Below are 212,365 nucleotides of genomic sequence, written 5' to 3'. Positions count from 1 at the left end.
CTGGGACCTCCGCCTCCGGCGTTGTCGTCAGTCGCGATGGCTCCGCCATCACTCCCTCCTCCGCCTTGGATTCGAAGGCCCCAGACGTCGCTCCTTCTCCCACTGTCAATCGCGGGTGAGGTCGTTAGCTCCTGCCCTCGCGTCGAAGCTGCGCGGAAAGGTGGTGTTGCAGTGGCTGACCGACCGCCGCGAGGTCGTGCACGAAGTTGATCGTGTCCTCATCCGTCAGGGTGTAGCGGCGTCGGGTGGCGTTGACCTCCTTCGCGGTGGGAGTGAGAGCGACCTGACGGGTGGTGAGGTCGACCTCACCGTCGCCCGCCCGGCCGATGGAGATCTCCGCGATACCGGTGGGCTGGGTGATCAGTGCCTCCACATGCCCATCGGGCTGCACCCGCCACCAGCCGCTCTCCCGGGCCGACGGCCGCAGCGGGGAGCCGTCGGCGTCGAGCAGCCAGGCGCGCGCCTCGTAGTGGAGGAAGGGCCGCCCGTCGTGGCTGAAGGTGACCTCCTGCGCATACGTGAATTCCTCGGTCAGCGTCGGGTACTTGCCGCGTCCCCGGCCGACCCAGGTGCCCAGGAATCCGGTCACCGGTGCGAGCAGTGCGTGCGGCACAGGCGCTTCGTCCGCTCGAAGAGCGTCGGGATACGGGTGCTTCTGGACGGGGTCGAACATGATGCGCGCTCCTGGATCGAGGCTGTCGGTGCTGGGGGCAGCCTAGGGGGTCGATCCGCCGACGCCGGGCGGCGCACGATGCGCCGGCGGGTGACTGCGGAGACCACACCCCACAGGCTGCCGTCACCCAAACCACCGAGACAGCGACCGTCATTGAGCCGGGTCCGGGCGCGGACCGGTTCCACGCTCGCACCCCCGCAGATCGCCGGCAGCGCGTACCGAGCGGGTGCCCCGGGCGGGGAACATCCGGAGGCTCAAGTAAGGTAACCCTTACAATACCTGGTCAGCGTCTCACTGCGGGGTCCTCAACCTAACGACCTCGGGGGTAATAGAGCGTGGATCAGCGAGTGGCGTCATGCGGCTTCGCGTCCAAGGCGGAGGAGGGAGGCGACGCGGAGCGTCGTCGACCGACGACAACGCCGGAGGCGGAGTCGCATGACGCCGGGAGCCCGCGCGCCATTGCCCCCGAGGTCGTAAGTAATAGGCGAAAACCGGCCCCACCCAAGCCCCCATGACCGGAAACCAACCACCTGAGCGAACAGCGCTGCGAGACTGTGCCCGCGTGGAGACGAGAGGCCCGAGCGCAGCACGCCGTCACGATCGTGGACCACCGGTTCAACAGGACGGACGCCGGCTGATCCAGTTGGGCAACGGCATGGAGCGCCGAGCGGCGCCGCTCGAGAGTGCGACTCGCGGAACGGCGGACAACTCCTGCCCGTGGCGGGAGTCTTGAGGTCCGGCTTCGGCTCGAACCTCTCACTGTCGGTCACTGCTGCCGGTACGGGCCGACTCATCCCATTGCCCTGATGCGCTCCCGTCGCTGGAGAACCGGTGGCACCGGGGCGTACGACCGCGAGGAACGGCTCGCCCGGCCACCCGGCCGGTACCCGCCGAGGGAGCCTCGCGCGCCCATCGCCACCGGCCCCTGCTTGCTACTCGCTCCCCGTCCCACACGGCCGTTGCCGGCCCTTGAGCCACCTCAGCTCGGCCGCCCTGATCACTTAGACTCGGCGAATGGCGAAGTATTTCGACGTGCACCCCGAAAATCCCCAGCGACGCACGATCAGCAGTGTGGCCGACAGCATCCGGTCGGGCGCGCTCGTCGCGTACCCGACGGACTCCTGTTACGCACTCGGATGCCAGCTGGGCAGCCGTGACGGCATCAGCCGGATCCGGTCCATCCGGAACCTCGACGACCGTCACCACTTCACCCTCGTGTGCCAGAATTTCGCGCAGCTGGGTCAGTTCGTGCACATCGACAACGATGTGTTCCGCGCGATCAAGGCAGCGACGCCCGGCAGCTACACCTTCATCCTCCCCGCGACGAAGGAGGTGCCTCGCCAGCTGCTGCACCCGAAGAAGAAGACGGTCGGCGTCCGGATTCCCGATCATGTCGTCGCTCAGGCCCTGCTCGCCGAACTCGGTGAGCCGCTGCTCTCCAGCACGCTGCTCCTGCCCGGCGAGGAAGAGCCCATGACCCAGGGCTGGGAGATCAAGGAGCGGCTCGACCACGTGGTGGACGTCGTGGTCGACTCGGGCGACTGCGGCACCGAGCCGACCACGGTCATCGACTTCTCCGACGGCGAGCTCCAGATCGTACGCCGAGGAGCGGGCGACATCACGCGGTTCGAGTAGGCGCGCCAGGAGCGGCAGCCACTGCCGCCGCTCCGCACACCGCACCCCATCCGCAGACCCTGCCGGCGGGGATCCTCGTCGCGACGCACCCTACGCATGACATGCACCCGACATATAGTCACCGAGGGCCCACTCCCGACACGCAGACCCATCGCCCCCATGTTGCTATGTGGCAACAGTTGCTACTCTGCATATGTACCTGCAGATCCTGAGGGGTGTCGCGAGCGACTCGCACCGGTGGTCGTCTCCGCAGCCCGTTCGACGCCCGCTGGGAGATTGCCTCCTTCGCGTGCCCCATCAGGGCGGCTCGGACTCGGCGGGGCCCTGGTGCCGGAACGGCTCACCGCCTTCCGGGACGGGGCCGCATTCCGCATACTGGAGAGAAGGCAACGACATGACGGCGATATCCGCAGGAGGCGACGTGCCCCACACGAAGGCCCCCGCAACACCCATGGACACTCCGGGCCGTGTTGGTGATTTGCCGTGGATCGAGGACGCGGGAAGGGTCGCCCCGAGAGACGCGCGGGACATGTCGAAGTTGTTTTTCGCCCGGCTGCGGATTCTCGAAGAGGGAACGCCCGAGTTTCAGTACGTGCGGAACACCCTCATCGAAATGAACCTCTCGCTGGTCCAGTTCGCCGCGCGCCGGTTCCGAAACTGGAGCCACGGCGAGATGGACGATGTCCTCCAGGTCGGCACCATCGGTCTCATCAAGGCCATCGACCGCTTCGATCTCTCTCGCGAGGTCGAGTTCGCCACCTTCGCCATTCCCTATGTCGTCGGCGAGATCAAGCGGTTCTTCCGTGACACCAGCTGGGCCGTTCACGTGCCGCGGCGACTTCAGGAACTGCGGACCACGCTCACCCGGGCCAGGGAGGAGCTCGCCGTTCGCCTGGAAAGAGAGCCCACGATCCAGGAGCTCGCCGGGTATCTTGAGCTGAGCGAGGAAGAAATCATCGAGGGCCTGGTCGCCTCCAACGGGTATGTCGCCGGCTCCTTGGACATGCCCAACGACGGTGGCGAGGATGGCCAGTCGCGCCACATCCGCGCTCTGGTGGATGTCCTCGGCGAACCCGACGCCGCGATGGAATTCGCAGAAGATCTGCACACCCTGGCACCACTGCTCGACCGCCTCGACGACCGGGAACGAAAGATCGTCGAGATGCGCTTCGGCAGCGAGATGACTCAGGTACAGATCGGCGACGCACTCGGCATTTCCCAAATGCAGGTGTCCCGACTACTCAAGCGGGTCCTGGCCAAACTCCGTACCGGCATGCTCACCGATGCCTGAATCGGCCGCACCCCACGGCGATTCGCTCGCGACCTCAGCCATTGACAACCCTTGGCAGCGATAGTCCCGAGAGGGCGAGAGTGCCGGGCCCTTCGAGGGGGCCTCCTGCCCGGGGTGCAAGAGTTCATGGGAGTGACGGCCGTATGGACCGCGAGGGACCAACAGACCACCCCCTGACCGATTTCGCCGTCCCAGTGGCCGAAGCTGCTGAAGCCGTGGCGGCCGCCTGGACGCACTCCTCGCGCGTCTCGTCCCCACGTCTGCCGGCGCTCCAGCTGGAGGCGCTGCTGATCGCTCGCCGGAACCCGGGCATCAACCTCACCGGGCTGGCCGAGCAAGTCGGTACGGCCCCGCCCGCTGTCAGCAGGCTCTGTGACCGGCTGGAGGCGGCCGGTCTGTTGCGCCGGCAACCGGCCCGCACCAGTCGGCGGGAGATCGGGCTGGTCCTTACCCCCGCGGGCCACGACTTGATCGACGCGGTGTTCGCACGCCGCTACGCGGCCTTCGGCGACGTTCTCCAGCATATGGCGCCGACTGAACGCGCTGATCTTCTGGCAGGATTGCTCGCCTTCTCGAGGGCCGCTCACGCCGCCGCACCGCCCGGCAACGAGCGTGGCTAAGGGCTGTCCCGTAATCCCTGGTGGATCAGCGCACGGCGTCAGATGCGGTGCATCGCAAGGCGGAGGGACGTTCGCATACTGGACGTATTCGGGCGTTCCGACAACGCGGCGAGGTGCCGTAGCTGTCGTCGTGCGCCTGCCAGGGATTGCGGGACAGCCCTTAGGTGGGTTGCCTGGAAGTGCCGCTCGTGGCAGCGGCGCTGACCGACGGCCCTTCGAAGGTACGAGTAGGTATGTCAGGCGATGTCTGCGGAGCGCAAGCCGTCCGCCGCCTCGACAGGAAGCTCAGCAGGAAGGCCGATACGGGCGGAGGCAGCGGCCTGGAAGGCTTCGAGGCCCTCGGCGAGTGCGGCCAGTTTCGCCGGGGTCATCTCCTGCAGCACCGCTTCGACCTCGCGCACCCGGAACGTACGGAATTCGTCGAGGAGAGCGCGTCCGCGTCGGCTCAGCCGTACCTCGACCTCACGGCGGCTCGTCGAGCTGGGATACCGCTCCAAGAGGCCCGCCGCCTCCAGCCGGTCGCACAGGCGGCTCACGGATGACGGCCGCGATCCGAGCGCGTCGCCCAGGGCGCGGAGGTTGACCCCCTCCTGCCCTTCGAGCATCGTCAGCGCACGCATCTGCGAAGGCGACACGGGCCCAGAAGGTGCGGCCTCCTGGCCACGGCTCCACAGCAACTGCAGGAGTTCCGACACCGCGAATGTGGCGTGAGCCAGCTGTTCATGGTTGGCGGGGTGCAGAGTGCGGGGCATTGGTCCACTCTCTCACCCGGGCGAGTGGTTTGTCAGCCGCCGGCTGCCGTCCTGCCGCTGCGCCCGGGGCGGCGGCTCTCCCCGTGCTTGGATCCGCGGCGGAGCCACGTTGAGCAGCCTCTCGGACCGGGGTTCAGCTCGGGTCTGCCGTGGTGCGCCCCGACCAGTCCAGGCACACGACCAGCGCGTCGTCGTCGGCTTCCGCGTCGCGGTACGAGGCCAGCTCCTGGAGGAGGGCGCGCGGCACCGCGGCGGCCGGCAGGAGGCTGACTGCCTGGATGGCGCGAGCCAGCGCCTTCTCGCCGTAGGTCTCTCCGGCGCGGGACACCGCCGCGTAAACACCGTCACTGACGAAGATCAGCCGGTCGCCGGGCAGCGCCTGGAATTCCTGGGCGTCATAGGTGGACTCCTCGAACATGCCCAGCGGAAGCTGCGCCTCGAAGCCGACGTGCCCCACGGACTTGTCCCGCTGGAGCCACAGCTGTGGCGACCCCGCGTCGACGACCTGCACGCGTCCGGTGGCCAGCTCGAAGGACAACAGCAGGGTCGAGACGTACTCCTCCCCGTGGTACTGCCCATAGATCGCCTGGTCGGCCAGCGCCGCCTGGTCGACGATGCCGATGTTGGCCCTGCGGGCGTTGCGCAGGGCGTTGACGGCCAGGTTGGTGAGGAGCGACGCCTGGATCCCCTCGCCCATTCCGTTGGTGATGCTGAGCACGAGGGTCTCGCCATTGGTGGACCAGTCGAAGTTGTCACCGTGAATGTCGTACGCGGGCTCCAGCTGGGCCCCGATGGCGTACTCCGGGCGCGTGCAGGCTCGGGCGGGCAGCAGCTGCCACTGCATCTCCGCCGCCAGGGTGAGCCGGCTGGCACGCCTGGCCTGCAGATACAGGTCGGTGTCCCGCTCTGCGACGACGATTTCATGCCCGAGCAGCTCGGCGAGCTCGGTCAGCTCCTCAAGCGTCTCGGGAGTGCATCTCTGTTTGGGCAGGCGCACCGTCAGGATCCCGAGTCTGTCTCCGCGGACGGTCACGGGCAGATGCAGATCAACCGCGCCGTCATCGACCGCGTACTGCCCGAACGGCTCCTGGCTGCCGAAGGCGCGCCCCTCCGGACTGGCCTGCATGGACAGGGGCTGCGCGGTGGGCGGCAGGGCGGTCACCGGCTGCAGGACGGTGAGGCTGTAGTCGGCCAGCAGGAGGCTGACCTCGACGGCTTCGTAGTTCTCGATCAGTGCGGCTCGCACCGTGTCGAGGAGCGCATGGGGTGCGGCAGTGCGCACAGCACGCTCCACGGCCAGGAAGTCAGTCATGGTGAGGGCCATTTCGTCGAGAAGGCGGTCGGGGGAAGGGGAATAGGGCAGCACGGCGATGCGTACGACCGAAGCGTGTGAGGCGGAAGCGTGTGAGGTGATCGCTCGCTGGGCGCAGCCGAACGCGTCCTCCAGGGCGGCAGATGCCGCGCAAACCATTGCGGCACGGCAAATATCTACTCTATCCCGACACCGCCCCTGCGCGGGCAGCCTTAGGACCTCGGGGGCAATAGTGCGCGGGCTCCCGAGGTCGTTAGTCGCCCGGCGATCGGCCCCCAAGTACCCGCATTCCGGACTTCGACGCCCGCATTCGTTCCTGGTCCAGGTGCGGTACCGGCAGTGAACAGGGCCACAGGGCTGCACGTATGGATGGAGGGCATCGCGTTCCGTGGGCCCCGCGCGCCACCGGCGCCGTGTCGGATCGACTTTGAGGGTGACGGATGAGGCACGCACGACGCAGCCTCCAGAGGATCGCGCGGCTGGCAGCTGTCGGCGGACTCCTCTGTGGCGGGCTGATGACGACGACCGCCATGGCCGGCGGTCCGAGCGGCGAGCCGACCGCCCGGGGAGACGCCGGAGCCGCCCACCGGCCCGCCGACCTGGGCGCGAGTCTCGTCTCACAGCTCGGCGCGTCCAGGACCGCGGGCAGTTGGATCGGCACCGACGGGCGCCCGGTCGTCGCGGTGACCGACGCGGACGCCGCAGCCGAGGTCGACCGGGCCGGCGCCCGCGCCAAGGTCGTCCGCCACAGCATGGACCGGCTCCGTTCGGCCACCGACGCGCTTCGGGCCGCGCCCCGAGTGCCCGGCACCGCGTGGGCGATGGACTACGCGTCCAACGAGATCGCGGTACGCGCCGACACCACTGTGTCCGCCGGGGACTGGTCACGCATGTCCCGCCTTGCCGAGGGGATCGGCGGATTCGTGGACATGCAGCGGACAGCTGAGCCGTTCGCCACCCGGCTCAGCGGCGGCGACGCGGTCTTCGCCCGCAGCGGGCGCTGCTCCGCCGGATTCAACGTCACCGACGGCCGACGCAACTTCATCCTCACGGCCGGGCATTGCGGCTCGCTCGGCACCACCTGGTTCCGGGACACGCAGGGCACCGACCGTGTCGGCACCACCACCGCGGGTGAGTTCCCCGGCAGCGACTTCTCCCTCGTCGAGTACGAGAACGGCGACGCCTCCGAAGCACGGGGCGTGGTGGACATCGGTGACGGCCGGGCGGTAAGGATCACGGCGGCCGCCGATCCTGTCGTCGGCCAGCAGGTCTTCCGCAGCGGCAGCACCACAGGGGTGCGCTCGGGCCGGGTGACCGCGCTCAACGCGACGGTGAACTACCCCGAGGGCACGGTGACCGGGCTGATCGAGACGACGGTCTGCGCCGAGCAGGGGGACAGCGGCGGCCCGCTGTTCTCACAGGGGCTCGCACTCGGCGTGACCTCGGGCGGCAACGGCGACTGCGACACCGGTGGTCTCACCTACTTCCAGCCGGCGACCACGGCCATCGCGGCCCTCGGGGTGCGGGTGACCGGCGCCGCCACCGCCGCCGAGGTCGACCGCAGCGCGCCACCGGCCGCCGGCGGAGCCTCCGTACCGGGTGCCTCGGAAGGGCCGACCCTGACTGCCGGCATCCTCAGCAGCCGGACCCTCGCGCCGGGGCTGCTGGTCATCGCCGCGAGTCTCCTCGTACTGATGGCCGCCCACTGGATCCGGTCGGCACACGACCGCAGGAGCTACCGCAGGCACTACTCCCGGAACTGGAGCTGAGCTCCACCGCCGGGAACAGGTGCGCGGGGCCCTCCGAGGAGGGCCCCGCGTCTGTTTCAGCCCAGCGTTGCCGCCGCCCCCTTGAGTAGCAATCCGCATCCCAGCACGAAGACCACGGCGGCCGTGCCGAACGGAGTCAACCGGTGTGCCAGCGTGAAGAGTCGGCGCCCCGGACGCCGCGCCAGCCTGCGTGTGGTGCTCTCCCGCAGGCGCACCGCGGCGAACCCGGCTCCCGTGAGCGTGAGGGCCAGCCCGGCGCCGTACGCCAGAACCAGCAGGAATCCGAACCATGCCTGCCCGAGCGCAGCGGCGCCGACCAGGACCACGACGGCGGACGGGCTCGGGACCAGCCCGCCCGCGAAGCCGAGGAGGACGACTCCGCGCAGACCGGGGGCGGGCGGAACGTGGCTGTGGTGATGGGGCTCGGGCCGCGTTCGGGCCGCCGGTCGCTCCGGGAGGAGATCACCTGCGTGGACGAGGGTGAGCGCGGGCGCGTGGCCCTCGGTGCGGTGCTCGCCCAAGTGCGCGGCCACGAGAACGGGCAGCAGGTCGGGCCAGCTCCTGGAGGCCTTCGGCCTCTCCGAGGGCGCCCGCTCCTCGCTGTACGTGGCTCCGGCTTCCTCGGCGTGCCCGGACGCGTGCGGGTGGTTGTGACTGTGTACGTGACCCTGCCCGTGGCCGTGCGTGTGGCCCGGCCCGTGGCCGTGGACCTGCTCGTGGCCGTGCCGGTGCCCATGCCCATGCCCAGCGTCGCGACTGTGACTGTGACTGTGACCGTGGCTGTGGCCATGCGCGTCATGGCGCCGCCGCCACGCCCCGCGCAGCAGCATCGCCCCCGCGCCCGCCACCAAGGTGCCGCTCGCGATGCCCAGCCACGACACCACGGTGGGCGCCGCCGCCGAGCCCGCGGTGATCAGGGCGCCGAGGACGAAGACGCCCAGCGTATGGGTGAGCGTCACCGAGGCGCCCAAGGTCAGTACGTCGCGCAGCGAGCTGCGGCCGCCCGCCGTGGCGGCTGCCGCCATCATGGTCTTGCCGTGTCCGGGGGCCAGGGCGTGCATGGCACCCAGTACCAGGGAGGCTCCGAGGGCGAGTGCCGCGAAGCCCACGGTCAGTTCGTGCCGGGCGACCAGCGCGGTCAGGGCCTGCGCCCAGCGGTCCGCGCCGCGCGGCAGCACACCCGCCGTAGGTGAGCCGTTTTTCTCGTCCTCGCCCCCGGCGAGCGCCGGGCCGCCGCCCCGGGCCGTGAACCCCGCCGAGCGAAGCTCGGGCGGCGAGGAGAGCAGATCGCCGGGGTACGCCGTCAGCCGCCGGGAGACCGACTTCCCGGGTACGTCCGACGCCAAGAGTGTCATCCGGTCGCCGCGCGCGGTGATCTCCCGCCACCCCGGTCCGGTCGCGGCGTCCGCCGGGCGGTAGGAGAGCCGTGTCTCCTCGTCACGCGGGAGCGGCGCCGTCAGCTCGCAGGTGACACGCAGTGTCTGCAACCCGGCCTGCCCGGGAAATGCCTGCGCTCTCGACTCCCCCACCGACAGGGGTACCGCCCTTCCGCCCCCGGCCTCGACCCGGGCGTCCCGAGCCGCCCCGTCGCACCGGGTCCGGGCCCATGCCGACAGCTCGGCCGGTGCCAGCCGGTCGTTCCCGTCCGCGTCGATGCGCTTCCTTTGCTGCGCGGCCGGAATCTCCGCCAGATCTTCCACATGGTCCACGTCCAGCCTCCCCGGAGCGACGACCAGGCCGTCGTACTGGTTGACGGTGAAGTTGCCCAGGGGGTGCGCCTGCGCGGCCTGGGCGGGGAGCAACGCGAGGGCAGCTCCGGCGGCGAGCGTCGCGACGGCCGAAGCGGCGGTACGGCGATTCATGAGGTCCTCCGGATCCCGGACAGCGCGGCCTTGGCTTCGCGGGCCCCGGTGGGTGAGAAACCCGGGTTCAGCGCGAGTGCGGCGCCCAGGTCACGGCGCGCGGCCTTGTCGTCGTCGAGAGCGCGCTCGATCATGCCCCGGTGGAAAAGGAAGGACGCGCTGCGAAAACCGGGCTTCGGCGCCGTCGCCTTCTTCGCATACGTGAGTGCCTCGCGGTGCTTGCCGTTCGCGTGGAGCGCCCAGGCGAGCGCGTCCGCGGTGTGGACGCTCCTGCGCCGGGACCATTCGGAGCGTGCCGACTTCAATGCCTGGGCGGCGTCGCCGTGGTCGGCCTCGACGAGAGCCGACTCCAGGTCGGTCGCGACGCCGTTGGCGCGGGCCAACCGGGTCCAGGCGCCGATGAGTTCGTACTGTTCCGCAGCCTTCTCACGCTGCCCGCCGGCCTCGTGCAGTTCACCTAGGGCGGCGAGCTGGCCCGGCAGCGGGTAGCGCCGTACGACCTCTTCGAGATCACTCAGCGCACGTTTCGTCTCACCTTGTGCGGCGTACGTGCGCCCGCGCCCCTCCAGCGCCGGCACGTGACTCGGATCGGCGCGCAGGGCTTTCACGAAGTGCTCCAGCGCCCGCCCGTACTGGCCCTGATTCCATGCCAGTTGACCGAGCGAGGTGGCGACGTAGGCGACATCGGCGGGGCTGAACGCGGAGTCCAGCGCACGCAGCAGCACCCGACGGGCCCCCTTCGCGTCGCCGCGCAGCTCCAGCACGTACGCGTACCGTGTGGAGACCGGGATGCCGGGGCGCCGCCGGTCGGCGAGCCGTACCGCGCGCAACGCCTCTTCGTAGCGGCCGAGTTCGACGAGGGCGTCGACGCGGCTGGACAGCGCCCGCTCGCTGTACGGGTTCACCCGCAGCGCCCGGTCGGCATGGCCGAGCGCCGCCTTGAAGTCGTGCCGGGCGGCGGTCAGTGCCGCGCGCCCGGCGAGCGCGGCGTCGTTCTCGTCGACGGGGCGCAGCTTCAGCGAGTGTCCGAACGCCTTCTCCGCCTGCGGGTACCGCGTCGGGTCTCCGCTGGTCCGCGCCTGCTCGACGTACGCCGCACCCAGCATCGCCCACCCCGTGGCGTCCTTGGGCTGTGCCTTGAGGTGCTTCTGCAGGGTCGTGATGCCGTGCGCGAGATCCCCCGAGGCCAGCTGCCCGCCGGCCACGTCCACCGCGACGACGGGTGCGGCCGAGCCGGAGCGGTCCGGCTCGCGGTCCGCCCCGATGGCCACGGATGTCGCGGTGAGCGCCGCAGCCACCGCCACGACCGCCACGGTCCGCCACTGCCCCGGCCCGTCACCTCCTCCACGCCGTCGCACGATCTGCGGCTTCCGTACGAGCATCGACTCTCGCCTTCCTCGGGGATCGTGCCGGTGGCCTGCCCGGCAGGGGTTCGGGGCTCGCAGGGCCGGCCGTCGGCAGGGATCCGACGGCCGGCGGTCAGTGGTCAGTGGTCAGCCGAGCCAGGACTCGCGGGCCGGGTGGCGGCGGGAGCGCAGCCAGGTCACGCCGAGGACGACCAGCAGCACACCGGTGGCGCCGGAGGCCGCCGACACGAGCATCACCGTGTTGTCGTCCCACGAGGCGGTGATCGATGACATGCCGCCGGTCAGGCCCGTGGCGTCGGACTTGGTGGCCTTGCCGTCCGCCTTGGTGTCGGAGCCCGCGGTGGGCAGGGCAACGTACGGGAAGGCCGCGCCGAACTCCTTGTCGTTGGCGTCGACCGCGTCACCGAGGTCGTTCTTCGAGCCGACGAGTTCGCCCTCGACGACCTGCAGTGCGATGTCCAGCACGTCGTCCGTCAGCCGGCGGCCGTTCGGGAAGCCCGCGGTGTCGCCGTCCAGTACACCAAGACGCTTCGGCTCGGCGACGGGCTTGACCGCGGTGTTGAGGCGCAACATCTCCGATGCCTTGACGTTTGGCGGCTGGTTGAGGTCCTTGACGCCCGTCAGGAACACCCCGACGAGGTCGTCGCGCGGCTCCGCGGGGGCCTTGATCTTGTAGATGCCCTCGATGAGCTTGGGCAGCTCGGGTTCGGTGACGTTCTTCAGGAAGTCCCCGTCGCCCTCGGGCGAGGACGCGTTGAACTTGTCCTTGTCCTTGACCGGGTTGACGACCTCGTTGACCAGCGGCATGCCGAGCCGCGACACGCGCGTCCAGTCGCCCTCGGCGTTCTCGCGCTCCGTCGTCGAGTAGATCCCGACGACCGGCTGCTCCTTCGACTCCTGGATGTAGGTGTTCGGCACCTGAAGGGCGATGGTGTTGACGTTGTAGCCCCTGATCGTGTCGTTGCCGACCTCAGAGAGGTCACCGCCGTACAGCAGGTCGAAGACGCGCAGGTCGAGGAAGAACGGGTCGTCGGCCTGGCCGGCGAAGGACTTCAGCCCGCCGGGGACCTTCTGTACGGCCTGGTCGCGCAGCGCCTGATAGTCGGGCATGGACGCCTTGCCCACGTTCGACGGGGCGACCGGCAGGCTCTCCGCGACCTTGTGTGTCGACACGACCTTGTTGTGTTCGAGCCGCAGCAGCTCGATGTCGTAGGTCTGGGTGAAGTTGAGGTCCGGGTCGTCGAGGCTCTCCACCGCGCCTGTGTTGTAGAGGAAGGTGTTCTCGTTCTTGCGGTGGTCCTTGAACGTGAACCGGTACAACAGGTCGTCCTGCGCGTCGCCGTCGCTGTCGATGTGTATGTCGTAGCGCGCGTCGGTGGCGAATGTGTAGAAGTTCGGGCCACCCGCCGGTTCCTGGAACGGCAGCCAGTTCGCCACCACCGTCGTCGTGTCGGGGTGGTCGGGGCTGACGAACGCGTAGACGTCCGTGTTGTCGAACTGGGGCTGCCCCGAGATCAGTGGTGCCTCCCGGTGGCTGGAGGCAGTGGCACTCTGCGGCTCCAGCACGGCCACACCGGCGGCTGCGAGCCCGGCAGCGGCCAGCGCGCCGCAGGCGAGCAACGCGACGCTCCCGCGCCCTCGCCCGGTCCGCCCAGTTCTGGTGATTGCGGTCATCTCGTCCGTCCTTGGTCCGTGGTGCCATTGGTTCCGGCTTGCTTGTACGTCAAGTACGTGCGCCGCAGCCGTCTTGTTCGGTCTTTCGGGAGTCGGTCGCGCAGGTGCTGCGCGGGGTGTGTCAGACGCGGGCGACCAGGCGATCGACCGCCGCGGTTCCCGAGGTGTAGCCGAGCCCGATCGCCCCGGGCAGCGCGGCGCTCGGGGGCTGCCCCTGCGGGCGCACCGGTGCGAGGCCACCGGCGGATGCCGTCTGCTGCCAGTCGGGAGTGGGGGTCACTGTCGGCGCGTACGCCTGCGCGGGCTGCCCATGCAGCACCTGTTCCAGTGCTGACTGCAGCCGGTCCACGTCCTGTTGGGGTCGCACCACGAGCCGCAGAAAACGGCTGGAGCTGCCGACCTTGTTGGCGCAGTCGCGCACCAGCACCCTGTGCTCGGTGAGCAGCCGGTCGCGCAGGACGGCGCCGTCGGTTCCCTCCGGCAGCCGTACGTACACGAAGTTGCCCTGCGAGGGGTAGACGGTCAGGCCCGGCAGGGTGGAGAGGCGCCAGGTCATCGCCGCCCGGTCGCGGCGCGAGCACAGCAGGCTGTCGGTGTACTCCTGGCGGTGTTCCTTGAGCATGAACACCACTGTTTCCGCGAAGGAGTTGAGATTCCATTTGGGTAGTGCGGCGCGTACTCTCCCGGCGAGCCCCGGATTCGACACCAGGTAGCCGAATCGCACGCCGTGCAGTCCGAAGTTCTTGCCCAGACTGCGCAGCACGATCACGTTCGTGCGCAGTACGGCTTCGGCGGCGACGCTCGGTGCGGGTTCGGCGTCCGCGAATTCCAGGAAGGACTCGTCGACGATCACCAGATCGAGGTCCTGGAGCGCGTCGAGCAGCGCGATGACCTGTTGTTTCGGCAGGTACCCGCCGTCGGGGTTGTTGGGGTTGCAGATGACCGCCACGCGGGAGCCGCGGGTCCGGACGAACCGCACGAACGAGTCCGGATCGAGGCCGAAGCCGTGGTCCTCTCTCAGCAGGAACATGTCGACGCGTTTGCCGGTCTCCATGGGCTGGTCGGTCCACCGGCCGAAGGTGGGTACGGGCACGGCCAGTGACTCGTGGACCAGCAAATGGTCGATCCACGTGATGAGTTCCGTGGAGCCGTTCCCCATGGCGACGGTCTGCGGGTTGAGACCGAGCACCTGGCACAGCTCGGCCGTGATGGTGTCCGCGCCGCTCGGGTAGTACGTCAGTATTTCGCGTATGCGGCTGCCGAGTTCCGCGAACATCGCGGGGGTGGGGAAGTACGGGTTGCAGGGTATGCAGAAGTCGGTGATTTCGCCGGTCCCACCCGCCCCTGCCCGGTTCAAGGTGAAGTACGAAGGGCTGTGCGCGGTGGACGCGCGGAAGAGTGCGGTGACATTGCTGCCGGCCATGAACATGCCTCCCCTGCCTGCGAGGCCCGTACATGTCCGCAGGGGCCGCCCAGATATACGGGGGGCAATGGGGCGGTGTTCATCGCTCGGGGCGTGTGGGGCGGCAGTCGTGCGCGCGATGCCTTGACAACCCTATTGTCTGGACCATCTTGGGCGCACCGTTCCCGCATGCCCCGGAGGCAGTTGTGGACCGCACCAGACTTATGGCCGCCCTGTCGGCGGCCTGCCTCGCACTGGGTGGACTTGTCGCCACCGCTTCTCCCGCGGGAGCGGCCGACACCGAACTCGCCCGCAACGGCGGTTTTGAGGCGGGCCTCCACGCCTGGAGCTGTACGGGAGGCAGCGGAGCCACCGTCGGCTCCCCCGCCCACGGTCATACGTCCGCCCTCAAGGCCACCCCGGCAGGCAGCGACAACGCCAAGTGCTCCCAGACGATCACCGTCAAGCCGAACTCCGCCTACACTCTGAATGGTTGGGTGCAGGGGAGTTACGTCTACCTCGGCGCATCCAACACCGGTACCACCGATGTCTCCACAAGGCGTGCGCCCCGAGGAACTCTCGGGCTTGGGCTACACGTACCGGCACAACTGGGGCCTGTGGAACGGGTTCGTACGGTTCGACCTCACCTCCTCCACGTACACCGCGAACACCCGCGCCTTCGTGCCGGTCAGCGAGGGCCCGACCGCGAGCGGCGGCAAGTTCGTCGGCAACGCGCGCTACCTCGTCTACAACGTCGCCCCCGAGAACGGGTGATCTCGGTACGTGCGCACATCGACTGGAACAGTCCCATCGGTGTGGTCATCGACTACTTCATCGCCCGGCCGTAGGCCCTACGATCCGCGGCCCCGGCCCTTGAGCAGGGGCTTCGTGCGCCCCGCTGCCCTGGAGACGTTCCAGGTCGGCGGGGCGCACCTGGATGACCAGCAGGGCGACCAGCGCGGCGACGACGGCGAAAATGGCCGCGACCACGAACGCGCTCGACACACCCGACGCCAGTACCTGGTCGCCCCAGTGCGCCGGGAGCTGCCCGGTCCTGCGGAACTCCAGCAGCTGGGCCGGGGTCGCGTCCGCCATGAACCGGGGGACCTGATCGGTCGCCTCGTTGCGGCTGGCCGTGCCGAAGACCGTGACCAGAATGGACAGGCCGAGCGAACCGCCCACCTGCTGGGTGGCGTTGAGGATCCCGGAGGCCGCCCCCGAGTCGCTCGACGAGACACCCGACACGGCCATCAGCGTCAGGGAGACGAACTGCATACCCATGCCGAAGCCGAAGACCAGTATCGGTCCGAGGATGCTGCCCAGGTACGAGCTGTCGACATCGGTAAGCGTCAACCAGCCGAGTCCCACGGCTGCCAGGACCGCGCCCACCACCATGAAGGGCTTGGGGCCCCACTTGGGCAGCAATTGCGAGGCGAGTCCCGCACCGGCGGCGATGATCACGCTCACCGGCAGGAAGGCGAGGCCGGCCCGCAGCGGACTGAAGTCCAGGATGTTCTGGACGAAGAGCGTCAGGAAGAAGAACATCCCGAACATCGCCGCGGCCAGACTCAGCATCATCGCGTAGACACCGGCGCGGTTGCGGTCGCGGAACATCCACAGCGGGGTGATGGGCTGCTTCGACCGGCTCTCGACCGCGATGAACGCGCCGAGAAGCACCACGGCCGCCACGAATGCCGCGACCGTCACGCTGTCGCTCCAGCCGTCCTCCGAGGCGCGGATGAAGCCGTACACGAGCAACACCATGCCCAGGGTGGAAGTGAGCGCGCCAGCGATGTCGAAATGCCCCGAGCGGCGTTCCGACTCCCGGATGTACCGGGGTGTCACCACCGCGATCAGCAGGCCGATGGGCACATTGACGAAGAGGATCCAGCGCCAGTCGAGCCATTCCACGAGCAGCCCGCCCGCTAGCAGACCGATCGCGCTGCCGCCGGCCGAGACGGCGGCGAACACACCGAACGCCCTGTTGCGCTCGGGTCCTTCGCGGAAGGTCGTGGTGATCAGCGCGAGGGCGGTGGGCGAGGCGATGGCGCCACCGACGCCCTGCAAGGAGCGCGCCGCGAGCAACTGCCACGATTCCTGCGAGAGACCGCCGAGCAGGGAGGCGAAGACGAAGAGCAGGACACCGAAGATGAAGACCCGGCGCCGGCCGAGGATGTCGCCCAGTCGCCCGCCGAGCAGCAGCAGACCACCGAAGGTCAGCGTGTAGGCGTTGATCACCCAGGACAGGTTCTCGGTGGAGAAGCCCAGCGAGGTCTGGATGTGTGGGAGGGCGATGTTCACGATGGTGATGTCGAGGACCACCATCAGCTGGCACGAAGCGATGACGAGGAGTGCGATACCGCTGCCCCGCCCAGGTGTGTCGGCGGTCTTCACAGGGGTCGGATGAGATCCCGTCATGGGGTGCTCGTCTCCAGTCGGCAGTGAACGTGATCGTTCACTCCATCGACGCTAAGCCCGGCCGTCCGGCCCCGCCAATCGATCAACGAGGGCGGGCGCGGCTCCACGACGCCGGGGGAAGCCCGTCCGTCCAGCGGGCGGCGAGCAGGAGGGCGATGTCGTCGGGGCGGTCGGCCGCCCGCTTCGCCTCCCCGATCACCCGGTCCGCGATGTCGGCGAGCGGCGCCGGGCCCACGCACGCGATCGTGCTGCGCAGCCACTCGATGCCCAGATCGATGTCGACTCCCGCCTGCTCGATCAGGCCGTCGGTGAACAGGGCCAGTATCGCCCCGGGGCCGAGACGCAGTTCGGTGACCGGGTAGGTCGCCGTGGCGTCCACCCCCAGCACAATGCCGCCGGGCAGATCGAGTACCTCGACCGTGCCGTCGGGGTGGCGCAGCACGGGCTGCGGATGCCCGGCCCGGACGGCTTGCGTGATGCCCGTGGCGGGGTCGAGGACGATGTAGCAGCAGCTGGCGAACTGGCCGGGGTCAAGGTCGATGAGCAGCCGGTTGGTGCCGCTCATCACCTCTTGCGGATCGTGCCCACTCAGGGCGAAGGCCCTTACCGCGCTGCGCAGTTGGCCCATGGTCGCGGCTGCCGGGATGCCGTGCCCCTGGACGTCCCCGATGACCAGGGCCAGTCCCCGGCCGGTTTCGACGACGTCGTACCAGTCGCCGCCGACATCCATGCCCTGGGTGCCTGAGAGGTAGCGTCCGACGGTGTCGACGCCCTCGACCACGGGCAGCCGGTGCGGCAGCAGGGCATCCTGCAGGCCACGGGCCAGCGCGGCCTCGGTGTCGTAGCGCTGGGCCCGCTGGAGGGCCTGCGCGATGAGCCCCGCGAGGGCGGTGAGGACCGTGCGCTCCTCGGGGCTGAAGCCCCGCGGCTGGTCGAAGCCGAGGATGCACGTGCCGACGGGCCGTCCGGAGGCGATCAGCGGGAGGAAGGCCCGGGCGCCGACATCGGCGTCGATGGGGATGCCGGGGTAGGCGGCGGCCAGGCGCTCCATGGACTCGAAGAAGATGGGGCGGCCCGAGGTCAGTGTCTCCACCCCGGGGATGTGGGCGTCGAGGCCGACCCCGTCGAAGCGGTCCAGGAAGCCCTGTGGAAAACCGGTCTCCCACGCCAGGTAGAGATGTCGCTCGCTCATCAGGTAGATCGCCAGCTGCCGGCCACCGAAGGCAGGCAGCAGTTCCTCGGTGACCACGGCGGACACCTGGCGGGCGGTGACGGCCTCCGTCAGTGCGATGGCCAGGGCGACCGGCCGGTACAGCGCGGCGGAGCGGTCGGCCGGGGAACCCAGTCCCACGCCCGGCGTGACGACCGACCCCGGCGCGTAGGCGGGGCGGTCGGTGGCGGCAAGGGTGATCGTCACTCCGTCGTGGCCCGGGTACATGGACACCGACAGCCACTCCTTGGGGGTGCGGCGGGCGAGGAAGTGCACGGGCGCGTCGGAGAGCAGCGCCGCGCGGTGGTGGTCCTCGTGGGCGGGGTGCCCGAACCACGGCAGGACCTCCCACAGGATGCGGCCGACGAGCTGCTCGCGGGCGCGTCCGAGGAGTTGCTCAGCCAGGTGGTTGACGTAGGTGATCCGGCCGAGCCGGTCCAGGGAGAAAATGCCGCGCGGGAGCCGGTCGGCGGCCTCCGCGACGATCGGCCCTGCGCCGAGGTCCACCAGGAATCCGGTGAGGTGACTCGCCGCGCCGCCGTCGGGGCCGCCGCCGGGCGAGTGGGCCCAGCGGCCCGTGAGCTCAAGCAGATGCGACCGGCCGTCGGGCCCGCGCAGCCGCATCCTGCGCATGACCAGCGCCTGCGAACCGACCGCCTGCCTGGCCAGGGCCCACAGTCCGTACACGTCCTCCGGTGCCAGCCGCGCCGCCAGGGCGTCGATGGTGCCCGGGAAATCCGCGGGCCCGCTGTCGAGGATCGCGTGCAGTTCTTCGTCCGCGGTCACTGCGCCGCTGTCGAGGTCCCAGTCGAAGTGGCCGATCCGTACGGGCATGGCGGTGACGGCCGGCAGTTGCACGGGCAGCGGGTCACCGTCCCACTCGGCCGCCGTACCGTCGGAACCCAGCTCCGCGAGGGCGGTGCCGAGCCGCTGGGCGACGTGCTGGAGCCGGTGGCGGTCGGGCGGGGCGACCGGCTCCCCGGGAGTGGCCGGGCGCAGCACGACCAGGACCCCCACCCGGGTGTGGCCGCTGACGATCGGCACGTACATCGACCCGAAGGGGAACGGCAGGCCGGCCATCAGCTGCGGGAAGCGCCGCATGGCCTCCTCGGCGTCGGCGAGGTACACCGGGCGGCCCGAGCGATAGGCCTCGGCCACCGGGAACGGCCGGTTCACATGCATGCGCCACCAGGGGCGGAACAGCCGGCCCGGCAGCCCTGCGAGCACCGCCAGCCGCAGCAGGCCCGGTGTCGGGGAGCGCAGATAGACGCCGCCTGCGTACCCTCCGGCGGACTCGGTCGCGCTCACCACGGCCTGCGCGAGCACCAGGGACAGCTCGTCCGGCACCCGTCCGCCGTCCGCCTTGCCTTCCGCGCCCCCGGGCTCGCCGAGGGGGGTGGGCCGGGTCGCGCCGTGCCAGGTCACACCCTCAGGATGCGCACGGGTGGCGCGGCGCGCGACTCAGCGGCGCCGTGTCGGGGTCACCCACCGGGCGGCTGTCGGGCTGCGGGACGGCCGGCAGGGTCTGTTCCGTCCAGATGACCTTGCCGTCGTCGGTATAGCGGGTACCCCACCGGGCGGCGAACTGGGCGACGAGGAACAGCCCGCGGCCCCCCTCGTCCATGGTGGCCGCCTGGCGCAGATGCGGCGATGTGCTGCTGTGGTCGGAGACCTCGCAGGTCAGCGAGCGGTCATGGATCAGTCGTACGCGGATGGGGCCTGTGGCGTAGCGGATGGCGTTGGTGACGAGCTCACTGAGGATCAGCTCGGTGGTGAACGCCTCTTCCGACAGGCCCCAATCGGCCAGTGTGCGGGACACGTCTGCCCGGACCTTGGACACCGCCGCGGGGTCGGAGGGCACGTCCCAGTCGGCCACGTTCGCGGCGTCCAGCCTGCGGGTGCGGCCGACGAGCAGCGCGATGTCGTCACGGGCGCGCTCGGGCACGAGCGCACTCAGGACCGCCTCGCAGGTCTCCTCGGGGTCCCGCTCGGCGTGGTCGGCGAGGGTGCGGCGGAGCAGGGTCAGCCCCTCCTCGATGTCGCGGTGCTGGCCCTCGACGAGCCCGTCCGTGTAGAGCACCAGTCGGCTGCCCTCGGGCAGCTGCACCTGCAGGGTCTCGAAGGGCAGGCCGCCGAGCCCCAGCGGTGGGCCGCCGGGCACATCGGCGAATATCACGGTGCCGTCCGGGTGGACGATCACCGGCTGGGGGTGGCCGGCCCGCGCCATGGTGCAGCGTCCGGACGCCGGATCGTAGATCGCGTAGAGGCAGGTGGCGCCGGTGACTCCCGCTCCGGCGCTGTCGACCGCCTCGTCCTGGTCGATCCGGGCGACCAGTTCGTCGAGGTGCCACAGGAGCTCGTCGGGCGGCAGGTCCAGGGTGGAGAAGTTGTGGACCGCCGTGCGCAGCCGCCCCATGGTGGCGGCGGCGTGCAATCCGTGCCCCACGACGTCGCCGACCACGAGCGCGACGCGGGCACCGGGCAGCGGGATGATGTCGAACCAGTCCCCACCGACTCCGCCGAGCCCGCCGCGCCCGGCGTGCGCGGGCAGGTAGCGGTAGGCGACGTCGATGGCGTTCTGCTCGGGCAGGACGCGTGGCAGCAGGCTGCGCTGGAGCGTCACCGCCATGGTGTGTTCCCGGGTGTAGCGGCGGGCGTTGTCGATGCTGACCGCGGCTCGGGAGACCATTTCCTCGGCGAGCGACAGGTCCTCTTCCTCGAACGGCTCGGGCTTCGCCGAGCGCCAGAGCATCGCCACGCCCAGGATCACCCCGCGGGCGCGCAGCGGAACCGCGATCATCGAGTGGATTCCGTACTCGACGAGCTGCCGGGCCCGTTCGGGGTGCTGCTGCTGCCAGCCGGAGAAGGTCAGCAGATCCGCTTCGAGTACCGCCTCGCCGCTGAGCAGGCCGGACCCCATGGGGGTGGTCGACACGAAGCGGATCACCGAATCGAGCGGGTAGAGCCCGGTGTCCCCGGGGGCGCCGCTGAAGGCCGTACGGCGCATCTCGACGCCCGCGCTCATGACCGTCGGCTCCTCGCCGCGCAGCACGGTCTCCACGACATCGACGGTGGCGAAGTCGGCGAAGCGGGCCGCGGCGAATTCGGCCAGTTCCTCGCAGGTGCGCACGACGTCGAGGGTGGTGCCGATCTCGGTCCCTGCGTCGTACAGCAGCCTCAGGCGCCCCCTGGTCAGGCCGACGGTGCCGGTGAGCGCCTGGAGCTCGGTGGTGTCGCGCAGGGTCGTGACGCTGCCGGCCGGTCCGCCGCCCTGGTCCGTCGAGCGCTGGTTGAGGGCGAGCAGGCGGTCGCCGACGGGGTGTACTTCGTCGGTCGCGATCCTCCCCGAGACCAGCAGCGCGGTGATGATCGGATCGAGCCCCAGCTCGGTGACCGCCCGCCCTTCGATGTCGGCCGGCAGGCCGAGCAGTCGGCGCGCCTCGTCGTTGGCGAGCAGCAGTCGGGCGTCGCCGCCGACAATGAGCACCCCTTCCCGCACGGCATGCAGGACGGCGTCGTGGTGCTCGTACATCCGGGTCATCTCGGTGGGGCCGAGGCCGTGGGTCTGGCGGCGCAGTCGCCTGCTCACCAGCGCCGTCCCGCCCATGGTGAGGAGCAGGATCGCCCCGGCGGAGCCGAACAGCAGCGGGAACTGGTCCTCGACCACGCCGCTCACGCGCTCGATGGTGATCCCGGCGGACACCAGGCCCACGACGGTGCCGTCACGGCCGACGACCGGCACCACGGCCTGCACGAGGGGGCCGATGGTCCCGGTGATCTTCTCGGTGACGACGCCGCCGGCCAGCGCGGGCTTCACATCGCCGACGAACTTCTTGCCGATCCGGTCCGTCAGCGGGTGGGTGTAGCGGATTCCGTCCGGGTTCAGTACGACGATGAAGTCGACCTTGGAGCGTTTACGGGCCTCTTCGGCCCGGGGCTGGAGCACCTTGGTCGGGTCGGTGCTCTCCAGAGCTTCCTCGATGCCGGGCGCGTTCGCGAAGGTCTCGGCCACGGCGACCGACCGGTTGCGGGCCTCTCTCTCACTGTCGGCCCGCGACTGCAGCACGAGCGCGGCCATGGCGGCGGCGACGAGCAGCACCACGATCGCCAACTGGAGGAGGAAGACCTGGCCCGCGAGGGTTCTCATCCTCAGAACCGAGCGCGGGCGGCCGTTGCGTGCGGCCATGCCCTCTTCTTACACCCTTCGCAGACGCCGGGCGAACCGTGTGGCAGGCGTTGCGTTGGCCGATGGGAGGGACAGGGAGGGTTTGTCCCGATGGGAGCCGCAGCGCATGCAACCGCATCGCAACCTTGCGGGGAGTCAGCTGGGTCACCCCGTCCTTTGTGGCCGGCCGAGAGAGGGACAAGACGTGTACCGACCTGAGAGCGGGCCGACGACCGGCTCACCGTGCGTGGAGTTCACCGACGCGGCGGCCGATCTGGTGCGCAGGCTGCGAGCGGCCCACGGCCCTTTGATGTTCCACCAGTCGGGCGGCTGCTGCGACGGCAGCGCGCCCATGTGCTACCCGGACGGCGAGTTCCGTACGGGCGGCTCCGACGTTCTGCTGGAGTCGATCGTCTTCGACGGTGTCGACGAGGCCGTCCCGTTCTGGATGTCGGTCCCCCAGTACGAGGCATGGCGGCACACCCGGCTGATCGTCGATGTCGTCGAGGGGCGCGGCAGCGGCTTCTCGCTGGAGGCCCCGGAGGGGGTGCGGTTCCTGATCAGGTCCCGGCTGATCTGACGCACCCCCGCGGCCGGTCCCTTTTGTGGCCGCGCCCCCGACCGTCAGTCCCGGTCGCGCACGGCCACGATGCCGTTGAAGACACCGGCGTAGGCGGTGCCGTCGGGGCCGATAGTGATGGGTGCCCAGTTGTTGTCGTACGCCGGTCCGGTGCCGGTGAGCTGCTTCCAACGGGTCTGCCCGGTAAGGAAGTCGACGGCCGTCAGGTACCAGGCGTCGATGCCGAGCCGGTTCGGTTCCTTCGCGTAGAAGTAGAGCAGTCCGTTGGCGGTGGACAGCTTGGGGACGGTGGACGGGGAGCGTACGTCGCTCTCCCACACGGTGTCGCAGCCGCTGCCGTCCGCGCGTACGTCGATGCGGGTCGCGCCGCCGGTCACGCTGCGGCCGAGCAGCAGTGACGTGGGGTTCTCGTAGCCGTAGTTGTTCTCCACGACGAGGCTGTTGCCCCAGCTGATCAGGGAGTTGTCGGTGGTGGACCGGCCGGACGCGAAGACCGGCACCTTGCAGACGAGCCGCTCGTCGGCCGGTACGTCCGCTCCGCGCCGGTAGACCAGGACGTTCATCCGGTCGTCGGCGTTGTCGGTGATGGCCACATAGTCGTCGCCGAACAGGTCGGGGGTGGTGCCCGAACCCTGGTTCACGGAGCCGGGCTTGGTTCCCGTGCCACGGTCGTACGTCTGGCGCCACTGCGCGCGTGGGGTCCCGTCGGGGTCCGCGCGGAAGCTGTAGAGGGCGCGGTCGGAGACGATCGAGACGCCGTCGTCCGCGACCGAGAAGGAGTTCTGGATCTCCTCTCCTTCGAGGCGTACCGCCCGGATCGCGCCGGTGTCCACATCGACGGTGCCGACCCGGCCGAGCCGGGTCACCCACCAGATTCGCCCCTGCCAGTCGGGCATCACGGAGGTCACGGGGTCGCAGGTACCGCTGGGGAAGAGGTTCGTCCAGGAGACGCAGTCGTGCGGGACGTGTGCCGTGAGGTCCCAGTCGTCCTCGATGACGAAGCGCCAGGTTCCGTCCGCCGCCCGCTCGTGCGCGATCCGCAGGATGTGCTGGCGCGAGTCGGCGAGCACGACGCGGTCCTGGTCGTCGAGGTAGAAGTAGGCGCCGCCGGAGGTGTCCTTGAAGATCTTCGCGAAGTCGAGCCGGGTGATGGCCTCGACGGTCGAGGAGCGCTGCGGGAGCTTGTACTCGGCCAGGGTGGCGAGCGTGCGGGGGTCGAGCAGCTTGAGCAGGAAGCCCTGGAAGGTGCCGCAGACGGTGATCAGCCGGCCCGCCGCATCGAATGTCGCGGTCGCGCACTCGCCGCCGAGCGGGGCGATCTTCTCGCTGGTGACCTGCGGGTCACGGCCCAGTGGGCCCGCGTAGGGATGGGTGCCGCTGCCCGCCGCGTCCGCGTGCATGCCGCTGCGGCCGTTGGGGGCGAGGAAGGGGTGCTGCGGTGGCGCCTGGCCGGGGACCGGCTGCGCGGTGGCGGGCGCGCCCTCGTAGGCGCTGACGAGCCGGTGCCCCGGCGCCCTGGGGATCTCCTCGGCCTGCGCGGCGCCCATCGGCAGGAGGGCCGGGAGGGCTAGGGCGAGGGCCAGGGCGCGGATGAGCACTCTGTTGGGCATCGGGCTCCTTGGGAGGACGGAGGGCGGGTACGGAGGGCGGCCGCCCGACGCTAGGGCCGGTCCGTGGAAGTGTCCATGGAAATGCGGGGTGTTTCACGAGCGCTTCATGGTCGCGCAACACGGCTGATGCGCAACTGCCCTGATGGCCCGTCAGGCCAGTGAAGCCACGCCAAGGAGCCATGCGAACCAGACCAGCGCGGTCACCCGGTTCGGAAATACGCCCAGGACCGCCAGGCCGGGCAGAGCCGATCCAGACGAAGTCCATGACGAGGTACAGCAGGAACTTCTGGCCGCCGGGCACCTGCTGTTCGCCGAGGTCGTGCACGGCCACCAGATGGGGGTGGTCGAGCCCGGCGGCGAGCCTGGCCCCGCGGTGGAACCGCTGCCGGAACGTCGGGTCCCGGGCCAGTCCGGGGTGCACCACCTTGACCGCGACCGTGCGGTCGAGGGCCTCGCCGTACGCCCGGTGGACCCTGGCCGTACCACCGGCGCCCGGCTCTGGGTGCCCCCCGGGGTCAGAACTTGATGCCCGCCACCATGTCGGTGGTGGCGGCGATCCCGTTCTGGATGGTCGGCGCCATGGTGGTGCCGGCGAGGAAGAAGCCCAGCAGTACGCAGACCAGGGCATGCGAGAGCTTCAGCCCCCCGCCCCGCAGAAAGACAACCGCCAGGATCAGCAGGAGCAGTAGCAGTGAGATCGAAATGGCCATGGCCAACCTCCTCCGCCGCGCGCACGATGCGGCATTCGGCCGCCAGTGTGGCGCAGCGGAGGGGCCGTTCGGGCCGAAGACGTGTCCGCCGTACGGGTGTTGACTGGCTGTGACGACCGGACACCACGCTCAGGCGCGGTGCGTGCGCAGAAAGCGCTCCAGGCCGGCCAGGTCGTCGGTGTTGATGTGGTCCACGGCGGCTGCGAGGAGTTCGGTCCATACGGCCTCGCGGGCCGACCCCGGCAGGTCCGGCGTCGCCCAGAAGCGGACGCGCTGCCTTCGTGCGTGGGCGGCGGAGACGACGGCGTGCAGCCGGGTGCGCTCGGCCACGGGGAACGCGCCCACGCCCAGCCAGCTGAAACTCTGCGTCCAGTTACTGCTGATCAACGGGATGAAGGAGGCCGGGGCGTCCGTGCCGAGATCCTCCAGGCGCCCGTCGTAGGAGGCGTACCGGACGCGCTGCGCCTCCATCGGGACGCGGGCGGCGCGGTCCCCGGAGACGACCGCGGTAACCGCGCCCAGCCGGACGCGGCCCTGTGCGCAGGTACTCAGCATCCACTGGTAGCGGCGCAGGTGGCGGTGGAGTTCGAGGTAGGTGGCGGCGCCCTCGGTCTTGATGTCGACGAGCAGCTGCACGGGCCTGCGGTAACCGGGGTGGACGGTGCCGTGATTGGCCCTGACTCTGGCCATCAGGGGGGCCAGGTAGAGCGATTCGAGAGTCCGGGTGGGATCGAGGTCGACGGGGTCGTGGGCGACCAGCAGCTGTCCGTCGACGAGGTAGATATCGGCTTCCACACTGGTGAAGCCGTGGGAGAGCGCGTCCAGGAGCGGGCGCCGGTGCTCGTAGTCGTTGTGCGCGTGGGCGTGGCTCAGCGGCCTCGGGTGCCTGGGCCGCTTCGGCGGGTGCTTCCCGGCGGTCGGGGCGCGCTCGGCGGCCTGGGCGTACATGGGCACGGCCGCAACTCCCGCCAGGGCGGCGGCCAGGGTGGTGACGGCTCTGCGGCGAGTGGGCGCGGGGTCGGCCATGGGTGCCTCCGGAGGTGTACGGGGCGTGTCGGACTCCGGGTGAGTATCCGCCCCACAGGCCCGCGATGGGCAGGCCCCCGACAAGAGTTCGGCCAACCGCCGCTCCCGGTTCAGCCCGAGGCGACGTCCTCCCAGCGGACCGTGCGGTCGCACCAGCGCTCAAGGAGGATCCGGTCGTGGCCGACAGCCAGCAGACCGGCACCACGCTCGCGCCGGTACGCCTCGACCACTGCGACCAGGGCGGCCGTCGTCGAGGCGTCCAGCATCGCGGTCATCTCGTCGCAGACCAGCCAGCGCGGGCGCAACACCAGCGCGCGCGCCAGGCAGGCGCGTTGCAACTGGCCGTCGCTCACCTCGTGGGGTCGGCGGCCGAGCAGTTCATCGCCGAGGCCCACGGTCGCCGCCAGCTCCCGTGCGGCGGTGTCCGCTCCGGTACGTTGTCCTGTCGCCCGCAGTGGCTCCGCGATCAGGTCGCGCAGCCGCAGCCGGGGGTCGGCGGACAGCCGTGGCTGCTGGAAGACGACGCCGACGGAGGTGCGCTGCTCGCGCGGGGCCCGGTGGCGCCAGCCGTCGACGACGCGGCCGTCGAGGGTGACGGTCCCGGCGTCCGGGCGGTGCAGCAGGGCGGCGACCTTGGCGAGCGTGGACTTGCCGCAGCCGCTGGGGCCGAGCAGTCCGACGGACTCGCCGGGCTCGACAGTCAGGCGTGCGTCCCGGACGACCGGCGCACCGCGCTCGTATCCGGCGGTGATCGCGTCAAGCTCAAGCACGGGCGCTCTCCTCGTCCGGCACGGACACGGCTGCGGGTACGGTCGCGGACACGGTCGCGGACAGTGGCGTCGGCGGGTGGTGGCAGGCGACACCCCGGACCAGTTCGGGCTGTTCGGCGCAGGCCTCGGTGGCGTGCGTGCACCGGGCCGCGAAGGCGCATCCGGTGGGCAGGTCACCGAGCTCGGGCGGCATGCCGGGGATCGGGGTGAACTCCCGCTCCGGCAGGGCGTTCAGCAGGCCGCGGGCATAGGGGTGAGAAGGGCCCGGCTCGCCGAAGAAGCTCGCGGCGTCGGTGAGTTCGACGATGCGTCCCGCGTACATCACGGCGACGCGGTCGGCGATGCGCTCGGCCGCCGCGAGGTCATGGGTGATCAGCAGGAGCGCGTGGCCGGCGTCGACGTGGCGGCGCAGTTCGTCGACGGTGCGGTCGACGAGGTCACGGTCGAGCCCGGTGGTCGGCTCGTCGGCCAGGAGCAGGGGCGCGTCGCCGACCAGCGCCAGAGCGGTCGCGGCGCGCTGCGCCAGCCCGCCGGAGAGCTCGTGCGGGTAGCGGTCGAGGTGGTCCACGGGGAACGCGGCGCGCTCGGCCGCCGCGTGGGCCGCCTTGCGCACGTCCTGCTTGCGCGTCCCGGTCAGTTCACGCAGCGTCTCCTCCAGTTGCGCCCCCACCGTCCGGACGGGCGTGAGATGCGCGGCCGGGCTCTGCGGTACGAGTCCGACGCGGCGGCCCCGCACCGTACGGGCGAGCGTGCGCTCGTCGGCGGTGAGCAGGTCGATGTCGCCGAGCCGCGCGGAGCCCGCCGTCTGCGCGTTGCCGGGGAGCAGTCCGAGGAGCGCGGAGGCGAGCACGGACTTGCCGCAGCCGCTCTCGCCGACGAGGGCCAGGCACTCCCCCGCAGGGAGGTCGAAGTGCGCGTCGGCGACGGCGGTGATGTACCGGTCGCCGCGCATCCGGAAGCGGACACTGAGGGCGCGCACGGACAGGACGGGCGCCGTGTCCGGTGCGGTCGGCGCGGAAGCCGCAGCGTTCTCGGCGGTGGCGTCGGCAGGGCCCGTGACCTGGGCGGCCGTGTTCCGGGGCGTGGTCACAGCATCAGCTCCGATCGGCGGCGGGGGTTGATCCGCTCCCGCCAGGCGCCGGCGAGGCCCGCGATGGCGAGGGTGGGGATGATCAGCAGGAGGCCGGGGAAGAGGGTGGGCCACCAGTCGCCGGCGAGGAGCGAACCGCGCGCCGACTGGACCAGGTTGCCGAGGCTCGCCTGATGGGTCGGCAGGCCGAGGCCCAGGAAGGACAGGGCCGACTCGTGCCACATGGCGTGCGGCACCATCAGCACCGCCGCGAGTCCCGCCTGGGGCAGTACGCCGGGCAGCAGGTGCCGTACGGCGACCCGCCATCGCGAGGCGCCGCCGGAGACGGCCGCGTCGATGTAGGGGCGCGAGCGCAGCGAGAGGACTTCGGAGCGGACGATCCGGGCCGTGGAGAGCCAGTGCGTGAGCGCCACCGACACGATGACGGGCCACACACCCGGCCGGAACATCGCCACGAAGAAGATGCCGAGCAGCAGGTGCGGAACCGAGGAGAACGTGTCGACCAGCCGCATCACCACCCGGTCGGCCCAGCCACCGAACGCAGCGGCGGCAGCGCCCACCGCCGTACCGATCACGGTGGCGACGACCGCGGCGACCAGGCCGACGAGCAGCGAGACGCGCAGCCCGTAGACGCAGCGCAGCAGCAGATCGCGGCCGACGTCGTCGGTGCCGAAGGGATGCGCGAGGGACGGCGGCCGGAGCTTCATCGACAAATCGACGGCCTGCTGGTCGAGATTGGCCAGCGGCGGCACGACGAGGACGGCCAGCGCGACCACCACCACGATCGCCGCGGAGGTACGCACCCGGACCGTGCGGGTGGAGCGGCGGGTGCGCCCGTGGGAGCGCCACGCCCGGGTCTCCACGTGCTCGGGGCCTTCGGTGCTCGCGGTGCGTTCTGCCAGGTCAGCCATCGAAGCCCACCCTCGGGTCGGCGAGTCCGTACAGGAGGTCGGAGAGCAGGTTGCCGACGAGCACCGCCGCCGTGGCGAGGACGGTCAGCGCGGCCAGCAGCGGGAAGTCCACGGCGGTCGCGGCCTGCACGGTGGCTGCGGCGATGCCCGGCCAGCTGAAGACCGTCTCGACGAGCAGCGCGCCGGTGATCAGTTCGGGTACCCGCGAGCCGACGAGGGTGAGCGTAGGCAGCATCCCGGAACGCAGGGCATGGCCGAGCAGCACCGTGCGTTCGTTCAGCCCACGCGCGCGTGCGCCGCGCACGGGGTCCTCCTCCAGCGCGTCGGCGACGCCCTGGCGTACGTACAGGAAGAACCACGGCAGCTGCGAGATGCCGAGGACGGCCGCGGGCAACACCAGGTGAGAGGCGACCTGGCCGAAGGTGATCACGTCGCTCCCGGTGTCGGTGAGTCCGCCGGCCGGCAGCACGCCCAGCTTGAGCGCGAACAGCCACATGGCGAGCAGCCCCAGCCAGAAGGCGGGCGCCGCTTCCAGGGTGTACGCCGCGGAGCTGGCGGCCCGGTCCAGCCAGCCGCCCCGCCTGCGCGCCGCCAGCACGCCCAGCGCCGTGCCGAGCAGGATCGCGACGAGGAACGCGGTGACGGCCAGCAGCACCGACCAGCCGAGGCGTTCACCGATGACGTCGGTGACGGGCTGGCGCATCACGCCGGAGTCGCCGAGGTCACCGCCGAGCGCCGAGGTCAGCCAGTTCCACCAGCGCGCGACGAGCGGCTGGTCGACGCCGAGGTTGGCGCGGAGCTGATCGAGGTTCTCCTGCGAGGCGGTGAGTCCCGCGGTTCCCGCGTACGCCTTGACGGGGTCGAAGGGCGAGGCTGCGGCGACGGCGAACACGCCGAAGGTCACCACCAGCAGGACGGGGGCGGCGAACAGGATCCGCCGCCCCGCCATCCTCACCATCGGCCCCCAGGGGAGCTTCCGGTTCGGGAGTATCACTTCTTCGGAGTCCAGTCCTCGACGTTCCACCAGGGGCCCGAGGCCAGACCGTGGTCGTGCGGCTCGATCTGCGTCGAGAGCCCGGTCCACTTGTCGTCCACGACGTACAGGTGGTCGATGTGGGTGAGGAAGGTGTAGCCGGGGTTCTTCACGAGTTCACGCTGGACGGTGTCGTACGCCGCCTTGCGCTCGGCCGGCTCGCCGCTCCGGCGGCCTTCCTTGAGCGCCTTGTCGACAGCGGGGTTGTCGTAGCGCGCCATGTTGTTGAAGCCGTCACCGGCGAGCGCCGACTGCAACAGGCTGTACTGGTCGAAGTCCGGGTCGCCGGGGGCGCCGCCGCCCGCGAGCACCGCGTCCTGCTTCATGCGCGGCATGATGACCTCCCAGGTGCCGGCCTGGGTCCCGATGTCGACGCCGGCCTTCTTGGCGTCGGACGCGTAGGCGAGGGCGTGGTCCTGGCGAAGCTTGTCGCCGGAGAGGTACCAGAGCGGGAAGGCGGCCCTGACTCCGCCCTTGACCCGGATACCGTCCTTGCCGGGCTTCCAGCCCGCCTCGTCGAGGATCTTCTTCGCCGCGTTGAGGTCGTGCTTGCGCTCGGTGCCCTTGGCGAACCACGGGCTGTCGGTCGGGACCGGCCCGTAGGCCGGCTTGCCCGCGCCTTCCAGGATCTGGTCGACCATGGCCTGGCGGTCGACGGCGACGTCGAGGGCGCGGCGCACGGCGGTGTCGCCCGCGACCTTGTTGTCCGTCGGCAGGGTCACCGTGCGGTAGTCGAAGGACTTGGCGGCGTACGCCTTGCGGCCGGCCTCGTCCTTGAAGGTCTTCGCCAGGTTCGGCGGCAGGATGGCGCCGTCGAGGTCGCCGGTGCGCAGCCGGGTCGCGCGCACGTCGTCGTCCTTGATGATCGCCATGGTGAACTTCTTCACCTTCGGCTCGCCGCCCCAGTAGCCGGGGTTCGACTTGAAGCTGAGCTTCTCGCCCTTGGACCAGTTGCTCAGGACGTACGGTCCGGTGCCGACGGGCTTGGTGGTGAAGGCGCCGGTGTTGACGTCCTGCTTGCCCGCGACGTGCTCGGGGGCGATCGGAAGCACGGTGCGCTCGGCGAACGGCGCGTACGGGTACTTGAGCGTGAAGACGACGGTGTTGTCACCGGCGGCCTTGACGTCCTTGATCGCGTCGAGCTCGGTCTTGGCGGCGTTGTTGGTCTTCTTGTCGAGGATGGTCATGTAGGTGAAGACCACGTCCTTCGACGTGAAGGGCTTGCCGTCGCTGAACTTCACGCCCTGGCGCAGGGTGTAGGTGTACGTCCGGCCGTCCTTGCCGACCTTCGGCAGCTCGGCGGCGAGCGCGGGCTTGAGCCGCATCTCGTCGTCGAAGGTGAGCAGCCCGTCGAATATCTTGGAGTTGCCGTCCTTGCCGTAGCCGAGGAGCGGGCTCAGGCTGTCCGGCTCGTAGGCGATGCCGACGACCGCGGAGTCCTTCGTGCCGTTGCCTGCCGCGCCGCTGCCCGGGTTCGAGCAGGCAGCCGCGCCGATGCTCAGCGCGGCGGCGAGGGCCGCGGCGGCGGGCACCCGTATCGATCGGGCCGTCATCCTCTGCACATCCCTTATTGAAGATCCACTGTTATTGCGATGTATGCGCAATTAAACAGCATGTAAGGGTGCAGTGGGTCTGAGGGCAGTACCCGGGCGGAGGGTGCGGCGGGCGCGGCAGCACCCCACGAGCCCGTGCCGCGCCCCCGTTCCCGAACTCCCCTACGGTGCGCGCAGATCCATCAGCTCCGCCAGGGTTTCCTTGTGCCGGCCCGGTGCGCCCAGCGCGATCGAGTCGGACTTGGCGCGCTTGAGGTACAGGTGCGCGGGGTGCTCCCAGGTCATCCCGATACCGCCGTGCAGCTGTACGCACTCCTCGGCCGCGTGCACCGCGACCCGGGAGCAGTACACCTGCGCGACGGCCACCGCGACCTGCACGTCCGCGCTGCCGGTGGCCAGGGCGTCGGCCGCGTTGCGGGCGGCCGCCCGCGCCGAGACGACCTCCAGCCACAGCTGCGCCATGCGGTGCTTGAGCGCCTGGAACGAACCGACGGGCCGGTTGAACTGCTTGCGGTCGCGGGTGTAGCGCACGACCTCCTCCAGGCACCATTCGGCGAGGCCCAGCTGCTCGGAGGCGAGCAGTCCAGCCCCGGCGAGCAGGCCGCGCCGCACCGGCTCCGCGGCCGAGTCCGCGAGCCGCTTACCGGCTGCCCCGTCGAAGGTGACGATGGCGAGCGGGCGGGTCAGGTCGAGTGGCGTCAGGGACTCGACGGTCACGCCGGCCGCCCCGGCCGCCACCGCGTACAGCCCGTCCTGGGCCGGCACGAGCAGCACGGTGGCGGCGGCCGCGTCAGCTACGCCGGTGACGCGCCCGCTCAGCGCCCCGTCGGCGTCGGCCCGCACCGCACCGGACAGCGCGGTGTCCGCCGAGGCGGCCAGCGGGGCGGCGAGCACGACGACGGCCCGGCCGTTGGCGAGCGGAACGAGCAGCTCGGCCACCGCGCCGTCCTGCGTGTCACAGGCCAGCAGCGTCTCTGCGGCGACGACGCCGCTGGTGAGGTAAGGGGCCGGGGCGACGCTGCGCCCCAGCTCCTCCAGCACCACCGCGGCCTCGCGGTGCGTGGCGCCCTGGCCGCCCAGCTTCTCGGGCACGAGCAGCCCGGCCAGGCCCATATCCGTGGTGAGCGAGGCCCACAGCTGCGGGTCGTACGGGGTGTCCGACTCGGCGCGGGTCAGCACGGTCGGGGCGTCGCAGCGGTCGGCGAGCAGGGACCGTACGGCCGCCCGCAGGTCGTCCTCCGCCTCGGAGTACAGCAGGTCGGCCGGGGCCGCCGCGTCCGTGGTCTGTGTCGTCGGCTCCGTCATCGGGCGAGATCCTTCCAGGCGATGTCCTTGTCGCTGCGCGGCTCGGAGGGCAGACCGAGAACGCGCTCCGCGACGATGTTGAGGAGCACCTCGCTCGTACCGCCCTCGATGCTGTTGCCCTTGGACCGCAGATAGCGGTATCCGGCGTCGCGCCCGGTGAAGTCGACAAGCTCGGGTCGGCGCATCGTCCAGTCGTCGTACAACAGGCCTTCCTCGCCGCGCAGTTCGACCTCCAGGCCACTGATCTCCTGGTTGAGCCGGGCGAAGGCGAGCTTCATGCCGGAGCCCTCGGGGCCCGGCTGTCCCGCCACCAGCTGCTGACGCAGGCGCTCGCCCGCGAGGCGGGCGACCTCGGCGTCGATCCACAGGTCGAGCAGCCGCTGGTGCAGGTCGTGGGTGCGCAGTTCGGGCCGCTCGCGCCAGGTCCGCGCGATGGGGCCGATCATGCCGCCCTCGCGCGGGGTGCGGGAGCCGCCGATCGAGACGCGCTCGTTCATGAGGGTGGTCTGCGCGACCTTCCAGCCCTCGCCGACCGCGCCGAGCCTTCGGCTGTCGGGGATGCGCACATCGGTGAGGAAGACCTCGTTGAACTCGGCCTCGCCGGTGATCTGGCGCAGCGGTCGCACCTCGACGCCCGGATCGGTCATGTCGCAGACGAAGTACGTGATGCCCTGGTGCTTGGGCAGGTCCGGGTCGGTGCGGGCGATGAGGATCGCCCAGCGGGCCACATGAGCGCTGGATGTCCAGACCTTCTGCCCGTTCACCACCCAGGAGTCGCCGTCGCGCACCGCGCGGGTGCCGAGCGCGGCCAGGTCGGATCCGGCGCCCGGTTCGCTGAACAGCTGGCACCAGACCTCTTCGCCGACCCACAGCGGCCGCAGCAGGCTCCGCTTCTGTTCGTCGGTGCCGAAGCGCAGGATGGTCGGCGCGGCCATGCCGAGACCGATACCGATGCGCCTCGGGTCGTTGTCGGGCGCGTCGGCGGCAGTCAGTTCCTCGTCGACGACGGCCTGCAGGGAGCGCGGCGCGTCGAGCCCGCCGAGGCCGACGGGGTAGTGCACCCAGGCCAGCCCGGCGTCGAAGCGGGCCTTGAGGAAGTCCGTGGGCGCTGTGGTCGCGGGCGGATTGGCCGCCAGCAACTCCCTGGTGAGGACGCGCACTTCAGCGACGTCGGTCATCGGCTCTCTCCGTCGGGTACGGCGGTGGGTGCGGCGTCGGGTACGACGACCACGCGTCCGGTGGTCATGCCGTCCGCGACGCGCTGCACGGCGTCCGCGGCGTGCTTCATCGCGACGCGCTCGCTGACGAGCGGCTTGATCGCGCCCTCGGCGGCCAGCCTCGTCAGCTCTTGGTGGCAGGCGGGGATCGCGGCCGGGCCCTTGGTGTTGTACAGGCCCCAGTGCAGGCCGACGATCGAGTAGTTCTTGACGAGAGCGTGGTTGAGGCCGGGCGAGGGGATTTCCCCGCTCGCGAATCCGACGATCACGATGCGGCCCTCGAAGGCGACGCACTTGACGGACTTGGCGTAGGCGTCGCCGCCGACCGGGTCGTAGACGATGTCCGCGCCACGGCCGCCGGTGGCCTCCTTGACCTTGGCGACGATGTCCTCGCTCCGCCGGTCGATGACGAGGTCGCAGCCAAGGTCGCGGGCGGTGCGGGCCTTGTCCGGGCCGCCGACGACACCGATGACGGTGGCGCCCGCCGCCTTGCCGAGCTGTACGGCGGCGCTGCCGACGCCGCCCGCCGCCGCGTGCACCAACAGGGTTTCCCCCGCCTGGATGTGCGCCCTGCGGTGCAGGCCGAACCAGCCGGTCTGGTAGCCGATGTGCAGGGCCGCGGCCTCGGCGTCGTCCAGCGAATCGGGCGCGGGCAGCACGGTGGCCGCGTCCGCGGTGACGTACTCGGCGAATCCGCCGTGCGGCAGCGCCGGGGTCGCGATGAGACGGCGACCGTCCTCGGTCTCGCCGCAGACCTCGACGCCCGGAGTGAAGGGCAGCGGCGGACGCACCTGGTACTGGCCCCGGCAGAGCAGGGCGTCGGGGAAGTTGATGTTCGCGGCAAGGACCCTGAGCAGGAGCTGCCCCTCGCCCGGCACCGGCTTCGCGACCTCTTCGAGCCTCATCACCTTGCCCGGCTCACCGTTCTCGTGCACTCGCCATGCCCGCATCCGAGATCCTCCACAACACCGTAGGCAGTACCGCGCTCGGAGCATACTAAGCGGTCGCTTGCCCCAAGGGAACAGTTTCGCCCCCATCGGCCCGACTCCGGCCCCTCCGCGCCCCCGCCGGCCTGCTCAGTCCTTCTTCGGCTTGGCCCGTACGTGCATGCGCTCCCCCTGCGGCCCGAAGAGGCTCAGGAATTCAACGGGCGCCTTGGTCGCGGGCCCGAACCAGTGCGGGACCCGGGTGTCGAACTCCGCCGCCTCGCCGGGCCCGATCTCCAGATCGTGCGGCCCGAGCACCAGACGCAGCCTGCCCGACAGGACGTACAGCCACTCGTAGCCCTCGTGTGTACGGGGCTCCGGGGCGTAGTCCATCTGCCTGGCGATCACCTTGAAGGCCTGCAGGCCGCCGGGCTGCTGGGTGAGCGGGAAAAAAGTCTGCCCGTACCGCTCGATGGGCTTCTTCTCCCGCACCCGCGGGTCCCCCACCGGGGGCGCGCCCACCAGTTCGTCCAGCGGCACCTGGTGCGCGCGGGCAATGGGCAGCAGCAGCTCAAGGCTCGGCCGCCGCCCGCCCGATTCCAGCCGGGACAGAGTGCTCACGGAGATCCCGGTCGCCTCGGCGAGCGCGGCCAGCGTGGATCCGCGGCCCTTGCGCAATGTGCGGAGCCGGGGGCCCACCCCGTTCAGTACGTCGTCCAGCTCGCTCCCGCTCTCATCGCCCGTGCCATTGCCCATGCTCGTCACCATGCCGACATTGCAGGATCGGCAAGGCGATTTGTCAATCCGGGAGAGCGGGAACGCCCGCGCGGGAGGTGCGGACGCGGTGCGGCCACCGGGCGGTTCGCCCGGTGGCCGCACACGGACACTTCCCGGCTAGCGGACGACCACCTCGGCGATCCGAGGGGCGCCCGTACCGGCACGCCAGAGCAGGCGCACCGCCGAGAAGGCGGCGGTGCCGATCCGGAACTCCTGGTACCCACGCGCCAGCTGTCCCACCGTGCGCCAGCTGCCGTCCGCGGCCCGCACCTGGACGGCGGCCCGTACGACGGCGCCCTCGGGCTGGAGCACGACGACGGACTTCGCCGTCCGCGCGCCGCCCAGGTCGACCTGGAGCGCCTCGCCCGACTGCGGGGTGCGCTCAGCCCGGTAGACGCTCTCGACGTCGCCGTCGGCCGCGGCGCGCAGGCTGCTGGCGGTGGCGGCGGGCGGGCCGCCGCTCACGGCCGAGTCCCGGGTCTGGACGCTGAACTCGCGCACGACCAGCCAGTTGGTCTGGCGCGCGGTGGCCCGCGCCCGCACATAGCGGGCCATGGTACCCGCCGGGGCTGTCACGGTGACGTCCGGCGTGGCCGAGACAGCCGTCAGCTGCCGCCAGTCGGTACCGTCGGACGAGTACTCAAGGACTCCCTGGCGCAGATAGTCGTTGACGTTGCCCGGCTTGGCCATCGCGAGCCGGATGTCGCCGATCTCGCGCTCCTTGCGCAGGTCGACCGTGACGTGGTCGCCGACGGCCACGGCGCGGCTGCTCCAGAAGAACGTCGCGTCGCTGCCGTCGAGCATCCGGTCGATGCCGTTGCCCTGGTAGGCGGGCAGGTTGGTGAGGCCCTTGATCCGGCCGGTCACCCCGAGCAGCCGGTCGTGCTCGGCCGCCGCGTCCTCGACGAACTTGTCGAGCACGCCTTCGCCGACCGTCACCGGGATCCTGTCCCCTTCGAGGTCGACGTAGACGAAGGACTTCGCCTTCGCGACGAGGGAGGGCAGCCGCTGCCGCAGCTTCCACGCCGCCTCGCCCTCACCGTCGCGGGCCGTCTCGACCAGTTTCAGCGCGGAGCGCGTGGCGACGCCCCAGGCCTCGGCCGAGTCGAGCCACGGGTCGCTGTCGTTGATGAACTCCTGCTCGGGGAGGCGCTCACGCAGTACGTCCGGAGACCGCTGGAGGTCGGCCAGGGCGCCGTCGAGCCGGCCCTCGTTCCCCGACTGCCAGAACCGCGCGATCTCGGCGGTCAGCGCGGGTGCCTGCCGGGACTGGATCCGTGAGCTGTAGTTGACGTCGGAGAAGATCCGCAGCGCCTTCCCGGTCCGCGCGTCGCCGCCCGCGTACTCGTCGATCGCCGTCAGCCAGGACCGGCGCGGGTCGTACGCCGCGTCGTTCCAGCTGTAGTCGGCGACGGTGATCAGCGGGATCTTGGAGGCGTACGCCTGGTTCATCGGGTTGGCGGTGATGCCGGAGCCCAGCTCCGCGGGCATCCCCTTCTCGCGGCCGTTGTACGGGCCGAGGAGCAGCCGGTTGGTGACGTAGTCGTTCACCGGGTAGTTGTCCCAGAGCAGGATCGGGTGCGCGAAGACCTGCCGGGCGGTCCTGGCCTGCGCCACGGTGATCACCGGCGCGATGACGCCGACGCCGGTCCACTCGACGACGATGTCCGGGTCGAGCTGTGCGGCGATCGCCTTCTTGTAGGGCGAGGCGTTGATGCTGGCGTACTCCGTCGGCACCATCTGGAGCGGCTCGGCGCCCGGGTGGGTGGCGATGAAGCCCCGGTTCACCCGGTTCAGGAAGTACGACTGGGCGGCGCCGGCCGCGGCGGCTCCGGTCCCCCACTTGTCCCGGTCCGCCTGGCAGTTCCACGCGGTGTGGTTGATGTCGTCCAGCGGCACGGCGAAGGTCCGCGCGCCGAGGTCCCAGACCGTCTGGAATTTGTCGGTGAGCGCCTTGATGTCGGCCTCGGAGCTGTAGCAGGCCGAGAGTCCCGGCGAGAGCGCGTAGGTGAACTCCACGTGGCGGGCGCGGGAGCGGCCGACGAGCTCGCGGATCTTCGCGAGCTGCGCGGCGGGGTATGGCTCGCGCCACTGTTCACGCAGATACGGGTCGTCCTTGGGCGAGTACACGAAGATGTTCATCTTGTGCTCGCCGTAGAAGTCGAGCTGGTCGAGACGGGCCGCGTGGGTCCACGGGATGCCGTAGAACCCCTCGATGACGCCGCGGATCGGGGTGGTCGGCCAGTCGCGGACCTCGATGCCGTCGACCCTGGAGCCCGACCGGCGGCTCTCGGGCAGTACCTGACGCAGCGACTGGGCCGCGTAGTAGGTGCCGGTGGCGTTCTTGCCCGCGAGGACCATCGCGCGGTCGCCGATGCCCAGGACATAGCCCTCGGCGGGCAGCGCGGTGGGCCCTGCGATGCCGAGGCCGGTCAGCGCCGTCGCGCTCTGCGGGGTCTCGGCGGGGCCGCCCACGTAGACGGTGAGCCTGCCCTGGACGGGGCGATCGCCGCGCACGACCTTGGTGGCGCCCGCGTCGCGCAGCGCCTGCTGGGTCACGGCCAGCGCGGCGGCGTCCGCCTGCGCGCCCGCCACGAGGGTCACCGTGGCGGTGACCGTGGCCCGGTCATTACGTTCCTCGCGGTCCTGCGGGGTCGGGGTGATGACAGAGGTGGATCTTCGGTCGTTGTCGTCCGGTGGGTCGGCGACCGCCGAGACCGTCGGAACACCGAGTACGAGGGAAAGAGCGGTGGCGAGCGTGGCGAGTCGGCGCCGGCGGAGCATCACACGTCCTCCAGGGATCCCATTGAGCACCGTGGTCATTCGCGCATCACAACGTCACAGAATCCATCAGGCCCCTGACAGACTGTCAATGGCGCGCGCGGCGATTGCGGACGATTCGGCAGGAGCATTCAACATTCGGCCGGATAGCGGTATCGATACGGCCATGACAGAGCCAGAGAAGACGCACGCGCGGCCCGCCGGGCTGCCGGGTCCTCCACCGGCCGGTGCGAGCGCGCTGCCGCCCGGTACGTACGACGGCAGCACGGTCCTGGTCACGGGCGGTGGGACCGGCCTGGGCAAGGCCATCGCGGCGGAGTTCGCGCAGCTGGGGGCCGGTCTGGTGATCGCGAGCCGCAAGGCCGAGCACCTGAAGGCCGCTCAGGACGATCTGGCGGCGATCGGCGGCGGCCGGGTGGTGACCGCGGAGTGCGACATCCGGGACTCTGAGCGGATCGCCGAGGTCTTCGACGCGGCCACGGCCGCGTCGGGGCTGCCGGACGTCCTCGTCAACAACGCGGCGGCCAACTTCCCGGTACCGGCGGAGGACATGTCGCCCAACGCGTGGCGTGCGGTCGTGGACATCACCCTCACGGGCACCTGGTTCATGACCCGCGAGTTCGCCCGCCGCCACCTGGCGGCCGGGACGCCCGGCTCAATCGTCAACATCGGCGCGTCGTACGCCTGGACGGGCGGCCCCGGCTTCGCGCACAGCGCCGCCGCCAAGGCCGGCGTGAAGAGCCTCGTCGAGACGCTGGCCGTGGAGTGGGGCCCGTACGGCATCCAGATCAACGGGCTGGTGCCGGGGCTCGTCCCGCACGAGGACATGACCGAGGACATCCGTGACCACCTCGACCGACAGCGGGAGAAGGCCGGCAGGCAGCCCGCGCTCAGAGTGGGCCTGCCCCGCGAGGTGGGCTGGGCCGCGACCTTCCTCGCCTCCCCGTACGCGAGGTTCATCACGGGCCACACGCTGGTCGTCGACGGCGCGAACTGGCAACGCCGCACGCTGGTGAGCCCACCGGTGTCGACCGTGCGCGAGCAGCTGGGACGCGGGGCGTTCGGGGACGGGGCGGGGTAGGGGGCGGGGTAGGGCGGTGCTCCGGCCGCCTCCTACTTGCCCTCGAAGACCGGCTTCCGGCGGGCCGCCTTCGCCGCGTAGCCCTCGCGCGCGTCATCGGAGGCGAGGGTGAGGGCCGCCGTCATCGCCCCGCGCTCCAGCGCGCCCGCCATCGCCGCGTCGGCGTACGCGTCGATGGAGCGCTTGATGCCCTGGACGGCGAGCGGCGCGTTCGCCGCGATCTCCGCGGCCACCCCGCGCGCGGCCTTCTCCAGCTCGCCCACGGGGACGACGGACTGGAGGAGCCCCAGGCGTTCGGCCGTCGCCGCGTCGATGCGGCGCCCGGTCAGCGCCAGGAACTTGGCCCAGCCGGCGCCCGCGTCACGCGCGATCCGCAGGTCGCCCCCCGCGTCGACGGCGACCCCGAGCCGCGCCTCGGGCAGCGCGCAGACGGCGTCGTCCGCGGCGATGCGCAGATCGGCCATCAGCGCCAGCTCGAAACCGAAGCCCAGGCAGTAGCCCTGCACGGCGGCGACGACGGGCTGTGGGAGCCGGGCGAAGGCGGCGAATATCTCGTGGGCCCACCGCAGGCCCTCGTGATAGTTGCGGGTCCGCTCGGCCGTCGAGCGGCCGGTGATCGCACCGCCGGGCGCGGTGAAGTCGATGCCCGCGCAGAAGGCCCGCCCCTCAGCCCTCAGGAGCACCACCCGCACCGCGGGGTCGAAGCGGATCCGGTCCGCCATCAGCCCGAGCTGGCGGGTGGACTCCCAGCTCCAGGCGTTGAGTTTCTCCGGGCGGCTGAGGGTGAGGGTGCCGATGCCGTCCTCGATGTCGAGGCGCATCCGCTCCTCACCCTCGGCGACCTCCGTGCCGATCGTGTCGATCATCGTCCCCGTACTCCTCTCCGAGATCTGACGTCACGTCAGAGTATGGGGCGGGGCTTACGACCTCACCCGCGATTGGCAGCGGCGTCGCGGCGCCTGGGACTCCGCCTCCGGCGTTGTCGTCAGTTGCGATGGCTCCGCCATCACTCCCTCCTCCGCCTTGGATTCGAAGGCCCCAGACGTCGCTCCTTCTCCCACTGTCAATCGCGGGTGAGGTCGTTAGCGGTTGAAGAGCTCGAAGGCGACGGCGGGCTTCCCGCCAAAGCGCTCGGCCGCCTGCTGCGCGTTCCCGGTGAGGAAGGTCCGGCAGTACGCCTCGGGGTCCTCGTCCGTCAACGCCTCGATGTATGTGCGGTGTTCGAGCAAGGACCGCACCGAGCGTTCGAGTCCGGCGGTCGCGTCCACGGCGTGCGTGGGTGTGGCCGTGCCCGCGACGGCGACCCAGCGCACGCCGTCCCAGGGGGCGAGGCCCTGTGCCGTCAGCTCAGGGAAGATCCAGCGGTTGCCCGCGTCTCCCGCGGCATCGAGGGCCGCCCGGCCCACGGCCTGATGGTCCGGCGTGTTCCAGGCGCCACCGAGGCCGCCCCAGGTGTCGCGGTGGTTGAGCGTGATGACGAGTTCGGGGCGGTGCTTGCGGATGGCCGCGGCGATGTCGCGGCGCAAGGCGGTCCCGTACTCGATCACACCATCCTTGTGGTCGAGGAATTCGACCGCGCTGACCCCGACGACCGCCGCGCTCGCCCGCTGTTCCTGCTCGCGCAGCGGTCCGCTCTTGTCGGGTTCCAGGCTGTCGATCCCGGCCTCGCCGCGGGTGGCCAGGAGGTACGTCACCTCGCGGCCCGCGTCGGTCCATCCCGCGACGGCCCCGGCGCACCCGTACTCCAGGTCGTCCGGGTGGGCGACAACGGCCAGGGCGCGCTGCCAGTCGGAGGGCATCGGCTGAAGCTGTTCGGTCGTCATGCGCGCAGAATAGGCGACGCAGCCCCATTCCGGCCGTCCCCCTCATCCGCCATCCGTCACCCGCCGCCCGTCACCTGTCATCGCGGGCGAGAGCCAGCAGCCGGTCGAGGACCCTCGGCCCGCTCGCGCGCAGCCCGTCGTGTTCGTACTCGTCGGTGACCCAGGTGCGCAGCCCTTTGATGCTCCGGGCCGTGGCCAGCGCGTGCTCGGTGTCGACGTACATGTCGTCGTGGTAGATCGCGGCGGCCACCGGCACCTCGTTGGCGGCGAGGCGGTCCGTGTCGTACAGGGCGGGCCAGTCGGTGCGATCGGCGAGCAGCCCGGCGGTCTCGCGCAGCGGGCGCAGCGCCGGGTCGCAGTCGAAGTGCCAGGGGTGGATGCTCTCCCCGCTGAAGAGCACGGGCCCGTTCCCTGCGAGCGACGCGGTGGCGTCGAACCGCGGGAACTCCGCGCGGACCCGCTCGGCGCCCCAGGCGGTGGGGTGCACGCCCTGGGCGTAGATCGCCTCGTGCAGGACGGCGTACAGCGGGTGGCCCGCGTAGGACAGCTCGGCATGCACCGCTTCCAGGAAGGCGTCACTGAGTGCGGGTCCCTGCGGGGTGCGCAGAAAGGCGTTCTCCAGGAGGTAGTGCAGGCGGTGGCTGCCGTCGCCGGAGCCAAGCACGATGCCGAGCGACTGGAATGCCTCCGGGGTCAGCCTGTAGCCACTGGGCAGCACCGTCTCGTGCTCGGCCAGGTGGGCTGCGATCCGGGCGGCCCGCTCGATGTCCTGGGGGTAGCGCGCGTAGTGGGCCGCGTTCTTGCGCTCGATACGGACGAACGCGGCGCGGTAGACGTCCTCCACGCGCGCGTGGAGCGAGGGCAGTCCGCCGGTGATGAGGACCGTGCGCAGCCCTTCGGGGGCGGCGCTGAGGTAGTGGACGGCGCAGAAGCCGCCGAAGCTCTGGCCAAGTACGGTCCAGGGCGCACCGCCGGTCAGTCGCGGGCGGATGGTCTCGCAGTCCCGGACGATCGCGTCGGCGCGGAAGTGCGCGAGATAGGCGGCCTGTTCACGCGGTCCGCCGCGCAGTGGCAGCATCTGCCGGTTGGCGGGGGTGGAGCGCCCGGTGCCGCGCTGGTCGACGAGCAGGACCCGGAACTCCTGGAGGGCGCGTCCCAGCCAGGCCTGCTGCCCGACGAAGCGCCGGGCGCCGAAGCCGGGGCCGCCCTCCAGGTAGACCAGCCACGGCAGATCCGCGTCGGCCTGAGAACTCGCCACGACCTCACGCGCGAAGAGCTCGATGCGCTCCCCGGAGGGGTCCGCGTGATCGAGCGGCACGGAGAAGCTGTGGTCGGTGAGGACGGTCCCGGGCTGGCGATAACTAATCAACTCTGCTCCCTTTTTGATCACTCCTGAACAGTTCAGCACACTCGTACAGTCGCGGCCCGTGTGCGAGAAGGTCCCGGCGCTTCTAGCGTGGCGTACATGATCCGGTTCGAGCAGGTCAGCAAGGTCTATCCGGACGGCACCGCCGCCGTGCACGACCTGTCCTTCGAGGTGGCGGAGGGCGAACTGGTCACCCTCGTCGGCCCCTCGGGCTGCGGCAAGACGACCACCATGATGATGGTGAACCGGCTGATCGAGCCGACCTCCGGCCGGATCCTCATGGACGGCGAGGACATCGCGGGCGTGGACCCCGTGAAACTGCGCCGCCGCATCGGTTACGTCATCCAGCAAGTGGGCCTCTTCCCGCACCGCACCATCCTCGACAACACCGCCACCGTCCCCTTTCTGACCGGCTGGAAGAAGGCGAAGGCCAGGGCGCGCGCGGCCGAGCTGCTCGATCTGGTCGGGCTCGACCCGTCGCTCTACGGCTCGCGCTATCCGGACCAGCTGTCCGGCGGGCAGCGCCAACGCGTCGGTGTCGCCCGTGCGCTGGCGGCCGACCCGCCCGTACTCCTGATGGACGAACCGTTCGGAGCGGTCGACCCGGTGGTCCGCGAACGCCTCCAGGACGAGTTCCTCAACCTCCAGGCGACGGTCCGCAAGACCGTCCTGCTGGTCACCCACGACATCGAGGAGGCGGTGCGGATGGGCGACCGCATCGCTGTGTACGGCGAAGGGCGCATCGAGCAGTTCGACACCCCGGCGACGGTCCTCGGCACCCCGGCCACGCCCTATGTGGCGCAGTTCGTGGGCGCCGACCGGGGGCTGAAACGCCTCTCCGTCACCCGGGTCGAGCCCGACGACCTGGAACAGCCGCCGGTGGCCCGGCTGGAGGAGCCGGCCGGGGTCGCGGCGGCGCGGCTGCGCGCCGATGACGCCCGGTGGGCCGTGGTCCTCACCCTCGGCGGCGATCTGCACGGCTGGGTGTCCACGGAGGAACTCACCCTCGCCGGGCAGGAGGGCACGGTGGGCGACCTGGCCCGCCGGATGGACGCCTGGGTCCCCGTCGGAGCGCCCCTCAAGCACGCCTTCAGCGAAATGCTGCAGTACGACGCGGGCTGGGTCGCGGTGCTGGACGGGGCGCGGTTCGTCGGCGTACTGACCCCGGCGAAGCTGCACGAGGCGCTGCGCCGGTCGGTCGACGCGGACGCGCAGGGCGTGCCGCGCGACCAGGTGGAGTTCGACTCGGTGGCGGACGCGTAGAGCCCGTACCGGCGAGCGAGCCGCTCCCCCGCACCCCCCGGGACCGGCTCGCCTCAGTCCGCCGGGATCAGCCTCTTCGACTCCAGATACTCCCTGGCGACGTCCTCGGGGAGCCTGCGCCAGCTGTCCACCTGTTCGTTGAGTGACGCCAGATCCGCCGTCGTCAGTACGGTGTTGAGCTTGTCCAACGCACCGGTGACCCCGGTGGATCCGGCGCGCGAGCGGTTGACGACCGGCACGATGTAGTCGGCGTTCTGCAGTGACTTGTCGTCCTTGAGCAGGACCAGACCGAAGTCGTCGAGTGTCGCGTCGGTCGTTGTGGTGAGGACCATCTGGTCCTGGCCGCTCTGGACGGCCTGCTTGGCGGGGGTGGTGCCGACGCCCTTGGGATCGACGGCGGTGATGTCGATGCCGTACGTCTTCTTCAGGCCCGGCTCGCAGTAGGGGCGCTGTACGCACTCGTCGCCCGCGGCCAACCGCACCGGCAGCTTGGACTTACCAAGGTCCGTGAGGGTCTTCAGATGGTGCTCGGCGGCGTACGCCGCCGTGACGGCGAAGGCGTTCTGGTCGACGGCGCGGCCCGGGTCGAGGACGGTGAGGCCGCGCGGAGCGGCCAGTTTCCGCAGCGCGGTCATGGTGGCGCCGAGGTCGGGCGAGCCGACCGGCTTCGCGTCGGCCCCGTTTGCCTTGGCGTTCAACCAGTCCGCGAAGGTGGCGGCGTATTCGGGGACGACATCGATCTGGCCGTTCTCCAGGGCGGGTTCGTACAGTTCGCGGTTGGTGACGGACAGGATCGTCGTCCGGTAGCCGGCCCGGTCGAGGAGCAGCGCGTACATCTGCGCCAGCAGGTCGCTCTCGGTGAAGCCCGCGGAGCCGATGGTCAACTGTCGGCTGTCGCCGGGCGGCGCGGTCACCTCTCCCTGGTTCTCCAGGGCGGGACCGGTCGAACAGGCGGTGGCGGCAGCGGCGAGCAGCAGCGCCGCGGCGGTGTGAAGGGGCCTTCTCATTGCGCCCTGCCTCTCGCCCACCGCGGTGACAGTCGCTCCGCGATCTCGAACAGTCCCTCCACGAGCAGGGCGAAGACCGCCACCAGCACGGCGCCCGCCACCACCTGCGGGGTGCTCGCCAGGTTGAAGCCCGCGGTGATGATCCGGCCCAGGCCGCCGCCGCCGGCAAGCGCCGCGACGGTCGCGGTGGCGACCAGCTGCACGGCGGCGATGCGCACTCCGGTGAGGATCAGCGGGAGGGCGAGGGGCAGTTCCACCCGCCACAGCAACTGACCGCCGGTCATGCCCATGCCGCGCGCCGCCCGGACGATGTCCCGGTCGACGCCGCGCATGCCGACGTAGGTGTTGGTGAGCAGTGGCGGCACGGCGAAGAGCACCAGCGCGATGATCGTCGGCCAGTCGCCGTGCGTGCCGATCGGGGTGAGGAGCAGCAGCACGAGGACGGCGAAGGTGGGCACGGCCCGCCCGACGTTGGAGATGTTGACGGCGAGCGCGCCGCCCTTGCCGAGGTGGCCCAGCACGAGGGCGACGGGCAGCGCGATCAGGCAGCTGATCAGCAGGCACACCACGGTGAGGAAGAGGTGTTCGCCGAGCCGGTGCCAGACGCCGCCCTCGCCCGCCCAGTTGGCGGAACTGGTGATCCAGTCCCGGGCGGCGGAGAGCGTGTTCATGCGCGGGCCTCCCTCAGCCAGGGCGTGAGCAGCCGCTGTACGCCGAGAAGCAGCAGGTCGGCTGCGACGGCGATGACGACGCACATGACGGACGCGGTGAGGACCTGTGCCTTGAAGTACGTGTTCATGCCCGCGTAGATGAGATTACCGAGGCCGCCGTACCCGACAATCGCGCCGATGGTGACGAGGGACACGGCGGAGACGGTGGCGATGCGCAGGCCCGCCATGGCGGCGGGCAGCGCGAGCGGGAGTTCGACGGCGAGCAGCAGCCGCACCGGCCCGTAGCCCATGCCGCGGGCCGCCTGGCGAGTGTCCTCGGGGACCGCGCGCAGCCCGGCGAGGATGTTGCGTACGAGCAGGGTGAGCGAGTAGAGGACGAGCCCGGCGACGACGAGGGAGGCGGAGAGCCCGTACACCGGCAGCAGCAGCGAGAACATCGCGAGCGAGGGAATCGTGTAGAGGACGGTCGTCAGGCTGAGTACGGGACCCGACGCCCAGCGCCAGCGGCGCGCCGCGACGGCGAGCGGTACGGCGAGGACCAGGCCCAGGAGTACGGAGACGACGGTCAGCTGGAGGTGCTGGATCACGGCGTCCAGCAGGATTTCGCCGCGTGAGGAGATGTACTCACCGCAGATCCACTCATTGCGCGCGAGGCAGTCGTCCGGGGGCCCGGTCACCCGTCCATTGCAGCCCGCACCGGGGGCGTAGCGCGCGTATTGGTGGACTGTTCGGGGGGACGCGGTGCGAGGGACGGCGGGGCCGGTCACAAATCGGGGCGTGGCCGCCGCGCCCGCCCGGCCACGGCATCGCGCGTCGCGTCCGGCCATGCGGCGACCTGCCACGGGAGGTCTCGCGGCCCGGCGGAGAGTCGGTGCGGCAAGCCCCTCGACTGGACGAATCGGCTCCCGCCCGTTTGAACGTCGCCGTGAGTGGTCACCCGCCGGGGACACCACATCAACGAAAGCCGACCGACGGGAGTGGCCATGATGGAGTCGTGGATCGAGCGTGCGGCGTGCACCGACGAGGATCCGGAGTTGTTCTTTCCGGTCAGCGCCGAGGGCCCCGGAGCCGAGCAGCGGCAGCAGGCCAAGACGGTGTGCGCGGGATGTCCGGTGCAGAAGGAATGCCTGCACTGGGCCCTCACCACCGGGCAGACGTCCGGCATCTGGGGCGGCACCTGCGAACGCGAGCGGGCCGCCATCCGCCACCGCGAGGGCACCGGCGGCCGGGGCCGGCGGGTCACCGCCCGGGAGACACGGGCCCCCAACCATTGAGTGCGGCCGGCCGCTACGACCGGTCGCGACAACCAGTGAGGACAGCCATGAGTGACAGCAACGACGAGGAACGGCGTGACGGCGCCCACCGGGCGCAGAAGCAGGGCCGGGAGCAGGGCCAGAAACAGGAGACCGAGGTGACCGGACAGCGGGAGCCCCAGGACGGCCAAGGTCCCCCCGGGGAGTTCGAGACCCCGGTCGGCCCCGGCACCGGCACCGGCGCCGCCGAGGAGCCGGTCGGGCGCGACCTCCCGGACGCCGGGACGAACGCCCCGTCCTTCCCGGTCGTGAGGAACGGCGGCGCGAAGGCCCCCGCCGAGGAGGAGAGCAAAGACAGCACGACGCAGGTCGCGGATCCGGCCGAGGAGGAGACACCCGACTGACGGTGGGATCACGCCAACCGCCCCCTGGGCGTCCGTCGTGAGAGCGTCGGAAGGTGAGAGCGTCGGGACACGACACAGGGCTACGCGAGGAGAGACCGTGACCGAGGACCGGCTGGCCGAGCTCGACGCGCACTGGCGTGCCGCGAACTATCTGGCCGTCGGCCAGATCTACCTGCTGACCAATCCCCTGCTGGCGGAGCCGCTGCGGCCTGAGCACATCAAGGAGCGGCTGCTGGGCCACTGGGGCACCTCACCCGGCCTCAACCTGGTGCACACCCACCTCAACCGCATCGTGCGCGAACGCGACCAGGAAACCCTGTGCGTCTGGGGTCCCGGGCACGGTGGCCCCGCGGTGCTGGCCAACTCCTGGCTGGAGGGCTCGTACTCCGAGACGTACCCCGACGTGAGCCGGGACCGGGCAGGCATGGAGCGGCTGTTCCGGCAGTTCTCGTTCCCCGGCGGGGTGCCCAGCCATGTCGCGCCGGAGACGCCCGGCTCGATCCACGAGGGCGGTGAGCTCGGTTACTCGCTCTCGCACGCCTACGGCGCCGCCTTCGACAACCCGAAGCTCCTTGTCGCGTGTGTGATCGGTGACGGGGAGGCCGAGACCGGCCCGCTCGCCGCGTCCTGGCATTCCAACAAGTTCCTCGACCCGGTGCACGACGGCGCCGTACTGCCGATCCTGCACCTCAACGGCTACAAGATCGCCAACCCGACGGTGCTGGCGCGCCTGTCCCCCGGCGAGCTCGACGCGTTGCTGCGCGGCTACGGTCACGAGCCGATCCATGTCGACGGCGACGAGCCGTTCGCCGTGCACCGCGCCATGGCCGATGCGATGGACACCGCCCTGGACAGCATCGCGCGCATCCAGCGGGCCGCACGGGACGAGGGCGTCACCGAGCGGCAGCGCTGGCCCATGATCGTGCTGCGCACCCCGAAGGGCTGGACCGGACCGGCCGAAGTCGACGGTCTGCCCGTGGAGGGCACCTGGCGCGCGCACCAGGTGCCGCTCTCGGGCGTACGGGACAACCCCGAGCATCTCGCGCAGCTGGAGGCCTGGCTTCGTTCGTACCGCCCCGATGAGCTCTTCGACGCCGACGGACGACCCACCGCGCAGGTACTCGCCGGTGTCCCGGAGGGTGCCCGCAGGCTCGGTGCCACCCCGCACGCCAACGGCGGAACCCTCGTGCGCGACCTTCCCGTTCCGCCCCTGGAGCACTTCGCCGTCCCTGTCGGCAAGCCCGGCACAGTCCTCCACGAACCGACCCGGGTGCTCGGCGGCATGCTCGCGAAAATCATGACCGACACGTCGGAGCGCCGGAACTTCCGGGTCGTGGGTCCCGACGAGACCGAGTCCAACCGCCTCGGTGCGCTGTACGAGACCACCGGCAAGGCCTGGCAGGCGCGGACCCTGCCCACCGACGAACACCTCGCCCACGACGGCCGGGTGATGGAGATCCTCTCCGAACACACCTGCCAGGGCTGGCTGGAGGGCTACAACCTCACCGGGCGGCACGGACTGTTCTCCTGCTACGAGGCATTCGTCCATATCGTCGACTCCATGGTCAACCAGCACATCAAGTGGCTGAAGACCTCGCGCGAACTGACCTGGCGCCGCCCGGTCCCGTCCCTCAACTACCTGCTCACCAGCCATGTCTGGCGCCAGGACCACAACGGCTTCTCCCACCAGGACCCCGGTTTCGTCGACCACGTACTCAACAAGAGCCCCGACGTCGTACGCGTGTATCTGCCGCCGGACACCAACACCCTGCTCGCCGTCGCCGACCATGTCCTGCGCTCCCGCGACTACGTCAACGTGATCGTCGCGGGCAAGCAGCCCTGCTTCGACTGGCTCACCCTGGACGAGGCCCGCGCCCACTGCGCGCGCGGCGCCGGCATCTGGCCCTGGGCGGGCACGGAGAGCACGGAGCGCGCGCCGGACGTCGTGCTGGCCTGCGCGGGCGACGTACCCACCCAGGAGACTCTCGCCGCGGCACAACTGCTCCGCGAGCATCTGCCGCACCTGAGTGTCCGGGTCGTCAACGTCGTCGACATGACCCGCCTGATGCCGCAGGGCGAGCACCCGCACGGCATGCCCGACTCGGAGTACGACGCCCTGTTCACCCCCGACAAACCGGTCGTCTTCGCCTACCACGGCTACCCCTGGCTGGTGCACCGTCTGGCCTACCGGCGTACCGGGCACGACAGCCTCCATGTGCGCGGCTACAAGGAGTCGGGCAGCACGACCACGCCGTTCGACATGGTCGTACGCAACGATCTGGACCGGTACCGGCTGGTCATGGACGTCATCGACCGCGTCCCCGGCCTCGCCGTCCGCGCCGCGCCCGTGCGCCAGACGATGGCCGACGCCCGCACCCGGCATCACGCGTGGATCCGCGAGCACGGCACGGACCTGCCCGAGGTCACGGACTGGACCTGGAGCGGCTGACGCGGGCGCGGGCGGCACCCGGACACCAACGGTATGGGGCGGCGGGTGCTCAGCCGACCGGGTGCCCCGGCTCGATGTCGATGGCATCCCTCAGCATCAGCAGGGCGCCCTCGCGCTCCCCCGGCTCTCCGTGCGAGACGGGACTGAGGAGAAAACCGACGTGGTCTCCGCCGTCGATGAGCGTCTCGATCCGGCCGACGAACCAGGCCGGGGCATCAGTCAGTACTGGGACGTCACCGCTCCCGGAGGTCCACGGCACGCGGGCGAACTTGTCGATACGCTCGCCGCTCTCGCCGCCGAACAGCTCGGCCAGCGCGCGCTGTTCACGTCCCAGGAGGTGAACCGCCAGGTGTGTGGCGGCCCGTGCCACCCGAAGAGTCCGGTTGGCCTTGGACAGCCAGACCATGAACCGGACGGGTTCGATCGAGCACTGGGAGGCGAACCCCACCAGGCACCCCGCCTGTTCCCCGGCAGCCGCGGTGGTCACCACATGGACCGGGTAGTCCAACCGATCGATGAACCCTTCCAGGTCCGCCACTGCATGTGCTCCTCACTGCGCCGGAATACGTCGGCACGGCTTACCGGTCGGCAAGGGCCCCGATCGGATCCGGATCCGAGGCCGCGGACCAGTCCGCCGGTTCGGTCCCGGCGGTCTGCCCCTGCGGCTGCGGCTGAACCGCGACCGCGTCGGTCGGCGGGACGATGAAGTCGGCCAGCGGCAGACCGACGGCGACCTCGGTCCGGAGCGTGAACCAGACGACCTTGCCCTCAGGGGTCCGGTGGGTGCCCCAACTGTCGCTGAGACTGGCCACCATCGCCAGACCCCGCCCGCGGGCCGCCTCCGGCGGCGAGCTGTGCACCTGCGGCAGCCGCCGGTCGTGGTCCGTGACGGCGGCGGTCAGGCTCCGGCCGGTCCAGCGCAGTTCGAGCGTGCACCGCTTGTCGCCGTCCACGTGCCGCTGGACGTTGGTGAGCAGCTCGCACACGCCGAGGCTGACGGGCTGAATGAGGGATTCGAGCCCCCAGTGGCGCAGGTGCGCGGCGACGATCCGGCGGGCCTGGGGGACTCGGGCCGGCTCGGCCTCCATGTCCAGCGTGTACTCACGATCGGCTTGGGTGGTCACGACGAAGGCTCCCGGTGTGTGCGGTGACCTCGGACCGGCTTCCGACGCCCGCCCCACCCCGGCGGAACAGAAAGTAGCCAAAAGGTCACATATGGACACCCTCAGGCTCACCCCGAATGGCGCAACCCGCAACACAGGGCCGCTGCGGCACGCCGATCGACTCGGGACCTTGGTCCCGGCACCTGGGGCTTTTGGCCTCCGAGAGGGCCCGAAGCCGCTGCTAGCGTTGGGGCGTCGCGCAGTCCGGATCCCCGGCGCAGCCGCCGTTCCGTTTTCAACGATCACGCGACCCGCAGATACGCCGCACGCCCTGGCCTAGAGGAGGCGATGCCTCATGGATCACAGTCCGAGTCGGACGAACACCGCGCACCGCATCGTCTCGACTCCCGCACCCTGAGCCGTAGCCGCACCTACCCCTGCGTCTCCCCCGGTGAGCCCCGGTGAGTTGAGCACATTTCAACGCCCCCCTTTTTTTGCGCATTCGCGCTCCGCCACAGCCGCGCACACACGCCGCGCCGCCCTGCGCCCACAGGAAGAAGAACGCGCGGTCCAGTGAGGCCCGGGCCGCCTGCCGCAACTGTCCGACCGTCAGGCCTTGGTCGGTGACGGCCCGCCGGAACACGGCGGTCAGGTCGCTGCGGCTGACGCCGGGGTCGTCGGTGGCCAGGGCCACCGGTACGCCTGCGGCCAGATAGGTGCGCAGCGGGTGCCGGTCGCCGCGGACCCGCAGGATCTGGGCGTGGCTGATCAACGGGGTCTCGACGAGGACGTGTTGGCGGCGCATTCGGGCGAGGAGCGGCCCGGGCCGCCGCCCGTGGGCGAGGTCCACGGCGTGGCCGACCCGGTCGGTGCCCGCCAGGCCGACGGGCATATTTCCGCTTCCCCGCGGGAGCGGCCCGTCCACGTTCCGCGCCCTTGGCCACAGGCGCCGGCACGGCCACGCCCGCAGCGATCAAGGGAATGTTTATCTTTCAACCTCTGTTGTGGGGGTGAACAGTAACCCGGACCGGAGGAGCGAGCGACCGTGAACCTGAACGACGCCTACTACACCCACGGCCCGGCCGCCGACCGCTGGGCGCGGGCGCACCTCTTCTTCGACGCCAAGGAGTACGAGAAGGCCGCGCGCGTCCTCACCTCCCTGGTGGACGAGGTGCCCGAGCAGGTCGCCCCGCGCCTGATGCTGGCCCGCTCCTACTACCACTCCGCACAGCTGGGCAAGGCGGAGACGCAGCTGCGTGCCGTGCTGGAGCGCAGCCCCGTGGAGCACTACGCGCGCCTGATGCTGGGCCGCTGCCTGGAGCGGCAGGGTCGCGCCGACGAGGCCGCGCCCCAACTGCGTCTGGCGGCGGCGCTCTCGGGCGACTTCACCGACGCCTGAGCGGTCCCGGGCCTCGTCCTTCGCGGCGGCTCCCGCGGCGACTGCGATGGTCGCCGCGGCTCGGGGCTGCCCGACCCGGCAACTTCAGGTTGGCCCAACTTTCGTTTTGTTGAAGGTTGTTCCAGGCTGCCGGTCGGCCGCCACCACGGACTCGCAAGTCGTCCGTGAACACATCCGCCACCGGATACCGGACAAACACCACCGCATAAGCTGCCCTTTGGGAATCACCTAGCTCCAACATAGGAGCACATCACGTCAAATGCCGGGCAGTTGCTCCCTGCGTATGCCCGACGTTCCCAAGGCCACGAAGGTGCGCATCCTCGCGTACAGCACTTTTCCGGCCCATCACCAATATCGGCACCTTGTGGTGACCGGACACCGAGAAGACGATCGCCTCGTTCCGGTGTGCCACCCGGCGAACTTCCCGGGTCACGCCCGTCTTCGAGGAGGCCCCTGTGAACGATCGACTCGCTCTCAGTCCGGATGCGGCACGGCAACTCGCCAGCGCCACCAAGACCACCCCGCAGACGCGCGGCATCACCCCGCGCCATCTGCTGCGCACCCTGCCCTGGGTGGACGTGGAATCGGGTGTCTTCCGGGTCAACCGGCGCCGTGAGGAATTCGGCGCGTATCCGGTCGGCCACCTCGCTGACCTCTTCGGAGCCGTCGTTCGCCGGGTCGATGTGGACGCGGAACGGGCGGCTCCCGTCCGTGCTCCGCACTCGGCGCCACAGCCCGCGCCGGACGCGTCACCGGCAGGGTGCCCGCGTCGTGCACGGCGATGGTCAGCTAGGCGTCGCCCTCACGCCCCAGGCACAGGAGGATCGGCGCGGCGCCGTGCTGGACAGCGTTGGCCACGAGTTCGCTGACCAGCAGCGCGACGGTGTCCACGGCCTCGGACGCGCACTGCCAGCGGCTCAGGCAGGGGAGAACGAGGCGCCGCGCGAGGGCGGCGGCCTTCAGCGAGGCAGGCAGATGCCACACGGCGTGGTCGGCGTACCCGACCCGGTCGACGCCCGCCAGATCGGGTGCCTCGGCAGGCAGGGGCGGGACGGGGCGGCGAGAAGCAGGTGCGGGCTGGAGGTGCATGTGACTCTCTTCCCGATCGAGGAGAGACCCGGGGCGAGGCGATGCCCTTCGCGCACACCCCCGCCTCTGCGGTGACGGGACCGCCCGAAAGAAATGTCCCGTACTGCCCCTGGAGGAGTCCGCGCGGGTTTCCCTCACGAAGCACTGCGGCGCCGGGCCGTCCCAATCCGTACTCACTACGGAACACGCACATGGTGCGGCACATACTCATACGGCACCGCCCGGCGTCGCGGGGGTTACCGTCGGCCCGGGTGAGGACCGGCCGGGATCGGCACGGCACGCGGCGGGAATCGTCACCGTCCACAGCGCGACGCGCGACGCACGGCGCGGGCACCGTGCGTCACGTCGACTGCCGCTACTTCTTCGCGGCCTCGGCCCGGTACGTCTCCAGCAGCCGCAGCCACACCTCACTGATCGTCGGATAGGCCGGTACCGCGTGCCACAGACGGGCGAGCGACACCTCACCGGCGACCGCCACCGTGGCGGAGTGCAGCAGTTCACCGACCGCCGGTCCCACGAACGTGGCGCCGATGACGATCTCGCGGTCCAGGTCGACAACCATGCGGGCCCGGCCCCGGTACCCGTCGGCGTACAGCCCCGAGCCCGCCACCGATGCCAGGTCGTAGTCGACCGCGCGCACCCGGCGCCCCGCCGCCTCGGCCTCCGCGAGGCTGAGGCCGACGGCTGCCGCCTCCGGGTCGGTGAAGACCACCTGGGGGACGGCCTCGTGGTCGGCGGTCGCCGCGTGCTCGCCCCACGGACCGGTCGCCAGGGGCTCGCCCTGCGCCCTGGCCGCGATGGCGGCGCCCGCGATACGGGCCTGGTACTTGCCCTGGTGGGTCATCAGCGCCCGGTGGTTGACATCGCCCACGCCGTACAGCCAGTCGCTGCCCCGGACCAGACAGCTGTCGTCAACGTCCAGCCAGCCACCGGCCGTCAGACCGACCGTCTCCAGGCCGATGTCGTCGGTGCGCGGGGCGCGGCCGGTGGCGAAGAGGATCTCGTCCGCCTCGATCCGCTCGCCGCCCTTGAGCACCACCGTGACCGGTCCGGTCCCGCCGTCGCGTTCGACAGAGGCGACCGAGACGCCGGTACGCACCGTCGCGCCGGCCCCGGTGAGCCCCTCGGCCACCAGTTCGCCCGCGAAGGGCTCCATCTTGGTCAGCAGGCCCTCTCCCCGTACGAGCACGGTCACCTGCGAGCCGAGCGCCTGCCAGGCCGTCGCCATCTCCACGCCGACCACTCCCCCGCCGACGACCACGAGGCGCCCGGGTGCCTGCTGGGCGCTGGTCGCCTCGCGGCTCGTCCAGGGCTTCGCGTCCGCGGCTCCGGGCAGGCCGGGTACGACGGCCCGGGTGCCGGTGCACACCGCGACCGCGTGCCTGGCAGTGAGCGTGTGCCGTTCGCCGCCGGGGCCCTCGACCGTGACCTGCTTGGGTCCGGCGAGCCGGCCCCGGCCCCGGTAGATGTGCGCGCCGACCGACTCCAGCCAGTCCACCTGGCCGTCGTCCTTCCAGTGCGACGCGTAGGAATCGCGGTGGGCGAGCACCGCCTGCACATCGAGGGGGCCCTGCACGGACTGCCGCAGCCCCGGGACGCGGCGCGCGTCGGCGCGCGCGGTCACCGGGCGCAGCAGCGCCTTGCTGGGCATGCACGCCCAGTACGAGCACTCGCCGCCGATCAGTTCACTTTCCACGACCGCGACGCTCAGCCCGGCCGTCCTGGCGCCGTCCGCCACGTTCTCGCCCACCGGCCCGGCGCCGACCACCACCACGTCGTACTCAACGGCGTCCCCAGTACCCGTCGCATCCACAGAATCCACACGTCCAGTCATAGGGTGCAGTCTGGTCGGGGGTGTGCGCCGTGGCCACCCGGGCAGGCGGAATACGTCGGCCCCGCATGTCGTTGTGCGGGACGGCTACGCCCGTTGTGCCAGGAAGAGGAGCGCCGCATGTCCACCGTTGAGCTCACCAAAGAAAACTTCGATCAGGTCGTGTCGGAGAACGAATTCATCCTGATCGATTTTTGGGCCTCCTGGTGCGGTCCGTGCCGCCAGTTCGCACCGGTCTACGAGAGCGCCTCCGAGCGCCACCAGGATCTGGTCTTCGCGAAGGTCGACACGGAGGCCCAGCAGGAGCTGGCCGCGGCCTTCGAAATCCGCTCGATTCCGACGCTGATGATCGTGCGCGAGAACGTCGCGGTGTTCGCCCAGCCCGGCGCTCTGCCTGAGGCCGCCCTGGAGGACGTCATCGGGCAGGCCCGCGAGCTCGACATGGACGAGGTCCGCAAGTCCGTCGACGACGCGAAGGAAGCCGGCGAGGCGGGCGGGGCGAACGAGACGAGCGGGGCGGCGAACGAGACCAAGGACGCGGGCTGACATCACAGTGCGCGTGCGGGGCCCGGCCGGGAAACGGCCGGGCCCGCCGTCGTTGGGGCGTCCGGGGCTCGCGCCACGAAAGCCCCTCGGACGCGCTACCGGGTGACGGGAAGCAGCAGAGCCGCCGAAGCCGCGGCGAGGAATCCCAGCGCCACCGCATTCAGGACCTTGTCGAGGGCGTTGCACATGTCGAGATGCCGCATGTGGTAAATGCTGAGCCCGAACCCGGGAAAGTGGCTGAACCAGTGGCTGGGTGCGAAATGGGCCCAGATTCCTGTGCACGCACCCGGCCGGGGCCAGGGTCGCCGGGATGAACCGGCGAAGATTGACGCTGTTGTCAGCTCGGCCCTGATCCCCGGCGTCCCGGTCGATTCGGTCAATTCGCCGGTTCAGTCGATACCTTCCAGAGGCAGCCCGGTGTAGTTCTCGGCGAGTTCGGCTGCGGCGGGCCCGGAGGCCGCGAGGTGGTGCAGCCGCGCCAGATGCACGCGTTCGTCGAAGGCGTCGTCGTCGGGCCGGCTGTGCAGCATCGTCGTCATGTCGTACGAGAACCGGGTGGCCTGCCACACCCGCCGCAGGCACAGGTCGGAGTAGCCGTCGAGGAGTTCGGCCGATCCGGTGCGCCGGTGGTGCTCGAAGGCGTGGGCCAGGACGCGCACGTCGGACACGGCCAGATTCAGTCCCTTGGCCCCGGTGGGCGGCACGATGTGCGCCGCGTCGCCCGCCAGGAAGAGCCGCCCGTACCGCATCGGCTCGGTCACATGACTGCGCATCGGCGTCACCGACTTGGCGGTGAGGGGGCCGCGCGCCAGACTCCAGTCACCGTCGACGGCGAAACGCCGGTCCAGCTCGTCCCAGATCCGCTCGTCGGGCCAGTCGGCCGGGTCGGATCCGTTCCGGACCTGGAGGTAGAACCGGGACACGGTGGGTGAGCGCATGCTGTGCAGGGCGAAGCCGCCCTCACCCCGCGCGTAGATCAACTCGTCGCAGGAGGGCGGGACATCAGCCAGGATGCCGAGCCAGGAGTAGGGGTAGGAGCGCTCGTACGTACGGCGGACGGCGGCCGGAATCGCGGCGCGGGCGATGCCGTGGAAGCCGTCGCAGCCGATGACGTAGTCGCACTCCAGGAACTGCTCGCGACCACCGTGGGAGAACCGGACCATGGGGTGATCGGACTCCGGCTTCTCGACGGCCAGGGCTTCCGCCTCGAAGAACAGCGGCGGTCCTTCGGCCAGTTGGAGCGCGACGAGGTCCTTGACGACCTCCGTCTGCGCGTAGACCATCACGGACCGCCCACCGGGCGACGCCGAGAAGTCGATGCGGTGGCTCCACCGGTCGAAGCGCAGCTCGATGCCGTGATGCACCAGCCCTTCGGCGTCCATGCGGGCGCCCGCGCCGCAGGCGCGCAGCGCGTCCACGGTGCCCCGTTCGAGAATCCCGGCGCGCTGGCGCTGTTCGACGTAGTCGCGCGTCCGGTTCTCCAGGACGACGCAGTCGATTCCGGCGGTGTGCAGCAGCCGGGCGAGCAGCAGTCCGGCCGGGCCGCCGCCGATGATCCCCACGCTGGTCCGCACGCGGTCAGCGCTCCAGTACGAGGGCGAGGCCCTGGCCGACTCCGATGCACAGTGCGGCGAGGCCCGTGCCGGAGCCTGCGGCGGCCAGCTGATGGGCGACGGACCCGGCGAGCCTGGCTCCGGACGCGCCGAGCGGATGGCCGATCGCGATGGCCCCGCCGCGCGGATTGACGACGGCGGGGTCGAGGTCCGGCCATGCGGCGAGGCAGCCGAGCGACTGGGCGGCGAACGCCTCGTTGAGCTCGAAGGTGGTGAGGTCGGCGAAGGACCTGCCCGCCTTGGCCAGTGCCCGCCGGACCGCCTCGACCGGGCCGAGGCCGAAGAGCTGCGGCTCGATGCCGGTGACGGCGGAGGCGCGGATCCGGGCCAGCGGCTCACGGCCGGTGGCCCGGAGCCCCTCGCCGTCGACGAGCAGCAGCGCGGCGGCGCCGTCGTTGAGCGGTGAGGCATTGCCCGCCGTGACGCTGCCGTCCTTGCGGAAGGCGGGCTTCAGCCTGGCGAGGGCCTCCATGGTCGAGCCCTCCCGGATGCACTCGTCCCGCAGGAGATCCGCTCCCTCGTACGGGACGACCTCGCCGTCGTAGAGTCCGGCGGCCCAGGCCTCGGCCGCCTTGCGGTGGCTGGCGAGCGCGAACGCGTCCTGCTGTTCGCGGGTGATGGCGTGCTTGTCGGCGATCAGCTCGGCACCCTCGCCGAGCGGCACCGTCCACTCGTCGGGCAGCCGCGGGTTGGTCATGCGCCAGCCCAGGGTCGTCGAGTGGAGCTGCTGGTGCCCGGCGGGAAAAGCCCGCTCGGGCTTCTGGAGCACCCAGGGCGCGCGGGACATCGACTCGACGCCGCCCGCGACGGCCACCGAGGCATCACCGAGCGCGACGGCGCGCGCCGCCTGGATGACGGCTTCCAGGCCCGAGCCGCAGAGCCGGTTGACGGTGACTCCCGGGACGCTCGTGGGGAGCCCGGCGAGCAGTACGGCCATCCGCGCCACGTCGCGGTTGTCCTCGCCCGCGCCGTTGGCGTCGCCGAAGTAGACGTCGTCGATGCGGGAGGGGTCGAGGCCGGGGGTGCGGTCGACGAGCGACTTGACGACGTGCGCGGCGAGGTCGTCGGGGCGTACACCGCAGAGCGCACCGCCGAACTTGCCGATCGGGGTGCGGACGGCGTCGACGATGTAGACGTCCCGGATGCTCATCGGATTCTCTCCCGCGGTGGTGATGTGTTCGCCCAGTGAACTATTGTTCATCTTCGACCTCGCCCGAGTCTCTGCCGGGCGCCGTCCGCTGTCAACGGGTCGGCGGCCTGCCAGGAGGAAGCCCATGAGGCCCGCACCGAACAGCGCACTGAGCACCACACCGGACACCGCGCCCCACACCCCGCCGCCCGCCGAGTCCGTGGGCCCGCTGGAGCGCGGGCTCACCGTGCTGCGCGCGCTGGCCGCGCCCGGCGCCGACGACCGGACGCGACACAGCGACCTCGTACGGTCGACGGGCCTCGCGCGTTCCACCGTCGACCGGGTGGTGTCCACCCTGGACCGGCTCGGCCTGGTGCGCGGCGACGGGCGCGAAGTGGCCCTGACCCCGCGGGCGCTGGAGCTGTCCGGTGCCTATCTGACGGCATGTGGGATTCCGGCGGCGCTCGGGCCGGAAGCGGAGCGGCTCGCGGATGAGTTCGACGAGTCGGTGTCGGTGGCGGTCCCGGACGCCGGAGGCGCGGGGGCGCGGTTCGTGCTCCAGACCACACGGCGGCGCACCATGTCGCTCGCCCTGCGGATCGGCGACCTGCTACCCGCCGAACGGTGCGCCCCCGGCGCGTTGTTCGCTGCGCGGTGGGACGCGGCCGAGTGGGACGCCTGGCGGGCCCGACGGGACCCGGACCCGCCTGCCGCCGACTTCACCGCCCTGCCGCCACCCGCCCGGCCGCAGGCCCCTGCCGCCTTCGAGGAGCGGGCCGCGCGGGCGGCGAGTGACGGCTGGGCGGGCGACGACCAGCTGGTCGAGCCCGGGCTGGTCGCGGTCGCGGTTCCGGTGCGCGACGCGGCGGGCAGGACGGTGTGCGCGGTGAGCGTCGCGAGCCACACCAGCAGGCACACCCTGGACTCGCTGCGGGACGCCGTACTGCCCCGACTGCGGGCGGTGCGAGCTGAGTTGGAGGCGGCGCTGGCGGCGCCCCGCAGCACGCCGGGAGTCACGGCCGGGGCGGCGGGCGCTTCGCCGGTCACGGCGCCGGACACCGCGGCGGAGACCTCGTCGGCGGCCAAGCGCGAGCTCGGGCCCGGTTTCCTCCAGTCGCTGGCGCGCGGCCTGGCCGTACTGGCCGCGCTCGGTGCGGACCGGGGCGAAGGGATGACGCTGACGGAGGTCGCCGGGGCTACCGGGCTGGCCAGGGCGACCGCCCGGCGCTCCCTGCTCACCCTGGAGCACCTGGGGTACGTGGCAGCGAACAGGCGGCGGTTCCGGCTGCTGCCGCGGGTGCTGGAACTGGGCTGTGCCCGCCTCTCGGGCCTGGGTCTCGCCGAGATCGCACAGCCCCATCTGGCCGCGCTGGCAGGGCGGGTGCACGAGTCCGCGTCGCTCGCGGTGCTCGACGGATCCGACATCCACTATGTGGCGCGCGTCCCGACGGTACGCATCATGAGCGTCAACATCACAGTGGGGACGCGCTTTCCGGCGTACGCCACGTCCATGGGCCGGGTGCTGCTGGCCGGGCTCGCCCCCGAGACCCGTCCCGTTCTGGCGGACGCGCTGCCCGCGCTGACCCGGCACACCGTGACGTCGCGCGCCGCACTCGACGCGGTCATCGAGCGGGCTGCCGCCGATGAACACGCGCTGGTGGAGCAAGAGTTGGAGGAGGGGCTGCGTTCACTCGCGGTGCCGGTGCGGGACGGGAGCGGGCGGGTGGTGGCCGCCGTCAACGTGGCGCGGCATGCGGGGCACGGCACCCCGGAGGAAATGCGCGCGGCGCTGCTGCCCACGCTCCACGAGACGGCGAAGCTCATCGAGGCGGACCTGCGCGCGGCATCCTCGATCACCGGACGGACATGACCACAGGGCCGCCCCTTCGGCCCACGCCCCTGCCCGGCCCATGCGCCGCGGCCCGCCCACGCGACGCGTCCGGCCCGAGCCCCCTCCAGGCCCGCGGGCCCCTCCCACCGACCGACTCTCCGGCCCCCGCGCCCCATCCCGCCACAGGTCCCGCCCGAGCACTCTCCGGACCGCACCGTCCGGCCCCCTCCAGGCCTGCGGGCCCTTCCCACCGACCGCCCGCTCCGGCCCGCGCACCCACTCCGACCCCGTGCCCTCCCCGGCCGGACCCGCCCCGGCCCGCCGGCCGGATTCGCGGCGTCGCTTCAGCTGGACTCGCGAGGAACGGCCGTCGCGCCCATCAGGTCGTGCCGCTCCGGCTCCCCGCCCGGCTCCCTTACCACCCGGTCCAGGAAGTCCGCCAGGTATTGCCCGGTCGTCATCTCCACGTGCACAGTGCTCAGTCGGGGCCGCAGCAATTTGCCGAGCAGCAGATCGTCCGCGCCCATCACCGCCGCCTCCCCCGGTACGTCGACGCCCTCGTCCTGCAGGGCCCGCATCAGGAGTTGGGCGTACTCGTCGTTGTACGCGAAGACCGCGTCGAGACCGAGCGTGCGCCAGCGTCCGGCGAGCTCCGCCGCCGACTCCTCGTCGTACCCCATCTCCAGTTGCTCCACGTGCATTCCGCTGTCCGCCACGGCTCTCCGGATGCCCGCGAGGCGCGGCTTCGAGAACAGTTCGAGGCCGGGCTCCCTGGGCATCACGACGCCGATCCGCCGGTATCCGCGTTCCAACAGATGGGTTCCGGCGACCCTGCCCACCTCCCGCTGGTCCATGACCAGCGCGTGCGCACCCTCCACCCGCTGGGGGCCGAGCGTTATCACGGCCTGGGCGCCCGAGCGTTTGAGCACCTGGACGCCCTGGGCCGTGAGGGCGATCTCGCCGAGCGAGAGGACCGCGATCGGGCGCAACTCGGCCCAGGCGCGGGCCGCTTCGTCGCCGCCGAGGCCGAGGCTGGCGTACTGAACGACGGTGTAGCCGAGCCGGCGCAGCGCCCACTGGAGCTCGTTGAAGAAGCGGCTGTAGAGCGGGCCGACCGGGACGTGCGCCGTGGGCAGGAGCACGATCCGGGTGTGCCCGGCGCGCAGGCTCCGGGCGGCCGCGTGCGGCACGTAACCCAGTTCCTCGGCGGCCTCCCGGACGCGGCGGCGGGTGGGCTCGCTGATCCGCACGGCCGAGGTGTTGTTCAGTACGTACGAAACCGTCGCGCGCGAGACGCCGGCCAGGCGCGCGACATCGGTGCTGGTCGGGACAGGTTGTTCGGCGGTCTTCCTCGGTGTCTGACTCATCGCGTTCGGCATCTTTCCAGACCGGTGCGCGTCAAGGTCTGGCGGATGGCCTGAATCGAGTGCTACACAGTGCCTACACGCGTCACTGACACGTGTAACCACTTTTGACTCACTCCATCCGCTCGTCTCCGTGACAGTCCCCCGGAGACACTCCCCTGGAGGGCAATGTGGCCCTTTCCTCTCCCGGCGCCGGCACCACCGACGCCGGCTCCCCCGTGTCCCCCCGGCCCGGCCGCGGGCTGCTGCCGCTGCTCCTGGTCGGCAACACCGCCATGTACGCCCTGTACATCGGGGTCGGCGGCGTACTGCTCGCTCTTCAGGTCGAGGCGGTCGACCCGGCCGACAAGGTGACCAACCTCGGTCTCGTCGCCGGTGTCTCGGCGATCTTCGCGACGGTCTTCAACCCGGTGGCGGGTGCGCTCTCCGACCGCTCGGGGCGGCGCAACCCATGGATTCTCGGCGGCGGCCTGCTCGCCGTCCCGGCGATGTTCCTGCTGGGCAGCGTGCACACGATTCTGCTGATCACCATCGCCTGGTGTGTGGGCCAGGCCGTGATGAACGTCTATCAGGCCGCGATCACCTCGGTCGTCCCCGACCGCGTCCCGATGACCGCGCGCGGCAAAGCCTCGGCCGCCGTCGGCCTGGGGCTGCCCTTCGGCAGCACCCTCGGCGCACTCATCGGCGCGGCCTTCTCCGACGACTACCGCACCGGCTACCTCATCTTCGGCGCACTCGTCGCCGCCGCGGCCGTCCTGTTCACCACCTGCACCCGTGAGCAGCGCATACCGGCCCGGGAATCCCTGCCGATACGGACACAACTGGCCGCGTTCGCCGGTGCGTTGAAGTCCCACGACTTCCGCTGGGCCTTCATCGGCCGCGCCCTGCTGGTCCTCGGCTACTTCGCGGTGAACGGCTTCCTGCTGTACATCATCAAGGACCACACCGTGCTGCCCGCCGGGCTGCGGGCCGAGGAGGCCGTGGCGATCCTGATGCCGGTCAGCAGCGTGGCCATGGTCGTCTCGACCGTCCTCGGCGGCTACCTCTCGGACCGGTTCGACCGGCGCAAGCTGTTCGTGGGCGCCTCGGCCGCACTGTCGGCCGCCGCCCTGGTCATCCCGGCGGTGTCGACGAGCTGGACCGCGATGCTCGCTTTCGCCACCGTCAACGGCCTGGCCTTCGGCTGCTACATGGCCGTGGACACGGCACTGGTGACGATGGTGCTGCCCAAGGCGGAGAACGCCGCACGTGACATGGGCGTACTCAACATCGCCAACGCGGGGCCGCAGATCGTCGCCCCGTTCATCGCCTCGGTGGTCGTGAGCGTCGGCGGCTACACCAGTCTCTTCCTGGTCGCGGCGGCGCTGGCGGTGCTGGGCGCACTGGCCGTGCGCCCGATCCGCACCGTCCGCTGACCCCGGCGGCGACCCCGTTTCCCGAACCGCGTCAACAGACCCAACAGGAAAGGCACTCACCGTGCAGCTCCACACCTACACCTGGGGCGAGGGCGACCGCCTCGCGCTCCTGATCCACGGCATGATGGCCGACCACCGCACCTGGCGACGGGTCGGCCCGGCTCTCGCCGAGAAAGGCTACCGGGTCCTCGCCGTCGACCTGCGCGGCCACGGCGCCAGCGAACGGGGCACGTACAGCCCCGAGACCTTCGCCAACGACGTCGTCGAGTCCCTGCCGACCGGCGCCGAACTGGCCATCGGTCACTCCCTGGGCGGCCTCACCCTGTCGCTCGCCGTGGACCGGCTGCGCCCCGAGCGGGCCGTCTACTCCGACCCCGCGTGGCATCTCGCCGCGCCGGGCGAGGGGTTCGGCCCCGATGTCTTCGCGCAGTTCAAGGCGGCTCCCCGGGAGCGAATCGCGGCGATGAACCCGCGCTGGGACGAGGAGGACATCGACATCGAGCTGGAGACGGTGCGGGTGTGGGACGAGGCCTCGGCGCTGCCTCTCACGACGCTGTCGGGCGTCGATCTGCTGCCCGCGAAACCCGTGGTGCCCTCGCTGGTGCAGCTCGCCGACCCGAGCTTCCTGATCGACGCGGCAAGGGCCTCGCTGCTCAGGGAGCGAGGCTTTGAGGTCTGTACGGTCCGGGGGGCGGGTCACACGATCCACCGTGACGATTTCGACGCGTACATGGCTTCGCTCGACGGCTGGGTCTGACCCAACAGGGTCCGACCGGGCAGATCCGGCCCAGCCGGATCCCACCGAAGCAGGCGGGCGGGCCGGGCCCCGGGGGGAGCGCGGCCCGCCCGCCGTCCGGCCGCTCAGTCCTTGAGCTGCGCCAGGACCTTCCACGGCCCCGGATCCTCGAAGTTCAGCGCCCAGAGCCCGGTGTTCTTGATCCCGTACCGCTTCAGCAGCGGCAGATGGGCCGCCCCGCGTGCGTCCTGGTACCGGACCGAGCGCTGCTGTGTGCCGTCCCCGGTAGGCGAAGTACGGGGTTTTGGACACCGAGAGGTCGCGGCCGTCGTAGTCGCGGCTCTTCGCGAGGGTCAGGAGCGCGCGGATGTGGGCGGCGGGGTACTTGGGGGTGGTAACGATCGTCGCGAGGGCGCCGGGATTCATCGTCTCCATCACGGTCGGCACGACGGCGATGCCGGCCCGGTGCATCCCGTCGATGACGCGCTTGCCCCCGCGCACTATTGCCCCCGAGGTCGTAAGCACCCTCCTGGTCCCAGTGGGGGAGCCAGGCGGAGACGTTACGAGGGACGGGGAGCGGGTTGCTCTCGCGGGGCCGCTCGGGGAGCGGCGCCGGAGGCGTGCGGAGACGCCACCGCCGTGCCCATCAGCGCGGCCGCGACAAGAACACCCAGAAGTCGTAGTGCCATGGGCCGATCCTGGCGTCGACCGGCCTGGGCGCCCCGCGGACTGGGCCGTACACCCCCTACCCTCGTCCGGATGACGACACTTCACGAGCCGGCCGACGCCTCCGCCGATCTGCCCGGTCGCGGCGGTCCCACCGCGACGACCGAGGCCGCACCCCGCGGCATCGGCCCCGTCCGCACCTCCTACGCACCGGACCGCGACGGGGATCCCGATCCGGGCGAGATCGTCTGGACCTGGGTGCCCTACGAGGAGAACGACGGGCGGGGCAAGGACCGGCCGGTCCTGGTGGTCGCCCGGGAGGTCGCCGGCACGCTGCTCGCCGTGCAGCTCTCCAGCAAGCGGCACGACCAGGACCACGAATGGGTGGCGATCGGGGTCGGGCCGTGGGACGCGGCGGGCCGCGAGTCGTGGGTCGCGGTGGACCGGGTGCTGCGGGTGCACGAGGACGGCATGCGGCGCGAGGCGTGCGCCCTGGACCGGCCGCGCTTCGACCGGGTCGTCCAGCGGCTCAGAGAGCGCCACGGCTGGAGCTGAGCGGCCGGGGTGTGCGGTGGCCGTCCGTGGGCACATGTGCGCGCGGGACCCGCGAGGCCACGGAGAGCCCCCGGGCACCCCCTTGCAGTGGCTGCTTCTCCGCCGGAGGGGCACTCTTGTGCGAGGCGATCGCAGTGGCTTAGGTGGTGTGCAATGCCCGTCCCGGATCCGGGACGGGGTCAGGCACGCTCTCCTACAAGGAGGAAAAAACCATGCCCACAGGGCCCACAGGGGATTTCATCGAGGGCGACCCGCCCGTCACGGAGACAGAGGCCGAGGCGTTCCTTCGCGGCATCTGTTTCAAGACGGGACCGCCCCGCGCCGTCGGCGTCGAACTCGAATGGCTCGTTCACGAGCTGCACATCCCCCAGCTCCCCGTAGAGCCCGCCCGCATCGTAGCGGCCCACACCGCGCTACGCGCGCTGCCGCTGGATTCGGCCCTCACCTTCGAGCCAGGCGGCCAGGTCGAGCTCAGCTCGCTCCCTGCCCCGTCCCTGATGGCGTGCATCGACTCCGTCGGCGCCGACCTGGACGCCGTACGCGGCGAGCTGCGGGCCCGCGATCTCACCCTCAGCGGCATCGGCACCGACCCCTGGCACCCGGCGCAGCGGCTGCTGCACGAGCCCCGCTACGACGCGATGGAGTCGTATCTCGACCGGGCCGGGCCCGAGGGGCGCGCCATGATGTGTTCGTCCGCCTCCGTACAGGTCTGCCTGGACGCGGGCCAGGAGGAGCCGGGTCCGCTCGGGTACGGGCGGCGCTGGCTGCTCGCGCATCTGCTGGGCGCGGTGCTGATGGCGGCCTTCGCGAATTCCCCGTTCCACCACGGGCGGCGCACAGGCTGGCGCTCCACGCGCCAGGCCCTGTGGACGGAGATCGAGCCGGGCCGCTCGCTGGCGCCGCCGCAGGATCTGGAGCCGCGCGGCGCGTGGACCCGGCGTGCGCTGGACGCTCCGGTGATGTGCGTGCGGAGCGAGAACGGCAAGCCGTGGGCCGTACCCGAGGCGCTGTCGTTCCGTTCCTGGATACGCTCCGGCGCGCCGAGGCCGCCGACCCGCCAGGACCTTGAGTACCACCTGACCACTCTCTTTCCGCCGGTACGGCCGCACGGCCACATTGAGCTGCGCATGATCGACGCACAGCCGGGCGAGAGTGGCTGGATCATTCCGCTCGCGGTGACCACCGCGCTCTTCGACGACCCGCAGGCGTCGGAGATCGCGTACCGGACGGTGAAGCCACTGCGGGAGACGGCCGGGTCGACACCCGCGCCGCGAAATCCGCTGTGGCTCAACGCCGCCAGGTACGGGCTGGCCGACGCCGAACTGCGCGCCGCCGCCGAGATCTGCTTCGAAGCCGCTCTCGACGCGCTCCCGCGGCTCGGTGCGTCCACTGCCGTGCAGTGCGCCGTCGCCGAGTTCACCGAGCGCTATGTCGTCCGCGGTCGATGTCCCGCCGACGATCTGCTCGACTCCGCTCCCGGGAAGGACATCCGCACATGAGCGACCTCACCGGCCCCACGGAATCCGACGGCCAGGGCGGCCCGGACGCCCTTCGGGCCCGCGCCGTCGAGGCGCTGCTCGCGGCCCGCGAGCGTACCGCCGTCCTCACCTCGTGCGTCGACGACGGCGAACTGGCCGCCCAGCACTCGCCGTTGATGTCGCCGCTGGTCTGGGACCTGGCGCACATCGGCAACCAGGAAGAGCTTTGGCTGCTGCGGAACGTGGCGGGGCGCGAGCCGATGCACCCCGAGATCGACTCCGTGTATGACGCCTTCGAGCACCCTCGGGCGGCCCGTCCCTCCCTGCCTCTACTGGCCCCCTCCGACGCCCGGCGGTACGCCTCGGACGTACGCGGGCGGGTGCTCGACGTCCTGGAGCGCACCCCGCTGGAGGGCAGTCCGCTCCTTGACGCCGGTTTCGCGTTCGGGATGGTCGCGCAGCACGAGCAGCAACACGACGAAACCATGCTGATCACCCACCAGCTGCGGCGCGGGCCCGTCGCCCTCACCGCTCCCCCGCCGCCGGGCCCGGCGGACGGCACGACGGCGGGCAAGCCGACCGAAGTGCTGATCCCCGGCGGCCCGTTCACGATGGGCACCTCCACCGAACCATGGGCGCTCGACAACGAGCGGCCCGCGCACCACCGCTTCGTCCCGGCGTTCCTCATGGACACCACGCCGGTGAGCAACGGGGCCTATCTGCACTTCATCGAGGACGGCGGGTACACCGACGGGCGGTGGTGGACCGACGAGGGCTGGGCCCAGGTCCGGACGAACAGGCTCGCGGCGCCGCTGTTCTGGCACCGTGAGGGCAGGCAGTGGCTGCGGCGGCGCTTCGGCGTCGTGGAGCCGGTGCCGGAGGACGAGCCGGTCATGCATGTGAGCTGGTACGAGGCCGACGCGTACGCCAAGTGGGCCGGCCGGCGGCTTCCTTCGGAGGACGAGTGGGAGAAGGCGGCTCGCTACGACCCGGTGTCGGGGCGCTCCCTGCGCTATCCGTGGGGCGACGCGGACCCCACCCCGAGGCGGGCGAACCTCGGCCAGCACCACCTCCAGCCCGCCCCGGTGGGGGCCTACGCCGACGGCGAATCACCCCTTGGTGTAAGGCAGTTGATGGGTGACGTCTGGGAGTGGACGTCCAGCGACTTCCTGCCTTACCCCGGCTTTACGGCCTTCCCGTACCCCGAGTACTCCGAGGTCTTCTTCGGCAGCGCGCACAAAGTACTGCGCGGCGGTTCCTTCGCCGTCGACACGGTTGCCTGCCGCGGCACCTTCCGCAACTGGGACCTGCCCATGCGGCGCCAGATCTTCTCCGGGTTCCGCACGGCGCGCGACACGGAGGACGCCTGATGTGCCGGCATTTCGCGTGTCTGGGGCCGGCTGTGCCGCTGGGCGACCTTCTGATCAAGCCCGCGCACGGTCTGTACCGCCAGGCGTGGGCGCCGCGCCTACAGCGGTACGGGACGGTCAACGCGGACGGCTTCGGCGTGGGCTGGTACGCCGATGGCGATCCGGTGCCGGCCCGCTACCGGCGCCCGGGGCCCATGTGGGCCGACGCGTCCTTCGCCGACCTGGCCCGGGTCGTACGCTCCGGGGCGCTGCTCGCCGCTGTGCGCGACGCCACCGATGCGGGTTCGGACGGGGAGGCCGCGGCGGCGCCGTTCGCCGCGGGACCCTGGCTGTTCAGCCACAACGGGGCGCTCAAGGGCTGGCCCCGGTCCGCGGCCGCGCTCGCCTCGGCGCTGCCCGCGGCCGAGTTGCTGGCCCTGGAGGCGCGCTGCGACTCGGCGCTCGTCTGGGCCCTCGTACTGCACCGGCTGCGCGACGGTGACGAGTTGGGGCAGGCCCTGGCCGACACCGTCGTCGAGCTGGCCGCCGCGGCCCCGGGGTCGCGGCTGAACCTGCTGCTCACGGACGGCGAGACGGTCGCGGCGACCACCTGGGGCGACACCTTGTGGTACTTCGCCGAGCCCGGTCGCCGCACCATCGTGGCCTCCGAACCGTACGACGACGACCCGCACTGGGTGGAGGTACCCGACCACACGCTCCTCTGCGCCACCCGCACCGATGTCCTGCTGACCCCGCTCAAGGAGCCCACTGCGTGAGCCCGTTCCTGCTGACCCGCACCCTGCCCGAGGACGCTACGGACGCCGCTCTGCGCGCCGACGTGCTGCACGGACTGACCCGTATGCCCAAGGAGTTGCAGCCGAAGTGGTTCTACGACGCGCGCGGCAGTGAGCTGTTCGAGGAGATCACCCGGCTTCCCGAGTACTACCCGACGCGCGCGGAGCGGGAGATCCTGATCGCCCGCGCGCCCGAGATCGCGGCGGCCACGCGCGCGTCCACCCTGATCGAGCTCGGCTCGGGGTCCTCCGAGAAGACCCGGCACCTGCTGGACGCGCTGCCCGCGCTGCACAGCTATGTGCCGGTGGATGTGAGCGAGAGCGCTCTGACCCTGGCCGCGGAGTCGTTGCTCGCCGAGCGGCCCGGCCTGTCCGTGCACGCGCTGATCGCGGACTTCACCCGCGGCCTGGCCCTGCCCGGGACTCCGGGGCCGCGTCTGGTGGTCTTCCTCGGCGGCACGATCGGCAATCTGCTGCCCGGCGAACGCACGGCGTTCCTGACGTCCGTACACTCGCTCCTCTCCCCCGGTGACGCGCTGCTGATGGGCACGGACCTGGTGAAGGACGAGGCAACACTCGTCGCCGCGTACGACGACGAGCAGGGCGTCACAGCGGCCTTCAACAAGAACGTCCTTTCCGTCATCGACCGTGAGCTCGGTGCGGACTTCGACCCGGCCGACTTCGACCATGTCGCGGTGTGGGACAGCGAGAACGAGTGGGTCGAGATGCGGCTGCGGGCCCGCAGGGCGCTCACCGCGAAGATCCCGGAGCTGGACATCGCGGTGTCCTTCGAGGCCGGCGAGGAGATCCGCACGGAGATCTCGGCGAAGTTCCGCCGCGAGGGGGTGCGCGGCGAACTCGCTGCGGCCGGAATGGAGTTGCGGCACTGGTGGACCGACGAGGCGGAGCGTTTCGCGCTGTCACTCGCGGTGGCTTCCTGAGTTCGGGGTCAGCGGGCGGCCAGCATCCGGGTGATCTCCCCGGATGCGGCCCTCGCGGCCCTCGCCGGGTCGTCTCCAGTCAGCGCCTGCGCCATGTAGGTCTTGATGGGGTTGTCCGCCTCGACGGCGGCCCACTGCGGCGAGTTGGGGGGTGTACGTCCCTGTGCGGCCCCCGCCGCCATCGCCGCGGTGCCCTCCTGGCCCTCGATGACGTTCGCGAGGCTGGTCTTGTTGGGCACGTAGCTCATGGCCCGGGACAGCTCGGTCTGCCACTTCTCGCCCGCCAGCGCCTTGACGACCTCGATGGCGGCGTCCTGGGCGTCGGACTTCTCCGGGACGATCAGGTCGGAGCCGCCGGCCAGGACGGCGCCGGGCCGGGCCTCACTCTTGCCGGGGATGGGGAAGTAGCCCAGCTTGCCCTTGAGTTCGGGGCTGCGCTGCTCGATGAGCTTCGCGGCGCCCGGTATGGAGACGATCTGGGCGACGTCGCCCTCGGCGAAGACGTCGGCCTGCGGCGGCGTGGCCTCGTCCGCGTTCTTGGGGCCGGAGCCCAGGGCCTGCAGCCGCTGATAGAAGTCCATCCCCTTGAGGGCGGCCGGGGTGTGCAGGGCCCCCTGCCAGTCGCCGCCGGTCTCCTCGGCCAGCTCGCCGCCCTCGTCCCAGACGAAGCCGGCGAGGGTGTACCAGTCCTGACCGGCCAGATAAATGCCCTGTGTGTCAGTGGAGTTGAGCGCCGCGGTGTCGGTCAGCCATTGGTCGCGGGTCGCGGGCGGCTGGGTGATCCCCGCTTCCTTGAAGAGGTCCTTGTTGTAGATGACGACACGGTTGGCGGCGTACCAGGGGATGCCGAACTGACGGCCGTTGATGCTGCCGGGGTCGGCGAGACCCGGCAGCCAGTCCTTGCTGCCCAGGTCGCCCACCGATTCCGCGCTCAGATCACGCAGCCCGTCGCCTTCGGCGTACTGGGCGACCTGGGTGTTGCCAACCTCGATCAGATCAGGGGCTTCGTCGCTCCGCAGCGCCGCGGTGACCTTGTCGCCGATGCCGGTCCACTCCTGGATCTCGATGTCCAGCTCGATGGAGTCGTGATCCTTCTTGAACTCTTCGGTGAAGCGGGCGAGGAAGCCGTCGGAGACGCTGTCCTTCATGAGCCAGACGGTGACCGTCCGGGTCTCCGCGTCGGCGCCCGGCAGTAGGCCGCACCCGGTGAGGGCCGTGGCAACAGCGGCGAAGGCGGTGGATCCGGCCAGAAGTCTTGTTCTCGCATAGGTCACGCTGCCCAGAATTGGCCTGGACCAATGGTGAGGTCAAGAGTGGGGAACCATATTTTCTTCACTGGTTCCCCATCTCGCGCACCGGCGGCGGGTGGGGCACGGTGGGTACGAGCATCGACGGAAGGGCCCCCCGGGGCAGGAGCAGCAGAAGCAGAGGGAGAGCCGCATGACCGACCACACCTACCGGGTCACGGAGATCGTCGGCACCTCGCACGAGGGCGTCGACCAGGCCATTCGCAACGGCATCGGCCGGGCGTCGCAGACCGTGCGCAATCTTGACTGGTTCGAAGTGACCCAGGTCCGCGGTCACATCGTGGACGGCGAGATCGAGCACTACCAGGTGGGGCTGAAGGTCGGCTTCCGCCTGGAGGCGGGCGACGACGCGGGCGAGGGCACGGACGCCTGATCAGGACGCCCGGCTCATCAGGTGTGCCCTCGGATCGGGGACGCACTCCGATCAGGCGCGTCCTCAGGTCGGGAACACTTCGATCAGGCGCCCTCGGATTCGGACAGGGGCCGCACTCCGATCAGGTACGCCCTTCACGCTCCTGCGCGTCCTTGAGGGTCGCCGACGCGGCTGCCCACTGGGCGCGCACGACCGTGAAGCCCGCCTGTCGCGCGGCGTCGCAGACCAGCTCGTCGTCGTCGACGAGCACCCGGATCTCCCGGTCGCGGGCCAGCCGCTTGAGGACGTCCAGCTTGGTGTGGCGGGCGGGCCGCCGGTCGTTGTCGCGGCGCATCCAAATCCGCCCCTCGGGCAGTCCCTGCTCGCCGAGCCAGGCGAGGGTGTCGCGGCGGCACCGCTCGGGGCGGCCCGTGAGGTAGACGACCTCGCACTCCTCGGCGCTGTCCAGGGCCATCCGCACCCCCTCAGGCAGCGGCGGGTCGTCGGGGGCGGCGCCGAAGAAGCCGTCCCAGTCGCGCGGCTTACCGTCCAGGAAGCGCTGGCGGTGCGCCGTGTCCGCGAGTGTTCCGTCCAGGTCGAATACGGCCAGGGGCCTGCTCCTCGGCTTCACCCGGCCACCCTAATCCGCGCACCGGGCAGTCTCGGCCCCGTACCGGGCTCCGGCTCCGGCTCCGGCTCCGGCTCCGGCTCCGGCTCCGGCTCCGGCTCCGGGAATCCTGCGGCGTCGGATGTGTTGAACCGGGTGTGAGCTCAGTGATCGCGCAGACCCGGTTTTCCGTACTCGACCGTTCCCGTACCCGCGAGGGGCACGACGGACCGCAGGCTCTGCGGGACACCGTGGAGCTCGCGCGGCGGATCGAGGGTCTGGGCTATCACCGCTTCTGGGTGTCGGAGCACCACAGCGTGCCGGGCGTGGCGGGCTCCGCGCCCACCGTGCTCGCCGCCGCCGTCGCCGCGGCGACGTCCACGATCCGGGTCGGCACCGGCGGTGTGATGCTCCCCAACCACCAGCCGCTGGTCGTGGCCGAGCAGTTCGGGGTGCTTGAGTCGCTCTTCCCCGGCCGGATCGACATGGGCCTGGGCCGCTCGGTGGGGTTCACCGACGGGATACGCAGGGCGCTGGGCCACGACAAGGAGGCCGTCGGCGACTTCGCCTCGCAGCTCACCGAACTGCTCGGCTATTTCACCGGCGACCAGCGCGCGCACCCGCAGGTGCACGCCCATCCCGCCGAGGGCCTGCTGCCGCCCGCCTTCGTGCTGGCCACCGGCGCCGGGGCCCAGGTCGCCGCTGAGGCCGGGCTGCCCCTGGTGATCACCGCGGCGCGCGGCGAGGAGGAGATGCTGCGGGCTATCGACGGCTACCGGGACGCGTTCCGGCCGTCCGCCTGGGGTGAGCGGCCGTACGTCGTGATCTCGGGCTCCGTCACCGTCGCGGACACCACCGAGGAGGCCGAGCGGCTGCTGGTGCCCGAGGCGTGGGCGTCGGCGTACTCCCGCACCCGCGGCGCGTTCCCGCCGCTCGCGCCCGTCGACGAGATCCTCGCCCTGCCGATGAACGACCGCGAGTGGGAACTCTTCGAGGAGGCCGGGCGCGGCCACCTCCACGGCACCGGGGACAAGGTCACGGACAGCCTGGAGAAGCTGCTCGGCCGCAGCGGCGCCGACGAATACCTCGTCGCGAACAGCACCTACGAGCGCGACGCCCTGCTGGACTCCTACCGGCGCCTTGCCGCCCTGGTGGGGCTCCCGCGCACGGGTACCTAGTAGGAGCCGCCGAAAGAGCGGGCGTGGCCGGGCCGGGTCAGGCCATCTGACGCCGCACCAGCTGGTGGAGGTGTCCGTCGGTGGCGAGCAGCTCGCCCGGCGGGCCCTGTTCGACGATCCGGCCGTCCGCCATGACGACCACCCGGTCGGCGTCCATGACGGTGGACAGCCGGTGGGCGATCACCAGGCGGCTGGCGCTCAGCCGGCGGGTGCTCTCGGTCACGACCCGCTGAGTCTCGTTGTCCAGTGCGCTGGTCGCCTCGTCGAAGAACAGGATGCGGGGGCGGCGGACGAGCGCCTGGGCGATCATCAGACGCTGCCGCTGCCCACCGGAGACGGCGCCACCGTCGGAGATCATGGTGTGCATCCCCATCGGCATGCCCCTGATGTCCTCGGCCAGCCCTGCCATTTCGGCGGCCTCCCAGGCCTCTTCCAGGGTGAAGGCCTCTGTGCCGCAGATGCAGTCCAGGATGGAACCGCTGAGCGGCTGAGCGTTCTGCAGGACGACCCCGCACTGACGGCGTACGGCCGCCCGGTCCAGGGCCGCCAGGTCCTGGCCGTCGTACAGCACACTGCCCGAGGCCGGTCGGTCGAACCCGATCAGCAGCCGCAGCAGCGTCGACTTGCCGCACCCGCTGGGGCCGACGACCGCCACGAACTCGCCAGGCCGCACCTCCAGGGACACACCGTCGAGGACCAGCGGGCCCTCCTCGGTGTAGCGGAAGGAGAGATCCCTGGCTTCGATCCCGCCGGACAGCTCACCGGGTTGCGCGCCGGCGCCACCGGACTCGGGGGCCTCGTCCAGGACCGGCTTGAGCTGCTCGAACATGGGCTGCACCGCGGCGGCCGACACCAGCGCTCCGGTGAGCTGGGTGACCGAGGTCAGCAGCATCGTCACGGACGTGTTGAAGGTCAGGAACTCCCCCGCCGACATGCTGCCGCGGGCCGGACCCGCCAGCAGGACGAACATGGTGAGCGAGCACAGCGGCAGATAGACGGCGTCGAGGACCGTGGTGAGGTTCTTGACCCGCCCCGCCCGCTGTTGCAGTTCGCGGGAGCGGGCGAACTCACGGGCCCAGGCGGCGTACGCGAAACTCTCCGCAGCGGCGACCCGCAGCTTCGGCAGACCGCGCAGGGTCTGGAACGCCTGGTTGTTGAGTTTGTTGCCCAGCTCGACCAGCTGACGCTGCCACCGCAGCTGCCACAGCCCCATCCCGAGGAACACCGCTCCGATGGCGAGCAGCATGGCGATGGCCGCCAGCGCGAGCGGCACGCTGTACCAGAGCAGCAGGGCGATGTTCATCGCGCCGACCGTGCTCGACTGCACGACGACCGGTCCAATGCCGGACGCCAACCGGCGGATGGAGCTGACTCCCATCGCCGCACTCGCGAGTTCTCCGGTGGAGCGCTCGGTGAAGAATCGGGCCGGCAACCGCAACAGCCGGTCCCACACGGCCGGTTGCAGGGCGCTTTCGATGCGCCCCTCGATCCGCAGGACGGTGAGGTTCTGCAGCAGCATGAACGCGGCGGACACGATGGCCGCGATCATGACGGCGAGTGAGACCTGGACGATGAGGCCGGTGCGGGCCGTGGGCACGTAGACACCGAGTACCTGTCCGGTCGCGATCGGCACGAGCGCGCCGAGGCCGACCGTCACCAGCACACCGAGAAGCAGCGTGCGCAGATCGATGCCCGCGCCGCGCAGGCCGAAGCGCAGCAGCCGCCAGGTGGTCATGGGGTGCTCGGGCAGCGGGCGGTAGAACATCACGGCGCGCGCCTCGAGTTCCGGTGCGCTGTCCGCGCCGATTCGCCTGCGCAGTCCCGATGCCGGGTTCACCGCCTCGTACCGGCCACGGCGCCACAGCAGGGCGACCGGAGCTCCGGACTTGGCCCAATGGCCGACCAGCGGGCCGGAGTTCGTACGCCACCAGCGTCCGTCGAGCCTGACCGGGCGGGTGCGGATGTGTGAGCCGACCGCGATGCGCTCGACCGGGGTAACGCGGTCACCGTCGCTCGCCAAGCCTGCCTTGGACGGCTCGGTGAGCGTGATCCCCGCCGCCTCCGCGACCCGGCGGCAGACGGCGAACGTGGCGTCGTCGCCCGCCCGGTCGGCCGTGCCCGCTGCCCGTCCGGTCCGCTCCGGACGTCCCATGGAGGCCAGCAGCGCCTGGTTGGCGCGGGCGCGGACGGTCTCGCCCGCCTTGATACCGGCGGCCGTCCGGTCCTCGTGGGCGCGCTCCAGCCGTTCGATCCAGCGGTCCACCGCGGACAGCAGTCGGTACTGCTGGTTGATCATCTGCTGCCACATCGCGCCTTCGACCAGCAGTGCGTCGGCCGCTTCGGCGCTGTACGCGGCGCCGTACTGCACGCTGCCGGGGGCGACCGGCATCCACAGGATGTCGTCGTCGGCCACGGCCTCCTCGTTGGAGGGGCGGCCGTCCAGCGGGGCCTCGAACAGGACGCCCAGGCTGCGGCCGACTCCGAGTGCGAAGGCGTGCTCCAGCGGTGTCGGGGCGGGGCCGCCGGCTTCGTAGGGCGGGGGCGCGTTGTGGGGATGCGGAGTATTGGGGTGCGGGTCGTTGGAATACGGGTCGTACGTCCCGTGCTCGCCGTACTCCGGGCGGTAGAGCTCCCGCAGCGGTATCCGGCGCAGCAGACAGCCCTGGGACGGTCTGCCGAGCAAGGTGTGGAGCGGGCCCTCGACGGGTCCCAGGAGCAGCGTTCCCTTCTCGATGCGGCCAAGGAAGTGCCAGTGGCCCTGCTGGGCGGTGTCGACCGCGAACAGGTCCAGGGCGCCGCCCACGACGAGCCACAGCACGTGCGGCCCCTCCAGCGGCAGGCTGCGCAGGCCGGTGCAGTCGACGGGCACGCCCAGGCCGCCGAGCGCGTGCGTCACCGCGTCGTGGTGGCCGGCGGTGGTCGGGGCCGTGGTCATGTCAGTGCCCCTTGACCAGCTCGGCGTACGGTCCCCCGGCGGCGACGAGGTCCTCGTGCCGACCGCGTTCGACGACCGTGCCGTGGTCGAGGACCACGATCTCGTCGCTGTCGCGCACGGTGCTCAGCCGGTGGGCGATTACGACGCACGCACAGCCGCGCCGCCGCAGATTGTCGATGATGAGCTGCTCGGTCCGGGCGTCCAGTGCGCTCGTCACCTCGTCGAGGACCAGCACGCTCGGCCGTCGGACCAGCGCACGGGCGATCTCCAGACGCTGCCGCTGCCCGCCGGAGAAATTGCGGCCGTCCTGCTCGACCCGGCCGTGGATCCCGCCGGGTCGCCCAACGATCACATCGTCGTGGATGGCGGCGTCCCGCAGGGCGGCGACGACCGCCTCGTCCGTGATGGACGGGTCCCACAGCGCCACGTTGTCCCGGACCGTGCCCTCGAAGAGGAAGACGTCCTGGTCCACGAAGGACACCGAGGCGGCCAGTGCGCTGCGCGAGATGTCCTCCAGACGCTGTCCGTCGATCCGGATCGTCCCCTCCCAGGGGCTGTAGAGGCCGGAGATGAGCCGGGAGACCGTGGACTTGCCACTGCCGGAGCCCCCGACAAGCGCGACCTGCCGGCCGGGGCCGACCTCCAGTGAGAAGCCGGAGAGCAGGGGCTTGTCGAGCGGGCTGTAGCCGAACGTCACGTTCTCCAGCGTCACATGGCCCTTGAGCCTGCGGGTGCTCGCGGCCGGCTCCCGGCGCGAGTACAGCGGGTCGACCGGGAAGCTCTCCACATCCTTCAGCCGGGCCATGTCGGCGGCGAAGTCCTGGATCCGGCCCGCGACCCCGTTGAGCCGGGTGATGGGCGCGGTGAAGCGCACCACCAGAGCCTGGAAGGCGACGAGCAGACCGATCGAGATGGCGCCCTCCACCGCGCGCAGGCCGCCGATCCACAGGATCAGCGCACTGTTGAGCGTCGCGAGGGTGGGGGCGACGACGGCCAGCGCGGCGCTCGGCACCCCGAGCCGCTGCTGGTCCTCCAGGGTGGTCGCGTGCTGGCCGGCCCAGCGGCGGAAGTACCCGTTCTCCCCGCCGGTGGCCTTCACCGTCTCGATCAGCTGGAGACCGGTGTACGAGGTGTTGGTCAGCCGGGCGCTGTCCGCGCGCAGCTTCTGGGTGTGGGTGGCGCGCAGCCGGATCACGATGCGCATGGCGACGACGTTGAGCAAGGCGATCAGCACCCCGATGACGGTGAGTTGAGGGTCGTACGTCCACAGCAGGAGGGCGTAGAGGATCACCACGATTCCGTCGACGCCCGCGGCGGCGAGGTCTCGCGCCAGGGTTTCGGCCACCGCGTCGTTGGACTGCAGGCGCTGCACCAGGTCGGCCGGGCTGCGCTGGGCGTAGAAGGTGACCGGCAGCCGCAGCAGGTGCCGCAGGAAGCGGGCGCTGCTGAGGGTGGAGGAGATGATGCGCCCGCGGAGCAGGTTCGCCTGTTGCAGTGCGGTCAGTGCGGCGGTGAGCACCACCATCACGGCCATCGAAGCGAAGAGGGGCCTGAGCAGTGAGGTCTGATTGCCCATCAGGAACATGTCGATGTACGTGCGGCTGAGCGCGGGCCCGGTCGCGCCGACCACGACCAGCAGGAGGCTGGCGAGCAGGGCCGCAAGCAGGGTGCCCGTCGTACCGCGCAGCCGGGCGGGCACGGCGCCCATGATGCCCGGTTTGCGGCCGCCCAGGCGAAAGGACGCGGTGGGCTCGAAGACAAGGACGACGCCGGTGAAGCTGGTGTCGAAGTCCTCGGCCGTGACGAAGCGGCGGCCCTTGTCGGGGTCGTTGATGTGCACGCCGCGGCGGCCGAGCCGGCGTCCGGCGCCGTCGTAGACGACGTAGTGGTTGAACTCCCAGAACAGGATGGCCGGCGCCTGGACCTCGGCGAGTGCCACCGCCTCCATCTGCATGCCCTTGGCCTGCAGGCCGTAACTCCGGGCGGCCTTCAGCAGGTTGCTGGCCCGCGAGCCGTCGCGGGACACGCCGCAGGCGATGCGCAGCTCCTCCAGCGGCACATGGCGCCCGTAGTGCGCGAGCACCATGGCAAGCGAGGCGGCGCCGCACTCCAGTGCCTCCATCTGGAGGACGGTCGGGGTGCGGACGGGCCGGCGCTTCTTGACCCCGGGCGTCTTGCCCGACGGGGCACGGCGCGTGCCGCGGCGCGGGGCCGGGGCGGGCGCGTTGCCGGGGCGGTGGCGGCCGCGGCCCGCCACCGGCAGTTGCTGCTGTGCGGTCATGGAAGCAGCCAATCGATCGGATGCTGCTCGGCAAGGTGGATGGAGCCCTCGGCCAGGGTCAGGGAGTCGACCGCGAACGGTGGTCCGTCGGAGGAGGACCAGGCGTAGCCGGAGAGGGTACGCGGCGACCGGTCAAGTCGCACCAGGACCGACACGGGCTGCCCCTGCTGGGAGAAGTGTTCGCCGAGCTGACTGCTGCCGAGGAACGCGGTGATCCGCTGCCGGGTCTGCGCAGTCCGGCCGACCGCCTTCACACGGCCGCGCAGGACGCCGTACTGCTGGGTGGGCACGGACTGGACGGTGAGGTCCACGGGCGCGCCCACGGGCACCGTCGCTCCCTCGGCCGCGGGGACGTACACCATGGCCATCAGCGGGTCGTCGGCGCTCTTGGCCTGCTCGACGGCCGCCACATTCGCTCCGGTGGTGAGCACGGAACCGATCGTGGCGACCAGGGTGGTCAGCCTGCCCGCGGCGATCGTGCGGACGAGGGTGCTGCCCTGTGCGGTACGGACCTTCACCAGGGGCGTGTTCGCGGAGACCCGGTCGCCTTCCTTGGCGAGTACGCCGGTGACCTGTCCCGCGACGGGGCTCTGCAGGACATAACTGCCCTGGGCATGGGTGAGAATTCCCGGTGCGGCGAGTGTGGAGGACACCACACCGGTCACCGCCCACACTGCGGCGCCCATCATGACAAAGACGGTGACCGTCAGGACAAAAAGGCCTTGGGGCCGGGCGAAACGCACCGGCAGATCGATTTCTTCGGGTGATTGCAGCTTGGAAAGGGCCTGTTGACGGAATTGCACGGCATTCTTCCCTCAACCGCAATGGTCTGACGGGGGTGAAAAAGTCAGGGGAATGGGACGGCCGTGTGCCCCGGAACCGGGGGGAGGATCCGGGGCACACGCGGCCGGTCGGCAAAGAGGGGGGGGCGCCGACCGGCCGGTTGTCGCCGTCGTTCATGTGCCGCTCAGCGGCACACAATCGGCTCAGATACCGGCGACCAGGCCCGTGGCCAGGCCCGTGACACCAGTGGTGTTGAGGCCGGTGGCCGAGTCGGCGAGGCCGGTGACCGTGCCGACGGTGGTGTCGACGGTGTTGGTGGCCGTGCCGACCACAGCGCCGAGCAGGCCGCCGGACACGTTGTCCAGGTCGGCGTCGGAGATTTCCTGGGTCGCAACCTGGGGGGTGGAGTTCATGATGGGCTTCCCTTCACACATGGATATCTCGAAATCACCGCAACCGGCCCCGTCAAGAAGCCCGGCCGCGATGTGAACGATCAAAGCACGTGGGCGTGTTGCGCGGCCAATCGGACAACTGCCCGGACCCTTCGAATGCCTTCGTCGAATTACCTGACGCGCACATGCGTCCATGAATTGGTGCCAGCTCCTTCACATAACCGGAGGTACAGCTTCCGCGCGTCCGGCGCGTTGTCGACGGCGAACTGGACATTCCCGCACCAATGATCTTCGGCGGCGGCCGGGGCGAGGAGCATGCACGCCAGGTCCGTACCAGGGAGTGCGCTGCCTGCGTATTCAATGTGCAGATTCACTGGAGACAGCCGTTCACAGCAGGCGGTCGTTCACAGAAGCGCCCGCTCGGGTGCCTGCTCAACGCAGGACCGAACGGGCGCCAAAGAGTGGAACTTCAGGTCGCGGACCTCAGACCTTCCACCAGGTCAGGAATCCGCTCCACCACTTGCCCCGCTGCGGAGCGCTCTGGGTGGCCTGCGCCTGGTTGTTTCCGGGCCCCGGGACGCCGACCCCGTGAGGTGCGGGCGCCCTTCGCTCCTTGCGCTCCGGGGTAAAACGGGCGGGAAGAGACTTCAGGGCACGGTGGAAGGGCCCCGGCCGCCACGCGAGCATGTCCACGGGGACGGCCAGATCGATGTCCGGCAGGCTGTTCAGCAGCTTCTCGATCGCCAGTACGGCGATGAGCAGCGCGGGGTCCTTCGCCGGGCACGCGTGCGTTCCCGCGCCCCAGGCGAGGTGGGCCCGCTTGCTGAGCATCTGGCCGCTCGCGGAGTTCGAGGACAGGGCGGGGTCCGAGTTGGCCGCGGCGAAGCTGATGACCACGGGGGTGCCCGCGGCCACCCCGACTCCGCCGAGGTCGACGTCGTACACCGGGTAGTGCGCGGCGTAGTTGGCGATCGGCGGGCTGTTCCACAGCACGTCGTTGATCGCGTCCTCGACCAGCAGGCCGGCCGTGTGCCGGCCACCGGAGTACTTCTCGTCGGAGAGCAGCAGCCGCAGCGCGTTGGCGATGAGGTTCTGGGTGGGCTCGGTGCCCGCCCCGATGAGCATCACGAGCTGATGGATCATCTCCTCGTCGGTGAGCCCCGCCTCGTGCTGCATCAGCCACGAGGTGATGTCCTCGCCGGGCTGTGCGCGCTTGAGCGTCACCAGCTCGAAGAGGGACTGGGTGAGGATCTCGTTGGCCCGTTCCACGTCCACACCGTCGAAGATGCCGGAGAAGCCGTGGAGCAGCCGGTCGCCGATCTCGGCGGGACACCCGAAGAGATCGTTGAAGACCAGCAGAGGAAGCAGCTGCGCGTACTCGGCGATCAGGTCGGCCTCGCCGTGGCCGTTGAACTGGTCGATGAGGTAGGCGGCGACGCGGTCCACGTGCCGGCTCATCCGGTGTGTGTCGATCCGGGCCAGCGACTCCGTTACGGCCTGACGGAGCCTCAAGTGCTGGGCGCCGTCGGTGAACAGGCAGTTCGGGCGGTACGCCATCATGGGGAGAACGGGGCTGTCCAGCTGCACCCGCCCCTCGCTCAGGGCGCGCCAATGGCGCGAGTGCCGGGCGAAGACGTCGGGGTTCTGCAGCACATGCAACGCCGCCGTGTAGTCGGTGACCAGCATGGCCTCCACTCCGGGGGCGAGCTCGACGGGGCCGGCCGGTCCGTAACCGCGCAGGTGCTCGTAGAAGCCCTGCGGGTCGGCGGCGAACTCGGGTCCGTGCAGGGGGACACTCGCACCACTGTTGTGGGCCGGGCAGCCGGGCGGCGGTGCCGGGGCTTCCGGGGGGTATTGCATGCCGAACTCCTAGGGAAGGCGCGACTGGAGGTAACGGACGAGCGCGATGAGGGCGTTCGCCGATGAACGTTCGTCGCGCGCGTCGCAATTGACGAGGGGCGTCTCGGGCAGGAGGTCGAGGGCCTCCCGTATCTCGTCGTCCACGTGGGTCGGGGTGTCGTCGAACCGGTTGACGGCGATGGTGTACGGAATCCCGTACTGCTCGACCAGATCCATGACCGGAAAGGACTCTTCGAGCCGCTCGGGGTCGACGAGTACCAGGGCCCCGAGGGCGCCCCGGGACATGTCCTCCCAGACCTGAACGAAGCGCTGCTGTCCCGGCGTCCCGAAGAGATAGAGGACCAGGCTCTCACTGAGCGTCAGCCGGCCGAAGTCCATGGCCACCGTGGTGGTCGTCTTGCCGGGGGCGCCCTTGAGATCGTCGATCTTCTCGCCGGCCCGCGTCATGACTTCTTCGGTACGCAGCGGCGGAATCTCGGAGAGCGTCCCGATGAGCGTGGTCTTGCCGACCGCGAAGTGCCCGACCACAAGGATCTTCGCCGCGGTCTGTACCGAATCGCTCAAGTAAGTGCGGTCATCCAAAGCGAGCTTGGAGGCCATTGAGCACCTCCTCGAGTATCCGCCGCTCAACGGGCTCGGCGCGTGGGATGGGGGTGCGCGTGAACAGATATCCCGCGGCCTTGAGGTCGGACAGCAACAGCCTGACGATGCCGACGGGCAGCTGCGTATGTCCGGCGATTTCCGCGACCGCGAGATACCCACCGGAACAGAGCTCGACGAGACGGCGCTTCTCCGGATCGAGAAGATCCGGCCTCGGGGCCTCGTCGGCCACGGTGATCAGAGTGATCAGCGACAGTTCGTCGTGGTCGAGGAGACTGCGGCCGTTGGTGATCACATACGGCCGCACTAATGGAGGTGCTTCAAGTCCCTGCTCGGGATCGTCCGGTGTCGTCATGCCTTGGTATCAGCAATCTCGCGAGGGGGGCTGGTCAGGGCCTTGCCGAGTTGACCGACGAGCTGCTGCATACGGAAGGTGATCTCGGCCATGTCGACCTCGGGGGAGGCCGATACGGCGAGGTAGGCACCTTCGCCCGCAGATATGAGAAAGACCCAGCCGTGCTCGAATTCGACGAGGGTCTGGCGCCAGGTCGGGCGGTCGCTCGGTGGTCTGCCGCAGAAGTCGGCCACCGTTCGGGAGAGTGACTGCATCCCGCTCATCGCCGCGGCGACTGTGTCGGCGTGGTCCTTGCCGACCTCCTTCGAGCGGGCCATGAGCAGGCCGTCCGCGGAGACGAGAATCGCGTGGCGCGCCTCGGGCACTTCCAGAGCACTGTCAAGCATCCACGACAGGTCGTAATTCACTGAGCCTCATGCCCTTCGCTACTTGCGCTGGTTGAACGTCGTCCTGAGTGCGTCCCCCGTTGAAATGCCCCCATGACAGAGGCGATCTGTTCGGTCGATCGTGCCGGAGCGGCATCCGTGTCGGCTGCGGGCACGATCGAAATCGCGCCCCTGCGCCGACGTTTCGGCAGGCCACCGAATGTGGTCGAAGGAGCCACCGGAATCTCTTCGGATTCGAGCGGCGCAGAGGGAAATTTACCCACGGGGGGATCCTCCGTCACCTCGCGCCTGCGTACGGGCGTCTCGGGCCTGCGGTCGGATTCCGGCATGGCGGTGAGGAGTTCGTCGGGCAGAAGCACCACGGCGCGCACTCCTCCATAGGGCGAGGTGGAGTCGACGGAGACACTGAATCCGTACCGTGCGGCCAGTACACCGATCACGGTGAATCCGAACTGCGGCGGATTCCCGAGCCCCGAGACTCCGGGCGAGCGCTCGCTCGAAAGGAGCTTCGCCGCCCGGCTCTTCTCCTCCTCGTTCATCCCCACACCGGCGTCGTCGACGATGATGCAGACGCCCTTGGGGACCGGCCGGATATTGATCTCGATCATCGTTTCGGGCGCCGAGTAGCTCGTGGCGTTGTCAAGCAGTTCCGCGAGGGTGAGCGCGACCGGTTCCACGGCCTTGCTGACGATGGCGAAATTGCTCTGCGTGCGGATCTCGACCCGGGCGAAGTGGCGGATCCGGCCCTTTGCGCTGCGTACCACGTCGTACAGCGACGCGGCCGACCGCTGACGGCCGAGCCAGCCGTCGCACAGCACGGCGATGGACTGGGCGCGCCGCGCGAACTGCGAGTTCATGTGGTCGATGTCCAGCAGATCCTGCAGAATCTGCTGATCGCCGTACTTGCCCTGCAACTTGCCGATGGCGAGCTGCTGTTCGCTGGCGAGACCCTGAAGCGTACGCATCGCCGACTTCAGCGCGGTCTTCGTGTCGTCCTCGGCGCGCTCCTTCGCCTCTTGCACCGACTCCGCGTAATGCTCTTCGAGAGTGGCGTAGTGCGAGGCGAGTTCCAGCTTTTCCTTGCGCAGTCCGCTGATGGTTTTCCTGCCGCGGACCACCGCGGTCGCGGCGACAGGAGTTCCAGCAATCAATGCCCACAGCGCTGGGTCCTGGAAGTATTGATTCATAAGGCTCTCTTTGAGTGGCTGGGCCGCCGTCCGCAGAATGTCCGGGGAATGCGTCCGGGTGCGCTCACGCTCTCGGGGCTCCAGGATCGGCCGCCGCGCGTCCTCTCCTGCCCGACTGCCTCAAAAGGCCCGGCTGATGGCATAGCTCTCCCGGGGTGGCATAATCCTGGGCCGACGCGGTACGTTTTCGCGCCATAGCGGCTCCCCCGCCGCCTGGCAAGCGTTGATGACCTTACCATCACTCGATGGGGTGGTGATCAAGCAGATTTCTCTCTCTTTTGGGTATCTGACGGATATTCAGCAGAGGTTGCTGTATGGGGACTTGACGGCATTTGATGCCATGTCAGTAATGTGGCCACCACTCGTGGCAGCCGGTCCGGCTCAGAGGCGTACGACGGCGCGCAGGGTGCGGCGGTGTCCGGTGGGCACAGTTACGCGCGACGGCACCTGCCCCTACACTGACTCCCCCGAGATGCCCATTGACCTGGCAGAACGAGGAGCAGCCCGATGTTCTACCACCTGCTCAAGTACGTGCTTCTCGGCCCGTTGCTGAGGCTGCTCTTCCGGCCCAGCATCGAAGGACTCGATCACATCCCCGAGGACGGCGCCGCGATCGTCGCCGGCAACCACCTCTCGTTCTCGGACCACTTCCTCATGCCCGCGATCATCAAGCGGCGCATCACCTTCCTCGCCAAGGCCGAGTACTTCACCGGCCCCGGCCTCAAAGGCCGCCTCACCGCCGCGTTCTTCCGCAGCGCCGGGCAGATCCCGGTCGACAGATCGGGCAAGGAGGCGGGGAAGAACGCCATTCGTGAGGGGCTCGGTGTCCTGCGCAAGGGCGAGCTGCTGGGCATCTATCCGGAGGGCACGCGCTCGCACGACGGCCGCCTCTACAAGGGCAAGGTCGGAGTGGCCGCCATGGCGATCAAGGGGCAGGTGCCGGTGGTGCCGTGCGCGATGGTCGGCACGTTCGAGATCCAGCCGCCCGGCCAGAAGGTGCCCCGCGTCAAGCGCGTCACCGTCCGCTTCGGCGAGCCGATGGACTTCTCGCGCTACGCGGGCATGGAGAACGAGAAGGCGGCGCTGCGTGCGGTCACCGACGAGATCATGTACGCGATCCTCGGCCTGTCCGGGCAGGAGTACGTGGACCGGTACGCGGCCGAGGTGAAGGCCGAGCAGGCGAAGAAGTTCCCCCGGCTGCTTCGCTGAGCGCGAATCGGCGGACGGCGAACGGGCCTGCCCCGGCGGCGATGTCCCTCGTAGCGTTCCGGACATGAGCAGAGGAACCGCGTTTGTACTCGGAGCGACAGGACAGATGGGGCGGCCCGCCGTGCGGGCTCTCGCCTTGGACGGCTGGGACGTGCGGGCCGCCTCACGCGGCGGCGGCCGGGACGACTCCTGGCCGGAGGATGTGAGGGCGGTCCGGGTCGACCGGGACGAGGAGGGGGCGCTGTCCGCCGCGCTCGGCGACGGCTGCGACATGCTGGTCGACATGGTCGCCTTTGGCCGTGACCACGCCCGGCAGCTGATCACGCTCGCGGACCGGATCGGATCCGCGGTGGTCATCTCCAGCGGAGCGGTCTACGCGGACGACCGGGGCCGCGGCTTCGACACCCAGGATGTGCCGGACGGCTTCCCCCGCTACCCGGTGCCGATCCTGGAGAGCCAGCCGACGGTGGCGCCGGAAGACACGACGTACAGCACCCGCAAGGCCGCCCTGGAACAGGAGTTGCTGGCGAGCAGGCTGCCGACGACGCTGCTGCGGGCGGGCGCCGTGCACGGGCCGCACTGCCGGACTCCGCGCGAGCTGTTCTTCGTGAAGCGCGCGCTGGACGGTCGCAAGGTACGGGTGCTGGCGTTCGGCGGGAAGAGCCGGTTCCACCCGGTGCATGTCTCCAACGTCGCGGAGATGATCCGGCTGGCCGCGCTGAGGCCGGGCTCGCGGGTGCTCAACTCGGGGGACCCGACGGCCCCGTCCGTCGCCGGGATCGCTGCGGCGATCGACCGGATCATGGGCCTGGAGACCGAGACCGTCCTGGTGGACGGCCCGGCGCCGGTCGGGGATGTCGGGATGAGCCCCTGGGCGATCGAGCATCCCATGGTGTTCGACATGAGCGCCGCCGAGCGCGAGTTGGGCTACCGGGCCGTCACCGGGTACGAGGAGTCGCTGCCGGCGACGGTCGATTGGCTGGTCGAGGAACTGCGCGGCAGGGAGTGGACGGACGCATTCGCCAAGATGGCGCAGCGCGACGGTGATCTCTTCAAGTACGCCGAAGAGGACGCCTGGCTGGCCCAGCGAAAGTAGCGGGACGGCAGAACAGAGAAGGATGGGCATGGGGAAGGGGCGGCCGGAAGTCCGGCCGCCCCTTCTTGCCTGCTTACGACCTCACCCGCGATTGGCAGCGGCGTCGCGGCGCCTGGGACCTCCGCCTCCGGCGTCGCTCCTTCTCCCACTGTCAATCGCGGGTGAGGTCGTTACTTACTTGCCCGCTTGCCTGCCGTGAGCCGTTACGGCTTCGGCGTGGCGTGCGGCGCGCACGTCACGTCGCGGCGGTCGGTCTTCCCGGTGAGCAGGTAGGTGTCGACCCGGTCGTTGACGCACGGGTTGGCGATCCCGGTGACGCCGTGCGAGCCGGCGCCCTTCTCGGTGATCAGGCGCGAGCCCTTGAACCGCTTGTGCAGCTCGACGGCGCCCTCGTACGGGGTGGCGGCGTCACGCTCGGCCTGGACGATCAGCACCGGCGGCAGTCCCTTGCCTGACTTCACGTTCAGCGGGGTCTGCTGCTTGCTGGACCAGGTGGCGCAGGGCAGGTTCATCCAGGCGTTGGCCCACGTCAGGAACGGGTGGGTCTCGTGCAGCCTGGTGTTGTCCCGGTCCCATTTCTTCCAGCTGGTCGGCCACTTGGCGTCCGAGCACTCGACGGCCGTGTAGACGGCGTTGCCGTTCTCCGAGGCCGCGTTGCCCTTGGTGTCCGACATGTCGGGGGCGATGGCGTCGACGAGCGCCTGGGTGTCGCCCGCGACGTACTTGCTCCAGGTCTGGGCGGTGGGCACCCAGGCGGAGTCGTAGTACGGCGCGCTCTGGAAGAACCCGGTCAATTCGGCCGGGCCGACGATGCCGCCGAGCGGCGCCTTCTTGGCCTGGGCGCGCAGCTTGACCCACTGCTGCTCGACCTTCTCGGGGGTGTTGCCGATGTGGAAGGTGGCGTCGTTGGCCGCGACCCACTTCTTCCAGTCGTTCCAGCGCATCTGGAAGGCGACGTCCTGGTCCAGGTTGGCCTGGTACCAGATCTTCTCCTTCGACGGGTTGACGACGCTGTCGACGACCATGCGACGGACGTGGGTCGGGAACAGCGTCCCGTAGACCGCGCCGAGGTAGGTGCCGTAGGAGACGCCGAGGAAGTTCAGCTTCTTCTCACCGAGCGCGGAGCGGACCACGTCCAGGTCGCGTGCGGTGTTCGGCGTGGTCATGTGCGGCAGCAGCCAGCCACTGCGCTCCTGGCAGCCGTCCGCGTACTCGGCGGCGAGCTTGCGCTGGGCGCGCTTGTCGGCCTCGCTGTCGGGCACCGGGTCGAGCTTCGGCGCCTTGACGAATTCCTGCGGGTCGATGCAGGAGATCGGCGAGGAGTGGCCGACGCCGCGCGGGTCGAAGCCCACGAAGTCGTACGCCTTGGCGGCCTTCGCGTAGATCGGGTTCTTGGTGGTGACCCGGGTCGGGAACCGCAGGCCCGACCCGCCGGGGCCGCCGGGGTTGTAAAGCAGGGCGCCCTGGCGGTCCTTCTTGGAGCCGGTGTTGCCGATGCGGTCGACCGCGATCTTGATCTTGCGGCCGTTCGGCTTCGCGTAGTCGACCGGGACGCTGACGAAGCCGCACTGGATGGGCTTCGCGAACCCCCAGTCGGCCGGACAGTCGGTCCAGTCGATGCCCGCCTTCGCCGCGCGGTCCGCGGCGATCTGCGTCCCCCGCGCCTCCGAGGTGCTGTGACGCTTGCCGTCGGCGCTGGCCGACGGCGCGATTATCGCGCCGGCCAGCAGCGTTCCCGCAATCAGAGTGCCGGCCGAGCCGAGCACTGCCGTACGCCTCAAGTGGTGCCTCCCCCTGTTTCAGTTGTGTCACGTGTGACGCAAGTGGTCAGTCAGTCGGTGTACGGCTGAATCCTGTCGTCTCAAGTGCCCCGGGCAACAGGCCGGACCGGCATTTCTTTACCAATCCCATAACCGGTGAGCCGTGTCCCGGTGAGCGGTGCAGGCAGAAGCTACCGGGGAACGACCATTTGGGCCGCTTCGTCCAGGACGCGCCGCAGCAGGAGCGCGTCGGCCGCCACCGCCGTGACCAGCACCGCGGGTCCCGCGAGCGGAGTGAGCGCCGCGCCGTCCCCCAACAGCCGCGCTTCGGGAGGCTCGGAGGCGAACCTCGGGTCCACCACGAGCAGCTGGCCGGTCGCCCGCGCGCCGCCGAGCACCGCTCCCCCGTCCCAGCCGCCGGGGGCCCCAGGCCCGTAGGAAAGCTCCTGGTCCAGGAGCGGTCGGCCCGCCCGGCGCACGGTCAGCCGGGTGGTGAGCGTACCGGGGACCTCGCCGTGGCGGCCGAGGATCTGCTCCTCGCGCAGCACCAGTCGGGCGGATGCGGCGAGTTCGACCCGGGTGGTCATCCGCAGATCGCTGCCGTACGCCGAGATGAGTTGTTCCGGCAGCCAGTCGAGCCGGGCGTCCTCCCCCACCGTCAGCCGTACGTCGTAACAGGCGTGGGCCCCGGTCCGCCCGGGAAGGGCGACCGTCGCAGCCGCGGAGTCCACGCGCAGCATCGCGCCGGCCCGCACGTCCGCGTCGACCGCCAGCCGGTCGCCGCCCAGCGGCGCGCTCATCGCACCGACGACGGTGACCCGGGCGTACGGTCCGCCTGCGCGGGTGCGGCGCAGCGCGAGCGGCCCGTCGCTCTCCAGCACCGGCAGGCTCGTACCGCCCCGGCCGTCGGGGGCGGCGGTGATGCGGGCCGTCGCGGCGATGCCCGTCGACTCGACGCGTGGTGCGGCGAAGCCCGCCGCACCGATGCGGGTTGACGCGACGGCGGGCGTCGCCTCGGCCCCCGTGGCCGTGACCGTGGGCGCGGGGCTCACCGGCGTCACGCGGACCAGGCCCCGAGCTGCTCGCGGACCCAGTCGGTGATCGGTCGCACCCCTTCGACCGAGGCCAGCGAGGTGAAGACGACGGGGAGTTCGCCGCGCTGCTCCTTGGCGTCGCGGGCCATCCGGCCGAGGTCGGAGCCGACGTAGGGCGCGAGGTCGGTCTTGTTGACGACCAGCAGGTCCGCGGAGGTGACGCCGGGCCCGCCCTTGCGCGGGATGTCGTCGCCGCCCGCCACATCGATGACGAAGACCTGCGCGTCGACCAGCCCCTTGGAGAAGGTCGCGGTGAGGTTGTCGCCGCCGGACTCGACCAGGATCAGGTCGAGCGGCCCCACCGAGTCCTCCAGGTCCTCGACCGCTTCGAGGTTGGCGGAGATGTCGTCCCGGATGGCAGTGTGCGGACAGGCCCCCGTCTCGACGGCCTGGATGCGCTCGGGCGGCAGCACGGCGTTGCGCAGCAGGAATTCGGCGTCCTCGCGCGTGTAGATGTCATTGGTGACGACGGCGATGGACAGTTCCGTGCGCAGGGCCCGGCAGAGGGCGGCGACGGTCGCGGTCTTGCCGGAGCCGACCGGGCCGCCGAGTCCGATGCGCAGCGCGCGCCTGCGGCCGTCGGGGCGTACGGCGTCGGCGCTGACGGCGGCGGGGCCGGAGTGCGAGTGGTCGAGGTGCATGGTGCGGCTCTCCTAAAAGTGTTACGAGGCGAAGAGGCGTACGGGCCAGGCCGCGTGCGCCTGGGCCGTGATGTCGAGCAGCGGCGCGGAGGCGGCGGGCAGTGCGCCGGCGCCTTCGTCGAGTGCGCGCCGAGCTGCCTCGGCGGCCCGGCGCGCGACCTGGTCGAGTTCGGGTGCGAGGCGGGCGAGGACGGCGGTGGCCTCGAAGGGGTCCAGGCCGAGCAGGCGGACGGTCGCGGTCGTGGGGCCGCTGACGCTTTCGTACGCGGCGCAGTGTGCGGCGTCCTCGGGGCCGAGCCCCGCCGCACGGGCGGTCAGGCCGAGCACCACGGGCTGGTGGGCGCCGCGCGGGCGCGCGGCGGCGAGCGCGTCGAGCTCCGCGCACGGCCAGGTGGCGCGGGCGGCGCGCATCAGCTGCCGGCCGAGCTTGCGTGCCGTGGCCCGCAGGGCGGGTGCGGGCGTACGGGCGTCGGCGGCCTCGTCGAGGTCGAGCGGGTCGATTCCGGCGGCAGCGGCGGCGGCGAGCGCCGCCGCGGTGAGTCCGGTGGTGTGCAGTCGCCCCCGGCAGAACGCCGCGAGGTCGGGGGCGCTGCGGACGCGGCCCGCCTTGACAGCCGCTTCCGCCCCGCCCGAGTGGGCGTGGCCGCCGGCGGGGAAGCGGCCGTCGGCGAGTACGAGCAGGGCGGCGCGGCTCATCGGAGGCTCATCAGAACAGGAAGTAACGCTGGGCGAGCGGGAGTTCGGCGGCGGGCGCGGGGTCGACCGGATCGCCGTCGATGGTCACGGTGAAGGTGTCGGGGTCGACCTCGACACGCGGGAGCGCGTCGTTCTCCCGCATGTCGGCCTTGGTGAGCCCGCGGGTGCTGCTGATCGGCACGGACTGCTTGCCGAGGCCGAGCCGCTCCCCCAGCCCGTCCTCGATCGCCGCACCGGTCACGAAGTTGACGGAGTTGCCCGCCGGGGCCCTGCCGAGCGCACCGAACATCGGCCGGGGCAGCACCGGCTGCGGGGTCGGGATGGAGGCGTTGGCGTCGCCCATCTGCGCGTACGCGATCTGTCCGCCCTTGATGACCAGCTGCGGCTTCACACCGAAGAAAACCGGGTCCCACAGCACCAGGTCGGCGAGCTTGCCGCTCTCGACGGAGCCGATCTCGCGGTCCAGGCCCTGGGCGACCGCCGGGTTGATGGTGTATTTGGCGACATAGCGACGGGCGCGGCGGTTGTCGGCCAGACCGTCTCCGGGCAGCGGGCCGCGGCGCTTCTTCATCACGTGCGCGGTCTGCCAGGTGCGCATCGCGACCTCCCCGATGCGGCCCATCGCCTGGGAGTCGGAGGAGATGATCGAGATGGCGCCGATGTCGTGCAGGATGTCCTCGGCTGCGATGGTGCTCGGCCTGATCCGGGACTCGGCGAAGGCCAGGTCCTCCGGCACGGCCGGGTTGAGGTGGTGGCAGACCATCAGCATGTCGAGGTGTTCCTCGATGGTGTTGACGGTGTGCGGCCGGGTCGGATTGGTCGAGCTGGGCAGCACATATGGCTCGGAGACGACCGTGATGATGTCGGGTGCGTGCCCACCGCCCGCGCCCTCGGTGTGGTAGGCGTGGATGGAGCGCCCGGCGATGGCGGCGAGGGTGTCGCCGACGAACCCGGCCTCGTTCAGGGTGTCGGTGTGGATGGCGAGCTGCGCGCCGGTCTCGTCGCAGACGCTCAGACAGGCGTCGATCACGGCGGGGGTGGCCCCCCAGTCCTCATGGATCTTGAACCCGACGGCGCCGCCCCGCAGTTGGGAGTGCATCGCCTCGCGGGACATCGTGTTGCCCTTGCCGAGGAGTCCGATGTTGACCGGGTAGTGCTCCAGCGCCTCGAACATCCGGGCCAGGTGCCAAGGCCCCGGCGTGACGGTGGTGGCCTTGGTGCCCTCGGCGGGTCCGGTGCCGCCGCCGACGAGGGTGGTGGTGCCCGAGGACAGTGCCTGGTCGACCACGGTCGGCGAGATGAAGTGGACATGGGCGTCGACGGTCCCGGCGGTGAGGATCTTGCCGTTGCCCGCGATGATCTCGGTTTCGGGCCCGATGACCAGGTCGGGGTGTACGCCGTCCATGGTGTCGGGGTTGCCGGCCTTGCCGATGCCGGTGATCCGGCCGTCCCTGATGCCGACGTCGGCCTTGACGATGCCCCAGTGGTCGAGGACGACGACGCCGGTGATGACGGTGTCGGGGGCGCCTTCGGCGCGGGTGGTCCTGGCTTGGCCCATCGACTCGCGGATCACTTTGCCGCCGCCGAAGACCGCCTCGTCGCCCGCGCGCCCGGGGCCGCCGGAGCGGTCCTCCTCGATCTCGATCAGCAGGTCGGTGTCGGCGAGCCGGATACGGTCGCCGGCGGTGGGGCCGAACAGGTCGGCGTACACCGCGCGATGGAGCTCAGGCATCGAGGGACCCTCCGGTCTCCCCGCGCAGGCCCGCGACGATGCGCAGGCCGCCGATGGGGACGAGTTCGACGTCGACGGGGATGCCGGGCTCGAAGCGCACGGCGGTGCCCGCGGCGATGTTGAGCCGCAGCCCATGGGCGACGGTGCGGTCGAAGTCGAGGCCGGGGTTGGCCTCGGCGAAGTGGTAGTGGGAGCCGACCTGGACGGGCCGGTCGGCGGCGTTGAGGACGGTGAGGCGGGTGACGGCGCGGCCCTCGTTGACGCGCACCGGCCCGTCGGCGTACAGGACCTCTCCGGGGATCATCGCCGTTGCCCCGTCAGACGATCGGTTCATGGACGGTGACGAGCTTGGTCCCGTCCGGGAAGGTCGCCTCCACCTGCACGTCGTGGATCATCTCGGGGATGCCGCCCATGACGTCGTCGCGGCCGAGCACCCTACGGCCGGACGCCATGAGTTCGGCGACAGTGCGACCGTCCCTGGCCCCTTCGAGGATGTGCGCGGTGATGAGCGCGACCGCCTCGGGGTGATTGAGCTTCACCCCGCGCGCCCTGCGCTTCTCCGCCACATCGGCGGCCACATGGATGAGCAGTCGTTCCTGCTCGTGCGGAGTCAGTTGCACGTGTCCACCTCACAGTTGTCCCGCCCGGAACAGGATGGGCGCAGCGGGACCCTAGCCCACGTCAACACTCTGTTGACCTGCGCTTGAGCACTTCGCGGCCTGGGATTGAACGTTAGGGGTGAAGTTTTTCCGGCGCGTTAACTGATCTTGGGTTGTTGCTTGGACATCAGCCCCCGCAGCCCGTCCTCCAGCACGCCGACCTCCACGTCGCCGAAGAGCGCCTGCTGGACGATGAAGCCCTGGGCCGTGGCGATGAGAGTGCGGGCCACATGGTCGGCGGGGACGTCCGCTGCCATCAGTCCGCTGTCGCGGTAGGCGTCCACCAGCTTGGCCCAGGAGACGCGCAGTCCGCTGTACCCCTCGTCCAGCACGGCGGCGAGCTGCTCGTTGCGCAGGGTCTCGGTCCACACCTGGACGATCAGCCTGGCGAACGATCCCCGGTCAGCGCCCAGTACCCGCTCCTCCAGCATGCGGCGCAGCACACGGCCGAGCAGCACGTCGGGGGTGGGCGGCGGGACACTCCCCGCCGCGGCCTCGAAGGCCCCGCGGATCTCGGCGAACGCCTCGTCGGCGATGGCCGCGATCAGCTCCTCCTTGCTGGGGAAATAGTTGTAGACCGCGAGGCGGGGGTGGTGGGGCTGACCGTACTGGCCATCGGCGCGGCCGTGGCGGGGTGCGCGGCGCTCGTCGGGCGTGCGGGGATCGGGCTCGGATCGCTGCTTATGGTGCTGATCGGGAACCCGTTCTCGGGCGTCACGAGCGCGCCGCAGCTGCTGCCGGAGCCGGCCGGGGCCATCGGCCGGTGGCTGCCACCCGGCGCGGGCGGATCACTGCTGCGGTCGGTCGCCTTCTTCGACGGAAGCGCCGCAGCGACGCCGCTTCTCGTGCTCGGCCTGTGGGCCGCACTCGGCCTGACCGCCGTACTGGTGGGCGGGCGGCGCAGGGCGGCGGAGACTCCGGCAGGCGTCGGCGCAGCCGCGCCGCAGGCGGTCCCGGTGGGCTGACACGCACGACGTCCTACCCGTACGCCGCCCACGCAGGGCCGGCCGTGTGTCCCCGGCGCAATGGACGGGGGCGCACGGCCTTTTGTGTGCGCTCAGCCCTCGCGGTGGCCGCCGCCGCGCTCGCCACTCTGCTCACCGCGGTGCTCGGCGGCGATACCGAAGCGGCGCCGTTCGCCCGGAGCGGACGCGAACGAGCCGATGGCGGAGACGGAGCTGATCACCTGCTCCTCGACCACCGCCGCATCGCTTTCGAGTCGCTGCAGGTCAGCGGCGGAGACCAGCGCCACGAGCGGCTTCCCGTGACGTGTCACGACCACCCGCTCCCCGCCGTACACCACGCGGTTGATCAGCTCGGCGAGCTCTGCTCGGGCTTGCGTCACCGGAATCTCATAGGCCATGCTCCCCATATTACGGCTTGTACGTCCTGTACATTTTCTACAGAGAGTGAGCCCGAGCAGCATGAGGAGAGCCACTGCCATGCACCGCACTTCCGCCGCCTCCGCGCGCTACGTACTGCCCGAGTTCACCGAGCGCACCGGCACCGAGACCCGAACCACGGACCCGTACTCCAGGCTGCTGGAGGAGCGGATCGTCTTCCTCGGAACGGCGGTCGACGACACGGCGGCCAACGACGTGACGGCGCAGTTCATGTACCTCGAACACGCCGCCCCCGACCGGGACATCTCGCTCTACATCAACTCCCCCGGCGGCTCGTTCACCGCCATGGCCGCGATCTACGACACGATCCAGTTCGTCACCTGCGACGTGGAGACGATCTGCTTGGGCCAGGCGGCATCCTCGGCCGCCGTGCTGCTCGCGGCCGGCGCCCCGGGAAAACGCCTCGCCCTGCCGGGCACCCGGGTGCTCCTCAGCCAGCCCCTCATCGACCAGCCCCTGCACGGCCAGCCGTCGGATCTGGAGATCGAGGCGCAGGAACTGCTGCGCATGCGCGACATGGTCGCCGGGATGCTGGCGCGCCACACCGGGCAGAGCCTTGAGCGCATCGGCGAGGACATCGAGCGCTACAAGATCTTCGACGCCGGCGCCGCCGAGGCGTACGGCCTGGTGGACCACATCGTGCAGAGCCGCAAGGATACCCGCGACTCCTCCTCGCCGAGGTGAGCCGCGATGCCGCTGCCCGAGCTGCCCCCGCTGCCCGCACTGACCGCACTGACCGCACTGACCCGCGCCGAGGGTGAGTTCGTCGACCGCTTTCTCGAAGTGGTCGATCTGCTGGGACGGATCAACCCGGCGCGCGCCACGGACGCCTATGGGGCACTGCGGGCCACGCGGGCTCTCGCTTCGAAGGGGCTCCCGCACTGCGGGACGCCCTCACCCTGATGCACGAGCGGGGCGAAACCCGGGTACACGCCGCCACCCTGGCGCGGGCGCTGCGCGTGCTCGACGGGGAGCGGCGCTCGGGCCGGGTCACCGCGCCACCGGTTTCATCGAGTTGACGGCGCTCGGCTCGGCCCGCGAGCCGGTCGTCGTACGACACACGCTCCCTCAAATGGCGTAGTCAACGCTGGGACAGCAGTACCGCTCGACTTGCACATCTCACCTACGCGCCAACCGGAATGAATCACTCCGCCGCTGGTTCCGCCGTCGCCACGCACCGACGGCGGTGGACGCGAACACCCCTGTCCACCCGAACGGGTCAGTGGTGAGGAGCCTCACATAACGTCGTTTCAGCTCGGAAAACAGACGGGTCTGGGTCAAGATCCCTAGGACGACAAGCCCCTGCCACACGGCGGGGCGGTCCGGGTGGACGCTGAGTCCTGCCGCCTCCCGGATGCCTGGTCGACAGAGTGCAACGGCAGGAGTGGAGGACCCAAGCGCGTCGGGGTGGCCTGTTCACCAGGCCGTCCCTTGGGGTGAAGCCGCTTGACGCGGCCGGACATCTTCGCCTGTCCGAACCCGACAGGTCATCCTTCACAGGCGGCTGACGAAGGGTTGCGCATGACTGCGCAGATGAATTTTCCGTCGCTGATGACCAGAACCGGAGCGGCTTCGGCCCTCACCATTGCCGTAATGGGCGCCTCGATGCTGGTGCCAGGAGCCGCCAATGAGGCGCAGGCCGCCCCGGCGCACTCGACGAAGGCACTGAAAGTGGCCGCGTCGAAGAAGGGGTCCCCGTACGGGTACGGGGCAGCGGGTCCCAACCGGTTCGACTGCTCGGGGCTGACGCTCTACTCGTTCAAGAAGGCGGGCAAGCGCCTGCCGCGCACCGCACAGTCGCAGTACAACAAGACCCGCCGCGTCTCCTCCTCCAGCAGGGTCCGCGGCGACCTGGTCTTCTTCCACTCCGGTCGGAACGTCTACCACGTGGGCATCTACGCCGGCAGTGGCAAGATCTGGCACTCCCCCAAGCGCGGGTCCGTGGTGCGGCTGGAGAAGATCTGGTCCAAGAGCGTCTGGTACGGCAGGGTGCGCTGACCGACCCCGACCCCGGCCCCACCCCGGTGACGGGCCTGGGCGGTCATGGCGACGGTGCTGTCCGCCTTACGACCTCGGGGGCAATAGTGCGCGGGCTCCCGACGCCCTGCGACTCCGCCTCCGGCGTTGTCGTCGGTCGACGCCGCTCGCTGATCCACGCTCCATTGCCCCCGAGGTCGTTAGCCATGACCGCCCGCCCGTCGCCGGACCCGCCCGAATTCCCCGGCGGCGCGGTCACACCGCCTCTTGGTCTGCCTAAAGAAACTGCTGGGGGTCGGCCGCCCCGGGTGTCACCGCGGTGGCGGCCGGCGAGGCTACCTGGCTCTGACCCACAGTTACGAACCGGCGCCGACCGTGCCACTGCCCTCCGGGGTGGCGGCGGAGCGGCTGCCGGTCGAGGAGCTGGTGCTGGTGACGGCGCCCGGCCATCCGCTGGCCGGAGGCTCGGAGCGGCTGCGCCTGGCGGACCTGGCCGGCCAGCCACTGATCAGCAGTGCGCCGAACCATCCCCGCCAGGGTGTGGAGGCTGCGCTGGCCGCGGCGGGGGCGACGTCGGCGGTGGTGTGCGAGTCGCCCGGGTACGCGCTGGTGTGCGCGCTGGTCAGCGCGGGGCTCGGAGTGCCCGAGATGGTCGCCGCGATGGCGACGACCCCCGTGGGATCGCGGACGCTGGCGGACGCCGGACTGCGGCGCACCATCTCGGTCGTGCACAGGACCGGCGAACGGAGCCCGGCCGCGGACACTCTGCGGGCCCTGCTGCGCGGCGTGTTCGGGCGGGCCGCCGGTACCGGCCGAAGCGGTGCCGGTACCGGCTGAGCACGGTCCACGACCGGGACCGCCCCGGCTGAGCACGCCGCACGAGCGGGCAAGCAGCCCCGAGCACCAGGCCGTTCAGGCACGCCCCCGGTCGGGACTACGCCTGGACGGGCGTCTGGGCAGGGGCGCGGACCGGCGCGGTCCACGGCAGCGCGATCCAGACCGTCTTGCCGCCCTCGGCCGTGGGGGTCACGGACAGCCGTCCGCCGAACTCCGCGGTGAGACAGCGAATGATCACCATGCCGCGCCCGTTGTCCTGCTGGACCGCGGCGGGAAGCCGCTTCGGCCACCGAGGGTGGCTGTCGGTTACGCCGATGCGCAAGCGCTCGTCCCGTTCCAGCTGTACGTCCACGGTGAAGGTGGGCGACTGGCCGAGCGTGTGCTGCACCGCGTTGGTGGCAAGCTCCGAGACGATCAGCCGGACCATATCGGCGGCATCGGAATCCGGCGGCATGCCCCAGCCGCCGAGAGTCTCCGCGACGTATCTCCGTGCCGCGGAGACCGAGGCTGGATCGCTCGGCAGAGTGACGGATGATTCCTGATGGTCTGCCATGGCGACGCTGTCCCTTTCCCACCGGGGCCGGACTCCGACTCGTAGCGGATGCAACTTCGAGGGCGGCCTCGGATTGTGCTCTGCGCCAGAGTGACACTGATGGTGCCGTGATAGGTGGCGATCCTCCAAGATATGCATAAATCTGTCGCTCGAAGCGGTGAACTCTGCTACGCGAGAACGTATTTGGGTTCCGGAATGGCGCATCGGCGCGGGGCGGAGGGAGTCAATATGCAGAAAGGTCCCGCGGTGCGGCGACGCAAGCTGGGGGGAAGAGTGCGCGGGCTGCCCTGACCGCGCCGGGCTGACCAGCCCGGAAGCCGCCTGTCTGGTCGGGTGGCACCAGTCGAAGGTGAGCAGGATCGAGACGGGGCGCAGTGCCGTGAAGGCCACCGACGTGGCCCGATTGCTGCATGTGTACGAAGTGGGCGATCCGCAGCTTCGGGCGTTGCCGGACGCGTTGGCCGGCTCCGTGAACGACTCGGGAAGCCATTGGTGCACGCCTATCGGGGGCTGCCGCCGCCGCAGTACCGGGACTTCATCAGCCTGGAGCTCCAGGCGAGTTCGGCGCGCACGCTGGAGAACACCGTGGTTCCGGGGCTGTTGCAGACGCCGGACCACGCGCGGGCGGTGACCCGGGCCGCGCGGGACGATCCGTCGGCGGAGGAGGCCGACTCTCTGGTGGAGGTGCGCCTGGCCCGCCAGGAAGTACTGCGGGCCGATGGCCCGCTGCAGTTGAGCGCGGTCCTGGACGAGGCGGTACTGCGGCGACAGGCGGGCGGCCGGGGGACCATGACACACCAGCCGAGGCAGTTGCTGGAGTTGGCGCAGCTGCCTCATGTCCGCTTACAGGTTGTGCCTTTCGCTTCCGGCGGGCATATCTATCTCACCGGCCCTTTCGCTATCTTCTCCTTTCCGAACATTGCCGATCTGGAGCTTTCTGTCGGCCATACGAAAACAGGCCATCGGCCAGTGCTGTTGAGAGTCACCCGGTGGGCGCGGTCCTGCTGATCGTGCCCACCGCCTCTTCGATCTGCTGGTCGGTCAGGTCGGCGCGCGCCGTGAGCCTGAGGCGGGAGATCCCGTCGGGCACCGACGGCGGACGGAAGCAGCCCACCACGAGCCCGGCCGCACGGCAGTCGGCCGCCCACCGCACCGCCGCATCCGGCGAGGGCGCCAGGACCGACACCACGGCGGCGTCGGGGCGTACCGCGGTCAGGCCCGCGTCGGTCAGCCCGCGGTGCAGGGCGGCCGCCACCGCTCGGGCGCGCGCTGCCAGTTCCGGTTCCCGGCGCAGCAGCCGCACACTCGCGAGGGCCGCACCGGCGGCGGCCGGGGCGAGCCCCGTGTCGAAGATGAACGTACGGGCCGTGTTGACCAGGTGGTCGATGACCTTGGCCGGGCCGAGGACCACCCCTCCCTGGCTGCCCAGGGACTTCGACAGGGTGAGGGTCGCGACCACACCGTCCGCGCCCGCGATCCGGGCCGCGTCGAGGGCGCCCCGGCCACCGTCGCCCAGCACCCCGAAGCCGTGCGCGTCGTCGACGACGAGAGCCGCCCCGTACGCGCGGCAGACCTCGGCCAGCTCCACCAGTGGCGCCGCGTCGCCGTCCACCGAGAACACCGAGTCGGTGACGGCCAGCGCACGGCCGTCGTGCGCGTCGAGCGTCTTGCGCACGGCGTCGGGGTCGGCGTGCGGCACGACCGCCGTATCGGCGCGCGAGAGGCGGCAGCCGTCGACGATCGACGCGTGGTTGAGCGCGTCGGAAACGATCAGCGAGCCGTGGCCACTGAGCGCGGTGAGGGCCGCGAGGTTGGCGGCGTAGCCGGAGGACAGGACGAGGGCCGCCTCGAAGCCGCAGAACGCGGCGAGTTCCCGCTCCAGCTCGGCGTGCAGCTCGGTGCTGCCGGTGACCAGCCGTGATCCGGTGGCGCCCGCGCCCCAGCGACGGGCGGCCCCGGCCGCCGCGGAGGTGACCTCCGGGCGGTGGGTGAGCCCGAGGTAGTCGTTGCTCGCGAGGTCGAGCAGGGCGCTCTCGGCGGGCCGCGGACGCAGCGTCCTGACGAGTCCGGCCGCCGCGCGCAGCCGCGCCTGCTCGTCGATCCAGCCGAACGGTGCGAACGGTTCCTGCGGCATCGGTGAGTCCCTATTGTAGGCAGCCCACAGACACTAGCGGTGGGCACGTGAGGGCAGGGTGTGGCAATACCCACACCTCAAGACCGTGCTCTTGTGTGATTCCACCTTGGCCAGGGGCGGTGCCGTGCGCCAGGATCAAGGCCATGGATCTGCTGAACACGCTGGTGGACAAGGGGCTGCGGCGCGAGCTGCCGACCCGCGAAGAAGCTCTCGCCGTGCTGGCGACCTCCGACGACGATCTGCTCGATGTGGTGGCCGCGGCCGGGAAAGTACGCCGCCAGTGGTTCGGGCGGCGGGTGAAACTCAATTACCTCGTCAACCTCAAGTCCGGCCTGTGCCCCGAGGACTGCTCGTACTGCTCTCAGCGGCTCGGCTCCAAGGCCGAGATTCTGAAGTACACCTGGCTGAAGCCCGACGAGGCGTCGAAGGCCGCGGCCGCCGGGGTGGCGGGCGGCGCGAAGCGGGTGTGCCTGGTCGCGAGCGGGCGCGGGCCGACGGACCGTGATGTCGACCGGGTCTCGAAGACCATCGAGGCGATCAAGGACCAGAACGGGGACGTCGAGGTGTGCGCCTGCCTCGGTCTGCTGTCGGGCGGACAGGCGGAGCGGCTCCGGGAGGCCGGCGCGGACGCCTACAACCACAACCTCAATACGTCCGAGTCGACGTACGGGAAGATCACCAGCACCCACACCTATGCCGACCGGGTGGATACCGTCCAGCAGGCCCAGGCCGCGGGTCTGTCCGCCTGCTCCGGGCTGATCGCGGGCATGGGCGAGAGCGATGAGGACCTCATCGACGTGGTCTTCGCGCTGCGCGACCTGGACCCGGACTCGGTGCCGGTCAACTTCCTGATCCCCTTCGAGGGGACACCGCTCGCCGAGGAGTGGAACCTCACCCCCCAGCGGGCGCTGCGCATCCTGGCGATGGTCCGGTTCGTCTGCCCGGACGTGGAGGTCAGGCTCGCGGGCGGGCGCGAGGTGCATCTGCGCACGATGCAGCCGCTCGCGCTGCACCTGGTCAACTCGATCTTCCTCGGCGACTACCTCACCAGTGAGGGCCAGGCGGGCCAGTCGGACCTGGAGATGATCGCGGACGCCGGCTTCGAGGTGGAGGGCACGGACACCACGACGCTGCCGCAGCACCGCGGCGGCGGTTGCGCATCGGCGTGCGGCGACGACCCGGCGGAGGTCGAGACCCAGGCCGCTGCGGAGGTGCCTGCCGCCCGTACGGACCTGGTGTCGGTACGCCGCCGGGGCGCAGGGACGGACCTCGCGCCCAATGCCTGAGCCGCTCACCCCAGCCGAGCTGCTGCGTCTTGACCGCGAGCATGTGTGGCACCCGTACGGTCCGATGCCGGGCCGGGCGGAGCCGCTCCTGGTGGAGTCCGCATCGGGGGTACGGTTGAGGCTGGCCGAGCCCGCGCACGGTCAGGACGTGCTGATCGACGGCATGTCGTCCTGGTGGTCAGCGATCCACGGCTACAACCACCCCGCGCTCAACGAGGCGGCGCGCGGCCAGCTCGACAAGATGAGCCATGTGATGTTCGGCGGGCTCACCCATGAGCCCGCCGTGCGGCTCGCCGCCAAGCTGGTGGAGATCACCCCCGAGCCGCTCCGGCATGTCTTCCTCGCCGACTCCGGTTCGGTTTCCGTCGAGGTCGCGGTCAAGATGTGCCTCCAGCACTGGCGCTCGGTAGGCCGGCCGGCGAAGCAGCGGCTGCTGACCTGGCGGGGCGGTTACCACGGAGACACCTGGCAACCCATGTCGGTGTGCGACCCCGAGGGCGGGATGCACGAGCTGTGGCAGGGGGCGCTGCCGCGGCAGGTCTTCGCGGACGCGCCGCCTGCCGAGTACGACGAGACGTACGCCGCGCATCTCGGTGACCTGATCGCCCGGCACGCGGACGAGCTGGCCGCCGTGATCGTGGAGCCGGTGGTGCAGGGCGCGGGCGGGATGCGGTTCCACTCCCCCGCGTATCTGCGGGTGCTGCGCGAGGCGTGCGACGCGCACGACGTGCTGCTGGTCTTCGACGAGATCGCGACCGGTTTCGGCCGTACGGGCACCCTCTTCGCATCCGAGCACGCGAGTGTCTCGCCCGATGTGCTGTGTGTCGGCAAGGCGCTGACCGGCGGTTATCTGACGATGGCGGCGACGCTGTGCACCTCGCGGGTCGCCGATGGCATCTCGCGCGGTGAGGTCCCTGTGCTCGCGCACGGCCCGACGTTCATGGGCAATCCGCTGGCCGCGGCGGTCGCCTGCGCCTCGATCGACCTGCTCATCGGCCAGGACTGGCAGGTGGAGGTCAAGCGCTTGGAGTCCGGGCTGCGCGAGGGTCTGGCCCAGGCGGCGGAGCTGCCCGGAGTGCGGGAGGTACGCGTACTCGGCGCGATCGGCGTCGTACAGCTGGACCACGACGTGAACATGGCGGCGGCGACGCGGGCCGCGGTGCGCGAGGGCGTGTGGCTGCGGCCCTTCCGCGATCTCATCTACACGATGCCGCCCTATGTGACGGGCGACGAGGACCTGGCCCGCATCACCCGGGCGGTGTGCGCGGCCGCGTCGGCGGCGTAAAGCCGTTTCTTCCCCCTGCAACACCCCCCACGAGGAGCACGCATGGCCGTCATCGTCGTCACAGGCACCGGGACCGGCATCGGCAAGACCGTCGTCACCGCGGCCCTCGCCGCCGCCGCCCGCGCGCAGGGCCGCACGGTCGCCGTGCTCAAGCCCGCACAGACCGGACTGGCCCCCGGTGCGCCGGGTGACGCCGACGACGCCGTGCGGCTCGCGGGTGAGGGTGTGCTGGGCGTCGAACTCGCCCGGTTCCCCGAGCCGTTGGCCCCCGCGACCGCCGCCAGGCGCGCCGGTATGCGCCCGGTGCTGCCGCGGGACGTGGCGGAGGCGGCCGAGAAGCTGGCGGCCGAACACGACCTGGTGCTGATCGAGGGCGCGGGCGGCCTGCTCGTGCGCTTCGACGACAAGGGGGCCACGCTCGCCGACGTCGCACGGCTGCTCGACGCGCCCGTTCTGGTGGTCGTCCCCGCCGGCCTCGGCACCCTCAACGCGACAGCCCTGACCGCCGAGGCCCTGCGGGCGCGAAAGCTGGAGCAGCTGGGCGTCGTGATCGGCAGCTGGCCCCGGCAGCCTGATCTGGCCGAGCGCTGTAATCTGACGGACCTGCCGGAGGCCGCGGGCGCCCCGCTGCTCGGTGTGGTTCCGCAGGGCGCGGGGGCCCTGGCACCCGAAGTGTTCCGGGGGCGCGCCACCGATTGGCTCGCGCCCCGGCTCGGCGGCACCTGGCGCCCGTAAAGTGGTCTCCATGCGAGCTCGGGTCGACGAAATCGTCTTCGACTGCGCGGCGCCGGCCGCCCTGGTGCGGTTCTGGGCCGCCCTGCTGGGCGGTGATCCGGTGGACCGCGGCGCGGACTGGTCCTTCATCGACCCGCCGGGGTTCACCCGGATCGCCTTCCAGCGTGTGCCGGAGGGCAAGGCCGTCAAGAACCGGCTCCACCTGGACCTGGCGGCGGGCGACATCGACACGGCGAGCGCTGAGGCGGTGCGGCTCGGCGCGACCCTGTCGGGCTCCGTCGTCACCGACGAGAACGGGGATTTCCAGGTGCTGCTGGACCCCGAGGGCAACGAGTTCTGCTTCGTGAGCGGCTGACCCGCCGGTACGGGGGCAGAATCGGGTGACGCGACCACGACCGCCTCAGGAGTCCGTGATGGCACTGCGCCGCAACAAGTTTCCCCGAGACGCCGTCCACCATCCGCTTTTCGCCCGTGTCTACGCCCGGCTCAGCGTGGCGGCGGATCTCAGGGGCGGGGTCGCCGCGCACCGCGAGGAGCTGCTCGTCGGGCTCTCGGGGCGGGTCATCGAGATCGGCGCGGGCAACGGGCTGAACTTCGCGCACTACCCGTCGGCAGTCTCCGAGGTGGTGGCGATCGAACCGGAGCGGAGTCTGCGCCGGCTGGCCGCGCAGGCGGCTCTCGACGCGGATGTCCCGGTGGCCGTGGTGCCGGGCGCGGCGGAGGCCCTGCCGGTCAAGGGCGAGGCGTACGACGCGGCCGTGGTGTCACTGGTGCTGTGCTCCGTACGGAACCTGCCGTGCGCCCTCGCCGAGATCGCACGGGTGCTGCGGCCCGGTGGGGAGCTGCGCTTCTTCGAGCACGGCATCGGCGAGAGCCGGTCCCTGGTGGTGACCCAGCGCGCGCTGGACCGCACCGTGTGGCCGCTGCTCTTCGGCGGCTGTCACACCGCGCGCGACCCACTGGCCGCGATCGCGGCGGCCGGTTTCGAGATCGAGCGGCATCGGCGGCTGTACGTACCGAAGAAGGGCATCAGGCTGCCGTCGTCGCCCTGTGTGCTGGGGGTCGCGCGCAAGCCCCACACCCTCTAACGACCTCTCCCGCGATACGGAGCGGGCTCCCGGCGTCCTGCGACTCCGCTCGCTGATCACTCCCTACCGCGGGGGAGGCCGTAGGGGGGGGTGCCCGGTCGATCTCCGTGGTGTCGCGCGCAGGCCCCACAGTCCCTAGAGGCTCCACTGGCGCAACTCCTCGGCGATGGTGTGGACGTCCGCCTTGCCTTCCTTCACCAGTCTGGCCAAGTCCCGTACCTGCTCGGGCGAGGTGACGACCTTGAGGCCGCAGGCGACGAGGTAGCCATAGGCGACGGCCGAAGCGAACATCGCGTTGGAGCGCTCCAGGGCCGGTACGTGCAGCAGTAGTTGGAGCAGCGCGGCGGCGCGCGCGTGCGGGTCGCTGTAGACCGGGATGCCGAATATCTCAGAGTCGTGCCGGGCCACGGCGGCGACCAGCGCACCCCAGTCGATGACCTGCGGGTCACCGGGTGTCTTGTGCTCGGCGATCATGAGGAGCCAGGCGAGGTCGATCTTCAGAGTCAACGCTTGCCTTCGTGCTCCGTGCCGAACTCCTCGGCGAACACCGATTCGTACTGCTTCATGAAGTCGGACGCGGCCTCGACGAAGGTGCGCCCCGCCTCTCCGGCGTCCTGCTTGACGAGCTCCTCGATGTAGCGGTTCACGCTCATCCCGCGTTGGAGGGCGCGCTGGCGCGCGGCCTCGGCTGTGGTCTCGTCCACCCTTACGTTCAGCTGTGTCTTAGCCACCCCATCACGCTAGCGCGACAGTGCTAGCACCGGCAAGTGGGCCCGGACGCCGAATCCGCTCTTGTCCCTTACGACCTCGGGGGCAATGGAGCGTGGATCAGCGAGCGGCGTCATGCGGCTTCGCATCCAAGGCGGAGGAGGGAGGCGACGCAAGGCGTCGTCGACCGACGACAACGCCGCAGGCGGAGTCGCGGGGCGTCGGGAGCCCGCGCACTATTGCCCCCGAGGTCGTTACACGGACCCGGCGCCACACCGACCTCACGACGGATACCCATCGCGCCTCCTGCCCTCTACTCTCATCAGCTGTACGGGAGTTGACTCTGCCGCGCCTCCGGGAGGCCACCTTGTCCACACCTGCGGCCGCACGCGCCGAGGAACCGGCGCCGCGCGATGCCAAGGACGCGGCACGCGCGCGGGGGCTCACGAAGGCGTACGGCACGGGCGAGACGGCCGTGATCGCCCTGGACTCCGTCGACGTCGACATCGCGCGCGGCCGCTTCACCGCGGTCATGGGCCCCTCCGGCTCCGGGAAGTCGACCCTGATGCACTGCCTGGCCGGGCTCGACACCGTCTCCGCGGGGCAGGTGTGGCTCGGCGACACCGAGCTGACGGGCCTCAAGGAGCGCGAGTTGACGCGGCTGCGCCGGGACAAGATCGGCTTCATGTTCCAGTCGTTCAATCTGCTGCCCACGCTCTCGGCCGCCGAGAACATCACGCTCCCCATGGACATCGCGGGCCGCAAGCCCGACCAGGAGTGGCTGGCGCGGGTGATCGACACACTGGGGCTGCGCGACCGCCTGGGCCACCGCCCCACCCAGCTGTCCGGCGGCCAGCAACAGCGGGTGGCCTGCGCCCGCGCGCTCGCCTCCCGGCCCGAGCTGATCTTCGCCGACGAACCGACCGGCAATCTCGACTCGCGGGCGGGCGCCGAGGTGCTGTCCTTCCTGCGCGAGGCGGTCGACGAGCTGGAGCAGACGGTCGTGATGGTGACGCACGACCCGGTCGCCGCCGCCCATGCCGACCTGGTGCTCTTCCTCGGCGACGGCCGGATCGTCGACGACATGCCCTCGCCCACCGCCGAGGCGGTGCTGGAGCGTCTGAAGCGTTTCGACGGCATCCGCAAGACCTGAGGAACGGGGGCCTCCATGCTGAAGGCGACACTGCGGAGCTTCTTCGCACACAAGGGACGGCTACTGCTGTCCGCGCTGGCCGTCATCCTGTCCGTGGCCTTCGTGGCGGGCAGCCTGATCTTCTCGGACACGGTGGCCCGCACCTTCGACCGGCTCTTCGCCTCCACCTCGGCGGATGTCACGATCACAGCCAAGGAGGAGATCAGCGAGAGCGTGCCGTCGGGGATCGCACAGACCGTCCCGGCGTCCCTCGCGGACCGCGTCGGCGAGGTCGACGGTGTCGCCCGTGCCTGGATCGATGTCTCCGCCGAGAACATCACCGTCGTCGACCGTGACAACGAATCAGTGGGGCCGACGAGCGGCGCCCCGACCATCGCGACCAACTGGTACGTCACCGACCGCAGTCCGGTGAAGCTGACCAGCGGCCATGAGCCGCGCGGCCCGCACGAGGCGCTGCTGGACAAGGACACCGCCGACAAGAAGGACGTCGGCATCGGCGACACGCTCACGGTCCTGGCCCGGCCGGGGTCCTTCAAGGTGCAGATCGTGGGCATCGCCACCTTCACCACCACCAACCCCGGCGCGGCCCTGGTCTTCCTGGACACCCCGACCGCCCAGAGCCGGCTGCTCGGCCGGGCCGACACGGCCAGCGGCATCTCGGTCGAGGCGGCGGCGGGCGTCGACGACAACACGCTCAAACAGCGGATCGCCGCCGAGTTGGGCTCCGGGTACGATCTGGACACCGCCGCCGAGCAGGCCGAGTCCGCCGCCGCCGATCTGGGCGGCTTCATCGATGTGATCAAGTACGTGATGCTGGGGTTCGCCGGTGTCGCGGTCCTGGTCGGCATCTTTCTGATCGTCAACACCTTCTCCATGCTGATCGCGCAGCGCACCCGCGAACTCGGGCTGATGCGGGCGCTCGGCGCGGACCGCCGCCAGGTGCGGCGCTCCGTCCTCACCGAGGCGCTGCTGCTCGGCCTGGTCGGCTCCACGCTGGGACTGGCCGCCGGGGTCGGCCTGGCGGCCGGACTCATCGCGCTGATGAGCACGTTCGGCATGAATCTCAGCGCCGCCGAGATGGTGGTCGGCTGGGGCACACCGGTCGCCGCGTACGTCGTCGGGGTCGGTGTCACCTTCGTCGCCGCCTATCTTCCCGCGCGCAGGGCCGCCCGGGTGTCACCGATGGCCGCGCTCGCCGATGTCGAAGTGGCGGGCGTCGGGCGGCCGTTGAAGGTCAGGGCCGTGGCGGGCACGCTGCTCGGCGCGGCCGGCGCCTTCGCGCTCGGCGGGACCGCAGCGAACGAGGAGACCGCGACGGCGTCCTCGCTGCTCGGCCTCGGCATCGTGCTCACCCTGATCGCCACCGTCGTCGCGGGCCCACTGCTGGTGCGGCCGGTGATCCGGGTGCTCGGCGGGGCGTTCCCCCGGCTGTACGGGCCCGTGGGCCGCATGAGCCAGCGCAACGCCCTGCGCAATCCCCGGCGTACGGGCGCCACCGCGGCGGCGCTGATGGTCGGGCTCGCCCTGGTGGCCGGGCTCTCGGTGGCGAGCGCCTCGATCACCAAGTCCTTCGACGACCAGATCGACAAGACACTGGGCGCCGACTTCGTCGTACAGAACGGCTCGTTCATGCCGTTCCCGCGCGAGGTCACCGAGAAGGTCCGCGCGGAGCCGGACGTCGCCGTCCTGGTGCGTCAGCGCTTCGTGCCGCTGGCGGTACGGCTGCCGGACGGCGAGCGCGTCGAGACGACGGCCGTCGGGTACGACGCGCGGCTGGACGAGGTCGCGCGCGTCACCTACACGAGCGGTGACACGGCCGCCGCGCTGGCGCCGGGCAGCCTGGCCATGGATGTGGAGTACGCCCGGGAGCACAAGGTGAGGATCGGCGCGGTGCTGCCGGTCGAGTTCCCCGGCGGCAAGAAGGCGGAGCTGAAGGTCGCCGCGTTCAGCGACATGGACCAGTCGGGCGGGCCCGGGATGGCGGGCGGGCTCTTCATGGGGCTCGCCACGGTGGAGAAATATTTGCCGGACGGCCAGGAGAGCGCGGTGTACGTCAACGCGGCCGACGGCGACGTGCAGCAGCTGCGCGCGGGTCTGGAGAAGGTTCTCGAACCGTATCCGCAGGTCCAGGTCAGGGACCAGGCCGACTACAAGGAGCTGATCCGCGAGCAGATCGCGGTGATGCTCTACCTGGTGTACGCCCTGCTCGGCCTGGCGATCGTCATCGCGGTGCTGGGAGTGGTCAACACCCTGGCGCTGTCCGTGGTGGAGCGGACCCGTGAGATCGGGCTGCTGCGCGCGATCGGGCTCTCCCGGGTCCAGCTGAGGCGGATGATCCGGCTGGAGTCCGTGGTGATCGCGGTGTTCGGAGCGGTGCTGGGGCTGACGCTGGGCCTGGTGTGGGGAGTGGCCATCCACCAGGTGCTCGCGCTGGAGGGCCTGACCGCCTTCGCCGTGCCGTGGGGCACGGTGGCTGCGGTGGTGGTGGGTTCGGTCGTGGTCGGCCTGGTGGCCGCGCTGCTTCCTGCGCTGCGCGCCTCGCGGATGAATGTCCTGGGGGCGATCGCCCACGAGTGAGACGGGGAGCCGAGGGGCCACCCGGCCGCCCCGACCACATGGTGGAAGCCGGTCGACGGCCACGCGCGCGCGGTGGTGGGATGACGCCATGGATGGTCTTCGAATACGGGCCGCGGGCCCCGCCGACCTCGACGCGGTACTGGCCTTCTGGAAGGAGGCCGCCGAGGGGACCAGCATCAGCGACGACCGGGCGGGCATCGAGCGGCTGGTCGCCCGTGATCCGGACACGCTGATCCTCGCGGAGCGCGGCGCCGAGCTCGTCGGCACCGTCATCGCGGGCTTCGACGGCTGGCGCTGCCATCTGTACCGGCTCGCGGTGCACCCGGACCGGCGGCGTCAGGGCATCGGCTCGGCGCTGCTCGCGGCGGCCGAGGAGCGGTTCCTCGCGCTGGGCGGGCGGCGCGGCGACGCGATGGTCCTGGACGACAACGAGCGCGCGCGCCAAGCGTGGCGCGCCGCGGGATACGCTCCGGAGCCGCAGTGGTCCCGGTGGGTCAAGGCACTGGCGCACTGACGCCGACGGCCTACTGACCTCCGCCGCGCTTTGCCCATCCTTTACCATGGGCGGACATTGATCACCCACTTCCGAAAGGTGTGAGCGTCCGCCCATGGGCGAGCCTCCCAGTAGTCGACATCGCGCGTTCCTCCCCGCCCTGCCCGACCATGGGACGGAGGTGAACCGATGACCGAAGTGCTTCTGCTCGCCCTGGCCGTGCTGCTCTCGCTCGCCTGCGGAGCCTTCGTCGCGGCGGAATTCTCGCTGACGACCATCGAGCGCGGCGACCTGGAGCGGGCCGTGGAGCGCGGCGACCGGGGCGCGGCAAGCGCCCTGAAGGCCGTACGCAGCCTCACGTTCCAGCTCTCCGGCGCCCAGCTCGGCATCACCGTCACCAACCTCCTCGTCGGCATGCTCGCCGAGCCCTCCATCGGCAAGCTGATCCGCGGACCGATGGAGGGACTCGGCCTGTCCCCCGCGACGGCATCGACGGTGGCCCTGGTCATCGGCACGGGCCTGTCCACCATCGTCCTGATGGTCGTCGGTGAGCTGGTCCCCAAGAACTGGGCGATCTCCTCGCCGCTGGCCGTGGCGAAGGTCGTCGCCACCCCGCAGCGGATGTTCAGCGCGGCCTTCCGCCCGCTCATCAGCCACCTCAACAACACGGCCAACCGCATCGTGCGGCGCTTCGGCATGGAGCCCGCCGAGGAACTGGCCTCCGCCCGCAGCCCCCAGGAGCTGGTCGCACTGGCGCGCCACTCCGCGAAGGAGGGTGCGCTGGAGGCGGACACCGCCGAGTTGTTCGTACGGACCCTCAATCTGGCGGAACTGACCGCCGAGAATGTGATGACCCCGCGCGTCCAGGTCACCGCCCTCGATCTGCAGGCGACCGCGGAGGACGTCGCGAACGCCACCCGCGCGACCGGCCTCTCCCGCTTCCCCGTGTACCGGGGCAGCCTCGACTCCGTCGTCGGCATCGCGCACATCAAGGACGTGCTGACCGTGCCGGCGGACCGCAGGGCGACGTACGCCGTCTCGGGGCTGCTGCGCGAACCGCTGCTGGTCCCGGAGACACTCACCGTCGACCGGCTGCTCGACCGGCTTTCGGGCAAGCACACCATGGCCGTCGTGATCGACGAGTACGGCGGCACGGCGGGCGTCGTGACGCTGGAGGACATAGTCGAGGAGGTTGTCGGCGAAGTACGCGACGAGCACGACCCGCACGAGACGCCCGACCTCGCCCCGGCGGGCGAGGACGCCGACGGGCACACTTTGTGGTCCGCCGACGGCGCGGCCAGGACCGACCAGCTGGAGCGGGTCGGACTGCGGGTGCCCGATGGCCCCTACGAGACGCTCGCCGGCCTGCTCGCCACCGAGCTGGGACGCATCCCGGTGGTGGGCGACCACATCGAGCTGGCCGGCTGGCAACTGAACGTGGTGGACGCGTCGGGCCGCCGCGCGGCGCGCGTGCTGCTGCACGCACCGCTGCCCAGTGACTCCACCGCGGACGAGGAGGCCCGGCGATGACCGCGATCCAATTGCTCATCGGCCTGCTCACGCTGGTCGTCAACGCGTTCTTCGTCGGCGCGGAGTTCGCGCTGATCTCGGTGCGCCGCAGTCAGATCGAGCCGGAGGCCGAAGAGGGCAACCGGCGGGCGCGCAGCGTTCTGTGGGGTCTTGAGCACATCTCGGCGCTGCTGGCCGCCGCGCAGCTGGGCATCACGCTGTGCACCCTGGTGCTGGGTGTGGTCGCCGAGCCCGCCATCGCGCATCTGCTGGAGCCGGTCTTCCACGCCGTGGGTGTGCCGGACGGGCTGACCCACCCGATCTCCTTCGTCATCGCGCTCGCCGCGGCGACGTATCTGCACATGCTCTTCGGCGAGATGGTGCCGAAGAACATCGCGCTGGCCGAGCCGGTACGGACCGCGCTGCTGCTCGGTCCGCCGCTGGTGGGGCTGGCCCGTGGCCTGCGCCCGGTGATCTTCACGATCAACGCCTTCGCCAACACCCTGCTGAAGCTGATGCGGGTGGAGACCAAGGACGAGGTGTCGGCGACGTTCTCGGACGACGAGCTGGCGCGTCTGGTCACGGACGCGGGCCACGCCGGTCTGCTCGACGGCCGGGCCGCCGAGCGGCTGCACGACGCCCTGGAGCTGGGCCGCCGCCCAGTGCGTGACGTGATCATGCCGGTGGAGCGGGTGGTGTTCGCCCAGGCCGGCACCACGCCGGAGGGGCTGGAGCAGTTGGCGGCCCAGTCGGGCTTCTCCCGCTTCCCCGTCCTGGAGGGGCTGCGGATCCTCGGCTATCTGCATGTGAAGGACGCCCTGGACGCCACTCCGCGCGACGTCCCGTTCCCAGTGTCGGCGCTGCGACCGATCGCCCGGGTCCGGGCGGACGCACCGCTCGACGACGTCCTGACGGCGATGCGGCGCAGCCGTACGCACCTGGCGGCGGTGCTGGGCGAGGACGGCGACCCCACGGGGCTCGTCACGATGGAGGACGTGCTGCGCGAGCTGGTGGGCCGCCCGGACCAGCAGCAGGCCTAGTGGACGGATGGCTGGGCGCGGTCCGTGGTCTCGGTGAGACCCGGGCCGTGCCCGCCGCCCACCCCGGACGCGCCGATCGCCGTGAGGATGGCGAGCACGGTGGCGAGGCCCGCGGTCGAGACGGCGGCGAGCCAGTTGACGTCGATGAGGTTCGTCGCCCCGGCGGTGAGGACCGCGACGAGCGACTGCGCGAAGGTGCGAAGCGCCCGCTCCCCGGTGGCCTTCCAGAATGCGGCAGTGAACATGGCTCGCTCGCTCTCTCCTCGCGGACTCCTGTACCCGGGATACCGCGCCCCCGCCCCGGTGGACAGACCCCGGGCGCATGTCTCGCGCCGCCGGGATACGATCGCACCCGCCATGGAAATGAATGCCAACTACACCAGTCTTGTCGCGCTCGGCGACTCGTTCACCGAGGGCATGTCGGACGCGCTGCCCGACGGCTCGTACCGCGGCTGGGCCGATCTGCTCGCCGCGCGGCTCGCCGCGAATACGCCTGGCTTCCGGTACGCGAATCTCGCCGTACGCGGAAAGCTCATCGCCCAGATCGTCGAGGAACAGGTCGACGTCGCGGTCGCCATGCGGGCGGACGTCGTGACCCTGGTCGGCGGACTCAACGACACCTTGCGGCCCAAGTGCGACATGGGCCGGGTGCGCGGATATCTGGAAGAGGCCGTGGAGCGGCTCGCGCCGTCCTGCGAGCGGCTGGTGCTGATGCGCAGCCCCGGACGCGACGGCCCGGTGATGCAGCGGTTCCGGCCGCGCATGGAGGAGCTGTTCGACTTCATCGACACCCTGGCCGCGAAGCACGGCGCCCTGGTCGTCGACCTGTACGGGACGCCCGCGCTCGGCGATCCACGGATGTGGCACGTCGACCGGCTGCACCTGACGGAGGAGGGGCACCGGCGGGTCGCCGAGGCCGTGTGGCAGGTGTTGGGCCGGGCGGCCGAGGACGACTGGCGGACGCCGCTGGCCCCGGGCGCGCTGCCCGGCTGGGCGGCGCGGCGCGGCAGTGATCTGCGGTTCGCGCGCGAGCATCTGGTGCCGTGGATCGGACGACGGGTCACAGGACGATCGTCCGGCGACGGCCGGCCGGCCAAGCGGCCCGAGCTGCTGCCGTACGACGACGACCCGCGCACTCCGTAGCCTCTCTCGTAGCAAGCCACAAACGGGACCGGGGCGTCGGCCTGCGTGAACCGCCAGTAGAATCTCTCCACGTGACTGCTGCTCCTGCGAAGCCCCGCATCCCCAATGTCCTGGCCGGCCGCTACGCCTCCGCGCAGCTGGCCGTCCTGTGGTCCCCCGAGCAGAAGGTGAGGCTGGAGCGCCGGCTGTGGCTCGCCGTGCTCCACGCCCAGAAGGACCTCGGCATCGAGGTGCCCGACGGCGCCCTCGCCGACTACGAGCGTGTACTCGACCAGGTCGACCTGGCGTCGATCGCCGAGCGCGAGAAGGTCACCCGCCATGACGTGAAGGCGCGGATCGAGGAGTTCAACGCGCTCGCGGGTCATGAGCAGGTCCACAAGGGCATGACCTCCCGTGACCTCACCGAGAACGTCGAGCAGCTGCAGATCCGGCTGTCCCTTGAGCTGATGCGCGACCGCACGGTCGCCGTCCTCGCGCGGCTCGGCAGGCTGTCCGGTGAGTACGCGGAGCTGGTCATGGCCGGCCGCTCGCACAATGTCGCGGCCCAGGCGACGACCCTCGGCAAGCGCTTCGCGACGGTGGCCGACGAGCTCCTGGTGGCGTACGGCCGCCTGGAGGAGCTGCTCGGCCGCTACCCGCTGCGCGGCATCAAGGGCCCGGTCGGCACCGCGCAGGACATGCTGGACCTGCTCGGCGGCGACGCGCAGAAGCTGGCCGACCTGGAGCAGCGGATCGCCGTGCACCTCGGCTTCTCGCAGGCCTTCACCTCGGTGGGCCAGGTCTACCCGCGCTCGCTGGACTACGAGGTCGTCACCGCGCTCGTGCAGCTGGCGGGCGGACCCTCGTCGCTGGCCAAGACGATCCGGCTGATGGCCGGGCACGAGCTGGTGACGGAGGGCTTCAAGCCCGGCCAGGTCGGCTCGTCCGCGATGCCGCACAAGATGAACACCCGCTCCTGCGAGCGCGTCAACGGCCTCATGGTGATCCTGCGCGGCTACGCCTCGATGACGGGCGAGCTTGCGGGCGACCAGTGGAACGAGGGCGACGTGTCCTGCTCGGTGGTGCGCCGGGTCGCGCTGCCGGACGCGTTCTTCGCCTTCGACGGTCTCCTGGAGACCTTCCTGACCGTCCTCGACGAGTTCGGCGCGTTCCCCGCGGTCGTCGCCCGCGAACTGGACCGCTACCTGCCGTTCCTCGCCACCACCAAGGTGCTGATGGCGTCGGTACGGGCCGGAGTCGGCCGCGAGGTCGCGCACGAGGCCATCAAGGAGAACGCGGTGGCGTCGGCGCTGGCCATGCGCGAGCAGGGCACCGAGCGCAACGAGCTGCTCGACAAGCTGGCGGCCGACGGCCGGATCCCACTGGACCGCGCGCAGCTGGACGGACTGATGGCGGACAAGCTGTCGTTCACCGGCGCCGCCGAGCAGCAGGTCGCGACCGTGATCTCGCGCATCGAGGAGATCACCAAGCAGCACCCCGAGGCCGCCGGGTACACCCCCGGTTCGATCCTCTGACGCGCACGGAATGATCGGACTGTCCACGGTATGACGCCGGAAGAGCTCCAGGCCGCCCGCGACCATCTCATTCCCGATGTGGTCGCGGACGGGCTTCGGGTGCTCTTCTGCGGGATCAACCCCGGGCTGATGTCCGCCGCGACGGGCCACCACTTCGCCCGCCCCGGCAACCGCTTCTGGCCGGTGCTGCACCTGTCGGGCTTCACCCCGCGGCAGCTGAAGCCCCCGGAGCAGGGCGAGTTGACGTCGTACGGCCTCGGCATCACCAATGTGGTGGCGCGGGCCAGCGCGCGGGCCGACGAGATCAGCGATGAGGAGTTCCGCGAGGGCGGGCGGCTGCTGACGGCCAGGGTCGAGCTGCTGCGGCCCCGGTGGCTCGCGGTGGTCGGGATCACCGCGTACCGCACGGCATTCGGCGAGAAGAGGGCCTCGATCGGTCAGCAGGTGAGGACGATCGGCGCGACCCGGATCTGGGCGCTGCCCAACCCCAGCGGCCTCAATGCACATTGGACCGCGCAGACCATGGCCGAGGAGTACGCCCGGCTGCGGATCGCGGCAGAGGACTGACCCCCGCGCTACGAGGCGTGCGGCGGCGGTGCGGCTCTGCGCATCTCCGAGGGGTCCTTGCCGAACCAGCGGGCCACCGCGCGGCGCAGGGTGCGTGCGTCGCTGAAGCCGAGCAGCGCGGCGATGGTGTGCAGCGGCAGATCCCTGGTGGTCAGCAACTCCTCGGCGCGGACCAGGCGTACGTAGTCGACGAGCGCCTCGTACCTGGTCCCGCACTCGGCGAGGCGTCTGCGCAGGGTGCGTTCGCTCATCCCCCGCGCCCGTGCCTGCTGGGTGAGCGGGGGCACCTGGAGCGGCCGACGGGCGGGCCCGTTGCCAGGCGAGCACCAGGGACTCGCCGCGGTCCTCGGCGGTGTACTGCACCACGGTGGGGCCGTCGTCGACCGGGCCACGGAGCCGGTGCCGGACACCGTGCTGCACGAGATGGAGGACCTGCTTGTACGTCGCCACGAACCCGTACGCCAGGACGATCGGCGGCCTCCAGGAGCGGCTGTACATGCCCGAGGCCAGTCCACGGACCGCCTCCGGGTGGACGTGCCGCCGTGCGAGCGGCGCGTCCACCCGGAGGCGGTCCGTGGCGGGGCTCAGCCCGGCTCGCCGCAGGGGGACTGCCGGGCCATGCTCGCCTTCAGGGCCACATCGATTTCGGGTGGCAGGCTGCCGTCGCAGGTCCATTCGACAAGTCGGTCGGCGACGCTTCTGACCTTGGTGTTCGTGTGCTGCGAGACCTCGACCAAGACCTCCCAGGCCTGGTCGGGGGTCAGCCGCCCGACCGCGCAGATGACGCCTATCGCCTGGTCGACGTCGGCGTGCGAGGTCACGGCCTGCTTCAGCTGCTCCACTTCCTCACGAAGGGAGGCGACCTCCGCGGCAGCGGTCGTCGTCGCGCCCTGATCACGTGTAGGCATCGCTCTCCCTTGTGCGCAACCGGCTCAATCGAAATTTCGTTCACATCCACGATGCCAAACATCCGTGATTTGCACACACCATTCTACCGATGACCACCGAGCGTGAGTTCGCGGCCCCTGAGCCCCATGGGCTTCGAGCCGGTGCGTGACGCGGCTACGCGGCGCCCGCGTCCGAGTTCGGGGCCGTCAACCTGCGGGCGAGGTAGCGCTGGAACTGCCACAGCGGCCTCTCCAGGTGCGAGACGCGTCCGCCGGGCGGTGCGGGGCCGGTGGCCAGCCCCCGCTGCACACCTCGGACCGCGACCAGGTCCCCGCCCTGGAGCACGTCGAGCTTCTCCCGCGAGCACCGCGGGTAGGTGCCGTACTCCGGGTGCTCGCTCGCCTCGGCGGGCACCCGGATCGCGAAGAGGGCGTCGTGGGTGGTTGGGCCCGGTGGGGACCCGGCCGTACGGCAAGGGTCACGCTCGCCGCGCCACGGTCCAGCGAGTACGATCCGGCCTGACACGCGTACGAACTGGGAGGACACACGTTGGGGAGGCTGACCGGCGGAGACCCCTCTCTGCTGCGGCGGATCAACTCCGCCGTGGTGCTGCACGCGCTGCGTGCGGCGGACTCCCCCACACTGACCGATCTGACCCGCGTCACCGGGCTGTCCCGGCCGACGGTCGAGGGTGTGATCGAAGGGCTCATGGAGACCGGTCTCGTCGTCGAGGCCCCGCCCGAGGACATCGAGACCCGGCGCCAGGGCCGCCCCGCGCGCCGGTTCCGGTTCCGGGCCGAGGCGGGGCATCTCCTGGGCATCGAGATCGGCCCGCACCGGATCGCCGCCCTGCTCTCCGGCCTCGACGGCCGTGTCATGGGCGCGGGATCGCGCGAGGTGTCCGAGACCGCGTGCGCGGACGAGCGACTGGAGCGGGTACGCACCGTGGTCGCCGATGTGCTGCGCCGGTCCGGAGTCGCGCGCAGCTCCCTGCGTGCCGTCGGCGTGGGCAGCCCCGGCATCGTGGAGGCCGACGGCACCGTGCGGCTGGGCACCGCGCTGCCCGGCTGGACCGGTCTTGCGCTCGGCGAGCGGCTGCGCCGGTCCTTCCGATGCCCCGTCCTGGTGGAGAACGACGCGAACACCGCGGCGGTCGCCGAGCACTGGAAGGGCGCCGCAACCGACTCCGACGACATCGTCTTCGTCATGGCCGGGCTCAGCCCGGGTGCGGGCTCGCTGATCGGCGGGCGGCTGCACCGCGGCTACGGCGGGGCGGCCGGCGAGATCGGCGCACTGCATCTGCTGGGCCGTGAGGTCACCCCGGAGACCCTGCTCTCCACGACGGACAAACCGCTGCACGCGCTCGACGAGCAGGCGGTGGCCGCCGTGTTCCGCCAGGCCAAGCAGGGTGACGTACGGGCCGGGGAGGCCGTCGAGAGGTTCATTCAGCGGCTGGTGCACGATGTCGCGGCGCTGGTGCTCGCGCTCGACCCCGAGCTGGTGGTGATCGGCGGCTGGGCGGCCGGCCTCGACGGCGTACTGGAGCCGCTGCGCGGCGAGCTGGCGCGGTACTGCCTGCGTCCGCCCAGGGTGGCGCTGTCACTGCTCGGTGAGGCGGCCGTGGCGACCGGCGCGCTGCGCCTGGCCCTCGACCATGTCGAGGAGCAGCTCTTCGCCGTCGAGGGAACGGTGACGGCCCGCCACTGAGTGAGTGACGGGCCGCGAAGAGCGATACGGGAGACGGGTCAGGACGCCTTGCGCTCCTGCGCGTGGTGGCTGATCCGCATGTCGCCCTGGTCACCGAAGGTGAGCCGACAGGTGTCCGCCCGGTAGGTGGCCACCGATACGGCGGCGGTCCTGCCCGCGGCGAAGTAACGGGCGGTGACGACGAGGACGGGCGCGCCGGGCAGCCGGTCCAGTTCCTTCGCGTCGTCGGCGCGGGCCGAACCGAGCTCGACCGCACGGTCCTGGCCGTCCATGCCGAGGCGCTGCAGCTCGCGCAGCACGCTGCGGGCGCGGGCCGGTCCGGAGGGGGCCTCGATGCCGGGGAGATCCGGCACTGACCCGACCGGTACGTACAGCAGCTCGGCGGCGACCGGCTGACCGTGCGACATCCGGGTCCGGCGCACCGTGTGGACCTCTTCCTCGGCCTCCGCGTCGAGCAGCCTGGCGGCCGCCACCGGGGGAACCGACGTCACACAGTCGACGGGCTGCCAGGCGTCGCCGACCGCGCCGGGCCAGCCGTGCTGCGAGGCGCCGACGTCCACGCCCACGCGGGGCGGTGCGACGGTGGTGCCCACGCCGCGGCGGCGCTGAAGCCGGCCTTCCAGCTCAAGCTGTTCGAGCGCCTGGCGGAGCGTGGCACGGGCGACGCCGAAGCGCGAGGCGAGGTCCCGCTCGTTGGGCAGGACCTCACCGACCGCGAAGTCGGAGTCGAGTGCCTCGCTGAGCACGGTCTTGAGATGCCAGTACTTGGGCTCCGGCACCGTGTCGAGCTGCGTGATCCCCACCCTGATCCTCCGCAATCGCCGTGTGTCCGGCGGATTTTCGCGCCCTTGTTTATTAAAGGTTCCTGCACTAACTCTGCGAGAGTAAGTCCGACCCTCCCCTTGGTCAAGACCAATGCACGGGAGACGGACACTCCTGTCAGGTGTTGTTCACGGAGCGAGTGCGGCCAGCTTGTCCGGGTTGCGCATGACATAGACGCATTGAATGAGTCCGTCCACGACGTCCACCTGGAAGACGGTGTCGGGCTTCCCGCCGGACAGGATGAGCAGGGCGGGGCCGCCGTTGACCTCCACGAAGCGGAACTCACTGTCGGGGACGGGCTGCTTGGCCACGGCGAACAGGAAACGGCCCACCTTGTCCGCGCTCTCCATGACGCGCAGCGGCGCCTTGGTCTTGCCGCCGCTGTCGCCGATGAGCCGGGCGTCGGGCGCGAGCAGGACGAGCAGGGCGTTGATGTCGCCTCCCGACGCGGCGGCGAGGAAGCGCTCGGTGAGGTCACGCCGCTCGGCCGGGTCCACGTCGTAGCGCGTCCTGCGCTCGTCGACGTGCCGGCGCGCGCGTCCCGCCAGCTGCCGGACGGCTGATTCCGAGCGGTCGAGCGCGGTGGCGATCTCCGCGAACGGGAATCCGAAGGCCTCCCGCAGCACGAACACCGCACGCTCCAGCGGAGAGAGCGATTCGAGAACGACAAGGACCGCGAGCGAGACGGAATCGGCGAGTACGGCGCGCTCGGCGGTGTCGGGAACCGCCGGACCGAAGTCGGTCACGACCGGCTCGGGAAGCCACGGACCGACGTACGTCTCTCGCCGCGACTGCGCGTGGCGCAGCCGGTCGATGGCGAGCCGGGTGGTGACGCGCACCAGATAGGCGCGCGGTTCGCGCACGTCATCACGCTCCTGGGCCGACCAGCGGAGCCAGGCGTCCTGTACGACGTCCTCCGCGTCGGCCGCCCGGCCGAGCATCCGGTAGGCCACGCCGGTCAGGACGGGTCGGTGCGCTTCGAAGACATCGGTCACGGTATCGGCAGTCACCTGCCCATCCCAGCCGACGCCACCCCGCCCTGTCCAGGCGGCATCGGTGCGCCACTCGGCACATCTGACGGGCGGACCCGGCGCCGCACAGCCTCTTGAACTCGAAGCTACTCAGCGGTAATTGTTACTGACGCAATGTCTAAGCACTCTCCCCTCGACCAGTCCCTCCGACCACCCCCGAGCACAGGGAGCAGCAGCATGGCCGAAAAGGTCTCCTTCACGATCGAGTCCACCCGGGGGAACCGCACGGTCTCCGTCGCGTACGAGCGGACGGGCGCGGGCGAACCGCTCCTGTTGCTGCACGGCGTGGGCCACCACCGGCAGGCCTGGGACCCGGTGATATCGGCGCTGTCCGCCGAGCACGATGTGATCGCGGTGGATCTGCCCGGATTCGGCGAGTCGCCCGCGCTGCCGGAAGGTTCGCCGTACGACCTGGCGACGGTGGTTCCGGTACTCGACTCGATGTGTGAGGCACTCGGCGTCGAGCGCCCGCATGTCGCGGGCAACTCTCTCGGGGGCCTGCTCGCCCTGGAGTTGGGCCGCGCGGGACGTGTCCGGTCGGTCACGGCGCTCTCCCCCGCGGGCTTCTGGACCGAGGGCGAGCGCCGCTACGCCTTCGGAACGCTGCGCGGGATGCGGCTGGGCGCCAAGTCGCTGCCCCTGACGGTCATCGAGCGCATGTCGCAGACGGCGGCCGGGCGGGCGGCGCTCACCAGCGGCATCTACGCCAAGCCGGGCAGACGTTCGCCGGAGGCCGTGGTCGCCGAGACCCTGGCGCTGCGGGACGCGCCCGGCTTCGCCCCTACCCTCGCCGCGGGCCTCGGCCTGCGGTTCACGGACGACGTGCCCGGCATCCCGGTCACCGTCGCCTGGGGCACTCGGGACCGGCTGCTGCTGCGCCGCCAGGGCATCCGGGCCAAGCACACCATTCCCGGCGCCCGGCTGATCCGGCTGCCCGGCTGCGGCCATGTCCCGATGAACGACGACCCCGCGCTGGTGGCCCGCGTCGTCCTCGACACCGGCCGCCGGGCGGTCGGTGGCTGAGGCCGGGGAAGCGGTACGGCGGCCGTACGCGGACGGCGCGGGGCCGGTTCCCCGGCACCCGGGCCGGTTGTTCACTTGGGGTTCGTGTGCTCGCCGTGGCCGGGGACTAGGCATGGCGTCGCAAGCAGCGCGACGGGCACATCGGGCGCACCTTCATGCCCCGGCGCCCTGCCGCACCCCGGACCGACCCGCCCCTGGAGGCGCATCGATGTCGCACCGCACGCACGGCCCGTCCCACGACCGCCGCACGCTTCTGCGCGGCTCTCTTGCCGCATCGGCCGCGCTGGCCCTGCCCTTCGGCGCCGCGGCGCCCGCCCAGGCGCTCCCCGGCCGACCGCACGCCGTCTGGGGCGTGCAGACCGGCGATGTCACCTCGTCGTCGGGGCTGGTGTGGGTGCGCTCCGACCGCCCGGCCCGGATGACGGTGGAGACGTCCGCGACCGAGTCCTTCCGCCGCTCCCACAGATGGCACGGGCCCCTGCTCGGCCCAGGCACGGACTTCACCGGGACGACGCCACTGCGCGGCCTGCCCGCGGGCGAGCAGGTGCACTATCGGGTCACCCTCTCCGACCCCGACGACCCCCGCCGTAGTGGGGAGCCGGTGTACGGCACGTTCCGCACGGCTTCCGCGCGGCGGCGCGACGGCGCGCGCTTCCTGTGGTCGGGGGACATCGCGGGGCAGGGCTGGGGCATCAACCCGGACCTCGGGGGCTACCGCGTGTACGAGGAAATGCGCCGCCTGGACCCGGACTTCTTCCTGTGCAGCGGCGACACCGTGTACGCGGACGGGGTGATCAACCCTAGCGTGACCCTGCCGGACGGACGGGTCTGGCGGAACGTCACCACCCCTGAGAAGTCACGGGTCGCCCAGACGCTGGCGGAGTTCCGGGGCAACTTCCGCTACAACCTGCTCGATACGCATCTGCGCCGGTTCAATGCCCAGGTGCCGTCCATCGTCCAGTGGGACGACCACGAGGTACGCAACAACTGGTACCCGGGCCAGATCCTCGACGACGTCCGCTACACCGAGAAGAACGTCGATGTGCTGGCGGCACGCTCGATGCGCGCGTTCAGTGAGTACTTCCCGATTCCGACCCTGTCGCCGCGCGGCCAAGGCGGCGGCCGAATCCACCGGGTGGTCCGGCAGGGGCCGCTGCTCGATGTCTTCGTCCTCGACATGCGTACGTACCGCAACGCCAACTCCCCCGGCCGGCAGCCCGTCGACGCGACCGGCATTCTCGGGGCCGAGCAACTCGCCTGGCTGAAGCGGGAGTTGTCGCGCTCGCGCGCGGTGTGGAAAGTGATCGCATCGGACATGCCGCTGGGCATCGTCGTACCGGACGGGGCGGCCGACTTCGAGGCGGTCGCACAGGGCGATCCGGGCGCGCCGCTGGGCCGGGAGCTCCAGATCGCCGAGCTGCTGCGGTTCATCAAACACGCCCGGATCACCGGCACGCTGTGGCTCACCGCCGATGTGCACTACACCTCGGCCCAGCACTACGACCCGTCCCGGGCGGCCTTCAAGGACTTCGCCCCCTTCTGGGAGTTCGTCTCGGGACCACTGGCCGCCGGAGGCTTCCCGGCGACGGGGCTCGACGCGACCTTCGGCCCCGACCAGGTCTTCGTGAAGGCGCCGACGCGGGCCAATGTGTCGCCGATGGAGTCGCCCCAGCACTTCGGCGAGGTCGAGATCGACGGCGGGAGCGGCGAGCTGACAGTGCGCCTGCGGGCCGAGGGCGACGCGGTGCTGTTCAGCAGGACACTGCAGCCGGGGCGCGTCGGTCAGTGACCGTCATTCCCTCCCCCCCCCGGCCACTTGCCAAGTTGGCAAGTGGCCGCCAATCTGGCAAGTGACCGCGCGGGAGACCATGCACGGCAGGTTCAAGGGGGACCCATGAGTGAACACACGGAAGCTGTCGAGGCGTTGGGCCGCGCGGGCACGGTGGAACGGGCGGCGCTGCACGACAGTGGCTGGTACGCCCGCTACCTGCTCGTCTTCGCCGCGGGGCAGCTCGTCCTCGTCCCGGTGGCCGTGCTGTGGCACGGGCTCGCCGCCGCGCTCGTCTTCGCGCTCGCCAATGCGGCACTGGTGGGCGGCCTGAGCGTGTACGCGGCCAAGCAGCGCGTCGTACGCAGGGGATTCGGTGTGCGGCACGGCACGCCGATCGGCTCCTGGGCGGTCCTTTTCGGACTCACCGTCGCCCTCAGCGTCACCGTCTTCGTGGACAGCCCGGCCTTCGCGGTGGTGGCCGCGCTGGGCTGCGCACTGCCTCCCGCGGTCGGGGCCCGGCAGGAGATGCGGCGGTCGGCATGACGAGCGGAGAGGCAGCGGGCAGGGCGGCGGGCCGTCACCCCCGTCACGCCCTGGCGCCGCTCCTGTCGTCGCCGGTACGGCTCTCGGTCGTCGCGGCGCTCGCACCGGCGGAGAAGGCCGACTTCGGCTTCGTACGCGACCTCGTCGAGATCACCGACTCGGCGCTGTCCAAGCAGGTGGCGTCGCTCGAAGAGGCCGGGTGGATCGTGGTGAAGAAGGGCCGGGTGGCCCGGCGGCCCCGCACCTGGCTCGCCCTGACCGACGAGGGGCGGGCCGTCTACCGGCGGCACCTGGACGCGCTGCGCGCCATCGCGGGCGCCTGATACGGGCAAGACCGGACAGAACAGGGACTCCGACGCGAAGGCATTGGTTGAAAACCGGTCGCTAAGCATCCAGAAGCACACTTAACCCGTCAGTCACAAAACGTTCGTGATCACGCAACACCGCTGGGTCACAGTGATGCCATGACTGACGTGACTGATATGAAACCCGCGAAGAGGTCCCGCCGCCCGCACCACTGGCGGCGGGACCTCGTCGAACTGGCCGCCCTGTTCACGGCCGTGGCCGTCGCCGATGCCATCGCGAACACGATCGCGCACGGCCCCGACGGGCCATACCTGCTGGTGGCCTCGGCGGTGGCCCTGAGCGCCACGGTCCCGTTCCACACCTGGTGGGCACGACGGCACAGCCACGCACCGCCGCCGACCCCCGGCGACACCGATACCGGCACCGGTCTCGACACCGGCACCGACGTCACCGCGCCCGGCTCGGACACCGCACTGTGGCGGATGCGCACCACCGTCCAGGACCGGCCCGGCAGCCTGGCGGCGCTCTGCGGCGCACTGGCCAGGCACCGGGTGGACATCCTCACCCTGCAGACCCATCCGCTGCCCGAGGGCACCGTCGACGAGTTCCTGCTGCGCGCCCCCACCGCACTCCAGGCCCAGCAGCTCTCCCGCGAGGTGTCGGCCGCGGGCGGCAGCGACACCTGGCTGGAGCGCGCCGACGCCCACGACCTGGTGGACGGCCCCACCCGGGTACTCCGTCTCGCCACCCGAACCGCACTGGACGCGGCCGAACTGCCGCTGGCGCTACGCCAGTTGCTCGGCCGCTGCACCATCCACTCGCGGCCCGCGACCACCCTCACCGGCCGGCCGTCCGCCGAGAGCGCCCCGGTGGAAGGTGTGCTCGACGGCCCGGTGATGAAGCTGCGCGACCCGTCCGGCGGAACGATCACCATGGAGCGCCCCTATCTCCCCTTCACCCCGACCGAGTTCGCCCGGGCCCGCGCCCTCGTCGAGCTGGACGCCCGTCTCGGCCCCCGCATCCCCCGCAGCCAGGACGTCCTCACCCTCCCCGAGGGCAATGAGATCACCGTCCGCAGGGCCGGTCCGGCGGATCTGGAAGCCGCCCGCGCCATGCACGAGCGCTGCACCGACCGCACCCTGAGCCTGCGTTACCACGGCCCGGTGGGCGACGCGGGCCGCTACCTCAGCCATCTGCTGAGCCCGCGCTTCGGCCGCACCCTCGCCGTCCAGACCGCGTCGGGCCGCCTCGTCGCCCTCGGCCATCTCCTGTGGGACGGCGACGAGACCGAGGTCGCACTGCTCGTCGAGGATGCCTGGCAGCGCCGCGGCATCGGCTCCGAGCTGCTCGGCCGCCTGGTGACGCTCGCCGGCGAGGCGCGGTGCGAAAGCGTCTACGCCGTCACCCAGTCGTCCAACACCGGCATGGTCGCGGCCATGCGCGGCCTCGGCCTGCCCCTCGACTACCAGATCGAGGAGGGCACCCTGGTCGTCACAGCGCGGCTCGATGCTCCGTCGGAGCGGCCTCATTCCCCGCTCGACCTGGGCGAACCGTCCGCACTGCCCGACCGGCTGACCGAGCCGTACGGACAGGCCGACCGGCACTGAGCGCCTCGCACAGATCGCGCCACAGGTCCTCCACGTCCTCAAGACCCACGGACATCCGCAGCAGCCGGTCACTCACCCCCGAGGACCGCCGGTCTCCTTCCGCCACAATGCGGTGGCTGATGGAGGCCGGGTGCTGGATGAGTGAGTCCACACTGCCGAGGCTGACGGCCGGCGTGATGAGGCGTACGCCCGCGATCACCTCGTGCGGGTCGCCGTACACCTCGAAGGCGACCATCGCGCCGCCCAGCTTCGGGTAGTGCACCCGCGCCACCCGTGGATCGGCGGTCAGTCGCCTGACCAGCTCGGCGGCGGTCGCCGATGCCGCCCTGACGCGTACGGGCAGGGTGGCGAGCCCGCGCAGCAGCAGATAGCCGGCCAGCGGGTGCAGTACACCGCCGGTGGCGAACCGCACCTGGCGCAGCGACCGCGCGAACTCCTCGTCGCACGCGACGACTCCGCCCATGACGTCGCCGTGCCCGCCGAGGTACTTGGTCGCGCTGTGCAGGACGAGCCGGGCCCCGTGTTCCACCGGTCGCTGGAGCACCGGCGTGGCGAAGGTGTTGTCGACGAGCAGCGGAACCGACCCGCAGGTGTCGGCGATCGCCCGGATGTCGGCCTCGGCCAGTGTCGGATTGGCGGGGGTCTCCAGCATCACCAGACCGGTGTCCGGCCGGATCGCCGCGGCGATGTCCGCCGGTTCGACCCAGGTCACCTCGGTGCCCAGCAGGCCGGCGTTCAGCAGATGGTCGCTGCATCCGTACAGCGGGCGCACGGCCACCACATGGCGCAGGCCCATGCTCGACCGTACGAGAAGGACCGCGGTGAGCGCCGCCATGCCACTGGCGAAGGCGATCGCGCTGTCGGTCCCTTCGAGGCGGGCGAGGGCCGTCTCGAAGCGCGCGGTGGTCGGGTTGTCGAGCCGGCCGTAGACCGGCGGGCCCTGGAGCTGGGCGCCCGTCGTGGCGAAGGCGTCGATCCTGGCGGCCTCCTCCCTGCTGTCGTACGAGGGGTAGGTCGTCGAAAGGTCGATCGGCGCGGCGTGCAGCCCCAGGCCCACGAGGTCGTCGCGGCCGGCGTGCACTGCTTCTGTGGCCAGGGCCCTGGGTGTGGTCGAGGCGTCCGTGTTCATGACAGCACTCTGAACATCTACCGGGCAATTGCTGGACCTGTCCGTGTAACGTTCGGCCCATGGCTGGATCTGTCGTACTCGACCCGGTCGATCTGCACATTTTGCGTCTCCTGCAGAACGATTCCCGGACCACTTACCGTGACCTGGCGGCGGAGGTCGGCGTGGCGCCCTCGACCTGCCTGGACCGGGTGACCCGACTCCGCCGCACCGGTGTGATCCTGGGGCATCAGCTCCGGCTCGATCCGGCCAAGCTGGGCCGTGGTCTGGAAGCGCTGCTGTCGGTCCAGGTGCGGCCGCACCGCCGCGAGCTGATCGGCCCCTTCGTGGAGCGCGTCACGGCGCTGCCGGAGTCCCGCTCGCTCTTCCACCTCACCGGCCCCGACGACTATTTGGTCCATGTCGCGGTGACGGATGCGGCGGATCTGCAGCGGCTGGTGCTGGACGAGTTCACCTCGCAGCGCGAAGTCGCCCGGGTGGAAACCCGGTTGATCTTCCAGGCGTGGGACTGCGGACCGCTGCTGCCGCCCGTGTAGTACCGCCGGCCGGGGCAAGGCCGCGCTCTGTACCGGCCACGACATTTCTACGGGGGCACCTCATGGCTCCCGGTTATCTCTTCTGCTCCGATCCGCTCAGGGCGAGTCGGCCCGACCCGGCGTTCGCCGACGAGGTGGCGGGCGCGCGACGGTCGGGTGGGGACATCGCACTGGTCGACCATGACGCGCTGATCGCAGGTGACTCCGCCGGGGCGCTCGGCCGGGTGCCGCGCGGCTCGGGCCCGTACTGGTACCGGGGCTGGATGATCCCGGTACTCGAATACGAGGTCCTGTCCCGCGGGCTGCGCGAGCGCGGTCGCGCACTGCTCACCATGCCGGACCGGTTCGGCCGCGCCCATGAGCTCCCCGGCTGGTACGCGCTCTTCGCGGATCGGGTGACGACGGACCTCGCGCCGCGCGAGGACGGCAGGTGGCGGGTGGTGGAGGTGGGCGACGGTCAGGTGAGCGGCCTTCCCGCCGGGGCGGACGCCACCCTCCTCTTCGACGCGCTCACGCGCGCCGGAGGCCGCCTTACGGGTTGATCGCCCGGCCGGGTCGTCGGGCATGCCCCACCGCCCGTGCGTCGTACGCCCGGCCGCACTCCAAGTCGTACGCCAACCACCCTGTCAGCAGCCACAGTTGTCGGAGCCGACGGGCGCCGTCAGCGGGTCGGCGGCGCGGCGCTCGCGGCCCTCCCACGTCTCGACCTCGAAGCCCTCGCGAATCCAGTACTCGATGCCGCCGAGCATCTCCTTGACCTGGTAGCCGAGTTCGGCGAGGGCGAGCGCGGCGCGGGTGCCTCCGTTGCAGCCCGGGCCCCAGCAGTACGTGACGACCGGGACGGCCTTGTCCAGCAGCTTCGCCGCCTGCTCGGGGATCAGCGCCGTCGGCAGGTGGAGGGCGCCGGGCACGTGTCCCTGGTCCCAGGACTCGGTGGAGCGGGAGTCGATCACGACGAAGCCGGGGGTTTCACCGCCGGCGAGAACCGCGGCGACGTCCGACACATCGGCGTGAAAGGCGAGACTGGCGCCGAAGTACGCGGCGGCCGCGGCCGGGGGGGCGGGCGGTACGCGGAGCACGGCGTTGGCGGAGAGCGGGGCCCGGGAGTCGGTCGGCTGTGTCGTCGTCATGACTCAAAATTTACGGCCAGTGATCATCTCGGTGAAGTGGGATTTCCCGGACCTGCTCTTGATCTGCCGTTGAATTCCCTGTTGTCTCTCCGTCATGACCGGATATTCACCGGACGCCACCGACTGGCGCATCCTGGAAGCCCTGCAAGCCGAAGGCAGGGCCAGCTTCGCCGAGCTGGCGCGCGCCGTCTCCATGTCCGCGAGCGCCGTGACCGAGCGCGTGCGGCGACTGGAGGAGGCCGGGGTGATATCGGGATATACGGCGATTGTCGATCACGACCGGCTCGGGCTGCCCATTCTGGCGTTCGTACGGCTACGCTATCCGCACGGCAACTACAAGCCGTTCCACGACCTGCTGGAGTCGACGCCCGAGGTCCTCGAAGCGCATCACGTCACAGGCGACGACTGCTTCGTCGTCAAGGTCGCGACCCGCTCGATGCAGCACCTGGAGCAGGTGTCCGGCCGGTTCGGCGCGCTCGGCTCGGTCACCACGAGCGTGGTGTACTCCTCACCGCTGCCACGGCGCGCGCTCAGCCGCTGACCCCCGCCGCGTGGTGCAGTACCACCGATCCGTGCCGGTCCTTGACGACCTCCAGTTGCGTGGTGACGCGGCGCCGCAGGTCGGCCACGTGGCTGACGATGCCGACGGCGCGGTCCCGCTCCCGCAGTGAATCCAGTACGTCGAGCACCTCGTCCAAGGTCTGCTCGTCGAGGCTGCCGAAGCCCTCGTCGATGAAGAGCGTGTCCAGGCGTACGCCGCCGGCCTCGTCGGTGACCACGTCGGCGAGGCCGAGTGCGAGGGCCAGGGAGGCGAAGAAGGTCTCGCCGCCGGAGAGCGTCGCGGTGTCGCGCTCGCTGCCCGTCCACGCGTCGACCACATGCAGGCCGAGCCCGGACCGACCGCGCCCGCCCGCCCTGGCGTCGGAGTGGACCAGGGTGTAGCGGCCCGACGACATGCGCTGCAGACGCTCGGTGGCGGCTGCCGCGACCTGCTCAAGACGGGCCGCCAGGACGTACGACTCCAGCCGCATCCTGCGTTCGTTGTCCGTCGAGGTGCCCGCGGTGAGCGAGGCGAGGCGGGCGACCCGCTCGTACCGCTCGCGCAGCGGGCCGATCCTGCGGGTCTCTTCGGCCACCTGCCGGGACAGCGAGGTGAGTGCCGCGCGGCGCTCCCGGGCGGCGTCGAGGGCCGACGTCGCGTCGAGCAGTCCGCGCTCGGCGGCGTCGAAGGCCGCCTGGGTTTGCTGCGGCTCGGCCTCGGGCCGCTCGGCCGCGGCGGCGGTCCGCGGCTCGGCCAACCGGTCGGCCACCGCTGCCTGTTCGTATCGCCAGGCGTCGATCCGGTGCTGGAGGTCGCGCTGCGCGGCGTCGTCGAGCAGCGCGTCGGCGGCGGCGCGCGGGGTGTCGAACCCGGCCTTGAACGCCGCGTCGGCGAGCCGGTCGTCGGCCTCCTTGAGGCGCCGCGCGGTGGCTTCGACCACCCGCACGGCCTCCGCCGCTTCGCCGAGCAACCGGACCCGGCGCTCCAGCAGCCCGGCGTGTTCGGCGACGCTGCCCGCGCCGCCGCGCGCCCGGGTCAACTCGGCTTCCAGGACGGCCTGTTCGCGGTCGAGCGCTTCGCGCTGCGAAGTCCGGGCGGCGGTGCGCCGCTCGGCCTGCTGCTGGGCGTCGACCCGTCCCTCGTGCTCACGCTCCGCGCGCACCAGCGCCTCACGCGCCGCGTGCGTGTCCGCGGCCAGCGCATGGGCCGCGCCGTGCTCCCGCGTCAAATCATCGGCCAGGGCGCCCAGTTCGTGCACCGTGGAGCCACCGGCCTCGGCCCTGGCAGCCGCGCACTCCTCCCGGACCACCGCGAGCACGCGCTCCGCCTCGGCGCGCGCGCCCTCGGAGCGGGTGTGCTCGGCGTACGCCGCTTCTTCCGCCGTACGGTCCACGTGGCCGGCCCCGGCCCTGGCGGGCTCGGGGTGCTCGGCGGCTCCGCAGACCGCGCAGGGTTCGCCGTCACGCAGCCCGGCCGCCAACTCGGCCGCGATGCCCCGCAGTCGGCGCTCCTTGAGGTCGAGCCAGGTCTCGTGCGCGGCGGCCGCCCGCTCGCGGGCCGTGCGCAGCCGATCCCCGGCGGTGGCCACCTTGTCGTCGAGTGCGTCGCGCCTGCGGGCGGCGTCGAGCCGGTGGCGGGCCGGTTCGAGCCGGCCAGCGAGGTGCTCGGCGCGGGTCACGGCGTCCTGGGCCGCCTCGATGCGCTCCTGGCCGCGCTGCCGGGTAGCGGCCCAGCCCGCCAGCCAGTCCGCGGCATCCCTGAGCAGGTCGTCGTCGGCGCGCGCGTGCCGCTCCAGGTCGGCGCGTTCCCGGCCGATCTCCTCGCTGCGCCGCTCGGCCCTGCGGGCGGCTTCGAGGCCGCCGAGGTCCTGGCGCAGCCTTTGTTCGAGTCCGGCGAGCTGCTCGGCCCCGGCGTCGGCGAGGTCCGGCGGCAGTCCATTCCTGGAGCGCTCACGGGTCGCGCTCGCCGTGTGGTGCTCGCGCTCGGAGTCGTCGCGCAGCGCCAGGGCGGGGGCGACCCGGTCGGCCTTGCCCGCCCGGTCCCGGCGGGCGCGCAGCCGCTCATGGTCGGGGCGCCCGGCTTCGAGTACGTCGGCGCGCCGGTGTGCGTCGGCGTACCGCTGCTGAAGGGCGGCCAGTTCACGCTCGTCCTCCAGCGCCAGGCGGGCGGCGGCCCGGCGGCTCTCGGCTGCGGTCACAGCCGATTCCGCGATGCCGAGGCGCTCGAACGCACCGCAGCGTGCGACGGCGGCCCATTCCCGCAGGGCCTCGGCGAGCCCGGGGGCGCCGGGCTGCAACGCGGGCAGCGGCCGGTCGCGCGCGTCGGCGCTGTCGCCCGCGGCCTGCGCCATGCGCTGGGCGAGGGCGAGCAGTCGCTCGTCGCCGGTGCGCACCTGCTGTTCGGCGGAGCGCCGCAGTTCGGCCAGGCGGTCCTCGACGGCGGCGAAGCGGCGGGTGTCGAAGAGCCGTCCGAGCAGCTTGCCTCGGGCCTCCGCGTCGGCGCGCAGGAAGCGGGCGAAGTCACCCTGGGGCAACAGCACCACCTGGCAGAACTGCTCCCTGCTCATGCCGACGAGCTGCCCGATCTCCTCGCCGATCTCCTGGTGGGAGCGGCTCAGTGCCTGCCAGCCGTGGTCGGGGTCGTATTCGCGCAGCCAGCTCTGCGCCTTGTCGGTCGTGGTGCCCGCGCGTCCGCCCTTCTTGGGACGGTCCTGGACGGGGCGCCGGGTGATCTCCAACCGCCGTCCGCCGACGGTCAGTTCGAGGCAGACCTCGGTGGCCACGCCCGGCGCGGCGTGATCGCTGCGCAGTGAGGCCCCCGGGCTCTGCCGGGCGCCGGGGACCGCGCCGTACAGCGCGTAGCAGACCGCGTCGAGGACGGAGGTCTTCCCCGCGCCGGTCGGGCCGTGCAGCAGGAAGAGTCCGGCGGAGCTGAGCGCGTCGAAGTCGACCTCCTGGGGGGCGCCGAAGGGCCCGAAGGCCGTGATGCGCAGCTGGTGCAGTCTCACCGGGCCACCTCGTGCGCCAGGTCCTGGGTGAGCGCGGTGTCCACCCTTACGTCGTCGAAGGCGTCGTGCAGGACGGTGCGCTCCCGCTCGTCGGGGCCGGCGCCGCCGCGCACATGGGCGACGAAATCATCCGCGATCTGCTGATCGGTGCGCCCCTTGAGGCGCTGGGCGTACGAGGCGGAGGGGTCGTCGGCGGCCCGCTCGGGGTCGAAGACGAGATTGATGGTGTACGGGAAGCGGGCGCAGAGCCGGGCCATGGGATGGGCGGGGCGGGTGGGATCGGTCAGGGTCGCCTCGATCCAGGCATCCTCGTGCCGCTCCAGCGCCGGGTCGGCCAGCAGTTCCTCGACGCGGCCACGGATCCGGGCGACGGGCCTGGGCACCGGACAGTCGATGCGCTCCGCCCCGATCTCCCCGCCGGGCCCGAGGTCGATCAGCCACATCGTCTTGCGGTGGGTGGCTTCGGAGAAGGAGTAGGCGAGCGGTGAGCCCGAGTAGCGCACCCGGTCGGTGACGGCCTGCGAGCCGTGCAGGTGGCCCAGGGCGACGTAGTCGACGCCGTCGAACACTCCGGCGGGGACTGCGGCGACGCCGCCGATGGTGATGTCCCGCTCGCTGTCGCTCGGCTCGCCGCCCGCGACGAAGGCGTGGGCGAGGACCACGGACCTGGTGCCTTCGGGCCGCCCGGCGAGGTCGGCCCGCACACGCTCCATGGCCGCTCCGATCACGGCTTCGTGCCCGGCCCTGGCGGCCTTGAATTCCTCACGTACCAGGGCAGGTTCCAGGTAGGGCAGCCCGTAGAAGGCCACCTCGCCGTGCGCGTCGCCGAGGACGACGGGGGTGGCGCAGGCGGCCGGGTCGGTACGCAGGTGGATTCCGGCCCGCTGGATCAGGCCGGCGCCGACGCCGAGTCTGCGTGCCGAGTCGTGATTCCCGGAGATCATGACGGTCGGCACACCCACGTCGGCGAGCCGGTGCAGCGCCCGGTCGAAGAGCGCCACGGCGGAGAGCGGCGGCACAGCACGGTCGTACACGTCCCCCGCGACCAGCACCGCGTCGACGTCCCGCTCGCGCACCGTCGTCACCAGGTGGTCGAGGAACGCGGACTGGGCCTCCAGCAGACCCACCCGGTGGAAGGACCGTCCCAGATGCCAGTCGGATGTGTGCAAAATCCTCAAGATACGGCTCCGACCTGCATGTTTCCCCTTCTCCACCCCTGGGGCCCGCATTACATCGGCTCGGGGCCCGGCTGTCACCACGGACCACGCTATCGCCGCGCGGTACCTCATCCACCACAGACCTCAATCTTCGCCGGGTGGCCGCGCGGGGGAGGGAGTGGTCGGCGGGCGTGGCACGAAGAGGCCGAAGGGGGTCGAAGAGGTCACTGGCGGGGTTGGGGTGAACCCATGGTCACGGCGGACGGCTCCTGCGGGGCTCGGGCAGGGCCTCCAGGACATGCACGGTTCTCAGGACCGCAGATCCGCCTGCCGCCGTGGCGCGTTCTCGACGACCTTGGCGAGGCGCGCGAGCATGCTGCGGTGCCGCAGCTGCAGCACGGCGTCCACTGCCGAGTTGTGCAGCGCTCCGCCCGGTCCGCCCAACGGATGCTCGTCGACGATGACCAGGGCGTGCTCCCCCCAGGGGCGGATCTCGATGGCGATCCTGGCGGTGCCGAGCGGTCCGCTGTCGGCCTCCAGTTCGAGCACCCGGGGCCATTCGCTGAGGCGGACGGTCGTCTCGCCCTTCGCCTTCCACGGTCCGAAGCGGACCATGTATTCGATCGAGGCGCCGACCTTCGGCCAGTCGCTCCCCCTGGGCCGCGTGCGCGAGGTGCCGACGACCCAGTCCGCGTAACGCGAGCCGTCGGCCAGGACCTCCCACACGGCTTCGGGAGTCCTGCGGATCAACTGATGCCGAACGGCCATGGGTCCTCCAACACGTCGACAGAATCACCTGTGCATGCCCGAGTGCCCAGCCTAGGAGGCCCTACGCCGAACGACCCGTCGACGGCGCCCACCCGCGTCGCAGCCGGGGGCCCGGCCGACGTCCGCACGGTCCCCGGTCGCCGTACAGGTCCTCACGCATCGCGCCGTACCGGTGTTCACGCGTCGCCGTACACCTTCCTCACGCGTCCGCCGTACAGGTCCTCACGCTTCGCCGTACGCCTCCCCGCCCAGCTCGAACAGGGCGGTGCCCGCCGTGGCGTCGGCGAGCCAGGCGCGGAAGGGGGCCACGTCCGCCTCGGGCAGGCCGACCTCGATCGTGACGGCGGCTCCGTAGCGCACGTCGCGCACCGCCCGCCCGGTCGTCCGCAGGTCGTTCTCCAGCCTGCCCGCGCGCTGATGGTCGACGGTGACGGTGGCCAGCCGGAAGCGCTGCCTGGTGAGGGTTCCGAGCGCGTCGAGGGCCTCGCCGACCACTCCGCCGTATGCCCTGATGAGCCCGCCCGCGCCGAGTTTCACGCCGCCGAAGTAGCGGGTGACGACGGCGACGGTGTAGCGGATCTCGCGGCGCATGAGCATCTCGAGCATCGGCACGCCCGCGGTGCCGCCCGGCTCGCCGTCGTCGCTCGCCTTCTGCACGGAGGCGTCCGCGCCGATGACGTACGCGAAGCAGTTGTGGGAGGCCGTCGAGTGTTCCTTGCGGACGCGGGCGACGAAGTCCCGCGCTTCACGCTCGGTCGCGGCGGGGGCGAGTGAGCACAGGAAGCGCGATCTGTTGATCTCGGCTTCGTGCACGCCCGCGTGGGCGACGGTCCGGTACTGCTCCTGCATTCGGCCCACCCTATGCGGCCCGGCGGAAACGCCCCTGCTCCGGGGCATGTTCCCGCCGGGCCGCCTGGGCCCGGGCGACGCTCCTGCCGCTACTTCCGGAGCAGCAGGGTCACACCCGCGAGCACCAGACCGAGGATCAGGGCCGCGACGCCGTACGGCAACCGCTGGACGCGCAGGGCCGGCACGAAGCGGTCGACGGCGAGGCCTCCGGCGCCGGTCAGGGCGAGGGCGGCAGCGGCGGCGACAATGAGGACCTCGTACTCCACCCCCTCGGGGGAGAAGAACTTCCCGCTCCACGACACGGCGAGCGCGTTGATCATGGTCCCGACGACGGCCGCGCCGGCCAGTGGAGTGAGCAGGCCGATGGCGAGCCCGAGCCCGCCGAACGTCTCGGCGAGACCGGCCACGACGGCCATCGCCTTGCCCGCGGGGTAACCGCTCGCGGTGAAGAACTGGGCGGTGCCGTCGAGTCCACCGCCGCCGAACCAGCCGAAGAGCTTCTGCGAGCCGTGGGCGGCCATGGCCAGGCCGAGGGCCAGGCGCAGCACGAGCAGTCCGGCGTCGTAGGCGTACGGGATGGGGGCCTGACGGGGCGTGCCGGTGGTGACCGGGCTGAGCAGCGTGGTGGGGGGAGTCATGTGAGGGGCTCTCTCCTGTGTCGGGATCCGGGCGCGGGGCCGCCCGGGGTTGCTCGTGGCTTGCTACTTGAAACTTCAAGTCATAGGTGAGGACGATACACAGCGGTACAACCTTGAACAACGGGGTCCCCGTTACGTCCGGATTTCCGGCACCCCTCGGCGCACCCATCGACACGCTCATCCGAGCGCCACCTGGTCACGATCCGGTCTCGCTCTGCGGTCGAGGTCTTGCCCGCATCCGTGTAATCGATTCCAATCATCGATGTAATCGATTCCATTGCCGTTCGGTCCTGGAATCGAGCCGCACGGATTCCACAAGGAGGTGGTCCGGCGATGGCGAGCATCAAGGATGTCGCAGCCGAGGCGGGAGTATCCGTCGCCACGGTCTCGCGCGTCCTCAACAGCCATCCCTCCGTCAGCCCCGAGGCACGCGCTCGCGTCCGCGCCGCGGTCGACGTACTCGGCTACCGCCCCAACGCCGTCGCCCGGTCACTGCGCACCGACCAGACGCACACCCTCGGCCTGGTCATCAGCGACGTACTCAACCCGTACTTCACCGAACTGGCCCGCTCCGTTGAGGAAGCGGCCCGCGCGCTCGGCTACAGCGTCATCATCGGCAACGCCGACGAGCGGCCCGAGCTGCAGGACCACCACGTGCGTACGCTGCTCGACCGCCGCATCGACGGCCTGCTCGTCTCCCCCACCGACGGGGCGTCCCCGCTGATGCTGGACGCCGCGCGCGGCGCCACCCCGATGGTCTTCGTCGACCGCTGGATCCCCGGCGTGGATGTGCCCGTCGTACGCGCCGACGGCTGCCCAGCGGTGCGCGACCTGGTCGCCCATCTGTACGGCCTGGGCCACCGCAGGCTCGCCATCATCGCGGGCCCGGCGGCGACCACCACCGGCAGCGAGCGCGTCGAGGCCTTCCGTGACGCCCTGCGCGCACACGGGCTGCCGCTGCCCGACGCCTACATCGGCCAGGGCGACTTCCAGGCCGACAGTGGCCGTCGCGCCACCGAGCGGTACCTCGCCCTCGACGAACCACCAGAGGTTGTCTTCGCCGCGGACAACCTGATGGCGCTCGGCGCACTGGACGCGATCCGCTCACACGGCCTGCGCGTCCCGCACGACATCGGGCTCGCCGCCTTCGACGACATCCCGTGGTTCGTGCACACCGATCCACCGATCACCGCGATCGCCCAGCCGACCGGCGACCTCGGCCGGGCGGCCGTGCAGGCACTGATCGACCTCATCGAGGGCCGTCCCCCGCAGTCGGTCACCCTCCCCGCCCGCCTTGTCGTACGCCGTTCCTGCGGCGAGCCCGCTTCGGACCAGAGGAGCACCCTGTGAGCAGCCCGGACGAGTTGCTGCGCATCGAAGGCATCCGCAAGACCTTCCCCGGCGTCGTCGCGCTCGACTCCGTCGACTTCGACCTGCGCCGCGGCGAGGTGCACGTACTCCTCGGCGAGAACGGCGCGGGCAAGAGCACCCTCATCAAAATGCTCTCCGGCGCCTACCGCCCGGACTGTGGGCGCATCCTCGCCGAGGGCCGCGAGGTCCGCATCCACGGCGCCCAGGACGCCGAGCGACTGGGCATCGCCACCATTTACCAGGAGTTCAACCTGGTGCCCGACCTGACGGTCGCCGAGAACATCTTCCTGGGCCGCCAGCCGCGCCGCTTCGGACTGATCGACCGCGGGCGGATGGAGTCGGACGCCGAGGAACTGCTGCGCCGGGTCGGCGTGCGCGTCTCGCCCCGGACCAAGGTGCGCGAACTGGGCATCGCCCGGCTCCAGATGGTGGAGATCGCCAAGGCGCTCAGCCTGGACGCGCGCGTCCTGATCATGGACGAACCCACGGCCGTCCTCACCTCGGAGGAGGTGGACAAGCTCTTCGGCATCGTGCGCACACTGCGCGACGACGGTGTCGGCATCGTCTTCATCACCCACCACCTCGAAGAGATCGCCGCGCTCGGCGACCGGGTCACTGTGCTGCGCGACGGGCGGAGCATCGGTCAGGTCCCCGCCTCCACGCCCGAGGACGAGCTGGTACGCCTGATGGTGGGGCGCAGCATCGAGCAGCAGTATCCGCGCGAACGCCCGGACGTCGGGCAGCCGTTGCTCTCGGTGCGGGGTCTGACCAGGGGTGGCGTCTTCCACGACGTCAGCTTCGAGCTGCGCGCCGGGGAGGTCGTCGGCCTCGCCGGGCTCGTCGGCGCCGGGCGCACCGAAGTGGCCCGCGCGGTCTTCGGCGCCGACCGCTACGACACCGGCAGCATCGAGGTCCAGGGCGAGCCGCTCGCAGGACACGACGTGAACGCCGCGATGGGCGCCGGGATCGGCCTGGTGCCCGAGGACCGCAAGGGCCAGGGCCTGCTGCTCGACGCCTCCGTGCAGGAGAACCTCGGCCTGGTCACGCTGCGCTCGGCGAGCCGCGGCGGGCTCCTGGATCTCAAGGGTCAGCGCACCGCCGCCGCCCGGATCGCCGAGCAGCTGGGGGTACGGATGGCCGGCCTCGGCCAGCATGTCCGCACCCTGTCCGGCGGCAACCAGCAGAAGGTCGTCATCGGCAAATGGCTGCTCGCCGACACCAAGGTCCTGATCCTCGACGAGCCGACCCGGGGCATCGACGTCGGCGCCAAGGTCGAGATCTACCAGCTCATCAACGAGCTGACGGCCTCCGGGCACGCGGTCCTGATGATCTCCAGCGACCTGCCCGAAGTGCTGGGCATGAGCGACCGCGTGCTGGTCATGGCGCAGGGCCGCATCGCGGGCGAGCTGCCCGCCGAGAGCGCGACCCAGGACGCGGTGATGGCACTCGCCGTCAGCGCGGCCCCCGTAACAACTCCCGCAGTGAACGAAGTGGAGGGCCCCCGTGGCCACTGACACGCTCAAGAAGAACACGGGCGCCGGTGGCGCCTCGGCGGTCCGCCGCTTCCTGCTCGAAAACGGCGCGCTGAGCGCGCTCGCGGTCCTGGTGGTGGCGATGTCGCTGCTCTCCGGCGACTTCCTGACCACCCAGAACCTGCTCAACGTGGGGGTGCAGGCGGCCGTCACCGCGATCCTCGCGTTCGGCGTCACCTTCGTCATCGTCTCGGCGGGCATCGACCTGTCGGTCGGCTCGGTGGCCGCGCTCTCCGCGACCGTCCTGGCCTGGTCGGCGACGTCCGAGGGGGTGCCGGTGTGGCTGGCCGTCATCCTCGCCGTCGCCACTGGCATCGCCTGCGGCTTCGTCAACGGCGCCCTCGTGAGTTACGGCAAACTGCCGCCGTTCATCGCCACCCTCGCCATGCTCTCGATCGCCCGCGGCCTGTCGCTGGTGATCTCGCAGGGCAGCCCCATCGCCTTCCCCGACTCGGTCTCCGTGCTGGGCGACACCCTCGGTGGCTGGCTGCCGGTCCCCGTCCTGGTGATGATCGCGACGGGGCTGGTCACGGCCCTGATCCTGGCCCGTACCTACATCGGCCGTTCGATGTACGCGATCGGGGGCAACGAGGAGGCGGCTCGGCTCTCCGGTCTGCGCGTAAAGCGGCAGAAGCTCGTCATCTACGCGCTGTCCGGCCTGTTCGCCGCCGTCGCGGGCATCGTGCTCGCGTCGCGACTGGTCTCCGCACAGCCGCAGGCCGCGCAGGGGTACGAGCTGGACGCGATCGCCGCGGTCGTCATCGGCGGCGCCAGCCTGGCGGGTGGTGTCGGCAAGGCGTCCGGCACCCTCGTCGGCGCGCTGATCCTCGCCGTGCTGCGCAACGGCCTCAACCTGCTGTCCGTGTCCGCCTTCTGGCAGCAGGTCGTCATCGGTGTGGTCATCGCGCTCGCCGTCCTGCTGGACACCCTGCGCCGCCGCGCGGGCGGCGGAGCGGCATCCGCCGCCGCGGGCGGGTCGGGACCCGGGTCCGGATCCGGGCGCGGGAACGCGGCGAAACTCGGCATCGCCGCGGTGTGTGCGGCTGCCGTCGTGGGAGGCGTGTCCTTCTTCAACTCCGGCTCCTCCGGTACGAGCACCAAGGTGGGCATGTCGCTCTCCACGCTCAACAACCCCTTCTTCGTACAGATGAAGGAGGGCGCGCAGGCCGAGGCGGATGCCGCGGGGATCGACCTCACCGTCACCGACGCGCAGAACGACGCGTCCCAGCAGGCCAACCAGATTCAGAACTTCACCGGCGAGGGAATGAAGTCGATCATCGTCAACCCGGTGGACTCCGACGCGGTGGGACCCTCGGTACGGGCCGCCAACAAGTCGGACATCCCCGTGATCGCCGCCGACCGCGGCGTCAACAAGGCCGACACCGCGACCCTCGTCGCCTCCGACAATGTCGCCGGCGGCAGACTCGCCGCGAAGTCGCTGGCCGAGAAGCTCGGCGGCAAGGGCGAGATCGTCACCCTCCAGGGCACCGCGGGCACCTCCGCGAGCCGCGAGCGGGGCAAGGGTTTCGCCGACGGTCTGAAGGCGTACCCGGGGATCAAGGTCGTCGCCACCCAGCCCGCGGACTTCGACCGCGCCAAGGGCCTGGACGTCATGACCAATCTGCTGCAGACCAACCCCGACATCACCGGCGTCTTCGCCGAGAACGACGAGATGGCTCTCGGCGCGGTCAAGGCGCTGGGCAAGAAGGCGGGCGGCCCGGTGTCCGTGGTCGGTTTCGACGGCACCCCCGACGGTCTGAAGGCGGTCGAGGCGGGCACGCTCTACGCGTCCGTGGCCCAGCAGCCGAAGGAACTCGGCAGAATCGCCGTCCAGAACGCGGTCAAGGCCGCTCAGGGCAAGAAGGTCGACAGCACGGTGAAGGTGCCGGTCAAGATCGTGACCAAGAAGAACGTCACCGACTTCTCCTGATCCGCACGGCCCCCATCCCTCAGTGGAACTCACTGAAACCCCAGTGAAAGAAGATCGCGCATGCAGCACTACGACCTGCTGGTCGTAGGGTCGGCCAATGCCGACCTGGTGATCGGCGTCGAGCGCCGCCCCGCGCCCGGTGAGACCGTGCTCGGCTCCGACCTGGCCGTCCACCCGGGAGGCAAGGGAGCCAACCAGGCGGTCGCCGCCGCCCGGCTCGGCGCCCGTACGGCCCTGCTGGCCAGGGTCGGCGACGATGCCCACGGGCGGCTACTGCTGGAGTCCCAGCGCGCGGCCGGGGTGGACACCGGTGGCGTCCTCGTCGGCGGCGCGCCCACCGGGGTCGCGCTGATCACGGTGGACCCCTCGGGCGACAACAGCATCGTGGTCTCCCCCGGCGCGAACGCCCGGCTGACCCCCGAGGACGTCCGGGCCGCCCGGGATCTGCTCGGCGCCGCCCGGGTGGTGTCGGTGCAGCTGGAGATCCCTCTGGAGACCGTGGCCGAGGTGGTGCGTACGCTGCCGGCGGGCACCCGGCTCGTGCTCAATCCCTCGCCGCCCGCGCCGCTCCCGGCGCAGGTGCTCGCCGCCTGCGACCCGCTGGTCGTCAATGAGCACGAGGCCCGGTTCCTCCTCGGCGAGACTGCGGGACAGGATCCGGAGGGCTGGGCGTGCGGGCTGCTCCGTCTCGGACCGCGGTCGGTGGTGATCACCCTGGGCGCGGCGGGCGCGCTCGTCGCCGACGGCAGCGCGGACACCTGTGTACGAGTCCCGAGTCCGCGGGTCGACGCCGTGGACACCACTGGAGCGGGTGATGCCTTCACCGCCGCTCTGGGCTGGCGGCTCAGCCTCGGCGACGATCTCACGACGGCCGCCGGGTTCGCCGTCAGGGTCGGCGCCGCCGCCGTCACCGCGAAGGGCGCGCAGCAGTCCTTCCCGACGGCCGAGGAGGTCTGCGCCCCGTGAAGAAGTCCGGCATTCTCAACCGTCATCTGGCCGGAGCGCTGGCCGAGTTGGGCCATGGCGACGGGGTCCTGGTCTGCGATGTGGGCATGCCGATACCGGCGGGCCCGCGCGTCGTCGACCTGGCCTTCAGAGCGGGCACCCCCTCGTTCGCGGAGGTGCTCGACGGGCTGCTGGCCGAGCTGGTGGTGGAGGGCGCGACGGCCGCGCGCGAGGTGCGGGAGGCCAATCCGACGGCGGCGCGGCTGCTCGACGTCCGCCTCCCGGGCCTGGAGCTGGTCCCGCACGAGAAGCTCAAGGCGCTGTCCGCCGGTGCCCGGCTCGTGGTGCGGACGGGCGAGGCCCGGCCCTACGCGAACGTCCTGCTGCGCTGCGGGGTGTTCTCCTAGCGAACATCGGGAGCGGCGGGCGGCGGGAATCGTCGGCCGCCGCCGTTCGTTGGAACGCGCGAGTACCCCGACCTGCTGGAGGCAGCACATGTATGGCGACCCGGCGACGATCCGCAGGATCCTGACGGAACTCGGCGACACCTGGGCGGTGGTGGGCCTGTCAGGCAACCAGTCGCGGGCGGCGTACGGCGTCGCCGATGTGCTGCGGCGTTTCGGCAAGCGCGTCGTGCCCGTGCACCCCAAGGCCGAGACGGTCCACGGGGAGCGGGGCTACGCCTCGCTGGCGGACATCCCCTTCGACGTCGATGTGGTGGATGTCTTCGTCAACAGTGAGCTCGCGGGCGCTGTCGCCGACGAGGCGGCGGCGATCGGCGCGAAGGCCGTCTGGTTCCAGCTCGGCGTGATCGACGAGGCGGCGTACGAACGGACCCGTGCGGCGGGCCTCGACATGGTCATGGACCGCTGCCCCGCGATCGAGATCCCGCGGCTCGGCTGATCCAGCGCCTCGGCCGCTCGGATCCCGAGGCCGCGTCGGATCCCGAGGCCACCTCGGATCCCGAGATCGACTCGGACCCGCGGCCGGCTCTTGCCCCGATACCGCCTCAGACCCCGAGGCCGTCCAGCACCACGGCGCCCGGCAGGCCCGCGAAGGCCTTGCCGGGCACGATGAGCTTGCCCCGGCGGCTGCCGCTGCCGATCAGGACCCAGTCGGCGTCGACGACCGCGGCGTCCACGAGCAGCGGCCAGTCGGCGGGCAGGCCGATCGGGGTGATACCGCCGTACTCCATGCCGGACTCCCCGACAGCGGCGTCCCTCGGTGCGAACGACGCCTTGCGTGTGCCCAGCTGCCCCCGGACCACGCCGTTGACATCGACACGGGTGCTGGAGAGGACCACACAGGCGGCCAGTGTGCTCTCGCCGCCCCGCTTGCCGACGACGACCACGCAGTTGGCCGAGGCGTCGAGCAGCTCCGCGCCGTAGTGCTCGACGAAGACCGCGGTGTCGGCGATCTCCGGGTCGGTGTCGACGTAGATCAGCTGCTCGGCCGGTACGTCGCCGCGCCACGCGCGCACGGCGTCCGCCACCGGCGCGACAAGCAGCTCCAGGCAGTCGGGGGCGGGCCGGGCGTCGTCGAAGTCACCGATGGGAGCGCGCACGCGGGCACGCTAACAGCCGCCGCGGTCGGCCGTGTCGGCTGTCTCAGCGGGCGGGCGGAATGGACACGGCCATCACCATCTCGACCGTCTCGGAGCCGTCGTTGCGGTAGGCGTGCGGGACATTCGCCTCGAAGGTCGCGGACGCCCCGGCCGCGACGGTGTGCGGCTCGCCGTCCACCAGGAGGGTGAGCTCGCCCGCGCTGACGTGGAGCAGCTCGGTGGTGCCCTCCGGGTGCGGGTCCGATGTGCTGGCCTCGCCGGGCATCAGCCGCCAGGACCACAGTTCGAGCGGGCCGCGGGCCTCGGTTCCGACGAGCAGCTTGGTGTGACTGCCCGCCTCCGTGGACCACATGCGTACCGCCTGCTCCTGGGGTACGACCCTGACCTGTGGCCCCTGCTCGAAGTCGAGCAGGGTGGTGATGCTGATGCCCAGCGCGTCGGCGAGCTTCACCGTGGTGCCCACGCTCGGGTTCGTACGGGCCTGCTCGATCTGGATGATCATGCCGCGGCTGACACCGGCGCGAGCGGCCAGCGCGTCGAGGGTGAAGCCGCGATCGCCGCGCCAGCGCTTGAGGTTGCGAGCGAGCGACTGCGTGAGCTGGTCGAGGTCCGACACATTCCGTCCAATATTTTGAATGACAGGGTGCATCACGGTGAACTATGGTCCGCTGTACTGGATCGTTCACCACACTGTACTGCGAGGCCTGTCATGACCGCACTGTTCGCCCTGGCCACCAGCCTGCTGTGGGGGTTGGCCGACTTCGGCGGCGGGCTGCTCACCCGGCGTACCCCCGCCCTGACGGTGGTCGTCGCGTCTCAGTCGATCGCCGTAGTGGTGCTCGGCGCGATCGTCGTGGCCACCGGAGCGTGGAGCGAGACGGGACCGCAGCTTTGGTTCGCGGTCGCCGCGGGCGCGGTCGGGCCGGTCGCGATGCTCAGCTTCTACAAGGCCCTCGCGCTGGGCCCGATGGGCGTGGTCTCGCCGATCGGATCACTGGGCGTCGCGGTGCCGGTGACCGTCGGGCTCGTCCTCGGCGAGCGCCCCGGCCTGCTGCAGTTCGCCGGGATCGCGGTGGCCGTGGCCGGCGTGGTGCTGGCGAGCGGGCCGCAGCTGCGCGGGGCGCCGCTGCAGCGGCAGGCGATCGTGCTGACGCTGATCGCCGCGGTCGGCTTCGGCGCGGTGCTGGCGCTGATCGCCGAGGCGTCCACCACGCTCGTCGGGCTCTTCCTCGCGCTGTTCGTGCAGCGCGTGACCAATGTGGCCGTCGGCGGCGCGGCGCTCTACGTGTCGGTGAAGCGCGGCTCGCCCGCGCTGCCCGAGGGAGCCGGGATACGGGCGCTCTGGTCCTCGCTGCCGGCGCTGGCCTTCGTCGGTCTGGCCGATGTGGCGGCGAACGGTACGTACTCCATCGCCGCGCAGAACGGTCCGGTGACCGTGGCCGCGGCCCTCGCCAACCTCTACCCGGTGGTCACTGCGGTCGCGGCGGTCGCGATCCTCAAGGAACGGTTGCGCGGGGTGCAGGCGGCGGGGGCGGGAATCGCCCTGGTGGGCTCGGTGCTGCTGGCGGCGGGATGAGCAACGGGCCCTGCCCGTAAGGCGATTGACGACCGGGGGCCGAAGACCGGGGGCCGGAGCTGAGCACCCGCGGGCCAGAGGCCTGGGCGGGGTCCCGCCTACTCCACCGTCTCCGGGGCCGGCTCCGCCAGCGCCAGCAGCTGCTCCGGGGTGACGCCCTCCGGGATCGGCACCGGCGCGGGCGTCCGCAGCGGCGGCTGCCACCCCTTCTCCGCATCCCAGCTCCGCACCACCCGCGCGGGCGCCCCCGCCACCACCGCGTGGTCGGGCACCTCTCCCCGCACGACCGCGCCCGCCGCGACCACCACGTTGCGGCCCAGCCGTGCGCCCGGCAGGATCACCGCGCCGGTGCCGATCCAGCAGCCGGGGCCGATCTCCACCGGGTCCATGCGCGGCCACTGCTTGCCCACGGGCATGCCGGGGTCGTCGTAACTGTGGTTGGTGGACGTGACGTAGGTGTTCGGGCCGAAGTACACGTCGTCGCCGATGGAGATCCGGGTGTCGGCGATGACGTGGCTGCCGCGGCCGAGCACCACACCGTTGCCGAGGGTCAGGATCGGGGCGGGGCCGAGGTCGAGACCCGGCATCATCCCGGCCGTCAGGGTGACCTGCTCAGCGATGATGCAGTGGTCGCCGAGGTGGATCCATTCCTCCCCGAACACCGTGCCCTGCGGGAACGCGAGCTTCGTGCCGAAGCCGATCGCCCCGAAGCGCAGCGGTCCTGGGCGCTCCGCGCTGACCGCTCCGGCCTCCCGCAGCCACTGCCACCCGGCGTGCACGGCGCGCGTCACCAGACGGCGACGCCAGGCAGTCAGCGATGAGAACGTGTTTCTGTCCTTCGGCACGCGCACACGGTAGTCGGCCGGGCCGATCGGGGCGGGCGAGCCGGCCTGTGATCTTCGCCCCACTGGGGCGCCGCGCTCCGCACCGCCCCTTACGGTGCCGTTGAGCGCTCAGGCAAGGCACAGGGAGACGGTCATGACACAACAGGCACTCATCGCGGGCGTGGGCGGCAAGAAGCCGGAGATCGATCCCAGCGCCTTCGCCGCACCGACCTCCGTCGTGATGGGCGAGGTCACGATCCACGCAGGCGCCAGCGTCTGGTACCAGACCGTGCTGCGCGCGGACTGCGGTCCGATCGTCCTCGGCGCCGACACCAACATCCAGGACAACTGCACGGTGCACGTCGACCCCGGCTTCCCGGTCACGGTGGGCGAGCGGGTCTCCGTCGGGCACAACGCCGTCCTGCACGGCTGCACCGTCGAGGACGACGTACTGATCGGCATGGGCGCCACGGTCCTCAATGGGGCCCACATCGGTGCCGGATCGCTGGTCGCGGCGCAGGCGCTCGTGCCTCAGGGCATGCGAGTGCCCCCGGGCTCCCTGGTGGCCGGAGTACCCGCGAAGGTGCGGCGGGAGCTGACCGATGAGGAGCGCGAGGGCATCAAGCTGAACGCCGCGGTGTACCTGGACCTGGCCAAGGCACACCGCGAGGCGCACGCCGGGTAGGGGCCGTTATTCGGCGGCCGCGGCGACCTTCTCGGACGCGGGCGAGGCATCCGCCCCGTCCGCCCCCTCGGCCTCCGCCTGCGCGGCGGCCTTCTTCGCGCGGTTCTTGAGGACGAGCATCGAGACGACACCGAACAGCACCGCGAACAGCAGCCCGAGCCACGAGAAGCGCTTGAGCCACGCCTCGGCGACGATGCCCACCGAGTAGATGACGGCCGTGGTGCCGCCCGCCCACAGGATGCCGCCGAGGACATTGGCGACGAGGAACTTCCAGTACGGCATGTGCAGCACGCCGGCCAGCGGTCCCGCGAAGATCCGCAGCAGCGCGACGAAGCGGCCGAAGAAGACCGCCCACATGCCCCACTTCTCGAACGACCGCTCCGCCATGGCGATGTTCTGCTCGCCGAAATGCTTGGGGAACTTCCGGTCGAGCCACGCGAGCAGTGGTCGGCCGCCCCTGCGCCCGATCGCGTAACCGATCGAGTCACCGATGATGGCGCCCGCCGACGCGCACGCGCCGAGGACGTACGGATCGATGTCGCCGTGCTGGGAGGCGAGCAGCGCCGAGCTGACGAGGACGATCTCGCCCGGCAGCGGAATGCCCAGACTCTCCAGCCCGATGACCACCCCCACCAGGAGGTAAATGCTGACCGCGGGAACGGTCTCGAGCCACTCCTGGATGTGCAACGCCGGTTCCTAACGTCGAGTAGAACTGCCCGCCGTGCGCCCCCGTGGCGCACGGCGGGCAGCCTACCCGCTCCCCCCGACCGGGCACGACCGGCCGTGACGCGACGTCAGGCGTTGGGGCGCAGGGTCCAGACCACGGTCATCTCGCCCGTCACGGCGCCGTCCTCGCGCTGGATGGAAATGTGTACGGGGAACTCGGGACGCTGTCCGGCATCGAGCTCCGCGACCACGTCGGACACCGGGCGGCCCAGCGTCGCGGTGGCCGTCACCACACCCATGGCGAGCTTCTTGTAGCCGATCTCCGCCGTGACGGCGAGCGGCACGGCACGCGACAGCTGGTCCCCGAAGGCCGCGATGACGATCGCGCCGCTCGCCGACTCGGCCAGCGTGAACATCGCTCCGGCATGCGGGCCGCCCACATGGTTGTGGTAGTCGGCCTGGTCCGGCAGCCGTACGACGGCACGCTCCGGGGTGGTCTCCAGGAACTCGAGGTTAAGGGTGCGGGCCATGGGGACGGTCGCGACGAGCATCTCGCCGACGGACATCTGATCTGCGCTCATGAGAGCGATGTTACCCACGAGTAGGCAAGTTGACCATCCCCGGTCCGCCCCCGTCGGTCCCCCACGTCGGCCCCTGCGCACGCCCCTGTGAGGGGGCGCACGTGACGACTGTTACGCGGCCCCTCTATCGTTACCCGGCATGTGGCCAGGACAGCAGCCGCCCGGGGGCGAGCAGAACCCGCAGGACCCGAACCAGAACCCGTACCAGCAGCCGAATCCCTATCAGCAGCCGGGCTATCAGCAGCCCAATCCGTACCAGCAGCAGCCCGCCCAGTACGGCGGCCCCATGCCACCAGGTGGCCCTCAGCCGCCCGAAGGCAACCGGAAGAAGACCACGGTCATCGCGATCGTCGCGGCCACCGCGGTCGTCGCCGCGGCCGTGATCACCGGCGTCGTGGTGATGGGCAAGGACGACGAGGGTGGCAAGAAGACCACCCAGGCGTCGGACGGCAAGGATAAGAAGAAGACGTCTCCGTCGGCCGAGCAGCCCGCACCGTCCGAGGAGCCCGCCGCGCCCTCTTCCCCCGCGGAGAATCCGCGCGGTGGCTCCGCCAAGGAGGCCAAGCCGTCGATTCCCGGCTGGAAGGCCGTCACCAACCCGAAGTACGGAACCCTCTTCGACGTACCGCCGGAGTGGGAGGTGGACATGCCCGGCATGACCATAGGCTTCACGGACGACAAGGACCCGATGGCCAAGCCGCTGATCTCGATGTCGGCGCCCGCGTACTACAAGAGCAAGTGGTGCACCGAGGACTCCGACAAGGACGGCGACTCGGAGGACAACAGGCTCGCCGCGGCCGGCACCCGAGGGGCGAACGGCGCGTCGAACGCCGGGGTCGAGGCCCAGAACGTGGCCGGTTGGTGGGTTTTCAGCCCTTACGACCAGAAGAAGACCGGCAAGGTGAAGGTCCAGAAGGCCAAGCCGTTCACCACCACGTCCGGGCTCAAGGGCAACTACTCCACCGCCACGGTCACGGGCGTCGCCAAGAAGAACAAGTGCAGCAGCGACGGCAAGTCGATCGCCTTCGCCTTCAAGAACGCCGCAGGCGACTTCGCCGTGTGGAACCTGTACACCGCCAAGGGCGTACCGGACGAGCTGCCGGACGCGACGATCCAGAAGATCCTCGCGACCGTCCGGCTGCCCGGCGCCTGAGCGATCGGGCCGTTCAACCGGTTTGGCAACAGGGGGCGGCGGCAGCGACGGTCCGGAAGCGACATCCGCTGCCGCCGCCCCCCGACACGTCCGCCGCCCCGCCTGGGCCGGCCGCAACTACACGCTGCTGACCGCCGCCGCCGTCGTGACCAACCTGGGCAGCCACGGCGCGCTGATCGCGGCGGCGTTCGCGGTTCTGCAGACGGGTGGCGACGGCGGCGACGTGGGGCTGGTGGCCGCCGCCCCGCACCCTGCCGCTCGTCCTGTTCCTGCTCATCCGCGGCGTCGCGATCGAGGTCTTCGGCGTCTCCTGGATGACCGCGCTGCACCAGGAGATCCCCGAGGAGAAGTTCTCGCGGGTGTCCGCCTACGACTGGTTCGGTTCGGTCTCGATGCGGCCCCTGGCCACCGCGGTCGCGGCCCCCGTGGAGAGCCTGATCGGGCGCGAGGAGGCGCTGTGGGGGGCGCGGGGCTGGTCGCCCTGGCCACCGGGGCGGTGCTGCTCGTGCCCGACGTACGCAATCTGACCCCGCCGCGCCCGCGAGGTGACGAAGGCCGAAGGGCCGACTGCGGACGAGCCCGGTTCAGCCGATACTGAAGGCCCCGTCGGGCGGCTCGGGTGACTCCACCGCGTCCTCGTCCCGCACCACCCGCGCGTCACCGGTGAGGCGCCGCAGCGCCGGGCCGTGCTCCACGCGCGCGGGGAAGACGTCGGCGGCGGTGCGGCGGGCGAGGCCCGCCAGGTCGAGCGGTTCGTGCGAGGCGAGCAGCACCACGTTGCCGAAGCGTCTGCCGCGCAGCACACCGGGCTCGGCGATCAGCGCGCTCTGCGCGAAGACCGCGGCGAAGGTGGCCAGTTGGGAGCGGAGGAAGGCGAAGGGCGCGCCGTCGGCCAGGTTGGCGGCGTAGATCCCGGCGGGGCGCAGGACGCGCTCGGCCAGCCGCGCGTACTCGACGGAGGTGAGGTGCGCGGGCACCCGTGAGCCGCCGAACACGTCCGCGATCAGTACGTCGGCGCGATCGGCCGGGGCGCTGTCGAGCCACTGGCGCGCGTCGGCGCCGTGCACCCGTATCCCCGATCCGTCCGGCACCGGCAGGTGCTCGGCGACGAGCGCGAGCAGCCCCCGGTCCGCCTCCACCACGTCCTGGCGGGAGCCCGGCCTGGTCACGGCCGTGTAGCGGGGCAGCGAGAACCCGCCGCCGCCCAGGTGCAGTACGTCGAGGGGGTCGCCTTCGGGCGCCGCGCAGTCGACGACATGGGCGAGCCGGCGCGCGTACTCGAATTCCAAGTGGGTCGGCTCGTCCAGATCGACATACGACTGGGGCGCACCGTCGACGGTGAGGAGCCAGGCCCGCTCCCGGTCCACGTCCGGCATCAGCTTGGCGGTGCCCCAGTCCACGTCCCGGATCACGGGTATCGGCTCGTCCACCCGACCATTGTGCGCCGCCGGTCACCCGCCCCAGACCGCGGCGACGGCGGCGGCGTGTGCGGCGGCCTGGGCGAGGCCCGCTCGGGCGGCCGCCGCCCGGCGTGCGGGGTCCAGCGTGTTGTGTCCGAAGGCCTTTCTCGCGGCGGCGTCCGGCGATATGACCTCGACGCGCGCCCCGTCCGCGGCGAGCAGCGCCGCCTGGGCGCGCGGGGTGAGGATCGCCCTGGCGCCGGACGCGATCGGCGCGATCACGACGACGCGCCGGTATCCGGCGGCGAGGTGGGCGTTGGCCGGGGAGTGCACCGCCCCGTCGATCCACTTGCGCCCCCCGATGGTGACGGGCGGCCAGACGCCGGGAACCGCGCAGCTCGCGGCCACCGCGTCCACGACCGGGACACCACTGTCCTTGTCGAAGATCCGCAGCGCGCCGGTGAGCGCGTCCACGGCGCTGATGCGCAGGGAACGCTCCGGCCAGTCGTGGGAGACGAGCCTGCGGGCGATCACCGCGCGCCGCTCCGCCTCGTCCGGGGTGTCGGCGTCGAGCGCGAACCGCCCCAGCTTCTCGCCGTACGCCTCGGGGGTGCGGGAGGTCAGCATCGCCCGTGCGAAACGCAGGAATGTACCGGCTCCGATGTGCCCGGGCATCTCACCCGCCGGGTCGGCGAGCTGGCGCTCGTACAGCTCGGGGAGAGTGAGCCGCCCCGAGGTGAGCTGGGCACCGAGAATCGAGCCTGCGGACGAACCCACGACCACATCTGCGGTGGACAGGTCCACACCCGCCTCGGCGAGACCGTGCACGATGCCCGCCTCCCAGCCGATGCCGGTGAGCCCTCCGCCGCCGAGTACCAGTGCCGTGTCCGTCATACGAGCAGTCTCGCGCACGGCCCTGCGCCCGTCTTCCCAGGGGTACTTGGGGAGACGGGCGCAGGGTCTCGGGGCGGCTCGCGTCGCCCGTGGCCCGTGGCCCGTGGCCCGTGGCCCGTGGCCCGTGGCCCGTGGCCCGTGGCCCGTCAGTCGAGCAGCGCCGTCACCGTGCCGGCCCCGACCGTGCGTCCGCCTTCGCGGATCGCGAAGCCGAGCCCCGGCTCCAGCGGCGTGTCGCGGCCCAGCTCGACGGTCAGGGTGACCGTGTCGCCGGGTCGCGCGACGGCCGCGTCACCGAGGTCGATGTCGCCGACGACGTCCGCGGTGCGGATGTAGAACTGCGGCCGGTAGCCGGTCGCGACAGGCGTCGTACGGCCGCCCTCCCGCGCCGACAGGACGTACACCTGCGCGGTGAAGCGCCGGCTGGGCGTGACGCTGCCCGGCTCCGCCACCACGTGCCCGCGGCGGACCGCGTCGCGCGGGATGCCGCGCAGCAGCAGGGCGACATTGTCACCGGCCTCGGCGGAGTCCATCGGCTTGCCGAAGGTCTCCAGGCCGGTGACGACCGTCTCGGTGTCCGCCCCGAGCACCTCCACCCGGTCGCCGACGCGTACGGCGCCGCGCTCCACCGCGCCGGTGACGACGGTGCCGCGCCCGGTGATGGTGAGGACGTTCTCGACGGGCATGAGGAACGGCGCGTCGACGTAGCGCACTGGCATCGGTACGTAGGTGTCCACCGCGTCCAGCAGCGCCTCGATCGCGGCGCTCCAGCGCGGGTCGCCCTCCAGCGCCCTGAGCCCGGAGACCCTGACGACGGGCACGGAGTCTCCTCCGTAGCCGTGCGCCGAGAGCAGTTCGCGGACCTCCAGCTCGATCAGGTCGATCAGCTCGTCGTCACCGGCGTCGGCCTTGTTGAGGGCGACGATGATGTGGTTCACACCGACCTGGCGGGCGAGCAGGACGTGCTCGGCGGTCTGCGGCATGATCCCGTCTAGCGCGGACACGACGAGGATCGCCCCGTCGAGCTGCGCGGCGCCGGTGACCATGTTCTTGACGTAGTCGGCGTGGCCCGGCATGTCGACGTGCGCGTAGTGGCGGGTGTCGGTCTCGTACTCGACGTGCGCGATGTTGATGGTGATGCCGCGCAGCGCCTCCTCGGGGGCCCGGTCGATGCGGTCGAAGGGCACGAAGGTGCCGCTCCCGCGCTCGCTCAGGACCTTGGTGATGGCGGCGGTCAGGGTGGTCTTGCCGTGGTCGACGTGGCCCATGGTGCCGATGTTCAGGTGCGGCTTGGTGCGCACGTATGCCGTCTTGGGCATGGTGATCTTCCTCGGAAGGTCGAAGCGTGATAGGGACCCCTGGGCCTCGCCGACCCTCCCCCTGTGGGGTCCGCCGGACGATCCGGGAAGGGTCAGCTTCGGGCGCCGTCGAGCGACGCTGCGGCAGCGGCGACTGCGGCCGCTGCGGGGAATGCGGCAGCCTTCGGCGCGTCCGCGACTGCGGACCTCGCTGCGAGGAAGGCGTACCTGTTCATAGCGCCGATCATGGCCTACCCAAGGGGGCGCGTCGAATGATTTTCGCTGCGCGGCAAGGAAGTTGCCCGCCTCCCGGCACGAAGCCGCTCGCCGCAGGCGGGCCGGGGCTGTGGCGCACCGGGGCTCGTGCGTCACGTGTCACATCGGTCGCCGGGGGATACCGGAGTGTTCGCTGCTCGGGCGGGGTACGGGCGTTTCGCCTGTCCGGTCCTGCGGTGGCCGTGCGACGCACATTACGGCGATCACATCCCCTTGTCGGTTACGCTCCCCCGATGCTCGACCCCGTTACACGGCCTGCCGGTTTCACTCTTCGCTGCACCAGGGTGCTGCTCTCCCCCTGGTCGCGGCTCTCACTTCTCGTGGTGGTGCTCGCAGCGGCCGCCACGACAGTGCTGACCTTCGAGCCGCAGCAGCTGCTCAGAGCCGGCTGGCCACCACAGCTGAGCGGTGGCGTGGCCGTCGTGCTGTTCGGAGTCGCGTACGGGCTCTGCACGGCCGCGTTCGTACCGCGCCCGCTCCTCAATCTCGCGGCGGGCGCCCTGTTCGGCACGCAGGCCGGGCTCGCCTCCGCCGTCGCGGGCACGGTGCTGGGCGCCGGGATCGCCTTCGGGCTCGGCCGGGTGCTGGGCCAGGACGCGCTGCGGCCCCTGCTGCGCGGGCGGGCCCTGCTGGCGGCGGACGGTCAGCTGAGCCGGCACGGATTCCGCACGATGCTGGCCATCAGACTCTTCCCCGGGGTGCCGTTCGCCGCCGCCAACTACTGTGCGGCCGTATCCCGCATGGGCTGGCTGCCATTCCTGCTGGCGACGGGGCTCGGCTCCATCCCGAACACGGCGGCGTACGTCGTCGCGGGCAGCAGCGCCGCCTCCCCGACGTCGCCGACCTTCCTGATCGCGATGGGGTTCATCGCGCTGACGGGCCTCGGCGCGCTGGTGGTCGCCTGGCGCAAGCGTCACCATCTGCGCGACGGCGAGGCGCACTCGGGACAGCGTTCCGGTGCGTAAGAGGGGGGCCTTCCCGCAGCGGCGAAGGTCGCGAACGATACGCTGCCCGGAACTGACCTGACTGCACCGCACGCTGCACCTGCATGCCGCTGCACAATCACATCCGGGACGGCACAAGCCCCATGAGTTGGTTCGAATCGTTCATCCTCGGACTCGTCCAGGGGCTCACCGAGTTTCTGCCGATCTCGTCGAGCGCCCATCTGCGGCTCACGGCGGCCTTCGCCGGCTGGCACGATCCGGGCGCGGCCTTCACCGCGATCACCCAGATCGGCACCGAGGCGGCCGTTCTCATCTACTTCCGCAAGGACATCGCCCGGATCATCTCCGCGTGGTCCCGCTCGCTCACCGACCGGTCGATGCGGGGTGACCACGATGCCCAGATGGGCTGGCTCGTCATCATCGGCTCGATCCCCATCGGCGTACTCGGCGTCACGTTCAAGGACCAGATCGAGGGCCCGTTCCGCGATCTGCGCCTGATCGCCACCACCCTGATCGTCATGGGCATCGTCCTCGGCATCGCCGACCGGCTCGCGGCCCGCGACGAGAGCGGCGGCAAGCACCGCGCGATCAAGCAGCGCAAGACACTCAAGGAACTGAGCGTCAAGGACGGGCTGATCTTCGGGTTCTGCCAGGCGATGGCGCTGATCCCCGGTGTCTCCCGGTCGGGCGCGACCATCAGTGGTGGACTCCTGATGGGCTACACCCGCGAAGCGGCGGCCCGCTATTCCTTCCTCCTCGCCATCCCTGCGGTCCTGGCATCCGGGGTCTTCGAGCTGAAGGACGCGAGCGAGGGCGGCCATGTGTCCTGGGCGCCGACGATCTTCGCGACGATCATTGCTTTTTTCGTCGGTTACGCGGTTATCGCCTGGTTCATGAAGTTCATTACCACAAAGTCCTTCATGCCGTTCGTGATCTACCGGATCATCCTCGGCATCCTGCTGTTCGTGCTGGTGGGAGCCGGTGTGCTCAGCCCACACGCGGGCGAATCCGGCGGCTGAACCAGGGCCGCACAGGTAGCGCTATCTAGCATTCCCTAGCGCCTGATTGCAGCCCCCCGCCATGATCATCTCCCACTTGTCTCCCACTCATCTCCCACCGGGGAGGCGGGATACGCCCCACTAGGACGTGTGCGTCCGCAAAGTAGGGGATGACGCGGAAGGGCCCGCACTGCCGTGCGGGCCCTTCCGTACAGAGGGTGGAGCGGGTCAGCTGAGGCTCATGTCCGGCCTAGTACTCCAGCCGTAGTTCGTGATCTCGATGGTGAAGGGTGCCGAGGAGACAGGTGGCCAGCGTTGATCGTCTGGACGAGATCGGCCACGCCATCGGGAGGTGTCGGTTCCTTCCCCGCCTACCCGAGGCCGCCGAGACGGAGGGCGTCCCTTATCTCGCTGAGCTTCGCGGTTGTCGCCGGGGTCCGCTCCTTCGCCTGTCCGCTGAGACGGAGGGCATCCTCAATCTCGCTGAGTTTCGGGGAGGACAGGACGCCTGCCCGCTCGATCAGGTCGTCCCGGGACACGGTGGTTAGCCACGTGCAAGGGGTAAAGCCTGGACGCGCGAGGGCGAACCGCAGCACGCCTTCGAAAGGCAGTCCTTCCATGGCGCCAACTCGCACTTCGACGCCCAGACCGCTGATGTCGACGCCCGCCGGAGCGACGACCTGCATCGCCCGGATCCCGGACGCGTCGTCTACCGACAGCAGTACGACCAGCCGCCGCTCGTCGAACTCGACCCACCAGACTTCGCCACGTTGCACATGTCCTCCTGACACAGGACGGCAGGCAAACGCTGCGCGACCCTGACACGCTGTGGAGACGGGTGCGGCCACCGTTGATCATCGGCGTGTGAAGACAAACGATCATGTGGTGGCCGCAGGTCACAGCGTAGACCCTGCCCGCTGGCAGGAGGCTTTCGAGGGCCTGATGAGCCGGATCGCAGGCCGGTTCACGCGGGTCGAACCCCGGCGTCGGGTCCGGCAATTGGTACTCGGCCTGCTGTCGGACCTGCCGCGCAAGAACTGCTGGACCATCGCCGAGTGGGCCGGAGAGAGGACCCCGGACGGCATGCAGCACCTGCTCGGGCGGGCCAAGTCGGACGCCGACCAGGTCCGCGACGACGTGCGTGGCTACGTGGTGGAGCACCTGCACGACGGCCAGGCGGTTCTGGTAGTCGACGAGACCGGCGACGTGAAGAAGGGCAACGGCACGGTCGGCGTGCAGCGGCAGTACACCGGCACCGCGGGCAGGATCGAGAACGCCCAGGTTGCTGTCTACCTGGTCTACGCGGGACGACGCGGACACGCCGCGGTGGACCGGGAACTGTACGTTCCTCGCTCCTGGACCTCCGACTCCGACCGCTGCCGGGCCGCCGGGCTCGGCGAGGAGACAGGGTTCGCGACCAAGCCGGAGTTGGCCGCTCGCATGGTCGCCCGGTTCCTGGACGCCGGCCACCGGGCCGCCTGGGTTGCGGGGGACGAGGTCTACGGCGGCAACCCGACGCTGCGAACCACGCTGGAGGAACGCGGCACCGGCTACGTCCTCGCGGTGGCCTGCTCGCACGAAGTCACCACAGGCGCCGGGAAGTTCCGCGCGGACGCCCTGGCCAAGAAGGTGCCCAAGCGGGCCTGGCAGAAGCTGTCCGCAGGGGCCGGAGCCAAGGGCCACCGCTTCTACGACTGGGTCGTCATCGACCTCGTCGACTCCCGGCCCGGGAATCGCCAGTTGCTCATCCGCCGCAACCGCAGCACCGGCGAACTCGCGTACTACCGCTGCTACTCGCCCGTACCGGTGCCGCTGACCACCCTGGTGCGAGTTGCTGGATCAAGGCGGCGGGTGGAGGAGTTCTTCCAGTCCGGCAAGGGCCTGGCCGCCCTGGACGAGCACCAGGTCCGCCGCTACCCGTCCTGGTCCCGCTGGGTCACCCTGGTCATGCTCGCCCACGCCTTCCTGGCCGTCGTCCGCGCGGACGAACACGCCCGCCACCCCGCACCCGAAGCCCTCATACCGCTCACCTGCAACGAGATCCAACGACTGTTCGTCACGCTCGTCGTCCAACCCGTCCACGACGCCGTCCACCGGCTCGGCTGGTCCGACTGGCGACGCCGCCACCAGGCCCGATCCCAGGCCAGCCACTACCGACGCCAAGCCACTCAGGCATGAAGATCACGATCTACGGCTGGAGTACTAGGCCGCGACCCTCGCCACGAGGAAACGCAGCCGCTCATCCACCGTGTCCCAGGCATCGCCGGTGAGGTCGTCCAGCGCGGCGGCGGCCGTGAGGATGAGCCGACCGAGGCGTGCCTCCACGTCCTCCCACGTGTGCGTCACTCGGCTGCCTCACCGTGCGGACCCGTGCCCAGTGCCCCGTACACAGCGACGGCGATTCCCCCCATGTCCCCGTTGATCGCGAGGACCTGGAGGAGCCGGATGTCCCCGGCCGCCGTGATCTTCTCCTCCACGCGGCCCTGGAGCTGCTGCTCCACCACGGTCGCGCCATCCCCGCTCACGGTGTCCAGGGCGACCATGGCCGTCACGATGACGTCCGCGAGTTCCTTCGCCACGTCCCCCCAGTCGTGGGACGCACCCTTGCGCGGGTTGGCGCCGAGCGCCCCGTGAAGGGCCTCCGCGACCTCCCCCAGTTCCTCAGAAATCTTGAGCACGCGCAGGAGCCGCGCGTCCTGCACCGACGTCGGGGCCGCGTCCGCGTCGAGCCACTTCCGCAGCCGCGTCACGTAGTCCCAGGTGTCAACCTTCATGCTGTCCTCCTCGGGTGGATTCTGCAGCAGGGTCAGAACAGCGCCGGCGCCGCGGCGTCCGCCGCGGCCGGGTCGGTCACGTCCAGCGGCGCCCCGGCGTTGAGCGCCAGGGCGACCGTCAGGGCAGAGTGGTCGGTGAGCCGGTCCTCGTCGGTCCGCGGCTCGTGCACGTACCGGCAGTCGGCCAGGCACCCAGCGAGGGGGCCGGAGACGTGGGCGAGGGTGGCGGAGACGCCGTCGCCGGAGCCGTCGACCACCAGGACGGCGGCCTCGTCGAAGCCGCTGGGGTGGAAGGCGGAGGCGGCGTGCGCGAGGTGGTGCTCGACCACGGTGACCTGCCGGGGCCGGTGGTGGCCGAACAGGGCGGGGGCGAGGAGTTCGGCGATCAGCTCGGCGTCCGTGCAGATGTTGCTCGGCGTAGGCCAGGCCGGGTTGAAGGCGATGGCGATCTCGTCAACGTCGGCCAGGGGTGATGCCGGCCTCGGACAGGCAGTAGTCCGCGGCCACCGCGCAGGACCGGGAGTCCTTGTGGTGCTTGCGGCGGGAGAAGCGCTCCTCCTCGGCGAAGGCGACCACCTTCCCGTCGATGACCAGGCAGGCGGAGGGGTGGAAGCAAAGGGGGAGGAGGGGGCGGCGGTACGGGCCGATTCGGCTGGTGCCCGTCGTCCCCGATCGGCGGCCGGTGTTTCCCCTCCACGATCCTTGCCACAGCAGCCTCCTCAAGGCCTGGGTTCTCCACTGCAGAAGCGGAGGCCCGCGATGCACGAGGGCGCACATGCGCCTGTACGCCTGCTGCATACAACCCAGCGACTGGGTCGCTCGTCAGCCTTCGAGCGGGCGGCCCTGTGCTGCCCGCAGGCGGGCCAGACCGGAGATCCGCGTGCGAGCAAGTGGCAGTTCGTCTTCGGGGGTCGGGAGCGTGACGGGCATGGACCACACACCGCTGGTCTGGGAGGCGATGCCGAGCGCGACCATCACCTCGGCGAGTCCCATGCCGTGGCCGGGACAGGGAGCCCGGCCACGGTGAGTACGTCGGTGCAGCCGGCCTCCTTCCCGGCAACCAAGGCGCGGATCTGGGCCTTGGTTGCCGTCCCGCGCAGCGGTAATCGCGGAGCCAACTCAGCCCTCTACCGCATTGCCCTCGTCCGCATGTCCAGAGACGCCGCCCCAACGAGTTTGCCGCGGCGGCGGACCGTTCCGACTTTCCTGCCGGTGGATGTCGGCCGGTGATCGGCCGCGTCCAGCTGCTCGGCGAGCGGGAAGCTGCCGCCATAATGGGAGGCATGCCCTCCAGCCCGCACCACCCCGCACCCGCGTCGAAGAACCTCTCGGGCACGGACGCCGAGGACCTCGCACTGTACCGGGAGAAGTTCCGGTGCCGTCTGCCGGAGTCGCTAGACGAGTTGCACGGCCCGACCCAGGGGGTCGTCGAGCTGCCGCTGCACATGGCCTGGTCCGGGATGACCTCGTACGACCTGGGCAAGCCGCGCCAGCGCATGGGCCTGTACCGCACTGTCTTGCATGAGGGCCTGCACGACGACCTGCCCCGCTACCTCAACCAGGACCTGCTCCTCCAGCTGTGGCCGGTGCTGCGCACTCTCGTCGGCCGCACCGTGCGCACCGTGTGGGAGGACGCCTTCGCTCAGCTCGCCTCCCGCACCCAGGCAGCCGCGTGACGGACATGCCGGAGCTGCACGCGCGGCTCCTGGCGGATGTGATCGCCCTCGGCTCCCCGTATCCCCTGGTCCTCACTGGCGGGTATGCCGTGCGGGCGCACCGCCTCGTGAACCGCCCCAGCCAGGACCTCGATGTCGCCACCGAGAACCCGGCGCCCATGGCCGACATCGCGGCCACGCTCCGCGCCGGCCTGGAAGCCCGCGGCTGGAAGGTGCACGCGCTGGAGACCGCCCCGCTGTCCGCCCGCTTCACCGTGACCGACCCGGCCACCGGGCAGGACTGCGAGGTCGACATCCTCAAGGAGATCTTGTCTTGAGGCGGCTGCCACTCAGCGAGCAGGCTGTTCCCGCAAATGGGAGAAGACCTCTGCGACCGACAGGTCGTAGTGGTCCTTGTCTCCTTCCCAGCGGGCCATGACCGCGACCGCCGCTTCGGCCATATCCGCAGGCAACCTGGCGGCGCGGAGCGTTTCGGCGATGTCCTCCATCTCCGGAGCCCAGCGCCAGGCGCGTGCGGCCACGCTGGGCAGATATCCAGGGTCGGAGAGGATGTTGGACGCCATCACCTGCGCCTCGGCCGTGAGCTCGTTGCCGACGCCATGAGCGTCGGCCAGCGCGTGGGCCACGCCGGCGAGGGTTCGGGCGGCCTTCTGGTAGCTGGCGAACGCCATCTTCAGCGCGGAGGCTGATCCGACGCTGCCGCTCGCGCGGCGGACGTGCAATGCGGTGTCCTTGAACACGGGCTGGACCGTGTCCACTGCCTGGGCTTCGCCGGCGAGGTAGAGGCGAGCAGCCCGCTGGCCACCGGGCGGCGGGCCGAAGATCGCACCGTCGAGCACCATGGCGCCCGGCCTGATCTCCTCCGCGATTCGCTGCATTCGCTGAGGGTTGATCGCGTTGGCGTCCACGTACACCCCTGCGAAGGCGTGGCCGGCGACCGTGGTCGCCACGTCTTCGGCGGCCTGCGGAGGACAGATCGACAGGACGATCTCACTCCGTTCCAGCGCCTCGTCGAGCGAGTCACACGCCGTGGCGCCGACTTCCTTCGCGCGTCGGTGGGTCGCGTCGCTGCGGCCTTTCGGCACCCACAGCACCTCGTGGCCTGCCTTGACGGCCTGGGCGGCGACGGCCGCGCCCATGGCGCCGGGGTGCAAGAGGGTCACGGTCGTCACTGGCTGCCTCCTGGCGGGAGCTGAGCGGGCATGCGTTCCTGATGAGCAATGATCACCTCACGAAGGCCGATCGCGGCAGGTGATCCGGCCCCGGGGTGCAGTGCGAGCTGACGGCTGAAGTGGCCGATCCGGCGGTCTACGCTCTCGGTGCGGCGCCGGGCGCTGACCCCGAGGACGGCGTGGATCTGTGTCGCGGCCCCGTCGATGTCTCCTCGGCCCAGCCGAGCCATGGCCAGGTCCATGCGGGCCAGGGACATCTCGCCGAGTCTCTGCTGCTCCGGCAGCGCAGACTGGAACATCTCCACAGCCTCGTCGGCGCGAGCCTCGGCAGCGCTGAGGTGTTGGGTGCCTGCCAGCCACAGGTGCGTGCTGCTGGAGTAGAAGAGTTGCTTCTCGACGGGGAAGGCCATCATCCCGCCTGGCAGTTCGTCACCTTCGACGAGACGTTCACGCAAGCGGTCGGCGGCACTCAGGGAGGCCAGGGCATCGCTGCCCCGGTTGAGCTGGCCGTAGGCGCGTGCCTTGATGCTCTCCAGCCGGATCTGCGCCGTGCCGGATTCGGGGGTGAACGCGCTTGCGGAGTCGGCGAGGCGTACGGCATCTACCGGACGCCCGTCCCAGTACGCGATGAGTGCCTGGAGGCCGCGCACCCAGGAGCGCAGTCCGTTGTGGCCGGCGAGCTCGCCGAACAGGAAGGCGGTGCGTGCCTGTGTCTCGGCCGCGTCGTAGCGGCCCAGGTCGAAGCTGGCATTGGCCAATACGCCACAGAGGACGCCAGCGCCCACGTAGAGGTCGGAGGTGTACCGCGGTGGCTGACGTCCTTCGAGGAGTTCGAAGGCGCGGTCGCGCAGGGCACGTACCTCGCGGAACAGGGGCCCGACGGGCCGGTTGGGGTACGTAATGACGAGGCGGCGGATGTCAGCTTCCAGCTGCTCCAGCGTGTGCGGTCCCACGTTGCTGCTCTCTGCCCTGGCCGCGAACTGCGCCGACTCATTCGCCGCCGCCATGACCACGTCTTCAAGGCCGTACTCGGATGGATCCACTGCGTTGCGGTCGTCAGCCGCCGGGTGGTGCGGCGAGGCCGTCGGCTTGGGCTCCGCAGGCCCGAGGAGTCGGGCGGCCGGGATGCCCGGGAACATGAACTCGAGGACGCGGCGGGCGACGGTCTGCGGGGTCCGGACCTCGCCGTGCGCGTACCGGAAGAACTGCCGCTTCTCGATCGTCGCGGTAGCGATCGAGGGTGGCCCCTCCAGCTCGGCTAACTGCTTGGCCGCCTGCTCGTAGCGCCGCTTGAAGACCTGGTAGTCCTGCCAGCCCCGCTGGTTGATCAGGGTCTGGAAGAGGGTCGGTCCTGATGGCTCCACAGCCGCTCCCTCATGCCGGGGTCCTTATCCGGTCTCCACGCTAGACATCAACAGCCGTCGATCGCAGATCTGTTGTCCAGAAATTCCAGGCGGACAGCGAATAGACATCGGTTAGGCACGAAAGGGCTGCGTTCGGCGTTGCTCAGGGCCTCGTTCAGGCGGGAGCCGCCGGGAACACTTCGTCTTCGCCCCGGCAAGACAGCGGCCCTGCGAGGCCGAGTATCCGCCGTGGTTACGCAAGTCAGGCAGCCCAGGAGGCCCGCTCATGGCAGCGCACCACCAGCTCGCGTTCACTGTCACTCACTCGCCAGCCGCCGCCCAGGAGGCACGACACCGCGTCGTCGCCGGCATCCGTTCCTGGGGCATACGGCTCGACGAGGAGGCACTGGACGGAATCGAGCTGGCGGCCGGCGAGCTGATCACCAACGCCGTGCGCCACACCAGGTCGGGGCCTGTCACCGTCAGCGTCTACCAGGAGGGGCCGGTGCTCGTGGTCGAGGTGCACGACGTCGCAAAGGTCCTGCCGCGGCCCGAGCCCTTGAGCGAGTGCGCCGAGTCCGGGCGCGGTCTGCATCTTGTATCAGTGATCGCTGACCGCCACGGTGCCGATCTGACGGCGACGGGCAAGCGCTGCTGGGCGGAGTTCAATCTGCCCAGCAGCGTGGGTGATCGAAGGGCGGATCAGGGCAGCCGTCGCGATCGGCCTCTCCCGTCTGGCCATGCCCGCGAAATGGCTGATCGGGCGGCAACGAGGGTTCGCGTACCGGCAGCGGGCTCGCCATCGCACACCCGAACGAGGGCCGGGCGTCGGACCGTATCTCGAGCCGCGAGCAGGCCCGTTGCTGGCCGGCTCATCGACTGAATAGCGCTGATTCGAAGCCAAGTTGGGGGCCTAGACTCGTGGGCTTCCCTACGGCACCGACCGGTCACAGTCGGCCCGGGAATAAGCAGTCCCCGAGCCTCTCCCCGGCCGGGCCCACGAATCAGCATCTGTACCAAGTGGAGGATTTCGCTATGCCCGAGAAGGTCACGAAGGAAAAGGTCCTCGTCTACGTCGTGCGCGACGGGCGCCTGCTGGTGTTCCGCCACACCGACTACTCCTACGAGGAGGTCGGCATCCAGGTCCCCGCGGGTAGCATCCGCCCCGGTGAGATCCCGGAGGCCGCTGCTCTGCGCGAGGCCCGCGAGGAGACTGGGCTGTCGGACTTCAAGATCGTCCGCAAGCTCGGCGAGACCGAGTACGACATCAGCCCGTACCGGTTCGAGATCCAGCACCGGCACGCCTTCCACCTGGAGCTCACCGAGCCGACCCCGGAGCGGTGGATGAGCCAGGAGGACCACGACGGCGAGCAGGAGCCGACTCACTTCGAGTGCTTCTGGATCCCGCTGGAGGCCGCGCACATTCTCCAGTCCGGCCAGGGCGCCCTGCTGGGGCGTTTGTCCGACTAGCCAGCCATCCGGTCACGGCAGCACAGGAGGGGGCAGCCGATGAACCTCAGCACAGAACAGCGCCAACCGATCGACGGGCTCTACCGAAGCCTGAACGCCGATGACACCGGCACCGCGGTGTCGGTCATCGTCAAGACGCGCGGCGAGACGTGCGACATCGACTGCCTCTACTGCTACGAGAAACGCAAGGAGGCGCCTGGGGGTGCAAGGGTCAGCGCCGACCAGATCAGGCGCCTGGCCAGCGTCTTCAAGGGGTGTGACCGAGATACGGGCCAAAGGGGCAACGGGATGATCTTGAAGCCTTGATGCGCTCGGACTCACTTGTGACGGCGGGCGGCAGGGTCCCGCTCGGCGACGTGCCGGGCGACCGAGTCGACGCCGGGGCGGGCGTACCGCTCCAGGGAGCGCACGGAGGCGTGGCGGGAGCGGGCCAGCAGCATCGGGGTGGATGTGCCACCCTCGGCGTCGTGTGTCAGGGCACTGTGCCGGAGCCGGTGAAGTGTCCAGCCGTCCAGGTCCTCGATGTCCTCGGGTGAGGCGAGCGGGTTGGCCAGCAGCCGGGTGTTCTCCTCGAAGATCTCCTCAGCCCGGCGGTAGGAGAGCCGGGCCCGGCTGGTCTCCGGGCACACGTCGAGCGTCGGCGTTCCGGCCGGGGCTTTGCGGTCGGTGAGGAACAGCGGGCCGCGAGTGCGGCGGGCGATCAGACGTGGCAGCAGCTGGGCGGTCCCGGACTGCCAGTGAATCCACTCCGTCGCCCCGCCCTTGGCGGTGATCCTGCCGCGCTTGTCCTGCGGGTACAGGTCTTCCACGTTCAGGCACAGCAGCTCATCAGCCCGTGCGGCGGACTCGTAGAGCATCTTCCACTGCGCCTTCTCCCGGAGCCCGACGTCCAGCCGCCACAGGGCGGCGATCTGGTTCTCCGCCAGGGCCTTGGTGCGGTCCGGCGGCGCCGGCCGCCGCTCGATCCCGATCGTCGGATCGCATTCGATCCAGCCCTGGCGCTGCCACCAGCCGATCGCCTTGCGCGCGATGGACAGCTCCCGGTTGACGGTGTCGGCGTCCATCGCCTCCGCCCGCGCCGCCGCCAGCTCGGCCAGGACCTCCGGCAGCGCCGGGTCGTCGATCGCGGCGACGGGGAAGACGGGCGGCTTCGCGCCCCGGCGGGCAGGTCCGGTCGGCGCCGCCTCGCCGGTGAGCATCCACCCCCACGTCGTCAGCGAGATCCGGTAGATCCGCGCGGAGGACTTCGCGATGCCCGCACCCGTCAAGTACCGGTCGACCGCCGCGGTGTACGACGCGGGAGGGGCGGACATGGGCACGATGCGGGCGCGCGGCAGCCGCAACGCGCCCCCGTTCCCGATCTCGGTCACTGGTTCGATCGACATGACCGCCCCACCTCTCTAGAGCTGTCGCAGTAAATGCGTACACCTCGTCCCGGCAGCCGGAACGGCCAGCCGCAGGTCGCGATGATCACGGTAGGGGCTCCGTCGCGGTAAATCCGGCATTTACTGCGGCGGCAAGCTGCGTCGGAGCCACGGACCGCTGACCAGGGGTTCCTACTCGCTATGCCTGTTCCGGTCGCACTCCCGCCGCCCTCCTACTGAGGACAACGACGAGTTCGCCATCTTGCGTGGGCGCGCGGCCGTGGTCGTCGGCCGACCGCTGACGCTCAGTCCTGCGTGGAGATGCAGAAGGGGTGGCCTGCGGGGTCCAGCAGGACCCTCCTCTGATCGGGGTGCGGTTGGACAGGGGGTTCCATGGCGCCCAGTGCCAGCATCCGTGCGTGGGCGGCGTCCAGATCGTCGACGCCCAGTTCCATGTGAGCCTGCTTGCCCTGGGACGGGTCCGGCCAGGTCGGACGCCGGTAGTCGGCCACCCGGATGAAGCCCAGTCCAGGTGAACCCTCCCGACCGAGCAGGATGAAGTCGTCGCTGGAGTAGACGACGGGCAAGCCGAGCGCGTCGCCGTAGAAGCGGGCCAGCTCGGCGGGGTCTGGGCAATCGAAGTCGACGGACAGCAAGCGGATTGCGGGTCCGGATGTGGGTTCGGTACTCATGGGGAGGACGCTATGACGGAACCAGGACAGTTCCGGTCCTGGTCATGGGGAACACTTCGGGATGTGATCAGCACCTCCGCCCGCCTGCTGCGATTGGTCTCGCTGCTGTCCACTCGACCGACGTGGACCTGCCGCGAGCTGGCCGAGCGAATGGCGGTCACCGACCGCACGGTCCGGCGGGACATCGCCCGGCTGAGGGAACTCGGCTACGGCATCGAGTCCGACCCCGGACCCTGGGGCGGCTACCGCCTCGGCGGTGGCACCCGAGTGCCACCGCTGATCCTCGACGACGAGGAGGCGCTTGCCGTGGCCATCGCGCTGCGAGAGGCCGCGCTCAGCGGCGTCCTGGGCAGCGACCAGGCCGCGCTGTCGGCGCTCTTGAAACTACGGCAGGTCCTACCGCCCCGGATCGCGGACCGGCTGGGGGAGATGGACGCTACCTTCGTACACACTCCCAGGCCCGAGGGACGTCAGATCTCGCCCGGCGTGCTGCTGGAACTGGCCGCCGCCTGCCGTCGTGGCGAGCGCACCCGTCTTTCGTACCGCGACCATGCGGGGAAGGCCACTGTTCGGGACATCGACCCCTACCGCCTGGTACACACAGGCCGCCGCTGGTACTTCGTCGCCCGGGACGTGGCCCGGGACCAGTGGCGGACATTCCGGGCCGACCGGGTGGTACAGGTCCAGCCGACCGGACATACCGTCGAACTCGTCGACCCGCCCGACCCGGCGCTCCTCGTCTCTCGATCCATCGCGGGCGTCGTGTACCCGCTCTATGTCACAGTCCGGCTAGCGCACCCCATGGACCAGGCGCTACGGCTGGTCCCGCCCACGATCGGCACCCATCACCCGGACGGCCCCGATGCCACCATCGTCGAAATCGGCGGCAACGACGCCGACCAGCTCGCCACATACCTCCTCAGCCTGGGCACCACGCTACGGATCCTGTCACCGGACCACGTACGGGAGGCGCTGCTGCGCCGTACCCGAGACCTGTTCGAGGACAACGGGGGCGGTCAGCCCCGGTAGCGGGCGTTGCGCCGGGTACGAGACCTCAGCCGCAACTGGTGTCAGAGGGTCGCTCAGCTCCTTCGGACGGATGTGATCAGCGGGTGCCTTCAGGACCGGCCCGGACGGCGGGTCCGCGATGGCCAACCTACAGAAGTCCTGGGTAGCAGATGCAGCGGTGAGGATCTGCGCCGGTGCGCTCACCGGCACTTCGGCCGGCGCGCAGGCTCAAGCGCCGGTCGCAATCGTCGTACGCAGCTCGCGGTCGGTCAAGCGGCCTGGTCGAGTCCGGCAGCGGTCAGGTCCTGCTCGCGCAGCGGGGTGAAGTCGACGTCGAGTTTCGGGTCGTACGCGTCGGGCTGGATGCCGAGCTCGTGCGTGGAGTACTCGCCGAACCGGTTGATGTGCTCGGTCAGGTACGGCGAGATGTGCGCCAGGTCTTCCGGGTCGATCTCCCATCCCTCCTCCAGCAGCTGCCGCACGATCTCCGCGATGTCCAGGGCGTTGTGGAAGATCACCGCGTTCGTGAGCAGCGCGTTGAACTTCATCGCCTTTTCCTGCTCAATGGGGTCGTTGTCGGCGATGACGCCACGGTTGCCGAAGCCGATCCACTGAGAGAACCGGTTGAACGACTCCACCTTGTTGGTGGCCGCCGTCACCCGCCGGCGCAGCGGTGCGTCGGAGAGGTAGCGCAGGAGCTGCACGGTGCGGATCACGCGGCCGACCTCGCGGAAGGCGGCGTAGGTGGCGTTCTTCCGCGAGCCCGAGCGCAGGCGCTTGAGCAGCGTGGAGGAGGAGATGGTGCCCTCGCGGACGGAGACGGCCACGCGCATCAGGTGGCGGAACTGGGACTCGATCAGGTCGAAGTCGATTGTGTTCTTGCCCGGTTCGCCGAACAGGGCGTCGATGTGCACGTACTCCGTCTGCTTGGAGGGCCGGTAGAAGGTGAGTTCCTTCCAGTTCCTGATCCTGGGCATCAGATCGAAGCCCAGCAGGTGGGCGAGTGCGAAGACAGGGAAGCTCTGGCCTTGGGTATCCGCGTGCACGGTGGTCGGCTGCACCTCGCTGGTGTTCTTCAGCAGGCCCTCGATGATGTAGACGGCCTCCCACACGCCGCACGGGATGAAGTGCGTGAACAGCGCGATGTAGGTGTCCGAGACGTGGTGGTAGGCGATGCCGCCCGGCTTGCCGTACCGGACGCTTGTCTCGGAGAGCAGGTTGTCGAGATAGGTGTCCATGTGGGTGCCGTCCGCCGCCACCACGGTTCCGTCGCCCCACGCCTGCGAGATGTCCAGGCGGGCGTGCGCGTTGACCAGGCCGGCGATCGCCTCGTTCAGCAGCACGATCGAGAAGTGCTTGTTGGCGACGTACGACAGCTCGTGTCCGCTCACGCCGGGGATGTGCCGGGCGGCCTCGTACGGGCCCATGTTGGTGCCCTTGACGAACGTGACGATCACGTAGCGGCCCAAGGGGTCGATGAGCTTGGGCTCGTTGCCCGACGGGGGACCGAAACGGCGCCACCACTCCACCCAGTACGCGGTCCGGGCCACGATCCCCATCAGGGAACGCTCTGGCATCCTGGCCTTGATCTCCTGCTCCAGCCGCTTCGCCGAGGGCCGCTGACCGTCAGCCCTGAACGCCTTCAGCGACGGGATGCCCGTCTCCGGGTCGACGATCAGGCCCTCGTTCTCCGGGTACCCGGCGTCCGCCGCCGCGGCGGCGCCTCGCAGCTTGTCCTCCAGCTGCCGGCGGAAGAACTTCGCCTCGAACTCTGCGGTCTCGCCCTCCTCGCACAGGCCGACCTCCACCAGGTAGGAACCCAGCGTCTCCTGGACGGTCTCCCAGGCCAGCAGCTGCTCGGACCAGTCGGCGTACTCCTCCGAGCCGACCACCGCGACGTCGCCGGTACGCAGCTCCTCCGCCAGCGCGGTGAAGACCATCGCCTCGAAGTGCTTGCGGACGAACTGCCCGGTCCGGGTCTTGTCGACCACGGCCTTGCGCCAGTTCTGGGTGGCGAAGGAGATGTCGACCTCCTTGCCCTCCTCGTTGAAGGCGGTGATGTACTCGCCGCGGGCCGCCTGGTGCCGCTGTGCGTGCGCGAGGGCGTCCAGTACCCGGCTGTCCTCGCTGGTCGTGGTGAACTTCAGCTTGTCGTTGTCGGCCAGGTCGAACATCACCGCCCGGTCCCGGCTGATTTGCCCGTACAGCAGCACTTCCCAGAAGTTCCCGTGGTGGGCGGAGACCTTCTCGATCTGCGCGTACTGCTTGGCGAACCCGCCGAAGCCCTCCACCGCCCGCGTGACCGCGCCGAGCCCGCTGGCCTGCACCATCTGGGCCTTCACCAGGGCGAGGACGGCAGGGGAGACTCGGCCCTCCAGCCGCGTCGCGACCTCGTCCACCGAAGCCTCCTCGTCCAGGCCCTGAAGCGCCTGGCGGGCCTCGGCGGTCATGGCCGCGGCCTTCTCCAACGCCTCCTGGGCCGGGCCGCCCTCGTCGATGTGCTTGAGCACGGTGCGGTAGTTCCCGATCAGGGCCTCGACGATCTCCCGCTCGGCGAGCCGGATCTCCTCCAGCTCCGCCTTGGCCTTCTTGATCTTCGTCGCCACGCGCTTGCAGAACATCGTCGCGAGGTCGTCCCGCACCCGCATCCTCGCCTTGTGCGTCAGGGTCGCGACCAGCGCAATGCGTTTGACAGGGACGAAGTCCCGCAGCTCCGAGGCATCCGCCGCATCCGCCTCCCCGGCAAAGTCGGTGATCTTCCCCGCGGCGACACCGTCCATCCACACATCGGTGTCGCCGAGACTGTCCAGCCATTCCAGACGCTTGGTCAGGTTCTTGAAGTGCGACCAGGTCGGACCCTGCGCGGGCTTCTTCAGCCGGTTGAACAGCGTCGTCCCGTCGCTGTCGCGCTCCTCCAGCAGCCGCATGATCCCCGCCCGCTGAGCGGCACTCATGCGGTCGTGGATGCCCGCGCGGATCGAGGCGTTCACCTCGGTGCGGATCTTCGAGGCCATCTTGTCGAAGGTGGAGAACCCCGGCAGCTCCAGCCCGGCCTCCACCACCTTCTCCAGCGCGATGTTGATCAGATCCGCCGGGCGGTTCTTCGCCGCGGCCTCCTTGCGGATCGACTGCTCGACGATCCCCCGGGCCCTGGCCTGGTCGTACGTCACGCCGACATGCTTGCGGACCAGGCCTCGGTGATACTTGGCCGTCCTCTCCGCCCGGTACACCGGCAGCGTGCCCTCCGGCAGCTCCACCGCCCGCCGCACGAAGTCCACCACCATCTCCGGGACGTCCTCCATTGCCGGGAAACACCCCATGCGCCGGTACGACTTCAGCATCAGCAGCAGGGCCAGCAGATGCTCATCGCAGTCCGTGGCATCGGCCGACCACTCCAGCTCACCGCGAGTCGGCGAGAAGAACAGATGCAACTCGTGCGCGGTGATCAGCCGCTTGAACCGCGGATACGCGGTCCGTTCGATCGATGTCACAACCCACCCCAGGCCCCAGACGACGGTCAGCATCACCACCAACGACACTGAGACGAACGGGTGACGGCCGGGCGTTCAGGGCTTCAAGATCATCCCGTTGCCCCTTTGGCACGTATCTCGGTCACACCCCTTCAAGGGCCGCAAGCTCGCCGTCGAACTCCACGGCGGCGAGCCCCTGACGGCGGGGCGCGAGCAGATCGGCGAGATCCTCGCGGAGCTGGCCGGCCTGCCGCAGGTCGTCCGCGTCAGCCTGCAGACCAACGGTGTCCTGCTAGACGCCGACTGGCTCGACATGTTCGACGCCCTCTGCCCCGACCTCCGGATCGGCATCTCGCTCGACGGCGACGCCCAGGGCAACGCCTGGCGCGTCGGCTACGACGGCAAGCCCGTGTATCCGCGCGTCGCCGCCGCCCTGAACCTTCTCGCGGAGCGGGGCCGGAGCGTCGGTGTGATCGCCGCCGTGACCCCGGTGGTGCTGAACCGCGCCGAAGAGGTGTTGGAACACCTCGCCGGCTTCGGTTCGGTCAACGCGATCAGCTTCGTACCCTGCTTCGACTCCACGATCCGCCGTTCCACGGCCCTGCCGAGCAGGCGCAAGTCGGCGAGCCGACTGCTTCAGCAGGCTGCCGTGAACGAAGCCGATGGCCCGGCCTGGGCGATCCATCCCGACGAGTACGCCCAGTTCGTCCTCACCGCCACCGCCCACTGGATCACCGCCGGGCACTTCACCCGCATCAAGCTGGAACCGGCCGTCTCCACGATCCGGCGATTACGAGGTCTGACGACGGGGTTCTGCCACTTCTCCGACCTCAAGTGCGACCACGTCTTCACCCTCTACCCCGATGGCCGCCTCGGAAGCTGCGACGAACTGCCCTGGCCCCAGGCCCGCCTCACCCAGCTGGAGTCCACGGCCGACGAGCACGAGGTGGTCCGCGCCCAGCAGGACTCCCTCCTCCTGAATCAGGGCAAAGCCCTGATGGACAAGTGCACGACCTGCGACTACCGCACCACCTGCGGCGGAGGGTGCATCGCCACCCGCTGGCGCAGGGACCCGGCCAACGATCACGACGCGTACTGCGACTACCGCATGCGGATGATCGACGGCGTCGCCGCGCTGCTGGCCCAGCCCGCACAACCCGCCGGCGCCTGGTGCCAGAGCCTGCGCTGGCGCCCGCGCACCCCGAACAGCATGCGCAACGTGAACACCTTCCTGACCAGCTGGGATGCTCCCGACCTCGCCCGAGGCGAAGTGAGGCTGCACACCAGTGAGCACGGCAACATCAACACCGTGGGCCTGGCCGGCGTCCACGAGGCCGACGATCTCACCCCGGCCCACCCGATGTGGCGGGCGGCCATCGAACCCGGCGTCTGGCCGTTGGTCGACACGGTCACCCGAGCCTGGGGGCTCGTCACGTACGACAGCTGCCAGGGCCACCAGTACACCGGCGTGGACCTGGCCCCGACGGGTCTACGCATCGGGCTCCTCCCCCGCAACCGCCAGGAGTACGCCCATATTGCTGCGGCACTGTGCCGTGCCGCCACCTTCACAAGCGCCCTCCTGCCCGCAGGCATCGAGGTCAACGTCGGCCGCTCGGAGCTCACCTGCGAGAACACGGGCGCCACCACCCCGGTCCTCGACCTGAGCCTGGACCCCGGCTCCGGTCGGGTGTGGGACGGCTACTTCGACCGCCTGAACGAGGCCACCGCTGTGTTGGCCGCAGCCCTCGACGCCGAGTGCCCCAAGGCCGAATCCGTGTGCGCCTGCCCGCTGCCGGTGTTGCCGCAAGCCCCCGAGGGGGTGCTGCGATGAAGCCCGGCGACGCGGTCACCATCCACCAGCTCCTGGGGCGCATCGCCTACTTCCACACCTTGTTCATCGAACCCGTCCTCACCTCCAGGAAGCAGCCCCGAGCGGGCGAGGCCTGCTGCAACCACAAGGACACCTCGGGATTCGGACAGCCAGACATCGGTACCGTGCTGGCAAGTACCGCTTGGGCAGTCCTAGACGAGATCGCGACCACCCTCGGCAAGCACCTTCGCCTCTGCCCGGACTCCGACCACCGGTGCTGCGCGGCCTGCCGCATCGCAGCCTCCGGCGCCGGCATCGCCCAAGCATGGGCAGTCACCGAACACCGCTCGTACGGCCTGCCGCTACCCGCGGACCCTCTCCTGCGGGCCTGCCGTATCGCGGCCGCATCCCGTCTCGCCCTCGTCTTCGCCCAGCAGCACAAGACCTCGTGCCGCGCCCTGGCCCAGGCCGAGACACCTGATGCTGGCCTGCTGCCCGACAGCGCCACCTTGCCGTTGACCGGAGAACTCCTCGCCCTGTGGCAGGACCCGCTGGCCGCCACCCGCAGCCCGGTCGTCAGCTGGCTCAACCACTGCACGGACCTGAACGACATCCACCACGTGCTCCAACAAGGGGGAACCACGAAGTGATCCACATAGCCGAGACCGTCGGCGTCGGAAGCATCGAGAACTTCCTCAGCGACGCCGAGCGTGCCCACCTCGCCGACCTGATGAACGACGTCCTGACCAGCGGCGGCACCAGCAGCTTCGGTGACGAGCGCCGCACCTCCATCCACGAAATCCCCGGCCACAGCCCCGAACAGGCCATGGCCGTCTACGAGCCAGCCGGACGCGTCGAGATCCCCTCGATCCCCGAGGCCGCCGAGAAGCTCCTGGGTGACGCCTTCGAACGCGCTCGCCCGGCCCTCTCCCGCGTCATGCCCTCGATCACCCTCTGCCGCCCGTGGACGTACATCGAGTACGGCGTGGGCCAGCACATCACCAGCCACCTCGACGGCATCGCCCCCGACCCACTCGCCTGGCCCCGCCAGATCGCCGGCATCAGCGTCGTGATCACCCAGGCCGACGCCGGAGGCGACTTCTACGTCGAGACCGCCTCCAACGACCGGCTGTGGAACGGCAAGGCCCCCGATGCCGCCTCGAACGGCTACGCGGAGGGCATGTGGCTGGCCCACGACGGAGCCGACAACTCAGCGACCTGGTTCCAGCAGATGCCCCGCACCCGCTGGAGCGTCGCCCCGTCCCCCGGAACGGCCCTGCTGTACGGCTCCCAGCTCGCGCACGGAACCCTCCCGGTCACCGCTGGCCGGGTCGCCAAGTTCATCAGTTGGCTCATCGCCGAACCCACCGCGGCCGGGTGAGCGCGTGCTCCTGGCCTTGGAAGGCATAGCCGGCGCCGGAAAGAGCACCCTGCGAGACCGGCTCCTGGCCACCGCCCACGCCGAGGATATCTCCCTCAGCCACATCGGCCAGTTCTCCTGGCTCTCCCACTCGGCCACTCGCACGTTGATCCACCTGCGAGCCGGGCACGGGGGCGACGAGCCGGAGGCCATCGAGGCCGCCGCCCAGGACCTGGCTCTGCACTCCCGCTTCAACATCGCCGTCGCCCTCACCGAGGGCCCGGTCCTCGCCGACCGGCTCACCCTCTCCACCACCTGCCTGCTCGCCCTGCTCCACCGGCAGCCCGCCGACGCGTACGTCGAGCGCCTCGCCGAGCAGACCCAGGCCCGTCCGCAGCTGACAGTTCTGCTGACCACCGAGCCCGACATCTGCCACGACCGCATCACGCGACGTGCGACAGAGCGCCGCTTCACCGAACAGCCCGAGGCCGCTGTACGGCTGACCGACCTCTACCACGAGGCCGCCGACGCCTGGACCAAGGCCACCGGCTTGCCAGTGCTGAAGCACCCCTGCACGACCCATGCCGACCTCGAAGCCCTGGTCGATGCCTGCATGGAGGACCTCCGCTCGGCCGATAGCCCGACGGCCCCGAACAAGGAAGCGAGCCGATGAACCTGCACCCGATGCATCCCGCAGCCTGGGTCCTCGATCAGCTCCGCACGGACGGCTGGCACATCAGCGACCTCCTGGCGTTCACGCGGGCCAGCACCCTGGTCAGAGCAAGCCGCCCCAGCCAGGAGGACGTCGTACTCAAGGCGGGGTTCGGCAGCTACCACGTCCTGGCCGAGCTTGACCCCAGCGAGAGGCTCGCCGCGTACGGCTTCTACTGGTACGCGCAGATGACGGAGACCGAACGCGCCCTCACCCGCGAAGACTTTGGCCACGAGGCGGAGCTGACCGCCGCCGCCGGAGGAACCGATCACATCGTCCCGCTGCTGCAACAGGGCAGCTCGGTTCGGTTCGACTGGTACACCATGCCGCACTGCGACGGCGGGAACTTCCGGGCCTTCATGGCCACGTCCAAGGACACCGGTAAGGGCCTCAGCATCCTCGCCGACGTCGCCGGCGGCCTGGGCAACCTGCACCAGCGTGGAATCGTCCACCGCGACGTCTACCAGGAGAACATCCTCATCGACCAGGGTCGGGGCCTGATCACCGACCTCGGAGCCGCCCGCCGCCTGTCCACCCCGCGCGGGCCTGAACACCGCGGCCCCGAGGTCCACTGGCCGCCGGAGTACCTCACCGGCTACCACGAGGCCACCCCGGCCGCCGACGTGTTCAGCCTCGCCGTCCTCATCTACCGGTACCTGTGCGCGGACATCCCCCGCCTCGCCGGCCGCACGAAACTCCCCCTCATCCTCGAGCCGCTGCGCAGCATCGTCACCGCCGCGCTCTCCGACGACGCGGGTGACCGCCCCGCCATGGACGACCTACACACCGCGCTCCGCACAGCGGCCGACCTCCACCAACGCTGATCAACGCGAGGGAGCCCCTCATGCCCAGGGCGAGAGCACCGCCGCGCACCCGGCACCACCGCAGAGCAAGCGGAACAAGCGGAACAAGCGGAAGCCAACGAGACCGAAAGGCGGAACACCTTATGAACCAGGACCGCATCGCCGACTTCCTCGCCAACGTCGAGGACCTGCGCGGCGAGGACGAGACCGTCCGTACCACCGCCCACACCTCCAGCGTCTCGGCCGAGGGCTGGCCGGCGGCCGAGGCGGAGACCACCACCGCCTGAACCACAGCCGCCCGGCGCGCTGAACGCAGCAGGTGAACACACCTGGGGCCGGGCCGTCAGCACCTGCGGCCCGGCCCCAGGCCCACCACCGAACAGGAGAGCCGCCTCATGCACGTCCTCGCCGACCTCTTCGCCCTCCCGCCGATCGGCCGTCTGCACCACGAGCGGACGCAGCGCATCCACGCGATCATCCGCCCCGGAGCCCAGGCGCCTCAGCCCAGCACCAGTACGGCGGCCGACTTCTGCCTGGCTCACCACGCCCTCGAAGGAGCCGAAGCAGCCGCCCGCGCCAGCGATGCCTCGACCTTCGACTGGTACGTCGCCCACCCCGACGCGGGGGCCACCACCAACTCCGTCCCCACCGCCGTCGGCGCCCGCGTGGTCGTCACGCCCATACTCGCCGACCTGCCCCGATCCGCGATTTCCGAGACCCCCTACTACGTCCTGGGCCCCGGCACCGAAGCCGCCCTGCCCCACCTGTGCAGCCTCGCGGCCGACGCGTACGCCAGCGCCGCACGAGCGGGCTTCGGCGACCTGCTAGCCGCGCACGCAGTCGTCCTGTGCCTTCTACGGACGAAGAACCTCGGTGAGACCCTCGACAGCTGGAGCATCAGCCGCCTGCCGGGCACGGTCTTCATGGACCACGTCGACGACCCGGTGGTCCTGGCCCGTGACTCATCCACGAGGCTGGGCACAACTGGCTGAACGACGCGCTCGCGGCCACGGGATGCAAGATCAGCGACACCGTGCACTTCTACTCCCCGTGGAAGCAGACGAAGCGGCCGGCGTTCGGCTTCCTCCACGCCTGCTGGGCGTTCCCGCTCACCATGCTGTTCACCGCGCACGCGCTGACCAGCACCACGGGAGACTTGCACCGGTTCCTGACCGCATACCTCGACAAGCAGCGAAGCCTCCTCGCCGGAACCGCTCCCGATCATGCCCGCGCTCTGGAGCTGATCAGCGACGATGGTCTCCGCTACCTCCTCGCTGCCGCCCACCGCCAGGCACTCGCCCTGTGAACGCGGCCCGCGACGAGGAGCCCGGCCTGTCCCTGCTAGTCCACCGGCCAGGCGAAGAGCCCGCTCTTCTGCACACCGGTCTGGCTAGCCTCGAACACGGACTGCCCATCGGATCGGACACCAGCTTCAACGTCGGCTCGGTCGCGAAGCAGATCACCGCCCACCTGATCCTGATCGCCGCGCACGACAACCTCCTGCACCTGGATCAGCAGGCCGCGGACCTGCTGCCCCGACTCAAGATCAGCGACGTCACCATCGCGGACCTGGTCACCCATCGATCGGGCATACGCGACGCCGAGTCCCTGCTCTCCCTCGCCGGCTTCCGGGACCTCGACCACTACACGGCCGACGACCTGCGAACCCTCGCCTACCGCCAGGACCAGCGCGCCGTCCCCGAAGGCCACTTCCTGTACAGCAACACCAACTACCTCCTCCTGGCAGAGATCCTCGAAACGGTCCACCGCACCACGCTGTCCGAACTCGCCCGGCACCGCATTTTCGGCCAGCTCGGCATGCACGCCACCCACTTCAAGACGGACCCGCGCCAGCTCATCCCCGAAGCCGCATCCGCCTACCAGGCCACCCAGCACGGCTGGCGGCACACAGAAGTGCCGGTCACCCTGCCCGGCCCCGGAACCCTATGGACCACCGTCGGCGACCTCGACCGCTGGCTCACCCACCTCCACCAGCACTGGCAGCACCCCCAACAGCTCCCCTGGCAGGAAACGGTCGCCTACGAGCCCAGCGACCACGAGCCCTATCTCTACGGCCCCGGGCTCTACGCCGACGCCCGCCCCGGGCGCACTGCTGTCTTCCACTACGGCCACGAACAGGGCTTCTCCGCCGCTGCCCGCGTGGAAGCATCAGGGCTACGCGTGATCGCCCTGTCCAACAACGCCGGGCTCTCGGCCGACCGTGTCACCGCCGCCATCCTCCGGGACCTCCACCAGCAGCCGACGCTGGCCCAGAACGAAGCCCTCGTCCGCGCAGCAGCCCGGGAGCGAGCCCCAAGCACTGGCATACAAGATCAGCCCACACCCGACTACCTCGGCCAGCACACAGAGCTCGGCACCTTCGCCTGCGACCAGGCCCCCGGCAGCCTTCGCCTCACCCGCAGAGCCGACGCTCTCCACCTGTGGCGCCGAGGGACATGCGACCAGCTCACCCCCACGGGCTTGGGCATCTACGCCGGCAACGGCTACACCCTCACCGTGCCCAGCAGCACAGACCAGGTCGACCGCTTCACCCTCGACCTCGACCGCGCCCCCGGACTCACGTACATCCGCCAGTAGTCACCACCGCAAGGCGCCATCTGACTTCCCCACCCACAACCGGTGAAGACGCGAACCGAACTGGAGACTCCTGATGCTCAACCACCTGGTGATTCCCGGGATCGCGGCGTACGCCCACGAAGGTCTGCCCACGCCCGCCCAAACCGATGACTCGAACGCGTGGGTCGACGGTGTCTGCTGGCTGTACTGCGGCCAACGCCGGACACGCGTCTTATGGATAGGGCCAGCGAGCGTCGCGGGCATGCAGGCGCCGATGTTCGCCTGTGACCCCTGCATCTCCGAACTCCACGAGCGGGTATGGCAGTCCATCCGCCTCAGAGACGAACCACACCGGAGCAGCACCCGCACGCGAATCGAGGTCGACGACCATCCCCGCCCCCGCGGTGGCCGCCACCGAGCCCGCAGTAGTTCCCTGCGTGCATGAACCACAACACCTGCCTGACCAGCGATGGCGGATGATGATGGCCGAGCGAAGCCGACCCAGGGAGTGCCGTGAACCTGCTGCCGACTACCACCAGAGGGGACATCGCGGAGCTTCAGCCGCGCGTCGCAGTGCTCCCCGTCGGCTCCTTCGAGCAGCATGGCCGCTACCTCCCACTGATCACCGACACGGCGATCGCCTGCACTATCGGCCAGGCGATCGCCGACGCGTATCCCGTGCACATGCTCCCGCCGATCACGATGTCCTGCAGCCACGAGCACGCCGCGTTCCCCGGCACCGTCAGCATCAGCGCGAAGACCCTCTACGCCGTTATCGACGACATCCGGGCATCCCTCGCCCGGTCCGGCATAAGGAAGCTCGTGATCGTCAACGACCACGGCGGCAACTACGTCCTGTCCAACATCGTCCAGGAAGCCAACGTCGACGGCCCCGCCGTCTCCCTCTTCCCGCTCAGCGCCGACTGGGACCGCGCCCGCGACCACGCCGGCCTGGTCTCCGACCGCCACGCCGACATGCATGCCGGCGAGATCGAGACCTCCATCCTCCTCCACGCCGCCCCAGAGCTCGTGCGAGACACCGATGCCGACCATGATGGCGGCCCCCGCCCCTTCCTCCTGGTCCAGGGGATGAGCGCGTATACCGAATCCGGCGTGATCGGCTTTCCGTCCTTCGCCACTGCGGGCAAGGGCAACGCCGTGCTGGCCAGCCTCACCGATAGCTTCGCAGACCACCTCAAAGTCCTCGGTGCCACCTCTTGGCACGGGGGCCTCGGCGAGGGTGGCTAGGACGGCTGCTCTCCAGGTCCGAATGTAAGGACGAGGCTTCCGGTCTTCTTGATCCCGCTGAGCAGGACATTCCCGGTGGGGCGGATGCGGAGCTGACTCAGGGGATCCGGGATCAGGCGCAGGGTGGGCTCGGAGCCCGCAGCGAGTCCGGAGGCCACCACCAGAAAGAAGGCGTCTCCAGAAGCGGCCCGTTCGCACTCCGCTGCCGTCAGAGTCACTGTGTCCTGTTCGGGTCCGTACGTTGTCTTGAGCTCGTAGAACCGGCCCAGACCGTCCACGGCGTCAGCGCCCACGCCGTGCTGGGCCCGCAGGTCACGCAGCCAATCCGGTTCCTCCTCTGCACCAAGGACCTTGCGCAGCAGGTCCAGGGCGACCCTCTCCTGCCGGTCGACGTCGTGCGCGGGTGGCATCGGACGCGGGCCCGGCACGACCGGCACCGGAGCAGGCTGGGCGAGGCCGGACCTGGCCGGGGCCTGTCCACCAGACCCGGCGACCCCGACATCGCTGGACGGTGTCACCTGGGTGGTCCGCCGGGTGCTGACCAGGCGGACGGCCGCCGGATCGACGAACTCGCGTGGTGCCGGGACGGGTACGTGGGGGACCTGGTGGGCAGAGGGAGGGGACGGTGACGGCCGGGCGGGTGGCCTTGCCGCGGCCTTGGTCTGAGCCTGCTTCAGGTCCTGCTCCATCGATGCGAGTCGTAGATCGAGCTCGGCGTCCGTCGCTGCCTGATCCCGTTCAACCTGTTCTTCGGCGAGCCTGAGCAGTACCGCCGCGCGTCCCCGTTCCGCCTCGTCGTAGGCAGCTGCCCAGGAGTTGGCGACCTCGCGTCTGTCCTGGGTGAAGCGTGTCGCGATGGCCCGGCCCACCTCTGAGGGCCGGCCCAGAAGGCTCGGGTCCACCGTCCACAGCGTGCGGGACTGCAGGTCGAGGGCGGTACGGACCTGACCCCGGGCGGATTCGCCACCGGGGAGGGTGACGAGGCACTCCAGAGACGAGGTGAACCGCACACTGACGTCGACGAGGTCTTCCCAGGAACAGTCAAGCGATCTCGCCGCTGATAGGGCGTTGCGCTGCAGGTCTTCCCGCAGCAAGGCCAGCGCCGACCGCGCCAGGGCGGTCGCGTCCTCGTCGATGGGTGCGTCTCCGCTGGGGCTGAAGGTAACGCTCTTCGCTCCCAGCTCGACCACGCGGAGCGGTCCCAGGAGAGCACGGAACTGTTCGAGCTCCGCACCCGGCAGCCATACCGGTATCTGGGAGCCCAGTGCTTCGGCCAGCATCGCGTCGGCCGCGTACACCGGGCGTTTCGTGGTCCAGCCCTTACTCGTGCGCAGCGGCAGTTTCCCCAGGAGAGAGGCGGTCACCGAATCGGGCCGGCCACTCGCCATCTGCGCAAGCATCTGCAAGGTCTGGAGCATGACGGTCTCGGATTCGGGATCGACCGATGCCTGCGGACCTCGCTCCTGCTTCGCCTCCCGGGCCACTTCCCTGACGACCCGTACCGCGTCCTGGACACCGGCCTCCGGTACTCCCAGAGTCTCCCAGAAGCCGTCACTCCCCCTAAAGGAAGGCGCAAAGCCAGCCCAGCGGCCGAAGACCGGCAGACCACGGAGACACTCAGCCGGCCGACGCCAGCCCAAGGAGGTAAGGACCAGTCCTCGGTCCTGCGCGAAGGCACGCACGACCGTGGCAGTCACTTGCGGGGCGTCCTTCCCCCTGTGGGCGGCCAGGCGCTCAGCGAGCGCCCGGTACAAGAGCTGCGCCGCCGGATGGTCGGGGCCATCGCCTTCCTTGCCTCGCAGCCTGCGCAGCGACTCGAGGAGGTCGTCGATGCCCGGCTCGCCAGTGACCCCCAGAGCGACCAGGACCTCTCCTCGCCTGCCCACCGCTTGTTGGAGCTCAGGGTGCAGGAATCCGGTGCTGTCCGTGCCGTAGACGGCGACCGTACTGGTCGTACGCTCGCGCAACTGGCTGGGAGCAGTCGGGACACCCACCTGGTTGTCCAGCCATGCAGTGGTCTTCAACTTCCACAGCCAGAAGCCGTCCGTCTCCCCACGGGCGATCCACTGCTGGTAGTCGTACACCGCGCGCACTTTCCGGTGCTCGGACAGGACGCCCCAGCCCCGCCCCAGCACCCGCAGAAGCGCGGCGGCCCGCCGCCGTCGTACGTGCTCGTCCGGCTCTGCGGCAATGTTACGGATGACGGCCATCAGATCAGGGCTGTCGCAGTCCGCCAAGGTGTACGTGGCCGACCGGCTCTGCAGGTCCTTCAAACGCTCGGAGGGGCCGCCCGTGATCCGGGCCGGCAGCCCCTCATTTGGAATCGAAGCGTTGAACCGGTGCTCAGTGCCGGGGTGCGGCCGGAGCCGAGGGCCCTTCTCGGCACCGAGCAGGTGGAGGAAGGCCCGGGCGCCCAGACCGGTCCCCGCCCCGGGCAGAACCTTGGCGTAGCGGGGCAATAGCCACGCCAGGCCAACGGCCGCACCCGCGGCGGTCTCGAAGCTGTCCTCGCGGTCCACGCTGTCCAGCCGGGCCGGGAGGTACGCCTCGGCGGGACGGACCTTTGTATCCTCCCGATGGCCCTTCGGCCCAAAGCGGCGGCCCTGCAGCAGGATGGCGCGGCCCGCGTCCCGCCCCAGCCGTTCCCGCTCCTTCTCGGGAACGTGCAGGAAACCGTTGCGCAACGCCACCAGCTGGTCATCCTCCAGAAACAGGGGCGCGGCCGAGCCGTTGGCACCACGAGCAGCGAGCAGCCGGATGGCGGGCACCGGATCCGCACCGGTCACGAATACCTTTTGCTGGCTCAGCCACGTACGTACCCTGCCTGCTTCCGAGTTCTCAGCGAGGAACGCGGAGTGCAGGGCACGGCTGAGCCCGAGTACCTTCGAGAGCCCTTGGGCCTTGTCGGTGAAAACCTCGGCGGCTCCGGTTGCCGGTACCCCGTGCCGTGCCCCAGAAGCATCAACCAGCCAGTCATTCCGTCGGAGTGCAAAGGTCTCGGTGTTGGCAATCGCCACTGCGGCAAGCGCGACCGTCGCCTCCGGGCTACGGGACTCGTCCCCCAGGAGGGTGTGCAGAGCCATCGGGACGCTGACGGCCGCGGGCGCCGCGCCGCCATGGCCGGCCCAGTCCCTGAGTAGGTCCTGCCACCGGCCGGCTCCGTCTCGCGCCGACTGGGGCAGGACTGCCGTTCGCCGGGCTACCTGCGCAATTTCGGACTCCGAGAGCACGCTGGCGAGTGCCTCGTCGCAGACCGCAAGGTCTGCAAGGCCGAGATCGCCGTGGCTCACCGTCTGAAGGCGGAGTTCGTGGGACACCTTTTCGCGGGCCAATGTCAGCAGCTGCTTCTCCAACTTGCGCACCGGGCCCTTCGGCGCCTGTACGTCCTCAGGCAGCGGCAGGCACTGCCAGGCCACGGCCGGGTCCAGCCGGAGCTGGCGGATCATCGCTGCTGCCCAAAGATCGGCCAGCAACGGACGCAGCGCCCCGTTCCACGAGGTGTCGTTGAGCTGTTGGCGGCTCGGGTTCGGATCGAACTGGGCACTCACCCTGAGCGGGAGGCCAAGCTCGATGACGGGCAGTCCGACATGCACCTGCCCGGGAACCCCGCGGTCCACGGCCTGCTGCAGAGGTAGTGCGACGGCCAGCCCTGTCGTTTCACCTGCGGCCTTGCGGATGCGCGGGACATCCGGCGGACTCGGCACGGTGGCGCGGCTGACCTGCCACGACGTACCGTCCGTTGCCTGAGCTGTACGAACGCCAACCATGGTGTCCCGACCGTCGACGGTCGCTTCATAGGTGCCGCGTTCGGTCCACTTCAGAGCGAGCTGGCTGCGTACGCTCCCGTCCTCCCGCTGATGCAGGACTGTGCGGACGTGGTCGAGGAACAGCAGCGCCTCATCGCCCCACGTGTTCAGCCAGTCGTCCACGTCGCCGCCCTGGACTTCAGTGGGTGCGGCGAGCGGGATACGCAGGACCGTCCAGCCGTCATCAGCAAACGGGGCAGGAACCGGGAAGGGGTCGGCGAGGGACACGTCGGGGTCGCCGATCCGGACTCGGTAGAAATCACAGAACACTTCCAGCACAGGTGAAAGCCGCCGGAGGGTCATGAGACCGATGCCGAACCTGCCCGTGGCGTCCGGGTCGTCGGCCTTGCTCGTTAGCCACGGCATGGCCAGCGCCATTACGTCGGGCAGCCTCACTGGACTGCCGTCGTGCGCCACCAGCAGTTCCGTCTCCCGCAGCAGAATCCTGACCTGGGAGGCTCGGAGATCATCGGCGTTCTGCACGATCTCGGACAGTCCTTGCAGAGGGTCAGTTGAAAGATCCCCAGCGTTGTCCCGCTGCTGGCGCAACCCAAACCGCATCATTCCGGGAAGGCCCGCGAACAGTTGCCCGAGCCGTTCAACAGCCGCACAGGTCGCCTCTGGACCGACTGGTTCCGCCACCTCTGCCCCGCCCGCGAGTCCCTCCCGTTCGAAGAGCTCCTCGGCCGCCTGTACCGCACACGCCACTTCGGCCGCACTCGACTCGGCGCGCTCAGCACCCATGCCCCGCCCCCTTGGTTTCCCATCCCCCCGAGCACCGATCGTAGATCGTCAACGGGGATGAGGGACGAGAACAGCAGACGAGCGTGACACCCTTGCCTGGCTGATAGCCAAGCAGAACGCGAAAGTGCGTGGTCTCATTTCGAGTCTAATTCGCCCGCGTCCAAAGCCTTCCAGAATCCCGGCGGCCAAACGCTCCGCCGCAGGTCGGGGCCACGCAGCCGGGCGGCCTACGCCACTCTCCAGCACCCTCTTCGTCGTCGCCGAGTCAATTCTGGCCCCAGTTGCGCTTCCGCGCCCCAGTTCGCCCCAATGTCCGATCGTCGACACCTTCAAACAATTGCTCGCGTAGCGCGCCCGCAGGAGCCCTCCGCAGAGCCCTGAGCAGGCCGGAGGCCCCGATCCGGTCCAGGTGCCATTTGGTCGGAATCAGTCCTGATGTGCAGGACTGTCCCCACTGCTGCTAGACATGGAACCGTGCACTCAGATCTCTCCCCTTCGCAGCTTCAACTTCTACACCACCTCATGACCGCCGAGATTCCATCTGCCGATGCGATAGCGGTGGCAGTCCGGGATCTCGACGAGACGAACATCGCTGGCGACGTGCAGACTCTCAGCTGGATGGGCCTGCTGGAAGTCACGGGTGAACGTATCTCCATCAATCCACGCGGCAGGGCGGCCTGCCTCGAAGCCGAGTGCGCCACTCTTGGGAAACGTCTGGTCGAGGTCAGCGTCTTCGCGGACGAGCTGCAGCGCCGTACCCCGTCACTCAGCACGGAAATGCATGCGCTCCGTCAACTCGCAGAAGGGGTGTGGAGCATGACGGAGGCGACCGCGTACCTGGAGCGCCGGGCGTAGGAGGCTGAGGCGCCCCTACGGCTCCTCGCCCACGTGCGGGGGAAACTCGACTCGCCGGTGGGGTTTGCGTGCCTTGGCGGGTACCGGAAGGATGCCAGCCTTCTCCAGGTCGGCTGCCGTGACCGTGGGAGCAGCGAGGATCCGATCCAACAGGTCCTGCTGTGCCGGAGCGAGGTCGACGAGCCGACGCAGTACGGAGAGCAGTTCCATGAGCTCGCGGGACCAGTCGGCCGGCCAGGACTCGACATGCAGATCGTCCAGGGGACTGGTCTTACGACTGTTGGGGCTTGCCTTGCGGTAGCCGAACCACTTTTTGACGATTTGCATGCCGCCGACGTCGTAGTTCCACACCTCTGCGGGGACCGGACTGACGTATCCAGCACCCAGGTGCAGGGTCCCGTTCATTTCGGCGTAGCGGATCTCTGCGGGAACTTCCGTCCCGATGTGCTGGTCGTATCGGAGCCGGCGTGGATCACCCTGCGGGAAGAGGACGTCGCCGGCTGGCCGACCGTCTTCCGGATCTACGTACCGTTCCCCGTAGGTCGAGGCCCACAAGAGCTGGCTGCCCAGTTGTACCGCCTCATGCCACATGGCGGGATCACGGGTGAGCGGAAGCCGCACGCCCGGGGTGAGGAGTTCTTCGGTGAACCGCTTGGTGAATCCGGCGTGGCCGGCGACAGTCGCCGCGTACGCAGCCAGATCGTGCACCGTGATGTGGTCCAGGCCGAGTTCGCCAGCGAGGTACGTGAGGAGGCGAGGGTGCACGTTGGGGGTGCCGTCTGGATGGAGGATCGGCATGATCTTGCCACCGCGGCCGTTGAAGTGGTGGGTGTCGGGGAGCAAAGCGGTAGCGACGATCGCTGGCCCGGTCTCGATCTCATGCGAGGACTGCTGGTTCAGGAAGAGCTGACCCGGCTGCATGGCTTCCCACAACTCAGGTCGGGGGCGGTCGACGACACGGCTGTCAGAGATCAGCCACTGGCGGTCGAAGCTGCGCATAGCGATGGGTACCACGTCAGGCGTCAGGTCTGTTTCGGCCGCGAGTGGCCGGAGGTGCTCAGGCTGTCCGTACAACGGAGCCCTGCTGGCGTGCAGCGAACGGTCTTCTGTCTCCTTGAGTAGTTCCGCCTTCTTGACCAGGTCGTCCTCATGGATCAGCCGTGCCCATCGCTTCTCAAGTACCTGCTTGCTCGGGCCGTTCACCCACGAGCGGTTGGCCTTGATGCCCGGGTTTCCCCAACGGAAAAGATCGTCGAGAGCGGGGTAGTCCTCCCACCCCGTCTCGGTCGTCGGGCGGAAGGGGCGGATGGCATCCGTGTGCGTATCCTGCCAACCGTCATCGTCCAGTCGGATCTCTTTGAGCTGGCGGTATTTGACTGCCCGTTTGCCGTGCACAGCGCGGTAGTGGATACGGGCTGGCCGCGCAGGGTCGGTGTCCTTGTTGCGGACGAAGATGCAGATGGCCAGCGGCTGGGCGACGCCGGGGAAGATCCGACTGGCCACGTCTGGGCGGTGCCCTTCCGGAGACAGGTCGATGATCCAGCCCTCGTCACAGGTGCGCCGCAGGTAGTTCCGCATGCCGCGCCCGCCCGGTCCGGTGGTGAAGCCGGAGGGGGTGATGAAGCATACGACCCCCTGCTGGTCCTGCGGATGGGCGTCGAATACCTTCCATGTCGCCCAGCGCCAGAAGTAGACATACAGGTTCTTGAGCACGTGCTCATAGCGACCGTTGCCGGACCACTTGAAGGCCTCGATGGGGGCAACGCCCTGAGCGGAAGTTCCCTTCTCGATCCAGCCGCCGCGCCCCTTGGCCTTGTCGTCGTAGGGCGGATTGCCGATCGCAACGGTGACGGGCGTCTTGGCTTTCACCTCGTTCGCCCGCTTACGGGACTCCGATATCACCCCGTATGTCGAGGCGAGAGATTCCTCAGCCAGGTAGGGGTCGTCCAATGTGTCGGTGACGAACAGCTTCAGGCCGTCCGGCGGTGCAACTGCTTGATGCCGCTTTAGCAGGTCCGAAGCCCGTAATTCCGCGACAGCGAAGGGGCCCATCTGCAGCTCGAAACCAATCAGACGCTTCGCCAGACTGCCAATCGCGTCCGGTGTCGCCCCCGGTCCGATGTTCTCCGCTGCCCAAGCGGCTACATGCTCGATGACCGCGTGAAGGTACGTGCCCGTCCCCATCGCCGGATCGACGATTCGCACGCTCTCGTCCGCGTAGCCGTCCGCACGCCCCAGGCGGGTACGCAGGACGTCCTCAGTGAGGCGCACCATCTCCTCGACCACTTCGCGCGGGGTGTAGTACGAGCCGCTCTTCTGCCGCAGCTTCTCGTCATACACCTCCAGGAACGACTCGTACAGGTGCAGGTACGCGTCCCTGCGGCCCTTGCGAATCGCGGCCCAGTCGACCGCGTCGATGACTTGGATGAGCAGGTCGAGGCTGACCTCGAAGCTCACCGTGATGTTGTCGGTCAGGAGCTGGAGAGCTTTACCCATCAGGGCATGTCCGGCATCCAGGCGCCGGCCGACCTCATGCAGCCCCACCCCCTTCAGGGAGATGCCCTCCGTGCGCGCGAGCAGCAGCGCGAAAGTCACCGTCTGGGCGTATCCATCAGCGAACGTCGCATCGTCCGCCGTCGGAAAGAGCAGTCTGCGCCAGTCGTTCTTCAGCCCAGTGAAACGCAACTCCTCGGGACGCGCGCCTTCCGCCGCATACTGCCCCTCGAAGTCCAGTTGTTCCAGGACCGCCGCCCGCAGAAGGCGGCACAGCGGGGCAGTGCGTCGGACCAGTGCGGAGGCTTGACGGATCGGCTCGGGAACCCAGTGTAGGAAGGTTCGCAGGAGACTGCTAAATGCGGCAGGCTCGCGGGCGGCCAACGCCCGGCCCGCAGTCGCCAAATCACCCTCGAAGATGACCGGGGTGCCGATCAGCTCTCCGGTGCGGAAGAGCCGCCATTCCGTGCCGTTTGTGTAGAGCACGTTCGGCAGGTCGCGCAGTCGCTCCCACTGCGTCTTATTGCGCCCGGTGAACTTCGCTGGATCAACAGGGTGACCGGGACGCTTGACCTCGATGTAGCCGACGATGTCGCCATGCACCTCGACCGCATAGTCGGGGCGCACCCCCACGTCACGCAGAGGCGTTTCGGAGTGCCACAGAACTCCGTCCATGGCATCGTGACTGCCAACGGTCTCCAGGAGCTTCTGCAACGGCGGGCGGATCGACGCCTCCGGATCGCCCGGGCCGTTCACCATGTCTTTGCACGACGCACCGAAGGTCGATATGGCCTCCGTGAGCCAGTCGGACTGCTCCTGCGTCACTGCCGCACCCCCACGCACTGCCGATCATGATCCAAGGAGTATGTCAGGCATGCCAGATGCTTGGGACCACATCAACTCAGTCTATTTTCAGCCACCTTGGCCCGACAGCTAACGGTGTTGACGGTTCTCCTGGCGCCCGCCGGGGCGCGGAAACCGAACAGGAGTCGGCCCTCTACAGCTCCACAGCCACTGGCATGTGGATCAGCACGGCCCAAAGCCGCTGGGCCGTACTTCATCTACACGGCCGCCATCGCCTGCTCGCTGCGCACGGTGCTCCCGATCGTCGACCTGACCGACGGCGAGGACGACAGGCCGACCGGTCACCGCTCGTTGCTGCACGGGGTGAAGCCGGTGGACGAGGGGCACCTCACCGAACCGGCAGAGGCCGGCACCGCGCCCTGCGGGCGCTCGACCGGATGGCGGCAGGCATGGCACCGTCCAAGATCACAGTCTGCGCTGGTTTCAAGACGCCGACCTGGCCGCTGAGCGGCGCCTGCCCTTCATTGCGTGCACTCGCGCGAGAAAGACACGTGTCGCACAACGGGCGGGCAAGTCGGACCACCGGATCCGGTGGATGTGCTCAGCACCCTGGATCGATACACTGAAAACAAAGTCAAACTACAGAATGCGTGCCGGGCCTCTTCGCTCATGCGGGACGGCTGCCGACACCTGGCGTTCCGGGAGGAGCGAGATGGCCCAACGTACGGATCAAGTGTCGGTAACCCTGGCGGCGATCGCCCGTCTCGCGGGGGTCGGCCGCGCGGCGGTGAGCAACTGGAGGCGCAGACACCCGGACTTCCCCGAACCGGTCGGCGGCACGGATGCGAGCCCGCAGTTCGCCCTGGAGGCGGTCGAGGAATGGCTGAAGCGGAATGACAAGATCGCTCCAACGGCGGGTCCGCTGGAACGGTTGTGGCCGCGGGTCGCGGACCTGGGGGACCGAGACAGGATGGGCCGAGTCGTCGCCGGTCTCGGCAAACAACTCGCCGACGCGTCGGTGGCCGATGAGGATGCGGCTGCTGACCGTGCGGACCAAGGCGTACCGCTAGATCCGGCGGAGCAGGCGCTCGTGGACGAGGCCGTGCGCATGGCCAGTGTCGAGGGTGGAGCCGAGACCTTCCGGTTCCTGCTCGACCGGTGGCTGGGCACGCACGTCCGCCAGATCGCCACCACGCCGGCCCCGCTCGCCACCCTGATGGCTGCCATCGCGGCTGAGGTGCGCGGCGCGGACCCGGTGCGGACGGTGGCCGATCCCGCCTGCGGCACCGGCACACTGCTGCTCGCCGCGGCCCACCAATGGTCCGAACCAGAAGCGGGCGGGAGCGAGCTCCGCCCTCTTGGGCTTCTGGGGAACGATGCCGACCCGGTTCTATCCTCGGTCGCAGACGCCAGGCTGATCCTGGAGGTCGGACAGCAGGCGTTGGTATCGGTCACCACCACGGACACGCTGCGGGACACGATCGGCCCGCCGTCCGAACCGGTCGACGTCGTACTCTGCAATCCGCCTGCCAACGAACGCGACTGGGGCCACACGGAACTCGCCACGGACCAGCGCTGGACGTACGGACAACCACCCCGCACGGAATCGGAACTGGCCTGGGTCCAGCACGTCGTCTCCATGCTGGATGAGGGCAAGGGCGCCAGCGTCACCGGCTATGGCGGTGTGGCTGTCGTCCTCCTGCCTCCGGGGGTGGCCGCCCGCCGGGCCGGGCGGCGCATCCGTGCAGGTCTGCTCCGGGCTGGTGTGATCCGCGCGGTGGTCGCTCTGCCTGCCGGGTCCGCGCCGCCCTACGGAATTGGACTGCACCTGTGGGTCCTCGCCGCACCCGCGCCGCGCCCCCAAGACTCGGTGGTCCTGGTGGACACGTCGGACTGCCGCCACACACCATCCACAGTTTCGGCTTCCCGCCTACCGGCCATCGACTGGGATGCGATAGGAGACCGGGTTCTCACCGCACTTCGGGGCGGTGAACGGCCTGGCAGCGTGTCCGTTCCAGTGACCGACCTGCTCGGCGAGGAAACCGACCTCACCCCGGCCCGGCACGCCGCGGCTGCTGGACCGACGAGGCCGGTGGACCTGCGACGCCTGTGGACCCGGTACGAGAAGGGGCTGCTCGCCACCCAGGACGCGGGGAGGTCCCTGCGCGAATTCTCTGCGGTGCAGGACGCCGTCAGTCACGGCACCGTGAGCGTCGCCGAACTAGAACAGGCGAAGGCCCTCAGCATCCTCTCCGGCAGCGCCTTGCCGGAGGAAACGGTACGGCGGGGCGACGTCCCGGACGACGGGGTCGGACTGGTCACGGGCCTCCTCGCGATCGGCCCGGAAGAACAGCAGTGGCTCGACCGGACTGCCGCCGAACAAGCGGACCAGGACGGGCTGTTCCCGCTGACATCATTCGGTGACGTGGTCGTCGTCGCCACGGCACACGGCTTCGACGCATGGGTCGAGACGGCCGCTCCGCGAGCTCTCGGCCACCACGTGTACCGCCTCCGGGTCGATCCGGACCGCCTCGACCCGTGGTTCCTCGCCGCCTGCTTGCGGGAGAGGTCGAATGCCAGGCGAGCCGGCGCCCACGCTTCGAACGCCTCGCGGGTTGACGTCCGCCGACTCCACGCGCTGCGGCTGCCGCTGCAAGAGCAGCAGGCGTACGGCGAAGTGCACAGGAAGCTGGTCGAGATGGAAAAGGCACTCGCGGAATTGGGGGGCGTCGGACGAGAGCTGAGCGACGGGTTGTCCGCGCTCTTGGCGACGGGGCGTCTGGAGTACCGCTGAGCGTGGCCGCTCAGCCCTGACCGGCGTCCGGCAAGCCGTTCAGGACGACTTCGATCAGTTCCAGGGGACGACAGTCGGAGTGCGAGCAGTCCGTCTCCGGGCACTCGGCCATGAACGCGGCGAGCTCCCGAATGAGCGACAGCAGATGCCGCTGCCCGAGGAGTCCGTCTACAGGAGCGTGGCAGACCTGCGCCGCGCATTGCGCCCACTCGGCGAGAGCCTCGTCCCGTTGGCCGGGCAGATCCATCTCCGATGCTCGACACTCCACCAACCCCAGGCGGGCCGCGAGGAGCGTCGCGAAAGCCGACTCCCCGGGCTGAGCCACGCCCCTCAGGTCACGGACGACGTCCCGGTACCGCTTGTCCGCGCCGACTCCTTCCTGGTGAATCCGCTCCCGGTCAGCGACAAGGACGCGCGCCGTGAGCACATCGGGATCGAACACTCCCCAGCGCCTCTGCGCCGGAGAAAGCAAGTCTGTCAGCCGGTCTGCCACCGGACCCGGCACTGAGCCAGCGCCGTGGATCTCGTCGTACGCCGTGGCGAGGGCATGCTGGAGGCCGTCCCGGTCGACAGCACCCCCGGGGCGCCGAATCCGGGAGCGGCCCCCCGGACGCGCGCCGCGCCTCGGCTCGTGACGAGCCGAGGGTGCCGGGCGACGGAAGGGGAGAGTGAGGTCGGGGTAGACCGCCGGGACCGGCTCGGGGTCGTCGGGTTGGGGCAGGTACGGCCGCAACGCCTCGGCGGCGCTGCGCGCGGAAGGACGCCGAGCAGGGTCCTTGGCGAGCATCCAGTCGACCAAGTCGGCCAGCTGGGAGGGGAATCCAGGCAGAACCCGGTCGAGACGGGGCGGTGGTTCATGCAAATGGGCCTGCGCCATCTGGATGTCACTGGCCGGGTGGACGAAGACCGGCCGGCCTGCCGCCAGTTCGAAGAACAGGCAGGCTACGGCATAGACATCCGCCGCACCCGTGGGGTTCTCCTCCCCGTCGAGGACCTCCGGGGCCTTGTACCCCATGGTGCCCGGGGTCTGCCCCTCGGTGTACCGGGTCGCGTCGTGATCGGTGAGCAGGGCGATGCCGAAGTCGCCCAGGTAGGCGCGACCGGTGGCGTCCTCCAGGAGGATGTTGTGGGGCTTGACGTCACGGTGCACCGTGCCCGCTTCGTGCACTCGGGCCAGGGTCTCCAGGATCTGGAAAGCGACGGAAACCGCCACTCCGACGTGCCTGCAGTTCGTATTCAGGTATTTCCGCAGGTCAGTTCCCTCGATGTACTGCATCACCAGATAGGGGCGGACCCGGAAACGACCGTGGTGCACCAGGAACGGGACGCCTGCACCACCCAGACGCTCGTACAAACCGATCTCCCGCTCGAAGCGCCGCACCTCTGTGAGCGTCGGCTCGACGCTCCAGGCGTCCAGGGCAGACCTTGCGGCGTCGGGAATGAGGAACTTGACGGCGACAACGGAGTTGTCGGTCAGGTCGATGGCACGACATACCGCACCCATCCCGCCCACGGAGGGGGTTCCGTCGATCCGGAAACGTTCATCAATGATCTTGCCGCGCTCCACGTGAACGCCTCCCCGCTCCTGGGTGATCCAGACCGAGGCACAGAGTAGCGGAAACTGACGCACCTTCATGGAATCGCTTGACTTTGTTCACAACAGCGCGTCATGGTTCCTTCCAGAGTCGACCGAGGGACCATCCGACGACCAGCCACGAGGAGCGGCCCATGACCGCGTTCCGCAAGCCGCCACACTCCATCGGGGACAGCACCCTGCTGCGGATCGGTGCCTCGCTGGTGCGGCCCGACCCTGCCGGCTGCCCACTGGGCCGCGCACTGCGAGCCAGGGCCCTGGTCAAGGCCCCGGGACGTCTCCCTGCCAAGCCGGTCGAAGACTTCTCCTTCAAGCCGTTCTTCGCTCTCCTCGACGCTGTCGAACACGGCGGCCGGAGCCTCGTCGAGGCTGCGGCGGATCCGGCGAACTTCCGCAAGTGCACCCCGGTCCATGTCGCCTGGGCCCGCGAGGCCGCCCACTACTACCTGACCGCCAGGACCGACCGGGAAGCTGCGCAAGGCGCGGCAGACCAGTCCCCCCTCCTGCCGGTCGCCCCTGCCTGGGTCGCCGGGAGCAAGAAGCTGGCGCAACCGGATGCCCGTGGGGTGACGCAGTACGAACGCACCGTGTGGGGGCGAGGGTACGCCTCGCAGGACGGGCGCGTACGCGAGATCTGGATCCCTTCCCTGGGCACCGCGAAGCGGGACAGGCCGGCGGTGGAGATCGCCGCGGTCGCCCACGTCCTGCTGACCGGCGCCCCCTCCCTAACGGCGTTCGGCGCCCCTTCCACTCCCCTCTCCGGACCTCACGTCCGGCCGGAGCGGATCCGTGTGATCGGAGTAGGGCTAGCCGACGGAGGTACGGAAACACTCGCCGACTGGACGGCTGAGGAGACCGAACATCGCTATCTGAGAGCCGAGGTCGCTGGCTCGATGGCCGACCTCGCCGACGCCACCGAGGCCCGCCCGAGCGCCGACTGCGTCCGCTGTGTGGGACTGCCCGACTGCGTGGCCGTCCCCCGGGTTCCGGGACTCCTCGGCGTGGCCGCCACTCCACGGAAACGCCGCAGTCTGTCCGTCAGCGACCTTCGGGCGCACGGGAACTGCGCCGAGCAGTACCACGCCACCCGCGTACTCAAGCTCCGCGACGGACGCACTGAGAGTGCTGCCATCCGCCGGGGACGGGCGGTTGACGCCTGGCTGAACGGGCGGCATGCAGATCCCGCCCGTGGATCCTGCCGTGCGGCGCCCCTCCCCGAGCACCTACCCGGTCTCACAGCCGACGAGCAGTACGAAGCCCTCGCCATGCTCCACCAGCACCGGGCCCACTGCCCCTTCGACGGACTGGCCGATCACGAGACGGTCGAACCGCAACGGCGGATCGTCGCCTACGACCCACAGGCCGACGTGGTGCTCGTCGCGGACTGCGACCTGATCCACACCGACCGGGGTGGCGTGGTGGTCCGCGAGACCAAGACGACCACGAGCAGCTACACCCACGCCGGAGGACTGATGCGGCAGTACCCACAGCTGACTCTCGCCGTCCTCCTTGTCGAAGGAGGCGTCCTCGGCGGCGACGCCCTCCGCTCCCGCATCGAACTGGAGGTGCTGCGCCCCGACGGTGCCCGCCTCGAAGAGCTCGACCCCCACGACTCGCGTACCGCCGGCCGTGCCCGTGCGCTGCTCCGCGAGCTCGTTGCCGACTGGGCCGCCGACCGCGGCTACCAGGCCGCGCCCTCGTCCGGGACCGACTGCCGCACATGCGACGTTCACGGCTGGTGCGCCACGGGCCGCGAACGCACCAACACCGTGGACGGTGCGGCATGACCCGCCCGAACGCCCCCATGAGCGACGACTTCCTGCCACTGCCCGCCGAGGAGTGGGCCGCCCACGAGGGCGTGCCCTTGCTGAAGACGCTCGCCCAGGCGCTGCTCATCTTGGAGGACACCGCCGGCCTGGAGTCCTTCACCCTGCCCTATCCCGCCGAGGCCCAGCGTGCGCTGGACCGCACGGCTCTCGCCTGCCTCGTGCGCGGTGAGGAACCACCCGCGTCGCTCGCCGAGCTGATCGACCGCTGCCGCACCCTGCCCCTCGCCGAGTGGCCCCTCGACCTGCCCGCCGACGCGGCAGGTCCGCAGGACATGCTTCTCGACCCGGTGTCGGGGAGGCCCGGTGACCTGTGCCACGAGTGGGCCGAGCGCTGTCCCGACACCGCCGCCCGGTTCCGCGACCGCATGATCGTGCACACCGCACTGAGGCTGTGCCGGGAGCACGGCGAGGAGGAGGCGTACACAGAATTCAGGAGGCTCCTCGTGCGGCGCCCGGTGCTCACCGTCGCCGAACTGTCCGCTCTCGGTGGAGATCTGGTCCTCGAACCCGTCCACGAACTGATCATGCGAATCTACCAGGACGTGCCCGACAGCTACCTCCGCAACGACCACTACACCACCTGCGGGCGCTGCCTCACCCTGCTGGTTCCCGTACGCGACGGCTCATGGTGGTGCGAACGTGACCGCTGCCGCCGGACCGGGCCGGCGCCGCTGGGACGACGACTGGAACGGGCGACGACCGGACGACCGGTCCAACTCGAGCGCCCTCTGAGGCAGTTCGTCACCGGACCGGGACGGGCCGAGGCCGATCTGGAGCGACAGCTACTCGACCTGGGTCTCGATGTGCGGATGTGGCCCGGGTACGACGCTTACGACCTGCTGGTCACGTTCCCCGACGGGCACCGCTGGGCCATCGACGTCAAGGACTGGGCCCATCCCGTATTCCTCGGCCGCTCCGCCCGCCCGGTCCCCGCCGACCCGCCGTACGACGACGGGTTCTGGGTTGTTCCCCAGTACCGGGTTGCCGCCCGGCCCGGCTATCTGGCCGCCTTCGCCCGTGCCCGGGCGGCCCGCGCCCGCGGATTGCCTCTGCTCACCGACCGTGCCCTGGTCTCACGAGCCACAGCGCGGCTCCGCGAGATCGGGACCCCGCGCCCCCGCCCCCGGGCCGCAGGACTCACCACAACCCGCACGAACCGAACCACCCCCGACGGAGCCCGCCATGCGTGACCAGATCGAGTGGAACCGATCCGTCGTCCGGGAACTGAAGAGAGTCTGGTCGGGGGACCCCGGTCTCGAAGGCCTCAAACCCTCCCATCTCTGCCAGGTTGAACTGGCCCTGCACCTTCTCGAACTCATCGCCCCGGACCAGCCCGCCGAGAGCGCATACGTCCTCCTTGGCGGATACCCGTACGCCGAGGCCGCGGGCCTGGTCACCAGTGAGGAGCATCGGACGGCCCTCATCGCCGGCCGGCATCTGCTGTGGACACTGCGCCGCAGCCACGCATGGCGTCAGGCCCTTTCCCGGTACGAGCGCGTGCCTGACCGGCTGCGGGCGTACCACCTGCCGGAACCCGGTGCGCGGACCCCGCCCCGCCGCATCGTCCCCACCGTGGCGGCCGGCCGCCACGCGGTCTACGGCGAGGCGCTCTCGCGGGTACCTGACTTCGTGCGCCGCCCGCTGCCGCTCGCGCCGGCAGGACGCAGCGAGTTCCAGGAGGGCAACCGGGCGGCGTCGGTGCGCTTTCCGGCCGACCTGATCGAGGACGGCCTCGAGGGGCACGAGCTCAGCGCCGGGCCTCCTGTCCGATCGGGCCCGATCGAGATCACCCGCGAACAACTCCTTGATACCGCACGGTGGATGGACGAGGTAGAGGAGGACGAGGGCGTCGAGCGGCCGGGCCGCTGGGAGCAACGACTCACCGAGGTGCGCATCGCCCCGCGTGACGCCGACGGCCGAGATTTCACCGAGCACGACCGCATCGTCTTGGACGGCACACTGCACTTGGTCGGCATGGTCGGGGCGGGAAAGAGCACCTTCATGGTCCTGGCCGCTGCCACCGCGGCCCGACGCGGTATGCGGACCACTCTCGTAGTGGGTGATGCGGCCGAACAGCTGAGGCTCTGCGAGCTGTTCGAAACCGTCGGGCTGCCGGCCGTCCCCGTGCTAGGCGTCTCCACCCGCGAGACCCATGTACAGCGCCTCCACCGCAGACTCGCCTCCCGCGGTCACGACAACCTCCTCGACCACCACGCGCCCGCCTTCGACAATCTCAGCACCATCTGCATCGCCGACGCCCTGCGGGGCAACGAGGCGATCGAACCACTCGCCTACAGCGATGCGCCGTGCACCCGACTCCACCCGGAGAAGGAGACGCAAGAGGCCGGGACGACTACGGAAGCCGCATCGCTGCCCGCGCCATGGCGCCCTTCGGGCGTGCAGTCGGCACCAGCCCGCCAACCTGCCGACCGGGGCCCGAACGGCACCGCCCTGGCGACTCCGCACGGCTGCCCCCTGTGGTCACGGTGCCCCCGGCACCGAGCCGCCCGCCACCAGGTCGACGGACTCATCTGGGTTGCCAACCCGTCCAGCCTCGTCCAGAGCCCTGTGCCCGCGCACCTCAACGACGAACGGCTCCGCCAGCTGGAACTCGCCTGTCTGCGCAGCAACCTGGTATTCGTCGACGAGGCCGACTCCGTCCAGATGCGCTTCGACGAACTCTTCGCTCCTTCCGCGACCCTGGTGAAGCCGGGCACCGAATCCTGGCTCGACCAGCTGCACACGCACAAGATCGAGGAGTTGAGCAGGCGTGGCAGGCTACTGCTCGCCGACCGGGACGTGGAGCAGTGGAACGCGGCGCTCTCCGTGGTCGCCACTGCCGCCGATCGGATCTACCAGCGGCTCATCTCGGACACCACCCTTCGCGAGTGGGTGGACCAGGAGTACTTCAGCCCCTGGGCCTTGCAGGAGAAGTTGATCGCGGAATGGTTCGAGCTACCGCGCCATCCGGAACACCCCGAACCCTTCGAAGGGGCAGTCGAAGACGAGCGGAGCCTCTACGAAGGGTACGAGGACGACTCGGAAGGGGCGGAGGACTCCACAGCTGCGGTGCCGGAGCCCGATCCTCGTCGTGCCGCGCTCACCGCCGTCCTCGACGACTTCCGGGACGATCCGCTTGGCGACGGGGACTTCACGGACCCGCTCTCCACGACTCTGTCCGCCGCCGCGAAGGACCTGCTGTACACACTGTCGCCGGCGGCCTCCCGTACCCGGGTCCAGTCCCTGCTCGACGCGCTCCTCGCAGGAACGCCAGTCCTCGACCGTTTGACTCCGGAACACCGGGACGAGTGGAAGCGCATCACCCGTGACCGCCTGGAGTTCGTGCTCCTCCTCTCCGTTCTCCATCAGCGCCTCGACCGGCTGACCTATCTGTGGCCCATGGTGGAAGCAGCTCTCCGCCTCGACCGGCAGGGCAAGGAACTGGCCCGCCGCGCACCGCTCGACTACGCGCCAATCATCCCCGAAGCCCCCATGGGCAACGTTCTCGGCTATCAGTACCAGCCCCAGGAGGACACCTACGACGAGGTGGGGCGCACCAGCGGCACACTGCGCTTCTTCCGCTGCACGGGGGTCGGCCGCGAGCTGCTGCTCTCCCTCACCGGTCTCGGCGAGGACCGTGCGATCGGCCGCCCTGGCCCCAACGTCGTCCTGATGTCAGGTACCAGCTGGGCTGGGGAATCCACCCGGGCCCACATCCTCGCTCCTGTCGGCGCCGTCCTGATGCCGTCGGAGAAGTCCCTCGAAGGTGTCGGGCAGACCCGGTTCGCCACCCACTTCCTCTACGACGCCGCAGGGGAGCCCATGCGGCTCTCCGGCACCGAGCTCGAAGCTCGGATCCCCCAGGCCCGTGCCATGGCAGACCGGCTCGCCCGGCCCGGCGCCGGAGGTGCCGGCAGCGTCCTCGACCAAGAGCTCGCCCGCATCGCCGACGACCACCGCCGGCGCGTCCTAGTCCTGGTCGGCAGTTATCGCGAAGCGTACGCCGTGGCCGAGACCATCGACGGACAGCGCTCGGAACGGTGGAAGGGCCGGGTCCGCGTCCTCGTACCGGACGATGCCGACCTGGGTCACCTGCCCGGCGTGGATGGCCCGGCCCTGCTGGCAAGCCTCCGCCGGGGCGACCTCGCCACCTTTGCCGAGGACCGCACGGCCGAGATCCTGGTGGCCCCGCTGATGGCCGTGGAACGCGGCCACAACATTCTCAACGGCCAGGGCAGGGCAGCCTTCGGCACCGCCGTCTTCCTCGCCCGGCCGCATCCCCGGCCCGACGACCTGTCCCTGTCCGTGTACGCCCTCAACGACTGGATCACCCGCTTCATCCGCGACCAATCACGCAACGACGACCGCGTGGGCCCTGCCACTTTCACCGATCTGGTCCGCAATGCGGAGAACCTGGACCAGGCAGGCCATGCGCTGCGTCAGGAAGCCCGCAAGGAATGGCGTCGGCTGCTCTCCCGCCGCTACGCCTACTCCGCCCTCCGTCCCTGGGAACAGCGCGCCTTCGCCTGGGACCAAATGGTCACTATGTGGCAGGTCATCGGCCGCCTGGTACGCGGCGGCGTACCCGCCCGGGTCCTCTTCGTGGACGCGGCCTTCGCCCCGGCCGCTGCGTGGGCTTCGGCCCCCGCGGTCAGGGCCGTCGGCGGCCGTCGGCCCGGCCCCGGCCTCCTCCACGCCGTGCGGTCCGTGCTCGCCCCGTACTTCGTCGGCACTTCGTCGCCCGGAGCCGAATCCGGAGCGGCGGACCCGGCCGACGCCGCAGTCGCCCGTCTGCTGTACGCCCCGCTCTACAGCGCCCTCGGTCGGATCGACCATCTCAGCCGCACCACCTGAGAACAGCACCCACGGCTCCTTCCCACACCGGACGGCAGACTCCTCGACGTCGTGCGTCCCGACCTCATAGGAAGACCCTGACATGCCCGTGAACTACCGCCACGTGCGCACCACGGCCTGGCTCCCTGACCGCCAGGACATCTCCGTCACGGGCCGATACCGGGCCCTGCCCTTCCCCGAGGAGTGGCGCGACAGCGTCCTCGAACTCTGCAACGCCGGCCGCGACAAGGATTCCGAGCCTTGGCGCACGGCCCCCACCCGAGCCCTGGAACAGGCGATCCAGGCTTACGCCCCCGATGTCCTGGCCATGCCGCGGCCTTTCGGCTCCCGCACCGAAGGTGACTCGGCACGCTGGCTGTACGCGGACGCCGACCTTGCCGATCCGCTGCCCCCCGAGGTCCTCGGTACTCTCATCGCCCACTGGCTCCGCGACATCCGTCCCGAACCCGAGCACCGCGGCCTGCTCCGTGAAGTGCGTGCCCAACTCGCCGCGCACACCCCGCAGTGGGAGTCCGTAGGACGTGAAATCGTCGCGTGTGGCCACACCGACGGGGGCACCGCCGCCCCGGCCGGACACCAGTTCACGCTCACCCCCGACTGGCTGGCCCGCCGCGTGCTCGATCTCGGACCTTACCCGTTCGAAGGCGGTGCGCTCCGGTTCCGGGCCATGCCTCGCGGGCCCCGCGACAAGGGCGCCGAACTCGTCTCTCAGCCGATTCCGTACGAGCCGGGCGGCTCCAAGGGCACGTGGTGGTTCGCGATCGTCCTCAACATCACCCTGCACACCGTCCCCTTCGACCCCCTCCCCCGCTACCACCTGCACTGGAGCATCCGCCGCTGGGCGACGCGCGTGAGCGGAAAGAGCGGGCGCCTGCACCTTCCCTATGGCAGCCGCACGACCGTACTGCTGCGCCCCAGGGTTCCTGTCCTCCCCGGCGTGCCGCTGAGCGAACGCTTCGCCGTCGCTCAGCTGGAGCGGTACCGCGACCGCGAGACGGGCACCTTCTCGGAGCGCTGGTCACACGGAGGCCCCGCCAGGCTCCTCGGTGGAGTCGTCCTCGGTGACGAACTCCCCGGTGTCGACGATCTACTCACCTCTCCCGAAAAGTGGCTCACCGACGGGATGCGTGCCAGCATCGTCTACCGCACGGCGATGGGCCGTCACGAGGTGGGAGCCGGTCTGATGCCGGACCAGGTCTCCCGGCTCACGGAATGGGCGGAGCAGGCGGTGCCCGAAGGGCTCGGCGCCGCACAGCCCCACTCCCGGTCCGTCCTGTCTGGTAATCGCCCGGTCAATGCCCCTCCGACGAACGTGAAGCCCGAGGACAGGACTGCCGATGAGGCGCGCCGGACGGCCGAACGGCGGCGCGCCGCCGCCCTCGCGGTCTCTGCCTACAACGGCCCGGACGAAGACGACAGGCCGGTCCTCGAACTTCAGCTGGTGTGGCAGACCTCCGAGCTGCGGGAGACCACGATCTCGGCGCTCGTGGAGCTGCTCGGTCTGCCCGAGGCAGCGCCCGAACACGACGAGGCCACCCACCTCGACGCCCGTGCCGAAAGCCCCGTTGTACTGGAATGGGTCACCTCTGAACTAGCCGTCCGGCTGAACTGCTTCCGGCCCGTCCACCGTCGAGCCGACGACAGCACGGTCTCGTTCACCGACGGCCTGGAGCTCCCCGAAGGACCGCGGCGCCCGGAAGCCGTCGTGTCAGCCGCTCTGTACTCCCGTCAGGCAGAGACCGCCGACTGGCTCAACGGCGTCAAGGGACGCGCGCCGAATGCGAGTTCGCCTCCCGCGCTCGCGCTGGTAGAAATCGACCGGGCCGACGACTTCGCGAGCACCGACCATGATCCGAAGTTCGCACTGCGACTCGGCTTCGCCGACGCGGGCTACGTCACCCAGTTCCTCGCCGTACCCAAGAAGGTCAAGGGTTACAACACGGTCGACAACCAGCACCACCGCGCCCGTATGGCCTGGGACGACGGGCTGCGCCAGCTCGGCGCACGGGTATACCCCGAACTCGGCATCGACAGTGGCCTCCCAGGCGGCCTGCGCCATGCGGCCGTCTGGATGGTCCGCAGGAACCGCACCAGTAAGAACCGGTGGGCCACCGATGTACCGGTGGCGGTCCTAGTGACCCCCGAGGGCACGGGGCTGGCCCGGATCCAGGGGTGGGACCCGAATGCCGACGACGGCGCAGGGGCCTGGATCCCGTACCCGACCATGCTGATCAGGCTGACCCGGCTCGCCGAGGTACGTCCTCTGCTGCCCGGGCCGCGCGGCGAGGAAGACGTCCCCAAGCGCCGAAGCTGGCACGTCGACCGCGCCGAACAGCGCCGTCGCGCCGAGGAATGGCTGCAGCGAATCCGCACCTCTCTCCGGCGCGAACCCACTCTGCTCCTGGTCGAGGCCCAGAACGCCCGCTCCCACTGGACCTGGCTCCAGGACGGCCGTACCGAACCCGACCGCATGCGGGACGGTGAGGCGGATTCCCGGCGCCTCGACCCCGATCTTCGTCTCGTCCGCGTCCGCACGGGGCGCGGCAGGGAGACCCCACAGTGGTGGGGCGTCCATCCAGCCGACGGGGCGAACGGCATCGCAGCCGGCTTGTGGCTGCCCGCTGGTCACGGCCCCGATGGGCGGGTCTTTCACTCGGCCAACTCCAAGCCGGTGCAATTCAAGTCTTCCGCCGTCGAAGCGGACAAGCTCGCGCCACGCCCGATCCGGATGGGCAAGCGCAAGGGCGAGCCCACCATCGACACCGGAATGGTCGGATGGACTCCTGATTTCCTGGAGATCGCAGTCCTCGGCTGCCACCCCGAAGCCGGCGACGCCCCCGAGTCCTTCGCCTCCGCAGTCCACCTGCTCCGCCAGCCCCCGGACTACCCGGAGGCTCTGTCCCTGCCGCTCCCACTGCACTTGGCGGGTCTCGGCCAGGACTACGTGCTGCCGCATCGCGCGTCTCCTGAGACCTCTTCGGAAGTCTCCGAGATCTCTGACCCGGTCAAAGACTCCGACCCCGCACAGGGCCAGGCACCGGGTCTCGAAGAGGAGGCGGACGTAGTTGAGGCAGCCGACCAGCTGGCGCTGTTCGACAGCTGACCCCCCACGGCCAGCACCCGCATCGTGAAACCGACCGGATGCCGTCCCCCGCTCCGCGACGGCAAAGCGGGGAACGCTTTCGAGAAGATACTGATCCGAAAGAGTTCGGGTTCTGGGTGGTTGGACGACAATCCGTTGCCGTCTACGCAGGAGGCCCTGCAGTTCCGGGCAGTGGTCGCGCTGGTGGCGGGGCGGGACCGTGAGGACGTAGCAACGCCATTCGGGGGCGCTCAGAGCAGATGACGAGTGGTGGGAAAAATAGCAGACCGCCGGCACCACCTCTGCCGCCTACTCCCGCCCCGCCACCACTACATCGCGTAACCCTTCCCGTCGCTCAGATCGTCGGCCGGCCAGCGGAAAGCCTCCATCCGAAGCAGCCTCACCTGGGGAGAATCTGGGGAGAATGAGCCCCGTTGGGGAGCGGCTGGGGAGGATCGGCCGTACAAACGGGCAGCACGGTGAAAGGGTCGGAAAGGCCGATCGCCGCAGGTCGGACCGCCTGTTCGGGCGATTTCCGCAGGTCAGCGGTGTGGGGGTGACGACTTCAAGAAGATCTCCTCGTGGGCAGCCATCTTGTTTGCACCCACACTCGTGGGAACCATCTACGGCATGAACTTCGAGGACATGCCGGAGCTGAAGTGGGCGGGCGGCTACCCCTTCGCAATCCTGCTGATGGCGGTGGTCTGCGTCAGCCTCTACGTCATCTTCAAGAAGCGCGACTGGCTATAGGCAGCGGCCCCACCCATGAACAAATTTCACATTCGCAAACGTCTTGAAGGGCGCCTCCGAGGGGCCTGGGGGGAATCTGGGGGGAATGCGCTCCGCTGGGCAGAGAGGCGCTTCACTCTCACCTGCCACTCCCCACGGTGCTGTCACGTTGTCCGGGTGGGGGTGGGATGATCTTCGGGTTGTCCGTCTGGGGAGGCAGTCAGTGGTGCCGTCGTACGCGAATCACCGCTACCCGGTCGAGGTGATCTCTCATTGTGTGTGGCTGTACTTCCGCTTCCCGCTCAGCTTCCGCGAGGTCGAGGAGCTGATGCTCGAGCGCGGCGTGACCGTGTCCTACGAGACGGTCCGGCGTTGGTGTCTGAAGTTCGGTCAGGCGTACGCAAACGCGCTGCGCCGACGACGTGCCCGGCCTGGTGACAAGTGGCATCTGGACGAGGTCTTCGTCAAGATCAACGGCGTGCAGAAGTACTTGTGGAGGGCTGTCGATGCCGACGGCGACGTCCTCGACATCCTGGTCCAGAACCGTCGTGACCAGGCCGCGGCCGGTGGGAGACGCTCTCCACAGGCCAGCAGGCCGTCAACCGGTCCCACACGAAGATCCGGGCCCTGGTCGAGCATGCCGTCGCCACCTTCAAGTCCTGGCGGCTTCTCCGCAAGCTCCGCTGCTCGACCACCCGCATCACGAGCCTTGTTCAGGCTGTCCTCACCCTGCATCTGGCCAGCTCAGGCTGAAGATGGAAAAGGCTCACGGCGCTCTTCGCCATCCATGACCACGAGTACCTGTTCCCGGCTATTGGCGGCGGGCTGCTGTCCAACGGAAACTTCAGCTACTACTACTGGCAGCCGGTCTTGCGCGGTCGACCGGCCTCCGAGGAATTCAAGAGGGTCCGCCTGAACCAGCCCAGCTGGTCACCTCCCGCCGTCCCCTTCCGGAGGTCCCCGCGACCGCGTACGCCGGGAAGCGGCTGTACCTGCTTCGTCACGGCGGCAAGGAGTGGCTGGACGAAGATCGACACAGTCGCATAGCCGTGGAGACCCGCATGGGCCACGAGGTCGCCGGCGTGGAAGGTCTCGCACGTTCCCCTAACCATGGAGCCGGAGATCGCCGATTTGCTGCAAACTAGGTGGCTGCGTTTCGTGGCTGGCGAGGGAGAGCACTGGAAAGTGCCATCTCCCACTGCTCTCCCATTCAATCTTGTGAGTGGTGGAAACAGCAGGTCAGAGCCGCTCAGAACCTCGACTTGAACTGGTTCATGAAGTTCATTACGACCAAGAGCTTCATGCCGTTCGTGATCTACCGGATCGTCCTCGGCATCGTGCTGTTCATCCTGGTCGGCATGGGTGTGCTCAGCCCGCACGCGGGCGAGTCGGCGGGCTGACCGGGGGCTGCTTCTACCGAACGGCGGCAGCACACGGGCACATTTCGGCGTTCTGTCCTACTTTGAGACGGTAAGCAACCGTACCGCTCTAGGAGCAGCAGTGACTGACGAAAGCGCCAAGGACAAGTTCAAGGGCAAGACCAAGGAAGCCATGGGCAAGATGACGGGCGACCGACGTCAGGAAGCCGAAGGCAAGACGGACCAGGCCAAGGGCCGGGCCAAGGACGCCGGGAACGAGGCCCGCGAGCGTGCCGAAGGCATGAAGGACTCCATGCGCCGCGACGACAAGTAGGCGGCAGGCACAGAGCACGACGAAGCCCCTCGCCCGGTATCCCCCGTGGGCGAGGGGCCTCAGTCCAACGTCCGGAGCCTTCGCTCCCGGACCACTTCCACGATAGTCGGCCGCTGGTTGGCGAGCACCTCATTTCCGGGCTGCGCGACCGCCGTGCGGGCCAGTTGGGTAAGGCCGGGCACCTGACAGGCGCACACTGGGGCCATGAGTAACTATCAGGGCCCCGCGACCCTCATCGCCGGCGACTCGAAGATCGAAGTCGAAGCCACACTGAGTTCCGGCCCCTCCGGTGCGCTCAGCCAGTGGGGCGGCAGTGTGCAGACCCGCGAGGCCGCGGAGGACTTCTACACCGCCATGAAGGACGTCGACGTGTCCCTCCTGCTGCCCGGCGGCGAGGAGTGCCCGGTCGTCGCGACGCCCACGGCCATCGGCAGCGGACGGCTGCGGATCTCCGGCAGCGGCACCATCCCCTTCTGATCCACCCCCTCCGTAAAGCCCGGAGCCCTGCCACGCCTACTTCCAGTACAGGCCGCGGGCCCGGGTGGAGCTGATCGTGACCGGCTGCTCGTCGGTGCTGTGAACCGGGTAGTAGACCACCTCGAAGCGGAGCCTCTCGCTGGACGCGATGGACCCCGAATTGTGGAAGTCGAGGAAACTGCCACCGCCCGTGGCGAGGCGCTCGGTGATCCCGGCCGTCCAGCGGGAGCCGTCGGTCCGGTAGTGGTAGAAGCGGCCCTGCACGGTGGCGCCCGCCGGTGCGGTGAGGTTGAGCCACACCGACGCGGTGTACGACTTCGCGCCGGTGAGCAGGTCGACGCCGCTGATCGTGACGTTCTTCCACTGGCGGGGCACCAAGGCCCTCTCGGTGTCGTCGTAGCGGCCGAGCGTCTCGGGCATGTCGTCCTCCTGGTTGGTTGCGCGGGCGACGATGGCGGGGAAGACCTTCTCCTTGAACTGCTTCACCCGTGCGTTGCCGGGGCAGGCCGTGCCGGCCACGGCCCAGGCCGGGTGCAGCCGGTGGTAACCGAAGCCCGGGTCCGATGCGGACCGGCAGACGCGCAGCGGAATGCCGTGCGTGCGGTGCAGCCACACGCCCAGCTCAATGAGCTTCTCCAGTTGCTGCGCCGTCCACGGGTCGGAGCCCCGCAGATTGGACGCGGTCTCGATGGACACCGCGCCCGTACCGTCGGGGCGTCTGTTGGCCGCGGCGTTCGCGTCGGCGCGGGTCTCGGTCCCGATGTACTGACCGAGGTCGCCCGCGTAACCGAGGCCGAAGTGCGATTCCAGGTTGGTGCTGTCGCGCCAGTACTCGTAGATGCGGCGCGCGGTCCACGGCGCGATCACCGAATGCAGGATGAACTGCGTGGGCCGGATTGCCGCTTGGCCGTCCGACTCCGGTTGCAGTTCCATCTTCGTGGCGCCCGGATACCAGGCCATACGTCCTCCTCCGGGGTGGGGAGGCCCCGTCGTGGGGCGAGGCGGTTGGATGCCCCGAGGATGTGATACCCATCCGTACCTGTTGGTACTGGCCCCGGCGCGAAGAGCCCCGCCCGTAACGCCCGGGCGGGGCCGCTGACTTGATGCACCGTCGGCCGATGTCCGGTCCGTGTCGGTTCAGCCGGTGACGATCGGGGTGAGTTCGGTGAGGGAGTCGATGCGCCAGTCCGCCGCTGCGACGACCTCGGGGTCGTCCGCCCACAGATAGCCCCACGGCCCGCGGCGAATGTGCGCGGCCCGTAGGCCCGCCTTCTTCGCCGGGTAGAGGTCGTTCACCGGGTGGTCGCCGACGTACATGGTCTCGTGCGGGTCGGCGCCCGCGATCTCGACGACCCGGGCGAAGAATTCGTCCGTGGGCTTCGCCACGCCCCACTCGGCCGACGTCACCACCAGATCCACCGGAAGGTCGAGGCCGCGCAGAAGTTCACCGGCCCGGCCCGTCTGGTTTCCCGCTACGACGACCCGCACCCCCAGGCCGCGGAGGCCGGCGAGGGCCGGGCGCACATCGGAGTACAGGTCGGTCTCGTCGAGGTGTTCACCGCGTCCCGCCGCCTCGCGCGCCCGGTACGCCTCACGCACATCCATGCCGGGCTTGATGAGGCGCAGGGCGTCGGCGTTGTCACGGCTCTGAGCGGTGACGGCGCCGACGAGCGTGGACATGGTGTGTCTTGGAATGCCGAGCCAGTCGGCCCACGACGCCCAGTAACGGTCGTCACGGACGAGGGTTTCGCCGACATCGAAGACGATGGTCTCAATCATCGGCGTAAGCGTAGAGGGCGCGAGGCATATCCACGGTCAGTAACTGCCCGTATTCATTCAATTCGCCCTCTACTCCACTCTCCCGTGTTCTCATCCGCCTCTGCGCGGCCCTGAGACCGCGAAGCGCCGAAGCCGTGCAGCGCTGAAGTCGCGAATGAGGAAAGGCCCTTCCGTCAGCAGAGCGCGATGCGACCGTATGAGCCCATCCCCCACTTCCACTCGAGGCGCTCGCCCGGAGAAGTGGACCAGCAGCGCCCGTCGGGCCCGTTCTTGACGACGAGCTGGATATGCATCCGCCGGCCGCAGTTGTTGGTCGTCCAGGCCCTCTTTTCCTGCTTGATGACGTCACGGGCAATGCACGCCGGGGCGGTGTCGCCGGCGGCGACCGCCGGAGCGGCGGTGACCAGGGACATCGCGGCCATGAGCGTGGCCGCGGCGAAGGCGGACATGACGGCGCGGGCAGAGCACCTTACAGGGATGCTGAGCAAGGGGGACTCCTGTCCAAAGGTTCTTCCGGGACAGGGCTTGCTTACCGGTAGGACGCCGGGTGCGCCGGGAGGCGCTCGGAGCAGGTCACCCGCGCGAGCGAAGCCCGGGGCGGTCCGGAGCTCTACCAGCGCGTCGGGCGGGTGAGCCTGGGCGGCAGCTTCGTACCGGAGTCGCCCTTGGCCGCGTTGATCTGGGCCTGGGTGAGGAAGAGGCTCCCGGTGAGATCGGCGCCACCGAGGTCGGCGTCCCTGAAGTCGACCCCGATCAGGTCGGCTTCTCTCAGGTCGGCGCCCCTGAGGTCGGCGCCGATGAGGTAGGCCCCGCGCAGATTGGCGCTGCTGAGGTCGGCGCCCCTGAGGTCGGCCCCCATGAGGTCGGCGCCTCGGCGTTCCTTCTTCTTCTGCCGCCGGGCCCCGCCGCGTACGAGTTCGCTCGTGCGCAGCAGCAGCGTATTGACCTCTCCCCGGTGCGCCGCCACATCCAATTCCACGAGACTGTCGGGAGTGGCGAGCGTGAGGCGTTCGGTCTTGTCGAGTACGCGGCCGATCTCACGGTGCAGCGGGCGGGCCTGTCGCAGTGTCAGCGCCTCGCTCAGATACCAGAGCAACTCGTGGAGCTGGCGCATGATCGGGAGAATGGCGAACATCTGCTGCGCGGCGTCCGGGGCTTCGCGCCAGCTCTTTCCCTCAAAGGTGACCCGGGAGACCTTCTGTCCCGCGCCGAAGCAGTCGTACACGGTGCAGCCCTGAAATCCTTGCGGCCGCAGGCGGTTGTGGATGCCGCAGCGGTAGTCCGGCCGCAGATTCGGGCAGGGGTCCCCGGCGTCCTTGTTGATCGCGAAGTCGGCCGAGACCGTGCGGGTCAGCGCGACACAGCAAAGGCCGAAGCAACTCTCGCAGTCGGCTCGCAGGCTGAGGGGGTCCATGTCGGCGGCAGGTTCCGTATGATCGCGTTTCTCGGACACGGTGGAAGATCTCCTGTTACGTGGTGAGCACCGCTCTCCGTGACCTGGTCGACTCCCATTGTCCCCAATGGACGGAGAGCCTCGCGCGTCACCCCGTACGGTCAACTCCTGACAGGCACTTGCCACGAGCGTGTGCCACTCGGGTAACGCGAGCACCCGTTCAAGGCCCGCAGGAAGATCTACTTCCGCCGCCGCACGGGACTGTCGTCACGCAAAGTGGCGTTTCCGGGGTGCCGGGTCATGCGGCGACATGCGCATGGCGCCCCTTTTAAACAGAGAGATGCTGGTCAGGCGCGATCTCCAAGGAAAATCATTGCCGACCTGGTGCCTACTGTGCGTATCTGCCCGTACTCTTATCGCATGTACCCCTCTCCCCCGCCGTCTGGTTCCGTGCGGTCCCTGACCGATGCGAACGAGGCAATCCGCGCGCTGGTCGAGTCGCGCGCGGACGGGTCGGAATGGCCGGCAGAGGAGTACGAGATGCTCCTGCTGAAGTGGGCCGCCGCGGTACGCGGCGAGGTCACCGAAGCCGCCTGACCGTCACCCGTACAGCCCAGCAACAGATGAGACTCCGCGATCCCCCGACCCACGATGGTCGGTAGCCGCACCAGTGACGGTGCGGCGGATCCGGAGGGGCGCATGGCTGCGGGGTCCAGGAAAACGGCTGCCCGGCGGACCGGACGGCTCCGGGAAGCCGTGCCCGTCTCCCGCGCGGTGATGACGGGGTTCGCGGCAGGCGTTCCCCGGCGGGCGGGCCGAGCTGGTCCACAGCAACCTGGGCAGCGAGGCCGAGGCGAAGCTCCGCGCGGTCTTCGCGCACTGACGGGTGCGCCCGGCGCAGTTCCGGCAGATACGGGAGATGCGGGCGGTCGAGCTCTTGGCGCGGGGCCCCCGCTGCCAGAGACTGACCCGATGACGCAGCGTGTGGAGCTCTCGACCGTAATGGACCGACTTGCCATCGACTCGGTGATCACCGGTTACGCGGTGGCGGTGGACGACGGCAACTGGCTCGACTACCGGGCCCTGTTCACCCCCGACGGCCGGGCCGACTACCGGACGGCGGGCGGCATCGAGGGGCCGGCCGGCGAGGTCGCCGGATGGCTGGCGGAGACGATGCGCCTCTTTCCCGTACGCCAGCACTTCATCGTCAACAGGCGCCTGCGGCTGGAGAACCTCAACGGTGACACGGGGGACCGCGCCGAACTCCAGGCCGACTACCTGAACCCCATGCGTCTCGAAACCGAGCCCGACCACTCCAACGGCGCCGAGCAGTCGACGGCCCCCAACTTCGAGTCCGGCGGCCGGTACACGTTCAGCCTGCGCCGGACGGAAGGCGGCTGGCGGCTGCTCGCTGTGGTCGTCGAGGAGAAGTGGCGGCGTACGACGGGGGCGCACGGCGCCCGCTGACACGCCGGGCGCCCAGCCCCGGCCGACCCCCGGACCGGCCCACTGTCCGCGATCCTCATGCTCCCCCACACTGGGGGCAGAGACTTCTCACGGGGCACGATGAGGAGGCGCCGCATGCGGATTCCGGCCGGCCGGTGGGAGCGGCTTTCGTCGCCCTGGTGGCGTGGTGCGACCGCGGTGGTGCTCGGCGCGCTGCCCGCGCTCGCGTTTCCGGCGCCGTCCCTGTGGTGGTTCGCGTACGTCGCCCTCGTCCCGTGGATGCTGTTGATCCGCTCGGCGCCCACGGGCCGGCGGGCGGCGCTGGACGGCTGGCTCGGCGGTACGGGTTTCATGGTCGCCGCACATCACTGGCTGATGCCGAGCCTGCATGTGTTCATCGTGGTGCTGGCCGCGCTGCTCGCCCTGCTGTGGCTGCCGTGGGGCTGGCTGGTCCGGTCGATGCTCGGCGGCGCGCCGTCGGCCGCCCGCGCGACAGCGGCGCTCGCGGCGCTCCCCGCGGGCTGGCTGATGGTCGAACTGGTCAGGTCCTGGGAGGGCTTGGGCGGCCCGTGGGGGCTGCTCGGTTCGAGCCAGTGGCAGGTCGCTCCGGCGCTGCGGGCGGCCTCGGTCGGCGGCGTGTGGCTGGTGAGCCTGCTGGTGGTCGCGGCGAACACCGGCGTCACCGTACTGGTGGCGGTGCCCACGGCCCGTACCCCGGTGGCGGCGGGCGTGCTGGCCTGCGCTCTGCTGACGGCGGCGGCCTGGGGGTGGGCCCCGCGCCCGGAGCGGACGGGCCAGGCCCGGATCGCGGTTGTCCAGCCCGGCATCATCGACGGCATCGGCGGCGCCGAGCGGCGCTTCGCCCGCAGCGAGACCCTGACCCGCGAACTCGCCGGGCAGGACATCGATCTGGTGATCTGGGGCGAGAGCAGCGTCGGGGAGGACTTGGCGCGCCGTCCGGATCTGGCGGACCGGCTGGCCGCCGTGTCCCGGCGGGTCGGCGCGGACGTACTGGTCAATGTGGACGCGCGGCGCTCCGACCGGCCCGGCATCTTCAAGAGCTCCGTGCTGGTCGGCCCCCGGGGCCCGACCGGCTACCGCTACGACAAGATGCGGCTGGTGCCCTTCGGCGAGTACGTCCCCGCGCGCTCGCTGCTCGGCTGGGCGACCTCGGTGGGCAAGGCGGCGGGCGAGGACCGCATGCGCGGCACGAGGCCGGTGGTGATGGCTCTGCCCTACGACGCCGCGGACGGCCTGCGCGTCGGGCCCCTGGTGTGTTTCGAGTCCGCCTTCCCCGACATGAGCCGCAAGCTCACCAGGGGCGGCGCCCAGCTGCTGGTCACCCAGTCGGCGACCTCGACGTTCCAGGGCAGCTGGGCGCCCGAGCAGCACGCGTCGCTCGCGGCACTGCGGGCCGCCGAGAACGGCCGCCCGGTGGTGCACGCGACCCTCACCGGCGTGAGCGCGGTATACGGACCCGAGGGTGAGCGCATCGGCTCACCGCTGGGGACCGACCGCAGCGAGGCCGCGGTGTACGACGTACCACTGGCCCGCGGGAGCACCCTGTACGTCAGGGCCGGCGACTGGGCCGTCCACGGCGCGCTGGCCGTGCTGGCCCTGCTGTGCGCCGCCGAGGGCGTGCGCGCGTTCAGGCAGCCTGCTCGGCGGCCACGCGGACCACACGCTCGCACAGCTCATGGGTCAGCAGCGCGTCCTGGGCGCTGAGCAGCTTTCCGGCCCGTACGGCGTCCAGGAAGGACACGACGGACTGCTCGATGCCGCGCTGGCGGGCGACGGGCACCCAGTCGCCGCGGCGGCGGACACTCGGCTGGCCCTTGTGGTCCACGATCTCCGCAAGGTTGAGGACCTGACGCTTGGTGTCCTGCCCGGAGACTTCGAGGATCTCTTCGGTGGAGCCGTTCATCCGGTTCATGGTGCCGATGGCGGTGAAGCCGTCGCCGGAGAGCTGGAGCACGACGTGGTGCATGAGGCCGTCGATGATCCGGGCCCGTACGTCGACGTGCTCGATCTCGCCGGGCACCAGGAAGCGCAGGGTGTCGATGACATGGATGAAGTCGTCGAGGACGAGGGTGCGCGGGTCCTCGGGCAGGCCGACCCGGTTCTTCTGCATCAGGATCAGCTCGCGGGGATGCTCGACGCACTGCGCGTAGCCGGGCGCGAGACGGCGGTTGAACCCGACGGCCAGGCTGACGCCGCGCTGGTCGGCGAGGCGCACCAGCCGCTCCGACTCGTCGAGCTCGTACGCGAGCGGCTTGTCGACGTACGTCGGTACGCCCGCCTCCAGGAGCCGGGTCACGATCTCGGGGTGCACGGCCGTCGGCGCATGCACGAACGCGGCGTCCAGGCCCTGGGCGAGCAGTGCGTCCAGGTCGGTGTGGCACTGCCCGTCCGGGATGCGGTGGGTCTCGGCGATCCTGTGCAGGGTGGCGGGGGTGCGGGTCTGCAGGTGCAGTTCGAGCCCCGGCCGGGTGGCCAGTACGGGCAGATATGCCTTCTGCGCGATGTCCCCGAGCCCGATGACGCCAACCTTCACAGGGGCCTCCCTAACGCTGGATGTGTGGGTCCTGGACCTGGCGGTCCCGTGTCCGGGCAGCATACGTGCGCTGCGGGGGGCGCCAGTCGGCGATGCCGTCCAAGGTGCGCAGAGCGAGGCCGGGGCCGAACCGGGAGAGGGATATCAGGGTGTCGCGCAGGGCGACGGCCGGGGCGGCACCGAGGCTGACCAGGCGAACGATGCGCGCCGACTTGCGGACGATGCCCGTGGTGCGCGGCAGGCGTGCGGCGGAGTACGTCGCGAGGCCGGCGCCGAGGCCTTCGGGGGACGGGGCGTGGTGGGCGAGGACGATGCCGTCCTCGATGGCCTGGTTGCCGCCCTGGCCCATGGTGGGCGCCATGGGGTGTGCCGCGTCGCCGATGAGCACGGTTCTGCCCCGGTGGAATGCGGGCAGCGGGGTGGTCATGTGGTGCACGTCGTGCCGCAGGATCCGGCCGGGGTCGGCGGCGGCGAGGATCGCGGGGACCGGGTCGTGCCAGTCGCCGAAGCGGCGCAGCAGTTCGGCCTTCTCCCCGTTGGGCGCGCGGCCTCCGGCGGGGACGGCCGCCGCGGCGTACGCGTAGACGCGGCCGTCCTTGAGCGGCTGGGTGCCCCACAACGTCCCGCGCCCCCAGGTCTCATGGGGTTCGAAGGGGCGGTCCGGTGCGGGCACGACCACCCGCCAGGTGGTCAGTCCGGAGTACGCCGGGGCGGGGTGCTCCGGGTAGAGCGCGCGGCGTACGGCGGAGCCGATGCCGTCGGCGCCGACGACGAGGTCGGCCTCGATGTCGCCCTCGGGGGTGGTGACCACGGCGGGGCGGCCGTCCGCGACACCGGGGTCGGCGAGCGAGGCCGCGGCCCCGGTGCGCACGACGCCCTCGGGCAGCCGGGACGCGAGTCGGTCGATCAGGGTGGCCCGGTGGACCAGGACGAGCGGTCCGCCGAAGCGCTCGGCGGCGGCTTCGCTGTTCGTCCGGGCGAGCCAGCGTCCGCTCGGGGAGCGCATGCCCCCGTCGCCCTGCCAGGCGGCCAGCTCCCTGATCTCGGCGCCGAGGCCGATGACGTCGAGGGCGCGCTGGCCGTTGGGGGTGAGGCCGATGCCGGCGCCCACAGCCTCCAGCGAGGGCGCGCGCTCCAGGACGGTGACCCGCCAGCCGCGCTGATGCAGTGCGACGGCTGCGGTCAGCCCGCCGATTCCGCCTCCCACGACGACGGCACGGGACTCGACCATGGCTGCCTCCCCTTCAGAAACTACAGTTGTAGTGCCAGGGATTGAAAGTACTACAGATGTAGTCACGGCGGTAGGTTGGCATCATGACCGCTCCCACCACCGCTCCAGTCCCCCGCGCCGAACTCATCGCCGACACCGCACTTGCCCTCCTCGTCGAGCGCGGTATGCGCGGCCTCACCCACCGGGCGGTGGACGAACTCGCCGGGCTGCCCCAGGGCTCGACGTCGAACTACGCCCGCACCCGGCTGGCGCTGCTGGAGGCCACGGTGCGGCGGCTGGCGGAGCGCGAGGCCCGGGTGCTCACCCTGGAGACGATGCCCGGCCCGTCGGAGGGCGTCGACGCCCTCGTCGACGCCCTCGCACGGGCCCTGCACCTCCATCTGAGCGGCCACCGCGGACTGCTCGTGGCCCGGTACGAATTGGGGCTCGAAGCCACCCGGCGACCGGAGCTGCGGAAGTTCTACGACGCGGCGGGCAGGGAGCGGTTCCGTGAACCGATGATCGCGATGATGGCCGCGGCCGGCTCGCGGGAACCGGAGCGCCACGCCTTGTCGCTGGTGGCCTGGTGCGAAGGGCTGATGTTCTCGTGCGCAGCAGGCGCGTACCACTCGGCGGTGCCCAGCCGCGAGGAGCTGCGCACCGGCTTCGGTGAACTGATGCGCGGCATGCTCGGCCGATAGCAGGGGACGCCACGCCTGGCGATAAGCCGTGGCGCGTCCATGATCCGTACGTGAGGATGTCCGGCATGAAGACACCCGAACGCACCGAACCCTCCACCACCGCCGACGAACGCGCCATGCTGGACGGCTGGCTGGAGCATCACCGCGAGACCCTCGCCTGGAAGTGTTCCGGTCTGGACGACGCCCAACTGCGCCAGGTGGCCGTCCCGCCCTCCGAGCTCTCGCTGCTCGGTCTTGTACGGCACATGGCGGAGGTCGAGCGGGGCTGGTTCCGCCGGACGCTGGCCGGCGAGGAGGCGCCCGCGCTCTTCTACACCGCCGAGGACCCCGACGCGGATTTCCATCTCGCCGAGACGGACACCTGGGAGGAGGCGAACACCCACTGGCAGGCCGAGATCGCACACGCCCGCGAAGTCGTGGCGGGCCGCTCGCTCGACGACCTGGCCGAGGGGAAACACCGCAGCGGGGAGACCTTCAACCTCCGCTGGATCTACACCCACATGATCGAGGAGTACGCGCGACACAACGGCCACGCCGACCTCATCCGGCAGCGCGTCGACGGCATGACGGGCGAGTGACGGCGTCACTCGTGCGGGCCAAAATCCGCCGGCGACCTCCCCAAACGACTTCGCGCCCAGCAAAGTTGCGCGGATGCACCGAACGAAAACCTCAGCGATGATCCTGGTGGGCGTGGTGGTCTCGGCCGTCTCCGGCTGTGTGGCGGTCCAGCCGCGGCCCGCCCACACACCGCCGACGGACCTGCCGCGGCTCTCCCAGGATGTACAGCCGCAGATCGTGCAGGCACCGGCCCGGGAGGCACTGGAGGCCGTACTCCCGCCGGCGCCCACGCCGTCGGCGCCGGGCGGTGGCGCCGAACGGGAGGCCCCGCGCCGGGCCGCCGTGGCGCGGCCGGCGCCCGCTTCCGCCCGGCAGGCGCCCGCAGAACCGGCGGCGCCCCCGAAGGCCGCCGATCGCCTGCCACGCATCCTGCCGTCCCCGCCCGTGCCCGTTCCGGCGGGGGCGGCGGCCGGCACGGGGACGGACGTGTGCGCGCTGGGTGAGGGCTACGGCGGCTGGCGTCCCGACAGCCCCCAGGCCCGCATTTGCCGCGAGACGTACGGGCATTGACCCGGGCAACGACTGAGGAACCGACCGGCGTGGGCCGGACGCATCCCTGACCGGCGACCGCCCCACCGCCGAGATCCGGCAGGCCGCCACCGTCCCAGCCCGCCCCCCCCCGCCTCACTCCCCGGCCG

194 protein-coding genes, 12 pseudogenes and 1 riboswitch are annotated in these 212,365 nt (G+C 70.4%); of the genes and pseudogenes, 103 read left to right on the top strand and 103 right to left on the bottom strand.

Annotated features, from left to right (window positions below; genetic code table 11):
- Window positions 1–124 precede the first annotated feature (124 nt).
- Window positions 125–673: a nitrobindin family protein gene (locus tag QMK30_RS12850; protein WP_283517749.1), complete on the bottom strand. Its 549-nt coding sequence runs from the start codon at window positions 671–673 to the stop codon at window positions 125–127.
- Window positions 674–1,687: 1,014 nt separating this feature from the next.
- Here QMK30_RS12850 and QMK30_RS12845 point away from each other — a divergent pair.
- The 3 genes from QMK30_RS12845 to QMK30_RS12835 all read left to right on the top strand — a co-directional run bounded on the left by QMK30_RS12845 (window position 1,688) and on the right by QMK30_RS12835 (window position 4,219).
- Window positions 1,688–2,308, top strand: a complete 621-nt coding sequence (locus tag QMK30_RS12845; protein WP_283517747.1) for an L-threonylcarbamoyladenylate synthase — start codon at window positions 1,688–1,690, stop codon at window positions 2,306–2,308.
- A gap of 451 nt (window positions 2,309–2,759) precedes the next feature.
- A complete protein-coding gene (locus QMK30_RS12840) occupies window positions 2,760–3,599 on the top strand; it encodes a SigB/SigF/SigG family RNA polymerase sigma factor (RefSeq protein ID WP_283517767.1) in 840 nt (279 codons plus the stop codon).
- 143 nt (window positions 3,600–3,742) lie between these two features.
- Window positions 3,743–4,219: a MarR family winged helix-turn-helix transcriptional regulator gene (locus QMK30_RS12835; RefSeq protein ID WP_283517745.1), complete on the top strand. Its 477-nt coding sequence runs from the start codon at window positions 3,743–3,745 to the stop codon at window positions 4,217–4,219.
- A 236-nt stretch (window positions 4,220–4,455) separates the two neighbouring features.
- Here the strand turns inward: QMK30_RS12835 and QMK30_RS12830 are convergent, their stop codons facing one another.
- On the bottom strand, window positions 4,456–4,971 hold the full coding sequence (locus tag QMK30_RS12830; RefSeq protein ID WP_283517743.1) for a MarR family winged helix-turn-helix transcriptional regulator: 516 nt from the start codon (window positions 4,969–4,971) through the stop codon (window positions 4,456–4,458).
- A 133-nt stretch (window positions 4,972–5,104) separates the two neighbouring features.
- Entirely contained in the window at window positions 5,105–6,295 is a 1,191-nt protein-coding gene (locus tag QMK30_RS12825; RefSeq protein WP_283517766.1) for a PP2C family protein-serine/threonine phosphatase, read from the bottom strand.
- A 428-nt stretch (window positions 6,296–6,723) separates the two neighbouring features.
- Here QMK30_RS12825 and QMK30_RS12820 point away from each other — a divergent pair, with 428 nt between their 5' ends.
- Window positions 6,724–8,052: a S1 family peptidase gene (locus tag QMK30_RS12820; protein ID WP_283517742.1), complete on the top strand. Its 1,329-nt coding sequence runs from the start codon at window positions 6,724–6,726 to the stop codon at window positions 8,050–8,052.
- Window positions 8,053–8,108: 56 nt separating this feature from the next.
- Here the strand turns inward: QMK30_RS12820 and QMK30_RS12815 are convergent, their stop codons facing one another.
- From QMK30_RS12815 to QMK30_RS12800, 4 genes are all read right to left on the bottom strand, one after another.
- Window positions 8,109–9,914 (bottom strand): urease accessory protein UreH domain-containing protein, encoded by a 1,806-nt coding sequence (locus tag QMK30_RS12815; RefSeq protein ID WP_283517740.1) that lies wholly within the window; start codon window positions 9,912–9,914, stop codon window positions 8,109–8,111.
- Window positions 9,911–11,296, bottom strand: coding sequence for a tetratricopeptide repeat protein (locus tag QMK30_RS12810; protein WP_283517739.1), 1,386 nt, complete (start codon window positions 11,294–11,296; stop codon window positions 9,911–9,913). The genes QMK30_RS12815 and QMK30_RS12810 overlap by 4 nt, the downstream gene beginning before the upstream one ends.
- A gap of 111 nt (window positions 11,297–11,407) precedes the next feature.
- Window positions 11,408–12,955 (bottom strand): DUF4331 domain-containing protein, encoded by a 1,548-nt coding sequence (locus tag QMK30_RS12805; protein ID WP_283517737.1) that lies wholly within the window; start codon window positions 12,953–12,955, stop codon window positions 11,408–11,410.
- Between the two features lie 121 nt (window positions 12,956–13,076).
- The gene (locus tag QMK30_RS12800) at window positions 13,077–14,378 is read right to left on the bottom strand and encodes a pyridoxal phosphate-dependent aminotransferase (protein ID WP_502963128.1); all 1,302 of its coding nucleotides are present in this window, start codon (window positions 14,376–14,378) and stop codon (window positions 13,077–13,079) included.
- 203 nt (window positions 14,379–14,581) lie between these two features.
- Between QMK30_RS12800 and QMK30_RS12795 the strand changes: the two are divergent.
- Window positions 14,582–14,914, top strand: a pseudogene (locus QMK30_RS12795) (carbohydrate binding domain-containing protein); the annotation flags it as partial.
- On the top strand, window positions 14,904–15,131 hold the full coding sequence (locus tag QMK30_RS12790; protein WP_283517768.1) for a hypothetical protein: 228 nt from the start codon (window positions 14,904–14,906) through the stop codon (window positions 15,129–15,131). The pseudogene QMK30_RS12795 and the gene QMK30_RS12790, both read left to right, overlap by 11 nt.
- A 57-nt stretch (window positions 15,132–15,188) precedes the next feature.
- Here QMK30_RS12790 and QMK30_RS12785 read toward each other — a convergent pair whose 3' ends face one another.
- The 3 genes from QMK30_RS12785 to QMK30_RS12775 all read right to left on the bottom strand — a co-directional run bounded on the left by QMK30_RS12785 (window position 15,189) and on the right by QMK30_RS12775 (window position 22,171).
- Window positions 15,189–16,775, bottom strand: a complete 1,587-nt coding sequence (locus tag QMK30_RS12785; protein ID WP_283517735.1) for an MFS transporter — start codon at window positions 16,773–16,775, stop codon at window positions 15,189–15,191.
- An 82-nt stretch (window positions 16,776–16,857) separates the two neighbouring features.
- Complete coding sequence (locus tag QMK30_RS12780; RefSeq protein ID WP_283517734.1) at window positions 16,858–19,410, bottom strand: SpoIIE family protein phosphatase; 2,553 nt, start codon at window positions 19,408–19,410, stop codon at window positions 16,858–16,860.
- A 4-nt stretch (window positions 19,411–19,414) separates the two neighbouring features.
- Window positions 19,415–22,171, bottom strand: a complete 2,757-nt coding sequence (locus QMK30_RS12775) for a SpoIIE family protein phosphatase (RefSeq protein WP_283517732.1) — start codon at window positions 22,169–22,171, stop codon at window positions 19,415–19,417.
- A 184-nt stretch (window positions 22,172–22,355) separates the two neighbouring features.
- Between QMK30_RS12775 and QMK30_RS12770 the strand changes: the two genes are divergently transcribed.
- Entirely contained in the window at window positions 22,356–22,730 is a 375-nt protein-coding gene (locus tag QMK30_RS12770; protein WP_283517730.1) for a DUF779 domain-containing protein, read from the top strand.
- Between the two features lie 44 nt (window positions 22,731–22,774).
- Here QMK30_RS12770 and QMK30_RS12765 read toward each other — a convergent pair whose 3' ends face one another.
- Window positions 22,775–24,340, bottom strand: a complete 1,566-nt coding sequence (locus QMK30_RS12765) for a hypothetical protein (RefSeq protein WP_502963127.1) — start codon at window positions 24,338–24,340, stop codon at window positions 22,775–22,777.
- A gap of 142 nt (window positions 24,341–24,482) precedes the next feature.
- Between QMK30_RS12765 and QMK30_RS12760 the strand changes: the two genes are divergently transcribed.
- Window positions 24,483–24,866 (top strand): hypothetical protein, encoded by a 384-nt coding sequence (locus QMK30_RS12760; protein ID WP_283517729.1) that lies wholly within the window; start codon window positions 24,483–24,485, stop codon window positions 24,864–24,866.
- On the opposite strand, the gene QMK30_RS12755 is transcribed toward QMK30_RS12760, so the two are convergent.
- From QMK30_RS12755 to QMK30_RS12700, 12 genes are all read right to left on the bottom strand, one after another.
- On the bottom strand, window positions 24,856–25,050 hold the full coding sequence (locus tag QMK30_RS12755) for a hypothetical protein (protein ID WP_283517727.1): 195 nt from the start codon (window positions 25,048–25,050) through the stop codon (window positions 24,856–24,858). The two genes, QMK30_RS12760 and QMK30_RS12755, sit on opposite strands and share 11 nt — an antisense overlap.
- Before the next feature lie 129 nt (window positions 25,051–25,179).
- Window positions 25,180–26,076 (bottom strand): phosphatidylinositol-specific phospholipase C/glycerophosphodiester phosphodiesterase family protein, encoded by an 897-nt coding sequence (locus QMK30_RS12750; protein ID WP_283517725.1) that lies wholly within the window; start codon window positions 26,074–26,076, stop codon window positions 25,180–25,182.
- Between the two features lie 110 nt (window positions 26,077–26,186).
- Window positions 26,187–26,846, bottom strand: coding sequence for an ABC transporter ATP-binding protein (locus QMK30_RS12745; RefSeq protein WP_283517724.1), 660 nt, complete (start codon window positions 26,844–26,846; stop codon window positions 26,187–26,189).
- On the bottom strand, window positions 26,839–27,798 hold the full coding sequence (locus QMK30_RS12740) for an ABC transporter ATP-binding protein (protein ID WP_283517762.1): 960 nt from the start codon (window positions 27,796–27,798) through the stop codon (window positions 26,839–26,841). The genes QMK30_RS12745 and QMK30_RS12740 overlap by 8 nt, the downstream gene beginning before the upstream one ends.
- A gap of 134 nt (window positions 27,799–27,932) precedes the next feature.
- Window positions 27,933–28,847 carry an ABC transporter permease gene (locus QMK30_RS12735; RefSeq protein ID WP_283517722.1) on the bottom strand — a complete coding sequence of 305 codons (915 nt, stop codon included), beginning with the start codon at window positions 28,845–28,847 and terminating at the stop codon, window positions 27,933–27,935.
- A complete protein-coding gene (locus QMK30_RS12730) occupies window positions 28,840–29,805 on the bottom strand; it encodes an ABC transporter permease (protein WP_283517720.1) in 966 nt (321 codons plus the stop codon). Before QMK30_RS12730 ends, QMK30_RS12735 begins: the two co-directional genes overlap by 8 nt.
- Before the next feature lie 32 nt (window positions 29,806–29,837).
- Window positions 29,838–31,433 (bottom strand): ABC transporter substrate-binding protein, encoded by a 1,596-nt coding sequence (locus tag QMK30_RS12725; RefSeq protein ID WP_283517719.1) that lies wholly within the window; start codon window positions 31,431–31,433, stop codon window positions 29,838–29,840.
- A 162-nt stretch (window positions 31,434–31,595) separates the two neighbouring features.
- Window positions 31,596–32,738 (bottom strand): acyl-CoA dehydrogenase family protein, encoded by a 1,143-nt coding sequence (locus QMK30_RS12720; RefSeq protein WP_283517717.1) that lies wholly within the window; start codon window positions 32,736–32,738, stop codon window positions 31,596–31,598.
- On the bottom strand, window positions 32,735–33,916 hold the full coding sequence (locus tag QMK30_RS12715) for an acyl-CoA dehydrogenase family protein (RefSeq protein WP_283517715.1): 1,182 nt from the start codon (window positions 33,914–33,916) through the stop codon (window positions 32,735–32,737). The genes QMK30_RS12720 and QMK30_RS12715 overlap by 4 nt, the downstream gene beginning before the upstream one ends.
- The gene (locus QMK30_RS12710; RefSeq protein WP_283517713.1) at window positions 33,913–34,905 is read right to left on the bottom strand and encodes an NADPH:quinone oxidoreductase family protein; all 993 of its coding nucleotides are present in this window, start codon (window positions 34,903–34,905) and stop codon (window positions 33,913–33,915) included. The genes QMK30_RS12715 and QMK30_RS12710 overlap by 4 nt, the downstream gene beginning before the upstream one ends.
- 126 nt (window positions 34,906–35,031) lie before the next feature.
- Entirely contained in the window at window positions 35,032–35,649 is a 618-nt protein-coding gene (locus QMK30_RS12705; protein WP_502963126.1) for a helix-turn-helix domain-containing protein, read from the bottom strand.
- A gap of 126 nt (window positions 35,650–35,775) precedes the next feature.
- Window positions 35,776–38,442, bottom strand: a complete 2,667-nt coding sequence (locus QMK30_RS12700) for a glycoside hydrolase family 84 protein (protein WP_283517711.1) — start codon at window positions 38,440–38,442, stop codon at window positions 35,776–35,778.
- 163 nt (window positions 38,443–38,605) lie between these two features.
- Here QMK30_RS12700 and QMK30_RS12695 point away from each other — a divergent pair, with 163 nt between their 5' ends.
- A complete protein-coding gene (locus tag QMK30_RS12695; RefSeq protein ID WP_283517709.1) occupies window positions 38,606–39,520 on the top strand; it encodes an SDR family oxidoreductase in 915 nt (304 codons plus the stop codon).
- Between the two features lie 32 nt (window positions 39,521–39,552).
- Here QMK30_RS12695 and QMK30_RS12690 read toward each other — a convergent pair whose 3' ends face one another.
- From QMK30_RS12690 to QMK30_RS12680, 3 genes are all read right to left on the bottom strand, one after another.
- A complete protein-coding gene (locus QMK30_RS12690; protein ID WP_283517707.1) occupies window positions 39,553–40,386 on the bottom strand; it encodes an enoyl-CoA hydratase/isomerase family protein in 834 nt (277 codons plus the stop codon).
- Between the two features lie 216 nt (window positions 40,387–40,602).
- Window positions 40,603–41,343: a PIG-L deacetylase family protein gene (locus tag QMK30_RS12685; protein ID WP_283517706.1), complete on the bottom strand. Its 741-nt coding sequence runs from the start codon at window positions 41,341–41,343 to the stop codon at window positions 40,603–40,605.
- Window positions 41,344–41,413: 70 nt separating this feature from the next.
- Entirely contained in the window at window positions 41,414–42,712 is a 1,299-nt protein-coding gene (locus QMK30_RS12680; protein WP_283517705.1) for an alpha/beta fold hydrolase, read from the bottom strand.
- Between the two features lie 96 nt (window positions 42,713–42,808).
- Between QMK30_RS12680 and QMK30_RS12675 the strand changes: the two genes are divergently transcribed.
- Complete coding sequence (locus QMK30_RS12675) at window positions 42,809–43,972, top strand: ABC transporter ATP-binding protein (protein WP_283517703.1); 1,164 nt, start codon at window positions 42,809–42,811, stop codon at window positions 43,970–43,972.
- 53 nt (window positions 43,973–44,025) lie between these two features.
- Here QMK30_RS12675 and QMK30_RS12670 read toward each other — a convergent pair whose 3' ends face one another.
- The 3 genes from QMK30_RS12670 to QMK30_RS12660 are packed head-to-tail and all read right to left on the bottom strand — an operon-like array spanning window position 44,026 to window position 46,327.
- Entirely contained in the window at window positions 44,026–44,979 is a 954-nt protein-coding gene (locus QMK30_RS12670) for an ABC transporter substrate-binding protein (RefSeq protein ID WP_283517701.1), read from the bottom strand.
- Window positions 44,976–45,650 (bottom strand): ABC transporter permease, encoded by a 675-nt coding sequence (locus tag QMK30_RS12665; protein ID WP_283517699.1) that lies wholly within the window; start codon window positions 45,648–45,650, stop codon window positions 44,976–44,978. The genes QMK30_RS12670 and QMK30_RS12665 overlap by 4 nt, the downstream gene beginning before the upstream one ends.
- Window positions 45,647–46,327: an ABC transporter permease gene (locus tag QMK30_RS12660; RefSeq protein WP_283517697.1), complete on the bottom strand. Its 681-nt coding sequence runs from the start codon at window positions 46,325–46,327 to the stop codon at window positions 45,647–45,649. The genes QMK30_RS12665 and QMK30_RS12660 overlap by 4 nt, the downstream gene beginning before the upstream one ends.
- Before the next feature lie 306 nt (window positions 46,328–46,633).
- On the opposite strand from QMK30_RS12660, the gene QMK30_RS12655 reads away from it, so the two are divergent.
- The 3 genes from QMK30_RS12655 to QMK30_RS12645 are packed head-to-tail and all read left to right on the top strand — an operon-like array spanning window position 46,634 to window position 49,756.
- Window positions 46,634–46,924, top strand: a complete 291-nt coding sequence (locus tag QMK30_RS12655; protein WP_502963125.1) for a WhiB family transcriptional regulator — start codon at window positions 46,634–46,636, stop codon at window positions 46,922–46,924.
- A 47-nt stretch (window positions 46,925–46,971) separates the two neighbouring features.
- Window positions 46,972–47,307: a hypothetical protein gene (locus tag QMK30_RS12650; RefSeq protein ID WP_283517695.1), complete on the top strand. Its 336-nt coding sequence runs from the start codon at window positions 46,972–46,974 to the stop codon at window positions 47,305–47,307.
- A gap of 37 nt (window positions 47,308–47,344) precedes the next feature.
- Window positions 47,345–49,756: a phosphoketolase family protein gene (locus QMK30_RS12645; RefSeq protein ID WP_283517693.1), complete on the top strand. Its 2,412-nt coding sequence runs from the start codon at window positions 47,345–47,347 to the stop codon at window positions 49,754–49,756.
- Between the two features lie 49 nt (window positions 49,757–49,805).
- Here the strand turns inward: QMK30_RS12645 and QMK30_RS12640 are convergent, their stop codons facing one another.
- From QMK30_RS12640 to QMK30_RS12630, 3 genes are all read right to left on the bottom strand, one after another.
- Window positions 49,806–50,294 carry a flavin reductase family protein gene (locus QMK30_RS12640; protein WP_283517691.1) on the bottom strand — a complete coding sequence of 163 codons (489 nt, stop codon included), beginning with the start codon at window positions 50,292–50,294 and terminating at the stop codon, window positions 49,806–49,808.
- Between the two features lie 40 nt (window positions 50,295–50,334).
- On the bottom strand, window positions 50,335–50,880 hold the full coding sequence (locus QMK30_RS12635) for an ATP-binding protein (protein ID WP_283517690.1): 546 nt from the start codon (window positions 50,878–50,880) through the stop codon (window positions 50,335–50,337).
- A 274-nt stretch (window positions 50,881–51,154) separates the two neighbouring features.
- A complete protein-coding gene (locus QMK30_RS12630; protein WP_283517689.1) occupies window positions 51,155–51,751 on the bottom strand; it encodes a hypothetical protein in 597 nt (198 codons plus the stop codon).
- Between the two features lie 159 nt (window positions 51,752–51,910).
- Between QMK30_RS12630 and QMK30_RS12625 the strand changes: the two genes are divergently transcribed.
- Window positions 51,911–52,258 (top strand): tetratricopeptide repeat protein, encoded by a 348-nt coding sequence (locus tag QMK30_RS12625; RefSeq protein WP_283517759.1) that lies wholly within the window; start codon window positions 51,911–51,913, stop codon window positions 52,256–52,258.
- Window positions 52,259–52,713: 455 nt separating this feature from the next.
- Window positions 52,714–52,872: pseudogene (locus QMK30_RS12620) on the top strand (Crp/Fnr family transcriptional regulator); the annotation flags it as partial.
- 175 nt (window positions 52,873–53,047) lie between these two features.
- Here the strand turns inward: QMK30_RS12620 and QMK30_RS12610 are convergent.
- Window positions 53,048–53,347 (bottom strand): ATP-binding protein, encoded by a 300-nt coding sequence (locus QMK30_RS12610; protein WP_283517688.1) that lies wholly within the window; start codon window positions 53,345–53,347, stop codon window positions 53,048–53,050.
- A gap of 355 nt (window positions 53,348–53,702) precedes the next feature.
- Window positions 53,703–55,181 (bottom strand): dihydrolipoyl dehydrogenase family protein, encoded by a 1,479-nt coding sequence (locus QMK30_RS12605; RefSeq protein ID WP_283517687.1) that lies wholly within the window; start codon window positions 55,179–55,181, stop codon window positions 53,703–53,705.
- 117 nt (window positions 55,182–55,298) lie between these two features.
- Between QMK30_RS12605 and trxA the strand changes: the two genes are divergently transcribed.
- The gene (gene trxA, locus QMK30_RS12600; protein WP_283517686.1) at window positions 55,299–55,724 is read left to right on the top strand and encodes a thioredoxin; all 426 of its coding nucleotides are present in this window, start codon (window positions 55,299–55,301) and stop codon (window positions 55,722–55,724) included.
- A 389-nt stretch (window positions 55,725–56,113) separates the two neighbouring features.
- Here the strand turns inward: trxA and QMK30_RS12595 are convergent, their stop codons facing one another.
- Together QMK30_RS12595 and QMK30_RS12590 are read right to left on the bottom strand one after the other, a co-directional pair.
- Complete coding sequence (locus tag QMK30_RS12595; protein ID WP_283517684.1) at window positions 56,114–57,298, bottom strand: 4-hydroxybenzoate 3-monooxygenase; 1,185 nt, start codon at window positions 57,296–57,298, stop codon at window positions 56,114–56,116.
- A gap of 4 nt (window positions 57,299–57,302) precedes the next feature.
- Window positions 57,303–58,487, bottom strand: coding sequence for a thiolase family protein (locus QMK30_RS12590; RefSeq protein WP_283517682.1), 1,185 nt, complete (start codon window positions 58,485–58,487; stop codon window positions 57,303–57,305).
- Window positions 58,488–58,611: 124 nt separating this feature from the next.
- On the opposite strand from QMK30_RS12590, the gene QMK30_RS12585 reads away from it, so the two are divergent.
- Complete coding sequence (locus tag QMK30_RS12585; protein WP_283517680.1) at window positions 58,612–60,336, top strand: IclR family transcriptional regulator domain-containing protein; 1,725 nt, start codon at window positions 58,612–58,614, stop codon at window positions 60,334–60,336.
- A gap of 305 nt (window positions 60,337–60,641) precedes the next feature.
- On the opposite strand, the gene QMK30_RS12580 is transcribed toward QMK30_RS12585, so the two are convergent.
- Window positions 60,642–61,664, bottom strand: coding sequence for a LacI family DNA-binding transcriptional regulator (locus QMK30_RS12580; protein ID WP_283517679.1), 1,023 nt, complete (start codon window positions 61,662–61,664; stop codon window positions 60,642–60,644).
- A gap of 167 nt (window positions 61,665–61,831) precedes the next feature.
- Between QMK30_RS12580 and QMK30_RS12575 the strand changes: the two genes are divergently transcribed.
- From QMK30_RS12575 to egtD, 7 genes are all read left to right on the top strand, one after another.
- Window positions 61,832–63,076, top strand: a complete 1,245-nt coding sequence (locus QMK30_RS12575) for an MFS transporter (protein ID WP_283517678.1) — start codon at window positions 61,832–61,834, stop codon at window positions 63,074–63,076.
- 61 nt (window positions 63,077–63,137) lie between these two features.
- Entirely contained in the window at window positions 63,138–63,833 is a 696-nt protein-coding gene (locus QMK30_RS12570) for an alpha/beta fold hydrolase (protein WP_283517677.1), read from the top strand.
- 738 nt (window positions 63,834–64,571) lie between these two features.
- Window positions 64,572–65,033 (top strand): type II toxin-antitoxin system PemK/MazF family toxin, encoded by a 462-nt coding sequence (locus tag QMK30_RS12565; RefSeq protein WP_283517675.1) that lies wholly within the window; start codon window positions 64,572–64,574, stop codon window positions 65,031–65,033.
- A gap of 212 nt (window positions 65,034–65,245) precedes the next feature.
- On the top strand, window positions 65,246–66,532 hold the full coding sequence (egtA, locus tag QMK30_RS12560; RefSeq protein WP_283517673.1) for an ergothioneine biosynthesis glutamate--cysteine ligase EgtA: 1,287 nt from the start codon (window positions 65,246–65,248) through the stop codon (window positions 66,530–66,532).
- Window positions 66,529–67,881 carry an ergothioneine biosynthesis protein EgtB gene (gene egtB, locus QMK30_RS12555; protein ID WP_283517672.1) on the top strand — a complete coding sequence of 451 codons (1,353 nt, stop codon included), beginning with the start codon at window positions 66,529–66,531 and terminating at the stop codon, window positions 67,879–67,881. Before egtA ends, egtB begins: the two co-directional genes overlap by 4 nt.
- Window positions 67,881–68,636: an ergothioneine biosynthesis protein EgtC gene (gene egtC / locus QMK30_RS12550; protein ID WP_283517670.1), complete on the top strand. Its 756-nt coding sequence runs from the start codon at window positions 67,881–67,883 to the stop codon at window positions 68,634–68,636. The genes egtB and egtC overlap by 1 nt, the downstream gene beginning before the upstream one ends.
- Window positions 68,633–69,595 carry an L-histidine N(alpha)-methyltransferase gene (gene egtD, locus QMK30_RS12545; protein WP_283517668.1) on the top strand — a complete coding sequence of 321 codons (963 nt, stop codon included), beginning with the start codon at window positions 68,633–68,635 and terminating at the stop codon, window positions 69,593–69,595. Before egtC ends, egtD begins: the two co-directional genes overlap by 4 nt.
- A gap of 8 nt (window positions 69,596–69,603) precedes the next feature.
- Here egtD and QMK30_RS12540 read toward each other — a convergent pair whose 3' ends face one another.
- Entirely contained in the window at window positions 69,604–70,869 is a 1,266-nt protein-coding gene (locus QMK30_RS12540; protein WP_283517667.1) for an extracellular solute-binding protein, read from the bottom strand.
- A 166-nt stretch (window positions 70,870–71,035) separates the two neighbouring features.
- On the opposite strand from QMK30_RS12540, the gene QMK30_RS12535 reads away from it, so the two are divergent.
- Window positions 71,036–71,275 (top strand): dodecin, encoded by a 240-nt coding sequence (locus QMK30_RS12535; protein WP_283517665.1) that lies wholly within the window; start codon window positions 71,036–71,038, stop codon window positions 71,273–71,275.
- 121 nt (window positions 71,276–71,396) lie between these two features.
- Here QMK30_RS12535 and QMK30_RS12530 read toward each other — a convergent pair whose 3' ends face one another.
- Window positions 71,397–71,885, bottom strand: coding sequence for a phosphatase domain-containing protein (locus QMK30_RS12530; protein ID WP_283517664.1), 489 nt, complete (start codon window positions 71,883–71,885; stop codon window positions 71,397–71,399).
- Between the two features lie 134 nt (window positions 71,886–72,019).
- Here QMK30_RS12530 and QMK30_RS12525 point away from each other — a divergent pair, with 134 nt between their 5' ends.
- Window positions 72,020–73,039: an LLM class flavin-dependent oxidoreductase gene (locus tag QMK30_RS12525; RefSeq protein WP_283517663.1), complete on the top strand. Its 1,020-nt coding sequence runs from the start codon at window positions 72,020–72,022 to the stop codon at window positions 73,037–73,039.
- Window positions 73,040–73,076: 37 nt separating this feature from the next.
- On the opposite strand, the gene QMK30_RS12520 is transcribed toward QMK30_RS12525, so the two are convergent.
- The 9 genes from QMK30_RS12520 to QMK30_RS12480 form a co-directional block, all read right to left on the bottom strand.
- Window positions 73,077–75,974: an NHLP bacteriocin export ABC transporter permease/ATPase subunit gene (locus tag QMK30_RS12520; protein WP_283517662.1), complete on the bottom strand. Its 2,898-nt coding sequence runs from the start codon at window positions 75,972–75,974 to the stop codon at window positions 73,077–73,079.
- 1 nt (window position 75,975) lies between these two features.
- Window positions 75,976–78,255: an NHLP family bacteriocin export ABC transporter peptidase/permease/ATPase subunit gene (locus QMK30_RS12515; RefSeq protein WP_283517661.1), complete on the bottom strand. Its 2,280-nt coding sequence runs from the start codon at window positions 78,253–78,255 to the stop codon at window positions 75,976–75,978.
- Window positions 78,252–79,058, bottom strand: coding sequence for an HlyD family efflux transporter periplasmic adaptor subunit (locus QMK30_RS12510; protein WP_283517660.1), 807 nt, complete (start codon window positions 79,056–79,058; stop codon window positions 78,252–78,254). The genes QMK30_RS12515 and QMK30_RS12510 overlap by 4 nt, the downstream gene beginning before the upstream one ends.
- 183 nt (window positions 79,059–79,241) lie before the next feature.
- The gene (locus QMK30_RS12505; RefSeq protein WP_283517659.1) at window positions 79,242–79,451 is read right to left on the bottom strand and encodes a type A2 lantipeptide; all 210 of its coding nucleotides are present in this window, start codon (window positions 79,449–79,451) and stop codon (window positions 79,242–79,244) included.
- Between the two features lie 462 nt (window positions 79,452–79,913).
- Window positions 79,914–81,290: a cytochrome P450 gene (locus QMK30_RS12500; protein ID WP_283517658.1), complete on the bottom strand. Its 1,377-nt coding sequence runs from the start codon at window positions 81,288–81,290 to the stop codon at window positions 79,914–79,916.
- A 9-nt stretch (window positions 81,291–81,299) separates the two neighbouring features.
- The gene (locus tag QMK30_RS12495) at window positions 81,300–81,890 is read right to left on the bottom strand and encodes a GTP-binding protein (RefSeq protein WP_283517656.1); all 591 of its coding nucleotides are present in this window, start codon (window positions 81,888–81,890) and stop codon (window positions 81,300–81,302) included.
- Window positions 81,865–82,245, bottom strand: coding sequence for a DUF742 domain-containing protein (locus tag QMK30_RS12490; protein WP_283517654.1), 381 nt, complete (start codon window positions 82,243–82,245; stop codon window positions 81,865–81,867). Before QMK30_RS12490 ends, QMK30_RS12495 begins: the two co-directional genes overlap by 26 nt.
- The gene (locus QMK30_RS12485; RefSeq protein WP_283517653.1) at window positions 82,242–82,652 is read right to left on the bottom strand and encodes a roadblock/LC7 domain-containing protein; all 411 of its coding nucleotides are present in this window, start codon (window positions 82,650–82,652) and stop codon (window positions 82,242–82,244) included. The genes QMK30_RS12490 and QMK30_RS12485 overlap by 4 nt, the downstream gene beginning before the upstream one ends.
- On the bottom strand, window positions 82,649–83,818 hold the full coding sequence (locus QMK30_RS12480; RefSeq protein WP_283517651.1) for an ATP-binding protein: 1,170 nt from the start codon (window positions 83,816–83,818) through the stop codon (window positions 82,649–82,651). Before QMK30_RS12480 ends, QMK30_RS12485 begins: the two co-directional genes overlap by 4 nt.
- Before the next feature lie 507 nt (window positions 83,819–84,325).
- On the opposite strand from QMK30_RS12480, the gene QMK30_RS12475 reads away from it, so the two are divergent.
- Window positions 84,326–85,027, top strand: coding sequence for a lysophospholipid acyltransferase family protein (locus QMK30_RS12475; protein ID WP_283517650.1), 702 nt, complete (start codon window positions 84,326–84,328; stop codon window positions 85,025–85,027).
- Between the two features lie 64 nt (window positions 85,028–85,091).
- Window positions 85,092–86,123 carry an NAD-dependent epimerase/dehydratase family protein gene (locus QMK30_RS12470; RefSeq protein ID WP_283517649.1) on the top strand — a complete coding sequence of 344 codons (1,032 nt, stop codon included), beginning with the start codon at window positions 85,092–85,094 and terminating at the stop codon, window positions 86,121–86,123.
- Window positions 86,124–86,326: 203 nt separating this feature from the next.
- Here QMK30_RS12470 and QMK30_RS12465 read toward each other — a convergent pair whose 3' ends face one another.
- From QMK30_RS12465 to QMK30_RS12430, 8 genes and pseudogenes are all read right to left on the bottom strand, one after another.
- Window positions 86,327–87,904 (bottom strand): alpha/beta hydrolase, encoded by a 1,578-nt coding sequence (locus tag QMK30_RS12465; RefSeq protein WP_283517647.1) that lies wholly within the window; start codon window positions 87,902–87,904, stop codon window positions 86,327–86,329.
- A 170-nt stretch (window positions 87,905–88,074) separates the two neighbouring features.
- Entirely contained in the window at window positions 88,075–88,869 is a 795-nt protein-coding gene (locus QMK30_RS12460; protein ID WP_502963129.1) for an urease accessory protein UreD, read from the bottom strand.
- A 71-nt stretch (window positions 88,870–88,940) separates the two neighbouring features.
- Window positions 88,941–89,618 (bottom strand): urease accessory protein UreG, encoded by a 678-nt coding sequence (ureG, locus tag QMK30_RS12455; protein ID WP_283517645.1) that lies wholly within the window; start codon window positions 89,616–89,618, stop codon window positions 88,941–88,943.
- 21 nt (window positions 89,619–89,639) lie between these two features.
- The gene (locus QMK30_RS12450; RefSeq protein WP_283517643.1) at window positions 89,640–90,314 is read right to left on the bottom strand and encodes an urease accessory protein UreF; all 675 of its coding nucleotides are present in this window, start codon (window positions 90,312–90,314) and stop codon (window positions 89,640–89,642) included.
- A gap of 10 nt (window positions 90,315–90,324) precedes the next feature.
- The gene (locus QMK30_RS12445) at window positions 90,325–92,046 is read right to left on the bottom strand and encodes an urease subunit alpha (protein WP_283517641.1); all 1,722 of its coding nucleotides are present in this window, start codon (window positions 92,044–92,046) and stop codon (window positions 90,325–90,327) included.
- The gene (locus QMK30_RS12440; protein WP_283517639.1) at window positions 92,039–92,350 is read right to left on the bottom strand and encodes an urease subunit beta; all 312 of its coding nucleotides are present in this window, start codon (window positions 92,348–92,350) and stop codon (window positions 92,039–92,041) included. Before QMK30_RS12440 ends, QMK30_RS12445 begins: the two co-directional genes overlap by 8 nt.
- Before the next feature lie 13 nt (window positions 92,351–92,363).
- On the bottom strand, window positions 92,364–92,666 hold the full coding sequence (locus QMK30_RS12435) for an urease subunit gamma (RefSeq protein WP_283517637.1): 303 nt from the start codon (window positions 92,664–92,666) through the stop codon (window positions 92,364–92,366).
- 137 nt (window positions 92,667–92,803) lie between these two features.
- Window positions 92,804–93,286: pseudogene (locus tag QMK30_RS12430) on the bottom strand (TetR family transcriptional regulator C-terminal domain-containing protein); the annotation flags it as partial.
- Between the two features lie 12 nt (window positions 93,287–93,298).
- On the opposite strand from QMK30_RS12430, the gene QMK30_RS12425 reads away from it, so the two are divergent.
- On the top strand, window positions 93,299–93,670 hold the full coding sequence (locus QMK30_RS12425; protein WP_502963124.1) for a hypothetical protein: 372 nt from the start codon (window positions 93,299–93,301) through the stop codon (window positions 93,668–93,670).
- Between the two features lie 92 nt (window positions 93,671–93,762).
- Here QMK30_RS12425 and QMK30_RS12420 read toward each other — a convergent pair whose 3' ends face one another.
- On the bottom strand, window positions 93,763–94,068 hold the full coding sequence (locus tag QMK30_RS12420; RefSeq protein ID WP_283517636.1) for a type II toxin-antitoxin system Phd/YefM family antitoxin: 306 nt from the start codon (window positions 94,066–94,068) through the stop codon (window positions 93,763–93,765).
- Between the two features lie 79 nt (window positions 94,069–94,147).
- Here QMK30_RS12420 and QMK30_RS12415 point away from each other — a divergent pair, with 79 nt between their 5' ends.
- From QMK30_RS12415 to QMK30_RS12400, 4 genes and pseudogenes are all read left to right on the top strand, one after another.
- Window positions 94,148–94,792 carry an ATP-dependent Clp protease proteolytic subunit gene (locus QMK30_RS12415; protein WP_283517635.1) on the top strand — a complete coding sequence of 215 codons (645 nt, stop codon included), beginning with the start codon at window positions 94,148–94,150 and terminating at the stop codon, window positions 94,790–94,792.
- Window positions 94,793–94,798: 6 nt separating this feature from the next.
- Window positions 94,799–95,127, top strand: a pseudogene (locus QMK30_RS12410) (hypothetical protein).
- Between the two features lie 326 nt (window positions 95,128–95,453).
- Window positions 95,454–95,626, top strand: a riboswitch (cyclic di-AMP (ydaO/yuaA leader).
- A gap of 3 nt (window positions 95,627–95,629) precedes the next feature.
- Window positions 95,630–96,106, top strand: coding sequence for a C40 family peptidase (locus QMK30_RS12405; RefSeq protein ID WP_283517634.1), 477 nt, complete (start codon window positions 95,630–95,632; stop codon window positions 96,104–96,106).
- Window positions 96,107–96,392: 286 nt separating this feature from the next.
- A pseudogene (locus QMK30_RS12400) lies at window positions 96,393–96,922 on the top strand (LysR family transcriptional regulator substrate-binding protein); the annotation flags it as partial.
- 97 nt (window positions 96,923–97,019) lie between these two features.
- Here the strand turns inward: QMK30_RS12400 and QMK30_RS12395 are convergent.
- Window positions 97,020–97,475 (bottom strand): ATP-binding protein, encoded by a 456-nt coding sequence (locus QMK30_RS12395; RefSeq protein ID WP_283517633.1) that lies wholly within the window; start codon window positions 97,473–97,475, stop codon window positions 97,020–97,022.
- A gap of 228 nt (window positions 97,476–97,703) precedes the next feature.
- Here QMK30_RS12395 and QMK30_RS12390 point away from each other — a divergent pair.
- Window positions 97,704–98,483 (top strand): annotated as a pseudogene (locus QMK30_RS12390) (helix-turn-helix domain-containing protein).
- Here QMK30_RS12390 and QMK30_RS12385 read toward each other — a convergent pair.
- Window positions 98,458–99,609 (bottom strand): 8-amino-7-oxononanoate synthase, encoded by a 1,152-nt coding sequence (locus QMK30_RS12385; protein ID WP_283517631.1) that lies wholly within the window; start codon window positions 99,607–99,609, stop codon window positions 98,458–98,460. The pseudogene QMK30_RS12390 and the gene QMK30_RS12385 sit on opposite strands and share 26 nt — an antisense overlap.
- A gap of 143 nt (window positions 99,610–99,752) precedes the next feature.
- On the opposite strand from QMK30_RS12385, the gene bioB reads away from it, so the two are divergent.
- The 5 genes from bioB to QMK30_RS12360 are packed head-to-tail and all read left to right on the top strand — an operon-like array spanning window position 99,753 to window position 104,003.
- Window positions 99,753–100,895 carry a biotin synthase BioB gene (bioB, locus tag QMK30_RS12380; protein WP_283517629.1) on the top strand — a complete coding sequence of 381 codons (1,143 nt, stop codon included), beginning with the start codon at window positions 99,753–99,755 and terminating at the stop codon, window positions 100,893–100,895.
- A complete protein-coding gene (locus QMK30_RS12375) occupies window positions 100,888–102,180 on the top strand; it encodes an adenosylmethionine--8-amino-7-oxononanoate transaminase (RefSeq protein WP_283517627.1) in 1,293 nt (430 codons plus the stop codon). The genes bioB and QMK30_RS12375 overlap by 8 nt, the downstream gene beginning before the upstream one ends.
- Before the next feature lie 42 nt (window positions 102,181–102,222).
- Entirely contained in the window at window positions 102,223–102,915 is a 693-nt protein-coding gene (gene bioD, locus QMK30_RS12370; protein ID WP_349362065.1) for a dethiobiotin synthase, read from the top strand.
- A 10-nt stretch (window positions 102,916–102,925) separates the two neighbouring features.
- Entirely contained in the window at window positions 102,926–103,270 is a 345-nt protein-coding gene (locus QMK30_RS12365) for a VOC family protein (protein WP_283517625.1), read from the top strand.
- A 58-nt stretch (window positions 103,271–103,328) separates the two neighbouring features.
- On the top strand, window positions 103,329–104,003 hold the full coding sequence (locus QMK30_RS12360) for a class I SAM-dependent methyltransferase (protein WP_283517623.1): 675 nt from the start codon (window positions 103,329–103,331) through the stop codon (window positions 104,001–104,003).
- A 135-nt stretch (window positions 104,004–104,138) separates the two neighbouring features.
- On the opposite strand, the gene QMK30_RS12355 is transcribed toward QMK30_RS12360, so the two are convergent.
- Window positions 104,139–104,510: a fic family toxin-antitoxin system, toxin component gene (locus tag QMK30_RS12355; RefSeq protein ID WP_283517621.1), complete on the bottom strand. Its 372-nt coding sequence runs from the start codon at window positions 104,508–104,510 to the stop codon at window positions 104,139–104,141.
- Entirely contained in the window at window positions 104,507–104,734 is a 228-nt protein-coding gene (locus tag QMK30_RS12350; protein ID WP_283517619.1) for an antitoxin, read from the bottom strand. The genes QMK30_RS12355 and QMK30_RS12350 overlap by 4 nt, the downstream gene beginning before the upstream one ends.
- A gap of 344 nt (window positions 104,735–105,078) precedes the next feature.
- Between QMK30_RS12350 and QMK30_RS12345 the strand changes: the two genes are divergently transcribed.
- The 5 genes from QMK30_RS12345 to QMK30_RS12325 all read left to right on the top strand — a co-directional run bounded on the left by QMK30_RS12345 (window position 105,079) and on the right by QMK30_RS12325 (window position 111,483).
- Window positions 105,079–105,864, top strand: coding sequence for an ABC transporter ATP-binding protein (locus tag QMK30_RS12345; protein ID WP_283517618.1), 786 nt, complete (start codon window positions 105,079–105,081; stop codon window positions 105,862–105,864).
- A gap of 15 nt (window positions 105,865–105,879) precedes the next feature.
- A complete protein-coding gene (locus QMK30_RS12340) occupies window positions 105,880–108,441 on the top strand; it encodes an ABC transporter permease (protein ID WP_283517616.1) in 2,562 nt (853 codons plus the stop codon).
- Between the two features lie 88 nt (window positions 108,442–108,529).
- The gene (locus tag QMK30_RS12335; RefSeq protein ID WP_502963123.1) at window positions 108,530–108,955 is read left to right on the top strand and encodes a GNAT family N-acetyltransferase; all 426 of its coding nucleotides are present in this window, start codon (window positions 108,530–108,532) and stop codon (window positions 108,953–108,955) included.
- A 168-nt stretch (window positions 108,956–109,123) separates the two neighbouring features.
- A complete protein-coding gene (locus QMK30_RS12330) occupies window positions 109,124–110,464 on the top strand; it encodes a hemolysin family protein (protein WP_283517612.1) in 1,341 nt (446 codons plus the stop codon).
- Window positions 110,461–111,483, top strand: coding sequence for a hemolysin family protein (locus QMK30_RS12325; protein WP_283517610.1), 1,023 nt, complete (start codon window positions 110,461–110,463; stop codon window positions 111,481–111,483). Before QMK30_RS12330 ends, QMK30_RS12325 begins: the two co-directional genes overlap by 4 nt.
- Here the strand turns inward: QMK30_RS12325 and QMK30_RS12320 are convergent.
- A complete protein-coding gene (locus tag QMK30_RS12320) occupies window positions 111,480–111,728 on the bottom strand; it encodes a holin (protein WP_283517609.1) in 249 nt (82 codons plus the stop codon). The genes QMK30_RS12325 and QMK30_RS12320 overlap by 4 nt on opposite strands.
- Window positions 111,729–111,840: 112 nt before the next feature.
- Here QMK30_RS12320 and QMK30_RS12315 point away from each other — a divergent pair, with 112 nt between their 5' ends.
- The 3 genes from QMK30_RS12315 (at window position 111,841) to mug (ending at window position 114,707) form a co-directional block, all read left to right on the top strand.
- Complete coding sequence (locus QMK30_RS12315; RefSeq protein WP_283517608.1) at window positions 111,841–112,626, top strand: SGNH/GDSL hydrolase family protein; 786 nt, start codon at window positions 111,841–111,843, stop codon at window positions 112,624–112,626.
- Window positions 112,627–112,697: 71 nt separating this feature from the next.
- Complete coding sequence (gene purB, locus QMK30_RS12310) at window positions 112,698–114,140, top strand: adenylosuccinate lyase (RefSeq protein ID WP_283517607.1); 1,443 nt, start codon at window positions 112,698–112,700, stop codon at window positions 114,138–114,140.
- A gap of 30 nt (window positions 114,141–114,170) precedes the next feature.
- Window positions 114,171–114,707 carry a G/U mismatch-specific DNA glycosylase gene (gene mug / locus QMK30_RS12305; RefSeq protein ID WP_283517606.1) on the top strand — a complete coding sequence of 179 codons (537 nt, stop codon included), beginning with the start codon at window positions 114,171–114,173 and terminating at the stop codon, window positions 114,705–114,707.
- 8 nt (window positions 114,708–114,715) lie between these two features.
- On the opposite strand, the gene QMK30_RS12300 is transcribed toward mug, so the two are convergent.
- The 3 genes from QMK30_RS12300 to QMK30_RS12290 form a co-directional block, all read right to left on the bottom strand.
- Window positions 114,716–114,994: a helix-turn-helix domain-containing protein gene (locus QMK30_RS12300; protein ID WP_283517605.1), complete on the bottom strand. Its 279-nt coding sequence runs from the start codon at window positions 114,992–114,994 to the stop codon at window positions 114,716–114,718.
- A 297-nt stretch (window positions 114,995–115,291) separates the two neighbouring features.
- A complete protein-coding gene (locus tag QMK30_RS12295; RefSeq protein ID WP_283517603.1) occupies window positions 115,292–115,615 on the bottom strand; it encodes an ANTAR domain-containing protein in 324 nt (107 codons plus the stop codon).
- A gap of 154 nt (window positions 115,616–115,769) precedes the next feature.
- The gene (locus QMK30_RS12290) at window positions 115,770–116,120 is read right to left on the bottom strand and encodes an SRPBCC family protein (RefSeq protein WP_283517602.1); all 351 of its coding nucleotides are present in this window, start codon (window positions 116,118–116,120) and stop codon (window positions 115,770–115,772) included.
- A gap of 24 nt (window positions 116,121–116,144) precedes the next feature.
- Here QMK30_RS12290 and QMK30_RS12285 point away from each other — a divergent pair, with 24 nt between their 5' ends.
- On the top strand, window positions 116,145–117,302 hold the full coding sequence (locus QMK30_RS12285; protein ID WP_283517600.1) for an ROK family transcriptional regulator: 1,158 nt from the start codon (window positions 116,145–116,147) through the stop codon (window positions 117,300–117,302).
- A 38-nt stretch (window positions 117,303–117,340) separates the two neighbouring features.
- Here QMK30_RS12285 and QMK30_RS12280 read toward each other — a convergent pair whose 3' ends face one another.
- Both QMK30_RS12280 and QMK30_RS12275 read right to left on the bottom strand, forming a co-directional pair.
- Entirely contained in the window at window positions 117,341–118,105 is a 765-nt protein-coding gene (locus tag QMK30_RS12280) for a GntR family transcriptional regulator (RefSeq protein ID WP_283517598.1), read from the bottom strand.
- 147 nt (window positions 118,106–118,252) lie between these two features.
- Window positions 118,253–119,134: an RNA polymerase sigma-70 factor gene (locus tag QMK30_RS12275; protein ID WP_283517596.1), complete on the bottom strand. Its 882-nt coding sequence runs from the start codon at window positions 119,132–119,134 to the stop codon at window positions 118,253–118,255.
- A gap of 198 nt (window positions 119,135–119,332) precedes the next feature.
- Here QMK30_RS12275 and QMK30_RS12270 point away from each other — a divergent pair, with 198 nt between their 5' ends.
- From QMK30_RS12270 to QMK30_RS12250, 5 genes are all read left to right on the top strand, one after another.
- On the top strand, window positions 119,333–120,178 hold the full coding sequence (locus QMK30_RS12270) for an alpha/beta fold hydrolase (protein WP_283517594.1): 846 nt from the start codon (window positions 119,333–119,335) through the stop codon (window positions 120,176–120,178).
- Window positions 120,179–120,386: 208 nt separating this feature from the next.
- Complete coding sequence (locus QMK30_RS12265) at window positions 120,387–121,967, top strand: alkaline phosphatase D family protein (protein ID WP_283517592.1); 1,581 nt, start codon at window positions 120,387–120,389, stop codon at window positions 121,965–121,967.
- A 105-nt stretch (window positions 121,968–122,072) separates the two neighbouring features.
- Window positions 122,073–122,492 (top strand): hypothetical protein, encoded by a 420-nt coding sequence (locus tag QMK30_RS12260; protein WP_283517590.1) that lies wholly within the window; start codon window positions 122,073–122,075, stop codon window positions 122,490–122,492.
- On the top strand, window positions 122,489–122,815 hold the full coding sequence (locus tag QMK30_RS12255; protein ID WP_283517588.1) for a winged helix-turn-helix domain-containing protein: 327 nt from the start codon (window positions 122,489–122,491) through the stop codon (window positions 122,813–122,815). The genes QMK30_RS12260 and QMK30_RS12255 overlap by 4 nt, the downstream gene beginning before the upstream one ends.
- A 159-nt stretch (window positions 122,816–122,974) precedes the next feature.
- Window positions 122,975–124,405 carry a GNAT family N-acetyltransferase gene (locus QMK30_RS12250; protein WP_283517755.1) on the top strand — a complete coding sequence of 477 codons (1,431 nt, stop codon included), beginning with the start codon at window positions 122,975–122,977 and terminating at the stop codon, window positions 124,403–124,405.
- Here QMK30_RS12250 and QMK30_RS12245 read toward each other — a convergent pair.
- Window positions 124,290–125,534 carry a trans-sulfuration enzyme family protein gene (locus QMK30_RS12245; RefSeq protein ID WP_283517586.1) on the bottom strand — a complete coding sequence of 415 codons (1,245 nt, stop codon included), beginning with the start codon at window positions 125,532–125,534 and terminating at the stop codon, window positions 124,290–124,292. The genes QMK30_RS12250 and QMK30_RS12245 overlap by 116 nt on opposite strands.
- A gap of 59 nt (window positions 125,535–125,593) precedes the next feature.
- Here QMK30_RS12245 and QMK30_RS12240 point away from each other — a divergent pair, with 59 nt between their 5' ends.
- Entirely contained in the window at window positions 125,594–126,067 is a 474-nt protein-coding gene (locus QMK30_RS12240; protein ID WP_283517584.1) for an Lrp/AsnC family transcriptional regulator, read from the top strand.
- 62 nt (window positions 126,068–126,129) lie between these two features.
- A complete protein-coding gene (locus QMK30_RS12235; protein ID WP_283517582.1) occupies window positions 126,130–126,609 on the top strand; it encodes an ATP-grasp domain-containing protein in 480 nt (159 codons plus the stop codon).
- A gap of 84 nt (window positions 126,610–126,693) precedes the next feature.
- On the opposite strand, the gene QMK30_RS12230 is transcribed toward QMK30_RS12235, so the two are convergent.
- Window positions 126,694–127,197: a rhodanese-like domain-containing protein gene (locus tag QMK30_RS12230; protein ID WP_283517580.1), complete on the bottom strand. Its 504-nt coding sequence runs from the start codon at window positions 127,195–127,197 to the stop codon at window positions 126,694–126,696.
- Between the two features lie 94 nt (window positions 127,198–127,291).
- Here QMK30_RS12230 and QMK30_RS12225 point away from each other — a divergent pair, with 94 nt between their 5' ends.
- Window positions 127,292–127,738, top strand: a complete 447-nt coding sequence (locus QMK30_RS12225) for an Lrp/AsnC family transcriptional regulator (RefSeq protein WP_283517579.1) — start codon at window positions 127,292–127,294, stop codon at window positions 127,736–127,738.
- Here the strand turns inward: QMK30_RS12225 and QMK30_RS12220 are convergent.
- The 5 genes from QMK30_RS12220 to QMK30_RS12200 form a co-directional block, all read right to left on the bottom strand.
- Window positions 127,728–130,745, bottom strand: a complete 3,018-nt coding sequence (locus QMK30_RS12220; protein ID WP_283517577.1) for an AAA family ATPase — start codon at window positions 130,743–130,745, stop codon at window positions 127,728–127,730. The two genes, QMK30_RS12225 and QMK30_RS12220, sit on opposite strands and share 11 nt — an antisense overlap.
- Window positions 130,742–131,923, bottom strand: a complete 1,182-nt coding sequence (locus QMK30_RS12215; protein WP_283517575.1) for an exonuclease SbcCD subunit D — start codon at window positions 131,921–131,923, stop codon at window positions 130,742–130,744. The genes QMK30_RS12220 and QMK30_RS12215 overlap by 4 nt, the downstream gene beginning before the upstream one ends.
- Window positions 131,924–132,211: 288 nt before the next feature.
- Window positions 132,212–132,670 (bottom strand): SRPBCC family protein, encoded by a 459-nt coding sequence (locus QMK30_RS12210; protein WP_283517573.1) that lies wholly within the window; start codon window positions 132,668–132,670, stop codon window positions 132,212–132,214.
- A gap of 222 nt (window positions 132,671–132,892) precedes the next feature.
- Window positions 132,893–133,519 (bottom strand): YigZ family protein, encoded by a 627-nt coding sequence (locus tag QMK30_RS12205; protein ID WP_283517572.1) that lies wholly within the window; start codon window positions 133,517–133,519, stop codon window positions 132,893–132,895.
- Window positions 133,520–133,608: 89 nt separating this feature from the next.
- Window positions 133,609–134,157 carry a DoxX family membrane protein gene (locus QMK30_RS12200; protein ID WP_283517570.1) on the bottom strand — a complete coding sequence of 183 codons (549 nt, stop codon included), beginning with the start codon at window positions 134,155–134,157 and terminating at the stop codon, window positions 133,609–133,611.
- Between the two features lie 333 nt (window positions 134,158–134,490).
- Here QMK30_RS12200 and QMK30_RS12195 point away from each other — a divergent pair, with 333 nt between their 5' ends.
- From QMK30_RS12195 to QMK30_RS12170, 6 genes are all read left to right on the top strand, one after another.
- Complete coding sequence (locus QMK30_RS12195; RefSeq protein WP_283517569.1) at window positions 134,491–135,507, top strand: LacI family DNA-binding transcriptional regulator; 1,017 nt, start codon at window positions 134,491–134,493, stop codon at window positions 135,505–135,507.
- The gene (locus QMK30_RS12190; protein WP_283517567.1) at window positions 135,504–137,042 is read left to right on the top strand and encodes a sugar ABC transporter ATP-binding protein; all 1,539 of its coding nucleotides are present in this window, start codon (window positions 135,504–135,506) and stop codon (window positions 137,040–137,042) included. The genes QMK30_RS12195 and QMK30_RS12190 overlap by 4 nt, the downstream gene beginning before the upstream one ends.
- Entirely contained in the window at window positions 137,032–138,990 is a 1,959-nt protein-coding gene (locus tag QMK30_RS12185) for an ABC transporter permease/substrate-binding protein (RefSeq protein WP_283517565.1), read from the top strand. Before QMK30_RS12190 ends, QMK30_RS12185 begins: the two co-directional genes overlap by 11 nt.
- Window positions 138,991–139,050: 60 nt before the next feature.
- Window positions 139,051–139,956, top strand: a complete 906-nt coding sequence (locus QMK30_RS12180; protein ID WP_283517564.1) for a ribokinase — start codon at window positions 139,051–139,053, stop codon at window positions 139,954–139,956.
- Window positions 139,953–140,342 carry a D-ribose pyranase gene (gene rbsD, locus QMK30_RS12175; protein ID WP_283517563.1) on the top strand — a complete coding sequence of 130 codons (390 nt, stop codon included), beginning with the start codon at window positions 139,953–139,955 and terminating at the stop codon, window positions 140,340–140,342. Before QMK30_RS12180 ends, rbsD begins: the two co-directional genes overlap by 4 nt.
- An 88-nt stretch (window positions 140,343–140,430) precedes the next feature.
- Complete coding sequence (locus tag QMK30_RS12170) at window positions 140,431–140,838, top strand: CoA-binding protein (RefSeq protein ID WP_283517562.1); 408 nt, start codon at window positions 140,431–140,433, stop codon at window positions 140,836–140,838.
- Between the two features lie 106 nt (window positions 140,839–140,944).
- On the opposite strand, the gene QMK30_RS12165 is transcribed toward QMK30_RS12170, so the two are convergent.
- Window positions 140,945–141,499, bottom strand: coding sequence for a YbaK/EbsC family protein (locus tag QMK30_RS12165; RefSeq protein ID WP_283517561.1), 555 nt, complete (start codon window positions 141,497–141,499; stop codon window positions 140,945–140,947).
- Between the two features lie 43 nt (window positions 141,500–141,542).
- Window positions 141,543–142,115, bottom strand: a complete 573-nt coding sequence (locus QMK30_RS12160; RefSeq protein ID WP_283517560.1) for a helix-turn-helix domain-containing protein — start codon at window positions 142,113–142,115, stop codon at window positions 141,543–141,545.
- A gap of 93 nt (window positions 142,116–142,208) precedes the next feature.
- On the opposite strand from QMK30_RS12160, the gene QMK30_RS12155 reads away from it, so the two are divergent.
- Window positions 142,209–143,075 carry an EamA family transporter gene (locus QMK30_RS12155; RefSeq protein WP_283517559.1) on the top strand — a complete coding sequence of 289 codons (867 nt, stop codon included), beginning with the start codon at window positions 142,209–142,211 and terminating at the stop codon, window positions 143,073–143,075.
- 98 nt (window positions 143,076–143,173) lie between these two features.
- On the opposite strand, the gene QMK30_RS12150 is transcribed toward QMK30_RS12155, so the two are convergent.
- Window positions 143,174–143,920 (bottom strand): acyltransferase, encoded by a 747-nt coding sequence (locus tag QMK30_RS12150; RefSeq protein WP_283517558.1) that lies wholly within the window; start codon window positions 143,918–143,920, stop codon window positions 143,174–143,176.
- Between the two features lie 133 nt (window positions 143,921–144,053).
- Here QMK30_RS12150 and QMK30_RS12145 point away from each other — a divergent pair, with 133 nt between their 5' ends.
- On the top strand, window positions 144,054–144,584 hold the full coding sequence (locus tag QMK30_RS12145) for a gamma carbonic anhydrase family protein (RefSeq protein WP_283517557.1): 531 nt from the start codon (window positions 144,054–144,056) through the stop codon (window positions 144,582–144,584).
- A gap of 6 nt (window positions 144,585–144,590) precedes the next feature.
- Here the strand turns inward: QMK30_RS12145 and QMK30_RS12140 are convergent, their stop codons facing one another.
- Window positions 144,591–145,271 (bottom strand): DedA family protein, encoded by a 681-nt coding sequence (locus QMK30_RS12140; RefSeq protein WP_283517555.1) that lies wholly within the window; start codon window positions 145,269–145,271, stop codon window positions 144,591–144,593.
- 107 nt (window positions 145,272–145,378) lie between these two features.
- Window positions 145,379–145,816, bottom strand: a complete 438-nt coding sequence (locus tag QMK30_RS12135) for a DUF4442 domain-containing protein (RefSeq protein WP_283517754.1) — start codon at window positions 145,814–145,816, stop codon at window positions 145,379–145,381.
- Between the two features lie 154 nt (window positions 145,817–145,970).
- On the opposite strand from QMK30_RS12135, the gene QMK30_RS12130 reads away from it, so the two are divergent.
- Together QMK30_RS12130 and QMK30_RS12125 are read left to right on the top strand one after the other, a co-directional pair.
- Window positions 145,971–146,984 (top strand): DUF8017 domain-containing protein, encoded by a 1,014-nt coding sequence (locus QMK30_RS12130; RefSeq protein ID WP_283517554.1) that lies wholly within the window; start codon window positions 145,971–145,973, stop codon window positions 146,982–146,984.
- A gap of 22 nt (window positions 146,985–147,006) precedes the next feature.
- Window positions 147,007–147,607: pseudogene (locus tag QMK30_RS12125) on the top strand (hypothetical protein).
- Here the strand turns inward: QMK30_RS12125 and QMK30_RS12120 are convergent.
- From QMK30_RS12120 to QMK30_RS12105, 4 genes are all read right to left on the bottom strand, one after another.
- Complete coding sequence (locus QMK30_RS12120) at window positions 147,569–148,414, bottom strand: spermidine synthase (RefSeq protein WP_283517553.1); 846 nt, start codon at window positions 148,412–148,414, stop codon at window positions 147,569–147,571. The pseudogene QMK30_RS12125 and the gene QMK30_RS12120 overlap by 39 nt on opposite strands.
- Window positions 148,415–148,435: 21 nt before the next feature.
- The gene (locus QMK30_RS12115) at window positions 148,436–149,278 is read right to left on the bottom strand and encodes a patatin-like phospholipase family protein (RefSeq protein ID WP_283517552.1); all 843 of its coding nucleotides are present in this window, start codon (window positions 149,276–149,278) and stop codon (window positions 148,436–148,438) included.
- Between the two features lie 146 nt (window positions 149,279–149,424).
- Window positions 149,425–150,597, bottom strand: a complete 1,173-nt coding sequence (tuf, locus tag QMK30_RS12110; RefSeq protein WP_283517550.1) for an elongation factor Tu — start codon at window positions 150,595–150,597, stop codon at window positions 149,425–149,427.
- 92 nt (window positions 150,598–150,689) lie between these two features.
- The gene (locus QMK30_RS12105) at window positions 150,690–150,812 is read right to left on the bottom strand and encodes a hypothetical protein (protein ID WP_283517548.1); all 123 of its coding nucleotides are present in this window, start codon (window positions 150,810–150,812) and stop codon (window positions 150,690–150,692) included.
- A 273-nt stretch (window positions 150,813–151,085) separates the two neighbouring features.
- On the opposite strand from QMK30_RS12105, the gene QMK30_RS12100 reads away from it, so the two are divergent.
- Together QMK30_RS12100 and QMK30_RS12095 are read left to right on the top strand one after the other, a co-directional pair.
- Window positions 151,086–151,817 (top strand): TVP38/TMEM64 family protein, encoded by a 732-nt coding sequence (locus QMK30_RS12100; RefSeq protein ID WP_283517547.1) that lies wholly within the window; start codon window positions 151,086–151,088, stop codon window positions 151,815–151,817.
- 122 nt (window positions 151,818–151,939) lie between these two features.
- Window positions 151,940–152,815 (top strand): undecaprenyl-diphosphate phosphatase, encoded by an 876-nt coding sequence (locus QMK30_RS12095; protein ID WP_283517546.1) that lies wholly within the window; start codon window positions 151,940–151,942, stop codon window positions 152,813–152,815.
- 350 nt (window positions 152,816–153,165) lie between these two features.
- On the opposite strand, the gene QMK30_RS12090 is transcribed toward QMK30_RS12095, so the two are convergent.
- On the bottom strand, window positions 153,166–153,570 hold the full coding sequence (locus tag QMK30_RS12090; RefSeq protein WP_283517545.1) for a type II toxin-antitoxin system PemK/MazF family toxin: 405 nt from the start codon (window positions 153,568–153,570) through the stop codon (window positions 153,166–153,168).
- Between the two features lie 166 nt (window positions 153,571–153,736).
- Between QMK30_RS12090 and QMK30_RS12085 the strand changes: the two genes are divergently transcribed.
- Entirely contained in the window at window positions 153,737–154,972 is a 1,236-nt protein-coding gene (locus QMK30_RS12085) for an IS701 family transposase (RefSeq protein ID WP_283517753.1), read from the top strand.
- Window positions 154,973–154,996: 24 nt separating this feature from the next.
- Here QMK30_RS12085 and QMK30_RS12080 read toward each other — a convergent pair whose 3' ends face one another.
- From QMK30_RS12080 to QMK30_RS12060, 5 genes are all read right to left on the bottom strand, one after another.
- Window positions 154,997–155,140 carry a hypothetical protein gene (locus tag QMK30_RS12080; RefSeq protein ID WP_283517543.1) on the bottom strand — a complete coding sequence of 48 codons (144 nt, stop codon included), beginning with the start codon at window positions 155,138–155,140 and terminating at the stop codon, window positions 154,997–154,999.
- Window positions 155,137–155,568, bottom strand: a complete 432-nt coding sequence (locus QMK30_RS12075) for a MazG-like family protein (RefSeq protein WP_349362064.1) — start codon at window positions 155,566–155,568, stop codon at window positions 155,137–155,139. Before QMK30_RS12075 ends, QMK30_RS12080 begins: the two co-directional genes overlap by 4 nt.
- A gap of 32 nt (window positions 155,569–155,600) precedes the next feature.
- Window positions 155,601–155,897, bottom strand: a complete 297-nt coding sequence (locus tag QMK30_RS12070) for a carbamoyltransferase N-terminal domain-containing protein (RefSeq protein ID WP_283517542.1) — start codon at window positions 155,895–155,897, stop codon at window positions 155,601–155,603.
- A 124-nt stretch (window positions 155,898–156,021) separates the two neighbouring features.
- Window positions 156,022–156,144 (bottom strand): hypothetical protein, encoded by a 123-nt coding sequence (locus QMK30_RS12065; protein ID WP_283517540.1) that lies wholly within the window; start codon window positions 156,142–156,144, stop codon window positions 156,022–156,024.
- A 246-nt stretch (window positions 156,145–156,390) separates the two neighbouring features.
- Entirely contained in the window at window positions 156,391–156,561 is a 171-nt protein-coding gene (locus tag QMK30_RS12060; RefSeq protein WP_171053193.1) for a DUF6042 family protein, read from the bottom strand.
- A 290-nt stretch (window positions 156,562–156,851) separates the two neighbouring features.
- Between QMK30_RS12060 and QMK30_RS12055 the strand changes: the two genes are divergently transcribed.
- Together QMK30_RS12055 and QMK30_RS12050 are read left to right on the top strand one after the other, a co-directional pair.
- Window positions 156,852–157,244 (top strand): hypothetical protein, encoded by a 393-nt coding sequence (locus tag QMK30_RS12055; RefSeq protein ID WP_266869216.1) that lies wholly within the window; start codon window positions 156,852–156,854, stop codon window positions 157,242–157,244.
- Between the two features lie 5 nt (window positions 157,245–157,249).
- Window positions 157,250–157,552: pseudogene (locus tag QMK30_RS12050) on the top strand (nucleotidyl transferase AbiEii/AbiGii toxin family protein); the annotation flags it as partial.
- Between the two features lie 21 nt (window positions 157,553–157,573).
- On the opposite strand, the gene QMK30_RS12045 reads toward QMK30_RS12050, so the two are convergent.
- A complete protein-coding gene (locus tag QMK30_RS12045) occupies window positions 157,574–158,416 on the bottom strand; it encodes an NAD(P)-dependent oxidoreductase (protein WP_283517539.1) in 843 nt (280 codons plus the stop codon).
- Window positions 158,413–159,780 (bottom strand): NsdA family TPR-like regulatory protein, encoded by a 1,368-nt coding sequence (locus QMK30_RS12040; RefSeq protein WP_283517538.1) that lies wholly within the window; start codon window positions 159,778–159,780, stop codon window positions 158,413–158,415. Before QMK30_RS12040 ends, QMK30_RS12045 begins: the two co-directional genes overlap by 4 nt.
- Before the next feature lie 265 nt (window positions 159,781–160,045).
- Here QMK30_RS12040 and QMK30_RS12035 point away from each other — a divergent pair, with 265 nt between their 5' ends.
- The 3 genes from QMK30_RS12035 (at window position 160,046) to QMK30_RS12025 (ending at window position 161,535) form a co-directional block, all read left to right on the top strand.
- Window positions 160,046–160,642: an ATP-binding protein gene (locus QMK30_RS12035; protein ID WP_283517536.1), complete on the top strand. Its 597-nt coding sequence runs from the start codon at window positions 160,046–160,048 to the stop codon at window positions 160,640–160,642.
- A 152-nt stretch (window positions 160,643–160,794) separates the two neighbouring features.
- Entirely contained in the window at window positions 160,795–161,229 is a 435-nt protein-coding gene (locus QMK30_RS12030) for an NUDIX hydrolase (protein ID WP_283517534.1), read from the top strand.
- Window positions 161,230–161,268: 39 nt separating this feature from the next.
- Entirely contained in the window at window positions 161,269–161,535 is a 267-nt protein-coding gene (locus QMK30_RS12025; protein ID WP_283517533.1) for a hypothetical protein, read from the top strand.
- Window positions 161,536–161,546: 11 nt separating this feature from the next.
- Here QMK30_RS12025 and QMK30_RS12020 read toward each other — a convergent pair whose 3' ends face one another.
- Together QMK30_RS12020 and QMK30_RS12015 are read right to left on the bottom strand one after the other, a co-directional pair.
- Window positions 161,547–162,614 (bottom strand): tyrosine-type recombinase/integrase, encoded by a 1,068-nt coding sequence (locus tag QMK30_RS12020; RefSeq protein ID WP_283517532.1) that lies wholly within the window; start codon window positions 162,612–162,614, stop codon window positions 161,547–161,549.
- A 284-nt stretch (window positions 162,615–162,898) separates the two neighbouring features.
- Window positions 162,899–163,285 (bottom strand): VOC family protein, encoded by a 387-nt coding sequence (locus QMK30_RS12015; RefSeq protein WP_267720470.1) that lies wholly within the window; start codon window positions 163,283–163,285, stop codon window positions 162,899–162,901.
- Between the two features lie 63 nt (window positions 163,286–163,348).
- On the opposite strand from QMK30_RS12015, the gene QMK30_RS12010 reads away from it, so the two are divergent.
- Entirely contained in the window at window positions 163,349–164,314 is a 966-nt protein-coding gene (locus QMK30_RS12010; RefSeq protein WP_267844156.1) for a helix-turn-helix transcriptional regulator, read from the top strand.
- 248 nt (window positions 164,315–164,562) lie between these two features.
- Here the strand turns inward: QMK30_RS12010 and QMK30_RS12005 are convergent, their stop codons facing one another.
- Entirely contained in the window at window positions 164,563–167,784 is a 3,222-nt protein-coding gene (locus tag QMK30_RS12005) for a Tn3 family transposase (protein WP_283517530.1), read from the bottom strand.
- A 97-nt stretch (window positions 167,785–167,881) separates the two neighbouring features.
- Between QMK30_RS12005 and QMK30_RS12000 the strand changes: the two genes are divergently transcribed.
- The 10 genes from QMK30_RS12000 (at window position 167,882) to QMK30_RS11955 (ending at window position 176,273) form a co-directional block, all read left to right on the top strand.
- Window positions 167,882–169,594: a radical SAM protein gene (locus QMK30_RS12000; RefSeq protein ID WP_283517529.1), complete on the top strand. Its 1,713-nt coding sequence runs from the start codon at window positions 167,882–167,884 to the stop codon at window positions 169,592–169,594.
- On the top strand, window positions 169,591–170,223 hold the full coding sequence (locus tag QMK30_RS11995; protein ID WP_283517527.1) for a hypothetical protein: 633 nt from the start codon (window positions 169,591–169,593) through the stop codon (window positions 170,221–170,223). The genes QMK30_RS12000 and QMK30_RS11995 overlap by 4 nt, the downstream gene beginning before the upstream one ends.
- A complete protein-coding gene (locus QMK30_RS11990) occupies window positions 170,220–170,954 on the top strand; it encodes a hypothetical protein (protein WP_283517525.1) in 735 nt (244 codons plus the stop codon). The genes QMK30_RS11995 and QMK30_RS11990 overlap by 4 nt, the downstream gene beginning before the upstream one ends.
- A gap of 4 nt (window positions 170,955–170,958) precedes the next feature.
- Entirely contained in the window at window positions 170,959–171,606 is a 648-nt protein-coding gene (locus tag QMK30_RS11985) for a nucleoside/nucleotide kinase family protein (RefSeq protein WP_283517523.1), read from the top strand.
- Window positions 171,603–172,469, top strand: a complete 867-nt coding sequence (locus QMK30_RS11980; RefSeq protein WP_283517521.1) for a protein kinase domain-containing protein — start codon at window positions 171,603–171,605, stop codon at window positions 172,467–172,469. Before QMK30_RS11985 ends, QMK30_RS11980 begins: the two co-directional genes overlap by 4 nt.
- A 122-nt stretch (window positions 172,470–172,591) precedes the next feature.
- Entirely contained in the window at window positions 172,592–172,735 is a 144-nt protein-coding gene (locus tag QMK30_RS11975) for a hypothetical protein (protein WP_167347301.1), read from the top strand.
- A 108-nt stretch (window positions 172,736–172,843) separates the two neighbouring features.
- A complete protein-coding gene (locus tag QMK30_RS11970) occupies window positions 172,844–173,440 on the top strand; it encodes a hypothetical protein (protein WP_283517518.1) in 597 nt (198 codons plus the stop codon).
- Window positions 173,413–173,754, top strand: coding sequence for an aKG-HExxH-type peptide beta-hydroxylase (locus QMK30_RS11965; protein ID WP_349362066.1), 342 nt, complete (start codon window positions 173,413–173,415; stop codon window positions 173,752–173,754). Before QMK30_RS11970 ends, QMK30_RS11965 begins: the two co-directional genes overlap by 28 nt.
- Window positions 173,751–175,046 carry a serine hydrolase domain-containing protein gene (locus QMK30_RS11960; RefSeq protein ID WP_283517516.1) on the top strand — a complete coding sequence of 432 codons (1,296 nt, stop codon included), beginning with the start codon at window positions 173,751–173,753 and terminating at the stop codon, window positions 175,044–175,046. Before QMK30_RS11965 ends, QMK30_RS11960 begins: the two co-directional genes overlap by 4 nt.
- A 492-nt stretch (window positions 175,047–175,538) precedes the next feature.
- A complete protein-coding gene (locus tag QMK30_RS11955; RefSeq protein WP_283517515.1) occupies window positions 175,539–176,273 on the top strand; it encodes a creatininase family protein in 735 nt (244 codons plus the stop codon).
- Here the strand turns inward: QMK30_RS11955 and QMK30_RS11950 are convergent.
- Window positions 176,270–180,823 carry a sacsin N-terminal ATP-binding-like domain-containing protein gene (locus QMK30_RS11950; protein ID WP_283517513.1) on the bottom strand — a complete coding sequence of 1,518 codons (4,554 nt, stop codon included), beginning with the start codon at window positions 180,821–180,823 and terminating at the stop codon, window positions 176,270–176,272. The two genes, QMK30_RS11955 and QMK30_RS11950, sit on opposite strands and share 4 nt — an antisense overlap.
- A gap of 522 nt (window positions 180,824–181,345) precedes the next feature.
- Between QMK30_RS11950 and QMK30_RS11945 the strand changes: the two genes are divergently transcribed.
- Window positions 181,346–181,678, top strand: coding sequence for a hypothetical protein (locus tag QMK30_RS11945; RefSeq protein WP_283517512.1), 333 nt, complete (start codon window positions 181,346–181,348; stop codon window positions 181,676–181,678).
- A gap of 15 nt (window positions 181,679–181,693) precedes the next feature.
- On the opposite strand, the gene QMK30_RS11940 is transcribed toward QMK30_RS11945, so the two are convergent.
- Window positions 181,694–184,996 carry a type ISP restriction/modification enzyme gene (locus tag QMK30_RS11940; protein WP_283517510.1) on the bottom strand — a complete coding sequence of 1,101 codons (3,303 nt, stop codon included), beginning with the start codon at window positions 184,994–184,996 and terminating at the stop codon, window positions 181,694–181,696.
- 691 nt (window positions 184,997–185,687) lie between these two features.
- Between QMK30_RS11940 and QMK30_RS11935 the strand changes: the two genes are divergently transcribed.
- Window positions 185,688–187,769: an N-6 DNA methylase gene (locus QMK30_RS11935; protein ID WP_283517508.1), complete on the top strand. Its 2,082-nt coding sequence runs from the start codon at window positions 185,688–185,690 to the stop codon at window positions 187,767–187,769.
- Between the two features lie 10 nt (window positions 187,770–187,779).
- Here QMK30_RS11935 and QMK30_RS11930 read toward each other — a convergent pair whose 3' ends face one another.
- Window positions 187,780–189,336 carry a serine/threonine protein kinase gene (locus tag QMK30_RS11930; RefSeq protein ID WP_283517506.1) on the bottom strand — a complete coding sequence of 519 codons (1,557 nt, stop codon included), beginning with the start codon at window positions 189,334–189,336 and terminating at the stop codon, window positions 187,780–187,782.
- A gap of 161 nt (window positions 189,337–189,497) precedes the next feature.
- Between QMK30_RS11930 and QMK30_RS11925 the strand changes: the two genes are divergently transcribed.
- From QMK30_RS11925 to QMK30_RS11880, 10 genes and pseudogenes are all read left to right on the top strand, one after another.
- Complete coding sequence (locus QMK30_RS11925; RefSeq protein ID WP_283517504.1) at window positions 189,498–191,150, top strand: PD-(D/E)XK nuclease family protein; 1,653 nt, start codon at window positions 189,498–189,500, stop codon at window positions 191,148–191,150.
- The gene (locus tag QMK30_RS11920; protein ID WP_283517502.1) at window positions 191,147–192,382 is read left to right on the top strand and encodes a pPIWI_RE_Y domain-containing protein; all 1,236 of its coding nucleotides are present in this window, start codon (window positions 191,147–191,149) and stop codon (window positions 192,380–192,382) included. Before QMK30_RS11925 ends, QMK30_RS11920 begins: the two co-directional genes overlap by 4 nt.
- Entirely contained in the window at window positions 192,375–196,046 is a 3,672-nt protein-coding gene (locus QMK30_RS11915) for a pPIWI_RE_Z domain-containing protein (protein ID WP_283517500.1), read from the top strand. Before QMK30_RS11920 ends, QMK30_RS11915 begins: the two co-directional genes overlap by 8 nt.
- A gap of 82 nt (window positions 196,047–196,128) precedes the next feature.
- Entirely contained in the window at window positions 196,129–199,149 is a 3,021-nt protein-coding gene (locus tag QMK30_RS11910) for a pPIWI_RE module domain-containing protein (protein ID WP_283517498.1), read from the top strand.
- A 543-nt stretch (window positions 199,150–199,692) separates the two neighbouring features.
- Window positions 199,693–199,878, top strand: a pseudogene (locus QMK30_RS11905) (CorA family divalent cation transporter); the annotation flags it as partial.
- 187 nt (window positions 199,879–200,065) lie between these two features.
- Window positions 200,066–200,422: pseudogene (locus QMK30_RS11900) on the top strand (IS6 family transposase); the annotation flags it as partial.
- Window positions 200,410–200,610 (top strand): annotated as a pseudogene (locus QMK30_RS11895) (transposase family protein); the annotation flags it as partial. The pseudogenes QMK30_RS11900 and QMK30_RS11895, both read left to right, overlap by 13 nt.
- A gap of 515 nt (window positions 200,611–201,125) precedes the next feature.
- Window positions 201,126–201,257 (top strand): annotated as a pseudogene (locus QMK30_RS11890) (undecaprenyl-diphosphatase); the annotation flags it as partial.
- A gap of 100 nt (window positions 201,258–201,357) precedes the next feature.
- On the top strand, window positions 201,358–201,549 hold the full coding sequence (locus QMK30_RS11885) for a CsbD family protein (RefSeq protein ID WP_283517496.1): 192 nt from the start codon (window positions 201,358–201,360) through the stop codon (window positions 201,547–201,549).
- 204 nt (window positions 201,550–201,753) lie between these two features.
- Complete coding sequence (locus QMK30_RS11880; RefSeq protein WP_283517494.1) at window positions 201,754–202,026, top strand: DUF4873 domain-containing protein; 273 nt, start codon at window positions 201,754–201,756, stop codon at window positions 202,024–202,026.
- Between the two features lie 36 nt (window positions 202,027–202,062).
- Here QMK30_RS11880 and QMK30_RS11875 read toward each other — a convergent pair whose 3' ends face one another.
- The 4 genes from QMK30_RS11875 to QMK30_RS11860 all read right to left on the bottom strand — a co-directional run bounded on the left by QMK30_RS11875 (window position 202,063) and on the right by QMK30_RS11860 (window position 205,219).
- Entirely contained in the window at window positions 202,063–202,986 is a 924-nt protein-coding gene (locus tag QMK30_RS11875; protein ID WP_283517493.1) for an N-acetylmuramoyl-L-alanine amidase, read from the bottom strand.
- A gap of 177 nt (window positions 202,987–203,163) precedes the next feature.
- Complete coding sequence (locus tag QMK30_RS11870; protein ID WP_283517492.1) at window positions 203,164–203,805, bottom strand: HAD family hydrolase; 642 nt, start codon at window positions 203,803–203,805, stop codon at window positions 203,164–203,166.
- A 173-nt stretch (window positions 203,806–203,978) separates the two neighbouring features.
- Entirely contained in the window at window positions 203,979–204,254 is a 276-nt protein-coding gene (locus tag QMK30_RS11865) for an alpha-amylase inhibitor (protein WP_283517491.1), read from the bottom strand.
- 161 nt (window positions 204,255–204,415) lie between these two features.
- Window positions 204,416–205,219, bottom strand: coding sequence for a pentapeptide repeat-containing protein (locus tag QMK30_RS11860; protein ID WP_283517751.1), 804 nt, complete (start codon window positions 205,217–205,219; stop codon window positions 204,416–204,418).
- A gap of 399 nt (window positions 205,220–205,618) precedes the next feature.
- On the opposite strand from QMK30_RS11860, the gene QMK30_RS11855 reads away from it, so the two are divergent.
- The 3 genes from QMK30_RS11855 (at window position 205,619) to lnt (ending at window position 208,369) form a co-directional block, all read left to right on the top strand.
- Window positions 205,619–205,795: a hypothetical protein gene (locus tag QMK30_RS11855; RefSeq protein WP_283517490.1), complete on the top strand. Its 177-nt coding sequence runs from the start codon at window positions 205,619–205,621 to the stop codon at window positions 205,793–205,795.
- A gap of 375 nt (window positions 205,796–206,170) precedes the next feature.
- Window positions 206,171–206,665 (top strand): nuclear transport factor 2 family protein, encoded by a 495-nt coding sequence (locus QMK30_RS11850; protein WP_283517488.1) that lies wholly within the window; start codon window positions 206,171–206,173, stop codon window positions 206,663–206,665.
- Between the two features lie 114 nt (window positions 206,666–206,779).
- Complete coding sequence (gene lnt / locus QMK30_RS11845; RefSeq protein ID WP_283517486.1) at window positions 206,780–208,369, top strand: apolipoprotein N-acyltransferase; 1,590 nt, start codon at window positions 206,780–206,782, stop codon at window positions 208,367–208,369.
- Here the strand turns inward: lnt and QMK30_RS11840 are convergent.
- Entirely contained in the window at window positions 208,293–209,198 is a 906-nt protein-coding gene (locus QMK30_RS11840; RefSeq protein ID WP_283517484.1) for a Gfo/Idh/MocA family protein, read from the bottom strand. The two genes, lnt and QMK30_RS11840, sit on opposite strands and share 77 nt — an antisense overlap.
- Window positions 209,199–209,208: 10 nt before the next feature.
- Window positions 209,209–210,429 carry an FAD-dependent oxidoreductase gene (locus QMK30_RS11835; RefSeq protein WP_283517483.1) on the bottom strand — a complete coding sequence of 407 codons (1,221 nt, stop codon included), beginning with the start codon at window positions 210,427–210,429 and terminating at the stop codon, window positions 209,209–209,211.
- An 83-nt stretch (window positions 210,430–210,512) separates the two neighbouring features.
- On the opposite strand from QMK30_RS11835, the gene QMK30_RS11830 reads away from it, so the two are divergent.
- From QMK30_RS11830 to QMK30_RS11820, 3 genes are all read left to right on the top strand, one after another.
- On the top strand, window positions 210,513–211,109 hold the full coding sequence (locus tag QMK30_RS11830; protein ID WP_283517482.1) for a TetR/AcrR family transcriptional regulator: 597 nt from the start codon (window positions 210,513–210,515) through the stop codon (window positions 211,107–211,109).
- A gap of 65 nt (window positions 211,110–211,174) precedes the next feature.
- Complete coding sequence (locus QMK30_RS11825; RefSeq protein WP_283517480.1) at window positions 211,175–211,687, top strand: DinB family protein; 513 nt, start codon at window positions 211,175–211,177, stop codon at window positions 211,685–211,687.
- A gap of 73 nt (window positions 211,688–211,760) precedes the next feature.
- Window positions 211,761–212,237 carry a hypothetical protein gene (locus QMK30_RS11820; RefSeq protein ID WP_283517478.1) on the top strand — a complete coding sequence of 159 codons (477 nt, stop codon included), beginning with the start codon at window positions 211,761–211,763 and terminating at the stop codon, window positions 212,235–212,237.
- The last annotated feature ends 128 nt before the right edge of the window (window positions 212,238–212,365 follow it).

The organism is Streptomyces sp. H27-C3, assembly GCF_030063415.1.
Taxonomy (GTDB): Bacteria; Actinomycetota; Actinomycetes; order Streptomycetales; family Streptomycetaceae; genus Streptomyces.
The sequence above is the reverse complement of the archived record's forward strand: the minus strand, read 5'-3'. Positions and strand labels throughout refer to the sequence as shown.

What these genes read in the sequence shown, in the direction of transcription:
- QMK30_RS12365 (WP_283517625.1), top strand. Translation starts at nt 102,926, where the DNA reads ATGCGAGCTCGGGTCGACGAAATCGTCTTCGACTGCGCGGCGCCGGCC.
- QMK30_RS12650 (WP_283517695.1), top strand. Translation starts at nt 46,972, where the DNA reads ATGAGTGACAGCAACGACGAGGAACGGCGTGACGGCGCCCACCGGGCG.
- QMK30_RS12760 (WP_283517729.1), top strand. Translation starts at nt 24,483, where the DNA reads ATGGCCCGTCAGGCCAGTGAAGCCACGCCAAGGAGCCATGCGAACCAG.
- QMK30_RS11850 (WP_283517488.1), top strand. Translation starts at nt 206,171, where the DNA reads ATGACGCAGCGTGTGGAGCTCTCGACCGTAATGGACCGACTTGCCATC.
- QMK30_RS12790 (WP_283517768.1), top strand. Translation starts at nt 14,904, where the DNA reads ATGTCTCCACAAGGCGTGCGCCCCGAGGAACTCTCGGGCTTGGGCTAC.
- QMK30_RS12835 (WP_283517745.1), top strand. Translation starts at nt 3,743, where the DNA reads ATGGACCGCGAGGGACCAACAGACCACCCCCTGACCGATTTCGCCGTC.
- QMK30_RS12590 (WP_283517682.1), bottom strand. Translation starts at nt 58,487, where the DNA reads ATGAGCATCCGGGACGTCTACATCGTCGACGCCGTCCGCACCCCGATC.
- QMK30_RS11860 (WP_283517751.1), bottom strand. Translation starts at nt 205,219, where the DNA reads ATGGACCCCCTCAGCCTGCGAGCCGACTGCGAGAGTTGCTTCGGCCTT.
- QMK30_RS12740 (WP_283517762.1), bottom strand. Translation starts at nt 27,798, where the DNA reads ATGCGCGGCGACCGGTACATCACCGCCGTCGCCGACGCGCACTTCGAC.
- QMK30_RS11950 (WP_283517513.1), bottom strand. Translation starts at nt 180,823, where the DNA reads ATGGGTGCTGAGCGCGCCGAGTCGAGTGCGGCCGAAGTGGCGTGTGCG.
- QMK30_RS12715 (WP_283517715.1), bottom strand. Translation starts at nt 33,916, where the DNA reads ATGACCGACGTCGCTGAAGTGCGCGTCCTCACCAGGGAGTTGCTGGCG.
- QMK30_RS12665 (WP_283517699.1), bottom strand. Translation starts at nt 45,650, where the DNA reads ATGAACACGCTCTCCGCCGCCCGGGACTGGATCACCAGTTCCGCCAAC.
- QMK30_RS12845 (WP_283517747.1), top strand. Translation starts at nt 1,688, where the DNA reads ATGGCGAAGTATTTCGACGTGCACCCCGAAAATCCCCAGCGACGCACG.
- QMK30_RS12055 (WP_266869216.1), top strand. Translation starts at nt 156,852, where the DNA reads ATGCCCTCCAGCCCGCACCACCCCGCACCCGCGTCGAAGAACCTCTCG.
- egtC (WP_283517670.1), top strand. Translation starts at nt 67,881, where the DNA reads ATGTGCCGGCATTTCGCGTGTCTGGGGCCGGCTGTGCCGCTGGGCGAC.
- QMK30_RS12295 (WP_283517603.1), bottom strand. Translation starts at nt 115,615, where the DNA reads ATGCCTACACGTGATCAGGGCGCGACGACGACCGCTGCCGCGGAGGTC.
- QMK30_RS12765 (WP_502963127.1), bottom strand. Translation starts at nt 24,340, where the DNA reads ATGCCCAACAGAGTGCTCATCCGCGCCCTGGCCCTCGCCCTAGCCCTC.
- QMK30_RS12230 (WP_283517580.1), bottom strand. Translation starts at nt 127,197, where the DNA reads ATGACGACGACACAGCCGACCGACTCCCGGGCCCCGCTCTCCGCCAAC.
- QMK30_RS12025 (WP_283517533.1), top strand. Translation starts at nt 161,269, where the DNA reads ATGAACCTCAGCACAGAACAGCGCCAACCGATCGACGGGCTCTACCGA.
- QMK30_RS12225 (WP_283517579.1), top strand. Translation starts at nt 127,292, where the DNA reads ATGACCGGATATTCACCGGACGCCACCGACTGGCGCATCCTGGAAGCC.
- QMK30_RS12850 (WP_283517749.1), bottom strand. Translation starts at nt 673, where the DNA reads ATGTTCGACCCCGTCCAGAAGCACCCGTATCCCGACGCTCTTCGAGCG.
- QMK30_RS12520 (WP_283517662.1), bottom strand. Translation starts at nt 75,974, where the DNA reads ATGACCACGGCCCCGACCACCGCCGGCCACCACGACGCGGTGACGCAC.
- QMK30_RS12505 (WP_283517659.1), bottom strand. Translation starts at nt 79,451, where the DNA reads ATGAACTCCACCCCCCAGGTTGCGACCCAGGAAATCTCCGACGCCGAC.
- QMK30_RS12130 (WP_283517554.1), top strand. Translation starts at nt 145,971, where the DNA reads ATGTGGCCAGGACAGCAGCCGCCCGGGGGCGAGCAGAACCCGCAGGAC.
- QMK30_RS12670 (WP_283517701.1), bottom strand. Translation starts at nt 44,979, where the DNA reads ATGAGAAGGCCCCTTCACACCGCCGCGGCGCTGCTGCTCGCCGCTGCC.
- egtA (WP_283517673.1), top strand. Translation starts at nt 65,246, where the DNA reads ATGCCCACAGGGCCCACAGGGGATTTCATCGAGGGCGACCCGCCCGTC.
- QMK30_RS11920 (WP_283517502.1), top strand. Translation starts at nt 191,147, where the DNA reads ATGACCCGCCCGAACGCCCCCATGAGCGACGACTTCCTGCCACTGCCC.
- QMK30_RS12360 (WP_283517623.1), top strand. Translation starts at nt 103,329, where the DNA reads ATGGCACTGCGCCGCAACAAGTTTCCCCGAGACGCCGTCCACCATCCG.
- bioD (WP_349362065.1), top strand. Translation starts at nt 102,223, where the DNA reads ATGGCCGTCATCGTCGTCACAGGCACCGGGACCGGCATCGGCAAGACC.
- QMK30_RS12335 (WP_502963123.1), top strand. Translation starts at nt 108,530, where the DNA reads ATGGATGGTCTTCGAATACGGGCCGCGGGCCCCGCCGACCTCGACGCG.
- QMK30_RS12180 (WP_283517564.1), top strand. Translation starts at nt 139,051, where the DNA reads ATGCAGCACTACGACCTGCTGGTCGTAGGGTCGGCCAATGCCGACCTG.
- QMK30_RS12100 (WP_283517547.1), top strand. Translation starts at nt 151,086, where the DNA reads ATGCTCGACCCCGTTACACGGCCTGCCGGTTTCACTCTTCGCTGCACC.
- QMK30_RS12060 (WP_171053193.1), bottom strand. Translation starts at nt 156,561, where the DNA reads ATGGGACTCGCCGAGGTGATGGTCGCGCTCGGCATCGCCTCCCAGACC.
- QMK30_RS12405 (WP_283517634.1), top strand. Translation starts at nt 95,630, where the DNA reads ATGACTGCGCAGATGAATTTTCCGTCGCTGATGACCAGAACCGGAGCG.
- QMK30_RS12340 (WP_283517616.1), top strand. Translation starts at nt 105,880, where the DNA reads ATGCTGAAGGCGACACTGCGGAGCTTCTTCGCACACAAGGGACGGCTA.
- QMK30_RS12690 (WP_283517707.1), bottom strand. Translation starts at nt 40,386, where the DNA reads ATGATCGACACGATCGGCACGGAGGTCGCCGAGGGTGAGGAGCGGATG.
- QMK30_RS11870 (WP_283517492.1), bottom strand. Translation starts at nt 203,805, where the DNA reads ATGATTGAGACCATCGTCTTCGATGTCGGCGAAACCCTCGTCCGTGAC.
- QMK30_RS11945 (WP_283517512.1), top strand. Translation starts at nt 181,346, where the DNA reads ATGACCGCCGAGATTCCATCTGCCGATGCGATAGCGGTGGCAGTCCGG.
- QMK30_RS12705 (WP_502963126.1), bottom strand. Translation starts at nt 35,649, where the DNA reads ATGGTGACGAGCATGGGCAATGGCACGGGCGATGAGAGCGGGAGCGAG.
- QMK30_RS11910 (WP_283517498.1), top strand. Translation starts at nt 196,129, where the DNA reads ATGCCCGTGAACTACCGCCACGTGCGCACCACGGCCTGGCTCCCTGAC.
- QMK30_RS11925 (WP_283517504.1), top strand. Translation starts at nt 189,498, where the DNA reads ATGACCGCGTTCCGCAAGCCGCCACACTCCATCGGGGACAGCACCCTG.
- QMK30_RS12195 (WP_283517569.1), top strand. Translation starts at nt 134,491, where the DNA reads ATGGCGAGCATCAAGGATGTCGCAGCCGAGGCGGGAGTATCCGTCGCC.
- QMK30_RS12685 (WP_283517706.1), bottom strand. Translation starts at nt 41,343, where the DNA reads ATGACGACCGAACAGCTTCAGCCGATGCCCTCCGACTGGCAGCGCGCC.
- QMK30_RS12755 (WP_283517727.1), bottom strand. Translation starts at nt 25,050, where the DNA reads ATGGCCATTTCGATCTCACTGCTACTGCTCCTGCTGATCCTGGCGGTT.
- QMK30_RS12775 (WP_283517732.1), bottom strand. Translation starts at nt 22,171, where the DNA reads ATGGCCGCACGCAACGGCCGCCCGCGCTCGGTTCTGAGGATGAGAACC.
- QMK30_RS12675 (WP_283517703.1), top strand. Translation starts at nt 42,809, where the DNA reads ATGATCCGGTTCGAGCAGGTCAGCAAGGTCTATCCGGACGGCACCGCC.
- QMK30_RS12725 (WP_283517719.1), bottom strand. Translation starts at nt 31,433, where the DNA reads ATGACGGCCCGATCGATACGGGTGCCCGCCGCCGCGGCCCTCGCCGCC.
- QMK30_RS12810 (WP_283517739.1), bottom strand. Translation starts at nt 11,296, where the DNA reads ATGCTCGTACGGAAGCCGCAGATCGTGCGACGGCGTGGAGGAGGTGAC.
- QMK30_RS11830 (WP_283517482.1), top strand. Translation starts at nt 210,513, where the DNA reads ATGACCGCTCCCACCACCGCTCCAGTCCCCCGCGCCGAACTCATCGCC.
- QMK30_RS12730 (WP_283517720.1), bottom strand. Translation starts at nt 29,805, where the DNA reads ATGGTGAGGATGGCGGGGCGGCGGATCCTGTTCGCCGCCCCCGTCCTG.
- QMK30_RS11825 (WP_283517480.1), top strand. Translation starts at nt 211,175, where the DNA reads ATGAAGACACCCGAACGCACCGAACCCTCCACCACCGCCGACGAACGC.
- QMK30_RS12145 (WP_283517557.1), top strand. Translation starts at nt 144,054, where the DNA reads ATGACACAACAGGCACTCATCGCGGGCGTGGGCGGCAAGAAGCCGGAG.
- QMK30_RS12115 (WP_283517552.1), bottom strand. Translation starts at nt 149,278, where the DNA reads ATGACGGACACGGCACTGGTACTCGGCGGCGGAGGGCTCACCGGCATC.
- trxA (WP_283517686.1), top strand. Translation starts at nt 55,299, where the DNA reads ATGTCCACCGTTGAGCTCACCAAAGAAAACTTCGATCAGGTCGTGTCG.
- lnt (WP_283517486.1), top strand. Translation starts at nt 206,780, where the DNA reads ATGCGGATTCCGGCCGGCCGGTGGGAGCGGCTTTCGTCGCCCTGGTGG.
- QMK30_RS12255 (WP_283517588.1), top strand. Translation starts at nt 122,489, where the DNA reads ATGACGAGCGGAGAGGCAGCGGGCAGGGCGGCGGGCCGTCACCCCCGT.
- QMK30_RS11975 (WP_167347301.1), top strand. Translation starts at nt 172,592, where the DNA reads ATGAACCAGGACCGCATCGCCGACTTCCTCGCCAACGTCGAGGACCTG.
- QMK30_RS12105 (WP_283517548.1), bottom strand. Translation starts at nt 150,812, where the DNA reads ATGAACAGGTACGCCTTCCTCGCAGCGAGGTCCGCAGTCGCGGACGCG.
- QMK30_RS12210 (WP_283517573.1), bottom strand. Translation starts at nt 132,670, where the DNA reads ATGGCCGTTCGGCATCAGTTGATCCGCAGGACTCCCGAAGCCGTGTGG.
- QMK30_RS12235 (WP_283517582.1), top strand. Translation starts at nt 126,130, where the DNA reads ATGGCTCCCGGTTATCTCTTCTGCTCCGATCCGCTCAGGGCGAGTCGG.
- QMK30_RS11995 (WP_283517527.1), top strand. Translation starts at nt 169,591, where the DNA reads ATGAAGCCCGGCGACGCGGTCACCATCCACCAGCTCCTGGGGCGCATC.
- QMK30_RS12630 (WP_283517689.1), bottom strand. Translation starts at nt 51,751, where the DNA reads ATGCCCGTCGGCCTGGCGGGCACCGACCGGGTCGGCCACGCCGTGGAC.
- QMK30_RS12030 (WP_283517534.1), top strand. Translation starts at nt 160,795, where the DNA reads ATGCCCGAGAAGGTCACGAAGGAAAAGGTCCTCGTCTACGTCGTGCGC.
- QMK30_RS12830 (WP_283517743.1), bottom strand. Translation starts at nt 4,971, where the DNA reads ATGCCCCGCACTCTGCACCCCGCCAACCATGAACAGCTGGCTCACGCC.
- QMK30_RS12580 (WP_283517679.1), bottom strand. Translation starts at nt 61,664, where the DNA reads ATGAGTCAGACACCGAGGAAGACCGCCGAACAACCTGTCCCGACCAGC.
- QMK30_RS12535 (WP_283517665.1), top strand. Translation starts at nt 71,036, where the DNA reads ATGACCGACCACACCTACCGGGTCACGGAGATCGTCGGCACCTCGCAC.
- QMK30_RS12385 (WP_283517631.1), bottom strand. Translation starts at nt 99,609, where the DNA reads ATGCCGCAGGAACCGTTCGCACCGTTCGGCTGGATCGACGAGCAGGCG.
- mug (WP_283517606.1), top strand. Translation starts at nt 114,171, where the DNA reads ATGACGCCGGAAGAGCTCCAGGCCGCCCGCGACCATCTCATTCCCGAT.
- QMK30_RS12200 (WP_283517570.1), bottom strand. Translation starts at nt 134,157, where the DNA reads ATGACTCCCCCCACCACGCTGCTCAGCCCGGTCACCACCGGCACGCCC.
- QMK30_RS12610 (WP_283517688.1), bottom strand. Translation starts at nt 53,347, where the DNA reads ATGCACCTCCAGCCCGCACCTGCTTCTCGCCGCCCCGTCCCGCCCCTG.
- QMK30_RS12700 (WP_283517711.1), bottom strand. Translation starts at nt 38,442, where the DNA reads ATGCTCCGCCGGCGCCGACTCGCCACGCTCGCCACCGCTCTTTCCCTC.
- QMK30_RS12135 (WP_283517754.1), bottom strand. Translation starts at nt 145,816, where the DNA reads ATGTCCGTCGGCGAGATGCTCGTCGCGACCGTCCCCATGGCCCGCACC.
- QMK30_RS12805 (WP_283517737.1), bottom strand. Translation starts at nt 12,955, where the DNA reads ATGACCGCAATCACCAGAACTGGGCGGACCGGGCGAGGGCGCGGGAGC.
- QMK30_RS12480 (WP_283517651.1), bottom strand. Translation starts at nt 83,818, where the DNA reads ATGAATCAATACTTCCAGGACCCAGCGCTGTGGGCATTGATTGCTGGA.
- QMK30_RS12095 (WP_283517546.1), top strand. Translation starts at nt 151,940, where the DNA reads ATGAGTTGGTTCGAATCGTTCATCCTCGGACTCGTCCAGGGGCTCACC.
- QMK30_RS12075 (WP_349362064.1), bottom strand. Translation starts at nt 155,568, where the DNA reads ATGAAGGTTGACACCTGGGACTACGTGACGCGGCTGCGGAAGTGGCTC.
- ureG (WP_283517645.1), bottom strand. Translation starts at nt 89,618, where the DNA reads ATGCACCTCGACCACTCGCACTCCGGCCCCGCCGCCGTCAGCGCCGAC.
- QMK30_RS12205 (WP_283517572.1), bottom strand. Translation starts at nt 133,519, where the DNA reads ATGCAGGAGCAGTACCGGACCGTCGCCCACGCGGGCGTGCACGAAGCC.
- QMK30_RS11855 (WP_283517490.1), top strand. Translation starts at nt 205,619, where the DNA reads ATGTACCCCTCTCCCCCGCCGTCTGGTTCCGTGCGGTCCCTGACCGAT.
- QMK30_RS12565 (WP_283517675.1), top strand. Translation starts at nt 64,572, where the DNA reads ATGACGACACTTCACGAGCCGGCCGACGCCTCCGCCGATCTGCCCGGT.
- QMK30_RS12240 (WP_283517584.1), top strand. Translation starts at nt 125,594, where the DNA reads ATGGCTGGATCTGTCGTACTCGACCCGGTCGATCTGCACATTTTGCGT.
- QMK30_RS12800 (WP_502963128.1), bottom strand. Translation starts at nt 14,378, where the DNA reads ATGGCCGGCAGCAATGTCACCGCACTCTTCCGCGCGTCCACCGCGCAC.
- QMK30_RS12420 (WP_283517636.1), bottom strand. Translation starts at nt 94,068, where the DNA reads ATGGCCTATGAGATTCCGGTGACGCAAGCCCGAGCAGAGCTCGCCGAG.
- QMK30_RS12170 (WP_283517562.1), top strand. Translation starts at nt 140,431, where the DNA reads ATGTATGGCGACCCGGCGACGATCCGCAGGATCCTGACGGAACTCGGC.
- bioB (WP_283517629.1), top strand. Translation starts at nt 99,753, where the DNA reads ATGGATCTGCTGAACACGCTGGTGGACAAGGGGCTGCGGCGCGAGCTG.
- QMK30_RS12840 (WP_283517767.1), top strand. Translation starts at nt 2,760, where the DNA reads ATGGACACTCCGGGCCGTGTTGGTGATTTGCCGTGGATCGAGGACGCG.
- QMK30_RS12325 (WP_283517610.1), top strand. Translation starts at nt 110,461, where the DNA reads ATGACCGCGATCCAATTGCTCATCGGCCTGCTCACGCTGGTCGTCAAC.
- QMK30_RS12015 (WP_267720470.1), bottom strand. Translation starts at nt 163,285, where the DNA reads ATGAGTACCGAACCCACATCCGGACCCGCAATCCGCTTGCTGTCCGTC.
- QMK30_RS12750 (WP_283517725.1), bottom strand. Translation starts at nt 26,076, where the DNA reads ATGGCCGACCCCGCGCCCACTCGCCGCAGAGCCGTCACCACCCTGGCC.
- QMK30_RS12265 (WP_283517592.1), top strand. Translation starts at nt 120,387, where the DNA reads ATGTCGCACCGCACGCACGGCCCGTCCCACGACCGCCGCACGCTTCTG.
- QMK30_RS12395 (WP_283517633.1), bottom strand. Translation starts at nt 97,475, where the DNA reads ATGGCAGACCATCAGGAATCATCCGTCACTCTGCCGAGCGATCCAGCC.
- QMK30_RS11915 (WP_283517500.1), top strand. Translation starts at nt 192,375, where the DNA reads ATGCGTGACCAGATCGAGTGGAACCGATCCGTCGTCCGGGAACTGAAG.
- QMK30_RS12500 (WP_283517658.1), bottom strand. Translation starts at nt 81,290, where the DNA reads ATGCAATACCCCCCGGAAGCCCCGGCACCGCCGCCCGGCTGCCCGGCC.
- QMK30_RS12490 (WP_283517654.1), bottom strand. Translation starts at nt 82,245, where the DNA reads ATGACGACACCGGACGATCCCGAGCAGGGACTTGAAGCACCTCCATTA.
- QMK30_RS12330 (WP_283517612.1), top strand. Translation starts at nt 109,124, where the DNA reads ATGACCGAAGTGCTTCTGCTCGCCCTGGCCGTGCTGCTCTCGCTCGCC.
- QMK30_RS12605 (WP_283517687.1), bottom strand. Translation starts at nt 55,181, where the DNA reads ATGACTGGACGTGTGGATTCTGTGGATGCGACGGGTACTGGGGACGCC.
- QMK30_RS12655 (WP_502963125.1), top strand. Translation starts at nt 46,634, where the DNA reads ATGATGGAGTCGTGGATCGAGCGTGCGGCGTGCACCGACGAGGATCCG.
- QMK30_RS11865 (WP_283517491.1), bottom strand. Translation starts at nt 204,254, where the DNA reads ATGTCCGCCTTCGCCGCGGCCACGCTCATGGCCGCGATGTCCCTGGTC.
- QMK30_RS12470 (WP_283517649.1), top strand. Translation starts at nt 85,092, where the DNA reads ATGAGCAGAGGAACCGCGTTTGTACTCGGAGCGACAGGACAGATGGGG.
- QMK30_RS12815 (WP_283517740.1), bottom strand. Translation starts at nt 9,914, where the DNA reads ATGAATCGCCGTACCGCCGCTTCGGCCGTCGCGACGCTCGCCGCCGGA.
- QMK30_RS12475 (WP_283517650.1), top strand. Translation starts at nt 84,326, where the DNA reads ATGTTCTACCACCTGCTCAAGTACGTGCTTCTCGGCCCGTTGCTGAGG.
- QMK30_RS12710 (WP_283517713.1), bottom strand. Translation starts at nt 34,905, where the DNA reads ATGCGGGCATGGCGAGTGCACGAGAACGGTGAGCCGGGCAAGGTGATG.
- QMK30_RS12245 (WP_283517586.1), bottom strand. Translation starts at nt 125,534, where the DNA reads ATGAACACGGACGCCTCGACCACACCCAGGGCCCTGGCCACAGAAGCA.
- egtB (WP_283517672.1), top strand. Translation starts at nt 66,529, where the DNA reads ATGAGCGACCTCACCGGCCCCACGGAATCCGACGGCCAGGGCGGCCCG.
- QMK30_RS11970 (WP_283517518.1), top strand. Translation starts at nt 172,844, where the DNA reads ATGCACGTCCTCGCCGACCTCTTCGCCCTCCCGCCGATCGGCCGTCTG.
- QMK30_RS12450 (WP_283517643.1), bottom strand. Translation starts at nt 90,314, where the DNA reads ATGAGCCGCGCCGCCCTGCTCGTACTCGCCGACGGCCGCTTCCCCGCC.
- QMK30_RS11835 (WP_283517483.1), bottom strand. Translation starts at nt 210,429, where the DNA reads ATGGTCGAGTCCCGTGCCGTCGTCGTGGGAGGCGGAATCGGCGGGCTG.
- QMK30_RS12735 (WP_283517722.1), bottom strand. Translation starts at nt 28,847, where the DNA reads ATGGCTGACCTGGCAGAACGCACCGCGAGCACCGAAGGCCCCGAGCAC.
- QMK30_RS11935 (WP_283517508.1), top strand. Translation starts at nt 185,688, where the DNA reads ATGGCCCAACGTACGGATCAAGTGTCGGTAACCCTGGCGGCGATCGCC.
- QMK30_RS12375 (WP_283517627.1), top strand. Translation starts at nt 100,888, where the DNA reads ATGCCTGAGCCGCTCACCCCAGCCGAGCTGCTGCGTCTTGACCGCGAG.
- QMK30_RS12720 (WP_283517717.1), bottom strand. Translation starts at nt 32,738, where the DNA reads ATGACGGAGCCGACGACACAGACCACGGACGCGGCGGCCCCGGCCGAC.
- QMK30_RS12315 (WP_283517608.1), top strand. Translation starts at nt 111,841, where the DNA reads ATGGAAATGAATGCCAACTACACCAGTCTTGTCGCGCTCGGCGACTCG.
- QMK30_RS12260 (WP_283517590.1), top strand. Translation starts at nt 122,073, where the DNA reads ATGAGTGAACACACGGAAGCTGTCGAGGCGTTGGGCCGCGCGGGCACG.
- QMK30_RS11875 (WP_283517493.1), bottom strand. Translation starts at nt 202,986, where the DNA reads ATGGCCTGGTATCCGGGCGCCACGAAGATGGAACTGCAACCGGAGTCG.
- QMK30_RS12785 (WP_283517735.1), bottom strand. Translation starts at nt 16,775, where the DNA reads ATGACGGGATCTCATCCGACCCCTGTGAAGACCGCCGACACACCTGGG.
- QMK30_RS12415 (WP_283517635.1), top strand. Translation starts at nt 94,148, where the DNA reads ATGCACCGCACTTCCGCCGCCTCCGCGCGCTACGTACTGCCCGAGTTC.
- QMK30_RS12440 (WP_283517639.1), bottom strand. Translation starts at nt 92,350, where the DNA reads ATGATCCCCGGAGAGGTCCTGTACGCCGACGGGCCGGTGCGCGTCAAC.
- QMK30_RS11980 (WP_283517521.1), top strand. Translation starts at nt 171,603, where the DNA reads ATGAACCTGCACCCGATGCATCCCGCAGCCTGGGTCCTCGATCAGCTC.
- QMK30_RS12020 (WP_283517532.1), bottom strand. Translation starts at nt 162,614, where the DNA reads ATGTCGATCGAACCAGTGACCGAGATCGGGAACGGGGGCGCGTTGCGG.
- QMK30_RS12320 (WP_283517609.1), bottom strand. Translation starts at nt 111,728, where the DNA reads ATGTTCACTGCCGCATTCTGGAAGGCCACCGGGGAGCGGGCGCTTCGC.
- QMK30_RS12250 (WP_283517755.1), top strand. Translation starts at nt 122,975, where the DNA reads ATGAAACCCGCGAAGAGGTCCCGCCGCCCGCACCACTGGCGGCGGGAC.
- QMK30_RS12695 (WP_283517709.1), top strand. Translation starts at nt 38,606, where the DNA reads ATGACAGAGCCAGAGAAGACGCACGCGCGGCCCGCCGGGCTGCCGGGT.
- QMK30_RS12035 (WP_283517536.1), top strand. Translation starts at nt 160,046, where the DNA reads ATGGCAGCGCACCACCAGCTCGCGTTCACTGTCACTCACTCGCCAGCC.
- QMK30_RS12085 (WP_283517753.1), top strand. Translation starts at nt 153,737, where the DNA reads ATGAGCCGGATCGCAGGCCGGTTCACGCGGGTCGAACCCCGGCGTCGG.
- QMK30_RS12445 (WP_283517641.1), bottom strand. Translation starts at nt 92,046, where the DNA reads ATGCCTGAGCTCCATCGCGCGGTGTACGCCGACCTGTTCGGCCCCACC.
- QMK30_RS12585 (WP_283517680.1), top strand. Translation starts at nt 58,612, where the DNA reads ATGAGGCCCGCACCGAACAGCGCACTGAGCACCACACCGGACACCGCG.
- QMK30_RS12820 (WP_283517742.1), top strand. Translation starts at nt 6,724, where the DNA reads ATGAGGCACGCACGACGCAGCCTCCAGAGGATCGCGCGGCTGGCAGCT.
- QMK30_RS12515 (WP_283517661.1), bottom strand. Translation starts at nt 78,255, where the DNA reads ATGACCGCACAGCAGCAACTGCCGGTGGCGGGCCGCGGCCGCCACCGC.
- QMK30_RS11820 (WP_283517478.1), top strand. Translation starts at nt 211,761, where the DNA reads ATGCACCGAACGAAAACCTCAGCGATGATCCTGGTGGGCGTGGTGGTC.
- tuf (WP_283517550.1), bottom strand. Translation starts at nt 150,597, where the DNA reads ATGCCCAAGACGGCATACGTGCGCACCAAGCCGCACCTGAACATCGGC.
- QMK30_RS12825 (WP_283517766.1), bottom strand. Translation starts at nt 6,295, where the DNA reads ATGGCCCTCACCATGACTGACTTCCTGGCCGTGGAGCGTGCTGTGCGC.
- QMK30_RS11880 (WP_283517494.1), top strand. Translation starts at nt 201,754, where the DNA reads ATGAGTAACTATCAGGGCCCCGCGACCCTCATCGCCGGCGACTCGAAG.
- QMK30_RS12495 (WP_283517656.1), bottom strand. Translation starts at nt 81,890, where the DNA reads ATGGCCTCCAAGCTCGCTTTGGATGACCGCACTTACTTGAGCGATTCG.
- QMK30_RS12270 (WP_283517594.1), top strand. Translation starts at nt 119,333, where the DNA reads ATGGCCGAAAAGGTCTCCTTCACGATCGAGTCCACCCGGGGGAACCGC.
- QMK30_RS12155 (WP_283517559.1), top strand. Translation starts at nt 142,209, where the DNA reads ATGACCGCACTGTTCGCCCTGGCCACCAGCCTGCTGTGGGGGTTGGCC.